We start from the raw sequence: 229,545 nt of genomic DNA, 5'->3' as shown, positions 1-229,545 counted from the left end.
TAGCAATCGGCGTGATTGAAGGGCCAGTGCTTATAACGATTGATTATAAATTGAAAACTTGCCGGACTTTTCGGCCCGGCAAGTAACAAAACAAATATAAAATACCGGTGCAAAATATTTAAATATTCTCATTTTTTTATCAAACCTTGTCACAACCAATTAACACTGACTCATAACTTTTACAACTTTCGTCATACGTGAATTTCCTCGCATATTGACGCACTTGCAAAACACGCCTTTTATATATGTCCGAGCCCAACCTTCTCGGCTCACGCAGTTGGCAAAGTGCGCTCCCCCTGAAAGGAAACTTATCATGCTCATTATCGACACCCCCTACAACACCACGACAAAACTCCGTTGCCTGTCGAAAGAAAACGTAAAAACTGTTATCCGTTATTACAACTTCAGCAACTCAAAAACGTTTCCAGACAAATGCTTGACGCTTATAGAGGCGCAGTCCATTTGCGCGCAAGGCATGAACATCGCCGTGGTGTTTCAACAACGACAGGACAATGCCGCCGATTTCTCGGAAATCAAAGGCTATGAGGCGGGACGCAGAGCCTACCGATACGCCCTCAACGACATCGGGCAACCCGAGGGATCGGGGATCTATTTCTCTGTCGACTTCGATGCCAGCACCAACGAAATCACCAGCGACATCATTCCTTATTTCCAAGGGGTGCAGCGGGCGTTCAACGAGATCTCCGGTGCTCAGCCAGCCTATCGGGTGGGTATCTATGGCTCTGGCGCAACGGCCAATGCGCTGACAAAAAACGGCCTGTGTTCACTGGTATGGCTGGCCATGTCGTCCGGATTTCGCGGGACCAAAGACGCAATAAAAAACGGCACCTATCACATCGAGCAAAAAGCCCCATCGGCAAAATTGTGCGGCCTGGACCTTGACTACAACCTCATCAATCCCCAGCACGCCAACGATTTCGGGGCTTTCGTTCTACCGGTCGAAACCTCGGTAGTCGCGACATCTCATGCCGCCGCTACCCACGAAGTGATATCGCGCACCAGCCTCAGGCTGCGCGGCGGCCCTGGTACCGAGTACAGCGTGGTGAGCAGCTTGAAGCCCGGCCAGTTGGTTACCGCGAAACCGGTCAATACCGAATGGTCGAGTATCGATCTTCAGGGTGACGGGTTGATTGACGGGTTTGCGGCTTCGGCTTTTTTGAAAGAGTTGAGTTGATTACCGGGCTGTTTCAATCGAGCAGGAGGCACCATGGCCCTTGAACGCGGTGAAACGCAGTTGATCCCAGGCGTACACAACACAATTTCCTCGGCCGAAACCGTCGTTGGGCGCCCGCTCACCCCGGTCAGCGTTTCTGGGGTGGCGCAGCGTAGTTCGCGGCGTGATTGAGCGATCAGGATTTGCAATTGTCAGTGATAGTTGAAACGCCTACCGGGCCACTAGGCCCGGTAGACATGGGTCCCCCCTTAAGTCCAGAAGCAACTACTCGGACGACCGCTGAATTATCTCAAAACGAAACATTCAATATTATCTAATAATCTAATCACGGTTGGCCGACAGATTTAACAAAGGCTACGCTGTACTTCCAACAGCAACTGGCAATAGCGACTTAAATAGAAAATCAACACAGGGAAATTAAGCATGGGAATTTTCCCAGCGGGAATAATCTCCACTATAAAAAATTGCGCCTATCAAGCGGATAAACTTGCACGCTCTGACTTGATTGCCAACCACATCACGACCGAAAACGATTACACCTCTAATTTCACCAGTTTTTCCGACACAGTATTAACGCATTAAAAATTTTCGGTTTAAGTTCACGCATCCAACAACTTCACCCCCCGCATGAGCGAAAATTCGGCGCCGATGGGTGCATCATTTTCCACAACATCACCAATCACACCATGAAGGTTGGTATTTTTGAAGCCAAGTGGCCCCGGCTGAGCACTCATAAAGACTGCTGGGATTCAATTCAAACCACGAAGAACACATCACACTTTCACGACCAGCTTCGTCGGCAAGCAACAAAAGCAAATGTGTGGGCCATTTGGGAAATGTTTTATTGTGAGTTCCCGTTTAGAGGACAACCCGCCTTTATGCCGCCAGAAGGGTCAGCGTGTGTTTGGCATTCGCCAGCTTACGCAGCTTCTAACAAAAGGCCCAATCCAGCGATTGCCTGGCGGGATAGCGATCTGGAGCAATTGCTCAAAAACCATCCGATGACGATATCTGAAGTTATTACCGATATCTGTGAATGCCACGAAGGAGTGGAGTTACCCGCCACAGGTTTCGACGAACTGTTCCAGGGTGCTATCACCCCTGAAGAAGTGCTGATAGTTGAATATTTTGCTTCATGACCACAGACCACCATCGTCCCTCTTCAAAGCAATTTTAGGACTTTGATATGAACCTTCCAGAACCTGACTTAGTGGCGATTCTGCAAGCTGGATATTGGGGCCCCACCGCTGAAGACAGCTCGGATTTTTATGGTGAACAAATCCCTGCTCAATGGGTCAAGCAATGGGTTGAGCAATATGACCCGCACAAAATCGAGTCCACGGCAGGCCTCGGCGCATTGACCCTGATTACCGCAGCTGCGGCGTGGGGAGTGACCCCAGGGGGCCTGCTCCCGGAGGATCCGGAGGGAAAGCAGTGGAAGGGTGCACAAAGAGGCAATGATGGAAAACACCTGATGAGCTATGCAGTGGGGGGTGTGGGTGTCGACCATACAGACAGCGCTCAACTCAAGCGCTTGTTCGACTTTATTAAACTAAATCATCCAACGCTGGCCCCCAAGGCAGACCAATTTTTCAATCTGCGCGGGATCAACTTCGACAATATCCGGGCTAGAGGTGGAGTCTGTTCTACGCCACGCTCGGAAATCACCCTCGATCTTGACGCAAAACCGTTCGCTCACGACATCTATGGCGGCGGTAGCAGCTACTGCGGTGCACACATGAACGGCGCAACGACGCTGGAAGACTGGCAGATTTTCCGGCATTGGATACGCGCAGCCTTACGCCAGAAAGATGTTCAGAGTTTTATCATCAATCAATGGCTGACGAACGTCTGGGTGCCTTCCTACCAAGCGGTTTTGGCGGCAGGAGGTTCTGTAGAAGAAGCGATGATCAATAGCCGCATTAGAAACTCGAGCCCAGTCACCGCAAAGTGTGCAATTGACAAGGCAAACCAGGTCGCTGACGGCAAACGAATCGAAACCCAACTAAAGGCCTACACAGACCCTGATTGCAAGGGGAAAGCGCGCCATAGCGAGCGTTTCGGCGTGATGAAGAGACCCATGGTGCTCTACCGGCATTTTCGCCAGCAACCCTAATGAACTCAGCGATAACCCGCACATCGACTCACAAGTTTGAGATTGCACGGTAGCCCCGGCAATTGAATTGAATTCAATAACCGTGCTGAAGCTGAGCATCGGGAGGCCAGGTTCAGTTACTCGCCACCTGCGCCACAGTGCCCGCAGTCACCAGCGCTTTAAGCGAAGCATCAAACTGCTTCAGCGCATTCACTTGCAGCTCAGTCTGCCGGTCAATCTGCGCTGCAATCTCCGGGGCCGCTTTGCCATGCACCCAGACCGAAGGCATTTGCTGAGCGCGTGAACCTTCGGCCTTGCCGATGTACTGCAGGTTCGCATCGTAGAACTTGGCCATGAACCGCGCTTCAACCTGATTGTTGCGCTTGGACACCAGGCGGCTGTAGGTGTCCAGCATCACCACCACGTCGGGGCGTGCCTGCACCAGCGCATCGAGGTTGTCGTAGACCGTCACCGAGCCGAACTCTTTTTGCAGCGAGCCCATCAGCCAGTTGATCGCAAGCTGCGGGTCGGAACTGTTGACGAAGGCGTTGCTGATGCGCGAATCCAGTTGAGGGTTTTTCGCACCGTTCACCGCCACCGCATGGTACTGCTCAAGGTATTGGAGGGTGTTGAGGGTGTTTTCACTGTAGAGCACGCCCACGGTCTGGGCATGTTGCAGATGGGTTGTACTGTCGGCGACCGGCGGCAAATGGCACGACTGGTCAGCCGCGTAAGCCGGCACGGTGGTGGCGACGCTGCCGGTGAATACGGCGATAAAGGCCAGCAAGGTAGACATTTTCATCGCTCAGGTTCCTTCAAAGGCGAGTTCGGTATGCAGCTATCCTCCTCCCTTGGCGAAAAAACAGAACTTGCATTCCTTGATGGTGATTATTGATTAAACGAATGGTTGGGCAACGGGCCTGAATCGGACCTGGCGTGCGAAACCTCTCAATAGGAAAACGCTGCCCGTCGCAAAGCGCGGCTTTCGGTCTACGCTGTTCTGACGTCCCTTTTCTCTATCATTCATGGAGCACAAACTTGAACTGGACTGCTTCTGCCGCTATCGCCTTGACCCTATTGTTCTCACTCTCAAGCCCTGCCTTCGCTGATACGCCCGCCCTGAATGAAGCACGCGCACTTGTCGCCAAGGCACACATGGGCAGTAATCTCCCGGCCATTGCCATGTCGACGGCGCAGGGAACGGTGTCCTACTCGATGATTGCCGAGAAGCTCGGCAGTGCCGACGCCGACCGTATCGTTTCCGAGGAAATCACCGCATTGCTGCCCAAGTACCAGCCAAAATGGGACGAGAACCTGGCACAGGCCTATGAAAAGTCATTCTCTGAAGAAGAACTGGCTTCGCTCGTCGCGGACGGTCCGACCTCACAATACGTCGAAAAAGTAAAAGCACAGAATGCCATCGTCGGCAACGAGATGCGCTCGACTTCAGAGCCGATTGTGAGCGAACTGGTGACCGAAGCACTGAAAGAGACCATGGAAAAACGTGTCCAGTAACGGACAGCAAATCTGTCTTTGAAAAGCCGTCTACGCTGCTGCAATCGGTATCCCGCTCAGGCTGGGGGGGTACGCGACATTCCACGCGTACGTTGGGAGACACCGTTATGTTGCGCACCCTGCTGACCACTGCCTTACTGCTTGCGCTGAGCCTCCCGGCGCAGGCTGGGGTGACGCCGTTCCCTGCGGCGTTCCAGACAAAAGACATCAGCGTCGAAGGCGTCAAGATCCATGTGCGCGTCGGCGGCAAGGGGCCTGCCGTGGTGATGCTGCACGGCTTTGGCGACACCGGTGACATGTGGGCGCCACTGGCGGCGAATCTGGCCAAGGACCACACGGTCGTGGTGCCGGACCTTCGAGGCTTGGGGTTGTCGTCGATACCGGAAAGCGGCTACGACAAAAAGACCCAGGCCGGTGACATCCGCGGGGTATTGGCGGCACTGGGGATCGAGCATTCGGTGGTCATCGGCCACGACATTGGCACGATGGTCGCCTTCGCCTACGCCTCGCGTTATCCGCAGCTGACTGATCGCCTGGTCGTCATGGACGCGCCGGTACCCGGCATTCCACCCTGGAACGATATCGTGCGTTCGCCGATGCTATGGCACTTCGACTTCGGCGGACCGGACGCCGAACGCCTGGTGGCAGGCCGGGAACGCATCTACCTGGACCGGTTCTGGAACGAGTTCGCAGGCGACCGCAGCAAAGTCGATGAAGCCACCCGCCAACATTACGCCAAGCTCTATGCCCGCCCCGGCGTCATGCACGCGGCCTTCGCTCAGTTCCGCAGCATTCGCCAGGACGCGGCGGACAACGAAGCGTCGATGAAGACGCGGTTGACCATGCCGGTGCTGGCCATCGGTGGTGAAAAATCCTTCGGAGCCAATGAGGCGATCGTCATGCGTAATGCGGCGGACAACGTGACCGAAGTGGTGATACCGGGGGCCGGTCACTGGCTGATGGAAGAAGCGCCGGCAGCGACTATTCAGGCGATTCGCGATTTCATTGCACAGTGATGCCAATCGACAGGGACGAGTGATTGGCAATGCAGTTCCACGGCGAGGCGGTCAAATGATCGCCACGCTGTTTCATGGCTTGATACAACCCCGTTACGCCAGCTGTTACCTGCCGGTCCGAATCAGTGTTGATGACCACTGCGACTGTAACGCCAAGACACTTCGCCGCCCTTTTCTGCCCGCCTACAGTGAAGCCGTCAATGTGCTAACAGGGCCATTGATTGCCCAACATATCACTCCAAGGAATAGGGAAATCATGAGTAAATCCACTGCGGTAAGTGCCCATCAAAAACAGCTGCATGATGACGTGCAGGCGGCCGTCAAATCGATCATGGCCGCACCAACGGCCTTGAAAACCACCGACTACAGCAAGGTCCTGACCTCAACCCTGGCGGCCACGCAAAAATCGGTGAAGATCCAGATCGCATCCGGCGACCTGACCACGCTGAAACAGTCCGGCTACAAACTGTGCTTTGCCAAGAAAGTCGGCACCGAAGCGTACAACGTGGTCTGGCAGTCCTATGTCGCCTACTTGAGTAACAGCACCTTCAGCTGGACCCCGCAATATCAGCTGTTCGGTTCCAACTCGTTCCAGGCCAACGTGCAAGTGGATGTCTCGACCAACATCGTCAATATCGGCCTGGGCCAACAGTCAGTGCTCGATACCTCAGGCCTGCTGGGTTCGGCGACGAGCGGTGGACCCGATACGTCTATTACCCTGATAAACAACTACGGAGCCATTCACCCGGGCATCAGCCAATTGTCCACCGGCATCGATGGCAAACAGGTCAGCACGCCGATCTACGTGGCTTCCAATCAGATCGTCACCGGCTCCACGGTGTTGACCCCGGTCGAAACCATATTGGTCTGGTTCGAACAGAACGTGCAGACCAGCACCATGTTCAGCACTTCGCGCTCTCAATCCGTCGAAATCGATCTGACTTTCGACAACACTGCCACCCGCCTCTACTCCGGCGGCAGCTGGACCGTCGTGTAACACGGCATCCGGGGCGACCTTGCGGTTGCCCCGCTTTCTCAAGCGTCACCGTCGCCCCGGGCGAAATACCCGGTCAATGACTGGCAGATAGACTCCGCCAAATCTTCCTGAGTGGCGATGCCGTAAGGTCGATTGCGATCAAACTGCTCTGACCAGCGAATTCGCCCCTGCGCAATATCGATCAGGCGCACCGAAGCCCGGACCCGGGTCGATTCAACCCGCACGCTGCCCTCCAGTGAATAACTGCCGCGCCCGGCCCGCACCAGGTCCGGGGCTTTGACGCTGTTGCGCGCGACCTTCATCAATACGTGGTTGCCTAGGCTTTGCGTCTGCTCGAATGACTCGAACAGCTTACAGCTCAACTCTTCGCACAAGCCCCGGGCGAAGTCATCGCCGTCGCGGGTGATGCAGGTGAATGGCTGAATCTGCAAGACCGGATGGCGAGTCGCGATCCCTTTGGGCCTGAGCCGCTGGTAAGCCAGCCGATAACACCCGGCCGGTATGCTCAGGCGTATCGCGTCTTGTTGGCCGGTGGTGGCGTAATGGGTGGTGAGCTTGCGTCGCAACCGCCCCACTTGCACGCGCACCACCGGATCATCGCCCGTGCAGTAAATCGCCGGATCACGGCGAAACACCGCCAGGCCGATGGCGTGCTCGGTGAGCGCAATGTTCGGACATTGAAGGTCATGATCGACCAGAAAGCGCAGCAGACTGCCCATTCGCCGGGACTTGGAAAACACCGGGCTGGCCAATAGCTGCGCCAATACCCGCTCCATTTCTTCACGATCAAGTGGTCCGGGGACACCCTCGGCACTTGAATTGCCAACGTGCTTGATCACCATTGCCTGCCTCCGTGCAGGTTATCGACAATCACTCGTCGTACTCCATGGCCACGCGCAACGCCCGCCCTGAAGTGGCTCGGGCGCTGCAATGTCGAAGCTTAGCAGCCGTAGAATATTGTGCTGAGCGCAACGCTCACAGAGGCATTCAGCAGCAACGCGTCGTGCATTGCTTGCCGCCGTAGCGGGCCTCCTGACGCTCGCGAATAAACATCGAATGGCTCATGACCGGCTGATCTTGTAGCAGCTGCCGTAACACCGACTTTGTAGCAGCTGCCGAGCCCGCGAGGCTGCGTTCGGCTGCGCAGCAGTCGTAAACCCTGAGTGCGCGGTGAACCTGACACACCGCATTGTCTGATCTCACGACTGCTGCGCAGCCGAACGCAGCCTCGCGAGCTCGGCAGCTGCTACGGGATCGCGTTATGGCCACTGATCCGCATTTTTCTGCCGACTCTGCCGCTGTACTGGTACCAGCGCTGGTCCGACAATGAGCAACGCACCGCAACAGTTTGTTAATATCCACCCGCTTTTTTCGTCTGATTTATCAGCCGCCACAGATTTCACGTCGCTACACAGGATTTTCCCCATGAGTACGTTGTATACCCGTCGCACTGTCCTGCGCGGCATGAGCCTGCTGAGCCTCGGCCTGTTGGTCGGCTGCGATGACAGCAGCAAGCTGTCGTACAAGTACGGCAAGGACCTCAGCGACAACATCATGGGCCGTACCTTCAAGCTCAAGGACGCCGACGGCGAAACGAAGATGCTGACCAGCTATCGCGGCATGATGCCGATGGTTTTCTTCGGCTTCACCCAATGCCCGGCGGTGTGCCCGACCACCCTGGCCCGCGCCGCCCAAGCGAAAAAACTGATGGGCCGCGATGGCGAAAAGCTGCAAGTGATCTTCATCACCCTGGACCCCGAGCGCGACACGCCACAGATGCTCGACAAATACGTCAAATCGTTCGACCCGACGTTCGAAGCGCTGCACGGCACGCTGGAAGAAACCGCCGCCACCGCGAAGGAATTCGGCGTGTTCTTCGAAAAAGTCCCGAACGGTGACAGCTACACTCTCTCCCACACCGCGACCAGTTACGTCTTCGACTCCCGGGGCAATCTGCGCCTGGGCCTGTCCGCATCCCTTACCGCCCAAGAGTGCGCAGAAGACCTGCTCACCGTCATGGAGGTCTGCTAATGACTTCAACCCCCTTCAAGCGCATCAAACAACTGGCCCTGGGCCTGTCCCTGATCGGCCTGGCCTTTCAGGTGTCGGCTCAAACCCAGGTCCAGGACGCCTGGGTTCGCGCGACTGTGGCCGACCAACCGTCGACCGGCGCCTTCATGACCCTGCAAGCCGACAGCGACAGTACCCTGCTGAGCGTGCAGTCCCCGGCGGCAAAAACCGTACAGATTCACCAAATGAGCATGAAAGACGATGTGATGAGCATGCGTCAGGTCGACGCTGTGCCGCTGCCGGCCGGCAAGCCCGTGAACTTCGACCCGCATGGCTACCACGTAATGCTGATTGACCTGACGGCTCAAGTGAAAGAAGGCGATAAAGTGCCGCTGACCCTGACCGTGAAAAATGCCAAGGGCGAGCAGGAAACCATCGAAGTACAAGCCGAAGCCCGGGCACTCGGCACGATGGACCACAGCAAGATGCATTAAGGCGTTGGGCGTGATGCCCTGACCGTGCAACACCCTCCCTCCAGACCCGCCACCCAGGCGGGTCTAAACGTTCTGCCTCAGTTATTTATACTCAAATGCCAGCTTAATAATATTTTACCGATACAGGGGTGATCCCTAGTCTTGAGCCCAAGAGATGGCAGGCCATAAGCGACCTGAATCCCACTTCGAAGGGTAGAGAGATGACCACAGAAAAAACAAAAACAGACACGCTGATCGTTGGCGCCGGTCAGGCTGGCGTGGCCATGAGTGAACACCTGAGCAAACTTGGCGTGCCGCACCTGGTGCTGGAGCGCAACCGTATTGCCGAGCGCTGGCGCACCGGGCGTTGGGATTCGCTGGTGGCCAATGGTCCGGCCTGGCACGACCGTTTTCCCGGCCTGGAATTCGACGACCTCAGCCCGGACGGCTTTGCCCCCAAAGAGCGCGTGGCGGACTACTTCGAAGCCTATGCGAAAAAATTCAACGCACCGGTACGCACCGGCGTCGACGTGCTCAAAGTCGAGCGCAATGTCGGCCGTCCGGGCTTCACCATCGAAACCTCCGAAGGCGTGATCGAGGCCAACCGTGTGGTAGCCGCCACCGGGCCGTTCCAGACGCCAGTAATCCCGCCTATCGCGCCTAAAGATCAACCGTTCTTGCAGATCCACTCGGCCGACTACCGCAATCCCGGTCAACTGCCGGAAGGCGCTGTGCTGGTGGTTGGCGCCGGCTCGTCAGGGGTGCAGATCGCCGATGAATTGCAGCGCTCCGGCAAACAGGTTTACCTCTCGGTCGGTGCGCACGACCGCCCGCCTCGCGCCTACCGCAACCGCGATTTCTGCTGGTGGCTGGGTGTGTTGGGTGAATGGGATCAGGCCGCGATGAAACCCGGTCGCGAACACGTGACCATCGCGGTCAGCGGTGCACATGGCGGCAAGACGGTCGACTTCCGGGGGCTCGCCCATCGCGGCATGACCCTTGTCGGTCTGACCCAATCGTTCAACGGCAGTGTGGCGACGTTTCAACCGAACCTGGCCGAGAACCTGGCGCGCGGTGATGAAAACTACCTGGCGCTGCTCAATGCCGCCGACGCCTACATCGAAAGCAATGGTCTGGACCTGCCGGAAGAACCTGAAGCGCGCATGACCTTCCCGGATCCGGAATGCGTGAAGAATCCGATTCTTGAACTCGATCTGGCCAAGGCCGGCATCAACTCAATCATCTGGGCCACCGGTTTTTGCCACCGATTACAGCTGGCTGAAGGTCAACGCCTTCGACGACAAGGGTAAGCCAGCGCACCAGCGCGGTGTGTCGAGTGAGCCGGGGGTGTATTTCCTCGGGCTGCCATGGCAGTCGCGTCGCGGTTCTTCGTTCATCTGGGGGGTGTGGCACGACGCCAAGTACGTGGCCGATCACATCGCCATCCAGCGTTCGTACCTCGACTACCACGATACGGCGCAGCGTCAGGCTGAAAGCGTGCCGGTCGCTCACAAAACCACGGTCAGTGCTTGATTTTTTATTCAGGAGTTTCAGATGTCCACGCCAACCCATACCCGAATTCGCATGTTCAACACCAAGGAAACCTACCCGAACCAGAGCCTGGACAACGATTTGTGCCAGGCCGTGCGGGCCGGGAATACCGTTTATGTTCGCGGCCAGGTCGGGACTGATTTCGAAGGCAACCTGGTCGGTCTGGGCGACCCGCGCGCGCAGGCCGAGCAAGCGATGCGCAACGTCAAACAGTTGCTGGAAGAGGCCGGCAGCGATCTCAGCCACATCGTGAAAACCACGACGTACCTGATTGATCCGCGCTATCGCGAGCCGGTTTATCAGGAAGTCGGCAAGTGGCTCAAGGGCGTGTTCCCGATTTCCACCGGGTTGGTGGTGTCGGCGTTGGGGCAGCCGCAGTGGTTGATGGAAATTGATGTGATTGCGGTGATTCCTGAATAGACCGGGTCGCCGCCATCGCAGGCAAGCCAGCTCCCACAGGTTAGTCGTCGTACGCAAATCTGTGGCCACTGAAGATCCCTGTGGGAGCGGGCTTGCCCGCGATGGCGTCCGCCCAGACACCTTATTCGCCAGGCTAAACAAGGAGCACAACCATGACCTTCTCCATCGCCGCCCGTTGCCCTGAAACCGGTCAGTTCGGCATTGCGATCAGTTCCTCCAGCATCGCCGTCGGCGCCCGTTGCCCGTGGCTGCTTCCGGGTGTCGGCGCGGTCTCCACGCAAAACATCACCCTGCCCTCGCTCGGCCCGGAAACCCTCGCCCTCATGGAGCAAGGCCTCGCGCCTGCCGAGGCGCTGGACAAAGTCCTGACCCGCAACGGCTACAGCCAATACCGGCAAATCACCGCCATTGACCACCTCGGCCAGACCGCGCATTTCAGCGGTGCACAAACCCTGGGTAACCACAATGCCGTGTCCGGCGAACAATGCGTGGCGGCCGGCAACATGCTGGCGGATCGCTCAGTGATCGAGGCTATGGTCCACGCGTTCGAGCACGGCGAAGGTCAACTGGCCGACCGCTTGCTGGCCGCCATGAAAGCCGCCATCGCGGCTGGCGGTGAAGCCGGGCCGGTGCATTCGGCGGCATTGGTGGTGGTCGGTGAACTGACCTGGCCGATCATCAACCTGCGGGTGGATTGGGCGGACGAAAACCCGATCGGTCAGTTGGAAAAACTCTGGGACGCCTACCGTCCACAAGTCCAGGACTACATCGACCGCGCCCTCGCCCCTGACAAATCCCCCGGTTACGGCGTCGCCGGAGACGACCGATGAGCCACAGCCTCGATTTGCTGAAAACGCTGGTGGCGTTCGACACCACCAGCCGCGAATCCAACCTGCACCTGATCGAGTTCGTTGGCGACTACCTCGAAAGCTTCGATGTGCCGTGCGAACTGATCTACAACGAGCAGCGCAGCAAGGCCAATCTGTTCGCCACCCTCGGCCCGGCGCATCTGCCGGGCATCGTGCTGTCGGGACACACCGACGTGGTGCCCGTCGACGGCCAGCCGTGGACCGTTTCGCCGTTCGAACTCACCGAGCGCGACGGCAAACTCTACGGTCGCGGCACGGCGGACATGAAAGGCTACATCGCCTGCGTGCTCGCCCTGGTGCCGTCGCTGGTGAAGGCCACGTTGCGCCGGCCGGTGCACATTGCGCTGTCCTACGATGAAGAGGTTGGCTGCCTCGGCGTGCGCTCGCTGCTGACGGAACTGCAACAGCGTCCGGTCAAACCAATGCTGTGCATTATCGGTGAACCGACCGAACTGAAACCGGTGCTCGGGCATAAAGGCAAACTGGCGATGCGCTGCGATGTTCACGGCCAAGCGTGCCATTCCGCCTACGCGCCGCAGGGGGTCAATGCGATTGAATACGCCGCTGAATTGATCGGTGAGCTGGGACGCATCGGTCACCGACTGAAGGCGCCGGAGCTTCACGATGCGCGGTTCGATCCGCCGTTCAGCACCGTGCAAACCGGCGTGATTTCTGGTGGCAAGGCATTGAACATCGTCCCCGCCGATTGCCGTTTTGATTTTGAGATTCGCGCATTGCCTTCGCATGATCCCAGCGAGGTTGCGCAGGAGCTCAAGGCCTATGCCGAGCAACAAGTGTTGCCGCGCATGCGTGCCGTGAGTGAACAGAGTGAGATCCGCTTCAGCGAGTTGTCGGCGTATCCCGGTTTGGTGACGGATGCGCACAGTGAAGCAGCGGAATTGATTGCTTTATTTTCGGGCTCAAGAGCGTTCGGCACCGTGGCATTCGGCACCGAGGGCGGCCTGTTCGACGCTGCCGGAATTCCCACCGTCGTCTGCGGCCCCGGCAGCATGGATCAGGGCCACAAACCCGACGAATTCGTCAGCCTCGAACAGCTCAACGCTTGCGATGCCATGCTGCAACGGATGCTGCTATCGATCAGCTAATCCGCCCCCTACACATCCCCCTGTAGCAGCTGGCGAAGCCTGCGTCCGGCTGCGTAGCAGTCGTAAAATCTGACGGCTCGGTGCATCGGGAAAGACCGCGTGCGCAGGGTTTACGACTGCTACGCAGCCGGACGCAGGCTTCGCCAGCTGCTACATGTTGCGCGGTGTTTCGACGATCCAACCCCCTCTAATCCCACAGTTTTCTAGCGACCAACCGGCATACATTTTTTAACGTCTATACCCACAATCTTACTAATTTATCTCTCGCCACCCACCGCACATCATCAACTCCAACAAGAAAAGCGTCGCCCTGTGCGGCGCTCACCGAAGTACGTCCACGTACTCAAAATTGCCTTGGAGTCCGTCATGGTTACCGCTGCAACCACCACCGCCCCGCTCATTGAAAAACACACCATCGGCTACGTGCCGCCCGAAGATCGCCACGGCAAAACCCGCGACCTGTTCACCCTCTGGTTCGGCGGCAACATCGCGCCGTTGCCCATCGTCACCGGCGCCCTCGGCGTGCAAATGTTTCACCTGAACCTGGTGTGGGGCATCGTCGCCATCCTCGTCGGCCACCTGGTCGGCGGCGTGCTGATGGCGCTGCACTCGGCGCAAGGCCCGCAGATGGGCATCCCGCAAATGATCCAGAGCCGCGCCCAATTCGGCTCCCTCGGCGCACTGCTGGTGGTGCTGATCGCCGGCGTCATGTACATCGGCTTCTTCGCCTCCAACATCGTCCTCGCCGGCAAGTCCCTGCACGGTGTAGTCGACAGCGTTCCGGTGCCGGTCGGCATCGTCATCGGTGCCCTCGGTTCCGGCATCATCGGCATCATCGGCTACCGCTTCATCCACGTGCTCAACCGCATCGGCACCTGGGTGCTCGGCGCCGGCATCGTGCTCGGTTTCGGCTACATCTTCACCCACGTGCAGACTGCCGACTTCCTCACCCGTGGCAGCTTCAACCTGTCCGGCTGGCTCGCCACCGTGTCCCTCGCCGCGCTCTGGCAAATCGCCTTCGCGCCGTACGTCTCCGACTACTCGCGCTACCTGCCGGCCAACGTGCCCGTGGCCGCCACGTTCTGGACCACTTACCTGGGCACCGTGCTCGGCTCCAGCCTCTCGTTCATCTTCGGCGCCGTCGCCGTCCTCGCCACGCCCGTCGGGATGGACACCATGGACGCCGTCAAACTCGCCACCGGCTCCATCGGCCCGCTGATGCTCGTGCTGTTTTTGCTCAGCGTCATCAGCCACAACGCCCTCAACCTCTACGGCGCCGTGCTGTCGCTGATCACCCTGGTGCAAACCTTCGCCTACCGCTGGATCCCCACCGCAAAAAGCCGCGCCGTGCTCTCGGTATTGATCCTCGCCGCCTGCTGCTTCGCCGCCGTCGGCGCCTCCGCCAACTTCATCGGCCACTTCGTCGACATGGTGCTGGTGCTGCTCGTAGTGCTGGTGCCGTGGACCGCAATCAACCTGATCGACTTCTATGCGATTCACAAAGGTCATTACGACATTGATTCGATCTTCAAGGTCGATGGCGGGATTTACGGGCGGTACAACCCACAGGCGTTGTTGGCGTACGCGATCGGGATTGTGGTGCAGATTCCGTTCATGAATACGCCGCTGTATGTCGGGCCGATTTCGGAGCACATCAATGGGGCTGATTTGTCCTGGTTGGTCGGCCTGCTGATCACCTCGCCGCTCTACTACTGGCTCGCCAACCGCGACACCGCTTACAAACGCCGCCTCGCCACCGGAAAACTGGCCACCTCGATCTAACTAACCCTGCAACTCCATGTGGGAGCGGGCTTGCCCGCGAATGCGGAAGGCCAGGTAAAATTGAATGACCTGACAGACCACCATCGCGAGCAACCCCGCTCATGCCTAAACCACAAAACCCCAAAAATTAATGAACCCTGCCCACCATCACTCACCTAACTGCATGACCATCAGGAGGGTGACCCATGCAATTCGAAACAACCTGGATAGTACTTACGGCAGTTCTTCTACTGATCGAGCTATGGGCAATCAACAGAGTCCGCAAAGCCGACGGCAAATCGAGCAACAAACTCTTGTGGATCGTGGTGATCGTGTTCGTGCCGATGATTGGGGTCCTGGCATGGGCAGCGTTCGGCCCGAAAAACACCGAACACAACGCGCATTCGCCGCAGGACCGACAATGACGTCGAACGATCCGCAACATCGATTTTGGTAATTGCACAAAGCCCCAACGATTCGGGGCTTTGTCGTTTCGGGCCATCCGAAAAACATGTAGGAAACCGCCCCCTGTGACGAGGGAGCTTGCTCCCGCTGAGCAGTGAAGCCGCCCCATTTTTCACCAAACTTTTAAACAACCCAAAACCCTGTAGCAGCTGGCGAAGCCTGCGTCCGGCTGCGCAGCAGCCGTAAACCAGTACACACGGTTCACCTGACACTAAACATCCTTTGATTTCACGCCCGCGACCCAACTGCATTCAATCGCAGCCACCCGCTAAAAACTCGAGTTTGCGTCCTACAACCCCGTTTGCAGCCACCAAAATCGACGCCTATATTCGAGCCGTCGCTGACCGCAGTCAGCGATAGGGTTTCGCAGCCCTGAAGAAGATGACGCACCGCTAAATGACAACTGTGGCAAACTTTGCCGCCGTTACGTTTTATGGCGGCTGTGTGTGGGAGACCTTCGGGTCTGCCGGCTTTTGTCTCTTCTCCGGTCTGCGAACCCACACATAGCTGCCACCTATTTGTTTCGCAGCAGAAAGGTGGCTACATAATCCTTTGAAGAGCTCATCTTTATGTCTACGAACAATCCGCCACGCCGCTTCACCCCCATGTCCCAATTCGCCACCGACTACCCCGTCCTGCTCATCGACAACGACGCCCCGCTACGCGAACTCCACAACTGCCTCAGCGAACGCCTCAACGCCGTCCTCAAATACCTAAACCTGATGGCCTGCACCAGCCTCCCCGACTACGCCGAAAACGACATCAACACCGTCACCAACATCGCCCGGATCATGGTCCAGGATGTGAGTGATGTGTTTCGGGTGATTGAGCAGCGTGGATTTGATGCGCCCAAAGGTAAGTAACCGCATTTCCACAAAAAAGGTGACAGATCTATTTATTAAATATAATTCGCACCTTCTCCACTAAAATAGTAAAAAATGGCGACAGATCTATCTATAAAAATAGATCTGTCGCCATTTATATTTCTCTAACTCTGAGCCCCTACCCTTTCGAGTTTGGTTCCGAAACTAATAGCTCTCGCATATGCAGGGTCCATTTCTGTGCCATCAGGGCGCCCCCCTTCGGTTCTTACATTAATAAACTCCCCTTTTACTATGCCTTTTTCGAAATCCACTTCTTTTAATCGCATTGTACCTTCGACAAACTGACCTCCACTTATCATTTCACTGCCGCCTTGGATCAAAAGCGCGCTAAAACCTCCCGAACCAACCTTATAATCAACACTTGGTTTAAAATTTACGTGTCCAAAGTCCAAGCGAAACACCCAATGATTCGGCGCATCCTCTGGATTAAACCCATAAAAATATCGTTGACCGGAAGCAGTAAAACGGCCATTAACTTTAACTTTACTGGTAGCTACAGCAAAATCCCTGTCAGACAACTCAATTTCAAATTGAGCCTCCCAGTCATCACTCGATGACGAACCTAGTAGCCGAACATCATTTTTTTCAATCGTTTTATTACTGGCCATAAACGACATCCTGTTTTATTTATAAATGAGCACTCTCATTTCAGCCCATTCAGACTAATTAAATAAAACACACTCCACACCTGTAAAATATGACAGGTAATAAGATCATTCAAGCATAACCACAAAAAAACCCATTACCCTTAGCTATAACAGCAGGCAAAAAGCTGCCAGACGAAGATCGACGACATTAGTTGCACCCACATCAGCGACCATGACCAGCGTGAACTCAGCAATGCCAAGAAGGTCGGTAGCTGCTCGTATATCGGCGATCACAACCTGCATAACCAGTGTGATCCATGAAGCAATGATTGTACGGCTCACCGAGTGCCAGATAGAGCCGGCAGCAAATCAGAGGAACTAAAACCCGCATTACTGCGGGTTTTTCATAATCTGTTTCATACATGGCAGAATCCCCCAATCGCAATCAAAGGTGACAGATCTATTAATTAAATAAATCTTTCATAATTTCCACTAGTAAAGAGATTTGCTTTTACGCTCTTGCCTTTGCTTTTCTCTAGCTTCCCGTTCCTCCCTTTCAAACTTTTTCATTTCTTCATAAAATTTAGTTGATGTTAATCTGAGATTCTGCATATGACCGATTGCGACTGTTGTAGCAATGACTGTAGTGGCGCCAGCCCAGGCGGTTTTGTTCTGCGCAATTCTGCTTAAAATAGAATAGCAGGGCCACAGGCCGGGAATGCTCACGCCTAACTCTAACAGCAGCGTATACCCAAAAAGGAATGCACCCGCGAAAAGTAACCCGAGAATTGAGAACATACCCAAGTAATACATTATGGATGATGAAACAACCCAAGCATTTCGGACAAAAACAGGAACAGCAAGTATTACACCGAGCAATCTATAACCGATTATCTCAGCAAAATTGTTATACCAACAAGGAAGAAAAGGCCGGAAAATATATGAAGCCATCCATATAACAAATATTACTTTTAACACTATAACAATAACGTCCCACCACATATGCACCTCGCCAACAAACAGCCACAGAGATCAATTCAGCAATGCGACCTTTTTAAGTAGATCGTAGAGCCCATCCGGCACCAACGGCGCGTCATCAGTAAAGCCCTCCCACGCCAGCCACTTCGCAGTGAACGTCGCGCCATCGGTTTCCTGACCGTCCAAATACGGCAACTCATAAGCACTAACATCCACAAACTTCGCATCGTAAACCTGAACAATTTCATGCCCCGGCCTGCCGGCGTAGGTAAAGATGTTTTCAAGCGTCCCGAGCAAGCGGACATCAGTAATAGCCAAACCAAGTTCTTCCTGAACTTCGCGGACAATGGCTTGGGCACTGGTTTCGCCAAACTCGATTCCACCGCCGATTGGGCGGAAGAATGGGCGGTTTTTGATGGGGTCGTGGGCTTCGCTGAGCAGGATCTTGCCATCGTGATGGAAGATGCAGAGTGCGAGGGGGCGGATGCGGGGTGTGGTCATGAGGTGAAGTCCATTTCTTTAGATAAACGCTGAAGCAGCTGCTTCCATTCAGCATGGGTGTTGAATGCGGACGCAGCCTTCGGCAGCTGCTACAAGGTTGCGTCCGTTTTGAGGTTAGAAGTTTGCCGGGGTGTTGGCGCTGATGATTTCCGCTTCATCCTGGCCAATATTGCGAAACTTGTGCGGCAGGGTTGTCGGGAAGTAGTAGCCGTCGCCCGCGTTGAGCACGCTGATCTGGCCATCCACGGTCAGTTCAACCGTGCCACGGGTTACGAGCCCACACTCTTCCCCTTCCGAGTGCACAATCGGCTCTTCCCCCGAACTTGCCCCAGGCGCGTATTGCTCGCGCAGCAAGCGCATCTGCCGACTCGGCACCGAAGCGCCAATCAGCAGCAATCGCAGGCCATGGCGACCGAGGTCCGGCTGTTCGTTGGCGCGGAACACGTATTGATGCTCACGCGGGGGCTGGTCGAAGGTGAAGAAGTCCGCCAAGGACATGGGGATGCCCTCGAGCAGTTTTTTCAGGGAGCTGACGGAGGGACTGACGCGATTCTGTTCGATCAGGGAGATGGTGGCATTGGTGACGCCGCTACGCCGGGCCAGCTCGCGCTGGGACATTTTGTAGCTTTCGCGTACTAATTTGAGTCTTGAGCCCGTGTCCATGACAGCCTTATGCGTGAATTACTTAAGGGGTAATGGGGGTGGATGGCGGGCGACTTTTGGCCGCGAAAAACACCGCTTCCCTGTCCCGGAAATTTGAAAGGCGGGTATTAAATCACGTTTGTTCGTGTTGCTCAGCAGGTTCGATAAATGGTTAGTTAAAAAGGTTGTTTTGACCTGATATCAGGGGGTTTGGCTGTGAAAACTGTAGGGGCGGTTGCTGTGTGTCAGCTGGCATTGATGGCGACGGGGATGGCCTCATCGCGAGCAAGCTCGGCTCCTACAGGGTAGTGGTGTGTCAGGCGATATCGATGCTGGCTGATATGGCCTCTTCGCGAGCAGGCACGCTCTCACAGTTTGGTTCTGGTCGTGTACAAATTTTGTGTATGCCATAGATCTCCTGTAGGAGCCGAGCTTGCTCGCGATGGCGGTGTGTCAGTCACATCGACGGAGGCTGATACACCGCCATCGCGAGCAAGCTCGGCTCCTACAGGGATTGCGGCGGGTTTAGATGCCGAAACGGTCGCGCAGCGAGTAGTACACGGCACCGAGGGCGGTCAATGGGGCCGAGAAGGTGCGGCCGCCGATCATTGGCATGTGTGGCAGCGAAGCGAACGCATCGAAGCGTTCGGCGTCGCCGCGGATCATTTCCGAGATCAGTTTGCCGGCCAGGTGCGAGCAGGTGACGCCGTGGCCGCTGTAGCCTTGCATGTAGTAGGCGTTTTTCTCGATGCGGCCGAATTGCGGCATACGCGACATGGTCAGCAGGAAGTTGCCGGTCCAGCGGTAGTCGATCTTCACGTCCTTCAATTGCGGGAAGGTCTTGAGGATTTTCGGCTTGATCAGTTGTTCGATGTCATCCGGTTCGCGCGCGCCGTAGACCACGCCGCCACCGTACAGCAGACGGTTGTCGGCGGTGAGGCGGTAGTAGTCGAGCAGGTAGTTGCAGTCTTCGACGCAGTAATTGTTTTTGATCAGGCTGCGCGCTTGCTGCTCCGACAACGGTTCGGTGACGACGATTTGCGAGCCGCACGGCATGCTTTTGCTGGTCACGCGGTTGTCGAGGCCTTGCGGCAGGTAGGCGTTACCGGCGATCAGCAGGTACTTGGCCTTCACCACGCCTTTGGCGGTGCGCACGGTGATCGGTTCGCCGTAGGTGATTTCCACCGCCGCCGATTGTTCGTAGATTTTGCCGCCCAGGCCGATGATGGCCGACGCTTCGCCGAGGGCCAGGTTCAGCGGGTGAATGTGGCCGCCCTGCATGTCCAGCAGGCCGCCGACGTAGGCGTCGGACCCGACTTCGCGCTTGATGTCGGCCTTGTCGAGCATTTTCAGGTTCTTGTTGCCGTAGCGCTCCCAGCTCTTCTTCTGCTCGGCCAGGCCATTGAGTTGCTTCTTGTTCATCGCGGCGAAGATGCCGCCCGGACGGTAGTCGCACTGGATGTCGTAGTGTTGTATGCGCTGACGGATGATGTCGGCGCCTTCGAAAATCATGCTGCCAAGGATTTCAGCCGTCTTGTCGCCGTAGCGTTCTTCGATGACATCGACGTCGCGGCTATAAGAGTTGACCAGTTGACCGCCGTTGCGACCGCTGGCGCCGAAACCGACTTTGGCGGCTTCCAGTACGGTGACGCTGTAGCCGGCTTCGGCGAGGAACAGCGCCGAGGACAAACCGGTGTAGCCTGCGCCGATGATGCAGACGTCGCAGTCCACCGCACCTTCCAATACCGGGAAGTCGCCCTTGAAGTTGCGAGTGGCGGCGTAGTAGCTGTTTACATGATTTTGTTTATCAGAGCTTTGTTTCATAAGTTTCTCCGATGACCGCCGGCAGCGTGCCGGCGACCGTCGCTTTTTTTATAGGTGTTAGAGCTTGATCCAGGTCGCTTTGAGTTCGGTGTACTTGTCGAACGCGTGCAGCGATTTGTCCCGACCGTTACCCGACTGCTTGTACCCGCCGAACGGCGCGGTCATGTCGCCGCCGTCGTATTGGTTGACCCAGACGCTGCCGGCACGCAAGCCGCGAGCGAAGGTGTGAGCCTTGCTCAGGTTGCTGGTCCAGACGCCGGCGGCCAGGCCGAAGATGCTGTCGTTGGCGATGGCCAGGGCTTCTTCAGCGGTGTCGAAGGTGATCAGCGACAGCACCGGGCCGAAAATTTCTTCACGGGCGATGGTCATGGCGTTGGTCACTCCGTCGAAAATCGCCGGTTCCACGTACAGGCCGCCGGTGCTTTCGAGGGTGCGGCTGCCGCCCGCGATCAGTTGCGCGCCCTGGTCTTTGCCGACCTGGATGTAACGCAAGACGTTGTCCAATTGACGCTGATCGACGACCGCACCGACGGTGGTTTCAGGGTCCAGTGCATGGCCCGGTTTCCAGGCTTGCAAGGCTTCCACCAGCAGCGGAATGAACTGCTCGCGGATCGAACGCTCGACCAGCAAGCGCGAGCCGGCGGTGCAGACTTCGCCCTGGTTGAAGGCAATCGCACCGGCCGCCGCTTGGGCTGCCGCGCGCAGGTCCGGCGCGTCGGCGAACACCACGTTCGGGCTCTTGCCCCCGGCTTCGAGCCACACGCGTTTCATGTTGCTTTGCCCGGCGTAGATCATCAGTTGCTTGGCAATCGCGGTCGAGCCAGTGAAGGCCAGCACGTCGACGTCCATGTGCAACGCCAGTGCCTTGCCGACGGTGTGACCGAAGCCCGGCAGCACGTTGAACACGCCTTTCGGGATGCCGGCGTCCAGCGCGAGCTGAGCGATGCGGATCGCAGTCAGCGGAGACTTTTCCGAAGGCTTGAGGATGAACGAGTTGCCAGCCGCCAGGGCCGGGGCGAACTTCCAGCTGGCCATGATCAACGGGAAATTCCACGGCACGATGGCCGCGACCACACCCGCCGGTTCACGGGTGATGAGGCCCAGTTGATCGTGCGGGGTGGCGGCGACTTCGTCGTAGATCTTGTCGATGGCTTCGGCGCTCCAGCGGATCGCGTTGGCGGTCGCCGGGATGTCGATGTTCATCGAGTCGTTGATCGGCTTGCCCATGTCGAGGGTTTCGAGCAGGGCGAGTTCTTCCTGGTTGGCCAGGATCAGGTCGGCGAAACGAATCAGGATGCGCTTGCGCTCGGCCGGGGCGAGGTTGGCCCAGATGCCGGATTCGAACGTGCGGCGCGCGACGGCGACGGCCGCATTGGCGTCGGCTTCGTCGGTGCTGGCGACGTTGGCCAGGAAGCGACCGTCGACCGGGCTCGTGCATTCAAAGGTATCGCCGCTGAGTGCCGGGGCGTATTGGCCGTCGATGAACGCACGGCTTTCAATGGTTAGGGACTGGAAGCGTTGCTCCCAGTCGCTGCGAGTGTTTGTCATGGTTGTGACTCGACGTAGAGGAGTGTAGGAGCCGAGCTTGCTCGCGATAGCGGCGCATCAGGCGACATTGATGTTGAATGTGCCGCCGCTATCGCGAGCAAGCTCGGCTCCTACAAGGAGGGTACGGCGGGAAATCACCATTAAAATCGAAGGTAATTAACCCACCGCTCAAGTCCATCAGACGGTGTGCAAGTACCAGTTGTACTCAAGGTCGGAGATGGAGTTCTCGAACTCGGCCAGCTCGCTTTCCTTGCACGCCACGAACACGTCGATGTACAGCGGGTCGATGTATTTGGCCATGACTTCGCTGTCGTCCAGCTCGCGCAGGGCATCGCGCAGGTTGTTCGGCAGGCTCTGCTCGTTTTGCTCGTAGCTGTTGCCTTCTACCGGTGCGCCCGGTTCGATCTGGTTGGTCAGGCCGTGGTGAATACCCGCCAAAACCGAGGCCATCAACAGGTACGGGTTGGCGTCGGCACCCGCAACACGATGCTCGATGCGTACCGAGTCCGGCGAACCGGTTGGCACACGCACTGCTACGGTACGGTTGTCGATGCCCCAGCTCGGGGAGTTCGGCACGTAGAACTGCGCGCCGAAACGACGGTACGAGTTGACGTTCGGGCAGAGGAACGCCATCTGCGCCGGCAGGGTCTCGAGCACACCGCCGATCGCGTGTCGCAGCGCGGCGTTCTGCTCGGGATCCTCGCTGGCAAAGATGTTGTTGCCTTCTTTGTCGAGAATCGAAATGTGCACGTGCAGACCGTTGCCTGCCTGACCCGGATACGGCTTGGCCATAAACGTGGTGTCCATCTCGTGGTCGTAGGCGATGTTCTTCACCAGACGCTTGAGCAACACCGCGTAGTCGCAGGCTTTGATCGGGTCGTTGACGTGATGCAGGTTCACTTCGAACTGCGCCGGGGCGCTTTCCTTGACGATGGCGTCAGCAGGGATGCCCTGCTCTTTCGCGCCTTCGAGGATGTCTTGCAGGCAGTCGACGTATTCGTCGAGGTCGTCGATCAGGTACACCTGGGTCGACACCGGACGCTTGCCGGACACCGGTGAGCGCGGCGATTGCGGACGGCCGTTCACGTTGTCCTGGTCGATCAGATAGAACTCGAGTTCGAACGCAGCGCAGATGGTCAGGCCCATGTCGTCGAACTTGCGCACGATATTGGCCAACACTTCACGCGGGTCGGCGAAGAACGGCTCGCCTTCCAGTTCATGCATGGTCATCAACAGTTGCGCGGTCGGGCGCTTCTGCCAAGGCTCGATGCTGAGGGTGCCAGGAATGGGGAAACAGATTCGGTCAGAGTCGCCGATGTCCAGACCCAGGCCGGTGCTTTCCACCGTAGAACCGTTGATGTCCAGAGCAAACAGGGACGCCGGCAGGTTAATGCCTTTTTCGTAGACCTTATGAAGACTGGTGCGCTCGATGCGCTTGCCGCGCACCACACCGTTCATATCCGCAATCAGAAGGTCGACGTACAAAACCTCAGGATATTTCTTAAGGAATGCGTTTGCTTCGTTGAGTTGAACGGCACGCAGAGGGACCGACATGATGCACCTATTTTTTAGCTGTTAATTATTATGTTCACTACCCTTTCACGAGCCCAGTCAACCCGAACGGCAAAGTGAAGTCAATAGCGAACACTTGGCCTTTCAACCTTTATTTTCGGGCCTTTTTTGGGCACGAGAGTCCTAAATGAGTCTTGCGCACCGTGTAAACGCTGAGGTTCGGACGTACGGCGTTTAGAATTTTTTACATGAGAGTTGTTAATTAAAATCAACAAGGCTAAGCTCCGGAAAAGCTCGTTCAAGTGTGAAACTTCGAGGTGATAAAAATGGCATTCAAGCCATTGATCGGCGTTACTGCGTGCGTCAAACAGATTGGCCTGCACCCCTACCACATCAGCGGCGACAAGTACTTGCGTGCTGTCAGCGTCGCGGCTTTGGGGCTGCCTGTGGTCATTCCTTCCTTAGGCGAACTGACTGAAATCGAGGATATGCTCGCGCATCTCGACGGTCTGTTGCTGACCGGCTCGCCCTCGAATGTGGAGCCTTTCCACTATCAAGGCCCGGCCAGCGCTCCCGGCACGGATCACGATCCGGCGCGGGACGCCACAACCCTTCCTTTATTGCGTGCGGCCATTGCGGCTGGCGTGCCGGTGCTCGGCATCTGCCGGGGCTTCCAGGAAATGAACGTGGCGTTTGGTGGCAGCCTGCACCAGAAGGTCCACGAGGTGCCCGGCATGCTCGATCACCGCGAGGCGGACAGCCCGGAGCTGGCGGTGCAATACGCACCGGCGCATGCGGTCACCGTGCAACCGGGTGGCGTGTTCGAGGCGCTGGAGTTGCCGGCCGGGTTCATGGTCAATTCGATTCACAGCCAAGGCATCGACCGACTGGCGCCCGGTCTGCGTGCCGAAGCGATTGCGCCGGACGGTTTGATCGAGGCGATTTCGGTGGAGCACAGCCCGACCTTTGCCGTCGGCGTGCAGTGGCATCCGGAATGGCAGGTGCTGTCGAACCCGCCCTACCTGAGTATTTTCCAGGCGTTCGGCGATGCGTGCCGGCGACGGGCCGCGCTGCGTAAAAACCGCTGACTTAAAACATTGAACATCTATTTACTGCCCCCGCGAGCCAGTCGGGCGTGCCCTTGCGCGCCCGTCCCTCGCGACAGCAACACACTGCGATAACAACAAGTACTACCAGGCAGCCAGGACGGCGGCGCCGAATAAGCCCAGCCGGAACGGGTAACCCTGTAGGAGCCGAGCTTGCTCGCGATGGCGACCGAACATTCAACATTGATGTCGGCTGCCGGGGCCTCATCGCGAGCAAGCTCGGCTCCTACAGGGACCGTACCCGGCTCAGGCTAGCAATCCACTATTAAGTCAGGCCGCGTTGGCCCGACGACTGAAACCTGTTGGGAGTTTCACATGGCAAACGCCTCCAGCATTTACAGGAAGGCTCTTGAAGGTCACCAGGCACCGAAAAAGGTGTTGGTGAAAGTCGACCGCGTCACCAAGAAGTTCGACGAAACCATCGCAGTGGACGATGTTTCGCTGGAGATTCATCAAGGCGAAATCTTCGCCCTGCTCGGCGGCTCCGGCTCGGGTAAATCGACGCTGCTGCGCATGCTCGCCGGTTTCGAACGTCCCACCGAAGGCCGGATCATGCTTGACGGTGTCGACATCACCGACATGCCGCCGTACGAGCGGCCGATCAACATGATGTTCCAGTCCTACGCCTTGTTCCCGCACATGACCGTGGCCCAGAACATCGCCTTCGGCCTCAAGCAGGACCGTTTGCCCGCCAGCGAAATCGACGCCCGCGTTGAAGAAATGCTGCGACTGGTGCACATGACCCAGTACGCCAAGCGCAAACCGCATCAACTGTCCGGCGGTCAACGTCAGCGTGTGGCACTGGCGCGCTCGCTGGCCAAGCGACCGAAGCTGTTGCTGCTCGACGAGCCAATGGGCGCACTGGATAAAAAGCTGCGTTCGCAGATGCAACTTGAGCTGGTTGAAATCATCGAGCGCGTCGGCGTGACGTGCGTGATGGTGACCCACGACCAGGAAGAGGCCATGACCATGGCCGAGCGCATCGCGATCATGCACCTGGGCTGGATTGCGCAAATCGGCAGCCCGGTCGACATCTATGAAGCACCGGTCAGCCGCATGGTCTGCGAGTTCATCGGCAACGTGAACGCCTTCGATGGCACGGTTGTAGAAGACCTTGAAGGTCACGCGATCATTCACAGTCCGGACCTTGAAAACAAGATTTACGTTGGCCACGGCGTCAGCACCTCGGTGCAGGACAAGTCGATCACCTACGCCATCCGCCCGGAAAAAATGCTGGTCAGCACGATCAAGCCGGACACTCGCTACAACTGGTCGCAAGGCAAGGTCCACGACATCGCCTACCTCGGCGGTCACTCGGTGTTTTACGTGGAGCTGCCTGGCGGCAAGATCGTCCAGTCGTTCATGGCCAACGCCGAACGCCGTGGCGCGCGTCCGACCTGGGACGACAAGGTCTATGTGTGGTGGGAAGACGACAGCGGCGTGGTACTGCGCTCATGAAAACACTCAATCAGCGGTTTATGCGGCTGATGCCGAGTGGTCGAAAGCTCGTCATCGGGATTCCATTCTTGTGGCTGTGCCTGTTTTTCCTGTTGCCGTTCTTCCTGGTGATGAAGATCAGCTTCTCGGAAGCGGCGCTGGCCATTCCTCCTTACTCCGAGATCTACACCTACGCCGAACAGAAATTCCAGCTGTTCTTGAACGTTGGCAACTACCTGCTGCTGACCGACGATGAGCTGTACCTCTCGGCTTACCTCGGTTCGTTGAAGGTCGCGTTTTTCAGCACGCTGATGTGCCTGGTCCTCGGTTTCCCGATGGCCTACGCGATCACCAAGGCCAGCAAGGAAGCGCAAAACGTCCTGATGCTGCTGATCATGATGCCGACCTGGACAGCGATCCTGATCCGCGTTTATGCGTGGATGGGCATCCTCAGCAACAACGGTTTGCTCAACGCGTTTCTGATGTGGACCGGCCTGACGTCGCACCCGATCGAGATCCTCAACACCAACACCGCCGTCTACATCGGTGTGGTGTATGCGTATCTGCCGTTCATGATCCTGCCGCTGTACGCCAACCTGGTCAAACACGATCAGAGCTTGCTGGAAGCAGCGTCGGACCTGGGCTCGAGCACCTTCAACAGTTTCTGGAAAATCACCGTGCCGCTGGCCAAGAACGGCATCATCGCCGGTTGCATGCTGGTGTTCATTCCGGTGGTCGGTGAGTTCGTGATTCCGGAACTGCTGGGCGGCCCGGAAACCCTGATGATCGGTCGCGTGCTGTGGCAAGAGTTCTTCAACAACCGCGATTGGCCGGTGGCGTCTGCCCTGGCGGTGGTGATGTTGCTGATCCTGATTGTGCCGATTCTGCTGTTCAACCGTAGCCAGGCCAAAGAGATGGAGAGTCGGGGATGAAACGCTTCGGATTTTCAAAGTTCATGCTGATTTTCGGCCTGTCGTTTATCTACCTGCCGATGCTGATTCTGGTGATCTACTCGTTCAACGCCTCCAAACTGGTGACGGTGTGGGGTGGCTGGTCGTTCAAGTGGTACGCCGGTTTGCTGGACAACACGCAACTGATGGGCTCGGTGGTGCGCTCGCTGGAAATCGCCTGCTACACCGCGATTGCGGCGGTGGCGCTGGGCACGCTGGCGGCGTTTGTGCTGACCCGCGTGACCCGCTTCAAGGGCCGCACGCTGTTCGGCGGCCTGGTAACGGCGCCGCTGGTGATGCCGGAAGTGATCACCGGTCTGTCGTTGTTGCTGCTGTTCGTGGCCATGGCGCAGTTGATCGGTTGGCCGCAGGAACGCGGCATCGTCACCATCTGGATCGCGCACACCACGTTTTGTGCCGCTTATGTCGCGGTGGTAGTCTCCGCCCGCTTGCGCGAGCTGGACCTGTCCATCGAAGAAGCGGCCATGGACCTCGGTGCCAAGCCATTAAAGGTGTTTTTCCTGATCACCATTCCGATGATCGCGCCCTCGTTGGCAGCCGGCGGCATGATGTCGTTTGCCCTGTCGCTGGATGACCTGGTATTGGCGAGCTTCGTCTCCGGGCCGGGTTCGACGACCTTGCCGATGGAAGTGTTCTCGGCGGTACGTCTGGGCGTGAAACCCGAGATCAACGCCGTAGCCAGTTTGATCCTGTTGGCCGTCTCGATCGTGACTTTCATGGTCTGGTACTTCAGCCGCCGCGCCGAAGCCACCCGTAAGCGTGCGATCCAGGAAGCGATGGACCAGACCGCCAGCGAATCCTGGCAACAACCTGAAAAGCAAATGGCTGGAGCAGTGGCCTAAGGGTCTGCTGCACCCACACTTTGTAGCAGCTGGCGAAGCCTGCGTTCGGCTACGAAGTAGTCGTAAAACCTGTGAATTCAATCTTCCTGATAGAACCGCAGTGTCTGAACTCACGACTGCTTCGCAGCCGAACGCAGGCTTCGCCAGCTGCTACAAGGGGTGTGCCATGACTGCAACTGTTTTGCGTATTTGAATAAAAAAGAAATGGAGTTGTACCGATGAAAATGCTTGGCAGGACTCTGCTGACACTGTCCTTATTGGGCGCAATGGCTACCGGCGCCCAGGCCAATGACAAGGTACTGCGCGTCTACAACTGGTCGGACTACATCGCCCCGGACACCGTCAAGAAGTTCGAAGACGAGACTGGCATCCGCGTGACCTACGATGTGTTCGACAGCAATGAAACCCTTGAAGCACGCCTGCTCGCGGGCAAATCCGGCTACGACCTCGTCGTGCCGTCCAACAGTTTTCTGGCCAAGCAGATCAAGGCCGGGGTGTACCAGACGCTCGACAAATCGAAGCTGCCAAACTGGAAAAACCTCAACCCGGTGCTGCTGAAAAACGCCGCCGCCAGCGACCCCGACAACAGTCATGCCTTCCCGTACATGTGGGGCTCGATCGGTATCGGCTTTAACCCGACCAAGGTCAAGGAAGTGCTCGGCGCCAACGCCCCGACCAACTCCTGGGACTTGCTGTTCAAACCGGAAAACGCTGAAAAACTGAAAGCCTGCGGCATCAGCTTCCTCGATTCGCCGACCGAGATGATCCCGGCCGCCCTGCACTACCTGGGTTACCCGGTGAACGATCAGGACAAGGCGCACATCGCGGAGGCCGAAGCGCTGTTCATGAAAATTCGCCCGTCGGTGGCGTACTTCCATTCCTCGAAGTACATCTCGGACCTGGCCAACGGCAACATCTGCGTGGCCGTCGGTTACTCCGGCGACGTGCTGCAGGCCAAGGCCCGCGCCGAGGAAGCTGGCGACAAGGTGAAGATCAACTACAACATCCCGAAAGAAGGCGCTGGCAGTTTCTACGATATGGTCGCCATGCCGCGTGATGCCGCCAACGTTGAGAACGCCTACCTGTTCATGAACTTCCTGATGCGTCCGGACGTGATTGCCGACATCACCAACAACATCGGCTACAGCAACGCCAACGCGGCCGCCACGCCGTTGGTGGATGAAGCGATCCGCAACGAACCGGGCTCCTATCCGCCGGAAGCGGTGATGGCGACACTGTATGCCATTCCCGACCAGCCGATTGCCATCCAGCGGATCATGACCCGTGGCTGGACCAAGGTGAAGCTCGGCAAATAATCGCTGAATTTGAGATAGCCATCGCGGGCAAGCCCGGCTCCCACAAGGTTCCGTGCTGGTACACAGATTTGTCTACGACGCCAACCCTGTGGGAGCCGGGCTTGCCCCGGGCTGCATTTCCACGCGGAGCGTGGGAACGATCATCAGCTTTACAGTTTTCCGTTCCCGCAGCGCCTTACCACCGCTGCACGCTATTGAAGCAGAACGGCCTCACCTGGCTTCCTCGGTTTAGGTGAATTCAGGCGCCCTCCTCGGGCGCCTTTTTTTATGCAGGAACGAGCGGCCATTCGGCCAACGCCCGATAACGCCCCTTATGCGATTCAAACAGCACGAATCGATCAGCACGCAGGAAAAATTCAGGCGCAGCGGCAGACTCGGGCACCGGCATCCGATAGTCGCGCATCAACGTCAAATGCGGGCGAAACTCCTTCGGCGCATCCTCAAACCCAAACGGCAACATTGCCTGCTCCAGCGCATAGACCAAGCGCAAAAGCTCAGGCGGCGCCTGCTCGGGTGCGAGCACCAACACCCCGGCCCGGCGCCAGACATCCAGTCGATCAAGCACCAGCCGCAACGGCTCTCCCGGCACGCGCACCTTTGCGGCAGCTGTGCAGATCTCGCCGATCTGCGCCACACCGACCGCGCCCAAAAACAGCAGCGTCAGGTGAAAGTTGTCCGCCGGCACCGGGCGCCCGCTGCGCAGTTGCAGCGCGTTGCGCCACTGGGCGATGGCCCGGCGTTGCTCTGGCGGGCAGCTCAGCGCGAAAAACAGCCGCTTGAACGGTTCACGGAATTCGTCGCTCATGCCTGGCACCTCCTGACATGCACGTTATAGTTGAACCAACCGAAAACAATGGGAGGGGGCCATGCGGGAGATCATCAGCAAAGAGCCATGGTGGGCAATGCCGCCACAACCGGGGCAGGATGAATCCGAGCTGGAATGGGGCTGGCTGGTTCACTATAGCGAAGGTGAGCCGCGTTTCGAGTTCGTCAGGGAGCGGCCGACGGATAACGAGATCCGTAATCGCAAGAGTTGCCGGATCACCCCGAGCGCGGAGTGATCCGACGGTTCGCGTCAGGACTGATAGATGATGTTGAAGCCGCCGAAGATCATGCGCTGACCATCGAACGGCATTGAATTGACGTCCGGTTGCATGCGCGGGTCGGCCATCATTTTCTGCATGCCGGCATTGCGGGTCGACTTGTCTGGCCAGATGATCCAGGAAAACACCACGGTTTCGTCTTCCCTGAGTTTTACCGCCATCGGAAACGAGGTCACTTTGCCGTCCGGCACGTCGTCACCCCAACATTCAACAATGCTCAAGGCGCCGTTCTCCTTGAAAATCGCGCTGGTGATTTCGGCGTGCTTCTTGAATTGCTCGCGGTTGGCGGTCGGTACAGCAATCACACAGCCATCGACATAAGACATGGTCATTCTCCTGCGGGGGGTTGAGGGTCGATCTGCTGGTTAGTCGACTGGCTCGGAGTCCATTCGACAGTGGCCGGATCCTGGCCGACCGGCGGTTCGGCGCTCGCCGCCAAATTGCCCTCGACCTGCCCCGCTATGTACAAAGTCCCCGCCATCACGCCGGTCGTCGGATTTTTCACCAACTGCATCCAGGCCTTATCGAACGTGTTGCCCAGGCTGCTGCGAATCAGCGCTTCGCTGTCAGGCCGGTCGGCGGCCTGAATCAGCGCGCGAATCCCGGCCACACCGACGGTAATCAACCCGCCCGCGAGTTTCCCGGCAGCAGCCGCCACGGCGCTGGCCGCACCGCGGGGGGCCATTTCGGCCTCCATGCGCTGACTGGCGCGCTTGGCCACGGGCGCCATGGCGGTGTCGGTCGAGCCCACGCCCTTGTCGCCACCCGCCTTGTGGATCTTGTCGATCAGCGCGGCATAGGCCGGCAAGCTGTCCAGCGGCGCCGTGTGCACGACTTGATACAGCGAGGCATTGCGCGCCGGCGGCGGCCCGAGGGCGATGGCCGGGATTTTCTGGATTCGGCCGTTGAGCTGGGCCATCGGTATGCCGTGACGCTGGGAGGTTTTCTGCAGCGCTTCCTGAAGAATATCGACGTAGAACGCGGTGGCCAGGCCGAGAATCGCATCGGGATCAATCTCCACCGCGACCGGCGCCAGTACGCGTTGTTGGTATTGTTCCAGCAAATAGCCCGCCAGGCGCTTGGCCGAGGCGTCCTGCTCGCCCTTGGCGCTGATGGTGTACCAGCTGACTTTCATCGACAGCCATTCCTGGGTCCAGTAACTGCTGAACCAGGGGATGAAGTTCTCTTCGGTGAGTTGGTAAACCCGTGTTCGCCAATAATCCATGGCGCCGCGCGCATAGATTCGGGTCTGCTCGGTGGCCGATTGCGACGCCACGACGATTTCGCGATCCACCTGTCGCCATGTGCTCTCGGACACCACCACAACCGGCGCCACCACCGGGGCACGCTCAGGCGTGGCGCATCCCGCCAACACCACCAATACGGCGACGATCAGCGAACGCAGGTTCAAGATCGCGGTTTCCTACAATCGCCCTTGGGCAGAATGCCCGGTACTCAGAGGCCTATTTATTTGAGTATAGGTCGCGGTGTTTGTTCGCTTTGGATCGAAGGCGGATTTGAGGGCCCCATCGCGAGCAAGCTCGGCTCCTACAGGTTCAGCGGTGCTCACAGATTTGTGGGAGCCGGGCTTGCCCGCGATGGGGCCCCAGAGAACACCATCATTGCCGTCGATATTCACCATCGCGACGAATGCCTTCCGCAATAAAACCGTCAGGCGCACGATCACCCCATCACAACGCAAACCCCGCATCGGAGGGGCACATCATGTTGATCCATCTCCTGACCTGCCTGACCCTGACGGCCGTTACGCTGACACTTTTTTCCCGTTTCATCCTGGACATCGGCCAGACCGAGGAGCAAGCATCATGATCCACTCCGTTACTTTGGCAGTGAGCTTCCCGGTGTTCGGCAGCAACTACTACGCACAGGAATCTGTGTCGCGCAAAGCGCTGTCATTAGTGTTCGACAAACACTACGAGGCGTTGCTGATACCGGCAGCAGCCAACCACTTCAGCAACGAAGTGGTCGGCCTCAACGATCAGTTCCGCTTTCTCAATGACGTGCTGGCTGAACATCTGCTGGAGATCGAACTGGCCCAGAGCACATCCCGCTCGTCGCGTCAGTTTACGTTCTAGGAAGACACGGGCCGGCGAACGGCCCTGACTTTGCCGCTGTTGCCACCGCCGCAGAAAAACCGCTCGCCACCATCCGATTCAAGCCCTGACACCCCCACGCCTGACGGCATTTCGATAGCCTCCAGGACTTTGCCGGTGATCGGGTCAATTCGCCGCAATTCACTTTCTTCCTCCTCCCAGGTGCCGTGCCACATTTGGCCGTCCACCCAGGTCACGCCGGTGACGAAACGGTTGGACTCGATGGTGCGCAGGATTTTCCCGGTCTCGGGGTCGATTTGATGGATCTTGCGCGCCCGGTACTGACCGACCCACAGCGTTCCTTCTGCCCAGGTCAATCCCGAGTCGGTACCGCCGCCGGGCGCCGGAATTGTCGCGAGCACGCGGCCGCTTTTTGGATCGATTTTGTTGATGTGTTCCCCGGCAATCTGGAACAAATGCTTGCCGTCGAAGGCGGTTCCCGCGTCTGCGGTTATGTCGAGCGAACGCAGCGGCTTGTCACTGTCCGGGTCAAAGACGTTGAGCTTGTCTCCGGAAGCGAACCAAACGTGCCGGCCGTCAAACGAGACGCCGTGCACGCTTTTTACGTCGGGAAAAGGTCCGTATTCGCGGATGATTTCAGCTGATGAACGTTTCATGGGTACATCCTCTTCACTGGGTGTGTGGAGTGGATCCTAATCACCCGGCAACAAAGCGGTGAGTAACAAAGTCGTCGCGAATCCCGGCATCGGTGGCGTCATCCAGCGACGCGCCTTGCCGCGACCGAACGCCTGCACTTTGCTGGCGACTGCCAGCGAATCAAGCGCCCGTTGCACGCTACGCTGACTGGTGCCAAGCGCCATCGCCAAGGCCGAACTCGACCACGATTCACCGTCTGCCAGAAAAGCCAGGAGCGCCGCGTGCTGCTCCTCGACCGGTCGCGCCAGCACCACGACGTCGGGCGCCACCAGTGCAAACCCGCGCTTCGTCGCAGTGACGTCGGCCAACGGTCGAAGCGCCGCCCGCAGCCGTCCGATCTCCACGCGCAAGCGCGCACGGTGGGATTCATCACTGAGTTTCAAGCGAAAGGCGTGGGCGATAAGCACTTCGCGGCTGACATCGGCCGGCCAGGCTTCAGCCAACACCCGTGCGAGGGCGAACAACACCGGGCGACTGCCCAGCGAGACGGACATGCCGGCGCCGCGCACCGTGTAGCGACACGCGTCGACCACCAGCGAGGTTGAAGCGAACAGCGTTTCGACTTCATCCAGCATCAGTGGTCGTGTTTCGCCACGGCTGATCAACCGGGCTGCGGGGGCGTTCATGACGTGAGCGGCGCTTTCGACTTCGCCCGTCAGTGCGGGGATAGCGGCTTCGGCGGCAAAGTGTTCAGCCCTTTGCAGCGCAGACCGGGCCTTTTTGATCTCCAGCCGACGCATCGCAATGCCGGCCACCACCAGTTCATGTGCGGCACGCAGGGCCGGCGGCAACGGCGCGGGGTCGAGACGGACGAGTAATTGCTCGACCTGATCGAGGTGCCCGATCAGCAACAACCGGCGGATCTCCAGATACCGCGCATGTGCCGCATTCACCCAATCCCCATGGGCTTCCAGCGTCGCCCGTGCCGCGTCGAGGGCCTTTACCGGCCAGCTCAAATCGCGCGCCGCCAGCGCAATTTCGGCCTCAGCCACCACGCACCGCGCCCGGGCCATGGGCTCTTTCGCACCAAATGCACGCGCCGCCCGTTTGACCAACGCCTTCGCCCGTTCCAGATCGCCGAGCTGGGCCATGGCGATGCCGCGCAGTGCCAGCGCCGGTGCATCATCGCGCAAGGCCACCCGGTTCAAAGCACCGAGCGGATCACCCGCTGCCAGCGCTCGGGCAGCAGCGGTGATTAACGAGTCCATTTGAATGGCGCCACGTTCGACACTCCCATCGTTCGATGTCCGCTGATCAGTCTATCTCACGAACCTCAAACAGCCCGTCACCCCACGAGCGTTATCGCGCGCGCTTGCCTTCTTGCACCCATTCACGCGGGCTGATGCCGGTTTTTCGGCGAAAGGCCCGGGCCAGGGCCGAGGGGCTTTCGTAGCCGACTTCATCGGCGATCAGTGCAATCGACTTACCTTGGCGCAAGCGCTTCTGCGCCAGACTGATGCGCCAGCTCACCAGATAGTCGACCGGCGTCTGCCCGACCACCAGCCGAAAGTGTTCGGCAAAACTGGCGCGCGACATGTTGGCCACCGCCGATAATTGGGCGACGGTCCAAGGCTTTTCAGGCGCGTCATGCATCAAGTTCATGGCCCGCGCCAGCCGTGCATCCGCGAGGCCGGCCATCATGCCCGGACGCTGATCGCGACTGGACAACAGGTGGCGCAGCAACTGAATCACCAGCAATTCGAACAGTCGATCCATCATCGCTTCACGGCCGCAGGTGTCGCCGAACGCTTCGTTGAACAACCAGTCCAGCGTGCTGGCCATCGTCGGAACGCTGCCCAGTGGCAGTAGCAGATAGTCAGGCAACGCGGTCGCCAGGGCATTACCGGCGCCGCCGTCGAAATCCAGCGAAGCGCACACCAGTTGCGTGCCCGACGCTTCGCTGGCGAACAAGCGATGACGATAAGGTCGCGGGAAAAATATCAGCGTGGGCTCGGTCAGCAAACGGTCCGGCTCATCGGCCAACTTCAGCGTCAATTCGCCCGCCTGCAGCAGGTGGATGTGCCCCGTTGACTGCTCACCATCAAAGACCACGGCGTCGCAAAAACGCCCACTGAAGAAGCTCCCGGCGCTGACGCCGAAGTGGGTGAGCAAGGTGGACAAGCGATCCATGGAACGACTCCCGGGGGACAGGTTTGGACGATCTGTTGCATATCCTCGACGATTTGCACCCTAAACGCCACCGCCGTTGCATAGCATAGACCCCGTACCCAGCGCACACCGCGCTTGAATCGACGGAGCAACACCATGAGCCGCATCACCGCCCTGAGCCTCGAACACGCCACTGAAACCACCCGCCCGCTGCTGGAAGGCGTGCAGAAAAAAATCGGCTTTTTGCCCAATGTCTTCAAAACCCTGGCCCATGCCCCTGCTGTATTGGCGGCCTACCTGCAACAAGGCGTGGCGCTGGGTAAAACATCCCTGAGTGCGACGGAAAAAGAAGCCATTTTCCTGGCCACCTCGCAGGTCAACGGCTGCGATTACTGCCTGGCGGCGCATACCTTGTTTGCCGGTAAAGCCGGACTGTCGGCGCAGGACATCCTCAGCGCCCGGCACGGCCAACTGAATGCCTTCGCCACGCTCGCCCAACAAATCACCGAAAGCCGTGGCCACCTGAGCCTCGAACAAATCGACGCAGCGCGTACCGCCGGCATCAACGACGCCAAGATCATTGAAGTGATTGCCCATGTGGCCTCGCAGACGCTGACCAACTACCTCAACAACCTCGCCCTGACCGATATCGACTTCCCCGCCATCGATGCTTGAACCCGGCGCTTGATTTCAGGAGTACTGACAATGAACAACGTGACGATCTACACCACCGACACCTGCCCCTATTGCCGTAACGCCAAGGCGCTGCTGAGCAGCAAAGGCGTCACCGCGCAGGAGATAAACGTTCAGGCTGATCCCGGCAAATTCCAGGAGATGCTCGACCGCAGCGGTCGTCGCAGCGTGCCGCAGATTTTCATCGGTGACACCCATGTCGGCGGTTTCGATGACCTGGCCAAACTGGATCGTCAGGGCGGTTTACTGTCGATGCTGGCCTGAAATGCACGACGCCCGGCGCGGCCTGAAATACAGGTCGTGCCGGGTGTTTTCTTAATTCTTCATAGGTTGTACGATGACCGACGAGTCACCCATTCCCATAACAACAAGGAAACACCTATGAAGAACGTCAAACTGCTGGTCGGTTTTTTATGCCTCTTCAGTGGCTACGTAGCGGCCGCCCCCGCCTCCGGCGAGAAAGAGGTCGCCAGCGCTGTCGATCATCTGACCCAAGCCATGTTGCACAAGAACATCACCGAGCTTAAAGCGCTGACCGCCGAGAACCTGACCTACGGGCATTCCAGCGGCAAGGTTCAGGACAAGACCGACTTCATCGCTGATATCGAAACGGGCAAAAGCGCGTTCAAAACCCTGGAAATGCAAAACCAGACCATCAACGTCTCCGGCGATGTCGCGCTGGTGCGCAATCATTTCTCGGCGCAAGCCCTCAAAGGCACCGAAGTGGTCCCGACCGAAATCGAGAACTTCCAGATCTGGCAAAAGAAAAGCGGCCAATGGCTGCTGGTTGGCCGCCAGGCTTTCCGTATCTAAAACAAAAATCCCGCTCAAGGTCACTTGAGCGGGATTTTTTATTCACGCAGCGTTATCGAATCAAGCTACCGGGATCATCGGGTCCGCGGCTGCCAATGCGGTGACACGGTCAGCTGCCGGCGGGTAGATCCAGACCGTATTGATTTGAGTTTTGAGGTCTTTGGCTTCCTGCTTGACCAGTTTGACCTGACGATCCCAACCCTCGGTGTACACCGCGCCCCAGGCCCCCAGATCCAGGCAGGTGACGTACTTGGGCTGGCTGTACGGTGTCGGGTCCACCCCCAGGATTTGCGCCGCCACGTTATTCCCTGCGTGACGCCCCAGCGAGATCGCGTGCTGGCAGGTCATCAAGGCATGATTACCGATGTCATCACTGGCCGCGTACGCCACATCCCCCGTGGCAAAGATGTCGTCCTGGCCGATGACTTTCAGATGGCTGTCCACGTGCAGACGGCCCATGGCATCACGTTCGGCGGGGATTTGCTCAGTCAGCGAACTGGCTCGCACACCGGTGGTCCAGACCACGGTCTTGGCGTCGATGCGCTGGCCATCGGCCAAGGTCACACCCTTCTCGTCGACTGCAACGACCGACGATTTCAAACGCCACTTCACGCCCAGCTCAGTGCTTGCCTCAGCGATCTTATGGCTGATTTCAGCCCCCATCGAAGCACCGACCTTTTCGCCACGGTCGACGACGATCACCTCGATGTCCGCGTCCTCGCCGAGGATGGCCCGCAGACGCGCCGGCATTTCGGTCGCCGTTTCAATCCCGGTGAAACCGCCACCGGCCACCACGACCGTGTTGCGGCTTTTACTGGCAGGCAGGTTGACCAGGGATTTGAGGTGGTTTTCCAGACGCACGGCTTGTTCGATCTGATCCACATCAAAGGCATGTTCGGCCACACCCGGGGTGTCCGGCAGGGCCAGGCGGCTGCCGGTGGCCAGAACGAGTTTGTCGTAGCTGCACGTCTGCGCAGTGCCCGAAGCATCGGTGTAACCGACACGTTTTTGCTGCACATCGATGGTCTCTGCGGAGCCCTTGATGAACTTCACACCGACGGCATCGAACAGCTCACCAATCGGTGCGGCGAGTTGATGAGCATTCGGTTCGTAGAAGCGCGGACGCACACGCAGCTCGGCCTGAGGCGCCAGTACCGTGACCTCTACGCCGTCATGATCATGAAGGTCGAACAGGCGCGTGGCGCTCAACGCCGTCCACATGCCGCCGAAACCTGCGCCGATTACCAGAATGTGCTGTTTCATCGTTTTAACTCCGGGGAAGACCAAAGACTCTGCTCGTTGTTGAGCTGACAACGGCGACTATAGTGATCCGAGTTAAAACACGCAACGACCTTCCATCGATCGTTACCATCACCTGCCCTGATACCTCGACAACCCGGCCAACAGCTCTCATCCATCGACCGCTCAGGCTAATTAGGGGTGTCGACGGCTCGTTGCTTCCCTATCCGTCGACTGATAACATTGGCGACTCATTCAGTCGGAGATATCAATGTCTCTTTACAGCGCGGGCGTTGAATACGGCATTCATTGCCTGATTTTTCTGGTAGGCGATTACGGCGATAGCCGTGAGGCGAGCGTGCGCGACCTCGCCGAACTGCAAGGCGTGCCGCTGGATTACCTGGCCAAGATCTTCACCAAACTGGCCAAGGCCAAACTGGTCATCGCCACCGAAGGTGTGCGCGGCGGGTTCAAACTGGCGCGCCCGGCGGACGAAATCAGCGTGCTGGACATCGTCAACGCCATCGACGGCCAGAAGCGGATCTTCGATTGCCGCGAAATCCGTGGGCGCTGCGCCCTGTTCGACGGCTCCCCGCCAGAGTGGGCCCTGGACGGTAATTGCGCGGTGCACGCGGTCATGATGACCGCGCAAAAGCGCATGGAAGAAGCGCTCGCCCAGCAAACCATTCTCGATTTGGCCAGAAGGGTCGGGCGCAAAGCGCCTGCCGAATTCGGTGCCCAACTGAACAACTGGATGAATGATCGGCGGGAAAAGAAAACCGCCATCAGTGCACCGGTCGAGGATGAGCAAATCATTCCGACGACCGATATTTCCGACTGACCAATCACCTATGGGCAAACCGGATTAGAGCGCTCTATGATTGAACCCCATGACGACCTCCGCTCCGATCCGCTCACCCTGCCCGCCCGGCGCCTGCACCTGCGGGCGTGACCCGCTGCTGGAAACACCGGGCGCGGACGTGCGCATCCTGTTTCTGACCCGCCAGGAAGAAAAACGCCTGCTCGATCGACTGGAAAACCTGCAGAGCCTGGCCGACCTCGAACGCCTGCAAAACCGCATGTACGAGCAACTGGGCATCCGCGTCGAGATCGTCCCCAGCTTCAACGAAGTACGCACCATGCGCGGCATCGGCATCACCCTCGGCGAACAGCCCGGGCTGTGCCGAAAAACCCGCCAGTCAATCCCGGCCGCGATTCGCCGAGGCCTGGAGAATCGCCCGGAAATCGCTTATGACATCCTCAACGCCAACGACCTGTTGCGTGATGCCTGAGGGCAGTAACGATGAATCTCGTGATGGAGTTCCCCGTCACCGACGACATACTGACGTCCTACGCCCTGGCCATCGGTGCTGATCTAACGGCGTACCGCAATCATATTTATCGGATGCTGAACTTCTATGTCGCGATCAGCGGCACTGACTCACTGCCATCGGAGGCGGTGCAGATTGCGGCGGCGTTTCATGACCTGGGCATCTGGACTGACGGGACCATCGACTACCTGGAACCGTCGGTCCAGCAGGCCATGGAGTACCTCGCCAGTCGGCAGTTGACGGACCTTGGCGACGAAGTGACGGCGCTTATCCTGGAACACCACAAAGTGCGGCCTTACCGCGCCGCCCATGCACTCAGCGTCGAGCCTTTCCGGCGAGCCGATGTGATCGATGTGTCCCTGGGGTTGATGACGTTCGGCCTGCCAAGGGCTTACATCAAAACGGTGAAGGCGACGTTTCCCAATCATGGCTTTCACAGGATGCTGATCAGGCTCACGGCGCGGCAGTTCCTGCGCTCCCCGCTCAAGCCATTGCCGATGTTTCGCTGGTAAAACCGCTCAATGGATCATGGCGTTGGCACCACGGTGTAGTAGACACCGTTGGCACCATAGGCAGGGCGCACCCAAGAATTCCCGCACTGATAAAACGTGCCAGCTGGGCCGGCTATCAACCCGCAGCCGGAAGGAAGCGTGGCAAAGGTCGACCCCATGGGCAGCGTCTCGGGGGCAGTAGCGACCATTCCAGCGTTATAACCGGCGCTATAGGCATCATTATCGGCATTGTTTTCAACGACGCTGGCGACAGCCGCGCCCGACACCGCTCCTGCAGCGGCCACGGCTGCCGGGGCGTAGCCACAGTTGTAACAACCGCTGCTGCCAATGACTGCCGTTGGCGGATGGTAATAACCGGTTCCATAGGTGGCCGGATGGTATACCGAGGTGCCATAGCCGTCTGCGCGATAACCGGCGGCAGTGCCGCCATTTTCACCCTGGGCGCGCCACGAGCCATCGCTCCCCCAGGCCGTCCCGCCATTCTCGTCTCTGGCGCTCCAGTTACCATCGTTGCCCGATGCCGAGCCTCCTCGAAAACCCGACGCGTTCCAGCTGCCGTCACCGCCCGAAGCCGACCCGCCGCGATTAGTCTCTCCACTCCAGCTGCCATCTCCACCCGAGGCAGAGCCGAACGCGCCGGAGCGGTTCCAGTCTCCCCCGCCCCCCCACGAACGACCGAAACTTCCGGCATGCGACCAGGCCGCCGCCTGGTTGCAGCTCAGTAGCGCAATCAACACCCCGGCAAGCGTCAAGATTGATCGACTCATGGCTCAGTCACCTCACTCGGTTTTTTGCGGTTTTGCCACCGGTTCTTTAACCCCTGCAGGGGCGCGCATGCCCGGTGGCGGGGCAAACTGAATGCGTTGCGCCTTCTCACTGTTCTGTGGCTTGAAGAACTGCTCAGGCATCGCCGATTCGAGCTTCCAGTCGCTGAACGCAACCTGATGCCGCGATTGCGTCGGATCATCCCGGAACACGGCACGCAGCATGCGCGGCAACTTGTCCTGCGTACCGACCCACGCTTGCACAAACACGGTATCGCTGGCGTAGGCAATGACGTCGGTGGTGGTGTCGCCAACCACCGTGGACTGACCGATGTAAAACGCCAGGCGCAGGTCCTTCGACAAATCCTTGTAGGGGTCGGCGACGATCACATCGGTAAAGGGAAAGTAGATCGCGGCTCGCTGGTACGCGGCCTCGAGCGTCGCATCGATAGTGGGTGGCGCGTCCGCCTGGGCCAGCAGGTTTTCCTTCGGTGCGTAGGCATAGGCCTGTTTACCGTCGTAGTAAAACTCGGTCGCCGGGCCGTCACCCGAGGTTAAAACGCGCAGGTGATCTGGCCGTTGCACGGTCACTAACGCCACGGTGTTGTAGGCCAACGGCGGCCCCAGCCGGCTGGGTTTTTCGTAAGTGGTAATGGCTTTGAAACTCATGCCTGAGGTGCTCATCAGCTTGGCACTCATGGCCTTGAGAACGTCCAGCGCCTTGGGTTCCAGTTGCATGGCTGGCGCCGCCTCAACAGCGGGTTGTGCCGCGTGCAAAGTACAGGCAAACAAGTAAACCAGCCAGCCAAAGAAGAACAATCGGGCCTGCGTTGGGAAAGACGGCATCGTTTGCTCTCCACCGAGATCTGTTGGAGCACTAAAGTCTAGCAATGCCCCGGAACCAGACAGGATATTTTCCGATCATCACGCCATTGCCCATGACCACTGCGTGCAAGCCCGGCCACCTCCACCCGATGAAAATCATCATCAAATAAGAAAAAAAACTGATTGCCTGAGCGACAACGGCACTTTTTCGGCCAATTGCTGCTGAATATTTCGCAGGTCGTACTACGCTCTTGCGGGGGAAAGCCATTTTCACTACCGGTCGGGGGACCTGTTTCGACACCCCATTCCCGCAAGCAGGAGTTCCAAATGAACCAGACAAAGCTTTCCAGGCTCTTCGCCGCATCGGTGCTGTTGTCTGCAATGGCTCTACCCGGCATCTCCCAGGCAGCAGACAAATCGGCCCCTAATATCCTGGTGATCATGGGCGACGATATCGGCTGGTCGAATATCGGTGTCTACAACCAGGGCATGATGGCCGGCCGCACCCCCAACCTCGACCAGCTCGCGGCCGAAGGCATGCGCTTCACCGATTATTACGCCGAGGCCAGTTGCACGGCCGGGCGCGCCAATTTCATCACCGGTGAACTGCCGATCCGCACCGGGATGACCACGGTCGGCCAGGCCGGCTCGCCTGTCGGCATTCCTGCTGAAGCGGTCACCATTGCCACCGCACTCAAGGCCATGGGTTACGCCACCGGCCAGTTCGGCAAGAATCACTTGGGCGACTTGAACGAGTTCCTGCCGACGGTGCACGGCTTCGACGAATTCTTTGGCTACCTCTATCACCTCGACGCCATGGAAGACCCGGCGCACCCCAACTATCCGCAAGACCTGCTAGCGACTGTCGGCCCACGCAACATGGTCCACAGTTGGGCCACCACCACCGATGACAGCACCGTGATGCCGCGTTGGGGCAAGGTCGGCAAACAGAAAATCGAAGACGCCGGCACGCTGTATCCAGAGCGGATGAAAACCGTCGACGAGGAGATCCGCGACAAGACCTTTACCTTCATCGACAAGGCCAAGCAGGACAACAAACCCTTCTTCGTCTGGCTCAATCCAACTCGCATGCACATCGTTACCCACCTGTCCGATAAATACGAAGCCATGCGCAACTCGGAAAACGGCTGGTCGGAACAGGAAGCCGGCATGGCGCAACTTGACGACGTCGTTGGCGATGTCATGGCCAAGCTGAAGAAAGACGGGCTGGCCGATAACACCATCGTCATTTTCACTACCGACAATGGCGCGGAGAACTTCACTTGGCCGGATGGCGGCACCACCCCGTTTGCCATGGGCAAAGGCACCATTATGGAAGGCGGCTTCCGGGTACCGGCGATTATTCGCTGGCCGGGCAAAGTACCGGCCAACCAGGTCGCCAACGGCATCATGTCGGGCATGGACTGGTTCCCGACCCTGGTCGCGGCAGCGGGTAACCCGAACATCACCGCCGAACTGCTCAAGGGTAAACAACTGGGCGATACCACCTACAAAGTGCACCTCGACGGTTACGACCAGACGCCGATGATTACCGGAAAGGGTCCGTCGAACCGCCACGAGATCTTCTACTTTGGAGAGAGCACCCTCGGTGCAGTGCGCATCGATGACTACAAATATCGTTTCATTGACCAGCCAAGTGCCTGGTTGGGAGCTAAGGTTGCGGTGGACGTGCCGTACCTGACCAACCTGCGGCTCGACCCGTTCGAACGCATGGGCTGGGCGGACAATGGGGCCGCGCAAGGTTCGACGCAATACTTTGACTGGTTCAAGTATCAGTTCTGGCGTTTTGTGTTTGTCCAGCAACAGGTCGCCAAACTGGCTGAAACCGCCATCGAGTTCCCGCCGATGCAAAAAGGCGCGAGCTTCAACCTCGACTCGGTCAAGGCCAAGATCGAAGCGGCCCGGGCAGCCATGGCCAAGTAACCAGCAGAATCCAAGGGTGGCTGGCGCCAGCCACCCTTGTTTGAAGGGACATTTCCTGGGGGGAAACCATGCGAACAAGAACAGTTGCTCTACCCACATTCACCCTTCTTGCGCTCTGCTGCCAGCAAGCCTGGGCTGGCGGAATCATGCTCTACGAAATCGGCACCGATAACGCCGGCCTGGCCAACGCCGGTGCCGCTGCGCGCGCTCAAGGCCCCTCGACCATCGCCAGCAATCCGGCGGGTATGAGTTACCTGCCCGGCACGCAAATCACCGCAGGCTTGCAGGTGCTTTATGGCGACTTGAGTTTCGATCGAGACTCCGGCACCAACGTTTCAGGCAGTAACAGTGGCAATGCCCTCGATCCGATTCCCGGCGCCAGCTTCTTTGTCACGCATGAACTCGACGATCACTGGAGCGTCGGTTTCGGCCAGTACGGCGACTTCGGGCTGGCACTCAATTACGACAACGATTGGTCCGGGCGGTACTTCGCACAGAACGTCAGCCTGCTCGGTTTGTCCCTGGTGCCGAGCGTGGCCTACCGCTTCAATGAGCAGTGGTCGGTGGGCGTGGGCATCAAAGCCATGTACGGCATATTGAAGGCAGATACCGCCATTGACCGCTCTCCCTTCGGCTTCACCGACCGCGCAGATGGCCAGTTCAAATACAAGGATGGCACCTGGGGCTATGGCGCCAACGTTGGGGTCATCTACGCACCACAACCCGGTACGCGCATCGGCCTGACCTACACCAGCAAAGTCGATCTGGACTTCGAGGATCGGCTGGATGTGAAAGGCGACGGCCGCCTGCTGGATCGCATCAACAACACCAACACTAAAATCGACACATCAGTGCCGCAGACCGTGACCCTGAGCCTGTACCAGCAACTCGACCGCCAATGGGCCTTGCTGGCCTCGGCCAACTGGCAGGACTGGTCTGAGTTCGGTGAGATCGGGGTGGAGGTCGATACCAGCGCGTTGGGGGCTCAATCGAAAACGGTCGACGCCGGGTTCAAGGACACCTGGCACCTTTCGCTGGGCGCGCAATACCAGGCCACCGAACAATGGTTGTGGAACGTCGGTATGGCCTACGACAGCAGCGCGGTCTCGGACAGCAATCGCTCCGTTATCTTGCCGATGAACGAATCTTGGCGCATTGCCACAGGAGCCACCTATGCTCTGAACAAGGACACCGACGTGAATGTCAGCTGGGCCATGATCTGGCTCGACGACATGCCCGACAACCAGACCAAGGCCGTGTCAGGCGATCGAATTTCCGGTCAATTCGACAAAGCCTGGATTCAAGCCCTGACCGGCAACATGACTTGGCGTTTTTGATGCACTGCAATGAACAACACGACTCAAACCATGGAGTAAACACCACTATGAATCTGTCACGAAACTTGCTCATCGGTGCTGCACTGACCGGCGTCTTGCTTGGCGGTTGTACTTCGAAGGTCACGGAAAAGGAACAATATTCCGGTTACCTGTCGAGCTACAACAACCTGCAGGAAGTCGAAACGCCCAGCGGTGGTACGGCAATGCGTTGGGTGAGCCCATCGTGGAACCCGAATGCGTATGACACCGTGGCGTTCAACAAGCTGGAATTCTACCCGGCGCCGAAACCCAACGAGCGGGTGAATCAGCAGACGCTGGCCGATATTCAGAGCTACATGACCAGCAAAGCCAAAGCCACGCTGGGCACCAAATACCGGGTTGTGACCAACTCGGCGTCAGCACCGGCCGGCTCCAGAACCTTGATCTTGCGTGCGGCGATCACCGGGGTCAGCGCCTCGAACGAAGGCATGAAGTGGTATGAAGTGGTGCCGATCGCTGCCGTTGTCGGGGCGACACAGGCAGCCACCGGTCATCGTGACCAGGACACCGAACTGTATATCGAAGCTGAATTCGTCGATGCCAGAACCAACCAGACCGTGGGCAGAGTCGTGCGCAAGGTCTTTGGTACCACCCTGGAAAACGAAAGCCAGAACGTCACTGCCAAGGATTTTAAAGCGGCCATCGACAAGCTGAACTCCGACCTCCTGCAATTCATCAAGTAACAAAGAGCGCCGGCTGGCGCCCTGTTGAAGGGGCGCCGGCATCCTCACTGCCGATTACTTTTTCATCCCCACCCGTCGCCCCATCTCAGCCGTAATCGTCTGCCGGGTTTTCCTCATGCCCGCCCAAGGCCCCTCACCCACCTCGGCCAGACGCTCATGCACATTGTGCACGTTCCATTGGTTCCCCCCTTTGAGCTCGGCCACTTCCTCGCGAAAGATTGGCACCGACACCGGTAAACCTTCACGAGTACGCACGGCGTAGGCGCAAATGGTGGTGGCACCCAGACCGTTGCGCAGGTAATCGATGAAGATCCGCCCGACCCGATTCTTCGGCCCCGAGACGGCAGAAAAGCGTTCCGGCAACAGCTTCGCCATGTGGCTGACAATCGCATGGCTGAAGTCCTTCACCTCGTCCCAACCCTGCTTGCGGGTCAGCGGCACCACCAGGTGAATACCCTTGCCGCCGCTGGTTTTGAGGAAGGCCTTGAGCCCCAGTTCATCGAGCACCGACAGCGTTAGCTGAGTCGCCTCGACCATGCTTTTCCAGGGCAGCGCCGGGTCCGGATCAAGGTCGAGCACGAAACGATCGGGCCGCTCGAGATTATCGGCGGTGGCATTCCAGGTGTGCAGCTCCACGGTACTCATTTGCACGGCGCCAATCAGCGCTTGGGCGTTGTTGATGATCATCACCGGTTGGCCGGTGAGTGCCTTGTCCAGCGTGGTGATGCCTGGAATGGCCAAGTGCTCGGCATTTTTCTGGAAAAACAACTCACCAGCGATCCCCTCCGGTGCACGAACCAGTGCCACGGGCCTGTCCTTGAGCTCGGGCAAAATCCACTGCGCAACGCTGGCGTAATACTCGGCCAACTGAACTTTGGTGGTCCCGGTGGTGGCGTCGATCACCCGGTAGGGGTGGGTGATGCGCACCTCGCCCTTGACCAGGCCAGCCTGCGACGGTGCAGGTTGCGCACCGGCGGTTTTTTTCTCTGGGGTCTTCACCACGTGGGGACGCTCCTCAGTGATGCCTTTGGCGGGTTTGTCTTCGCGCAGGCCATGGAACACCGCATGGCGCACCGAGCCCTCCTTGGTCATTTCAGCAAACGCCACTTCGGCCAGCAGCGTGGGCTTGAGCCAGTGCACACCCTTGGCCTCGAAACCGCTCGGTGGGTTGACCACCGACGGCTTCTTCGTCTGCCAGGGTTTGAGCTGTTCGAAGATGCGCTTGAGCGTCGTCTCGTTGAATCCGGTGCCAACCTTCCCGGCGTAACGCAATTGAGCGCTGTCACGGTCGTGCAACCCGAGCAATAAGGCACCGAATGCATGACGCGACCCTTTCGGATCGGTGTAGCCGACCACCACGAATTCCTGCCGATGTTTGCACTTGAGCTTGATCCAGTCGCTGCTGCGTCGTGACACATAAGGTGAGCCCATGCGCTTGCCGATCAACCCTTCCATCTGCATTTGGCAGGCGCTGTTGAGCAAGGCGTCTGGTGCTTCAGCGAATGAATCCGAGAAGCGCAGCAGCGGGTCATGATTGAGCTTGAGCACGGTCGACAGCGCCACCCTGCGTTCTTCGACCGGCACCTCGCGCAGGTCCACGCCGTTGAGATAAGGCAGGTCGAACAAGTAGTACACGATGTTGGCGCTGGCACCGGCGTCGAAGGCATTTTGCAGCGCCTGAAAGTCCGGTACGCCCTGCTCGTTGGCCACCACCATTTCACCGTCAAGCCAGGCTGATTCGAGGCCCAATGCCGCCAAGGCTTCGGCCTGTCTGGGCAGTTTGTGGGTCCAGTCGTGACCGTTACGGGTGAAGAGCCTGACGTCGCTGTGGTCGATGCGGGCCATGATCCGGTAACCGTCGAACTTGATCTCGTAAAGCCACTGACCGTCCGGAGCCTTCTCCACCAACGTGGCCAGTTCGGGTTTGAGCTGCTCTGGCAGTTTGGCTTTGCGAGCGCCGGTGAGTGGCGCCGATGTCTCTTTAGTCGCCACTTTGCGTGCCGGTTGCTTGACGGGTTTGGGTTTAACCGTCGACTTCGATTGTTTGGCCAGGAGGGTCCGATCACTGAGCACGCTGTCGGGCTCGGCGGTGACCACATCGTAATCGCTCTCGGGCTTGGCCGCGCTGTCCTGATGCTTGATCAGAAACCATTGCTCCTGTTTGCCCGGCATGTGCGTGCGCACCAGGCTCCATAGACCACCAAGCTTCTCGCCTTGCAGTTCGAACTTGAGCTTGCCCTTGGCGTAGGCCTTGACCGGATCCTCCTGCGCAATCCACACACCGCGGTCCCACACGATCACATCGCCCGCGCCGTAATGCCCTTCGGGAATGCTGCCCTCAAACGTCGCGTAATCGAGCGGATGGTCTTCGACGTGAACCGCCAGACGCTTGACCTTGGGGTCCAGGGACGGGCCTTTAGGCACCGCCCAGCTTTTCAGCGCCCCCTCAAGTTCCAGGCGAAAATCGTAATGCAGACGTGAGGCGTCATGCTTCTGAATGCAGAACTGCAACGCGTGGTCTTTCGCGTTTTTTTTGGCCAGGCGTTTGGTCGCGACGGGCTCTGAGGTCGCCGAAAAATCGCGCAAGCGGTTGTAGTCATCCAGGGTCTTGTTCATGGCATACCTGCTGCCGATGCCGCCGTCATGAAGGCGTCTCTAATCAGCAGAGCAACCGGGCCAGATAAAAATTCCATCGGCATTCAAACCACCCGGACAAACGGGCCTCAGGCGCGGCACCCGACGGCTCGCGGGTGAATATACTCAGCCAGTGCGGATTCATCCTGCGGAGAGCAATCATGCGAACGGTTCACATCATCGAGCAAGCCCAAACGCCGACACCGGTGAATGTCGTCGGCGAGGCGATCACGATTCTCGCCGGCGGCGATCTGAGCAAGCCTTTTGAAATGCACATTCAGGAAGGCGTGCAAGGTGGCGGGCCGCCGCCGCACTTTCATCCGTGGGATGAAGCGTTCTATGTGGTCGACGGCGAGGTCGAAGTGACGGTAGCGGGCACGTCCACCACGGTGTCAGCCGGGGGCTACGTGCATATTCCCGGTGGGGCGATCCATGCTTACAAGAACCTCAGCCCGACCGCGAAAATGATTGGTGTGGTCTCCGATCCAAGGGGCGGGCAGTTCTTTGCGGCGGTGGATCGGCTGCGGGTGCCGGAGGATTTGCCGCGGATCCTTGAGATCGCCGCGGCGCATGGCGTTACGTTTCTGCTGTAGCGTCCGTAACAGCCGCTCAGGCCGCGCCTCCCTTGGCCTGCTGCTCCAGATGCACTTGCAGTTCAGGATCAATCTCCAGCGCCGCTGCCAGTTCGTCGAGATAGGTCCGCTCGGCGTCCCCCTGATCGTTCACCAGCATCACGCTCGCCAGGTACATTTCCGCCGCAATCGCCGGGTCCGTTGCCGACACCGCCACATCGACGGCATCCAGCGGCCGGGCCACCTCTTCATCCAGCCATTGCTGAAGGTCTGGGTCATCGGTGTGCTTGCCGATTTCAGCGCTGATTAGCTGCTTCTCGGCCGCATCAATGCGGCCATCGGCTTTCGCCGCCGCAATCAATGCACGCAACACGGCATGACTGTGGTCTTCTATTTCCGGCCCCGACAATAGATCAGCCGTGCGCGGCGGCTGTCGGGGTGCCGAAGCCTGACTGCGCTGCCAGCTCTGATACGCCTGGAATGCCATCATTCCCAACGACGCCAGGGCCGCGTAATTGGTGCCGCCACCGGAGCGACTCTGGGTCGAACCACCCGTCGCTGAACCACCGCCGAGCAAACCGCCGAGCAATCCACCCAGGCCGCCACCGCCACTGCTTGAACCGCCCCCTCCGCCCACCAGGCCACCCAGCAAGCCACCGAGTCCGCCCAGCGGATCTTGAGACGACGCGCCACCGCCGCCCTGTTGACCCATCGAGCCCTGGCCGGCCCGCAGCAATTGTTCGAGCAGATCGCTGGTGTTCATGACGCTGTCCTCTTCAAGAGAAGTTGATCCGGTCAGGCAACGATAGTCCTCACCGACAAATGCGCCACGACCATTGGGCTGCTGAAATCAGACGGTGCGCCAGCGTCGGCGTTTCCTCGAACGCCCGGCGTTTATCCGGGGTATTTTCTTGCCATGCAGCTAAGATTTACAGACGCTGAACCTTATCCCCGGATTCCCGGTCGATACCTGCAACCGACCCGGTTTGCCGACACCCCCACTTGAAGGGGTGATAACAGGCTTGCTTCATTTACTGGAGAACGCCCCCGTGATTTCGACCGTACACATTGCCAGGCTCAAAGCTTGGGGCGCCCATGGTTTTACCGCCACCGGCGTGGTGACTGCCTTCCTCGCCACCCTGGCATTGCTGGATAACCAGCCGACTCAGTGCCTGCTGTGGCTGGGCGTCGCGCTGATCGTCGACGGGCTGGATGGCGCGCTGGCGCGCAAGGTCAATGTGCAATCGGTGCTGCCCAGTTTCGATGGCTCGATTCTGGACCTGGTGATCGACTACCTGACCTATGTGTTTATCCCGGCGCTGTTCATCTATCGCTACATCCCGCTGCCGGACTACACGCTGCTGCTGAGCGTGTCGCTGATTCTGGTGTCGTCGCTGTTCTGCTTCTGCAACGTCAACATGAAGAGCAAAGACAACTACTTTCAGGGCTTTCCGGCCGCGTGGAATGTGGTTGCGCTGTGCCTGTACATCATCGCGCCGACGCCATGGATCACCTTGCTCACCGTCATTGGCCTGGCCTTGTTGACCGTGACGCGGATGAAGTTCCTGCACCCGTTTCGCGTGCGCAAGTTCATGCCGATCAACATTGCGGTGACGGCCATTTGGCTGCTGTGCAGTTTGTCGCTGGTGATCAACCATCCCGTCATCAATCCGATGGTGATGGGGCTTTGGTTGCTGATGTCGTCGTATTTCCTGGGGATCTGCCTCTGGCGCACGGCGCTGGAGTGGCATGACGGCTCGCGGCACCCGTAACGCCATGGCCATTCATATCGTCCGCCTCGGCTCGCCGCGCTCCCCTGATGAAGGCTTGCGCCTGGGCACCGTGCGCCGTCCACCCCGTGGCGTACCGAAGGCTGAGTTTGCCCGCCGTGATTTTTACGACGTGTGGCAGCCGTTGCTGTCGCCGAGTGCCGAATTGGTGGCTGAAGCCAAAGCGGCCACGGACGACAAGGCCTGGGAGGCCTTCAGACGCAAGTTCAAGGTAGAAATGAACCAACCCGCGCCAAGCCAGTTACTGGACCTGTTGGCCGCCCTCTCCCATCACACTTCGCTGGCCGTGGGTTGTTATTGCGAGGAAGAGGCGCACTGTCACCGCTCGGTGTTGCGCGAACTGCTGGCGGCCCGAGGCGCCAGCATCGTGTAACCTCCAAAGCATACAAAATCCCCTGTCGGAGCTGAGCTTGCTCGCGATGGCGGTGTGTCAGACAGCATAAATATCGATCGATACGCCGCCATCGCGAGCAAGCTCGGCTCCTACAGTTAGATCTACGCCGGGTCAGCGTCTTGTGATGACGGCTTCGAGGTATTCACTCGGCACCACCAGCGACTTCTCCCCCGCCCGGTTCATCCGGTTCAACAGCTCGGTCAGGTCCTGTTCAAAGGCCTCGGCGCCCTCGGGAGGCAGCACGGCGAAGGCTTTATGGATCGGCCCGTACCAGTTGCGGAAGACGTCGATGAAGTGCGCCGGCGAGCGATAGCGGAAATTGAAGGCACGACGCGTCACCTGGACCAGGAAGTCGTGTTCGTCAAAGTGTGAATGCAGCCAGGCCTCGGTGCCCCAGTTGGACGGCGGTTGTGCCCCCAGCGGTGGCGGCAGGTGCTGGCCCAGGGTCTTGAACACCTGGCCGACAAAACCTTCCGGCGTCCAGTTGGCCAGGCCGATCCGGCCACCGGGGCGGCACACTCGCGCCAGTTCTGCGGCCGCTTTGGGTTGGTCCGGCGTAAACATCACGCCGAAGGTCGACAGCACGGCATCGAAGCTCGCGTCCTCGAACGGTAGCGCCTCGGCGTCGGCCACCTGGAAGGTCACTGGCAAACGCTCGGCCCTGGCCCGTTCTTCGCCACGCTCCAGCAACGCGCCGACGTAATCGGTCGAGGTGACAGCGCAGCCTCGGCGTGCGGCGGCGAGTGTTGCATTGCCGTTACCGGCGGCCACGTCCAGCACCCGCTCGTCACAGAGCAGGTCACAGGCTTCGGCAAGTTGTTCACCGACAATCTGCAAAGTGGTCCCGATAACGGTGTAGTCGCCACTGGCCCAAGAGGCCATCTGACGGTTTTTCAGGGCAGTTAGATCAATCGGTGTACTCATGAAGTCTGCTCCGTACGGATGGCAACCGACCGCGGCCTATTCCGCCGTGGTGGGATCGATGATGCTTGCCACTTGGGAAATACGACTGGCCGGGAAACCACTACGGGTCGCGTGTTCTTTGATGAGTGCTTCGCTGGGTGAGATGTACACGCAGTAGAGCTTGTCACCGGTGACGTAACTCTGAAGCCACTGCACCTCTGGCAATTCGCGCAACACGCTGCAGGACTTTAGCGCGGCGGCTTTCAAATCCCGTTCTGACAGTGTTCCAGCGCCCGGGATATCGCGTTCTATGACGAACTTCGGCATGGCAACCTCTCATTCTTGTTATTGATGACAGGGTCGGTAGTGAACCTGTAGGCAAACTATCGCCCCGGCGCACGCCCGCGTCCTGCCCGATCGTCGGCCAACCTTGTCCGATCGTCCGGAGGTTTGGCGCAGCGCGGTGACAGGCTCACAATCAACACCATTCGTACACGGGGAAACCTCCATGGACGCCCTCTCCCAAACCTTGCGTGTCGTGCGCCTGGTCGGCGCGATTTTTATCAATGCCCGGTTCACCGCGCCCTGGTGCTATCAGTCGCCGAGCGCCGACACGGCGGCACCGTTTCTGGAACCCGGTGCCGAGCGCGTGGTGATTTTCCACCTGATCACCGAAGGCGAGTGTTACGTCGAACTCGGTGATGATCCGCCGCTGCAGCTGACGGCTGGCGATGTGGTGGTGTTTCCGCAGGGGCATGCCCATCGCATGAGCTCTAAACCCGGACTGCCGCCCGCCACGGGTGCGCGGCTGGACGTCGTGCTGGCGCGGCGTCCACGGCAATTGAGTTATGGCGGGGGCGGCGCGGTCACGCGGTTGGTGTGCGGCTATCTGGCGTGCGATACGCGATTGGCGGGCATGTTGCTGACGGGCCTGCCGGCGGTGGTCCGGGTCAACGTGCGCGGCTCGAATGCCGGGATCTGGCTGGAGTCTTCAGTGCGTTATGCGCTGGCCGAAGCCCGCTCGCCCAGGCCTGGCGGCGAAGGCGTGCTGGCCAAACTGGCCGAGGTGTTGTTCATCGAAGTGCTGCGCCTGTACATGCAAGAACAGGGCGAAGGGCAAACCGGGTGGCTGGCGGGTGTCGGCGACCGGATTGTCGGCGCCGCGTTGAATGCCCTGCACAAAAAGCCCTGTCACGCCTGGACCGTGGATGAACTGGCGCGCACGGCCGGGACGTCAAGATCGGTATTGGCCGAGCGCTTTCAGCAATTGGTGGGGAGCTCGCCCATGCAGTACCTGACGCAATGGCGGATGTTGCTGGCGGCCAACCTGTTACGCAGCAGTAACAGCTCCTTGATACGCATCGCCGAAGAGGTGGGTTACCAGACCGATACGGCGTTCAGCCGGGCCTTTCGCCGCGAGTTCGGTACGCCACCCGCTGCGTGGCGGCGTAATCAGGAGAAAAAATCAATGGCCCACGGCGCGGAGCCTGTGGGCCATTGATTTGGAGGGTTACGCCGCAGGCGCTTTGGCTTCTTCCAGCAGTTGTTGAATCATCTTCTCCTGCGTCTCGTAGCTGCCTTCACCGAAGTGGGTGTAACGCACCTGACCCTTGGCGTCGATCAGGTAATGCGCCGGCCAGTATTGGTTATCGAATGCACGCCAGATCGTGTAGTTGTTGTCGATCGCCACCGGGTAGGTGATGCCGAGTTTTTTCACCTGATCCTTGACGTTGTCGATGATGCGCTCGAAACCGTATTCCGGGGTGTGCACGCCAATCACTACCAGGCCTTCCTTCTCGTATTTCTTTGCCCAGTCCTTCACATACGGCAGCGTGTGCTGGCAGTTGATGCAGTCGAAGGTCCAGAAATCCACCAGTACCACTTTGCCTTTCAGCGATTCGCGGGTCAGGGCCGGTGAGTTGATCCATTCGACGGCGCCGTTCAGTGAGGGCATCGCGCCTTGGGCGTTGTCCATCGGGTCGGCTTTGACTTTGCTGACAAAGTAATCGACGACCTTCGGCACGTTTTCCAGCACACCTTTCTCCAGGCTGCTGACGCCTTCGGACGATGTACTGGCCAGCAAGGTTTTGTCCGCGCCGGTGGAAATCACCGCGGCGGCAGCCAGCACCGCGACACCGGCACCACGACGCAGCCATCCAGTGACCGGGATCGACGCTTTCAAGCGATTGACCAGGCCGCGACCGGCGAAAATCAATACCCCCAGCGACAACGCACTGCCCAGGCCGTATGCCACCAGCAACAGGCTGGTTTGCGCATTGGCGCCTTGCAGCATGGCGCCGGTGAGGATGACCCCGAGGATCGGCCCGGCGCAGGGTGCCCACAGCAGGCCGGTGGCCACACCGATCATGACCGAACTCAACGGGCCGGAGATTTTGCGCGAATCCGGATCCAGACGGTTGCCCAACGCCACAAACGGACGGGCCAGCCAGTCTCCGACCCGGGCAGAGATCAACGACAAGGCAAACAGCCCCATCACGATCAGGGCCACATGGCGACCGGTGTTGTTGGCCTGCACCACCCACTCGCTGCTGACCACGGCCAGGCTGGAAATCAGGGCGAAGGTCAGGACCATGCCGCCGAGGGTCAGCAGAATGGAGGAACGTGTACGTTTGACCCCGGCGAACAGGAACGGTACGACCGGCAGGATGCAAGGACTGAGGACGGTCAATATGCCGCCCAGGAAAGCGATGAGGAACATGGGATCACCTTTGAAATAAAGAGCGCGGCACACTGAAAATCCCTGTGGGAGCGAGCTTGCTCGCGATGAGGTCAGTACACCCAACATGGATGTCGACTGACACTCAGCCATCGCGAGCAAGCTCGCTCCCACAGTGGGTGGTGGTGGTTGGATAAGTTGTGTCTGGCATCAGGCAGTCTGGCTATCCAGTTGCTGCCCCTGGGGAGTCCGGCTTGCGCCGTTCTCTGCCACCATCTGCCCCTGCGGCGTCCGGCTATAACCGTCCTCGGCCAGAAATGCGGTGGAATCCTTGTGCGCCACTGGCGTCAGCTGGAAGCAGGTGGCGCTGCCACAACTGCTCTGTTCAACAGCGGCATTGGCATGGGCGGCGGCACCGGCGACGGAGAAGGCAATGGCGGTCAGGTAGCGGCTTACGTTGTTCATGAGGGTCTTCCTGTTTCGAAGGGGGTGGGCAATGGGTGATCGCAGCAATCAGTTGTCCGAGTTGCAGTTGTCAGCCACTTTTCGGTAGTCAAGAACCTGGGTTTTGTTCTGCGAATCCAGGTAAGTCAGTTGCGCATCCACCACGCCGCAGACCGGGGTCGCGTCTTGTTTCAGCGACACGACCTTTCTGATGTCCAGGTGAGTGCCGTAGGTGTAGGTTTTGGCGGTAACGTCTGCTTCGGCACGGGCCGACAAGGTGCAGATGTTCAGGGCAGCAAACAGGCAAGCGGCGTAGATGGCTTTAGTGTTCATGGCGGTTTCCTCAAGGCTTCAATGGGTAGGTCGTTCAATTGAGCCGAGGCGGTGTGGTTTGCCTCGTTGGAACCTATTAGAAGCCCGTGAGGTATCTGGTCTGTGTCGAGAACAGACGCGTATAAATCGGTACGTATCAAAGCCGCCCTCTGATACACAGCGATACAAAACCCCTGAAAAACCGTGTTTTTGCGTCTGCGTGTATCCGCCGCCAAGCCAGATACACTGCAATACAAAGCGCGGAAGGCGAGCGGGCCAAGGCTCGATAGACTGGGCAGCATTCCCCTACTGACAGAGGCAAGGCCCCATGGAACACGTCGATCACATTCTCATCGTCGACGATGACCGCGAGATCCGGGAGCTGGTAGGCAACTACCTGAAGAAGAACGGCCTGCGCACCACCGTGGTCGCCGACGGGCGCCAAATGCGCACCTTCCTCGAAACCACGCCGGTGGACCTGATCGTGCTCGACATTATGATGCCCGGCGACGACGGCCTGATGCTCTGCCGTGAATTGCGCGCCGGCAAACACAAGGCCACGCCGGTGTTGATGCTCACCGCGCGCAACGACGAAACCGACCGCATCATCGGCCTGGAAATGGGCGCCGACGATTACCTGGTAAAACCCTTCGCCGCCCGCGAGTTGCTCGCCCGCATCAACGCCGTGCTGCGCCGCACGCGCATGCTGCCGCCGAACCTGGTGGTGACCGAGAGCGGTCGCCTGCTGGCGTTCGGTCGTTGGCGCCTGGACACCTCGGCCCGGCACCTGCTGGACGAAGACGGCACCATGGTGGCGCTGAGCGGTGCCGAATATCGCCTGCTGCGAGTGTTTCTCGATCACCCGCAGCGGGTGCTCAATCGCGATCAACTGCTGAACCTGACCCAGGGCCGCGACGCCGATCTGTTTGACCGCTCCATCGACTTGCTGGTCAGCCGCTTGCGCCAGCGCTTGCTGGACGATGCCCGCGAACCGGCCTACATCAAAACCGTGCGCAGCGAGGGCTATGTGTTTTCGTTGGCGGTGGAAGTACTCGGGGCGCCCTCATGAACGTCACGATTCGTTGGCCGCGCACCCTCGCCTCACGCCTGTCGTTGATCTTCCTGATTGGCTTGATCCTGGCGCAAGCGCTGTCCTTCGGCGCGCAGTACTACGAGCGTTACGAAACCGCGAAAAACACCATGCTCGGCAACCTGGAGACCGATGTCTCGACGTCCATCGCCATCCTCGACCGCTTGCCCGCCGCGGAACGGGCAAGCTGGTTGCAACAACTGGAGCGGCGCAATTACCGCTATTTGCTGGACGAAGGTTCGCCGGGCACGGCCATGAGTGACACGCCGATTGCGGTGACCTCGATCAAGGACGCCATCGGCAAGGACTACCCAATGACCGTGACCGACATTCCCGGCCCGATCAAACACTTCCAGGTTCATCTGAAACTGGCCGATGGCAGCCCGGTTACCATCGACGTGCGCCCATCGATGGTGCCGCTGTCGCCGTGGCTGCCGTTCGTCCTGCTCGGCCAATTGGCGTTGATGATTGCCTGCACCTGGCTGGCCGTCAGAATCGCCATCCGCCCCCTCACGCGCCTCGCGCAAGCCGTGGACACCCTGGACCCGAACGCCCACCCCGTGCACCTGGACGAAAAAGGCCCGACCGAAGTTGCCCACGCCGCGAAGGCGTTCAATGCCATGCAGGCGCGCATCGCCGCGTACCTCAAAGAACGCATGCAACTGCTGGCGGCCATTTCCCACGACCTGCAAACCCCGATCACCCGCATGAAACTGCGCGCCGAATTCATGGACGACTCCAGCGAGAAAGACAAACTGTGGAACGACCTCGGCGAGATGGAGCATCTGGTACGCGAAGGCGTGGCGTATGCCCGCAGCGTCCATGGTGCTACCGAAGAAAGCCGGCGCACCGACCTGGACTCGTTCCTCGACAGCCTGGTGTTCGACTATCAGGACATGGGCAAAGACGTATCGCTGGAAGGCAAAAGTGCCACGGTGATCGACACCCGTCCCCATGCGTTACGTCGAGTGTTGGTGAACCTCACCGACAACGCGCTGAAGTTCGCCGGAGCCGCCGAACTCTGGGTTGAAAGCAAAAACGGCAACCTGTCGGTGAAAGTCATGGATCGCGGGCCGGGCATCTCCGAGGAAGAACTGGCGCACGTGATGGAACCGTTCTACCGCGTCGAAAACTCGCGTAACCGCAGCACCGGCGGGACCGGGCTGGGCCTGGCGATTGCGCAGCAATTGGCGATCGCCATCGGTGGCTCGTTGACGCTGAGCAATCGCGAGGGGGGTGGGTTGTGTGCGGAGCTGAAATTGCCGGTTCGACCTGTCAGTCAGTAAATAAACGCAAGGGCCAGGGAAAGCCTTTATATTGTCGGACGCTGCCGGTCGGCTCGTCCCTGCGGCGCAACTGGCAACGCCTCATCACTAATATGGACATTGGCAAATGGATGACAACAGAAGGCCCATCAAGACGCGCTCGGCGGGTTGGGCGAAACGTATCACCGACCGGCTGGTGAAACGCGACATTTCCCCCAATCAGATTTCCGTCGCCAGCATCGCCTTCGCACTCGCCGGGGCGCTGGCGCTAAATATTGATAACGGCCTCATTGGCTCACTCCTCTGCGCCGTCGGCATTCAACTGCGCCTGCTGTGCAATCTGTTCGACGGCATGGTGGCCATCGAAGGTGGCAAGCAGTCCGACATCGGCAGCCTCTACAACGAATTCCCCGACCGTATTGCCGACAGCCTGCTGATCATCGGGCTCGGGTATGCCATCGGGCACGCCGACCTCGGATGGTTCGCGGCGTTGGCCGCGGCGCTGACGGCTTATGTTCGCGTCTTTGGCGGTTCGCTGGGCCTCAAGCAGACGTTCATGGGCCCCATGGCCAAGCAGCATCGAATGGCGGTGATGACCGCCGGGCTGTTGCTCAATGCAGTCGAAACAACGGTGTATGGCACTCACTACGTGCTGTTGATCGCGCTGCTGATCATTGCTGTCGGATCCGCCGCAACCTGCGTCACGCGAACCTTGGCCATTTCGCGTCAGCTAAAGGGGAATCTCCATGTGGATCAGTAATGCGCTGATTTCCGTACTGCGTTTCCTGATCGGTGTTACGGCCCGCTGGGAAAGCCCGCCGGACCTGACCCGCCAGCGTATCTATTTTGCCAATCACACCAGCCACATGGACACGCTGGCAATTATTGCCGCCCTGCCCCCTGAAGCCCGGGTCAATGTGAAACCGGTGGCCGCCGCCGACTACTGGGGCAAGAACCGTTTCCTGCGCTACATCTCGCAGAAAGGCTTGAATGCCGTGTTGATTGAGCGCAACCCGACACCCGGCACCAACGTGCTTGAGCCTATTTTCGATGTGGTGCGGTCCGGACATTCGATCATCATCTTTCCGGAAGGCACGCGTTCCAGCCAGGCATTACCGGGAGAGTTCAAATCCGGCCTGTACCGGCTCGCCGAGGCGTTCCCCGAGGTTGATCTGGTGCCCATCTACCTGGAAAACCTGCACCGCTCCATGCCCAAAGGCAAACACGTGCCGTTGCCCATCATCTGCACGATCCGTATCGGCGACCCGATGCAACGGGTTGCCGATGAGGAAAAACAGGTGTTTCTGCAACGGGCGCGTGACGCCATCGTGAGGTTGTCGGCATGACGCTTGAACAAAAATTCTTGTGGTTCTTTGGCGCCATCGCCTGCTTGCTGGCGGTGGCTTCGATCATCGGCCACGTGCTGGCCAAGCGGGCGAAAACCGAGGGCTCGATCTCGACCATCGAAAACCTCAATCAGCGAGTGAATGCCTGGTGGGGGATGGTGATCATATTCTTCGTCTCCTACCTGCTGGGCGGGAATGCGACGGTCATCCTGTTCGGCTTCATCTCACTGTTTGCGCTCAGGGAGTTCATTACCCTGACGCCGACACGCCCCGGCGACCATAACGCACTGTTTTCAGCGTTTTTCATTTTGATCCCGCTGCAATACGTGCTGATCGGTACGCACTGGTATTCGCTGTTCACACTGCTGATTCCGGTGTACGCCTTCCTGCTGCTGCCGGCGATTGCAGTGCTGAGTCAGGACACCGACAGCTTTCTGGAGCGTGCCGCCAAGATCCAGTGGGGGGTGATGATTTGCATCTACTGCATCAGCCACGCGCCGGCCCTGTTGCTGCTGGATCTGGAAGGCTTCAAAGGACAGAACGCATTGCTGCTGTTCTATCTCGTGTTTGTCGTTCAGTTGAGTGACGTGTTGCAGTACGTGTTCGGCAAGCTCTTTGGCAAACACAAGGTCGCGCCGCTGGTGAGTCCATCGAAAACCGTGGAAGGACTGGTGGGTGGCGGCTTATCGGCAACGCTGATCGGTGGCTGCATGTTCTGGATGACGCCTTTCAGTTTCTGGCAGTCGCTGCTGATGTCGTTGGTGATTGTGGTGATGGGGTTTCTGGGTGGGCTGGTCATGTCGGCGATCAAACGCAGCCTCAGTGCAAAAGACTGGGGGACCATGATCAAAGGACATGGCGGCATGCTGGACCGGATGGATTCGATCTGCTTTGCGGCGCCGATCTTCTTTCACCTGACGCGGTATTTTTTCTCCGCGTAACCCGCACCACCGATGATCGTTCCCACGCTCCGCGTGGGAATGCAGCCCTGGACGCTCCGCGTCCCTGAAGCCGACGCGGAGCGTCCGGTGAGACTTTCCCACGCAGAGCGTGGGAACGATCATGCCAGTCCCAAAACGCCTTCGCCGTGCATCTGGCGCAACAACGCTGCACCACTGGCCATAAACTCCGCCGACCCGGTTGCTCCGGCCTCCAGCGCCAGCCCTTCCAACTGAGCACGCCCCTCCAGTTCAGGAAACTGCTCGATCCGCTGCAACAACCGCCACGCCAACGGGCTCAGCTCCGAAAACTTCACGCTCCAGTCCTCGGCCCGGCGCACCAGCAGCAACGTCGGCTGAGCCGGTGGCGTTTCTGGCTGGTAGTCCGGCCCCACCCACTGCACCGGCCAGGCATACGCCAGCGGCCAGGCCAGCGCCGAGACCTGCAACGGTCGATCCTGCAACTGCCCGGCATCGCTTGCCGGCAAGGGCTCGGCATCAGACTGCTGCAATGCCATCTCGACCCACTCGTAATGCGCCAGTTCGACCATGAACGGCGGCCATGCGCCCTCGTTCAATGCTGGCGGTTGAGCCGCAATGAACTCGACAAACTCCTGGGCGATCTCGCCGAATTTCGGCGTACGCGCGCGGTAGTCCCGCAGGAAGATCCGTACCAGTGCGCGCCACTGCTCATCACCAAGAATCTTGATCAGCACTGGAAATGTCCCGCTGAGCAACGTCGACAGGTTGGCGAAAATCAGGTCGCGATACACCTGGGCTCGTGCGGCATTCATTTCGCCGGGTGGTGCGCAGTGATCAGGATTGCGCAAGTAGCGGCCCAGGTGGGTTTGTTGTTCGAACAGGCTCGGCTTATCCATGGTGAATCCCCTCGGTTTGCAATCGGCGAATGCTCTGCAACTCCGCGACCAACTCAGAGAATGCCGGGAAGTTGAAATCCCGCTCCAGCAGTGTCGGTTGCGCGCCGAATCGGCCATAGGCCTGCGCCAGCAACGACCAGACCGCCGGTTTCACCGAGGCTCCGTGGGTGTCGATTTTCAAAGTGTCGGACTCATCGAAGTGCCCGGCCACGTGCATGGCCACCACCCGGCCTGAATCGATGCCGGCCAGAAACAACTGCGGATCAAATCCGTGATTGATCGAGTTGACGTACACGTTGTTGACGTCCAGCAGCAGGTCGCAATCGGCCTCGCGCAACACCGCGTTGGTGAATGCCACTTCGTCCATGTCCTGCTGTGGCGCGGCGTAGTAGGAAACGTTTTCCACCGCCAGGCGCCGGCCAAGAATGTCCTGAGCCTGGCGAATCCGCGCCGCCACGTGATGCACGGCTTCTTCGGTAAAGGGCAGCGGCAGCAAGTCGTAAAGGTGACCGTCATCGCTGCAATAGCTCAGGTGTTCGCTGTACAGCGGCACGTTGTATTGATCGAGGAACACCCGCACTTCCTGCAGGAACCCGACATCCAGTGGCGCCGGGCCACCCAATGACAGGGACAAGCCGTGACAAGACAACGGAAATCGCTCGGCCAGGGTGCGAAATGCATGGCCATGGGCACCGCCGATGCCAATCCAGTTTTCCGGCGCGACTTCCAGGAAGTCGAAATCACCGGTACGGGCGGCTTGAAGGTCTTTCATCAGGCCGCGACGCAGGCCGAGCCCGACGGTGGCCCTGGTTGATGTGGATGAGGTCTGCATGGTGTCGATCTCAATGATTGCCGAAACGGAATCACAGTTAATCGAAGCGCTGTATCGGGGCTGTGTTCGGTTGCGGCAGAAAATCGGGTGGGATGTATCAGCGACGGGTCTGTACACACTTGGGTACAGACCCGTTGTTGGGCGTTATGCCAGGTCGTATTTTTCACGCACCAAGTGGCCGATGCCGATGCGATCCAGCACGGTCATCGGGCACAGGAAGGTCACGCGCACGGTGCCGGGCAAGCGGCTAATGTCGATCGAGCCGGTAATGGTCGCGCGGTTAAGCACTTCGTCATACGGCAGGCCGGTGACCGAAGCGGCGCGCTTCAGACCGTTTTCGACCGCGACGTTGAGGTTCTCGCCGCTGCCGATGAACGTGATCGGGCCACTCTGTTCGATCTCGTGCTGCCCCCAGCGTTCGCCCAGTTCGCGGACTTTCTGCCGCTGTTCGGCTGTCATCGGGCGCGCCATGGGCGGCAGGTCGTCAAGGTTTTGCAGGAGAATCGGCCCTTCCAGCGTCAGGTGCTTGATCACTTCCACCTGCACTTCGGTTTCCCCGGAGCAATCGGTGGCATGCCCGGCGATCTCGCCGTTGCCCTGCTGGGCATGCATGTCGCCCATGTACACGCCGGCGCCCGGCACTTTCACCGGACAGATCAGCACGCAGCCTTCGCGGATCGAATTGGTGTCCATGTGGCCGTCGGTCTTCGCCGCGTGCAGTTCTTCGCGGGTCATGCCGAAACGGTGTGGCGCGTTGATCAGGTACTGGCCGAAATCGGCGCAGTTGTGCGAGTCCGGCAAGTCACGGGACGGCGTGGTGCCAATATTGCCGAGGAACGGGCGCATGTGCGCGGCGACGCCGGGGATGTCGGCGCGGGCCAGCGACAGGATCGAGTGCTGGGCGGCGAATTCCGGCAGTGCCGACATCTCGGAGGCGTTGCCGGCCAGTCGATTGGCAACGTCCTGATTGACGGTCAGGCTGACCTGATTTTGCGCATCAAACACGATCACGTAACCGTGGCTGAAACGAAACGCGCTGACTTCGGCGCCGCAGTTGTTGCAACGAATCGAGTCTTCACCGATGCCTTCGACGTGGCTGGCCGGGTGATCGGTGCCGCACCTGGAGCAGAATTTGGAGACGAACGGATCGCCGTTGTAGCGCCCCTCGACAAAACTCATGACCCCGGACGACGTCGCCAGCGACGTCACGCGCATGCTTTTGATCTTGATGGCCACCGCATCGCCGACTTCCGCGCCAGCGATGGCCACCGGTTGCGTCACTTCGTGGCCCCCCTCGAAGGCCGGCGTAATCATCGGCCCCCAGCAGCCCGGCGGGGTGCCGGTGATCAGCGTACCGCCGTCGGCCAGCGGCCCGAGCATGGGCTGGCTTGGGCCGATGATGCCTTGGGTGTAATGGTCGACGCGCAAGCGGTCGACAGGCTTGGATTCAGACAGGAGCGTTGTCATTGGGGGTTCCCATAACGGAGTCAGAAGCGAAGACGGCCGCCTGTTGCGACGACCATGAAAAGTGCCCAGGCAGATCCGGGTTTCAGGCGCTGGACGGTCTTCACAGTTCATCGCAAGTTTGTATCCGGGCTGTGTTCGGCAATGGTCGGGAATGAAGTGGAATGTATCGGGACAGCGGTTAGATACAGTGCGATACACAGCACCAATCCCCCAAGGCACCGCCGCTCCCACAAGGGTTCGGTGTCAGGCTGGGAAATGGGGCTTTCGTCGCTGCAGACCACGACGCTCGAGGCCCGGACTAAACTTAATGCACCCAGGACGCGCTTGGCGTCCTGTTCATTCCAACGACCACTGTCCAGGGGCAAATGCCTCGAAAAACAGGCCTCCGGACCGTGATCCTGCTGAAGGAGCACACGTGATGGACGAGGCCAGACTCAATGATTTCATGGGCAAACTGGTAAATGACATGGGCGGCGCGGCGATGCTCGCCAACGTCATCCTCGGCGAGGAACTTGGCCTGTATCGGGCGATGGCCGACAGCCAGCCCATCAGCCCTGAAACACTCGCCGGGAAAACCGGCTGCAACCCCCGACTGGTGCGCGAATGGCTCAGCGCCCACGCAGCCTCCGGCTACATGGAACACCGCGACGGCCAGTTCCGCCTGCCCGAAGAACAGGCCCTGGCGTTGGCCAACGAAGATTCGCCGGTGTATGTGGCCGGCGGTATCGGCGTGGTCGCCTCGTTTTTCCATGACAAGGACAAACTGGTCAAGGCCATGCGCGGCGATGGCGGCCTGCCTTGGGGCGATCACCACCCGTGCATGTTCAGCGGCACCGAGCGGTTTTTCCGGCCCGGCTACAAGGCGCACCTGATCAGCGAATGGTTGCCGGCCCTTGAGGGCGTGGTGGCGAAACTGGAGGCTGGGGCGAAAGTCGCGGACATCGGCTGTGGCCATGGCGCCTCGACAGTGATCATGGCCCAGGCGTTTCCGGATTCGCGGTTTGTCGGTTTCGACTATCACGCACCCTCCGTCACCGTCGCCACCCAGCGTGCCGAAGAAGGCGGCGTGGCCGGACGCGCCCGGTTTTTCCAGGGTACGGCCAAGAGTTATCCCGGCGACGACTATGACCTGGTCTGCTACTTCGACTGCCTGCACGACATGGGCGACCCGGTGGGCGCGGCCAAACATGCCTATGAATCGTTGAAACCGGACGGCACGGTGTTGCTGGTCGAGCCGTTCGCCAATGACTCCCTCGACGACAACATCACACCCGTGGGACGCCTGTTCTACGCCGCTTCGACCTTTATCTGCACGCCCAATTCGCTGTCCCAGGAAGTCGGCCTCGGGCTCGGCGCCCAGGCCGGTGAAGCGCGCTTGCGCAAGGTCTTCACCGAGGCCGGGTTCAAGACGTTCCGGCGGGCGACGGAAACACCGTTCAACCTGATTCTGGAGGCGCGTAAATAGCCGTCGATCCGCACCCGGACAGACGAGCTGTCCGGGTGCCCGGTCTGCTACGCTGCAAGCACTCATGGCTCTCTCCGGAGTGTTGAACATGCTCGACAGATTCCTGCGCGAACAACTCGAACAGCTTCGCCAAATGATGGCCGAGCAGCCGTTCGTGGTCCTGACTGGCGCCGGCATCAGCACCCCGTCGGGCATTCCGGACTACCGCGATAACCAGGGCGTGCGACGCGGCCGGCAACCGATGATGTATCAGGAGTTTCTCTCGGCCCCGCAATCGCGTCGACGCTACTGGGCCCGGGCGATGCTCGGTTGGCCGCGCGTACGCCTGGCGCAGCCAAATGTGGCGCACGAGGCGTTGGCCAGTTTGCAAAGCGCGCAGCACATCAGTGGGCTGATCACGCAGAACGTCGACACCTTGCACGACCAGGCCGGCAGTCACGATGTGATTGAGCTGCATGGCAGCCTGCACCGGGTGCTGTGCCTGGATTGTGGCGAACGTAGCGAACGCGATTCCATTCAACGGTTGATGGAGGCGCAGAACCCCTACCTGGCGGGTGTCGATGCGGTACTAGCGCCGGATGGCGACACTTTGCTGGACGCCGCGTTTGAGGCTCGGTTTCAAGTACCGCACTGCCCGCATTGCGCAGGCGAGCGAATGAAACCGGATGTGGTGTTTTTTGGCGAGAACGTGGCGCAGGCGACGGCGGCCAAGGCCATGGCGGCGGTTGAAAAGGCAGCGGGGTTGTTGGTGGTCGGGTCGTCGTTGATGGCGTATTCGGCATTTCGGTTGTGTCGGGCGGTGGCGGATCAAGGCAAACCGTTGATTGCGATGAACCTGGGGAAGACTCGGGCAGATGACATTCTGGATCTGAAAATTGAAGGGTCCTGCGAGAAACTCCTGCCCCTGCTGGCCCAAAAACTGTCCACCTGACGAAACCCATACTGATCGATCCCACGCTCTGCGTGGGAACGATCTTCATCACTGAAGCCCCCCACTCCTACAAGGGGATTGTGATCAGTGCAGGGAGATTTGTTGGCCGAGTCCTTCTTTGAGGATATCGAACAACGCCTGCGCCGCCGCCGACAGTTCTACCCCTGGCTTGGTCAGCACGCCAATCGCCCGTTCCACCACCGGATCACGCAAGGTAATGCAGTGTGCGCCGAGCTCTTGCATCTGCCCGGCGCACAACGCCGGTACCGCGCTTACGCCCAAGCCGCTGGCGACCATCCGCCCGACGGTCGCCAACTGATGACTTTCAAACTCCACCGGCAATTTCATGCCCCGCGCCTGCAAATGTTCTTCCAGCATCACCCGCACCGTAGAGGGTCGCTGCAAGGTGATGAACGGCTCCTTGAGCAGCGTTTGCCAGTCGATGGCATCGAGCTCGACCAGCGGCGAGTCCTTGGGCACGATGGCCACGAAGCGGTCCATGTACAACGGCGTGAACGCCAGCGACGAACTCTGCGTCGGCTCAAACGCCACGCCCAGCTCCACTTGGCGGTCGCGGACCATTTCCAGCACCTGCTCGTTGATCACGTCATTGACCGTGACGTTGACCTTCGGATAACGCGCACGGAACGTCTTGAGAATCGGCGGCAGCAGGTTGCCGGCAAACGACGGCATGGCCGCCAGCGTCACGCGGCCACGCTGCAGGGTAAAGCGCTGGCGCAGCTCATCCTCGGCGTTGTCCCAGTCAGCAATCAACCGGCGAGCCAGTGGCACCAGCGACTCGCCCTCGGCGGTCAGCGCCACGTTGCGCGTGTTGCGGGTGAACAGGCGCCCGCCCAGCCCGTCTTCCAGCGCCTTGATCGTCAGGCTCAACGCCGATTGCGACAGGTGCAAGCGCTCGCACGCCACGGCAAAACTCAGACTCTGGGCCACAGCCAGGAAGGCGCGGATCTGCTTGACTGTCATGACCGGTGGCTCCAACGTATTACGGGCGATTGATTAGTGAGTTTTATCTATCAATCAACCTTAAAAATCAACTTAACAAATGAATGCAGTGACGCGACACTTCATCGCATACGGCTAGCCAGCCGCCCACAAAGAATAAAAGAGGTGCATATGGCAGGTTTCGACAAGCGCGTGAGTTCCTACGAGGAAGCCATGGCCGGTCTTGAAGACGGCATGACCGTGATCGCTGGCGGCTTCGGCCTGTGCGGGATCCCGGAAAACCTGATCAACGAGATCAAGCGCAAAGGCACTCGCGACCTCACGGTGGTTTCCAACAACTGCGGCGTGGACGGTTTCGGCCTCGGCGTGCTGCTGGAAGACCGGCAGATCAGCAAAGTTGTGGCCTCGTACGTGGGCGAGAACAAGATGTTCGAAGAGCAGCTGCTCAGCGGCGCCATCGAAGTGGTCCTGACCCCGCAAGGCACCCTCGCCGAAAAAATGCGCGCTGGCGGCGCCGGCATCCCGGCCTTCTTCACCGCCACTGGCGTCGGCACTCCGGTCGCTGATGGCAAGGAAGTGCGCGAATTCCATGGCCGCCAGTACCTGATGGAAGAATCCATCACCGGCGACTTCGCCATCGTCAAAGGCTGGAAAGCCGACCATTTCGGTAACGTGATCTATCGCCACACCGCCCAGAACTTCAACCCGCTGGCCGCCACCGCCGGCAAGATCACCGTGGTTGAAGTCGAAGAAATCGTTGAACCCGGCGAGCTGGACCCGGCGCAGATCCACACCCCAGGCATCTACGTCGACCGGGTCATTTGCGGCACGTTCGAGAAGCGCATCGAACAGCGCACCGTGCGTAAGTGATCCCCTGCCCCCGGACCGAATGAAGGAATAACGACAATGGCACTTTCCCGCGAACAAATGGCTCAACGCGTCGCCCGCGAAATGCAGGACGGCTTTTACGTGAACCTGGGCATCGGCATCCCGACCTTGGTTGCCAACTACATCCCCGAAGGCATGGAAGTCATGCTGCAGTCGGAAAACGGCCTGCTCGGCATGGGTCCTTTTCCTACTGAAGAAACCATCGATGCCGACATGATCAACGCCGGCAAACAAACCGTGACCGCACGTACCGGCGCTTCGATCTTTTCGTCGGCCGAGTCCTTCGCAATGATCCGCGGTGGCCATGTCGACCTGACCGTGCTGGGCGCCTTTGAAGTAGACGTACAAGGCAACATTGCCTCGTGGATGATCCCGGGCAAGCTGGTCAAGGGCATGGGCGGCGCCATGGACCTGGTCGCCGGCGCAGACAACATCATCGTCATCATGACCCACGCGTCCAAGGACGGTGAGTCCAAGCTGCTGGACCATTGCAGCCTGCCGCTGACCGGCGCCGGTTGCATCAAGCGCGTGCTGACTGACCTGGCGTATCTGGAAATCGAAAACGGCGCGTTCATTCTCAAAGAACGTGCGCCGGGCGTCAGCGTCGAGGAGATCGTTGCCAAGACGGCGGGTAAACTGATTGTTCCCGATCACGTCCCGGAAATGCAGTTCGCTGCCCAGTGAGGAATCCTTCCATGCAAGACGTCGTAATTGTTGCCGCCACCCGCACTGCCATCGGCAGCTTCCAGGGTTCCCTGGCGGGCGTGTCCGCGGTTGACCTCGGTGCGGCGGTGATCCGTCAGTTGCTGGCGCAAACCGGCCTGAACCCGGCGGAAGTCGATGAAGTAATCATGGGCCAGGTCCTGACCGCTGGTGCCGGGCAAAACCCTGCGCGCCAGTCCGCGATCAAGGCCGGCCTGCCGTTCACCGTACCGGCCATGACCCTGAACAAGGTCTGCGGCTCGGGCCTCAAGGCCTTGCACCTGGCGACCCAGGCGATTCGCTGCGGCGATGCCGAGGTGATCATTGCCGGCGGCCAGGAAAACATGAGCCTGTCCAACTACGTGATGCCGGGCGCTCGCACTGGCTTGCGCATGGGTCACGCGCAAATCGTCGACACCATGATCAGCGACGGCTTGTGGGATGCGTTCAACGATTACCACATGGGCATCACTGCCGAAAACCTGGCTGAAAAGTACAACCTGACCCGCGAGCAGCAGGACGCTTTTGCCGCCGCCTCCCAGCAAAAAGCCACGGCAGCCATTGAAGCCGGGCGTTTTGCCGATGAGATCACGCCGATCCTGATTCCTCAGCGCAAGGGCGACCCGCTGTCCTTTGCCACCGACGAGCAGCCACGCGCCGGTACCACCGCTGAAGCGCTGGGCAAGCTGAAAGCAGCGTTCAAAAAGGACGGTTCGGTGACGGCTGGCAACGCTTCGTCGCTGAACGACGGTGCTGCTGCCGTGATCCTGATGAGCGCCGACAAAGCCAAGGCCCTTGGCCTGCCGGTGCTGGCGAAAATCGCCGCTTATGCCAACGCTGGCGTAGACCCGGCGATCATGGGCATCGGCCCGGTGTCCGCCACCCGTCGTTGCCTGAGCAAGGCCGGCTGGTCCATCGACCAACTGGACCTGATCGAAGCCAACGAAGCGTTCGCCGCTCAATCGCTGGCAGTGGCCAAGGACCTGGAATGGGACTTGAACAAAGTCAACGTCAACGGCGGCGCCATCGCATTGGGTCATCCGATCGGTGCATCGGGCTGCCGCGTGCTGGTGACCTTGCTGCATGAAATGATCAAGCGTGACGCCAAGAAAGGCCTCGCCACCTTGTGCATCGGCGGTGGTCAGGGCGTGGCCTTGGCAATCGAACGAGCGTAAAGCGTTCAACAGACTGCGCGGGGACCCACGAAGATCCGTCGCAGTCTGGTAACACCCCCGGTGCGATTCACCTCGCACCGGGTTCTACCGCATACCTTGTAGCAGCTGGCACATAACCTTGTGTAGCAGCTGGCGAAGCCTGCGTCCGGCTGCGAAGCAGTCGTAAAGTCAGGCAATGCGGTGCATCAGGAAGACCGAGTGTTCGGGTTTTACGACTGCTTCGCAGCCGGACGCAGGCTACGCCAGCTGCTACAGATCGTGCGCTCAGGCGAATTTCACCAGGTTCAGTGCTGGCAACGGCCCGCCTGGAAACTGCACCAGCCGCGCACCGATGCTCAACGCCCCGAGATCGATGCCGAAGAATCCCAACCGATCGATCAGCGCCGCCACCCGGGCTTTGGCCTCGACATCATCCCCCGACATGAACAGCACTCTGCGACCACCCTCCGCGCCTGGGTCGCTTTCAAGCAACCGCGCCTGAAGGTGATTGAACGCCTTCACCACCCGCGCCCCCGGTACCCATTCGGCAAACACTTCGCTGGACATGCGTCCGTGCAAGTCCACAGCCTTGAACGATGGCGCCTCAATCGAGTTGTTGGCATCGATCACGATCCGCCCGCCGAAATCCGACAGCCCCGCCAACGCCGCTGGCAATTTCGACCAGTTCACCGCCACCAGTACGATGGGTTGGGCGGCGGCTTCTTCACGGGTGCCGGCACGCGCCGTCGGCCCCAGCTCTGCCACCAGTGACGCGAGGGTTTGCGGCCCGCGACTGTTGGCGATAACTACTTCAATGCCTTTGCGCGACAGGGCTCTGGCAAATGCTGCGCCGATGGCCCCAGCGCCAATGATTCCGATAGTGCTCATGGTGTATTCCTCTCAAGTGATTAACGGTGGGATGAATACTGCCCTTGCCATTAGCGCGTGATTAGCCGGTAATGCCTTGAATCATCTTCAAGCATTGCTATCAGGCAACCGACATGGAAACCCTTGCCAACCTCGAGTGCTTTGCCCGCAGCGCCGAAACCGGCAGTTTTTCGGCAGCCGCGCGATTGCTGGCCCTGACACCGGCAGCCGTCAGCCGCAACGTGGCGATGCTTGAACGCAACCTCGGTGTGCGGCTGTTCCAACGCTCGACCCGCAAGCTCTCACTGACCGAGGCCGGCGAGCGTTTTCTGGCGAGCATCGGCGGCAATCTTGAGGCGTTGCAGGCGGCAATCAGCGCGGTGAACAGTGATCGGGGTGAGCCCGCCGGGGTGCTTAAAGTCAGCCTCGCACCGACCTTTGGCATCGGTCATATCTTGCCGCTGTTGCCAGCATTCCTTGAGCAATACCCATTGATCCGACCGGAATGGCACTTCGAAAACCGCCCCGTGGATCTGATTGCCGAAGGCTATGACGCGGCCATCGGTGGCGGCTTCGAATTGACGCCCGGTGTGGTGTCGCGGACGTTGGCGTCGGCGCACGTGGTGGCGGTTGCTTCCCCGGCCTATCTGGCCGTGCACCCGGAGCCCGCGCATCCGGCGGACTTGTCCAGGCACAGCGGCATCGTGATGCGCGGCAGCCGCACCGGGCGGATTCGTCATTGGGTGATGCAGGACGGTGCGGGCCGTGAAGCGTCGGCGGATCTGAGTGAAAACATCGTGCTCAATGACCCGGCGGCCATGCGCGAAGCCGCGATACTCGGTCTGGGTGTGACGCTGCTGGTGTTGCCGGACGTGATCGCCAACCTCCAGCGCGGCGAACTGGTGCGCTTGCTGCCCCACTGGCACGCGGACGCGGGGCCGATTTCGCTGTATTACCCGAGCCGAACGCTGATGCCGGCCAAGACCCGAGTGTTTATTGATTTTGTGGTAGGCGCATTCCAGAAATAATCCACGCTGATCATTCCCACGCTCTGCGTGGGAATGCAGCCCGGGACGCTCCGCGTCCCATCCAGAGCCGAACGCGGAGCGTCCGTAGAGGTATTCCCACGCAGAGCGTGGGAACGATCAGCGTCAGGCCAGAAACTGGAAGATCAACCAGCTATTCGCCCCACTGATCACCGCAAACAGCCCCCACACCAACACCCGCGTCGGCCACCGATTCACAAACGGCCCCATCAATTTGTGATCACTGGTCATGCGAATCAGCGGGTACAACGCAAATGGCAATTGCAAACTCAACACCACCTGGCTCAACACCAGCAGCTTGCCGATCGCATCATCCCCCATCAGCCAGACCCCGATGAACGCCGGGATCAACGCCAGCCCACGGGTGATCAAGCGTCGTTGCCAGCACGGAATCCGCAGGTTCAGAAAGCCTTCCATGATCACCTGCCCGGCGATGGTCCCGGTAAAGGTCGAACTCTGCCCCGATGCCAGCAACGCCACGCCGAACAGTACACTGGCCATCGCCCCGCCGACCAACGGGTCCAGCAGGTGATAGGCATCCTGAATGTCCACGACATCGGTATGCCCGGTCTTGTGGAATGCGGCCGCCGCGAGAATCAGGATCGCCGCGTTGACCAGCAACGCCAACGCCAGCGAGCCGATGGTGTCGATGCGCGCCAGTTTCACCGCATCCTGCTTGCTGGCCAGGTCCTTGCCAATCAACCGGGTTTGTACGATGGATGTGTGCAAATACAGGTTATGCGGCATCACCGTGGCCCCGAGAATACCGATCGCCAAATACAGCGGCGCGGCCTCGCTGATGGCGGACAGTGACGGTGTGAACCCTCGGGCGACTTCCGGCCAGTAGGGTTTGATCAGCAACAGTTCGACAAAAAAAACACACGCCGATGGTGCTCACCAGCACCAGCATGATCGCTTCCAGTCGACGGAAACCACGGTTTTGCAGGGCCAGCACCAGCAGCGTGTCGAACGCGGTCAGTGCGATGCCAAACGTCAGCGAACACCCCAGCAACAGATGGAACGCCAGCGCGCAGCCGAGCACTTCAGCGAGGTCGGTGGCGATGATAGAGATTTCCGCCAACACCCATTGAGTTCGCGCAGTACGGGTGCTGTAGCGCTCACGGGACAACTGCGCCAGGTCGCGCCCGGTGGCAATGCCCAGCCGCGAACACAAACACTGCACCGCCATCCCGGCCAGGCTCGCCAGCAGCACCACAAACAACAGGCTGTAACCAAACCGCGAACCGGCTTCGATGGCGGTCGCCCAATTGCCGGGGTCCATGTAACCGATGGACACCAGCAAGCCTGGGCCGGCAAAGCGCAACACACGTTTGAAGAATGACGCACGAGGGTCGACCGGGACGGAGCCCGCCACCTCTGGCGGGCAAAACGGCGCAGTAGCGGTTTTCGGCAAACTGAATTTCACACGATGATCCATCAACAGGTGGTAAGGCGCGGGGTCGCGCGCAGATCATCGCAAACTTTACGGGACAACGCCCAGCAACTGCTGGCGCAACTCGGGATTGCTCGTGTGCGGGTCGAACCAGATCGCGAAAAACGCCCGGGCGAATTGCGGGTCGTTCACTTCACGCAACAATTGCTGACCGACAAAAAAACGCGCGCCCTGCCCTGGCAGATAGACGCCGGTCAATCGCGTGCCGGGCTGCACATCGATGAACGACTGCTGCATCAGTGCCTGCCACGCCGCCAACTGCTCGGCACTGACCGTATCGCCGCAGACTCGCTTGATTTCCTTGACGGTCGCTTGCACCAACTGCTCGCGGGAGATCGAGCGCTGGTAAATCAGCTCAAGGGCAAACGGCTTATCACTGGAGAACGGTCGCTCCACGCTCCAGAGCCGCGCACTGTAGACGTCAAAACCGTACTTGCGAAACTCGCCGCTGCCAATGAGCTGCGCACCGGGTAACGCCTCCTGCCAATTAGCCAGCGCCTGGCAACCGAGCAGTGCCAGCAGCCAAAGACCATGGCGCAGTGATGATTGTTGGCGGTTCATGCTGAGCTCGCCCCCCTCGAGGAATGCCTTGATAAAACGTATGTGTAAAAGCGGGTTTCGTACAATTTTCGGTGCTCTTATTTTTGTATACAAAATCACCCTATCCGTAGCGCAATCTACTGCATGCAATGTTACCGTTGCCACCTCACCCTGATCGGAGATGTGCGCGTGTTGATCCTCAAACTGCTGGTGATCCCGGGATTTCTGCTGCTGATTTCACTGGCCGGTAAACGCTGGGGGCCAAGCGTGGCCGGTTGGCTGTCGGGATTGCCGGTGGTGGTCGGGCCCATTCTGCTGTTCCTCGCCCTCGAACAAGGTGAAGCGTTCGCCGCGCAATCGGCCACGGCGGCGTTGTCGGCGATGTTCGCGATGATTGCCTTCTGCGTGACCTATGCCCAGGTCGCCCAACGGACCGGATGGCCGTTGGCGTTGACGGTTTCACTGTCAGTCTGGATGGGGGTGGCGATGGTACTGGCGCTGATCCCTGCGTCCCTGCTGTTCTCCGTGTGCGCCGCCGCGACCGCGCTGCTCGCCGCACCGTACCTGTTCCCGACCGTGAAGCCCTTGACCAGCGGCCCGGCACCCAAGTCCGACAAACTGATCCTGCGGATGATTGCCGGCGCCCTGCTCACCTTGATCGTCACCTTCCTGGCCAGCACCGTCGGTGACCGCTGGAGCGGCCTGCTCGCGGTTTTCCCGGTATTGGGCAGCGTGATGGCGGTGTTTTCCCAGCAAACCCGAGGCCCGGCGTTCACAGCGGCGTTGCTGCGAGCGACGGCCACGGGCATGTATTCGTTCGCGGCGTTTTGCCTGGTGTTGTCGTTGGCGTTGCCGCACATGGGGCTCAACGCTTTTGTGCTGGGCGTTGCCGTGTCGGTCGCCATGCTGGCCGTGACCAAACGCTTGCTGGCGCGGCCGGTCGGCGCGACGTCGGGCGCTGGACGAACAGCGATCAAGGACTAAGCTCCAACGAGTCATCGGGCAAGGATGTTGCCCGCCCCTATGCGCTGAAGGAACAGACATGACTCAGTCTCGCGTGCGCAATGCCGGACCGGCGACGGCCGTCGGCGTGATTGCGATCTTCCTCTGGTCTTGTCTTGCGCTGCTGACCACCCTGACCGAAGGCATTCCACCCTTTGAACTGCTGACCCTGAGTTTCGGCGTCGCGTTTGCCGCGAGCCTGATCATTCTGGGGCGCCGCGGGGTGGCCGGTTTCAATAGCTGGCGCCAACCCTGGGCGGTATGGGCCTCTGGCTTCGTCGGGATTTTCGTTTATCACGCGCTGTATTTTTTTGCGCTCAAGGTCGCACCGGCGGCCGAAGCCAGCCTGATCAACTACCTGTGGCCGCTGTTGCTGGTGCTGCTGTCGGCGTTCGCCGCCGGAGAAAAGCTGCACAAGCGCCAAGTGCTCGGCGCCTTGCTGGGCCTGGCGGGCACGGCGTTCATCATGCAGCAACGCGCGACGCACACCGCTGGCGCAATGCCCTTGGCCGGGTATCTGGCGGCGTTCGGTTGTGCGTTGATCTGGGCTGGATACTCGGTGTTCAACCGCCGCTTCAGTGAAGTCCCGAGCAGCATTATCGGCGGCATCTGTGGCATGTCCGCGGCTGCGGGGCTGGTTTGTCACCTGGCCTTCGAAACCACCGTGAGGCCCGACTCGGCGCAATGGGTCGCCATTATTGTCCTCGGCCTGGGACCGGCAGGCCTGGCGTTTTTTGCCTGGGACCACGCCACCAAACACGGCCACCTGGCGACGCTGGGGGCCTTGTCCTATCTGGCGCCATTGATGTCGACCCTGCTGCTGATCGTCGTTGGCCATGGTTATGCCGGGCCGACCCTGATCATTCCGGCGCTGCTGATTATTGCCGGGGCGGTGATTGCCACGTGGCAAGCCACCGACAAAAGCCCTGCAACACGTTCGATCACTTCGCACGAGTAGAGCAACAACCTCGCACGTCAATCGAACAGGTTTCCCGCAACATCAACCTCAGTTCACCCCCCATCACTGACTGAGGCCTACACCATGAAATTCTTTTTCCACCCTTCGCCTAACCCGATGAAAGTGGCCCTGCTGCTCGAAGAGTTGCAAACGCCTTATGAATTGATCGGCGTCGACACCTTCAAAGGCGAACAACACCTGCCAGCCTTTTTGGCGATCAACCCGAACGCCAAGGTGCCCGCACTGGTTGACGGCGACGCCACTGTATTCGACTCCCAGGCGATCCTGTTGCACCTGGCGCAAAAATATCAACGCTTCCTGCCGACCACCGCGGCTGGCAATGCCGAACTGCTGTCGTGGCTGATGTTTATCGCCACCGGCCTGTCGCCATTCTCGGGGCAAGCCGTGCACTTCCTGCACCACGCCCCCGAAGACCTGCCTTATGCCAAGAACCGCTACTTGAAAGAAGTCGAGCGTCACTACCGCGTACTCGACCAGCGTCTGGCCGATCATCAATACCTGGCCGGCGACACTTACAGCATCGCCGACATGGCGCTCTGGGGTTGGGCCAATTACGCACCGTACATCCTTGGCGAGAACGGCCTGGCGGCATACCCGAACGTCAAGCGCCTGTTCGATGAAATCAGTGCCCGCCCGGCCGCGCAGCGAGCCCACGGCCTGAAAGAAAAACTGGTATTGAAGGCTGAGTTCGACGAAGAAACCCGTCGCAACCTGTTCCCGCAGAACCAGGCTTAATCCACCAATTACGGCATTCGAGGGTGATGAAATGAGTGATCACGTCGCGTTTATCGTTTACCTGCCGGCCAAACCCGAACGGTTCACCGAAACCAAAGAGCGGCTGTTGGAGGTGGTGCACCAGATGTCCGCCGAGCCAGACTTCGTCAACACCTGGGTCCACCAGTTGCAGGACGAACCAAACACTCTGGTGCTCTACGAAACCTGGAACTGCAGCAAGGAAGACTTCATCGCGCGTCACCTGAGCAAACCGTATCGCGAGGAATACGAAAAGCTATTGCCGGACTTGTTGGCCAAGGAGCGTCGGATCGAGTTTCTGGAAGTGATCCGCAGCTATCCGTCGCGCCGCGAGGTGTAAACCGACACCGCGCTGGAATGCTTTACAACGTCCATGGGATGATCGCCGTCAAAGCGCGATCATCCCTGGAGTTTTTGCATGTCACTGTTGAGTAAAAAAACCGCTGTCCTGTTGCTGACCGCGGTTGCCAGTCTGGGCGCGTTGCATGCACAGGCGGCCAAGGCCCCTGCCAGCAATAACGAGCCGGCTCAGAAAGTCTCGATGCTGGGCGGCAAGTTCACCTTCACCCTGCCCAAAGGCTTTACCGCCAACACCCTGCCGTCCAGCCCGACCGGCGCGAGCGGCACCATGTACACCAACGAAACCACCAAAACCGTGGTGATCACCGCTGAAAACAACCTGCCGAAAGACGTCAGCGTCACCGACAACGACGGTGCGTTTCTCGACGGTACGGTCGCCGATTTCGACGCATCACAACGCAACGCCCTGCCGGACTTCAACAAGCTCAGCGAAAAAAGCCTGACGCAAAGAGGTACCGGGCTGGGGCTTCGCCAGGTTGACAGCACGGCCACACAGGGCGGTGGCATGACCCTCAACACCACACTGATGGCCGCGTCCGGCAACCGCATGGCCGTGGTTCAGGTCATTTCCCGTCCGGGCGACATGGCCGCGCATGAGACGTTGATCAAACAGATCGTCAGCAAGTAAGCGTCAAGGGTTGAGGCGCTGCAACCAGGCGTTCAAATCCTCGATCTCGGCCGCACTGATGGTGTGGCCGAGCCCTTCGTAGGCATGAAACTCGGGCTTGAGTGAGAGTTTCTGCAACAGGCTCTCGGCGTCAGTGCCATCCTTGTACGGCAGGATGTCATCCTCAGTGCCATGAGTAATGAAAATGGCCAGTTTCTGGAGTTTTTCATCGGGTTTCAGTTCGGATTCGAGCACCGGCAAAATCCGTCCGCTCAACGCCGCAATCCCGCCGACTGCTTCGGGATGACGCAACCCCACCTCGTAAGACATGATCGCGCCCTGGCTAAAACCCACCAGGTACACCTTCTGCGGTTCGGTGTGATATTTTTTTGCGGCGCGTGCGATGAAATCCAGCAGGATCTGGCGGGCGGTTTTCAAGTCGTCGGTATGGCCGTTATAAGCGCCCTCGCCCTTCTGGCGAAACCACTGGTAACTGCCCTCTTCCAACGTCATTGGCGCACGCACCGACAGGTAAGTGTAGGTGGCAGGCAGATCATCCTTGATGCCGAACAGGTCCTGCTCGTTACTGCCGTAACCGTGGATGAAAATCACCAGTGGCTGATGGCTTGAATCCGCGGTGGTCTGTTCCTGGTAGTTGAGCGGCAGATCGGTTTGCAGCGTGGTTTGTGCATGGACCGTGGCGGATGCCAGCAGCGCCAACAGGGCGAGAAATTTCAACATAAGCCTACCTCCAGAGGGTGCAGGGTTTCCGGGGTAAGCGTAGCACTGCGGCCACCTGATAGATCAGGTGTTGCTGATGGCCCCATCGCGGGCAAGCCCGGCTCCCACAGATGTCTTTGTTGCAACACAAAGGTGTGTACAACACCCATCCTCGGTAGGAGCCGAGCTTGCTCGCGATGAGGCCCTCAAGCACAACGAAAGACCTCAGTCGTTAATCAGTTTCCCAACCCGAATCGGTTCCCGTCCCGCCACTTTCGCCTGCCACGTGCCCGGCTGGGTATAGCGCCCGCGATCAATCGCAAACAACACACCGCTGGTTCCGGCATGCACCGTCGTGACCTTGTCTTGCAGTGGATCAACCACTTCAAACAGGGCATCGCCCTGCGCCACCCACTCACCGGCCTCGCGCAGGAAACTGACCACCCCGTGATGCGGCGCAAACAGGTATTGGGTGCCCTCGAACGGCATGCCTTCACAGCACTCGTCCGGTGCTGCCGGCCATTCGCCTTTGATGAAGCCCTGCTCGGCGAGGAAACCCAAGATGGCCTCGCAATTGGCTTGAGCCTGATCGACGCGGGTGTCGCCCATGCTGCCCAGCTCCAGCGTGGTCGCCAGATTGGCCGGTGGAATCGCCGCCTCAGGAAACGCTCGCGCCAGGCGCAACCACGGCGACGAACACGATTCATCGAACGAGCTGCCGCCGGAATCTTCACACAACAATGCCACGCCGGCCTTCAACCGTGCCGCCAGGGATTGCCACTGCGGCCAGTGCTGCGGCAACGCATAAATATGAATCGCCGCATCGAAATCGCAATGCAGATCGAGGGTGATGTCGGCATCGCACGCATGGCGCAACAGCAAGCGATGCATGGCTTCCAGCTGCGAGGCGGGTGCTGGCAAACCGTCGAGCACCTGGCCCATGGCCTGGCGAATCAGCGCGATGTTGGCTTGCGCATCGTTGCCCAACCGGTCGCCGATCAGCTCAGCCACGGGTGCGCTGAGTTCCACGAACGAACGGTTGAAATTTTTGCCGCTGCCCAGTTCAAAACGGCCCATATGGCTGCCTTGCAGGTGCTGGTCCAGGCCAATCGGATTGGCCACCGGCACCAGTTCGATCACGCCCTGCAACTGCCCCTGGGTTTCGAGTTCAGCCAGGCGCTTTTTCAGCTCCCATGCCGTACGCATGCCTGGCAGTTCATCCGCATGCAGGCTGGCCTGGATGTAGACCTTGCGCGTGCCCGCGCCGTAACGAAACACGCTGAGGGTACGTTCGGTGCCCAGGTGGCTCCAGGGCAGTGAATGTTCGATACGTTGCATGGATAAACTCCTGAAATCTGAACGGTGAGATCCCCTGTGGGAGCGAGCTTGCTCGCGATAGCAGTCTGACAGTCAAGTCATTGTTGCCTGACCCTCCGCTATCGCGAGCAAGCTCGCTCCCACAGGGTTCTCTGCTGCTAAAGAGAATGCACAAAAAAAATGGCAACCGCGTCAACGGTTGCCACTTTTTTAAACGAGATGATTACTCGCCGTAAACGTCAAACTTGAAGTACTTGTCCTGCACTTGCTTGTACTTGCCGTTGGCGCGGATTTCGGTGATAGCGGTGTTGAATTTATCAGCCAGCTCGGTATCGCCCTTGCGCACGGCAATGCCAGCGCCGCCACCGAAGTACTTCGGATCGTTGTACTCAGGACCCACGAACGCGAAACCTTTACCGGCGTCGGTTTTCAGGAAACCGTCGTCCAGGTTGACCGAGTCGGCCAGCAGCGCGTCGATGCGGCCAGAGACCATGTCGAGGTTGGCTTCCTGCTGGGAACCGTAACGCACCAGCTCGATCCCGGCCGGCACCAGCACTTCAGTGGCGAAACGGTCGTGGGTACTGGCGCGCAGCACACCGACTTTCTTGCCTTTGAGATCGGTCAGCGGATCCTTGACGTCGGTGCCAGCCTTCATCACAAAGCGCGCCGGGGTGTGGTAGTACTTGATGGTGAAATCGACGTTCTTTTTACGGTCGTCGGTGATGGTCATGGACGACAGGATGGCGTCGATTTTCTTCACTTTCAGTGCCGGGATCAGGCCGTCGAATTCTTGCTCGACCCACGTACACTTCACTTTCATCTGTTCACACAGTGCATCGCCGATGTCCACGTCGAAACCGGTGAGTTTGCCGTCAGGGGTTTTCATCGAGAATGGCGGGTAACCGGCTTCGATACCGATGCGGATCGGCTTGGCGTCTTCGGCCACAGCGGTCAGGGACAACATCGACAGTGCCAGGGCACCGAACATCACTAGCTTCTTCATTTATAACTCCTGTGTGCGGAGGCTTTTATTGGCAGCTTAAGATTGGCTTTCGGCCGGTGAAAACCGAAGTGGCCGGCAGTCTAGAGTGGCTTCAAATGGGCAAATTGTGTTTAAGCGACAAATACTTATAGAAAAGTGGCTGCTACAACAGAGCGGCTTGATGCGTGCGCCAAGGCGGTGCACAGACTGTAGGACAAGTCCTTTTTTCGGACAAATCTGACAAACAAAACTTACCCGAGAGCCGTGATGCCTACCTTGAATCTGATCCAGCACCACCCCGCCGAAGGCCCTGGTGCCATTGCTGACTGGGCCTCGTCCCGAGGGCTGACGCTGAAGGTGTTTCGTGCCGATCTCGGCCAATTGCCGCCCGTGAGCGCAGCACCGGTGATTGTGTTGGGCGGGCCATATGAATCCAATGCCGGACCGACATGGCTTGAGGCCGAGCGACAGTGGCTGGCGGGCGGTCTGGATAAAGGCGTCGCGGTGTTCGCGATTTGCCTGGGCGCGCAATTGCTGGCGTTGAGCCTGGGCGGAACGGTGCGGCGGATGGCGCGCACGGAAACCGGCTGGACGTCGGTGACATTCATCGATGGGCAAAGGCTGAACGTGCTGGAGTGGCACGAAGACGCGATCGGCCTGCCGCCAAAGGCGCAATTGCTGGCCAGCAGCGATCAATGCGAACAGCAGATGTATCGCGTGGGGCCAACGCGGGTGGGACTGCAGTTCCATCCGGAGTGGAATGCCGAATCGGTGGCGATACTGAATGAACACTTTGCCGAGGAATCACCATTGCCTCGGGCTGAACCGGACAGCGCCGCCTACGCCGCCGTTTATGACTGGCTGCAGGCGACGCTGGATGCGTGGTGGGCGGCTGCGTCCACTCGCTGAACGTCAGGACTGACGGGCTTTTTGTGTTACTTGAACGTCAGCATTCGCAACCAATGGCAGCACTGGCCGGACGCTGTACCGGCGTACTCAATTCAAACCCTTCATCCAGCCACCCGGTCACACCGCCTATCATTTCCTTGACCGGGTAACCCAGCGCCGCGAGCTTCACCGCTGCCTTGTTGGCGCCGTTGCAGTGCGGACCGGCGCAATACACCACGAACAAGCTGCTTTTCGGGTACGCCGCCAACCCTTCAGCATTCAGCAATCGCCCCGGAATATTGATCGCGCCCGGCACATGCCCCCGCTCGAACGCCAGCGGGCCGCGCACGTCGACCAACACGAAATCCACCTCGCCGGCCTGTTGACTGCCGTGGACGTCGGAACAGTCTGTTTCGAATGTCAGACGGTTGCTGAAATGCATCAGGGCGATGGCCGAAGGGGCTGCGGGAATTTCGCGGACCAGGCTGGTCATGGGCAGTACTCCAAAGTCAGGGTGGGTGTGAGAAGACTTTATCCGCCCGATGCTTGGCGCTACAGTGGCGCACAAGACACTCACCGGGAACTTTCCGCCAAATGCAGCCTAACCCTGGATTGGTCGCGATCCTGGCCTACGACGGCCTCTGTACCTTCGAATTCGGCATCGCCGTGGAGATCTTCGGCCTGGCGCGGCCAGAGTTCGACTTTCCTTGGTATGAACACCGGATCGTCGCCGTGGATCAGGGCCCGATGCGCGCCATGGGCGGTATTCAAGTGCTGGCCGATGGCGGCATGGAGCTGCTCGAAGACGCCCGTACCATCATCATTCCCGGCTGGCGCGACCGTCATTCCCCAGTGCCCGAGCACTTGCTCGACGCCCTGCGAAAGGCCCATGCGCGGGGCGCGCGGTTGCTGTCGATCTGTTCCGGCGTATTTGTGCTGGCGGCGACTGGTTTGCTCGATGGCCACGGTGCCACCACTCATTGGCGCTACACCACCGAACTGGCCGAGCGCTTTGCGCATATCCAGGTCAACCCGGACGTGCTCTACGTCGACTCAGGTCAACTGATAACCTCGGCCGGCAGCGCAGCGGGTATCGATGCGTGCCTGCACCTGGTGGCTCGGGATTTCGGTACGCACGTGGCGAATTCGGTGGCGCGACGGCTGGTGATGTCGCCGCAACGCACCGGCGGCCAGGCGCAATTTATTCCGGCACCGGTCAGCCCGACGCCGCGCAGCGATGTGTCACGCGTCATGCAATGGGCGCGCGAGCGCTTGCACGAACCGCTGGAGGTGCGCGAATTGGCCAGCGAGGCGGCCATGAGTGAACGGACGTTCCTGCGTCGGTTCACTGAGGCCACCGGGATGCCGCCCAAAGCGTGGTTACAACATGAGCGACTGGCGCGAGCGCGGGAATTGCTGGAAAGCACCGACCACAACACCGATCAGATTGCCGAGCGGTGTGGGTATCGATCGGTGGAGAGTTTTCGGGTGGCGTTTCGGGGCATTGTGGGTGTACCGCCGTCAGTGTATCGGGAGCGGTTCGGGCGTGGGGGCAGTGCGATCATTTAAGGTGTGTTTGAGGACGCCATCGCGGGCAAGCCCGCTCCCACAGGTTTGCGGGCGTACACAGCATCGGTGGCAGACACCTATCACTGTGGGAGCGGCGGTACGACGATTCGACTTGCCCGCGATGAGGCCATCCCGGACACGAGTTAACTCAAGGCTTACGCAACAGATAGGTATCCATGATCCACCCATTGGCCAATCGAGCTGCCTTGCGCACCCGCTCAATTTCATCACCTACATCCTTGAGTTTGCCGCTGATCAGGATTTCATCCGGCGTGCCTAAATAGGCGCCCCAGTAAATCTCGGTCTCCTGATCCGCCACCTGATGGTAGGCATCCTGCGCGTCCAGCATCACCACCACGCTGTCCGCATCACTCACCTGCCCCGCCGCCAGCCGTCGCCCTGTGGTGATTTCAATCGAGCGGCCAATCTCATTGAGCGGCACTTTATGCTGCGCCGCCAAGGCCTGGACGCTGGTAATACCGGGGATGACCTCGAACTCGAACACACAGCGCCCCGAGGCCAGAATCGCCTGCAAAATCCTGATCGTGCTGTCGTACAACGCCGGATCGCCCCACACCAGGAAACCGGCGCACTGATCATCGCTCAGGTGCTCATTGATCAAGCGCTCGAAGGTCAATTGCTTGGCAAGGTTGAGGTCTTCGACACTGTTCGTGTAGTCCACATCACCGCGCTCGCGCTCGGGGCTGTGGGCTTCGACGAAGCGGTAGTCGCGATCGGTGATGTAGCGCTCGCAGATCTCGCGACGCAGGTCGATCAACGAGTCTTTGCTCTGGCCCTTGTCCATCAGGAAAAACACATCGACACGGTTCAGCGCCTTCACAGCCTGCATCGTGACGTAGTCGGGGTTGCCGGCGCCAATGCCGATGACCAGCAGTTTTTTCATCACGACACTCCTTCGGCGTCGGTGCCGAGCAAGCGCAGACGCCAGCGGCCGGTGAAGCGCAATTCGATGGCTGACAACGGCTCAACGTCGATCTGATTGAAGGCCGCGCCCTGCACCACTTCCATCAACGCCGCCCGTATGACGAAGGGGTGGGTGATGGCAACGATATGCCCCGGTGCGCTTTCAAGCGTTTGAAGCCACTGCGCCACGCGCTGGCGCAACTGCACCACCGACTCACCGCCATGCGGCGCCGATGCCGGATCATCGAGCCAGGCCTGGAGCGCCGACGCTTGTGACGTTTGCAAGGCATCGATGTGTACGCCGTGCCACTGTCCGAAGTCGCATTCGCTCAATGCCGCGACGACTTCAACATCATCGCCGAACAAGGCCGCGGTTTGCCGGGTACGCATCTCCGGACCGCACAGTAAACGGGGCGTCCCTTTGAACTGGCTGCGGCGCGAGCCTTTCGCCAATTGCCAATCCATTTCCAGTGGCTCGTTCGTAGGAAAATACGCCAATTTCTGTGCGACGGTTCGAGCGTGACAAATCAGAGTCAAACGGGTTGCCTGCACGAATTATCCACCTGTCGAAACCATCGAAAACGGCAACGCGCCGCAAAAACTTGCCCAATTGTGCCCCAAGAAGCCCGGTTCAGGGCGTTTCGTTTCACCGGTCACGCACCGCGTGCCGAACGCCAGGGTCGATGAAATTCGGCAATGTCCCACACGGTTATGGGCGATTACCTACAAGCGCTGTCGATTTCCATGTAGCCCCCTTAGCACGCGGGTTTCGCCCCATTTTGGGGCTCGAAAAAACCGCCGAAAAATTCACTAGACTTGTGGAGTCCGCTACATAAATACTGTTTTAGCAATTTATGAAATGAAACCAACACCCATCCAGCAGGAGCCCGGATGCCCTCTCTCAGAGACCAGATCACCGACGCCGGCATGGAGCTGACGCCGTCGGAACGCAAGGTCATACGTGCCTTGCTGGATCAGTACCCGCGTAACGGCCTCGGCCCGATGTCACGTTTGGCCGAACACGCCGGCGTCAGCGATCCCACCATTGTGCGCCTGGTGAAAAAACTCGGGTTCAACGGTTATGCTGATTTCCAGGATGCCCTGCTCAGCGACATGGACCAGCGTTTGCGTTCCCCCAGTGCCCAGTTGCAACGGCGCTCCCATCTGCACAAAGGCGATGCATGGAGCCACTGTCTGGCGAGCAGCCATCGAGCGTTGGTGGATACCCACGCACTGACTCAGCCCGAAGACATCCGGATCCTCGTGGAATGGCTGCTCGACACTCGCCATCAGGTGCACTGCTTTGGCGGGCGCTTCAGCAATTTCCTCGCCCAGTACTTGCTCAACCACCTGCGCCTGCTACGCCCCGGCTGTTTTGCCCTGGAAGACAACGCGCAACTGCCGGACCGAGTGTTCGATGTGCAGCGCCAGGACGTGGTGCTGGTGTTCGATTACCGCCGCTACCAGTCGCGGACCTTGCGGTTGACCAACGCCGTCAAGAGCCGATACGCACGGGTGGTGTTGTTCACTGACATCTACACTTCCCCACTACGCGAGATGGCTGACCTGATTATCAGTGCGCCGGTTGAATCGGTGTCAGCCTTCGACACCATGGTTCCGGCGCTGGCCCAGGTCGAGGCGTTGATTGCCTGCCTGACGTTGCGCAGCCCGGACCTGGCCGATCGCCTGGAAGGCATCGACGCCCTGCGCGGCGAATTCGACACCCACCTGCTGGAGGATAAATAAGGATGTTTACGCTCCCCCATTGCTCACCCCGGGACCTGCCATTCATCGCCCACCACACCGCGTTACTGTGGGCACCGGCGATCATGTACAACACGGTGCTGGCCGACCCGAGCAACGACTGACAAAAAAAAGGGCGGCGTCTGACAACAAATCAGGCGAGCGCTGCTTTCATGCGTGGAAACCGACAGTGATAGTCAGGTTCGGTGCCAATCACCGAACCCTTTGATACAGGAGTGCAGCCATGCTGGTCTTACGCCCAGTCGAGTTAACCGACCTGCCCCAATTGCAGCAACTGGCCCGTGACAGCCTGGTGGGCGTCACGTCTTTGCCCGATGACAGCGAACGCTTGCGCAGCAGAATTCTCGAGTCCTGCGCCTCACTGGACAAAGGCGTTGAGAAACATGGCCCGGAGAACTACTTCTTCGTGCTGGAGGACCTGACGGCCCGGCGCCTGGTGGGTTGCTCGGAAATCCTGGCCACCGCCGGGTTCAACGAGCCCTTCTACAGCCTGCGCAACCGCCACTTCACCAGCGCCTCGCGGGAGTTGAACATCGAGCATGGCGTGCCGGCACTGTCTTTATGCCACGACCTTAATGGTCACACCCTGCTGCGCGGCTTTCACATCGACGACGACCTGGTGCGCACCGAGTTCTCGGAGTTGCTGTCACGGGCACGGCTGCTGTTTATCGCGGCCCATTCGCAGCGATTTGCGGACGTTGTAATCACCGAAATCGTCGGCTACAGCAACGACGAGGGGCAATCGCCGTTCTGGGATGCCGTGGGCAAGCACTTTTTCGACCTGCCTTATACCGAGGCCGAACGCCTGTGCGGGCTGGAAAGCCGGACCTTTCTCGCCGAACTGATGCCGCAGTACCCGATATACGTTCCCATGCTGCCCCAGGCTGCGCAGGACTGCATCGGCCGGATTCACCCCGACGGCCAGGAGGCCTTCGACATTCTTGAACGCGAAGGCTTTGAAACCAACAGCTACATCGACCTGTTCGACGGTGGCCCGACCTTGTATGCACGCACCTCGAACGTACTCACCATCGCCCAAAGCCTGAAGGCAACGGCGCAGGCCGTTTCGTCCATCGATGCACGAGGCAGGTATCTGGTCAGCAATGACGCACTCAAGGGCTATCGCGCGATCGTCGCCGAACTGGATTACCAGGCCGGGCACCCGGTAGGGTTGAGCGCCGACATGTGCAGGGCCCTGAACGTGACCGATGGCAGCCCGATCCGGTTGATCGCCCTGTGAGCATCACTCGGCCCCGTGGCCAACGACAGCGCCCGAACAGGCGCGAAGAAGGAGCTGCATCATGATTGTCCGCCCGGTTCGCGTCACCGACCTGCCCGCCTTGATGGACCTGGTGCAACAGGCCGGCCCCGGGTTCACCACCCTGCCGGCCAACGAGGATCGCTTGGCGCACCGGGTGCGCTGGGCCCAGCGGACATTCGCCGAACAAGTCGAGCGTGCGGATGCCGATTACCTGTTTGTGCTTGAGGATGACGATCAGCAAGTGGTCGGCGTAAGTGCCTTGACCGGCGCCGTGGGCCTGCGTGAACCCTGGTACAACTATCGGGTCGGGTTAACTGTCAGCGCTTCGCCGGACCTGGGCATTCAACGACAGATTCCGACCCTGTTCCTGAACAACGAAATGACTGGCCAATCGGAACTCTGCTCGCTCTTTCTGCGCCACGACCAACGCCATGGCACCCATGGCCGGCTCCTGTCGCTGGCGCGCCTGCTGTTCGTCGCAGAATTCCCCCAGCAGTTCGGCGACAAGCTCATTGCCGAACTGCGTGGCCGCGCCGACGAGCATGGCTGTTCACCATTCTGGGACAGCCTGGGCCGGCATTTCTTCAAGATGGAATTCAGCCACGCCGACCACCTGTCGGGGTTGGGCAGTAAATCGTTCATCGCCGAATTGATGCCGCGCCAACCGCTCTACACCTGCCTCCTGACGGAACAGGCCCAAGCCGTGATCGGCAAGGCACACCCGAACACCGAACCGGCCTTGAAGATCCTCAGCGCCGAGGGTTTTTCCCACAAGGGCTACATCGATATTTTCGACGCAGGTCCGGTGATTGAAGCACCGGTGTCGGAAATCCGCACCGTGCGCGACAGCCAGGCCCTGGTGCTGACCATTGGCACGCCCGACGAACAGGCCCCGGTCTGGCTGATCCACAACCGTCGCCTGGAAAACTGCCGCATCACCGCCGCCAAGGCACGCATGGTGGGCAACAGCCTGATTGTCGACCGACTCACTGCCAAACGGCTGCAACTGCAGCCCGGCAACTCCGTGCGTGCGGTGCCATTGCTCAATCAACAGCAGCAGGCTGTAGCGGCGTAAACACTTGATGGCGAGTGCTGCGCACTCGGACGCAGCCTTCGGCAGCTGCTACAGGGGTTAGCGTTACTGTGAGGATTGCAGACAACAACTTTGTAAATTCGTCATCATCTTCTGTTCGTCCGCGTGATAGCCTTTTGTTCCTTCGGCGTTGACACTTTTGCTCAAGCCCTTCCATTCCAATTGCAGTGGTGGAACTCGTATGTCCAGGCTTTCCCATCAAGATTTGCGCCGTAACTTCCGCGAACTGTTCGCCTCCAACACCTGCTATCACACGGCTTCGGTCTTCGACCCGATGTCGGCCCGCATTGCGGCTGACCTGGGTTTTGAAGTGGGGATTCTGGGTGGCTCGGTCGCATCGTTGCAGGTGCTGGGCGCCCCCGACTTTGCGTTGATTACCCTCAGCGAGTTCGCCGAGCAGGCCACCCGCATTGGCCGCGTGGCGCAATTGCCGGTCATCGCCGACGCCGACCATGGCTACGGCAACGCGCTCAACGTGATGCGCACCATCGTCGAACTCGAACGCGCCGGCGTGGCCGCGCTGACCATCGAAGACACCTTGCTGCCGGCACAATTCGGCCGTAAATCCACCGACCTGATCGGCGTCGCGGAAGGCGTCGGCAAGATCCGTGCAGCGCTGGAAGCCCGCGTCGATTCAGAAATGGCGATCATCGCCCGCACCAACGCCGGCATCCTGCCCGTCCAGGAAATCATCAGCCGCACCCAGCAGTACCAAGCCGCCGGAGCGGACGGGATCTGCATGGTCGGTGTGCAGGACTTCGACCAACTGGAAAAAATCGCCGAGCACCTGAGCGTGCCGCTGATGCTGGTCACCTACGGCAACCCGGCGCTGCGCGATGACAAGCGCCTGGCCGAACTGGGCGTGCGAGTGACGATTGACGGACATGGCGCTTACTTTGCGGCGATCAAGGCGACGTACGACAGCTTGCGCGAACAGCGGCAGATCTTTACCCAAGCGTCGGATTTGAACGCTACGGAGCTGACGCACACCTACACGCAGCCTGAGGAATACATCCGCTGGGCGAAAGAATTCATGAGCGTTAAAGAATAAGGGTTTAACCGGTTTAGCTGTATTGCCTGGGCTGACGCCTTCGCGGGCAAGCCATGCTCCCACAGTTGAAACGCATTCCCCTGTGGGAGCGTGCGGTGCGGCGATCCGACTTGCCCGCGAAGGGGCCGGTTGCAACACCGCTAGATTGCAGCCTTGAACCCCTCCTCCCGCTGCAACGCCCGCGCCCGGATCACGTCCAGAATCGCGCATCCTTCACGCATCAGCAGATGCACCGCCCCGGTCACACGCGTCAGATCACAGTCTGAAATGCCTTTGAGGCCAAGGCTGGACAAGGTGTCCGCCAAATCACGAACCACGGTAAAGCGATGCGCCGCGCAGGCTGCGAGGTCGCTGAGTTCTTTGTGGGTATTGACGAAGAGCACCGGATTTTCGGGGTCGTAGGTGTCGATGGGGAGGTAACGCGGCATTACTTGGTCGTGCATTGTTGTAACTCCTGTAATTGGAGCAACCACCGTTTCGCGGCCAAACGAAGGTGGCAGCCGTACGCGGGTTGGCCGACCGGGTACAGGAACCGGCACACCCGAAGGTGTCCCACGCACAGCCGCCATAACACGATGTTTCAGGCGCTAATCGCCTGAACGGTGTCGGGTAGCTGGACGTTCCTGTATCCGACCGACCAAGGTCGTTCGCGGAGTTTTCCGCGAGCCCGAACTATAGGGGTCGATACCGAAACGCGGCAACAGGGTACGTTGTAGGAAACGTCTTGGAAAGTTGTGCGCCACTGAATGAGCCAGCTCAACCCCCACAAAAACCCTGTGGTGAGGGGGTTTAGGGGTTGCTGCTAAAGAGTCACACCGAATCAAACAACGCCCGATGCAGCTTGCCGTCGGCGCAAATCACCCGATTACGGCCAGTGGTCTTGGCTTCGTACAGCGCCTGATCGGCGTCGTTGAGCCACAACGTGGCATCGGCGTGTGCCGGGTTGAAGGCTGCCAGGCCGATGCTCAGGCTGACTTTCAACGCAGGACTTTGCTCGTAGCCCAATGTGGCAAAGCGATCACGCAAGGCATCCATGGCCGCGGCGGCGCTGTCCAGGGGCAAATCCGGCAGTAGCACGCAGAACTCGTCCCCGCCGTAGCGGCCCGCCACATCGGTAACGCGCAGGTTCTGCTTGAGCATTTTGCTCAGCTGACGCAACACAATGTCCCCGGCGACGTGGCCGTAGGTGTCATTGATGGTCTTGAAATGGTCAATGTCGATCAGCGCAATCGCCCCGCCCTGCTGCTGGCGTTGGCAACGCTGGAATTCAATTTCCAGTTGATCCTTCCAGGCGCCATGGTTCAGCAGGCCGGTCAGGCTGTCGGTGCGGCTCAGGGCCAGCAGTTCGCGCTTTTGCCGGCCCAGGGTGGTGGCCTGGCGAAAGCAGATCCAGCCCAACGCCAAGGGGTACAGGATCAGCAGCGGCATGCAGGCAAACATCTGCAATGGACTGGTTGTCGGGATGAACGCGGGCGTAAACAGCAGCCATCCAATGCCTATCCCGAGAATCTGCGCGACGGTGCCCACCAGCAGAAAACGCAAGCCACCGATGGCGACATTGTTCATCGCCATCATCGACAGCGTTGCAACACTGGGCAGCGGATTGAATTGCATGGCCGCCACCCAGAAACCACCGAGAAAGGCGTCGACCAGGATGTTGCGGTGTTCGGCGTGAAACGGAACCTTGGCCCGCCGCGCCCACTGATAGGCAACGTGCGGCCAGAACACCCCGTTGAACACCATCAAACCCCACACCCACGGCGCCGGGTCGAGGGGATACATCGCCGCGCTCACGCACAACAATCCCAGGGCCAAACCCAGGGTACGCGATGTATAAAGCCTCCTGGCCAATGAAAGTCCTTTTCCTCCCGCTTTTTCCATAAGGGCCTCTGCACCACTGAACGGAACCTGATGACACCGGGGTGACAGGTGCGATTGGAGTCTATCAGGGCAACGTTAAATAGCCATCACCGGCGAGCGGCCTGAATACCGTGGTATTGCCGCGAGGCGAGTCTTCAATGTTTGGCTATACATGAAAGAAGGGTTCAATAAACAACGATAAAAAAGGAGGCCCATGCAGACCTTTCAAGTATTGATCATCGGCAGCGGTTTTGGCGGTCAGTGCGCGGCGATCAATTTGCTCAAGGCCGGCATTGATGATTTTCGCTTGCTGGAACGACGGGATTTTTTCGGCGGCACCTGGTGCCAGAATACCTACCCCGGCGCAGCGGTGGACGTACCTTCGCCGCTGTATTCGCTGTCTTTTGCGCCCTACCGCTGGACGCAAATGTTCGCCGAACAAGCGGAGCTTCACCGCTATACCCAGTACGTGGTGGAACGCTTCGGCCTGCGCGAGCGGGTTGAACTGCAAGCCAATGTCGAACGCATCGAATGGGATGACGCCAGCAAACGCTGGGCCGTGCACACCGCCACCAAAGGCACGTATTACGCACAGTTTCTGATTAACGCGACAGGGCCGTTGAGCCAGCCGGTCATTCCTCACTTCGTCGGTCAGGAACGCTTTCAGGGCAAGACCTTCCACACCAACAACTGGGACCATTCCTACGACTACCGGAAAAAACGCGTGGCCGTCGTCGGCAGTGGTGCCAGCGCTGCCCAGGTCATCCCGGCGATTGCCCCGGACGTCGAGCACCTGCATGTGTTCCAGCGCACACCACACTGGGTACTGCCACGGGCTGACCGTGCGTTTGGCCCTTTCCAGCGTTGGCTGCTGGGCCTGAAGCCGGCCTACAAGCTCCTGCGCTGGATGATCTATTGGCAGTTCGAAACCCGGGTGATCGCCTTCAAGTACTCGAAACCGGCGATCCACATGGTCCAGCAACACGCCCTGCGCTTTCTCAAACGCCAGGTGCCAGACCCCGCATTACGCCAAAAGCTGACACCGGACTTCACCATCGGCTGCAAGCGGGTGCTGGTCTCCAGCACCTACTACCCGGCGCTGAGCCGGCCTAATGTGACGTTGCACAGTCGCGAACAAGGCATCGCCGCCATCGACGAAACCGGCATCGTCACTCAGGACGGCCAGCACATCGACCTCGATCTGATCGTCTGGTCCACCGGTTACGACGCCACCGACGGGGTGATTTCCTACCCGGTCACCGGCAAACACGGCACGCAACTCAAGGACGTCTGGGCGCAGTACCCGCGGGCCTACCTGGGCACCAGCCTGCCGGACTTCCCGAACCTGTTTATCGTCACCGGCCCGAACACCGGCATTGGCCACACCTCGGCGCTGTTCATCATCGAATCGCAGATGAATTACATCCTCGACTGCATCCGCACGTTAAAAGCCCAAGGTTTACGCAGCATTGAAGTACGCCCCGAAGCGGAACGTACCTACACTGAAATGATCCATCGCGAAATGGAGCGCACGGTGTGGAAGTCCGGGGGGTGCCATAGCTGGTACCAAAGCAAGAGCGGTCATGTGATCGCCATGTTTCCGGGGTTTAGTTTCAGCTACCACCGATTGACCCGGGCGCTGAAACCTGCCGACCACATCCTGTCCTGATCACGTTAGAGGAAGTCATCCGATGCTTCTTTTGGTTGTCGTTATTGCAGTTATCGTGGCCTGGAGCTGGTTGAGCTACCCGGCCATCGGTTATTGGCTCTATGACTGGAACATGGCGATTGAAGCCAAGCTGTATCGGCTGCACAAGATCGTCGTACCGATCCACGAGATGACCGTCTCGACCTGGCAAGGCGGCCCGTATGAGGCGTCGAGTAGCGTGCTGATGCTGCACGGCTACAGTGCCGACAAAAACCTCTGGCTGCGATTTGCCCGGCACTTTGTCGGCAATTATCGGGTAATCATTCCGGACATTGCCGGTCATGGCGAAACCGGGTTCAAGGCCGGTGGCGGCTACGACATCCCCTTGCAGGCCAAGCGGATCATCCAGTTGCTCGACGTCTGCGGGGTCGAGAAGGTGCATGTGATTGGCAACTCAATGGGCGGCTACATCGCAGCGTGGCTGGCAGCCACGTACCCGGAGCGGATAGCCTCCGTCGCGCTGATCGATCCGGCCGGGGTCACCGCGCCCGAAGCCAGTGATCTGGAGCGGCACCTGGCCAAGGGGCACAACCCGTTTCTGATTCACTCGCGCGAGGAGTTTCGACGCTTCTACGCCATGACCATGGCCGAACCGCCGTGGGTGCCCGGCGTAGTACTGGACGCCGTGGCCCAGCGCTACGAGCAAAGCCGCGATGAGCTGGAGGAGATTTTCAACGACTTTCGCGCCAGCCCGCCGATGGAGCCGATACTGGCGGACATCAAGTGCCCGGCGCTGTTGTTGTGGGGTCACAAGGACCGTTTGATCGACGTCAGCAGCGTGTCCGTCTGGAGCAAGGCCATCGTCGATCTGCGAGTGCATATCTGGGATCACCTCGGCCACATGCCGATGGTTGAGCAACCGGCGGATACCGCAAGGCTGTACCGGGAGTTCCTGGGATCGCTGCGCACCGAAAGCCGTTCCCACTTATAACCACCACCGAGCCCCGTAGCAGCTGTCGAGCTGCGCGAGGCTGCGTCCGGTGGCGAAGCCGCCGTGAATCAGGCTCTGCGGTTTTTTAGTTAAACCGGGTTTTCAGGGTTTACGACGGCTCCGCCGCCGGAAGCAACCTCGCAGGCTCGGCAGCGGCTACAGGTCCTGTTGTTCAAGCAGTCCTTGGCAGAATGAAGTTCGTAAGATTCTTCGTTTGTCGGCGCCGCTGAAGGCTGCGATCTTTTCGCACATCCTTTACGTCACCGCGCCAGGAATTCTTCATGAGCCAAGCACACTTCGTCAGCCCTGACCTGATCCGTCAACGCTTCTCCAAAGCGATGTCCGACATGTACCGCGAGGAAGTGCCGCTGTACGGCGCGCTGATGGAACTGGTGGAACAGACCAATCAGTACGTGCTGGACAGCGACCCGCAGATCGCCCGCCAGTTGATCAGCACCGGCGAAATCGAGCGCCTGGACCTGGAACGCCACGGTGCAATCCGCGTCGGTACCGCCACCGAACTGACCACCCTCGCCCATTTGTTTAAGGTCATGGGCATGCAACCGGTGGGCTATTACGACCTGACCCCGGCGGGCGTGCCAGTGCATTCCACCGCATTCCGCGCCGTGCACGAAGCAGCGTTGCAAGTCAGTCCGTTCCGCGTGTTCACCTCGTTGCTGCGTCTTGAACTGATCGAAGACCTGGAACTGCGCGCCTTCGCCCAGTCGGTGCTGGACAAGCGCCAGATCTTTACCCCGGCAGCGCTGACCTTGATCGAGCGCGCTGAAACCGCAGGCGGCCTCACCGAGCAAGAAGCCCAGGACTTCGTCGAGCAGGCGCTGGAAACCTTCCGCTGGCATCACAGCGCGACCGTCACCGCCGAGCAGTACCAAAAACTCAGCGCCCAGCACCGCCTGATCGCCGACGTCGTGGCCTTCAAGGGCCCGCACATCAACCACCTGACGCCACGCACGCTGGACATCGACATCGTCCAGGCGCAAATGCCGGTCCACGGCATCACCCCCAAAGCAGTGATCGAAGGCCCGCCTCGCCGCCAGTGCCCGATTCTGTTGCGCCAGACCAGTTTCAAGGCGCTGGACGAACCGGTTGCCTTTACCGATCAAACCGCCACCCAAGGCAGCCACAGCGCCCGCTTCGGTGAAATCGAACAACGGGGTGCCGCGCTGACGCCAAAAGGCCGGGCGCTGTATGACCGGTTGCTCAACGCGGCACGAGATGAATTGAAAGACTTCCCCAATGAGGCCAATGCCGCACGCTACAACGCGCTAATGACGCAGCACTTTGGCGAATTTCCTGACACGTACGAAGGCATGCGCCAACAGGAACTGGCGTACTTTCGCTACTTTGTGACGGAAAAAGGCCAAGCGGCCGAAGAACTGAAATCGTTGTCGCTGGAGGCGTTGCTCAGCGGCGGTTACCTGCGGGCTGAACCTTTGGTCTATGAGGATTTTCTGCCCGTGAGCGCAGCGGGGATTTTCCAGTCGAACCTCGGGGATGCAGCGCAAACCCACTATGGCGTGCATTCGAATCAGCAAGCATTTGAACAAGCGCTGGGGCGAGCGACGATTGATGAGTTGGGGTTGTATGCCGAAACGCAACGGCGTTCGATTGAGGAATGCTATGCGACGCTGGGCCACGCCATCTGACCTGTAGCAGCTGGCGAAGCCTGCGTCCGGCTGCGAAGCAGTCGTAAATCGGCTGGTGCGGTTTTTCAGATAAACCGTGGTTACCGGATTACGACTGCTACGCAGCCGGACGCAGGCTGCGCCAGCTGCTACAGGATCGGGTTTAGCGGAGTTTGGCGAGCAACGCCTCGGCCGCAGCCTCGGACGACGCCGGGTTCTGACCGGTGATCAGCAACCCGTCAGTCAGCACATAGCTTGCCCAATCGTCGCCCTTGGAATAAATCCCGCCCTTCTCCTTGAGCATGTCTTCGACCAGAAACGGCACGACGTTCGTCAGTTGCACCGCCTCTTCCTCCGAGTTGGTGAAGCCCGTGACCCGCTTGCCCTTGACCAGCGGCTGACCGTCCGTGCCTTTGACGTGGCGCAGCACACCCGGTGCATGGCAAACCGCTGCGACCGGTTTATTCGCCTTGTAAAACGCTTCGATCAGCGCAATGGATTGCTTGTCTTCAGCCAAATCCCACAGCGGACCATGGCCGCCCGGATAGAAAACCGCATCGTAATCCTCGGCTCTCACACTGTTGAGCAGCGCGGTAGAGGCCAATGCGGATTTAGCCGCCGCGTCTTTATTGAACCGATCGGTGGCGGCGGTTTGCGCATCCGGCTCATCGCTCTTGGGGTCCAGCGGCGGCTGGCCACCCTTGGGCGAGGCCAGGGTCAACTGAGCACCGGCGTCCTTGAAGGCGAAATACGGTGCGGCGAACTCTTCCAGCCAGAAGCCGGTTTTCTTCCCCGTGTTACCCAATTGATCGTGGGACGTTAAAACCATCAGGATTTTCATGTCGCTCTCACTCCGGTTCAGGGTTGTCAGGATGCTCGATGGCAGTGTTTTTATGGACCCTGCTGCCAGTCGATTCGTTGCACCGGCTATCAGGTGTCGTTGATGGATGGCGCATAGCCCTTATGCGCAAGAAGTTGCGCACTCATCGTTGGAAAAGGCCTTTTTGGGACCCTGATCACCCTGCCGGGCGGGCTCTCCAGCCGAGTGCGCAAGAAGTTGCGCAGTGCTGTGCAAGTTCTTGCGCACATTCCTCAGTGTTCTTCTGTAGAAATCTTTCCGGAACTTGAAAAACAGTCTCAACACACTGTTTTATATAGCTTTTAACGTTTATGGCACGGACCTTGATAACAGTCAGGCACCCACCGGGCGATACCGCCTCCCGGGCACCCTTAATTTTTAGCAAGGAGCACACCCATGGCTACACCAGCGTACATGTCCGTCACTGGCGAAAAACAAGGTCTGATCACCGCCGGCGCATTCACCGCCGATTCGGTTGGCAACACCTACCAGGAAGGCCACGAAGACCAGGTCATGGTTCAGGCTTTCAGCCACGACGTGATCATCCCGCGTGACCCACAGTCCGGCCAACCTACCGGTCAGCGCGTTCACAAGCCAGTCGTGATCACCAAGGTCTACGACAAGTCTTCGCCTCTGCTGCAAGCGGCCCTGACTTCCGGCGAGCGCATGAGCGAAATCGTTATCCAGTGGTACCGCACTTCGGCTCAAGGTACTCAAGAGCACTACTACACCACCAAACTGGAAGACGCGATCATCGTCGCCATCAACAACAAAATGCACAACTGCCAGGACCCGTCGAACTCGCACTTCACGCACCTGGAAGAAGTGCAGTTCACCTACCGCAAAATCACCTGGACCCACGAAGTATCCGGTACTTCGGGTTCCGATGACTGGCGTCTGCCGGTCGCCTAAATCAGGCCGACCGTCTCAAGCATCGGCCAGCTCTGCTGGTCGATGTTGTTTTCGCTCTTCCAGAATTTTCGCGTCGGCTGATGCCTTTTTTGGCCATTGGCGCACGCCGCAGCACTGCACGAGGAACAAGGGATGTTCGCGCCGGCCAATCAGACTCACTTTGCCCTGACCATCGAAGGCCTATCCAGCGATTTGCAGGTGCTGTCCTTGCAAGGTCGGGAGGCGATCAGCCAACCGTTCGTGTTTGAGGTGGAGCTGGTCAGTGAACAGCCGTCCCTGGACCTCGAAAACCTGCTGCACAAACCGGCCTTCTTGCAGCTCTCGCCTGACGGCAGCGGCATCCACGGCCAGATCTACCGCGCCGCCCAGGGTGATTCCGGCAAACGCCTGACCCGCTACGCGGTGACCCTGCGTCCGCAACTGTCCTACCTGGCGCATCGCGTCAACCAACGCATCTTCCAGAACCTCAACGTGCCGAAAATCATCGGCAAGGTCCTTGAAGAGCACGGCATCCAAAGCAACGCTTACGAATTCAAAGTCGGGGCGATTTATCCCAAGCGCATTTACTGCGTTCAGTACGATGAATCGGACCTGCAATTCATCCAGCGCTTGTGCGAGGAAGAAGGGATTCACTACCACTTTCAGCACAGCACTTCGGCCCACAAGCTGGTGTTCGGCGATGACCAGACGGTGTTCCCGAAACTGGCGCCCGTGGCCTATCAGCAAGACTCCGGCATGGTCGCCAACGACCCGGTGATCAAGCGCTTCGATCTGCGCCTGGAAACCCGCACCAGCCGCACCACCCGCCGCGACTACGACTTCGAAAAACCGCGCATCACCCTCGAAAGCGAAAACCGTGGCGACGCCCTGCCCGACCTCGAAGACTACGACTACCCCGGCCGTTTCATCGACCGCGAGCGTGGCAAGCACCTGGCCAAACGCGCCCTCGAACGCCACCGCAGCGACTTCCAGCTCGCCGAAGGCAAAAGTGATCAGCCGTTGCTGGTCAGCGGCCACTTCCTGGCCCTGACCCAACACCCCAAGGCTAAATGGAACGACCTGTGGCTGCTGACCGAAATCCTCCACGAAGGCAAACAGCCGCAAGTGCTGGAAGAATCGGTGACCAGCCACACCACCAACCTGAAGGACGACTTCCATCAGGGCTACCGCAACCGCTTCCAGGCCACCCCGTGGGACGTACCGAATCGCCCGCCGCTGCAGCATCCCAAGCCACGGATCCTCGGCAGTCAAAGCGCCGTGGTCACCGGGCCCCTGGGTGAAGAAATTCATTGCGACGAGTACGGCCGCGTCAAAGTGCAATTCCACTGGGACCGCGAAGGCCAGGCCGACGACAAGACCAGCTGCTGGCTGCGCGTCTCCTCCGCCTGGGCCGGCGCCCACTACGGCGGCATCGCCATCCCGCGGATCGGCATGGAAGTGCTCGTCACCTTCCTCGAAGGCGACCCCGACCAACCGCTGATCAGCGGCTGCCTTTACCACAAGGAAAACGTCGTCCCGTACCCGCTGCCGGCGAACAAGACCCGCAGCACTTTCAAAACCCTGAGCTCACCGGGGGGCGGTGGTTTCAACGAACTGCGCATCGAAGACAAAAAGGGCCAGGAACAAATCTTCCTGCACGCCCAGCGCGACTGGGACGAAAACGTCGAGCACGACCAGAAAATCCGCGTCGGCAACGAACGCCACGACACCGTCGAGCAAAACAGCTACAGCGAATTCAAAGCCGAAGAACACCACACGGTTTACGCCGACCGCAAAGTCGAAGCACGCGCCAACGACCACCTGACCGTGGGCGCAAACCAGCACATCAAGATTGGCACCGGGCAGTTCATTGAAGCCGGCCAGGAAATCCACCTGAGCAGCGGCATGAAAGTCGTGCTCGAAGCCGGGAGCGAACTGACGCTCAAGGGTGGCGGCAGCTTCATCAAGATCGACGCCAGCGGCGTGACCATGAGCGGGCCGGTGATCAACATGAACTCCGGGGGCAGTCCGGGCAGCGGGACCGGGGCTGCGCCGTTGATGCCGGGTGTGTTGAAACAGGCGGATGCGGACAAGGCTGGGGCGGTACTGACACCGGCGCAGGTCAATACGCTGAAGCGTAATGCGCCGTTTTGTGAAGAGTGCGAGAAATGTAAGGCAGGTGTTTGTGCGAGCTGATCTTTTGACTCCTCAGGCGTGGTTGGCTGAACGACCGTTGCAAACGGGCGAACACCTGTATCTGATCGTCAGTGCCGCCAGTGATGCCGATGCGCTGAAGACGCTTTACCAGAATGACCCCACCACCCAGGCCACCCCGATCTGGGGCGGAACACCCTACGCGAGTTGGCAACAAGTAATGCCTTACCTCACCGAGTTGAAGCCCAACTCGGGTTTTCTGTCGTGGATTGCCGAAACGGACGCGCAAGACTGGGGATGGCTGGCGGTTTCAACCAGCACGCCGGAGCTGGTCTTTGAACACCTGCGCAGCCTGACCCAAGTGCGCATGCCCGATGGAACCGAGGTGTTTTTCCGGTTCTGGGATGGGCGGCATATCTATCCGATTCTGGAGGGATTGGGTGAGGCGGCGGGTGAAGTGTTACCGGTGTTTGATCGGTATCTGATTAATGGCAAGCGGCTGGATATCGGGCCACGCGTGGTGCCGGTGGCGAAAGATTGGCCTTGGTGGGAGGTGCCAAAGACGTTGCTTGATGGCTTGGCCAAGCAAGCCCCGTCGACCTTGATCGGCAACCTGATGCAATGGCTGGAAGAGGAACGCCCAGACATCTACGCCGCTTACCCCGACAGCAACCTGAAGCTGAAAATCGCACGCTTCGTGCGTCGGCCCGATGCTCCGAAAAACTTGAATGAAGCACTGTTAAACCACCTGATTCTGGAGCAAGGCTGATGGATCGCGTTGCCTACGTTGATAACCAACTGAGTACGTTCAAGGACAGTCTGAAGCTGTACCAGGAACAAACCAAAACCTGGTATGCAGAGGTCGCCGATAAAGGCAGTCGCGCTGCAGACTTGCCTTCTTTGCTCGGCATGGAGCGAGTGATCAAGGTCGGCAACTCCAGCAAATCCGTCAGCATGACTGACGGCGATTTCTCCTCAAACGTCGCTCAGTGCCCACTCAAAGGCCCATTGCTGATCGAAAGCAAATTCGAATCGGTCTACGACATTCCGCTGGGCGATATCGAAGTTGAAATCGTCGCGGTGGAAGGCGGCGCGGTCAGCAAAGTCAAACTGGATGCTCAAGGCAAAGCAGCCTGGACAGAAGGTGTTCCGGGCAAGTTCTACAAGATCCGCGTTCACAATGAAGTGACACCGGCGCAGATTGATACGCTGTTCAGTTCCTATGGCGGCCTGACCGCCGACCTGGAAGGCTTCCTGCGCAAGGAATGGGCGGGCTTCAAACCTCAATGGTCCAACGTGTCAGCCTCCGGCACCGCCATGGCTGTCGGCAACGGCATCCTTGAAGGAGGCTGGGAAGCGATCAAAGGGGTCTGGGATGGCATCAGTCTGGTGCTCGACATCCTGCAAGACCCGGGCAAGTTTGCGAAGGACCTCGGTGCAGGTACCCAGAAACTGATTGACCTGGCCAAACAAGCGCCCGACATCATGAAAAAGGCCATGTTGCTGGCCAGCGATGAGGCCGCACTGTTCCTGATGGTGCGCAGCGCCGTCATCTGGCTGGCAGGTTTGCCACCGATGAAGATGGCTGGCGATGTGGCAAAAATGACCACGGCGGCGGTCGTGGGTATCGCCATCGACATCGTCATCTCGATCGTGCTGACCATCGCCGCGGAAGGTACGGGCGTCATCTACCTCGCCGCGCGGTTGAAAAAGTATGGCGAAATCATCATCAAGGCCGTCACTGGCTTTGTGGAGTCGGTGTTCAAGATCATCAAAGGCTTCATGGAGTACGTCACGAAATACACAGCCGTTGCGGCGCGTGGTGTGACGGCACAAATGAAGAATGGCTTGGCCCAGTTGCGTTTTGACGGGAAGAAAAACGCGAAACTGGGCAAGGGCAAAACCGGCGATGATGTCTCCAGGCAAGCCACGACACCCGCCGACAAAAGCGCTGAACCCGCCGCGAAAACCTGCACCGACAAGTGCCCCGTTTCGATGGTCACCGGTGAAGAGCTGTTGACGCTGACCGATGGTCAACTCGACGGCCTGCTGCCCTTTGAGTGGACGCGCCTGTATCGAACCAGCGCCGTGGAAATCGATTGTGGCCTGGGTTACGGCTGGAGCCATGCGCTGGCGCACCGTGTCGAGATCAACGGTGACGAAGTCATCTGGACCGACCACGAAAACCGTGCCACGCCGTTTCCACTTCCGAGCCAGCAACGCCCCGCTATCACCAACAGCCTGTCGCGCGCAGCGATTTTTATCGGCGACGATCCTTCGGAACTGGTTCTGGCACAGGCAGGCAGTCGCCCTTCCTTCTACCACTTCCGTTACAACAGCAAAGGCGCAACCCTCATCGCCATCAGCGACAGCTATGGCAACCGGTTGCACATCACCCGTGATATTCACGGGCGAATCAAACGCCTCGATAACGGTGCCGGTCGCGCCCTTCTCCTGCGCTACGACCGAAAGCACATCGTCGCCGTCGACTATCAACAGTTCCTTCCGGCGGACACTCTGGAAGACGCCTGGAACACCGTCCAGACGCTGGTCACGTACAGCTATGACGCGCAGCATCGCCTGATTGAAGCGAAGAACGCGGCCGGTGAAGCCGAGCACTATCGCTACAACGATCAGCACGTGATTCTCGAACGGCAATTGGCGGGTGGCGCCAGTTTCTTCTGGGAATGGGAGAACGAAGGCAAGCTCGCGCGCTGCGTCCATCACTGGGCGAGTTTCTCGCAGATGGAAGCGCACTACGTCTGGGACGATAAAGGTAGCGTCACGGTTACCAACGCCGATGGCAGCGAAGAGGTTTATACCCACGACGATAAAGCGCGGTTGATCAGCAAGATCGACCCCGATGGCGCGGAACACCTCAAGGCCTACGACGACAAGGGCCAGTTGATCGCAGAAAAAGATCCGCTGGGCGCCGTGACCGAATACCGGTACGACGAAGACGGCTTGATGACGGCGGTCATTCCTCCGGAAGATGAACCGGTCACGTACGAATACAGCAATGGGTTCGTGAGCGATGTCCATCGCGGCAAAGCCACGTGGAAGTATCAGCGCAACAATCAGGGCGACATAACCCAGCAGATCGATCCGCACGGCAACGCCACCCTCTACAGCTACGACCGCCAAGGCCGCTTGCTGGAAATCCGTCATCCCGATGGCAGCCGCCATCAACTGGGCTGGAACAACCTCGGACAACTGCTGGAAGAAAGCCTGCCTGACGGCGGTCAACGCAAATACCGTTACGACGCCTTGGGCCGGCAAATCACCCGTCAGGAAGAAACCGGCGCGATCACCCACTACCAATGGGACGCCGCCAATCGCCTCGCACAAGTGACCCTGCCCGGTGGCGCGACCCGTGCATTTACCTACAACGCCTATGGCAAAGTCACCGCCGAGCGCGATGAGCTGGGGCGCATCACTCGCTACGAATACGCCGATGGCCTGCACCTGGTCAGCCGCCGCCTGAATCCGGACGGCAGCCAACTGCGCTACCGCTACGACAACTCTCGCCTGCTGCTGACCGAGATCGAAAACGAACGTGGCGAGCACTACCACCTCGATTACTACGCCAATGGCCTGATCCAGCAGGAAACCGGTTTCGATGGTCGTCGCACCGCCTACGAGTACGACCTCAACGGCCAATTGCTGAAAAAAACCGAATTCGGCGACGACGGCAGCGAACTGATTACCGAATATCAACGCGATGCCGCTGGCCGGTTGCTGGTCAAGACGCTAGCCGATAGCGAGGAAATCCACTACAGCTACGACGCCTTCGGCCGCTTGGTCAACGTCGACGATGGCAACTGGCCCCTCGCCTACGAATATGACCTGCAAGATCGCTTGATCACCGAACATCAAGGCTGGGGCACGCTACGTTACGAGTACGACTCGCTCGGCCAACTGAGCCACTGCCGCCTGCCCGATGGCAGCAAACTCGACTATCGCCACCAAGCCGGTGGCCGCCTGAACAGCATCGACCTCAACGGCTCGCGCCTGACCACGCACCAGTTCAGCGCTGGTCAGGAACTTCAGCGCCAGCAAGGCCTGCTGCTCAGCCAGTACCAGTACGACGAACAAGGCCGGCTGCAGGCTCACACCGTCAGCCAGCAGGAACGCAACCTGTTCCACCGCCGCTACGCCTACGACGCCAACGGCAACCTCGCCGGCATCGACGACAGCCGCAAAGGCAATCGCAGCTACCACTACGACCCGCTCGATCGCCTGATCAACGTCCGAGGCAGCACCCCGGAAAGCTTCGCCCACGATCCCGCCGGGAACTTGCTGGGCCAAGGCGACCAAGCCAGCGCAAACCTGGCCAACGTCAAAGGTAACCGCCTGCTGATGCAGGGCGACCGCCACTACGACTACGACGCCTACGGCAACCTGACCCGCGAACGTCGCGGCACCGGGCAGAAACTCGTCACCGAATACCGTTACGACTGCCAGCACCGTTTGATTGGTGCCAGTCTGCCGGGGGGTAGTGTCGCGTCCTATAAATACGACGCCTTCGGCCGGCGCATCGAAAAAACTGTCGATGGCAGCACCACTGAATTCCTGTGGCAAGGCGAACGCCTGATCGCCGAAAGCGCTGACAACCGCTATCGCACTTACGTTTATGAACCAGGTAGTTTCCGTCCGCTGGTGATGCTGGATGGCGAAGGTCCACTGAGGGCGACGCCGTTTTACTATCAGCTCGATCATCTGGGTACGCCGCAGGAGCTCACTGACTACAGCGGTGAGATCATGTGGTCTGCCAAGTACCGCGCTTATGGCAATCTCGCTGCACTCGATGTTGCCGAAATTGACAACCCGCTGCGGTTTCAGGGGCAGTACTTCGATGCGGAGACGGGCTTACACTACAACCGGCATCGCTACTACAATCCGGGGACCGGGCGGTATCTGACGCCGGATCCGATCAAGCTTGCGGGTGGGTTGAACAACTACCAGTACGTGCCTAACCCTACGGGGTGGGTGGATCCGTTGGGCTTACATTCCACGCTAGGAGAATGCCCGGACGCGGAACCGCCTAAAAAATGGACAGAAAAATCGGTATTCACTAAATACCCCGAAAAAACAGTTATAAAAACTTCCGGGCCTGAAGAGCAAGCAGTATTTTTGCAAGAACACCTTCCGGGGTTGCCTAAAGAGCAAGCGCAAATGATTCTTGAAGACTCCTATAAAAAGGGAACCTCGGTCGTGATCGGAGGAAGCAGGGTCAGGGGTGACAACCTCCCTGGTAGCGACTTAGACGTTGGATTCGGTCACCTAAATGCAAATCAAGCGGGAAAGCATGTTAAATCCCTCGAAGGTAAATTTGAGTTAAGAGAAGGCTTCTTATCGCTTGAGAAAACAAGGATCGTACCCGGAAATAAAACCGCAAACATCGAAGAAATAAAATCGCCGGAAGAGTTCTTCCAACGCTCCGGAACACGCTCTGGTCTCGACCCTAAAGCAGGGCAAGAGTACAAACCATCAGGTTCCATTACGCTAGATGAAGATGGAACCATTACTCTCCTACCACCGGGAACAGCACCATGAATTTCAGATCTGCTAGCTTGGCCATCAACCCGAGCGAAATTGGCTATAGAAGTCTTGGCTTTGGAGAAAACCCTGGACTTGAGACAACGGAATATGAATTAACCATAAACGTTAAAGAGCTAACAGAAAATTTTCTAAAAAGTGCAGACTCCTTTATTCACCAATGCAAAATCGATGATTCTCAACAAGGATTCGCGGACATTGAAAACCTAAAAGAAGCCAACTATGCAAGCTTCACGCAGCTTATTGAACACAAACCAAACCTAGCCGCCACCCTTATTAACGATTATCTATATTTCGACTTACTAGACTCATTATTTCCAAATTCCAAAAACCTAAAATTAGTAGTCAACAGCATAAAAAATGTTGTTATACAGGAAGAGCAAATAATTATTACAGGCGAGACATTTCCTTTCAAAAAGCCGTGAAGAAACTCATCAAACCAAGAACTATAAGAAAAAAGGGGACAAGAAAAAGTGGACGGATTTATTTTCACGCAAGAAAATAAATCCTTCCACTTTTCATTCTTAACGCCGATGGCAGCGAGCAGGTTTACGTACATGACGAAAATGCGCGACTTATCAGCGAGACCGCCCCCGACGGAGCGGAAACGCAAAGAGCGTATGACAGCGAAGGTCGCCTGATCGCTGAAAAAGACGCACTGGGAGCCGTCACCGAATACCAATACAACGACGCCGGACGTTTGATTGCGGTTGTACCTCCAGAAGATGAACCGACTCGCTACAACTACTACGATGGCCAACTCATCGATGTGCAACGCGGCAGAGCTCGCTGGAAGTACGAGCGCAACCGTCAGGGCGATATCACCCAGCAAACCGACCCCCATGGAAACGAAACCGACTACAGCTACGACCGTCAGGGTCGCCTGTTGGAAATTCGTCATCCTGATGGCAGCCGCCATCAATTGGGCTGGAACAACCTCGGTCAATTGCTGGAGGAACGCCTGCCCGACGGCGGCCAGCGCAAATACCGCTACGACGCGCTGGGTCGACAGATTACCCGTCAGGAAGAAACCGGTGCGATCACCCACTACCAGTGGGATGCTGTCGGCCGCCTGACGCAAGTCACCCTGCCCGGTGGCGCCACCCGTGCGTTCACCTACAACCCTTATGGTCGTATCACCGCCGAACGCGATGAGCTAGGCCGCGTGACTCGCTACGAGTACGCCGATGGTCTGCACCTGGTCAGCCGCCGGATCAATCCGGACGGCAGCCAGTTGCGTTATCGCTACGACAACTCGCGCCTGCTGCTGACTGAGATCGAGAACGAACGCGGCGAGCACTACCACCTCGACTACCACGCCAACGGCTTGATCCAGCAGGAAACCGGTTTCGACGGGCGCCGCACCGCCTACGAGTACGACCTCAACGGCCAACTGCTGAAGAAAACCGAGTTCGGCGACGATGGCAGTGAACTTGTCACTGAATATCAGCGCGACGCTGCTGGCCGCTTACTGGTCAAAACCCTGGCCAATGGCGAGGAAGTCCATTACAGCTATGACGCCCTTGGCCGTCTGGTCAACGTCGACGACGGCAACTGGCCGCTGGCGTATGAATACGATCTGCAAGACCGCCTGATCACCGAACACCAAGGCTGGGGCACCCTGCGCTACGAGTACGACAGCGTTGGACAACTCAGCCACTGCCGCCTTCCGGACGGCAGTAAGCTCGATTACCGCCACCAGCGCGGCGGCCAACTAAGCAGCATCGACCTCAACGGCTCGCGCCTGACCACCCATCAGTTCAACGCCGGTCTCGAGCAAAAACGCCAACAAGGCCTGCTACTCAGCGAGTATCAGTACGACGATCAAGGCCGTCTGCAAGCACACAGCGTCAGCCAAAAAGATAGAAACCTGTTCCACCGCCGCTACGCCTACGACGCCAACGGCAACCTCGCCGGCATCGACGACAGCCGCAAGGGAAATCGCAGCTACCACTACGACCCGCTCGATCGCCTGATCAACGTTCGCGGCACCACCCCGGAAAGCTTCGCCCATGACCCCGCCGGCAACTTGCTGGGCCAAGGCGACCAGCCCACCGCGAACCTGGCCAACGTCAAAGGCAACCGCCTGCTCATGCAAGGCGACCGCCACTACGACTACGACGCCTACGGCAACCTGACTCGCGAACGTCGCGGCACCGGACAGAAACTCGTCACCGAATACCGTTACGACTGCCAGCACCGCTTGATCGGCGCCAGCCTGCCGGGCGGTAGCGTCGCGAGCTACAAGTACGACGCCTTCGGTCGTCGCATCGAAAAAACCGTCGACGGCAGCACCACCGAATTCCTCTGGCAAGGCGAGCGCCTCGTTGCCGAAAGCGCTGACAACCGCTATCGCACGTACATCTACGAACCGGGCAGCTTCCGCCCGCTGGCGATGCTCGACGGCGAAGGTCCGCTGAAAGCGACGCCGTTTTACTATCAACTCGATCATCTGGGTACGCCGCAGGAGCTCATTGATTACAGCGGTGAGATCATGTGGTCAGCCAAGTACCGCGCCTACGGCAACCTCGCTGCACTGGATGTCGCCGAAATCGACAACCCGTTGCGCTTTCAGGGTCAGTATTTCGATGCGGAGACAGGCTTACATTACAACCGGCATCGCTACTACAATCCGGGGACCGGGCGGTATCTGACGCCGGATCCGATCAAGCTTGCGGGTGGGTTGAACAACTACCAGTACGTGCCTAACCCTACGGGGTGGGTGGATCCGTTGGGGTTGAATGGATGTCCAGGGGCCGGGAGCAATCCTGATTCGAAAAATCCCGCCGACAAAGCTAAAGTTGAGACTAAGGAGCCGCCAACCCCGGAGGTTACTTGGTCAAGCCCTTCAGTTAAAAGAGCCTCCGATCAGCTTGATCGCGGGGCGAAAGATGTAACGGTTAACAGCAGAGGAGAGGCTGAGGAGCTATTTAGAGGGAAATACGTAGGTGAAGGCTATAGAAACGCCGAAGAATTTAACTCCGTGACCGCCAAAGACTACTTTGTAACTCCCGAAGGGAAAGAGTCATACTACCACTGGGACGACACACCCGTTTCCAACATCGAAACCAGAAAAGTATACATGGCGAATCACAGCCCTACTGACCCCCATGCCGCCTTGCCACATTTGCAACTACATCCAAAAGACGGCAAAGTAATCCGTATCTACTGGCCAAATCAATTTGAGGGGCAAAAATGAACGAGCAGAAAACAATCCCACGAAGTGTTTGGTACGGTCTCGACGGCAAAAGCTACGACTCAATTGCGCAAGAATTGAACTCTGAAGACCAACTGTCGCGTAAATGGGCCGCGATATATGCAATTTACAAATATAAATTTCTAACGAACGATCCTTTTCGATACTATGACTTTATAAACAATTCAAAAAACTCTCGGTACGCGATCATAATATTTTCAGTACCTATTGAGACACTCGAAACTAGCGACGGCATAGATGACCGCGACATAAATATAGAAAATTTTGAAGAGTTGAATTCAGAAGAAGAAATAAATAGCTTTTTGAAAAACAACCAAGTCAACCCAGAGTTGTTCACAGCTCCATGGCGTTGTGACTATCCACTTTAACTCACCAAAAACAGGCCAGCAAAACAATAAAGCAACAATAAAGGGGACGGATTTATTTTCAGCGAAAGAAAATAAATCCGTCCCCTTTTCACTTACGCCTACGACGCCAACGGCAACCTCGCCGGCATCGACGACAGCCGCAAAGGCAATCGCAGCTACCACTACGACCCGCTCGATCGCCTGATCAACGTCCGAGGCAGCACCCCGGAAAGCTTCGCCCACGATCCCGCCGGGAACTTGCTGGGCCAAGGCGACCAAGCCAGCGCAAACCTGGCCAACGTCAAAGGTAACCGCCTGCTGATGCAGGGCGACCGCCACTACGACTACGACGCCTACGGCAACCTGACCCGCGAACGTCGCGGCACCGGGCAGAAACTCGTCACCGAATACCGTTATGACTGCCAGCACCGTTTGATTGGTGCCAGTCTGCCGGGGGGCAGCCTCGCGTCCTACAAGTACGACGCGTTCGGCCGACGCATCGAAAAAACTGTCGATGGCAGCACCACTGAATTCCTGTGGCAAGGCGAACGCCTGATCGCCGAAAGCGCTGACAACCGCTATCGCACTTACGTTTATGAACCGGGTAGCTTCCGTCCACTGGTGATGCTTGATGGCGAAGGCCCGCTGAAGGCGACGCCGTTTTACTACCAACTCGACCATCTGGGAACACCGCAGGAGCTCACCGACTACAGCGGCGAGATCATGTGGTCTGCCAAGTATCGCGCTTATGGCAATCTCGCTGCACTCGATGTTGCCGAAATCGACAACCCTTTGCGGTTTCAGGGGCAGTACTTCGATGCGGAGACGGGCTTACACTACAACCGGCATCGCTACTACAATCCGGGGACCGGGCGGTATCTGACGCCGGATCCGATCAAGCTTGCGGGTGGGTTGAACAACTACCAGTACGTGCCTAACCCTACGGGGTGGGTGGATCCGTTGGGGCTGGCAAGTACGGAGTGCAAGGGTCCGGAAGCGTCCGACAACTCGGCTCATAACGCTGCTAAGTATGCGGCCCTGAAACGCGATCTACAAACGACTGAAGCAGCCAACGGCGCCGTAGATAGCTTAAGAACGACCGGACAACTCCCCAACAATTACGTGACGAAAGTGCAAGCAGCACAAGGTGGATGGAAACCTGGGAAAGCATTGAACAACAGTGTTCCAGGAGGTCAATTGGGCGGTGATATCTTTCACAATGACACTAATGTATTACCGTCATCACCAGGACGCACTTGGTACGAAGCAGATGTTGGGATAAACAACACGATGTCTCGAAGCAATCAGCCAGGGACTCGACTGCTCTATTCCGACGACGGGCTGCTTTATATCACCAGCGATCATTACGACACGGTAAAGGCCATTGGAAAATGGAAGTAGGGACGAAAAAATGATAATAGAACTAGACGGCACCACAATAAAATCAGAAGCAGATTTTCACAAAAAACTCACATCAGTGCTGGGAATCACCGAATACTATGGAAACAACCTAAACGCCTTATGGGATTTGCTGAGCGCGAATGCGGAGCGACCGCTGGAGCTAATTTGGAAAAACTCAAAAGACTCTAGGGACGCCATGGGCATTCCTTACGAACAAATTGTGAATATACTTGAAAGAGCGAAAGAACAGGATGAAAAATTTGGATGGGATGAAAGATTTAGTTATCAACTACTGTAGGACAAAAACACAAAGAGAACTAAATAAATGAAGGTGGCGATACTACACATCATCGAGCCCAAGACGCTAGGAACTGTTGTAGAATTTTCCACAAATTACAAAAACAAAAAACAAAAAACAAAGGGGACAGATTTATTTTTACGAAAGAAAATAAATCCGTCCCCTTTTCGCCTTGAGCCTGGGAACAAAGGCGACCAGGCTGCTCACTTTAATCTACGACCGATTGAAAACACCAGAACGGGTAAAATCCCAGGTGCAAAAGATCACTTCTACTTCAAGGAGTAATTATGAAATTCTGGAATGATATTGACGGCAGCACTTTTTTTAACCAGATTTTCACGACACTCATAGCGATCGGAACCATTGAGCTTTTTGCTTTAAATATTGATAACAGCAGACCAACGATAATAATGGAGTTTGATATAGAGGAACTCCCTGACGCACCTCCAGCAAAATGGAAAAAGAATCACTTCAATACGTGTCGAATTGGATTAAATTGTGGCGACATCAAAAACGTTCTGATAAAAAATATACCTACAACAGATAAATTAAACATAACAATTACAAAAAAGAAACCATATTTACAATCCAAGCATCAAACAAAAACTCAATGATTGAGTTCACAACAGAATCTCCTTTACTTTGCGGCCCCTCGGTGTACCTGAACGACAAGGACTCCGACGCTATTTAGGCGCAAAAAAAAGACAAAAAATGGACAAAAAAAAGGGACGGATTTATTTTCACGCAAGAAAATAAATCCGTCCCCTTTTCGCACCCGCTTCCAGGCAAAAGGAAGTATCTGGATTTACAAGGGATTGTACCCAGCAACAAAAAATTGCCCAATGGAAAGCAGGCAGGCAGAACGCAGAGCGAATACAATGAAGTAACGCACTTTAATAAGGGGACATGAAATGAAAACAATCTCCGTCCCATTGAGCTCTGAAGCAATGAAACGCTTAGATCTAGATGAGTGTTTGCTTGCTGATCTTGAGAAACTTCAATCACCAGAAGAGCACTACGCAAAATTATTGCAATCTGGAGTACTTGAAAAAATAAACTCATCACTAGGAAAATTTATAGATGAGTACGAAGACGAAAGTATTCAAGGCAACATCGAACTAACCACATCTCTAAATATTTTAACAAGCGCTTACGAACACACCAAACTTTAGATATTAGAAAAAATTATAACCCTGAACAAGCTAGCACTGAAAAGCAAAACCGGGCTGTTTTTTTATTTCTAAGTCAAACAAAAGAAAGGATAGATTGATTTTCCATAAAGAAAAATCAATCTATCCCTTTTCACGCTTGGAACACTGAAGCACTTGAGCGTCACGCGTTCAAGGATAGTCAGGACGTCAAAGATGGAAAGCCGTGAAAAGTCATTGACTAGGGGAAACCATTGTCCACTAACGACGGTAACGAAACACGATTCATGAGGGTTGAGCTAGGTGCGAACACTATTCATGGCCATCCTATTTCCGAAGATGCATTTAAAAAACTCACAAAAATGAAGAAAAATTAAATGAACACGAAAAAAATAATTGAACTTGGCGGAAGAATCACATTTGATGACATATCCCACCTAAATCAAGATATTGATATATCAATAATTATTGATGATTTAAAGGAGGATCTATTCCAAGCTGTTTTCCCCCATGATCAACTCATTGATATCGGCTGGTATCCGGAGTTCTGCGAAGATGGCACCTTCAAAGTCTCACTAATTAAATCCCATGATTGGGAGCAACCAATTTTCAGCGAAAAAGCAAAAAACTGGAAAGAACTACAACAGGTAATATCCAATGCTCTAATCAAAATAGAAATATAAAAACAACCAAGAAAGACAAAGAAAGGAAACAGACATATTTTTATACGAATTCAGCAATTGATTTAGCAAAAGTACTTTAACATGCAAAAAACCTCTCGATCCGATGCAGTTTACAAGCTGAGCCAAAAAGCTTTAGCTGCTCTCAACAATGATGCGCGTGAATCACTGCTACTGAATTGGTGGGGGATTGATGACAGCGACGAAGTGTTCTCCTTGCTTTCAAAAGAAATGCAACATCTACTTATCTCAAACGACGAACCGCCAAGTGACGTACAGAATCCTCTTTATGACGAGTTGTTATTGATTGCTTTGCACTCACAATACAAGAGCGTTACAAATTTGTATTTATCTAGCCAAATGAAAAAAATGGGATTCGGCGAGCATGAAGTATTGGGACTCATCGAACCAATGGAAGCTTGTCCTTGCTGCGGTTACCGCACATTATCGTCGAGAGCAAACTACGACATTTGTGATCTGTGCAAATGGGAAGACAACGGAGTAATTGATCCTGAACAATATAGCGGGCCGAACCATATGACACTCGGAGAAGCGAAAGAGACATTCTCAAAAAACATGAACGTATTGCCTTTAGACAAATGGGCCATATAAAAATCACTGCAAAGCAACATAGAAAAAGCGGTCGGATTTATTTACACGAAAAAACTCATCCCCCTTTCCGCTCTAAACCGAAACCCACCGCCCCACCGCTACCGAACCCGGAATTTTAACCTCCAGACTTCCTAAAAACTGCTCATCAATCGAACGAAGCAAAACTTCCGGCCCCATCAACCCCAACTGAATTGCTTGAACCCCTGAACTGGCAAGCATTAAAGACTTAAACTCCGTTAACGGGCCTTTAACCACCTTGGTCTTAGTTAAATCCTTCTCATGCAACAAATCCGCAGATGCAAAAAACTCAGCCGTATCGAGTCCCAGGGCGGACAACTGGCCGGAGTCCTCCACATCAATTTCCGCATAATGTGTCGCCTGGGCTAAAAATTTTCGCCCGGAAACCTTCCCGTCGATGGCTAACAAAAAGAACGTGAAGGCTGTATTGCCCAAGCGGTTCCAGTCGTCTTCATTTGTGTTGCTGCCCTGAGTCCGATGAAGTGTTTTCACCCCTTTGTTAACCAACTCAAAATTCGGTTCAATCGCGTTAAATCTAGGCGGCCCATCGACTGAGGTGGTGTAGTGCCGGAGGGTAAACTTTTTATTCGATGCTTTATCCATTTGTTTTTGATTGGCTTTTTTATCAGAAAAAACCAGCGAGTCGTTTGTTACATCCTTCATGATGGTAAAGGGCAAAACTCTATCTGTTGCATCGTAGCCGGTCTTGTATTTGTCAAAGACCTCTTGAGCAGGAACAGATTTTCTAGCGATTGAAGGGGTCGGTGTCGACTTTTTAAGCGTACAAGCACCCGTGTGATTGGTCTTGCACTGGGGGCAGAGTTTAGGGATTTGAAAGGGAGCTGTTTTTGACGCCGCAGGTTTGGTCGCTGCGATCACCACGCCAGTGGGCACGGTGAAGGGAGGTGATGATGCAGAGGTTGCCCTTTGACCGAGTATTGGGCCTCGCGTTGATTTTTGATGACCGGAAGGATTGTTGGGGGACGCCGGTCGCAAAACGTTAGGCATTGGACTGTTCGATGGCGGATCAGTAGGCATAAATAAACTTACCCCAGACGTTGAGTGGTTATGAACCACGTTACATTTTGAGGCTTTGGTTATAGCAAAGAGGCACACTACAAAAATGTAGGAAATTTCCGAAGGAAATGAGGCCGGGCATATGCAGGCGGGAGCACCGCGTACGGGAATCTGATGGTCATTTGAACCGTGCGCTGGCCCCTTTGACCCATTGGCTCGATACATGCCCGACATCGGCATCAATGTGCCCTCGACGCATTGCACGACACGACGACACCGCAGAGTGACTGCAAAAAAAACGGGCGATCCAGTGATCGCCCGTTTTTTTATGTATTCATTGTCAGCACGTCGCATACGCACTGCCAAAAAGAGTTCGCCCAGTGAAACAGCCTCGGCATTCCATGCACTGGTAAAGAGCCATGACACTGGACGAACGGGGGAAGTTTAATAGAAGCAGGTGAAGATGTCCGCCTCGCGAACATGAAATTTATAAACACAATGTTTAACAACATGTCGGATGAAATACTATTCAGACGAATGAATAAAACTCACCAACCCGTTCATTAAAACTGATTGTTCTTGTACAAAAAGTTATACAAGAACAATCATTTTTTATAGAGCCAACACTCAATTTTAGTGTGCGCTGGTCACTTTCAGAAGGTCTGTGTAGGTGACAACAACGGTTTGCCCTACTTTCAGGTCCTTGAGTTTCGCTTGAACTTTCGGCTCTACCACTTCAACCGTTTTGGACTGGCCAGCCGGGTTTTCGAAGGTCAATTCATGTTTTGCCAAATCGATTTTGGTGATTTTCAGCTGAACTTGAACCTGACGGTAAGCTTCGCCGGCAGGCATGGAACCGCCCGGTGCCGCTCGGACTTCGCCCGTGCGCTCGGTGGAGCCTGGCAGGCCCTTGTCGACGTCGGTGTCGAGGTATGCCGCGACGGAGCGGGCAACTTCGACTGTGACCTTATCGCCAGCTTTGAGGTTGGCAAGGTTTTTCGCCTTGTCGGTCAGTTGCAGCGTCGTCTCGTTACCTTCTGGCCCTTTAAGGGTGACTTGATGGCTTTTGGCGTCGACCGAGACAACATCAGCGGTGATCGTTGCCGCTTCCACCACGTTAGACAGCGGAATGTCCGCCGCCATGGCGCCAAGGCTGACGGCAGACAGCAAGGTAGCAAGGGTGATGGCTTTGGTCAGTGCGTGGAGTTTCATAGGCGATACATTCCTTGGTAATAAATGACAACAGACCGCTCTGGCTCAGGCGCCGACGCGATCCGTGCCCATGAGCATAGACGCAGTTCAAGGAGTGTTCGAAGTTTCTTCTGCGAGGTATTCACCACCGTCGGTGCTATTGGCGCTTTCCTTGCGCCAGGTCAAGGGAGTGGCACGCAGCGCGTCGTGAACATGCTCGACTTAGCCCGCGATCTACCGAAAGCTGCGACTCAATACCCGGTCATTTCCAGATAGCCTTGCCCCGCGTGGCTGCCACTCAGTTGCACCGGCCCTTCCCAATAGGGAATGCGCAAATCCATCCAGGCGTTTGGATTAAGGGCGTTGAGGGTGAGGTCGAGGTGTTTGCCGGGTATTTTGATCGACCAGCGCACAGGCATCGAACGGCCAGCGACGTTGGCGGTGTCTTGCGGTGTGAGGCGGATGTCGTCGGCGTGCAATGGCTGCGTCTGCCCCTGAGCGTCGATCCAGGTGCCAGTGAGGTACGGCGCGCCTTCCTTGTTGCGCATGCGATAAAGCATCACCTGCTCACCGCTGTCCAGGTGCAGCGAGAACCAGTCCCAACCGGTCTGATTGGCGGTCAGCGGCTGGCTGCTCCATTCGCGGTCGAGCCAGGCCGGGCCGCTGACTTGATAGGTGTTGCCATCGATTTCCAGCGTGCCGCTGGCCTGGAAAAACGGTTGGCTGTAGTAGTACGACGCCTGGCCCTGTTCGGATTTCTGGCTGAAGCCTTTGTCGCCCTGAAGCACCAGCGGACGGCTGGACGTCAGGCGAAGTTGATAGCCGAAATCCTTGTCCCGGGCACTGAGTTGAAGATCCGCTAAAGGATCAGAACGTTGACTGCTGAAACGCCAGTCATCAATCCAGGCATCAAAAGGAGCCACGCTCACACCTGCCTGCCCCACACCGCCACGGGCATAGCGTTCGGCAGCATGATGCACCGTCGCCGACGTCACGGCGGCGTGCCCCAGCCAGATTGTCTGATTACCCCACCCCGCCACCTCGGGCATTGCTTTCAAGGCGCTGCGAAACAGTGTCCATTGCACGCCAAACTCGCGGCCCTGCTCGTCCCTGAGATTGGCGGTGACGTACCACCACTCGATGCGAAAGCCGTCATGTGGCCCATGATCTTCCGGGAAGTTGAACACCCGACCGGGCACCACCGGGGTAAAAGCCGCCGCCTCGCCGCCCATACCCGCGAAGCCTTTTTCATCCGGCGCCGGGTGATCGCAGCCGCTCAACAGAAGCACCAGCAACACCACGCCGAGGTTAATCCTCATGAGCAAACGTCCTCAGCAGGTCCGCCGGTTGCGTGCGGTACAGCGAGTACAGCGGCCACGCCGACGCCAGTAATGTTGCGATCAAGGCCAGCCCCATCAACTGCATCAGTTGCAGCGGAAAAACCCGCAACGGCAGGCGCCAACCGAACGCCTGAACGTTGATCACCGCGTCCAGGCACCACGCCAGCGCGATCCCCAGCGGTAACGCCAGCACCAGCGTCAACAGCGCCAGCAACCAGGTTTGCCCGAGGTTGAGCAGCATCAATTGCCGACGCGTCACGCCCAGCGCCCACAACGGCGCCAGTTGCCCGAGACGGCTTTGGCTTTGGGTCAGCAGGCTGATAAACAGCGCCACGCCCGCCACGCAGAGGGTCAGGCTGTTGAGTGCGGCGGTGGCGGCGAAGGTGCGTTCGAACACTTGCGTCGACCAGCCCTTTAGCCGCGCCTGGTCGACGATACGGCTGTCGTCCAGCGCGAAGTGTGCCTGTAACGCGGTGATGAACGGGGGGATCGATTCCGGCTCGATACGCAGATTAAAGCGGTTGGGGGCTTGCTGTGGCCAGCCCCGCAGCAGATGGCTGACATTGACCAGCAGATGGCCCTTGGGATTGCCGTAATCGGCGTAGATTCCGACGATGCGCGGCGACCACGAACCGTTCGGCGTGGGAATCGTCAGGTGATCGCCGAGCCGCACCTTCAGACGTCGGGCCAGTTGTTCGCTGAGCATCAGCGTGTCGTCCCTGGCCAGTTGCTCCCATGGGTTATCGCCCAAGGCCTCCAGCAACGGCCAGTGCTGGCGATAGGTCGGGTGATCGATCACGCCAAAAATATCCGCCGGCCAGCCTTGCAACTGGATCGATACTTGCCAGCTAGGCAGTACCGCCGAGACGTGCGGTTGCTGTTTGAGCCACGTGTGCAGCTCGCGAGACTGCGCCGGGTTTTGCGGATTGATGTACAACTCGGCCGTCAGGCGTTGTTCGAGCCAGTTGCTGAAGGTCTGGCGAAAACCGGCGGTCATGCTGCCGGCACCGATATTCGCCGCGAGTGCCAACAGCAGCGCCATCAACGCCAGGCTCAGGGCCGGTAATTGCTGCCGGCAATCGGCGATAAACCATTGGCCAAGCACTGAATGACTGCGCGGCAATACCAGGTTGAGCGCGGCATTGAGCACCACCGGCAGCGCCAGCGCGGCGCCGAGCAACAGCGCCGCCATCAGTACAAAGCCACTGGCCAGGCTGTCGCCCCAGATCAAGGCGCTGAGCGCAATCACGGCCGCCATCGCTGCCACCCAGCCCTGGCGCCGCAACCAGCGCGCATGAGCCAGATGCCAGGCTTGAGGATCGGCCAGCGCCAGCAGTGGCAAACGCGCCGCTCGCAGCAGACTGTTGGCGCCGGCCAGCAACGCACCGAGCACACTCAGGCCGACTCCGCTGAGCCACCACCACGGGCTGAGGCTCAACTGCCCCGCCACTTCGGCGCCGTACAAACCGCGCAGGCTGGCGGCGACGTCCGGTAACAGCACGCTGGCCAACAGGTAGCCGCTGACCACACCGGCGAGTCCGCCGATCAGCGCCAGAGCGCCGAGCTCAACCACCAGGCACGCGATGAGCATTCGGGCACTGACGCCACAGGCACGCAAGGTCCTGAGCAGTCCCCGGCGTTGTTCCAGCGCCAGGCCGATGGCCGCGTGAACAATGAACAAACCGACCACGAATGACAGAAACCCCAGCGCATCAAGGTTCAGGTGAAAGCTTTCGGTCAAGCGCGCGAGATTGTTCTCCTCGCCACGGGTCTTGAGCTGGAGTTGGCCCTTGAATGCGTCAGGTATCGAGGCGCTGAACCCCTTGGGCAACAACAGTCGTGACAGTTGATCCGGCAGGCCCAGAATCTGCTGGGCGAAACCAATATCGACCAGCAAAACACCGGGGGCCATGTCGGTTTCAACGCGCAGCGGCGGCAATGCCATGCCATTCGCACTTATCGGCCGTTCGCCTTCGTGCAGCCCCAATGCCTGCAAGGTCTGCGGTGAAATCCAGGTACTGCCCGGCGCACTGAAAAACTCGACAATCCGCTCAATCGGTAACGCTTGCCCCGCCACCGATGAACCGGAGGGCAGCGACACCGGCTCGATGCCCATCAGTTGCAAGCGCTGGTCTTCATGGCCCTTGAGCGTCACTCGGCCTTGCAGCACCGGCGACACCGGCCAGCCTGAACGACGCAGTTCGACAAACAGCCCTTGAGAAAACGTTCCACCATCGGGCCCGCTGAGGCTGGCCTGTGGTTCGCCGCCGATTAACTGACTGGCCCGGGCATAGCTTTCCCGCGCCTGGCTGTTCAATGCCTGTACGCCCGTGAGCAAACCGGTGGCGAGCCAGAGCCCGGTCAGCACGCTGAAAAATTGCACCGGATGCTGCCGCCAATGGCTGAGCAGCGCCCGTAGCGTCTCGCGAAAAACCCGCACCTCAGCGTTCGTCCGTGCCAGCCAGACGACCACCGTGCAACACCACCTTTTCCGCGAGCCGCGCAGCCACCCGTGGGCTGTGCGTGACCATTAACAACGTGGTGGGTGTGTCGTCGAGCAATTCCAGCAGCAACTTCAGCACCTCGTCACTGGTGGCTTCATCGAGGCTGCCAGTGGGTTCGTCGGCCAGCAGCAATGCGGGTTTCGACGCCAACGCGCGCCCCAGGGCGACACGCTGCTGTTGCCCGCCGGACAGTTGCTCGGGATAGCGGCGCAACAAATCGTTCAAGCCCAAGCGCTGCACCAGATGCGCCTGCCAGCGCGGGTCGTGCCGCCCCGCCAGCCGCGCCTGAAACGCCAGGTTGTCTTCGACGCGCAAGCTGCCGATCAGGTTGAACTGCTGGAACACCAGGCCGATTTCAGTGCGCCGCCAGTTGGCCAGTTGGCCTTCACTCATCTGCTCCAGACGATGTTCACCGCTGCGGATGCTGCCCTGATCGACCTTGTCCAGGCCGGCAATCAAGTGCAGCAAGGTGCTTTTGCCGCTGCCCGATTCACCCATCAGCGCCAGGCTGCCGCCGGGTTTGAGGGTCAGGTCGACGCCTTGCAACACCGGCAACGGACCTTGTGGGGTGGCGTAGCTTTTGTAGACGCCTTGGACCTGAAGCATGGGCGAACCTGTTTGATCAACGTGAAGCAAGGATAGCGGCCCTGCATGTTTTTTGTCCGGTGCCGATTGCTGCCCTTCCCGCCTGCCCACTTACCCTCGGAGGCTGGTCTGACCATAACCATAAAAAACGGAGACACCATGCCTCGTTTCACTTTAAGCCCTCGTGGCCTGTTGGCCTGCCTGATTACTGCTTGCCTGGCGCAATCGGTGGCCGCCGCCGATGAACCGGTCGCCGCCAGCGCACAAACCGCGGCCAACAATGCGGCGGTCCTGCAACAACTGCCCTTTAGCGACCGCACCGATTACGAGTCGGTCAGCAAGGGCTTGATCGCACCTTTCAAGGGCCAGATCAAGGAGGCGGCCGGCAAGGTCATCTGGGATGTACAAGCCTATGACTTCCTGGCCAAGGACAAAAACCCGGACTCGATCAACCCCAGCCTCTGGCGCCTGGCGCAACTCAGTGCCCATGCCGGGCTGTTCGAAGTCAGCCCAAGGTTGTATCAGGTGCGCGGCCTCGACCTGGCCAACATGACCATCATTGAAGGTGACGACGGGCTGATCATCATCGACCCGCTGACCGTCACCGAAACCGCGAAAGCGGCGCTGGAGCTGTACTACCAGAACCGCCCACGCAAACCGGTGGTCGCAGTGATTTATAGCCACACCCACGTCGACCACTTCGGTGGTGTGCGCGGCGTGGTCGATGAGGCCGACGTCAAGGCGGGCAAGGTCAAGGTGTTCGCCCCCGTCGGGTTCATGGAACACGTGATGAGCGAAAACGTGTTCGCCGGCAACGCGATGAGCCGCCGGGCGCAGTATCAGTTCGGCAGCCTGTTGCCCCGTGGTGAGCGTGGTCAGGTCGACGCGGGCCTGGGCAAGAGCTCGCCGAGCGGCGGCACGGTCACCCTGATCCCGCCCACCGACTTGATCGAAAAAGAGCTGGAGACCCGCACCATCGCGGGCCTGGACGTGGAGTTCCAACTGACGCCGGGCACCGAAGCGCCGGCGGAAATGAACCTGTACCTGCCGCAACTGCGGGCCTTGTGCATGGCGGAAAACGCAACGCAGATGATGCACAACATCCTCACCCCACGTGGCGCACAAGTGCGTGACGCCAAGGCCTGGGCGCAATACCTGGACAGCAGCCTGGCGCGCTACGGTGACAAGAGCGACGTGTTATTCGCCCAGCACAACTGGCCGACCTGGGGTGGCGAGCGGATCCGCACGTTCCTGGCCGATCAGCGTGACATGTATGCCTTCCTCAACGACCGCACCCTGCATCTGTTGAACCAGGGGCTGACACCGCTGGAAGTCGCCGACGCCATCAAGAAATTGCCGGGCACTCTGGACCAGAAATGGTACACCCGGGGTTACTACGGCTCGCTGAGTTTCAACGTGCGGGCGGTGTATCAGCGCTACCTGGGTTTCTACGACGGTAATCCGGCCAATCTCAATCCATTGCCGCCGGTGGAAACCGCCAAACGCAGTGTCGAGGCCATGGGTGGCCAAGCGGCGGTGCTGGAGAAAATGCACGCGGCGATGGCCAAGGGTGATTACCGCTGGGCCGCGCAATTGGGCAACCAGTTGCTGTTCGCCGACCCGGAGAACCCGGACGCCCGCAAGGCTCAGGCCGAGACACTGGAACAGATGGGTTATCAAAGCGAAAACGCCACGTGGCGCAACATGTACCTGACCGGCGCCATGGAACTGCGCAACGGTGTACCAGCGCACGCCGGTAGCTCGGTGTCGGGGGACATGGTGCGAGCGATGAGCCCTGACATGTTCTTCGATTTCCTGGCCATTCGCCTCGACAGCGACAAAGCCGTGGGCCACGACATGACCCTGAACTGGACGTTCGAAGACCAGAACAAGGACTTCACCCTGACCCTGCGCAATGGCGTACTGACCCACCGCGCCGGGCTCAACCCTCAGGCCGATGCCGGTGTGAGCATGAGCAAGGCAACACTGGAGCAGATCAGCCTCAAGCAACTGGACTTCCCGACGGCGATTCAGAAGGGGTTGATCAAGTTGCAGGGGAACGGGAAGAAGATTGGGGAGCTGATGGGCAGCCTGGATAGCTTCAGTCCGCAGTTCAATATCGTGACGCCTTAAACCGCGGCGCGCCCTTCGCGGGCAAGCCCGCTCCCACAGTGGAATGCATTTCAACCTGTGGGAGCGGGCTTGCCCGCGATGGCGGTCTATCGGTTTACACAGGAACCACTTCAACCGCCGGCATCTTCCATCGCTGTTCGATCACCTGCTGTTGCGGCCCGTATAGCCGCAGCACCAGCGTAAACGCCCCGCTCGCCGGCGTCGGCAGCCAGTTGCTCTGGACTTGGGGTGCCGAAGGCTGCATCAGCAACGTCAACCCGCCGTCCGCATCCGCCAGCAACGAATCGCGGCTGCTCAGGCAGTAACGATCAATCGGGTTGGCGACCAATTGCCGGTCCGGCAAGTCATACAAGGTCAACGACCAGAACTCGCTGGCCGGCGGCAATTGCCCCGGCGCAAAACGCAGTCGATATTGACGCCCGCCCTGTAAGGGTTGCCCCTGATTGTCCTGACGACTGCCGGTGTAGAACGCCTCTTCGACACTGTTGCCGTAGATGCCGACGTGCGCCGCGACCGCGCGGTTGAGGTAATTGCCTTGCAGCGCTTCGCGGGTGCCAAACAGGCCCAGCGTAGTGCGCACCTGGCTCACCGCGGTTTGCAATTGCGCCTGGGCATCGGCGATTCCGGCGATTAACGCCTGACGGGTTTCCACCGATACCCCATCAACATCGAACGCCTGGCCCGGCACGATGCCGATGCGGGCGAAACGGGCACATAATGCCCGCTCGGACGGTTGAGTCGGGCACAGGGTGAGGAGCTGATTCAATACGGCAATGAACGAGGGCCCCAATCCGCTTTTACTGTCCCACGCCGGCCAGTCAATTGCGGGCGCCGCGATCGGTGCAGCGCTGGCGGTGTATTCATGCAGGGCACGCAAACGGTATTGCTGCTGCAACGCGCGCACGGCCGGCAAGTCTTCAGCGTTTTTCAGGCCGGTGCGTCCCAGCACCATGACGATCTCGGTCTCGCTGCGCAGCACGGCTTTGATTCCGGGTGGCGTCGGCCCTTGCCAGTCAGGCCCGGCGATCAGGTAATCCCCCGCCTCGCGACCGGTGCTGAGCACGCCGACGTAAGCAAAATTGTGCGTGTATTGGTCCACCAACTGGTGCACGTAGTAGCGGTCCTCGTCGACCGCCGGCACGCTCAGCACCTGCGGTTCGCTGCGCAAATCGAGCCAGGCCCAGGAGTACGGCGTGTCGTTGTTCGGGGTGACGATTTCGCGGTTCTTCGGGGTGTACAACTCGCTGTAGTGACGAAAGCGATTGAAGCCGCCGACGTATTCCGGCGCGGCGGGATTGAGCAGCTGTTTTTCCAGGGTCTGGTAATGCATGAGCATCGGATAGGCGTAGATCCACGCCTCCTGCGCGATGGCTCGAAGGTCATCGGATTCTGCGGCCAACAACCAGCGTGGAAACACCAGACTGCCGCCCAGCACACCCATGCTGCCCAGCATGCGGCGGCGACTGAACATCATATTCATGGCTCAACCCTCGCAATCGTCGGCAGCTGATAACTGCCATCCAGCGCACCGGCCTTGGGCAGGTACAAACGCAACAACACATTGAACGGCCCCTCGGGTGTCGGCAGCCAGTTGCCCTGCTGTGCGGCGGTCGGCGCATCGGGTTGCAGCATCAAGGTCAAGCCACCGTCGGCGTCATAGTGCAAATCAGGGCTGCGATCACCCAGGGCGTAACGCTGGATCGAATTGGCGGCGAGCAACTGGGTCTTGCCGTCGTAGAGGGTCAACGACCAGAAGGCATTCACGGGCGGCAATTGCCCGGCGGGGAAATGCAGGCGATAGGTTTTACGCCCATCCAGCGTCTGGCCCTGCGCATCGTGCAAGGCCATCGGGTAAATCGCTTCCACCGGATCATTGGCGTAGATATAGCGCCAAGCGACCGCCGCGCGGGTCAGGTCGTCATCACCAAACTTGCCGACATTGGTTGGCGAACGAAACCAGCCTTGTTGCTCCACCGAGACCTGGCTCGACGCCAACCGGACGTGTTCGCGCCCAGCCTCGGCACCCTGGGCAATCGCTTCGCTCAGCGCTGCCGGCGGTTCGAACGCGGCACCGGGCTTCACGCCAATGGCCGCGAAGCGTTCAAGTTTCGAACGCTCGGTTGGCGTCCATTCATGCAGCGGCGCCAAGGTATTGAAGGTGGCGAACAATGTCTGGGCCGGGCCTTGCTTGGTGTCTTGATAGGCAGGCAATTGCAACGGAGCCAACGCTGCCGGCGCTACCCCGCCGGTCACCTTGGACAACGGCGTCAGGGCGTAGTCCGTCATCACGTTCGCTGCGTCTTTCAAGTCCGCCTCACCCTTGACCTCGGTGCGCCCGAGCAAGAACACCAGGCGACTCGGCGAGCGAATCACACCCCTGAAACCGCTCGGTGTTTCTCCGTGCCAATCCGGCCCGGCAATCAGGTAACGCCCAGCGGTGTTGCCGGTGGCGCGAGTGCCGATGTAATCGAGGTTGTCGGTGCGCATGTCGACGAGCTGGAAACTGTAGTAGCGCCCTTCCACGGCCGGAACGTCCAGCACCATGGGCTCGCCACGCAGGTCGAGCACAGCGCGTGAATAGAACGTGTCGTTGTTGGGCGACACCACTTTGTTGTCTTGCGGGCCGAGCAATCGCGGCTCGCTGTACAGCCGGTTGAATGGCAATCTGGCGGCGATGGCGCTGAGCACTTTGTCGTGCTCGACGGTGGCGTAGGCGAAGACGTAAGCCTCTTGCGCCAGCGCCTTGGCTTGCGGCTGATCGAGGGTTGTCGCATGAGCGCTGCCCAGGCTTGCGCCCAGGGCCAGAGCGGATATCCAGTAGCGCACGGTTGATCTCCTGGTGGATGCAAACACTGAAATCCTGTGGGAGCGGGCTTGCCCGCGATGGCGGAGTGTCAGTCAACATAGCTGCTGAATCTGAAGACCTCATCGTGGGCAAGCCCACCCCCACAAGGACTTGCGGTGTGTGTGAGATACGATTTACTTCGCCCAGCGCCGCAGGTCCGACGGGGTGTAGTCATCGGTCTTGGCCGAGAAGCCGACGCGCATCGGTTCAGTCTCTTCGTTGGCCAGACCACCGGCGTAGTAGCGCCCGGAGATCAGGTCATAGGACGTTTCCAGCACGTTGTAGGTAAAGCCGTGGTCGTACTGCTGAATCGCGTGCAGTTCGCCGCTGCGCCACAGTTCGCCGCGACTGTCGTACTGGTCCGACTGAGCGATCTGCCAGCTGTCTTCGTCGACATAGAATCGGCGTTTGGCATAAATGTGCCGGGCACTGGGCTTGAGCGTGGCTTCCACCACCCACACCCGGTGTTTCTCGTAACGCGCCAGGTCCTGGTTGACGTGGTTGGGCTTGATCACTTCGTCGTACTTGAGGCTGTGGCTGCCGATTTTGTAGCTGTTGTACGGGATGAACAGCTCTTGTTTGCCGATCAGCTTCCAGTCAAAACGATCCGGTGCACCGTTGTAGCCGTCGATATTGTCGGCGGTGATCAGGCCGTTGCTGTAACGGGCGCTGTTGTCATAGGCGATCATCGGCGCACGGCGAACCCGGCGTTGACCCGGCAGGTATTGCCACGCAGAACGCGGCTCGGCAACCTGGTCGACCGGCTCGTGCACCAGCACCGCTTCGCCGGACAAACGCGCCGGTTCCAGCACGCGGCTCTTGAACATGAACAGGATGTTGGCGCCCGACTCCAACCCGCCGACGGTGTCGGCGAAGTTGATCAGCGACTGGTTGCGCACGTAACTGGTGGCGCCGTTTTCACGCACCAGCGCCGAGCTGCTGATGCGCTCGTAACTGCCGCCGCGATAACGGGTCATGTGGTTCCACATCACCTCAAGGCCTTCGGTAGGCAGCGGAAACGGAATGCCGTGCACATAGTCATGCAAGCCATTGCCGCCATCGGCCATGCTGGTTTTGGCGACGTTGTCGCGGCTCTGCGCCAACACTTCCTTGGGCAGGTTGGCGCTGCGATGACTCGGGTAGATGTTCATTTTGTAGCTGTCGGGAAAACGCTTGAACATCGCGATCTGCCCCGGGCTGAGAAACTTCTGATACTGCGCGACGTTTTTCGCGTCGATGGTGAACAACGGCTTCTCCGACGCATACGGATCGCTGTAGCCGCCCTTGCTGTCGACACTGCCGGCGTTGCTCGCCAGGCCGCCGGTCCAGGCCGGAATACTGCCGTCGGCATTGCCAGCCATTTCCGACCCCATGGGGGTCAGGGTTTTGCCCAGCGCGGCGGAATCAGTGCCTTTAGCCTGAGCCAGGCCGACGGTGCAGGCCAGCGCCAGCACGCACAATTGCATACGCATAACGGTTCTCCTTAGAAGTCTGCCTTGAAGCTGACGGATGCGAAATCGCGGTCGTCGAGGGTGCTGTAATCGTTGGAACCAAAGAAGGCGTTGTAGGCCAGTTCGACGCTGTAATCGTTCATGTAGACGCCGGTCAGGCTCACGCCCAACGCTTGCTGGCCTTCCTGGAACGGCCCTTGCGGATCGTAGGAATAACCGGAGATGTCTTGTCGCCAGTTGACCGCCGGAATCAGGTTGACGCCGGGCAGCACGTCGCTGTATTCGAGGCTGGCGCGCAGGCGATAACCCCACGACCACTCGGTGGCAAACCCTTTGTCGGTGCAGTACTGGTTGGTGACGCCCGAAGCCACGGTGTTGCACAGCGTGCCGTTGCGCGGCGCACTGCGGCCAAACGCAGAGTTGCGGCCCAGACGTTCGTCACCCAGGTCGTCGATGTGCACCACACCAGCCTCACCGAACAGGCTCAGGCGCGTAGCGCCCAGCACGTTGTCGATGGCCTGGGTGGCCGAGCCGGTCATCTGCCAGACGCCTTTGCGCACCCAACCGTCGTAGCGACTGCCATTGGTCGTGCTGAAGCCCGGTGGCAGGTCTACCCACGAACTGCCGCCTGGTCCGGAGATCACCGCAACGTTGATGTCCGGTGCGTTGATCGCCAGTGGCATGTTCGGCCGATAGCTCAGTTCACCGGCCAGGGAAATACCGGTGTAGGGCTCGACGCCGTTGAGGCTGATGCCGTACAGGTGAATGTTTTCCGGAAACGCCGCCGCATAACTCGGCGCCTGGACGCCGCCGGGGAACGTACCGGGCAGGCTGGTGTTCTTCGCGTTGAGGGTGAAATACGGCAGCCGCGAGTGATAGTTGATGTAGTAAATCGCCGCTTCGGCATCGTTCAGCGAATGGATGATGTTGCGCAAGGCGAAGCCGAACTGACCGTTGTCGGACGGTGATTCATTACCTCGGGCTGTGGCGTACAACCCCGCGGCCTGCATTTGTTGATCGGTCTGCACCTGACTCAAATACAACGGCCCGCAACCAGGCTGGATGGCATCGCTGCTGGCGAAGAACGTGCCGCAACCGTCAAGTACGCTGGGCCGCCAGTTGTACTGGTAGAAACCTTCGAGGTTGAGGCTGTCCGTCAGGCCGAAGCTGAAGGAGACCATCTCCACCGGTAACTGGCCTTCCTTGATTTCCACACCGGGGCGGTTGAACGCCGAGATGTCCAGCGGGTTGATCACGTTGATGCCGTTCTGGATCAGCAACGCCTCGCCCCACGACAACACCTGGTTGCCAACCTTGACGTTCAACGGGTGGTCGGCCACCTGGAAATCTTTCCAGACGTAGGCGTCGAGCGTCTTGAAACCCTGGAACTTCGACAGGTCGTCCCAGCCCGAATCGTCGAAATCCTTGAAGCGGCCGTTACGGGTTTCGTAGGCGTGGTCGTACCAGTACTTGAAGCGAACGAACGCCCCCTGGCCCTGGCCATCGAGACTGAAATCGGTGAGGCCCTTGAAGACCTGCGAGATGGGGTCGCCCTTCTCGAAGTTCAGCCGGTTGTCGTCGGCACTGACGCTGGTGCCGTTGGCGCGCACGCCTTGGGCTTGCAGCGCGTTGGCGCGGGTCATCAGGCTTTTGTCGGGGTTTTGTGTCGACCAACTGCTGCCCAGGGTCAGGGTGGTTTTGGTCGACAGGCTCCAGTCCTCGTTGATCTCGTAACTGGTGGCCTGGGCCGGCCCGGTCAAGACAGCGAGGATCGCCAGCGCAAGCGGTTGCGGGCGGGTGTGGCCAAGCCTGTGAAGTCGCGGTCGGACTCCGGCTGTGGCCGAGCTTTTTCTTATCATTATTAGGCTCCGGTCAGATTTACTCAGCCCGGACACGGTGCCCAACAATCAGTGCCGACACGCAAGCGATGGCCGACAAAAAGTAATCATCACCGCCACTTCGACCTGTAGCAGCTAACGAGCAGCGCGAGGCTGCGTCCGGCTCTGTAGCAGCTGTCGAGCTCCAGCGAGGCTGCGTCCGGCTCTGTAGCAGCTGTCGAGCTCCAGCGAGGCTGCGTCCGGCTGCGAAGCGGTCGTGAGATCAGGCGGCGTGGTGTTTCAGTAAGACCGCGCGTGCCGGATTCACGACCGCTTCGCAGCCGGACGCAGCCTCGCTGGAGCTCGTCAGCTGCTACAGACCGGTGTGGTTACAAGGAGAGGCGAAACTGTTTGGGGGTGATACCGAACTGTTTGCGAAAGGCCCGGATGAAGTTACTCGGCTGGCGGTAACCAAGGCGTTCGGCGATTCGTTCGATGGGTTGATCACCGGCCGTCAGCCAATGCCGCGCCATGTCCAGGCTGTCGCTGCGGGTGGTGTGCGCGGCGGCGGTTTGCCAGTGCCTGAGCATGCTTTGATGCAAGAACGGATTGGCCCCCAGCAGCGGTTCGTCGAGGCTGGCCAAGGGCAATGTCAGGCACAGGTGCGGCCCCTCGTGCACGTCGATGCCGACGCTGCGTAACCACTGCCCCGCGGCCTGTTGCGGCGTGAGGCAGACCTCGACAAACACCTCGCCCGGCGCCCGTCCGACCCGTCGGGCGATGTTGCGCACCAGGGTCAACGCCGCGGCATCCAGACCGAAAAAATGCGGTTGCTGGTCCGTCGCGCGCAGGTGCAATCGGGCCTGCCCGTGCGCCTCTTCCAGTTCGGCCATCACGTAGTTGGTGACACGTGGCAGGAACTCGGTGAAACAGACCAGGCTGGCGCGCAGGGTCGTGGCGGAGTCCAGCAAAATGTTCAGCCCTTGCAGGCAATTGGTCGCCATCCCGTTGACCAGTTCACAGCCAAACGTCGCGCCCGCGCCCAGACGTTCACATTCACTCCAAAGCTTTTCGACGAGGTGCGCGGGAACCGGCAGCCCTTGCCCATCGTGGCACGACAAGTTGATGCCGGCCCGTTGCAGCAATTGCTCCCGGCACAAACCGGACTGTTGGGCGTGGCTGAGAATGGTGCGGGTAAAGGCGCTGGAAACGAACGGTTGATCAGGCATGGCAGGCTACGACGAGTAAACAGGGTTGTAGTTATGCCAGTGGTCGTGATATCGATCCAATGCATTAAAAGTATTCCAGGAATGCAGGAGACGCATGATGGACCTACGCCAGCTTCGCCACCTCGTGGCGCTCGCCGATTACCGTAATTTTGGCCGCGCCGCCGAGGCGATCAATCTCAGCCAACCGGCCTTCAGTCGCAGCATCCAGACCCTGGAGCGGGACCTCGGCTGTGCCCTGGTGGAACGCAGCAGCCGCGAGTTCCGCCTGACCGGCCAGGGCGAACTGGTGTTGCAACACGCCAGGCGCTTGCTCGCCGGCAGCCAGGCGCTGCACAACGAGCTGACTCAATACAACGGCCTGACGGGCGGCGAACTGCACTTCGGCTGCGGTCCTTACCCGGCGCAACTGTTGGTGCCTGAAGCGCTGGCGCAGTTCATCCAAGCGCACCCGGCGATTCGCACCAGCTTTCACCTGGGCGACTGGGAGCAACTGGCGCTGTGGCTGCGTGAACAGCAGATCGAATTTCTGGTGGCCGATTCGCGTTACTTCACCGGTGATCCGCAGTATCAGGTGCAACTGTTGCGGCCCCGTCGCGGGCGATTTTTTTGCCGCGTCGGCCACCCCTTGGCGACGGGTGAACGCCTGCCCCTTCGCGCCCTGCTCGACTACGCCGTGGTCGGCACCCGGATTCCGCCGATGATTCGCAAGATCCTCGCCGATGTGCAGGGCGAGCCGGACTTCAACCCCAGCGTCGAATGCGCGCAATTCGATGCGATTCGCCGGGTGGTCATGCACTCCGACGCCGTCGGCATCGCGACCATGGAAGCCCTCGATGAACTGGCCAGCCAGGGGCATATCCACTTGCTGACCTTTACCGACATCCCCAGAGATGACCCGGCCCTGCAGTTGCACTACGGCATCGTCAGCCGCCCCGGTCATTCTTTGACGCCGGCAGCGCTGGCGATGGTGGAAGCGATCCTGGCGGTGGACCAGCGATTGCTCGCGGTGGATCAGGTCTAACACCGCAAAACCTGTAGGAGCCGAGCTTGCTCGCGATGGCGGCATATCAGTCACATAGAGGCTGAATGTTATGGCCTCATCGCGAGCAAGCTCGGCTCCTACAGGGGTTCTGCGTTGCTTTTGAATCAGGCGCGACGCGCAAATGACTGCATCATCGCTCGCGGCTCACCCAAGGCGCGCAGCAGGCAATGCATTGCTTCTTCACGGCTGCGTTCAAAGCGGTAACGGCCCTCGATGTACAGCGCCAGCTTCAGTTCTACCGATTCGTCCAGCGGCAACGGCACCTGTTGAAGCCCGAGTACGCTGGCGACCCGGCTTGGCAGGCTCATGCCGAAGGGCTGCCGATCCGCGATCAGCTTGGCGGCCAATGTGCTTTGGGTGTTCACCGCAATCGTTCGGCGCAGTCCTTTCAAGCCCAGGTGCAAGTCCACCGGGCTGAGGCCGTCGCGGCGGCTGGAAATCTGAATCTGCGGTTGCTCAAGAAAGGCTTGCAGGGTGCGCGGCGGTTCCTTGAGCGCGGCGCCATAGGCAAACACGTAATGGTCGGCCGGCAACACCTGCTTGTGCAACCCGGCGAGCCCGGCCAGCGGTTGGTCGAGGTCGATGAGGATGTCGAGTTTGCCGCTGGCCAGCTCCTGCAAGGCATCGCGACGGCGCGGCTGGAAATAGCGCACCTGCCAGTCGGCCTGGGGGGATTCGAGCAAGGCATCGAGCAGCACCGGTTGCAGGCAATCCAGGCAGCTGATGCGTAACAACGGATTGTTCTGCCGCGCCGCCGGAATCATCCGCAAACCATCGCGCAATGATTCCAGGGCGGCGCGCACATAGTCCGCCAAACGGTGCGCGACCAGCGTCGGCGTCACGCCCAGACGGCTTTTGATGAACAGCGGATCGCCACACAATTCGCGCAGGCGGCGCAGCGCATTGCTCATGGCCGGTTGCGACAGGCACATCACTTCGGCGGCACGGGTGACGCTGCGTTGCTGGTAAATGGCATCGAAGGCGAGCAGCAAGTTCAGGTCGAGCTGGCGTAAATCAAGCATGGTCTTGCTCCGGCAAATCGCTTAACGTCGAGCAGCCTAACCAGTGTCCCGGAACATGCTGTGAGCCCTACATGACAAAAAGCGATCAGCGACTGCCCCATCAACCAAGACCGAATGCGTTTTATGCGCCGACCTTGCTGCCGGCCATCGAAGAACTGCTGGCCCGAGGCGTTGCCCGGGATACCCTCGAAGGTCTGTTTCGACGCAGCCTGTTCGAGCTGCGCACGCCCTTCATGCGCATTCCGCTGTTCCTGTCGCGGCGCTTCTGGACTTTTGCGCTGGAGCAGACCGGCGACCCGTTGATCGGTCTGGCGGCGGGCCGTCGCTTCGTTTCCACCGCCACCAACGGCCTGACCTACCTGTTCGACGTGGCGGCGTCACTGGAAAGTGCCTGCGCGTATTTCGAGCGGTTTTTCCCGTTCTTCAACGGGCATTTCCAGGCCCAGATCGTGCGCAGCGATGACGGTGTGGAATTGCGCCTGCTCGACTGCGGCAGCGTGAAAGCCGGTGCGGCGACCACCGATTACATCCTCATCAGCCTGTGCAGCATGCTGCGCCGCAAGTTTCTCGCCAGTGGCCTGGAACGTGATCCGGTGTTGAGTGTTGGCCTCGCGTGGCCAAGGACCGCCAACCCGACCGATCACGAACAGGCGTTCCGCGCACCGGTGCATTGGGCACAACCGCACCCTTCGATTCGCCTGGACCGACAGTTGTTCGTGACCGCGCTGACGCCGGGCAACCATGAGCTGGAACACACACTGGTGGAGTTGCTGGAACAGACCCGGCGCAACAGCGAGCCTACGTTGCTGGAGCAAGTCAGCGACCATTTGATCGCCGATCTGGCCAGCGCCAACTGGCAGCAGTTTTGTAACGACCATCATTTGCTGGAACGCACGGCGGCACGCCGGTTAAAGGCGCTGGGGTGGAGTTTTTCGCAGCTGCAGGATGAGTACCGGCGCTGCCGCGCGGAAGATTTGTTGCAGGCGGCAGACCTGGAGTTGGTGGAGATTTCCGACCGGTTGGGCTACAGCGATGTGCAGAGTTTCAACCGCGCCTGTCTGCGCTGGCTGGGGTGTGCGCCGGGGGTGTATCGGACGCGGTGGGTGCAGCCTTCAGAGGTGTGTTGATAGGTGGGACCTCATCGCGGGCAAGCCCGCTCCCACAGGTTTTTTGGTGGTCACAAACCGGGGTTTTCAGTGAACCTCTCGGCTCACTGAAAGCCACTGTTAGCTAGATTTCAAAAACGTGGCTTGACGGTTTTCCACTCCGGTTTGTAACGCTGCATCTGTTTCACATCATCGCGCTGGCGAATGCCGCACGTCAGGTATTGGTCATGCAGTTTGCCGAGTTGATCGTGATCCAGCTCCAGGCCCAACCCCGGCGCGCGGGTGATTTTCACGCAACCATCGACGATCGGCAGCTTGCCGCCCTTGATCACTTCTTCGTCCGGCTCCTGCCACGGGTAATGCGTGTCGCAGGCGTAATCGAGATTCGGCACCGACGCGGCGACGTGGGCCATGGCCATCAGGCTGATGCCCAGGTGCGAATTGGAATGCATGGACACGCCCAAACCAAAGGTCTGGCACATTTTCGCCAGCGCCTGGGTGTCGCGCAGGCCGCCCCAATAGTGGTGATCGGCAAGAACGATCTGCACACTGTTCAAGGCCACACTGCGGCGGAATTCATCGAAATCAGTCACCACCATGTTGGTCGCCAGCGGCAGGCCGGTGCGTTTGTGCAGTTCGGACATCCCTTCCAGGCCCGGCGTCGGGTCTTCGTAATATTGCAGGTCGTCGCCCAGCAATTCAGCCATGCGAATCGAGGTTTCCAGGGACCAGTTAGCGTTCGGATCGATCCGCAGCGGGTAACCCGGGAAGGCCTTTTTCAGCGCCTTGATGCACGCCACTTCATGCTCCGGCTCCAGCGCGCCAGCCTTGAGCTTGATGCTCTTGAAACCATAGGTCTCGATCATGCGCCGAGCCTGGGCGACGATCTGTTCTTCGTTCAGCGCTTCCCCCCAGCTGTCGGGCTTGTAAGGCGAATCAATGTGCTGGGCGTACTTGAAAAACAGGTAGGCGCTGAACGGAATCTCGTCACGGATCGCACCGCCGAGCAAGTCCACCAACGGCACGTTCAGCGAGTGCGCCTGCAAATCCAGGAACGCCACTTCGAACGCCGAATACGCGTTGCTCACCGCTTTGCTGGCGTGAGAACCGGGCGCCAGTTCCGCGCCGGCGATGCTCGCCGGTTTGTTCGCCGCCACGGTGGCCTGGACGATGGCGCGCAGCTGATTGAGGTTGAACGGGTCGAGGCCGATCAGCTTGTCTTGCAATTGCTGCTGGATCGCCAGCGCCGGAGCGTCGCCGTAGCTCTCACCCAGGCCAATGTAGCCATTGTCGCTCTCGATCTCGATGATCGAGCGCAGCGCGAACGGCTCGTGGATACCACTGGCATTGAGCAGTGGCGGATCACGGAAAGCGATGGGGGTGACGGTGACTCGTTTGATTTTCAAGAGGCTGCTCCCTTTGAACCTGAACTCAAGGCGGGTTGACTGGTGGATGTTTTGCAGGCGGCGTCCTCCGCGGGTTTGCCGTTCAGCGAGCGCAAGGCGTCGCCACGAGGGGCCGTGCGAGCGAAAAAGATCACCACGGCCGCGACCAGGGATGTGGCGGCCAGGCCGTAAAGCCCACCCTCGATAGACCCGGTTTTTTGTTCGAGAAAACCGAACGCCGTCGGGGCCACGAAACCACCCAGGTTGCCGATGGAGTTGATCAGGGCGATCACCGCCGCGGCGATGCGCGCATCCAGATAGCCTTGCGGAATCGGCCAGAACAACGCCGAGGCGGCCTTGAAACCAATGGCCGCAAAACAGATGGCGACAAAGGCGAAGATCGGTCCGCCGGTGGTCGACATGAACATGCCGAACGCCGCAATCACCAGCGTCAACGCCACCCAGGCCTGCTGGTATTTCCACTTGCTGGCCATGGCGGCGAAGCCATACATCGCGACGATGGAAATCAGCCACGGTATCGAGTTGAACAGGCCGACCTGGAAGTCACCGAGGTTGCCCATTTTTTTGATCATGCTCGGCAGCCAGAACGTGGCGCCATAGATGGTCAGGGCAATGGAAAAGTAGATAAAACAGAACAGGGCAATTTGCTTGTCGGCCAGCAGTTTGAACATCGACGGCTTGATCGTCTGCGCGGCTTCGCGAGCTTGCTGTTCCAGCGCGATGGCGCCAGTCAGGGCGTCTTTTTCTTCGACGCTCAGCCATTTCGCTTCACGCGGATGGGATTGCAGCCAGGACCAGACAAAACCGCACAGGACGATGGAGGCGAAGCCTTCAATCAGGAACATCCACTGCCAGCCATGCAGGCTGAAACCGCTGACGTTCAGCAGCGCACCGGACACCGGGCCGGAAATGACCGAAGCAATGGCCGAACCGCTGAGAAAGATCGCCATGGCTTTGCCCCGTTCAGTCGACGGCAGCCACTGGGTGAAGTAGTAAATGATGCCCGGAAAAAAACCCGCTTCGGCCGCGCCGAGAATGAAGCGCAGTACATAGAAGCTGGTTTCGCCACGCACGAAGGCCATGGCCATGGCAGCTGCGCCCCAAGTGAACATGATGCGCGTCAACCAGGCACGAGCACCGTAACGCTGCAGCAGCATGTTGGAGGGTACTTCGAATATCGCGTAACCGATGAAGAACAGCCCGGCGCCCAGGCCATAGGCCGCTGCGCCGATGCCCAGGTCGGTTTCCATGTGGCTGCGTACGAAGCCGATGTTGACCCGGTCGATGTAGTTGACGATGAACATCACCACAAACAGCGGCAACACATGGCGCTTCACCTTGGCCGCGGCGCGGGCAAGCACATTCGGGTCCGGCGGACTCTGGAGGGTTTTCAAAGGGCGACTCCCGACATTGTTTTTTTAGGGACGAACCGATCATGGACGCGGCAATTGATCCCGTCTAATCTAAACTGGCATTCGATTGATACCCGGATTAGATCAATGTTCGAACTGACCCAACTGCGCTGCTTCACCACCGTGGCCACTGAACTCAACTTCCGTCGTGCCGCCGAACGACTGAACATGACTCAACCGCCCCTGAGTCGACAGATCCAATTGTTGGAGCATCACCTGGGTGTCGAGTTGTTCACCCGCTCCACCCGCAGCGTCGCCCTCACCGCCGCCGGCCGCGCCTTCTTCATCGAAGCGCAGAACTTGCTGGAGCGCGCCCAGCAAGCCGCCGTCACTGCCCGGCGTTTTGCCGAAGGCGACATTGGTTCGGTCAACATCAGCTTCGTGGGCAGCGCCGTGTACGAGTTCCTGCCCAAGGTCATAGCCGAAGCACGGCTCAAACAACCCCACGTCAAAATCGATCTGGCGGAGATGAACACCTACCAGCAGCACGAAGCCCTTCGCGCCCGGCGTATCGATCTGGGTATCGTCCGCGCGCCCTTGCTGGAACCGGGTTACGCCACCGAGTGCCTGGTGCGCGAGCCCTTTGTCTTGGCCGTCCCCAGTCGCCACCCGCTGGCCAGTGCCGAAACCGTGTCCGTCAAAGACCTCGACGCGCAACCGTTCCTGATGTACTCCCACGCCGCCTACCCGCCCTTCAACGAACTATTGACCGGCATGCTGCGCTCAGCCCGCGTCGCTCCGGAATACGTGCAATGGCTCGGTTCGTCACTGACGATTCTGGCGCTGGTCAACGCCGGAATGGGCCTGGCCCTGGTCCCTCGCTGCGCCACCAGCGTGGTGTTCAAGAACGTGGTGTTTCGGGATATCGATCTGGGGGAAGGCGTACAGAGCGAGCTGCATTTGATCTGGCGCGAGAACAATGACAACCCGGCGTTTGCGATGTTGCTGGAGGGGATTCGCAAGGCTGTGAGGGAGGGATGGGGGTTGTAAATGTGTAGATGGGCCGCGTGTCGCCGGGTTTGAGGGCTTGTGCGACCAGCCGCAATCGGCGCCTCACGGACGTTTTTTACACGGGAGCGCTATAGTTAATGACCTTGGGGAAACACGGGAAATCCGACTTCGCAGGTGTTGCCATGAAGACGTTCGAACAAACGCTGTTGCTTGCCCTTTGCCTGGTCGCCACCGGCGTGCACGCGGATGACAGCCTGATGGAAACCGACCAATCAAGCAGTGAATTCAACTATTACGGGAAGGATCAACCCTTTTCCCACCCGGTGCCGCCCTCCATGAGCATTGTTCCGCCGGGCGCGTACATTTCGTCTTCTCCACAAACGTTCATCCCGGTGTCGAGTCAGCACGTGTTCCACGACTCCCGCTTGCCGACGGTGGCGGACGCGTCGGTGCGAGTGTTCATTCGCACCTACGACGAGGAACACGGCGTCTACGTGAACCAGGAAGTCGAGGACCCGAGCTGCATGTTGTCATGCCTGCGCCAGGGCCCCGCCTTGTAACACAGGTCAATGCCTACCACTGGCGTTTGTCCGGACGTGCCAGGCCGAGTTTTTCGATCCGGTAACGCAGCATGTCTCGGCTCAGGCCCAGCAGCCGTGCGGACTTGGTGACGTTCCAGTCAGTCTTGTCGAGCATCTTGCGCACCATGTCGCGCTCGACTTCAGGCAGGTTCATCGACTCAGTGCCGTTGTAGATCGGGCGTGGTTCGTGGTTTTGCGGCTCATGCTGATACATCGGCGGGTCATCCACCAGGCTGAGGCAGACGTTCAACTGATGCGCGGCGATGGTGTCGCTTTGCGCCAGCAGCACGGTTTGCTCAAGCATGTTGCGCAACTCACGCACGTTGCCCGGCCAGCTATAGCTGAGCAGCAGTTCTTCAGCCTGATCACTGAAATGCAGGTTCGGTTTGCCATAGCGTTTGCCATGGACGGCTAAAAAGTGCCGGGCCAGTAGCAGAATGTCTTCGCCACGGGCATACAGGCGCGGCACTTTGATGGAGATGATCCGCAGGCGGAAGAACAAGTCACGGCGAAACTTGCCCTGCTGCACCATCTGTTCGAGGTTGCAGTTAGTGGCGCTGATCACCCGCAAGTCGACCTTGCGCTCCTTCACCGAACCGACCCGACGAATGGTCCGGTCTTCCAAGAGTTTCAGCAGTTTGGCTTGCAGCAACAAATCCATCTCACCGATTTCATCAAGAAACAACGTACCACCATCGGCCGCTTCCACCAGACCGACACGGCGGTCCTTGGCATCGGTAAAGGCGCCCTTCTCGTGGCCGAACAGTTCCGACTCCACCAGATTGGAAGGGATCGATGCGCAGTTGAATTCAATGAACGGGCCTTTGCTGCGCGGGCCGTCGAAGTGCAGCGCGCGGGCCACCAGTTCTTTACCGGTGCCGGTCTCACCCTCCACCAATACGGGCGGCAAGTCGGTGTTGGCCATGCGCCGCTCGGCGTCGAGCAACTGGGCGATGGTGTTCTTCAGGTAGTGCATCGGCGCCGATTCACCAATCAGTGCCTGCACGCCGGATTTCTGCGCCTCGCGCTCCTGATAGAACGACAACGTGCGCTCCATGCGATCAGTGGCCAGCGCCTTGTCCAGCAAGAGCTTGAGCTCAGGCAAGGCCACCGGTTTAGTGACGTAGTGGAAAGCCCCCTCTTTCATCGCCACCACGGCATCTTCGACATTGCCGTAACCGGTCATCATGATCACTTTCAGATCCGGCGCGCTGACGCGCAGCTTCTGGATCAAGTCGTGACCACTCATGCCAGGCAACGAGTTGTCGGTCAACACCACGTCAGGGGCGAACGCTCCCAATTGCACCAGTGCATCTTCAGCAGAATGGCAGACCGTTACCTCGAAGTCTTTACGCTCCAGGTAGGTCTGAATATTCTCGGCGAGGATTTCGTCATCCTCGACCAGCAATATGCTGTGCTCCATATTCCCCTCCCGTTGCCGCTTTAAAATTGAGACAAACGCGGGTTCCCTCCTGCTCCTGGCTGATCAGTTCGACCGAGCCTTCGAAACGCTCCATTATTCGTTTTACCAGGGCCAGGCCTACGCCCAGCCCTCCTTGTTTGGTGGTGAAAAACGGCTTGAAGACCATCTGTTGCTGCTGCTTGGTCATGCCTTTGCCGGTATCACTAAGGGTCATGCGCACATGGCCGGGTTGTGGCTGTTCGATATCAATACTCAATTGACCACCCTTGGGCATGGCTTCCAGGGCGTTGGCAAACAGGCTATTGAGAATTTGCGTCAGCAGCACCTGTTGGCTGACGACCGGTGGGCAGGCTTGAGGCGTGAATCGCACCTGCACGTTCGACCGTTTGATCAGCGCATCGAATGCACTCAGGGTGTCATCGATGGCCAGCACCAGATCGACCGTTTCGCAGTCGTCATTCATCGGCCGTAACGACACCAGCAATTCCCGAACCCAGCGTGACATGCGATCGACCTGACTGATGATGTCACCTATGTTCTTCTGCGCATTCTGGCTGGCGATTTCCTGGGCCAGTTCGGCGCTGGAACGAATGTTGGCCAGTGGATTACGCAAACTGTGTGCCACCGCCGAGGACATTTCCCCCAGGGCGACGAACGTTTCATTGGTGATCAATTGCTTCTGCTGGCTCTGCAGCAGCATCGAGGCACGGCGCACAATCCAGAACAACCCAAGGTAGATGACCAGGCCGCCGAGTACGGTTGCCAGCCAGATGGCCTTGAAACCACGCTGGATGCGCTCCACCAGGTCGACCGGTTCCTTGTAGATCTCAACCATGGCGACCACTTTGCTTCTGTCGGCATTGAACATCGGGATGTAATTCTCGACGAACAGGTATTCCGGCTCGCGCAGCAGCTTCTGCTCGGGACGCTCGTCATCGATTTCGTGGTAGCTGGTGGACACCAGCTCTTTCATTTCAAAGGACGAGTCCAGCTCATCATCGTCTTTGATGCGCACGCCGATCAACTCCGGGTTCGTCGACCAGACCACGGTACGATCCAGCGCGTACACCGTCGCCAACAAAATGTCCGGCAGGTGCTCCACGTGATCGAGAAATTCAATGCGCGCCGCCGCACGGGTGCCTGGGGACACGTCGGGATAAGCGTTGTCCAGCCGAGGGTCGAGCATCTCGCCCATGGTTCTGGCCGGGTCGATCAAGGCATGGCGAATTTCGGCGTCACCTATGGCTTGAATGAATTGCGCGGTCAGCATGGAATCGCGCTCGATGCTTTCGGTCACCACAAAACGCGTGGAGATATAGCCAAGCCCCAACGCCACGGCGGCAATGATGAAAAAGCTGGCCAGGGAAAACCAGCGCAACAGATTGAACTGCCCACCCCGGCTCTGGCCTGCGACAGCCGGTGTGATCGGTGCCGGTTCTTGTTGTTGTTCGAGTATCGGCATAGGGGGTGTCCTGGATGCTCGTATCTAGCCTGTTCAGCCGTGTTTCAGATCAGTGTAGGCGTCAATGACGGTGCCTGACTGAGCCAATGATAGTATTTCGCCGCTATTGCGCCTGCGCCGCTTGCAACGGCTGCTGTCGATCGGTTTCTTCCTGCAAAAATTCCATAATCGATTGCGCGGATTTCTCATCCAGACGCAGGTTCGGCATCGGGATTTTTTCGTAACGCTCGAACAGCTCCACGGCAATCGGGTCTTTCTCTTTCAGCATGCGGTCTGGCTCGCGAATCCAGCGGTTGAGCCAGGCCGGGTCGCGTTGACGGGTCACACCGATCAGGTCCGGGCCAATGCTGCGCATGCCAATGCCCTGGCCGTCCATCGGTCCAAGGCTGTGACACGACGCGCAACGGGTGCGAAACAGTTCTTCGCCATTGCTGGGCGGGCGAATTTCCGGGGCGTTGGCGTAGCTTTGTTCAACGCTGGCTTTTTTCCAGTTCTGCAAAGTGTTGGCCAACTGATCGGCCAGAATCCACGGATTCTCGAACGGTGATGCTTTCATCCAGCGACCGGTGCTCTGGTTGCCGACGATCAGGCTCAGGTTGTGGTCCTTGCTGCGCCCGTTGTCGACGCCTTCAATGAACAGCCCGAGTTTCTTGCGCAGCTCGGTGACGTCGGCAAATTCCCCGGTGAGGAATTTCCAGCCCGGCCCGACCTTGAAGCGTTGCGCATAGGCCTTGAGCACTTCGGGTGTGTCACTCAAGGGATCGATGCTGATGGAGTAGAAAAAGATGTCCTGGCCGACCCGGTCGCCGAGCAGCTTTTGCACCTGGCGCAGGCGTGCGGTTTCCAGCGGGCAGGAGTCGCTGCATGAGGTGAAGATGAAGTTGATCACCACCACCTTGTCTTTGATCAGGTCATCGAAAAAGTGCACCTGCTGACCGTCCTGGTCGGTCAGCAGGGTGTTGGGGAAATAATCGCCGCCCCAGGGTGTCGCCGACTCCGTCGGCGCCAGCACACCCTCATGGGCCAGCAGCACCTGACTGGCCAACAAACAGACAACCAGTACCAATATCAGGTGCATGCCCAAGGCGCGGGAGCGCGGCGTGTGAATGTTCGTGTTCATGTCGGCTCCCTCGCGGCGTTTCATGGTTTGACCGTCACTTTAGGGCCGAAGCCGTCGCCAGTACGGAAGGTAGGCAGTGCGGCGGAGTTGACGTAGCGCACACCATCCCAACTTGGCAGCGGTGTTGGCATCAACTGGAATTGCCCGGGTTTCTCAATGTCCCAACGCAGCAGCATCGAGTTGTCTTCATGCTGGGTGTTGTGACAGTGCTCCATGTAGGTCCCGGCGAATTCGCGGAAGTTGATCGCCATCTCGACATTGTCCAGACCGTCTTTTTCCGAGCCGATGCGGTACACGTCCTTACGCGCCCACTTTTCCCATTCCGGTGGCGCCTTGCCGCCTCGACTGAGGATGATCCCCTCCTCGAAGTGCACATGCACCGGGTGGCTCCAGCCACTGCCGCCGAGCTTGATGTTCCAGACCTCCAGGGTGCCGAAACCGGCAGCCCCCGCATCGGTCGGACCGTTAGCCAAGTGAGTCGCGGTGTTCAAGCGACGCGGGTCCATGTGGAAGCCGAAGCCGCCATCGGTCTTGACCGTCCACGGTGCTTCATCGGTGCCGTCCGACCGGCCGAAGGTGAAGGTGCGGTGACGTGCCTGAGCGAGCAGCGCCTTGTCGGCCGCGTTGTCGCGATGGATCTTCAGCGGGATCATCACCAGGCCTTCGGCTTTACCCGGTTTGGCCGGTTCGTACGCTGCCGGGTCCATGGCCAGGTCCTGACCAGTGTACGCCTTGACGTTGAGTTGCAGGATCTTGCCCACCGCCGGGTCACCCCTGTCCCACATCGGCCCTTTGCTGGTTTGCTTGATCACCGCCAGGTATTTCTCGGAGAGCACGTCTGCCAGCGACACTGGCTCTTTCGGGCCTTTGCCGTCGTCATGCACCAACAGGTTGACGAAGAACACCTTGTCGCCAGGCTTGATGCCGTTTTTCGCGAAGTTGACGATGATGTCGAAGCGTTCGGCAATGCCTTGGGTCGGCAGGATCGCGTTGTGGTTCTGTTTGTCGCCGTCGGCGTCGAGGTCCATGGTGCCGTCAAATGGCACGCTGTGTTCCATGATGTTGCCGTCGTTGGCAATCATGTGGAACGGCACGCGGGAATAGGACACCCCCGAACCTTTAGGGCCCTGGAATTCGCCGCTGGTGCCTTTGATCTCCCGCACCATCGCCAGTTTGTAGTAACGCGACACCGAGCCATTGAGGATACGGAAGCGGTAGCTGCGAGCGCGCACATCCAGGGTCGGTTTCCATTGCCAGTTGACCAGCACCTGGTCACCGAGGAAGCCGTCGGTGTTGAACGGGTTGAACCACAGCTGACCGCTTTGATCCCAGGCCTTGTCGGCCACCACCAGGTTGACGTCGTAGTCGCGGTTACCCCACGGCAACGCACTGCCGCTTGGGAAACGCAGGTTGACGCCGTCGTTCACCGATTCATTGCCACGGTCCAGGGCGCTGTAGTAGTTCATCATCGCCGCGTTGCCCTTGTAGACGTTCTGCGCGGTGAAATCGAGCATGTGGTCGTGGAACCAGTGGGTGCTCATGGTTTCGCGCCAGTCGCCACGGATCTTGATCGTGCCGTTCTCGCAGGTCTTGCGGCTCGGGCTCATGTCATTGGTCCACAGGGTTTCGCCCGGTGCGCAAGGGAACGCCGCGCGTGGATCGTGCGCATCGGTGTTGATCGTGTCGTAGCCGGCCAGCTGGATCGGCCAACGATAGTCGTAATACTGACCAGGGAAGAAAAACGCGTTGGCATAACCGTCGCTTTCCGCCGGGGCGTGGCCGTTGTGTTCGTGGGTCGTGATGGTGTGCAGGCCAAAGCCCATGTTGGCCGACGGGTCGATTGGCAGGCCGTTGTAGTGACGCATCAATACCGGCTGGCCGTAACGCACCATCAGCAATTTAGGCGGCAACGTGCCGTCGAAGGTCCAGACCGAGTTGTGATTCTGCACCGGCATGTTCGGGTGGAAACGCGCATCGACGCCTTTGGCGGTGCCATCGGTGGCCTGTACACCGGCGACGTTGTGGTAGAGGCCACCGGGGCCAAACTCGCCCACGGCGTAGCCATGCATCTGATGACTGTCACGCCACCCGGTGTTGGTCCTCACCCCGGTTTGCACGGTTTTGTAGGCCATTTGCGGGTAGAACTCATTCCAGCGCTGATGTGACCAGCCCTTTCCTGGCGGACGACCTTCAGCCGCCGAGCCGATATGGCGATTGAGGAAAATCTCGATCTGCGCCTGCCAAGGGTTGCGGTCCACCACGTTGGAAAACTGACTGGGGAACGGCGTCAGCCCCGGTTGACGCATGAAGGCATCGAGTGCCGCGCTCGGTGGTGCACTGCGGGCCACACTGGTCGGGTCCTGCTGTGGCAACGGGCCGATCGCTGCCGGTGGAAACCCCAAGGGTGCCGCCGGTGTGGTGGGATCGAGTTTTTCCGGGCCGAACTCTTCAAACAACACCAATTGCTGAGTAAAGGGCTGAGCACCAAACAACGGGCTCGGCTTGCCATTGGTGGGGTAATTGAAACTGGTCTGCACCGCAGGCGGCAGGACGTTCTCTATGCGCGTTTCGTCGCGGTTGCCCTTGACGCCATCGGGCAAATCGAAGGAGTCCTGGTTGGCCTCCGGCATGCTCAAAATCGCATTCAACGCCGTGGCTTCGTCAGCCGGCTCATCGTAGTAAGCCGAAGGGTCGGAGGGTTCAGGCTGTCGCTCGTCATCGATCGGGCTGGCACGCAGACTCGCTGTGCCCAGCGTCATCGTCAGAACGACGCCAACAGGCGCCAATAGGCCAAACCATTTGTAGGGATAACGAGCTTTTCTTTCCATCACCAGCCGCCTCGAAGTCGTGAAGGGGGTAATGGGGTTTTGCAAAGAACTCGCCAGATTTGTAACTGATTTATACGAAAGTATTAACACGCGCTAAAACAATGGCTTATCAACATCAATGTGCCATATCCGGAAAAAACGACTGGGGCTTGACACCCGCTAACGGGGAAAGTTCATACCCGCTTTCAGGGAATCCGATTAAACGACAAGCGGACAGTAGTGCCCTCGCCTTCACGGCTATTGAGGGTAACTCCGCCCCCGAAACGATCCATGATTCGCTTGACCAGCACCAGTCCGACCCCCAGCCCGCCTTGCTTGGTGGTGTAAAACGGACGGAATGCCATGCTGCGCTGTTCTTCGCTCATGCCTTTGCCAGTGTCGCTCACCACCACGCAAATACCTTTGGCATCGGTTGGCTCTAGCGTGATGGTCAGGGTGCCACCCTCGTCCATGGCTTCCAGTGCATTGGCCAGCAAACTATTGAGGATCTGCGTCAGTTGCACCTGCTGGCTAAACACCATTGGCGTTTCCTTCGGCTGAAACACCACGTGAATCCCCGCCTTGGCGATTTGATGCTCGAAGGCCAGCAGACTGTCATGCAAACACGCCACCAGGTTCACCGGCTCCGCTTCATCGTTGAGCGGGCGCAAGGATTGCAGCAATTCCCTGATCCACTTCGACATGCGGTCCACCTGCCCGACGATATCGTTGATGTTCTTGTGCGCCGGGCCGCTGTCAAACTCCAGCGCCAGTTCGGCACTTGAGCGGATCGTCGCCAACGGGTTGCGCAGGCTATGGGCAACTGCCGAAGACATCTCCCCGAGTACAACAAAGGTTTCGTTGGTGATCAGTTGTTTTTGCTGTGTGGCCAATAGAATCGCCGCCCGTCGCACGATCCAGTACAGCCCCAGGTAAATCAGCCCGCCGCCCAACGCGGTGGCCAGCCAGATCAGCGCCAGGCCGCGCTCCATGCGTTCGATCAAATCCTTGGGCTCCTTGTAGATTTCGACCATCGCAGTGACGGTCTCGCGGTCGGCATCGAACAAGGGAATGTAGTTCTCAATAAATATGTAGTCCGGCGGCGTGACAAACTTTTGCTCCATACGCCCTTTGTCGACGCTGTGATAACTGGCAGATACCGGGGTTTTGGAAGCGAACGCTTGATCGAGATCGGTATCGGCATGAATCCTGGTGCCCATCAATGCCGGATTGGTCGACCAGATCACCATACGATCAGGCGAATAAATGTTGGCCAGGATCACGTCGGGCAAATGTGCGACATGGTCAAGGAACTCGCCCCGGGCACTGGCACGGGCCATCGGGTCGACGTCGGGGAAATCCTTGTCCTTGCGTGGGTCGAGCAGCTCGCCCATGGTCCGCACGTTAGGGATCGAGACATGGCGCACCTCGGCCGAGGCAATCGCTTCAATGAACTGGGAGGTCAGCAATGCATCGCGCTGCACGCTTTCGGTAATCACGAAACGCGTGGACACAGCCCCCAATGCCACCGCCACCGTGCCGATCACCGCCATGCTGATCAGCGAAAACCAGCGCAGCAGATTGAACGGCCGTTTGCGCGAGCTCAAGCGAATATCACCCTGTTCTTTGAGAAGGGCTGTTACTTGCGAATTCATGGCCGATGTTCCCCGGTACTCCCTATAGGGTTATAGCCCACTGCTCGGCGATTGCCCATTTCCGGGGGGCTCCCCCCCTCTTTTCCCCACCTACCCACTGGCCCCATCCACCCCCAAAAGTGGGGACAGTCGCCCGCTTCGGTGTCCGTCGCCGTCAGACCTTAGTAGCACCCCACGCCATCACTACGGGCCTCTGCCGCCAGTTTTCAAAGATTGGTATGGAAGTTGCCGACCTCACCCGCAACTGACCCGTCCCCGAGGGGCGGTACTCTGATAGAGGGAATACTCATGCACCCTTTACTGTCCAAAACCGCGACCGCCCTGGTCGTGACCGCTCTGGCTCAAGGCGTTGCGCACGCGACGCTGTTTGCCGTGGACGCCGGACCCTACTTGCCCGCCAACGGCAATTTCGCTGCTTGGTACCAAGACACCCACGGCCGCACCCTGGACTTATGCCTGTCCAAGGCTGTCAGTTCCAGGGTACCCAGCGCCCCTGGCGCCCCGACGTACATGTGCTCGTTGATTCCCGCACCAGGTGTTTTCGACGACACCCAACCGATGGTCTTCCCGACCAACTTCCCTGACGAAGCGTTCTGGGCGACCGGCGAAACCACCATCGTCGATGCGGCCAGAGGCATCGACCTTACTTATGTCTCGGCAGTCGAAGCCGCCTTCAGCGGCGGCGACCCCGTGGAAGGCGACCAGATCAGCTTCGCGCGAATCCGCATCCGCATCGATGTGCCCGTTGCCGGGACCTATGTCGTGACCCACCCCTACGGCGTCGAAGTGTTCACCGTCGATACCCCTGGGCGGCGGGCGATCAACATGACGCGGGACATCGGCATCGGCGCAGCGAAAACCTATGACGGCGCGCTCAAGGGCGATGTCGGGCCATTCTTGCGCAGTGTCAACGGTCCTTATACCGAGACCAACCCGGTCAACGGCGCCGCCGAACAATTCGTCGGCGACCCGAACCTCACGGAAGCCGTCACCGGCAGCCCGTTCAACACCAACTACGTGCGCATCGAAGGTCCCAATGGCCTGGACTTGCGTACCACCCTCTTTGCTGTCTCCGGCAAGCTGTCCAGCGTGGTCCGGCCAACCCCGGTCATTGCGCAGCGCAGCACCTATTCACGGCATGCCGGCACCAGTGCGCCTGAGGCCCAGCAGGATGTTTTCGTCCTGGCCCCGCCGCCACCGGCGACTGTGACCCTGGACAGCAATAACCCGGTGCTGAACTTGACTGAAGCGGACAGCACCGGCCACTGGTATGCGCAGTCGTCGACCGATCCGACGTTGCCGAGCACCCTGCAAGTGACCGCCGACAACCACCTGGCCATCGCCAGTAGCACTCCCACTACCCTGTCGTCGCCCCTGACCGACCTTGTGGTGATTTCCCGTGCCGAGTACAGCCTGAACAGCGGACAAATCACCATCGTCGCCTCGACCAGTGATGAAACCTCACCACCGGTGCTCACCGCCACCTCGGGTACGGGAGTCGCCATTGGCGCCCTCATTGGCGATGGCGCAGTGAAAAGCCTGGCCACCGGCATCTCGCCGAATCCGCCAGCCCAGGTTCGAGTGACGTCATCCAATGGCGGCAGCGACACCGAAGAAGTGGTCATCGTGCAATGAACGCTCTCATGCCCAGATCCTCATCAGGAGGCATCATGAACAATTGGCCACGCCTGGCGCTCAACGCCTTGGGACTGACTCTATCGCTGTCCGGCAGTGCTTTCGCGCAACTCGCTGCCGTTGACCCCGGCCCTTATACCTTTGCCTCCGGGAAGTTCCCGATCTGGTATCAGGACAACAATTTGCTGTCGATGGAACTGTGCCAGTCCCGAGCCGCCAGCTCGCGGGTCCCCGTCAGTGTGCCACCGGCTTACATGTGTACCCTGCTGCCGACACCTGGCATTTTCGACGACACCCAGCCGATGGTGTTCCCGGATAACTGGCCAGACGAATCCTTCTGGTTCCTCGCAGAAACCAATATCCCCAACAACGCCGCAGGCTATGGGATGGACGCCTACGTCGCCGGGATCGAGGCTGCATTTGCCGGCGGAAACCCGCTCGACGGTGATCAAATCAGCTTCGCGCGGATCCGTATGCGGATCAACATCCCCGTCGCCGGCACCTACACCATCACCCACCCTTACGGTGTGGAAACGGTCAACGTCACCAGCCCTGGCCGGCGTGCGATCAACATCACCAGAGACGTCGGCGTCGGTGCGCCAGGGGTCTTCAGCGGCGCGGTCAACGGTGCCATCGGGCCGTTCCTGAAAAGCGTCAACGGGCCTTATACGGAAGTGAACCCGGACACCGGCGCCATCGAAACCTTCGTTGGCGACCCGAACCTCACCGAAGCAGTGACCGGTAGCCCCAACAACACCAACTTCGTGCGCATCGAGGGGCCCGCCGGGACTATCCAGGCCAACCTCTTCACCCTGTCCGGCAAAGTGCTCGACAACCGTGCGCAAACACCGGTGGACTTGAGCCGTGCCACTTACCGCCGCACCTCAGGAACAGGGGGCATCAACACCCGCGTCGAAGTCTTCGGTAAAGCAGACACCGGCTCAACCCTGTGCTTCCGCGAAAGCATCGCTCTGGTCCCCGGCCCGCCTGTTTCGCCTTGCCTGACCACCATGGTGGGCGATAACAACGGCGTGTTCTTCGGCCAGCATCTCCTGGTCAATGGCGCTGTGCCTCCCGTCGTCGTGATCACCGCCACCAACCCGACCGGTTCGACCCGCCCGACGTCCGTGTCGAGCAAACTCTCGGACGTGGTGAAAATCCAGACGGCTCGCTACAGCTGGAGCAATCACAGCCTGCTGATCGAAGCCACCTCCACCGACGAAGTGGGCATACCTGACATGGTTGCCCAGGGTTATGGAAGGCTGTCGAAGAACGGCACTCTGCAGAGCTTGACCGTCCCGGATCTGACGCAGCCACCGGCCACCGTTACGATCAAGTCGGCCGCGGGCGGCAGTGACACCGAGCCAGTGGTCGTCGTGGGCAAGGCACCGGACACCGGTGAGAACCAGGCTCCGATTTCCGTCGCCGACACGGGCAGCACCAGTTTCGGGGTGCCGGTCACCCTCAACCTGCTGACCAACGACAACGACCCAGACGGCAACGTGCCACTGACCATCACCGCACTGACCCCACCGGCGGCCGGGCAAGGCACCGTGGCATTGAGTGGCACAACAGCGGTGGTCTACACGCCACCCGCCACCGTCACGACACCGCTGACCACGACCTTTACCTACAAGGCCCAAGACTCTAAAGGACTGGCCTCGACCACCGCCGCGACCGTGACCATTACGGTGGCACCTAACCGGCCACCAGTGGCTGTCAACGATGCCGCTACGACCCTGGGCGTGGCGATACCGATCAGTGTGCTGGCCAACGACACCGATCCGGAAGGCAACGTGCCACTCAGCGCAGCCATCGTGAGCCAACCGGCGGCCGGTCGCGGCACCGTCAGCACCGACGGCACCGTCATCACCTACACCCCACCGGGCACGGTGACCACGGCCTTCACCACGACCTTTACCTACATCGCCCGGGACAGCTTCGGCGCCGCGTCGACGCCGGCAACGGTCACGGTGCAAGTCTCGCCAAGGCCTGCTGCGGAAACCTTCACGGTGACCACGGCCTCTGTGACGGCTCGCTCCAACAACCGCTTCACCTGGGACTTTGCGGGCACCTCATCGGTGACCACCGGCAACACCATCACCATCAAGGTGACCACCCCGACCGGGCTGGTAACCCTGGGCAGCACCGCGGTACCGGTGAACGGTCGCTGGAAGCTCACGGTGAACAACACCACCACGGTCATTCCGTCGGTTAATCCGACGGCCACCATCAGCTCGTCCCAAGGCACCGTGCGCTCGGTGTCGGTGGTCTCGAACTGAGCCCTCGCCCCATCCACCGTCACGGTGGATGGGGCAGGCCGTTTGACAAAGGATTGAATCATGAAAACGCCGACCGCCGCCCTGCTCTGCCTGCTCCTGCTTTGCAGCAGTGCGGGCGTGCGCGCCGACGACTTGATGGAAAACGACGACCTCGGCCCGGGCACCGACCTTGGCGAGTTGCCACCGCCGGTTGGCCAGCATGCGCTGATCGATCAGAACGGTCAGGCCAATGTCGCGCTGTTGCAGCAGAACGGCCAGTCGCTGCTCGGCACCATTGTCCAGTCGGGCAGTAATCAGGAAGCGTACATCCTGCAACAAGGCAACGACCTGATGGCAATGATCAACCAGCAAGGTTCGGGCAATAACGCCGCCATCACCCAGAACGGCAGCCACAACCGTGCGCAGATTTCCCAGAACGGCAACAACAACGACGCCAGCATCGACCAGGCCGGTACGGGGCTATCCAGCGCCGTGACCCAGTCCGGCAACGGCATGAGCGTTTCGGTCAAACAATATCGCTAAGCACTGCATCACTTTGGAGGTTTCACCATGTTCAAACTGACGCCCCTTACCGCCGCCATCCTGGTCATTGTCAGTGCCCAGGCCATCGCCGATGACAGCGTTTCCAACCAGAGTCAGTTCGGTGATACCAACATCGCCGATGTCAAACAGACCGTGGCCCCGTTCAGTACCGCCACCCAGTTGCAACAGGGTCTTGGCAACGACGCGGCGGCGGTGCAAGACCACGCCAGCAGCACCATCGACCAGAGCCAGGCAGGTGAATACAACGCCGGCTATGCCGAGCAACTATACGAAGACGGCAGCACCATCACCCAGCAACAGGCTGGCTCCCTGAACGTCGCCCATGCCAGCCAGTCAATCGGTGTGGGTAGCAGCGAGGCGCTGCAACAACAGTCAGGCAGCGGCAACTTCTCGTTCATCTATCAGGACAGTCAGGACGCTACGACCGCCAAGACCTACCAGTTCGGTGACAACAACGAAGCCAACATCGAACAGACTGAACTGGGCGTCGCCAATAACGCGACAGTCATCCAGTACGGCAACGGCAACTACGGCACCGCTGAACAGACGTTCCAGACCAACGGCCAGATTGGCATCAACCAGGCCGGCAGCGGCAACTATGCCTACGGCGACCAGCGTGACGGTGACGGCAGCACCCTGACCATCAACCAGTACGGCGACCTCAACGGCACCGAAGTCTGGCAAGACAGCCAACTCGCCAGCGAAACCACCATCAATCAATACGGGCAGTCCAACGAAACCGTGGTCGACCAGAGCTTCGGCGAAAACAACTCCGCGACAGTGCTGCAAGTTGGCGACCTCAACGCCATCTACGCCGACCAGTTCGAGTCCCTCAGCTCGACCGTCGCGCTGTACCAACAGGGCACGGGCAACGTGCATTTCACCTATCAAACCGGCGACGGCCATGTACTCAACGCCACCTCGATGGGTGACGGTAACAAGGTCTACGCCAGCAACTGGAAAGGTCCACAAGCGGGTGGCCAGTTCGGCAGCAACCAAATGGCAACCGTCAATCAGTACGGCAGCAACAACGTCGCCAACTTCACCCAAAAAGACACCGGCCACATCATGACCACCAACCAGTCCGGCACCGGGAACAAAACCACGGTCAGCCAGGCTGATTCCTACAACGAGCTGTACTTCGACCAGAACGGCAGCGACAACATCCTGATCTCCGACCAGCGCGGTGAGACCAACCTGGCGCAAGGCAGCAGCAACGGTTACGGCAACAGCACCGAGTTCGACCAGTCCGGCAGCAGCAACCAGGCATACACCGCACAATACGGCAGCGACAACATGATCACGGTCAAACAGGCTGACACCATGAACGTGGCCTATGTGACCCAGGGGGGCAGCGGCAACATTGCCAGCGTCGACCAAAGCGGCATGACCCAGACGGCAACCGTGCAGCAATATGGCAGTACCAACAAGGCCACCGTGCTACAGCAATGAGTTAATGGGGGGGAATAGACCGCGACCCTTGGTGCTGGGTCGCGGTTTTTTTATTTGGGCGGATAAAGAAATCAAACAAAATCTGGAAGCGATTGCACTCCGTTGCGCAATGGAGAGATCGATGAGGCGGACTTCAAGGCAAAACGCGAAACCGGGCGACTCAGACCATAATGCTCGCGCAGCGTACTGCCCGCATATTCAGTTCGGAACAGGCCACGCTTGCGCAGAATCGGCAGCACTTCATCGAGGAACACTTCAAAGCCCTCGGGGAACGCTGGCGGCATCACGTTGAAACCATCAGCAGCGCCACTGCGGAACCACTGCTCAATCAGGTCGGCAATCTGCACCGGCGTACCGACCGGCACCCAATGCCCGCGAGCACCGGCCAGGCGATTAATCAGCTGGCGCAGCGTCGGCTTCTCGCGGTCGACGATGTCGATGATCAACTTGAAGCGACTGGACTGGCTTTCGCTGCTGTCGAAGTTGATCAAGTGGCGCGGGAATGGCGCATCCAGATCGTGACCGGACAGGTCGACCCCCAACATGCGGCGTAGCTGGCCGAGTGAAACGTGCGGCAGCACCAACTCGTTCAGCTCGTCGAACTTGCGCTGGGCTTCGGCTTCGGTGCTGCCGATGTACGGGCTGATGCCCGGGAGAATTTTCAGCTGACGAGGGTCACGCCCCACCGCCTTCGCCCGGGCACGGATGTCGTTGGCGAATTCAGTCGCGCTTTGCAGGGTCTGGTGCGCGGTAAAAATCGCTTCAGCATGCCTGGAGGCGAAATCACGGCCATCCTCGGAAGAGCCGGCCTGCACCTGCACCGGTCGACCCTGCGGGGAGCGTGGCGAGTTGAATGGGCCTGCGACCTTGTAGTGAGTGCCCACGTGGTTGATCGAATGCACCTTGTCACTGTCGGCAAACACCCCGGAAGCCTTGTCCAGCACCAGTGCATCGTCCTCCCAGCTGTCCCACAGGTCACCGACCACCTGCACGAATTCTTCGGCCTGGACATAGCGGTCATGAGCCGACGGATGTTGCTCCAGGCCAAAATTGGCGGCGGCTGCCGCCATCGACGTGGTGACGATATTCCAACCGGCGCGACCCTTGCTGAGGTGGTCCAGCGCACTGAACGAGCGAGCCAGGTTGTAGGGCTCGCTGTAGGTCGTGCTGGCCGTGGCGATCAGGCCTATGCGTTGGGTCACCGCGGCAATGGCCGCCAGCCAGGTAATGGGTTCGAAACGAATGCGCAAACCTTCACGCCCGCTTTCGGCCAGTGACGGCGAGTCAGCGAAGAAAATCGCATCAAGCTTCTCGCGTTCAGCGCGTAGCGCCAATTGCTGGTAATAGCCGATATCCATGGAGAATTCCGGCACCGACTGTGGGTGACGCCAGGCGGCTTCGTGATGGCCGTTGGGGTAGATAAAGAGGTTAAGGCTGAGCTGGCGTTCGGACATTTCCCGTTCCTTGAAAAAACACGCTTAAAAAGATGAGCTCGCGCGCGGCGCAAAGGCTTAGTGCAGCTCGGCGAAATCACTCAGCACATCGTCGCGCAGGGCGATGAAGCGGCTGTCACTGCGGTTGCGCGAGCGCGGTAGATCGATGTCGACAATGCGTCGGATGCGGCCGGGATTGGGCTGCATGACCACCACCCGATCGCCGAGGAATACCGCCTCATCCACATCGTGGGTGACCAGGATCATGGTGATTTTTTCCTTGAGCCAAATGTTTTGCAGCTCGCCCTGCAGGCGCGCACGGGTCAAGGCATCGAGTGCACCCAGCGGTTCATCCAGCAACAGCACGCTCGGTCGGTTGACCAGGCCGCGGGCTATCGCCACGCGTTGCGCCATGCCGCCGGATATCTGATGCGGATAGGCATCGATAAAATCGTGCAAGCCGACCAGTTCGACGTGCTCGCGCACAGTGTCGCGTTTCTGCCGGGCGCTCAGGGGTGAGTTCTTGAGGCCAACAGCGACGTTCTGCTCGACGTTGAGCCAAGGGAACAAGCGGTGATCCTGAAAGACGATGCCGCGTTCCAGGCCAGTGCCGTCAATGGGTTTGCCATCGAGCAGGATGCGCCCGTCGTATTCTTCGTCCAGGCCAAGTATCAGTCGCAGCAGCGTGGATTTGCCGCAGCCACTGGCGCCGACGATGCTGATGAACTCGCCCGGTGCAATGTCGAGCTGGATGTTGTCGAGTACTTGCAATTGAGTCGAACTACCCGGTCGGGAAGCGAAACGCTTGCTGATGTTTTCCAGGGTCAGGCCGTTGTTGAGCATGTTGCGATCCTTTTGAAAGTGCCAATCAACGAGGAGCGATGCCATACAGGCGCTGCATCCGCCGCTCAAGTGTCCGCGCCAATGCGTTGAGGCCCCAGCCCACCAGGCCGATAATCACCATTCCAAACAACACCAGGTCCATCATGAAATGTTCGCTGCCATCAATCAGCGTGTTGCCAATCCCCTCCCCTGATACCAACAGGTACTCCGCGCCGATGGTCGCCAGCCAGGAATAGACCAGCGCCAGGTAAAGCCCCGTGAAAATCGACGGTAAGGCGGAAGGCAGCATCACCCCGATGATGGTTTGCCAACGGGTGAAGCCATACACCCGCGCCACCTCCAACAGGTTGGGCGGGACGTTGCGCAAACCGTCACAGGTATTCACCACCACCGGCACCAGTGCTGCCAATGACAAGAACACCACCTTGGCCACATCGCCCAGGCCGAACCACACCGAGATCAACGGAATCCAGGCGAACAGAGAGATTTGCTTGAAGGTATTGAAGCTCGGTCCGACTAATCGCTCGAAATACCGCGACAGGCCCAACAGGCAACCCAGTACCAGGCCCAGCGTGGTACCGATAAAAAAGCCACTGAGGTTGCGCGCCAGACTGGCAGAAATTGCCCGCCAGAATTTGCCCGAGGCCATTTGATCCCAGGCCGTAGCAGCGACTTTTTCTGGCGAAACGAACAGCCCCGATTGGCTCCATCCCTGGTTTGAAGCCAGCCACCAGACGGCTATGGCGGCAATGGGCAAGATCCAACCGCGATATCGGCGGCTACCGCGACCGACTGACAAGATCGCACTCATGACAGGCGCCCCCCGGCAGTTGGCCGCCCCCGATTGAGGCGTTTCTCCGCGTAATCGAAACCGCGGTCTATCAACAGGCCCAGCGCACCCACCACCACGACGGCCGCCATCACCATGTCCAGTTGAAATAGCTGACGCCCGTAGACGATCAGGTACCCCAGCCCCTCACTCGATGCCACCAATTCGACCACTACCAGCGATAACCAGGCTTTGGTGAAGCCCAGACGCAAACCGGTAAACAACGTCGGGATCGCCGCAGGCAAGACGATGGAGGTGACGCTTTGCCGACGACTGAAACCGTAGGCCCGGCCGACTTCCAACAACCCTTTGGGCGCCTGGCGGAAAGCCTGCAAGGTACACAGCGTGATCGGCACCAAGGCCGCCTTGGCAATCAGCACATACTTGAGCGTCTCACCGATACCAAACAGCAACAGGGCAAACGGTAACCAGCCCAATACCGGTATTTGCACCAGTGCGTTGAAGGTGGGTAACAGATAATCCTCCAGGGTCCTGGACAATCCCATGGCCAGGCCCAGAGCGATGCCGATCAAGGCGCCCAATGTAAATCCGACGACCACCCGCTGCAGGCTGGCAGACGCGTTGAGCCAGAGATCACCGCTGGAGACCAGGTCCGACAAGGTCTGGTAAACGTAGACGGGTGGTGGCAGAACCTGCTCTGAAAGCCAGCCGCGTTCCACCCCCAGGTACCATAAGCCCAGCAACACCAGCGGCAACAGCCAGGGCAAGGCCTTGTCACCCAGACTGACGCGCCAGGCTGAGGTGCGCGACACCTCAACCTTGCGTACTGGGCGGGCCGGTGACGGTGGAAAACGTTTGACGTTATCGTTCGGTGCCGGCGCCGTGTACGGCTCTAGTCTGACGGTCTGTGCCCTGGCCATTTACCTAGCTCCCTTGCTTGCTGGTCGCGGCCGCTACTGCATTACCAGCCGGCTGTTTGCCATCCGGTCCGTAGGGCGTCCAGTAATTCTCAAGCCCCTTGGTTTTGAGGGATTTCTGCAAATAACGGGTCTCGAACCAGCCATCGATACTGACGGGGCGACGGATCAGTTTTTCTTCCTTGGCTTGATCCGCCACAGCCTGATAGCGACTCAGCAAGAAGTTGTCGACCAGAGGCGAAGCCCTGTCCCTGATGCTGACCCCGGTAAAGTCGGCGCGCAGTGATTCTGCAGGCTCATTACTCTTGGCCCATTCAGTGAAGACCGCGTCACGATGGCTGTCTTCCGACGTCCATTTCGCCGCGTCCACTAGCGTATCGACGACCTTTTGCACGTTGTCCGGGTGTTCTTTTTCATAGCCCCCCCGAACCACCAGTGCAGTCTGCCGGGTGTAGCGCACATCCTGAGTGGGATTGTCGTAAACGATGTCGATCAGGCCTTTATCGCGCAGTTTGAACAGTTCGCGACCGCCAAATGCGGCATCTACCCCATTGGATACCAATGCAGCTTGAGTGCTGCCGGTATCGAGGTTGATCACCTTGATTTCGCGTTCGGTAAGACCGTGCTCCGCCAAGAGGTTGATTGCCACCAGGTGGCCGTTGGTGCCACGAAACAGGGCGACTTTTTTGTCTTTCAGATCCTCAATGCTTTTGATGGGAGAGCCCTTGGGCACGGCCAGGTAAAGATTGGCGCGTACGCCCAATGCCGCCAGCAACTTGGTGTCCAGTCCATTGGAGCGCCCGACGACTGCGGGCAGATCGCCCTGGTAAGCGAAGTCGAGTTGCTGGTTTGACAAGGCTTCGTTGACAGCCGGCCCCGCCCCCTTGAAGAAGAACCATTGCACCTCGGTTCCGCTTCCAGCGAAGGCTTTCTCCAACAATTGCTGGTTACGCACGATGCCCAACGTCGAGCCACTGAAGGTGACCGGGTCACCGCCGCCCGCCGTCGCTACACCAATACGCACTACATCAGCCTGGGCCAACGGTACCGCCAGTACCACCGCGAGCGCGGCAGCGATGCGGCCCTTGCGAAACAGGAAATCAGCTTTGAATGAGGCCATGGACACGTCTTCCTTGAATCAATGAGAGTCGGCCGGTCAGGCGGCGAGATGTTTTTTGTCGGCTTCGGTTTTCGGCGAGCGGGTGTCCGGGCTTGGCTTGATCGCCTGGCTCAAGCGACCATCCACCCCCACCGGCACATCACCGTCGATGGTGGTCCGGCGCACGATGCGCTGGGCGTCGCCGTAGTCGTTGATCGCAATGTGCTGCGTGGCGCGGTTGTCCCAGATCACCACATCGCCCTCCTGCCAGCGCCAGCGCACAGTGTTGTCGACATGGGTAATACGGTCGTGGAACAAGCGAATCAGTTGTTTCGAATCACCATGACTTACGCCCTGTATCTGTTTGACAAAGTGCCCCAACAACAAACTTCTTTCACCCGACTCCGGATGCACCCGCACCAATGGATGTTCAGTCTCGTAGACTTCAGCCGCAAACTGTTCGCGATAACGTTTAATACCCGACTCATCGGTATTACGCGGCGCCGCATAGTCATATAAGTTGGTGTGTAACGCGCGCAGATTATCTGCAAGTTGTTTTAATGGCTCGGGCAAATCAGCGTAGGCTGCCGCCGTATTAGCCCATACCGTGTCGCCGCCGTAAGGCGGAATGACCACACCGCGCAAGATGGATATTTTCGGGTAATTGGCAACGAAGGTCACATCGGTATGCCAGGAATTGGCCCGGGTTTCCTTGGCATCAAGGTTCAGAATGGCGGTGCTTTGCTCAGCAGAACGTACGGTTGGATGCGGCACCTGGTCACCGAAGCGCCGGGAAAAGGCTTCGTGTTCAGCGTCATCCAGATGTTGGTCGCGAAAGAACAGAACTTTGTATTTCAGCAGTGCTTGATTAATAAACTCGAATTGTTCAGCACTGATATGTCCATCTAATTTAACGCCTTCCAATTGCGCGCCAATTCGACCCGCGACCGGTTTGATTTGAATTGCCATCGAGCTACCTCCTGTCTCACGAGTTGTTGTGAGACAGATCATAAAGACATAAAAGCAGCCCTGACTAATCACAAATTATTATAAAGATATAAGTGCATCCATATGCTTAAGCCTCGATTAAATTCAGCGAAAAGCTATAAGACCACGGTTATTAGCTAATTACTTTTTAGTTGAATAGACGAACGAATATCGATACGAGTATCCGTTTCGATAGCCGTCTTTGAGAAAGGGTATCAATCGGCCAATCGCAGCCAGCTTCCCTACTTTGACCTGGGTACATCAAGGGAAGAGCCAGGTCGACCCGAAGGCCGCCCCGGCGCTCACTCACTCTCCGGATCAACCTTGGTCTGAGTCAGGTACCGGTCCAGCGTCGCATTAGCGTCAGGCGTATTATCCCCCGCCACCTGCCACAACTTCCGCTCAATCCCCTGCGCCAGCAAATGCCCCACAGCCGACTCAATCGCCGACAACACACACAACTGCGCCGGCTCGTTCGTGGTGTACCCCACCTCAGCCTCAAGCAACTTCTTGAACTCGATAAACTTGAACACCCCCGCACTGCGGCCAACGGAATAAATCGTCTTGCTCGTCATCACGTTAGCCAGCACCTGCCCACTGCGCACATCCACCGCCCGCAAGTTCACCGTCACCTGATCCACCCGATACTCCCGGGAAATATCGATCCCCAGATAACGCGCGCCCTCCCCGCCACTGCGCACATTGGTGTCATAGGCAATGACCCCGCCCTCGAGCATCATGTTCGCCGCTTGCAGCGGAGGCAGCTCACCCTGGATATTCACCGGCGTATTAGGTTTTTTTTGCGAGGCACGAATGATCTTGCGCTCGGTCAGCAGGTTCTGCAGACCTTCACGTTCCAGCACCACAAACCAGCCGCTGGCCTGCAATGCATCCATCAACATACTCGCCGCACCCTGAGTCACACTGGTCGAAAACGAACTCGCCGGGGTCGGTTTGTATTGCCCCGTCTGATCGCGAAAACCGTACACCACTGCCATCAACCGGCCCTTGGGTCGAGGCAAGGCCAACAAGTCGTAATAGGTCGACGCCCGAGGTGTCAGGGTCGGGGTTTCGGTGTCCTGCTCGGCCGACATCGGCTGACGCAGATTACAGCCTTGCAACATTGCCACCATCAGCCCTAGCGCTATTATTTTTTTCATATCCCTAACTCCCCATCGTCCCAAAACCCCCTCAAGGGGCCAGGCCATTCACCTGAATTTCCGACACTTCACCGGTCGATCGGTCCGTCACTTCAATGGTCAGTGCACCGGAGTCATCGACAACGTTGACGATAAAAGCGTCGGTAGAAAGGCTCCCCGAGTTGCCCGAGGATATGTTGTCCAGCACTTGCCCCAGCAAGCGTGATTGCAACTGACTGGTGAACCGCTCCAGGGCCGAAGTCCCGGCCACAGCGGTGCGGCTTTTCAGGTCAGGGTCGTCGTAGTCGTTCTGCGCCTGGGCGTTGTTGAGCAGCCAGGTGCCGTTCAACGGGTTGCCGCCGAACGAGGGGTTGATGGGGGTGTAAACCAACTCCGTGGCCTGGACCACGCTACCGCTTCCAAGCCCGAGCAGTAGCATGCCGGTGCACTGCAAGAACGTTTTCGTTTTCATAATTCGTCCCTCTCCAGGTCCGTAGTGTCTTGCAATAAAGCCTCCAGCTTCTGCCGGACAATCTGCGCGCGGACCAAGTCGGCTGCCTCATAGGCCTCGTCCTTGAGTTCCACGGTGTTTGGCGGCAGGAAGCGCCGATAAACCAGCCGCTGCCGAAATTCCACGGTCACCAGGCTGCCCCAACGCGCCGATGGACGTTCGCGGACCACCAGGTTGAAATCCATCCGGCTGGAGGCACGCAGTCGTTCACTGAACGAGTAGTAAAAGTCGTGGCCGATGTGCGAGATCGTGTCATCGACGATGAAACCGAGCATTTCGTCCTCTTCAGCGGCGCTGGCGAAGGACGCCACGCACGTGAGGATCACTGCCGCCAGCCAGCGCCTCGTCATGGCGCCAGTGCCTGAGGGGTCTGGGACTGAGGCTTGGGCCCGGACGCACCATCATTGAAGGCTTTCTCGGCCACGAACTGCCAGTCCTTGTAGCTCGCCATCCCGGCGAAATCGGACCATTGACTGGGGAAGTCAGTCTGCTTGAGCGGCGTGTCCGTCGAGGCGCTGCTGAGGCCCGTGATGCGCCCATCGAAACCGCGCATCAACTCCCATTCACCTCCTCCGTTAATCGGGTCCGGGTACAACTGCCGCAGATGGTGCTTGGGCGATGGGAAACGCTCGTCCTGTATCAAGTCGGCCAGCTCTTTGGGGTACTGCGCAAGACCTGGCGAACTGCGGTAATAGCTGCGCAGTGCCTGGGCGTATTGGGTCCCGACCCACAGCAATTGGCGTTCGCGGTCCCGGCGCGAAGCGGTTGCCCACAACTCGCCGGCACTGGCCAGGCCCATGCCCATGATCATGATCAGAAACAGCACACCGAGGTAAGTGAACCCCGCCTCGTCGGCCGGCTTACCACTCGGAATACAGGCTGCCATCATGCGCCCTCCCGGTGGCTCCACTTTTGATATCAGCCACCCCGCCCGCCACGCCGTCAGGGGGCGCGACCAAGACCCAGGTGTCCTTGCGCTCGGCAATCGGATCCGTCGGTGAATTGCGCAGATAACGCTTTTCGACCAGTTCATCGAGCGAATCGGGATAGCGCCCTGTGTCGCCGTAATAGTGGTCCAGCGCTTCACGCATGGCCGACAGGCTCTGGCGCAACGTGGTCTCTTTCGACGCTTCAAGGCTGTTGAAGTAGCGCGGCAAGGCGATGGTCATCAACGTCGCGATGATTGCCATGACCACCATCAGTTCCAGTAGGGTAAAACCCTTTTCTCGACGCATATGCTCACCACTCCCGGTACGCGATGCCGTTGAGCCCTTTGCCGCGGGTCTTGGAATAAACGTCAAAGACGTCTTCGCCCTCCTGCGGGTTTTCAGCCGAACTGTCATAAGAGCGCACGCCCCAACCACCGTCGTCGTCACGCTTGACCGTGGCCAGCGGGTCATGAGGCACCCGACGCAAAAAGTAGAACTTGGCCCCCTTGGCGCTGCGCACATCGCGCACGCCGTCCACCAACACTTTGAGGTTCGGTGGATAACCGCTGCTGTTGAGCGTCTTCTCGATATAACCGGCATCAAAGGCACGTTTGTAGGCGTCGATGGCGTCGCGAATCTGGTACAGCGCGGCGCGCATCTCTTGCTCTTTGCCCCGGCGCACCACGGTCTCGGTCAGCGGCGCGGCCATGCCGGCCAGCAGGCCGATCAGGGCCAGCGTCACAACGACTTCGATCAAGGTAAAACCACGTTGCGAGGCGTTCATGATCAAGGCTTCTCAATGGTCACTTGAGTGGTAGCGGCCGCCACCGGCCGGCCAACGGTCACTTGAGTGGTGGCTGCCGCCACCGGCCGGCCAACAGTCACTTCGGTGCTGATGCCAGTCATTGGCCGATCAATGTGCTCATTCTGGATCTGCGGTTCCATCCGGCGGTCCGGGGCCTGGATGTGCATGCTGGTTTCGGTACCGGTCGTGAATTCCATGTCCGATGGGCTCTGGTACGGCAGGTTGCGCACGATCCGCGGGGTAATCGACAGCACCAACTCGGATTTGCTGACGTCGTCCTTGTTGCTGCCAAACAAGCGGCCCAAACCGGGAATGTCGCCAAGGCCGGGAATCTTGTTGCCGGTGCTGCCATGGTCATCACGCATCAGGCCGGCGAGAATCTGGGTTTCACCGTCATGCAGACGCAGCGTGGTTTGTGCATTGCGGGTATCGACCTGGACCGGAATGGTGCCCTGAGCGGTCGGCGTCAGCGGCGTGGCGTTACTGACTTCGAGCGCGATCTTGATCGCCACTTCGTTGTTCAGGTGCACGATGGGTTGCACTTCGAGCTTGAGACCGACGTCAAGGTAGGTCACGCTTTCGGTGATCACCGGGCCCTGGGTCGAAGGCACCGAGGTGGCGCTGATGATCGGCACGCGCTGACCGATGTGGATGCGCGCCTGTTCGCGGTTGCTGACCCGAATCACCGGGCTGGCCAGGGTGTTGATGTCTTTGTCCTGGGCGTTGATCTTGGCCTGAGGCGATGGGTTGATGGTGATCCGGCTGGAGTCGATGCCTTTGAGTTGATCGAGAACGGACACCGCCGAACCATCGCTATTGATCACGCCGAAGGTGTTCGGCCATTGCAGGCCAAGGTCGAGAATCCGCTGGGTGGCGACTTCCATCACTTCCACTTCCAGTACCACTTCCGGATTGGACTGGTCTTGCGATTGCAGGAGCTTTTCCGCCATGCGAACGGCGTCTTCAGTGTCGCGCATGGTCAAGGTGTTGAGGCGTTCGTCGACAAACACGTCGCGGGTCTTGAGCATGGTTTTGACCATGTTCAGTGCGGTGTTCGCATCAATGCTGGTCAGGTAAAACGTGCGCATCACCAGCTCTTGGTAGTCCTTGAGTTTCTGTGGTGAATCCGGGTAGATCAGCAAGGTGTTCTCATTCACCACTTTCTGGTGCAACTGGTTCTGTTGCAGCAGCAGTTGCACGGCGTCCTCAATGCGCACGTCACGCACGAAGATCGTGGCTTTCATGTCCGGGCGCAGGTCTTTGTCGAAGATGAAATTCAACCCTGCCACCTGGGACAAGACTTCGAAGATGGTTTTCAAGTTGGCGTCGCGAAACTCCAGGGTCACCGGCCGGTCCAGACGAGTACGCAGCTGTGGGTACGGCACCACGTTGCGGCTCTGCACCAGGCGGATGTTGCCTTGCAACTCCATGGCCCCCTCGTTCTTGGGGTCGAGTTCGAGGATCTGTTTGACCTGACGGTCGGCACCGTAGATATCGCCACGGCGCAGATCGCCACGGGCCAGTTCGAGTTTTTCATCCATGCTGCGCAGGTAGTCGAGTTGGTGCAGCGCGTCCTGGGCGCGACGGTTGTTCGGCTCGATGTTCAATACCCGGTGGTAGGCCATGCGCGCCGAAGCAAAATCGCGTTGTGTGCGGTCCATGTCTGCCTGGGTCAATAACGTCTTGACTGCCAGGGCACGTCCGCTGTTGAGGGCTATGTGCAGTTGAGTATCGCGAGGGTCTTCGCGCAACCCTTCCTCAATGCGTGCCAGGCCGGCTTCATACTGCCCTGATTCGATCAGTGCAGTGGCCTCCTGGTTAGCGACCTGCGCCGAACTGCACGCAGCCAGCGCTGCAGTGATGCAAACGCTCAACAGCAAACGGGATCTGTTCATTGCGCGCTCCCCACAGACAAAGTCTGGGACAAATGCAGAGGCAAGTAGACAAAGCTGAGTTCCATATCGGATATCCGCTCGATCTTCCATGTGTCGTCGATCACATCCCCTTTGCGTACGACGTATATTTTTTCGCCGCTCAGCAAAAATATTTGCAGGTCGGAATGGTCATCAAGCTTGCCAACGAACTGGAATGGCATCGGCGGTACGCTGGGGGCTTGTACCACCGGGGTCTGGTTGACGAGTTGTTGTTCGGTGACGCTGGCCAGGGTCGGCGCCGGCTTCCAGCTGCGGGAGGAAAACAGGTCGCCGGAGGGGCTCAGGTCCTTGATCACCGCCGGTTTGCCATTGGCGGATGCCGCCGACAGCGCGCCACCGGTTTTGCTTTTGCCGGCGGTTGCCACGGCGGTGGACGAATTATCACCGTCGTCCGCCTGCTGGAAGTATTGAGGCCCCCAGGCCAGCCCCGCGGCCACGCCGAAGAACGCCACCCAACCCGCTACACGTTTGGTATTCATCATGACCTCGACAGGTAAAGGGTCATGCGGATCCGCCCGGTCAGGTCGGTGTCGGCGATCTTTTTACGCTGCAACTCCAGGTCCTCCACCACCACCGCCGGTAACTGGCCGAGCAAGGCGTGCAGGAAGCGCCGCAGTTGCGGATAGCTGCCCCGCACCGGCAGCAGAATCTGGTAACGGGCCAGGTGCGTCTTGGGGTCGATGCCCAGTGAGTACTCACCGCGGCTCAGGGTGATGTGTTCCTGCGTGGCCAGTGCGTAGATTTTGTCGATGGCCACGGTGGCCTGAGGCTGGGCCGGCAGTTTGCTGCGGAAGTCGTCGAGTTGGCGCTGCGGCACCACCGGGGCGGCGACGCTGCCGTCTTCAACCTTGGCCAGGTACTCGCCGGCTTCGCGGGTTTGCTGGCTCAGCTGTTGCAGCGCTTGCCAGTCCGGCATCAACGCGCCCAGGCCATACACCAAGCCGACCACCAGCAGCGCCATGCCCGCCAGACCAGGAACGCCCAGGCCTTGCAGGTATTCGTGGACGATCAATCTAGGGATTCGCATCGCCGATCTCCCAACTGGCCGACAGGTTGAATTGCACCGGGTGTTCCGGCACGTTGGCGACGATTTCGTGGCTGAGCAACGACACGTCGGACAGCTCTTCGCTGGCTTCCAGACGCTGGTGAAATTCGAGCATGGCTTCCAGATCCCGCGCCTCGGCGCTGATCCGCACCTGACCTTTGCGTGCGTCCGGGGTCAGCGCCAGCAAGGCGATGTTGTCGCGCGGCATGGCTTCGAGCATGGCGAACAGACGCTCCCATGGCCGGCGCAGTTGCTGTGAAACCTTGCGCATTTCCGCCAGGTTCTGTGCCTGCTCGCGGGTTTCGGCCGGGGTCAGCGTGGGTTTGCTGCCGGTGTCTCCGGTGAGGACACGCTGGGCGTGCTGCAAATGTCCTTGCTGCTGCGAGGCCTCGTCATTGAGGTGTTGCTGGACGAAGACGCACACCAGCGCCAGTACCACGCCACCGCCCAGCAAGCTCCAGCCCAATGGACCGGAACGGCGACGCGGCTGGAAGTCGAGCATCAGCGGGCGCATGTCAGGCCACCGCCCGGGACATGACGTACAAACTGTCGCGTACGGATGCCTGGTCTTCTTCAAGGGTGCGCAACTGCACGCCCGGCACGTCTGGATGTGAGTCGATGCGGGCCGGCGCATGCAGGTAGAGATGGAGCGGCCGTTCGCTGGTGGAGGCCTGCAATTGGCTTTCACGACCGATCAGTGCGGTCAGTGCGGCATCGCTGTCACTGCTGCCCACCGAACGCACCGACACCCAGCGCCCTTCCCGCGCCAGCAACAACACACTGCGCACCGGTTCGGCGACCACAAACAGAAAGTCGCCGTGGTCAAAACTCTTGTCGAAGTGGTTGAACGCGGCCATCAAGTACGGCTGCACCGAACGCAAACGCAGACCGCGACCGCTGACCAGGCTGCGCAGGCGTGTCAGCAGGTCTTGCGGCAGTGCGGTGGCGATGCGGTCGTAACCCGCAGGCTCGGCCGACAGCACCATGCTCCAGGGCTGGGTGGGAACACCATAAAGGTCTTCGAAGCACAGTTGGGCGAACCCGAGCAGTTCGTCGGGGCTGCTGATCGCTTCGCTCCAGGGCACCAGGCAAAAACGGCTGAAGTGTCCGGAGATCACCACGCAAAGCTCCGCACCGGCAGGCGCGTGCTCGCCCAGCAAACGGTCGAGGGTTTCGAGGGCGACGGCCCAGGCATGGAAGCCTTCGTCGATGAAGCCGACGCTGCCCAGCCACAGGGTTTCGCTGCCACGGCGCTGGCCAAGGCCAACACCACTGGCGCCGAGTACGGCGACATATCGATCACGAGATAAAAGTGACACGATTGATCTCCTCCAGCGTGGTCCGCCCCTGCTGCACCAGTTCCAGTGCCGACTCGCGCAGCAGGCGCAAGCCACGTTTGCAGGCGTGGGCCTTGATTTTCGAAATGGGTTGGCGCTCGACAATCATTTGCCGCAGCTCGTCGTCCAGGTGCAGCAGCTCGGCGATCGCACTGCGCCCGCGATAGCCCGTGCCCCGGCAGTGGCCGCAGCCCTTGCCATGCACAAACTGGTAATGCCCGACCTGTTGAGGGTCGAGGCCCGAAGCCAGCAATTCATCGTCGGTAGGGGTGACAGGCGCGCTGCAACTGGCGCAGACCAGTCGGATCAAACGTTGCGCCAGCACCGCGTTGAGGGCCGACACCAGGCTGTAGGGGTCGATTTCCATTTGGGTGAAACGGCCGATCACGTCGAACACGTTGTTGGCGTGGATGGTGGTGAACACCAGGTGCCCGGTGAGCGCCGATTGCACGGCGATTTGCGCGGTTTCAGGGTCGCGGATTTCACCGACCATGATCTTGTCCGGGTCATGACGCAGGATCGAGCGCAAACCACGGGCGAAAGTCAGGCCTTTCTTTTCGTTGACCGGGATTTGCAGCACGCCCGGCAGTTGATATTCCACCGGGTCTTCAATGGTGATGATCTTGTCCACGCCGTGGTTGATCTCGGTGATCATCGCGTACAACGTGGTGGTTTTACCGCTACCGGTAGGCCCGGTGACCAGCACCATGCCATAAGGTTCGCTGGCCAGGCGCCGTAGTTGGCGCAGGGTTTCTTCTTCGAAGCCCAGCGCCTGCAATTGCACGCCGCTGACCTTGTCGGCCAGGTCCTGTTTGTCGAGCACCCGCAACACGGCGTCTTCACCGAAAATGCTCGGCATGATCGATACCCGGAAGTCGATTTGCCGGCCACTGATGCCGATCTTGAAGCGACCGTCCTGGGGCACGCGTTTTTCGCCGATGTCCAGTTCGGCCATGACCTTGACCCGGGAGATGACCTGCTCGGCGAACTCGCACCCCTGGATTTTACTGATGTTGTTCAGCACGCCATCGATCCGGTACTTGATCACCAGACCGCTGCCGGTAGTGCCCAGGTGGATGTCACTGGCGTGCATTTTCAAGGCGTCGTAGAGGGTCGAGTTGACCAGTTTGACGACGACGCTGGAGTCTTCGCTGATGCTGGTCAGGGACAGGCTTTGCAGGTTATCGATTTCGATGGTGCCATCGGATTGGGCATTGAGCGACTCCACCGCGTGGAAGCTTTCTTCGTGACGGGCCAGGTAGGCCTTGAGGTCATCGGCATGCACCAGGTACAGCGGCGCACCGTGCAGGCAGTCGTCGATCCAGGCCAGGCGCGCCGTATCAAACGGGTCGGCAAACACGCCAATGACCGCATCGTCGTGGCGCAGCAGAATGAATTCGCGCTTGAGGCATTGGGCCAGGGTGACCCGGTCGAATACCGGGGTGGACTTGAACAGGCTGTCGGTGTCGAGCACCGGATAATGCAGGGTGGTGCCCAGGCACTGGATGAAGGGCATCGGGGCCAGTTCGCATAACTCCCCGAGGGCGTCCAGGACCCGTTCGCCGGAACTGCTGGCCAAGGCTCGCGCCTGAGCCAATTGCTCACTGGAAAAACGAGACGGCACACAGTCCAACAACGCCGGTTCGACGGCAACCAATAGACGGTCCATGGCAAGCTCTCCAACGCCCGGGGCTTTGAGCCCTGTCGGCGCGGCGAGTCATCGCGGCGGATGCCGGAACGTCTTGTCGCGCCATTACTCCCCGGTGAGCAGTTGTTCGTCGTCTGGCGCCATGGAGGCCGATGTACTACGTCGGCGATCCGCAAGCACCCAACTACCGTCGTACAACTGCAGCGGGAAACTCTCGGTCCTGCTCTGGCGTCGTTCGACGAAGCCTTCAGAACTGCTCACACCCGCTTTGGGTTCGCGTTGCCTCCCCAGAAGATCAAGTACTGCACGCGCCAATTCCGCCAATGGAAACGGTTTGAACAGAATGTGGCTGACTCCCAGTTGCCGGGCCCGCTCGCATACCTCTGCGGTTGGATGCCCTGTAATCAGCACAAAGTGACACTTCTGTTTCTGGCGGATGGCATCGAGCACCTCAAAGCCTTCCATATCCGGCAAGCGGTAATCGAACACCATCACATCGGGTGCGAAATCGTCAGCCTCTACGATTCCTTGTGCACCATCGTGAGCAATCCGGACCTCCAACTCTTGCGCCTGCAGGTAACCCTGGAGGTTTTCCGCAAGAAGTTGCTCGTCATCAACAACCAGTATTTTGTTCAACAAGGTCGACTCCTTGTAACCGCAGGTCCGAAATTCGTGCCTGGGAGTACGCGCCTTCAATCAGGCTAACGCACACTTCATGCCAGACTCGGAGCCGGTTTTTCGCCGACTCATCTCTTTGATTTCCGTGACAAATCTTTTTCGCCCGCGTACCCCTTCCCCCAAACACGGGGAAGCGCTTGAATTTACGCGCAAGCTTTCCCCACTTTTGGGGGGAGTACATTCAATCATCATCAATCCGCTCGATTCGATTACTTGATCGAAGTTGCGCCAAAACCTGTAGGCGAGCCTGGGCCTGATGTTGTCGGGCAAGGTAGGCCCGGACCATTTCAAGACCCTGCTGCTCTGAGACATCGGCCGCCTCCACGTGGTTCTGAAGAAGTATTAAGTGCCAGCCCAATGACGTGCGCACGGGCTCACTGACGGCACCCGGCGCCAGGGCAAACGCTGCCGCTTCGAATTCAGGCAGCATGCGCCCACGAGGGAAATAGCCCAGATCGCCGCCTTCACTGGCAGAAGCGTCTTCGGAGCCGGCCCGGGCAACGCTGGCAAAGTCTTCACCCTGGCTGATTTTCACGCGCATCGCGCTTAAGCGTAGACGTGCCGCTTCAACCGTGGCGGCATCGGCGCCCTGGGGCACTTTGATCAGGATGTGCCGGGCCTGGATTTCTTCGGGCCGGCCCATGTCGGCGCGATGTTCCTGGTAAAACGCCCGGACCTGTTGTTCATCCGGCTGGCCCACCTGGATCAGGTCGGCAAAGATTCGCTGGGCCGCCAGCTCCCGGCGGGTGTATTCGGTAAAGCTGGCCTCGTCAAACCCGGCATCCTGGAGCCTGCGGGCAAATACCTCGGGGCCGCCAATCGCTTGCCGGGTCTGTTCGACCTGGCTCTGCACTTCCGTATCGCTGATCACCACGCCACGCTTGACCGCTTCCTGCCACAGCAATTCCTTGTCGATCAGCGCTTCCAGCGCTTTCTGCCGCAATTGTTTGTATGCCTTGGGGTTACGAATATTGCCCACCGCCCGGCCCTGATCCTCCAGGAATTCGGCGAAGTAACGCTCCAGGCGAAACTCGGAAATCTCTTCGCCATTGACCCGCGCGGCAGCCGGGCCGTTAGTGCAGAACGCCACCGGGACCCACATCGTCAGCAGTATCAGTACCGTGTTGAGTTTCATGATCGGCCTCCGGTCAGGGCATGGCGGCAATGGGTTTGTAGGGGGCAACCAGGAAAAAGCGCTGGTCGGGCAGGTCCACCGTGACGACGTGTGCTCCGCGCAAGCCCAGGCGACGGCCCGGGCCAAAGCTGATCAGCGGGGTCAGGCCGGTATCGAAGTCGTGCAGACCTTCCAGGGCATTGATGAGCTTCTCGCGGCTGGCATCACGTCCGGCCTGCTTCATGCCTTCGCTGAGCAGCAGCATCGAACTGAAGGCGCCCACTTGCAGCACCGCGTGCTGACCGCCAAGCCCCTGGTTTTCGCGCAATTGCGTCAGCGCCAGGCGCCCGGCCAGCGTCCAGTCACTGGGCACGAACGGGTAGGCCAAAAACAACCGCCGGGAAAACCCGCTGGGCACTTGCAACACGTCACCGGCCACCTGATTCGAAGCCGCAAACAGGTAAGGCACCTGCCCCGCCGTCTGCAACCGCTCGGCCAAACGACTGAAGTGACTGCCGCTGCCCAGGTAAAACACCGAGCGCGAGCCCAGCGGCAGGTCGTCCTGCGCAGAGTCGTAGGCTTGCAACCGCACGTGTTGCCAGGCGTGATCTTGCAGGTATTGGCCGAGGTTCTGCGCCGCCAGCCGCTGGTTTGGTTCGTCCGGGTAGGTAATTAGCGTCGGGCCCTGGAGCACACGCAAACTGGTGGCGGCGTAGTCAGCCAGGGCGATCAGCTGTTCGCGAAGACCCGGCAGCGGTTCGAAAATCTGCCGGCTGGACTGCGCCGAGCCTTGCAACGAAAGCGGCCCGATCAACGGGACTCCGGCCTGTTCCAGGCGTGCCGCCAGGTCCGAATCCAGCGCTGGCGCCAGCGGTGCGATCAGGGCGAACACCTGTTCCTGTTCAATCAACTGGCCTAGCGCCTTCTCGGCACTGGCGCGGGTGGGGCCAGGATCGAGGATGGTCAGGCGCAATTGCCGGCCATGAATCCCCCCCGCCGCATTAATCCGCAGCACGCTGCCCTTGAGCACGGCCGCCACCGTTGCGCCCTCTTGCGCCAATGGTCCCTGACTCGGCAACAACGTGCCCAGGTGCAACGTGTCAGCGGTCAAACCGGGATCGCGGTCATCGGCCACGCGTTTGAGGTACGCCGTCAGGTTGCGCTGATCCTTCATCGACAGCACGAACCGGGGCATTGCCGGGTCGAGCCGATTGTTGGCTGAATCGCGACCTTCCTGAATGGCACGCGCCAACGCACCCTCGGTGTAGGCCGGATAATCGCGGCCATTGATCTGTTCCTGGCCGTAGCGGCTGGAAAGGCGCGACCAGCTGATGTCCGGTGGTCGCACCCCGCCTTCCGGCCGTCCCTGTCCGTCGGCCCCATGGCAGTTGGCGCACGGCAGGCTGCTGGCGGGCAGCACCATATCGGCCGCACCCACTCGGGCCATGACCGGCTCTCCACTCTCGGACACACCTTCGCGGTACAGCCGCTTGCCCGCGCTTTCGCTCGGGCTCAGCGTCAACGCCTGGACGGCGAAAGGGACGCCGCCCAGGAGCAACAGGCCGAGAATCAGGACAGTTTTCATGGCGCGCTCAGCGACCGGCCACGGGCATGGTCAGCAACTGCAAGCGCTGAGCAATGGCGGCAGCCGGAGCATCGGGACGGATTTTGCTCCAGCGCTTGTTGGCCACATCACCGACGATCAACTGCGTTGAATGCTGTTCGGGGGTCGGCACGATCTGGCCGATGCGCCCCAGGACAAGGTCCATTTGCGCCTTGTCGCCGGTAAGAAAAAACCAGTGGGGCCCATCGACGCCCTGTTTCAAGGTGTAAGCCTTGAGTACCGCTGGCGTATCGCGCAGCGGGTCACTGGTAAGGGAGATAAAGGTGATGCCATCCGCCTTGTCACCCAGCAACTCACGCACTTCCTTGAGTTTGCGGGTGATCAGCGGGCAGGCATCGTTGCAGCTGGTGAACATCACGTTCAGCAGCACCACGCGGTTTTGCAACGCGTCACTGTAGAAACGCAGGGTTTCGCCGTTCTGGTCCTGTAACGGCGTGTCGGTGAACCAGGTTTTTGCGTCGTGCGTGCCGGTCGCCGGTTGTGCGCCAGCCACCGTTGGCGCGGGTTCTTCGTGCCCTTCGTGGGCGAGTGCCAGTGAACTGAACAGACAAACAGCCACCGTCAGGGCAATCCGGTCGAGAGTTTTCATGGCTGCTCCTCCATGGCAATGGCGGTGTGTTTGGCGTGGACATTGCGCTGGCCGCTGAGTTTCTCGACCTCACGGGTCAGCACCGCCGGGTCGGTAAAGCCGTAGTAGCGTGTCCAGTGACGGCTGTTGCCGTCGCCGACGAGAATCAACGGCTGATGGTTCTTGAAGTCGCCATTGAACGAGCCCAGGCCCTTGAGGGTTTCATTGATCGACTGCGAACTGCCGGTCAGCCAGCTCCAGCCCGGGCCGTTCTGAAAATTGCGGGCGTAGTCGTTCAGGCGTTTGGCGTCGTCGCGCTGCGGGTCAACACTGATCGACACCAGTTGCACCTCACCACCGACCCGCGCACCGAGCTGCTTTTGCACCTTGCCCATGATCGAGGACACCACCGGGCACACCGTGGTGCAGCTGGTATAGATGAAGCTCATGACCACGATCTTGTTACGTACCAGGTCCTTTTCCAGGCTTACCGGTTTACCGTTCTGGTCCACCAGCGCCACATCGGCGAACTTCACCTGGGCGCTCTCGGAACTGGCGCTTTTGGCCGGCATGTCGTGTCCGGCATGCTCGTCCGTCGAGTGCGCCAGGGCTTGACCCAGACCGGCAGTCAACAGACACAACATCAGCAATCCACGGTTTGCGAAACGGTTCATGTCCATGTCCTCTTCAGTTCGCATTGCCGGGCAGAACCCGGACGCTGGCAAAAGTCTTGTCGTCAAAGTTCGCCCCCAACGACGCCGCACGGACGTGCAGGTACCAGGCGCCGTTCTGGTCCAGGGTCACCGGGGCTTCATAAATGCCGTTACCCACTTCGAGGGCGGCGACTTCCTGAGCCCGTGAAGTCGGGGCGCGGAAGTAGCGCACCTGAACATCCTTGACCCCGCTGCGCTGGGCCTTCTGCTGGCCCTGAACGATACGAAAGCGCACCACATAAGGACTGCCGAGGGCGGCCGTTGACTTGTCGAGCATGAACTCCACTTTCGGCACGCCGGGGTGTGAGGCGAGTTGCTTGTCGGGTTCAACCAGCGCCGTGAAGCAATGGATGATGTTCGGTTGATTGAGCAGGAACGCCACGTCGAACCGCCCGGCCGCCGGCAACTTGATCCGCGCGCTGTACAGCCCCGGTTCAACCTCGCGCAAGCTGCGGTCGATGACCATCGCCGCCCGCGCCACTTGCCCGCGGTTGGGGTAACCGGACATCGGCGCGTTCATGCCTTCGGCGTAGAAATAGGTGGTGTTGTCCACCGGGTTGACCACGAACACCGCGTTGTCGTCCCGCGACACCGCCAGGCTCGACGCCAGTGGCAGATCACCGGCCAGCCGTGGCGCCTGCGGGCCGGCTTCGAAACCCTGGCTGATCGGCGTGCGACCTTGCCCCAGCGATGACAGGTTGATCATCGTGACTTTGGCCGAGGCGAGCCCGCGCACATAGGCATAGGCCTTGGTGAACACCACTTGATAGGGCTCGGTCGACACGTTCAGTTCATGGATCAGCGAATCGGTGGCGGCATCGATCACCGAGGCCTGGTTTTCCAGCGTATTGAGCACGATGCCGAATCGACCGTCAGCGCTGAACCCCATCGGCCCAAGGCCCTGCCTGACCTTGATCACCCGGCGCACGTCCAGGCTGGCACCGTCGACCACGGTCACGGTGCCGTCCTTGCCATCGGCGACATACACCGCCTGAGACAGCAGCGAGTACGCCACCGACAACGGGTGCGAGCCGGTCTTGAGCTGCTTGCTGAGGGTCAGGCTGGCGATGTCGATGATGCTCAGCGTGCCGTCGTCGCGGTTGGTGACGAAGGCAAACCGGCTGTCCTTGCTGAAAGCAATTTCGTGATGGCCGGCGCCAGTGGCCAGGTGTTTGAGGGGCTTGAGGCTGCGGGTGTCGATCACCGTGACCCCGGACTCCTCCGCTTTCGACGCATTGTTGCCAACCCACAGCAGGCGCTCATCGGGTTGCAGGGCCACGCGAACCGGGTTGCTGCCAGCGGCCACCGATTCCAGCAACTTGAATTGCTCACTGTCGATCACGGCCACTTCCCCAGCCGTTGGCATCGACACGAAGACGCGTTTGTTGTCCTTCGGAGTGATCCAGTCCATTGGCGGTTGTTTGATGTTGATCCGCGCCATGGTGCTGGTGATGCCGCCCACCGACACCGACGGGTCGACCACCGAAACGCTGGCATCGCGGTTCATCACCAGCAGGAAGTAGCTGTTCAAGTCCAGCAGTGGCCGCGCACCGATGCTCGATTTGAGGAACACTCCGACCCGCGATTTGCAGCTTTGTTCGCGGCCCTGGGCCTGGTCGGCGGCGACGGTTTCGGGGTCGAGCCAGGCGCCGGGGTTGACGCCCGACAACGGCTGGCCCGAGGCGCTGTCATTGACCCGGAACTGCACATCGGCAAATTCGCCTTCGCGCAGTACACCGTCCTTGGCCAGCGGTTTGACTTCAAGCGCTACGGAGACCCCGTCACGCGACAGGTTCTGGCCGCTCCAGGTATCCGGCAGCGCGACCTCGCTGAGCATGTCCGGCGGCATCGTGCGCCACACGCCCAGCCAGATCAGTGCCGACCCCGCCACCAGCGCGAACCCGGCCAACTTGATAGTCCTGGTCATCCCGCTCTCCCCTTCAGATCTGTGTCTGCCTTCGAACCCTGATCCTGTGGCGAGGTCGCTTGCGCCCTCGCCACGGCCATGTTGCTAAGGTGCCGGAGCCGGCTCTGGCTCGTTGGTCACCCGCAACAATCCCCACAACCCAGCCGTATTGCCGTAAGCCGCGTAATCACGGAACAGGTAGTCGCCCGGTATCGCGTTGCTGCCCCCGGCACTCGGGTGCATGAAGCTGAAGTGCGCCGCCGGCAGGATGCTTTCGTGGGCGCCGATGTACATCGACATCGGGTTGTAACCGAACCGCACTGAACCCACGCCGGGGGTTGCCATCGGGTAACCGCCGGTGTCGCTCTTCTCCGACTGGAACGGGTTGACCGACCAGACGTGACCGTCCAGCTGAAAGGTCGAACCACGACTGCCACCGGTGGGCATCAAAATGTGGGTACGGAACGGTTGCCCCGGTTTGACATACAGCACCGGCGTCTGCGGATCGCCCCCCACCAACGCATTGCTGTAGGCCATGTGCGCGTTGGGGACATCGCCGTAGCCGTAGCCGCCGGCGTGACCGAATGGCGCGTCAGGGGGCAGGCCAAAGCGGAACCACATCGGTTCGGTTTTGTAGTTGATGGCCATGCTGGAGTTGTCCTGCGGATCGGTCGGCACGCCGGCTTCTGCGGCAATACCTTCCACCGGACGACCATTGGCCCAGCGCATGTTCAACGCCTTCTGCCAGACCATCGCGAAGTCACGGTAGGTGGTTTGCCCCGGCGCGGTGACCGTCGCATTGACCTTGCGTGCGTCTTCAACCCAGGTCGCGCCCATCGGCAGAATGCTCATCGCTCCACCGAGGCCTTTTTGCGGCTGCTTGATCACGTCCGCCGGGGTGAAATTCAACCCGCCGAACTCGATCGCCGTGGCATTGATGTTGTCGACACTGCGCCCCAGTTGCGTGATCGGCTTGCCTTCACGCTCCAGGTGCCCGGCGTAGTACTGATAGGTACGAGTCGGGTACGCCCCGGTGTTGCCAACGCGTGGCGGGACGGTCTGGATCGGGTTGGTGCCGACGTTGGTGCCATCGGACTTGGTGATGTCGTAAGCCAGCAATTGTGCGTGCAGCCCCACTGTACTGGACGGCCGCAACAGGTTATTGCTGAAGGTGGTGGAGCCTTCGCCACCGTTGCGGTCACGCTTGACCATGCCCATCACCGAGGCCATCTGCGCCAGGTCCGGCATGACCGTCGGCAAGCGGTTTTCCAGGGTGATGTTGATGCAATCCCCCGCCGCCGCACGCAGCACCAGCGGCTCGACAGGCACACCAGGCTTGAGCTTGCCGCTGACCGGGTCCAGATCGGATTTGCGCACGTACAGGATCGCGGTCGGATCATGCAACGGCCCGCTCTGCCCGCCGATGGTGAAGGTCTCGCCATCTTCAGGGTCGGTCACGGTGACTTGGGGAATGCTCACCGCACGCGAGTTGTACACCAGCGTACCGCCCGCCGGATTCAGCGGCCCGCCGACATGCTGGCCGAGCCCTTCCGGATCAGCGATGGACAGGTTCAGCGGATTGCCGAGGATGTCGTTGGCCAGCGCCGCGACCACTTCATAGTTGCGTTGCACAGTGGGCCGAGTGCCGATGCCGTTCGGGTTGGCGCCGATCCGTGGGCAAGTGCCCTCGAAGGCCACGGTGTTGCGCATGCCGGCCGGTTTCGCGTTGTTCGGCAGTGCGAACAGGTCGTTGCGTTGCGCGGTGTAGTTGCGCATCACGCCCCAGATGCCGCTCCAGTAACCTTCCAGAGAAGCGTCCATCGAGTACAGATAATCCCCGGTGGTCGCCGCCGAACTGGACAGCATCGAGACCGGCGCGATGAAGCCCATCTGCTCCGAGATCCCGATCATCTGCGACGAGCGCCAACCGGAGTTGGAACTGTTGCCGAAACCGGAACCGCTTTGCAGCCACTTCACGCCATGCAGGGTCACGTTGTGCTCTTCTTCATGACCGCCGGCATGCACCCGCAGCCGCACATTGTCACCGGTGTAGGTGCGCAGCATCGGGGTGAACGGGTCACCCGGTTCCGCACCGCCCTTGTTGATGTGCGGCGGGAACTGCGTGGTGCCACCGGTCGGGCCGGTCGCTGCGGTGATCAGGTTCGGCGCCAGGTTCATCGCCGGGATCGCGCGGTCGGTACGGCTTTGCATGGCATACGCCAGGTCGCCGCCGAGGCCGTCGGCCTGCATTCCGCGCTTGCCGTCCGGGCCGATCTTGTTCGGGTCGTACACCCGCAGGGCCAGCGGTTCGTTGCGGTAATTGACCACGAACATCCCCGGATCATCCACCGAGATGGCTTGCGGGCACGGCCGGCTTGGACAGCCGGGCGTCAGTCCACCGCGCGCTTCAACCACCTGCTCAAGCAGGGTCTCGGCTTCCTTGCGCACCGGCGGATTGATCGCGTAGCGGAAGCTGTCGGCGGTGGCCGGGAACGCTTGCGCATTGGGCACGCCATTCGGGCCGGCGCCCACGTACACGCCGGCTTCATAGGCGTGCTGGAAGTCACTGTATTCGAGGAAGAACTCACGGAAGCTGTCGTTCTTGCCGTCGCCGTCCAGGTCACCGGTGGACACCACCGCTTGCCACGACGTTGGCCCGCCGTCCTGCCGCGCGCCGCTGTACAAAGGCTCGCCGGTTTCGGCGTGGAACCAGGTGGAACCGGCCGGTTCTGCCAACACGGTGGCGTACAGACCGATCTGTTGGTGCGTCGATGGGCCTAAGTGGTCGTGGGTGAAAATGGTGCCCAGGCCACGGTCGACGCCCTTGGTGTTGACCACCGGGTCGACGAACCAGCGCTGCATCGCCGTGCGCGCACCCACCCAGTCGGCCCGGCCATATTGACCAAAGAACGGATGCGACTTGGCCACTGGGCAGGCTGGCGTGCCGTCACGCGGGTCGGCGCCTTCGCACTGGTTGAACTGGCGAATGGCGTGGATGCGCTCTTGCACGGCACCGGGGGAAAGCACGCCATCTTCGTAGTTCCAGCCGTTGGCCGAACCGTCAGCCGCCGTCAGGTCCCATTTAGGCAAGTGAATGTGCTGACCGATAACGTCAGTGGGCGTGCGCACCTGATAGTCGTCCATCTCGTAGGTGGCCGGCACCAGGTTGGTTTGCTGGTACTGCACGCAGTCGAAGGTGTTCATGCGCATCACCAGAGGTTCTGGCGGACGCTGTTTGGTAATCACCGGCCAGGCGTCTTCCCACAGCGCCAGGATGCGTGCCTGCGGGAAGTGGTAACCGACCTTGTTGTACACCGCGTCGAACTGGATGTTGGCCGCTTTATAGATGCGCGGCCGGTCGGCGGTGAAGGTCGAGGCACCGGTGAACGACAGGCCGTCGGCCTTTTCACCGCTATTGAATTCGCCGGTGCCGGCACTGCTGGTCAGGCGTTTTTGCCGGTCATCCATGCACGGTTCGTAATACGGCGCTCCCGCCGTTGGCAATGCACCGTTGGTGCGGAAGTTACGCGCCACCACCTGATTGCCCGGCAGAACGGCGTAGCTGGGGTGTTCTTTTTTGGCATGGAACGCCATAGCTGCCTGTTCGACTTCAGTGCCTTCTTCAGGCATGTAAATCGGTTTGGCGCGAGTCACTTCCTTGGAAAAATCCAGGGAGGTGGTCACGGTGTGCGCTTGGCCACCGGAGGAGAAACCGTCCAGTGAGTGGCGACCCAAACCGCCGTCCCAACCACCGGACTGCGCGGGGTCAAGGTTGGCCCACAAGGCATTGCCACTGCTTTTCAGGGTTTGCGCCTTGGCGGCGTCGAGCATGTCCAGCGGTGGGGTTGGCGGACGTTGGCCGACCGAACTTTCCATGCCGCCGATCCAGAACGGATAGCCCGGGTTTTTCAGGCTGCCGTCGGCATTGCGATTGGCTTCGCTGCGGTCCACCAATGCCAGGGAACCGATGGCTTGCACACCACCGCTGCCACCGTGATGTTCGCCGTCGTCATCGCCCTCCTCATCATCGTCGCCATGACTGGCCACCAGGCTTTCGCCGATCTTCGGCACGACGGCGACTTTGCCCGGCATCGGCGCCATGGCTTTGCCCGGCAACGGCACGACGGCTGGAATCGGCGTACCGGCAATGATCTCGCCATCGGGCAAGGCCCGTGCGCCCGACGCCGGTTTACCGCTGCGCAAGGCATACGGTTCGCTGTGATAACCGTCGGCACCCTGCTGGGACACTTCGAGTTTGGTGCCTTCCTCAAACACATCGTGTACCCGCCACATGGCCCACATGCCTTGGGCAAAGTGCGGGTAGAAGTGACAGTGATAGATCGCATCGCCCGCCACGCGGTTGCGGTTGCCCGACCCACCGTTGGCGATTTCGTAGGTGTAGCCGGCACCTGGGCCAATGCCTTGGGCGTCGACATAGTCCGAATTGTCGTCGTTGGGGTTGAACAGCCATTGATGCCCGTGCAGGTGGAAGATGTGCTGCTCGTGGCCGTTGTGCGTGTTGCGGAATTTGACGAAGTCGCCGATGTAGCTGTGATTGACGTTGGAGGGTTCGGACGGATACAGCGCCATGGTCGCCTTGACCCCGACCTGATCGGCACGTGGTGTTTCACCCGGACGAATGTTTTCCAGGCCGGCGTTGGCCGGTACGTCCACCAGCATCGCCACGTCCCCCACGGTGTGGGAACTGAGGAAGAATTCTTCATAGGCGCACGACAGGCAATCGTGCATCGGCCCCACGCCCAATCGGTTGGCCACCACCTCGGCGCCCATGCCGCCAGAGCCGTAGTTGATCATGAACGAGTCGCGGGTCGGCTCCAGCACGTGGGCCATTACCGGGTCTGCCCAGTACGCAGGGAATGCCTGGGTCGCGGCGGTTTCATCCTGGAACTGCGAGGCGAAATCGCGGAACGGTTCCAGCCTATTGGGCAGCGCCGGATTGCGCTTGCCGATGGCTTCCAGCGGATAAGTCGAGGGCGGGAAGCTGCCGTCGGCGTTGCTGCCCATCACGATCGCGTCACTCTCGCTGGAGATGATTTCGTTGCCGTCGACCATGTTGATGATCGGCGTGCCGGCCTTGCCTTCACGGATCCACGGTTCGCGCTGCGGATAGCGCGCCTGGTAATCGACAATCGGCTGACCGGCCGGAGTGCGGCCGGTGCTGGCCAGGCGCATCTCTTCTTCGGTCACGGTGTTGCGATAGGTGCGGCCACCCTTGGGCACCACCACCACTTCGCCGAACAGGCCGTTGGCCACGTTGCCCGCATCGCCCTCCCCACCAAAAGTGGCACCACGGCTGCTGGCGGCAAACGCGCCTTCACGCTCGGCGTACAAGGTGTAGGAACGGGTGGCGCCTGGCGGGATCAGGGAGTTGGCGTTGCGCCCGGTAAAGGAGGCGATGTCGTCAATGCTGTTGACGGCTTGCAGGCCGTTGACCTGGAAGCCGACATGCCGGTCTGTGACTTGCTCATCGACCTTGAAGTCGTCCACATTGCCAACTTCATTGCCTTCCTCCCCCTCGGGCTCCGCGCCTTCGTGTTTGCCGGGGTTGGCCTGATACGTCAGCAGGTTTTGCAGATTGATCGTCAGGCAATCACCGGCGGCCACTCGCAGCACCAGTGGGCGCGGACGCTTGTCGGGCCGCAGCGAGACTTTGCCCGGCACTGCCGCGCCACCCTGGGCGAGGGACATATTGCGATCGTCAACGACATCGCGGCGCAAGGCGAACATCATGCCGTTGGCGTTCTGTGCACCGAGGCGGTTGAACATCAGCGGCTGATCCAGTGCCACGACGTTCGCCACCAGATTGCGTTCGCAGCGCGCGGCCGCTTCGGCCAGCTCGATACCGAGCATCGGTGCGAAAAACAACAACAGGTTAAACACATGATGAGCGTGGGGTATGCCGGACATAATCACGGGCCTCGTTTTAAATGCTCACAGGGAATAATTCTCGACTGAATGCCCTTGAGCAATCCTCATGCCAAATATATTTTTCTTTTTTTTCAGTGCTTTACGTTTACGACTTAATAACTCGGGGGATATTCCCCACTTATTCCCCACTTTTCTGCCGGGGCCATCATTCCCCACTATTGGGGGGAGCCGGCGCGTGGTGTTCGACTACAACGGCGCATCCACGGCCAAGCCCTGCAGACGGCGGTATTGGCGTAAAACATCCGGCACGTAGCGCTGGGTTTCGGCGAACGGCGGGATCACCCCGCCACGGCTGAGCACGGCTTGCGGGCCGGCGTTGTAGGCCGCTACCGCGAGTGCGATGTCGTTGTCGAACAGGGTCAACAAACGCTTGAGGTATTTGGCGCCGCCCTGGATGTTGGCCTTCGGATCGTAGACATCCTTGACCCCCATCTCCCGCGCGGTATCGGGCATCAATTGCATCAGCCCGCCAGCGCCTTTGGCGGACGTTGCGTCAGCGTTGTAGCGGGACTCGGCGCGGATAACCGCGTGCAGCAGCGCAGCCGGTACTTCATTGGCCGTGGCTGCTGCCGAAACCAGCTCGGCATAGGGTTGTGCGGCGATCATCTGGGGTTGCTGATCGAGGCTGACAACAGCCGCCGTTGGCTCGTGAATGACCCGCTCATAGGTACGACCGGGACGGTGGACATTGGACAGCACGTAGCTGCCCTTGGCGTCCACGGAAACGAATACATCGGCCTGTGCGACACCGGTCAAAAACAGACATCCGATCAATCCAGCGGTGAGTGTTTTCATTGTTTTTCCTCCCCTGGCCGGCCCCAAAAAATGGGGATAATGCCCCAGTGGCCGATCGTAAATCAGCCATACGCAAGCACTGTGCCGTAAGCGCAAAAGGCCTTGGCACGGGGGGTCCAGAAGGTTGCCCAAGGCTGAGCATGGCAATTGCATAAATCTTTATTGCGACCCTTCTGCCGACTGTGTGAGGTCATCATGAATCAACGTCTGTGTTATGCCCCGCGTATGCAACGCGGGTTCACCCTGCTCGAACTGTTGGTGGTGCTGGTGGTGCTGGGGTTGTTGGCTGGCATCGTCGCGCCGAAATATTTCGCCCAACTGGGCCGTTCCGAGGTCAAAGTCGCCAAGGCGCAAATCGAAGGCCTGGGCAAGGCGCTGGATTTGTATCGCCTGGAGGTCGGTCACTACCCGTCGACCGAACAGGGCTTGCAGGCGCTGGTCACCGCGCCCAGCGATGAAACGCACTGGACCGGCCCTTACTTACAGAAAAAATTGCCGCAAGACCCGTGGGGCCGTAACTACACCTACCGCTATCCCGGTGAAAACGGTGAATACGACCTGTTGTCCATGGGCAAGGACGGACAACCCGGTGGCGAAGGCGAAAACGCCGAAATCACCAGCTGGCAATAACGGGGGACGACCATGCGCTTTCATCTCAAAGCCGTGGGTAAAGCCGGCGTGGTCTCGATGACAGTCGAGGCCCCCGGCCACAGCGAAGCCCGGCGCATCGTCGAGGACCAGGGCCTGCGGGTGGTCAGCCTGCATGCCGAGCGGCATTTCCTCTCGCTGCAGTTTCGCCAGCGCGAGACCTTCAACCTGGTGTTGTTCAGCCAGGAGCTGACCACGTTGCTCAATGCGGGCCTGCCGCTGATCGATGCGCTGGAAAGCCTGGCCGAAAAAGAAACCGCGCCACAGGCCCGTAAAACCTTAAGTGAACTGGTGCGCCTGCTGTATGAGGGCAAGTCGTTCTCCCAGGCATTGGGCCAGTTGTCGACGGTGTTCCCGCCGTTGTACGTGGCGCTGGTCCAGTCCAGTGAAAAGACCGGTGCCGTGGGCGAAGCGCTGGGCCGTTATGTCAGCTATCGCCAGCGCATGGACGAAGTCCGGCAGAAAATCGTCAGCGCTTCGATCTACCCCATGCTGTTGCTGGTGGTGGGAGGTGGCGTGGTGTTGTTTTTGATGGGCTATGTGGTGCCGCGCTTCAGCCTGGTGTTCGAAGGCTTGGGGTCGAACCTGCCGTGGATGTCACAAGTCCTGATGAGCAGCGGGATGTTCCTTCATGCGCACCAGGGCGAATTCTTCGGCGGGTTGCTGGCGCTCATCGTCGCCCTCACCTTCCTCCAGCGCCAACCGGCCTTTCGTCGGGGCGTCGACCGCCTGATCGAAAAACTCCCGGCAGTCCATCAACGCATCTTCATGTATGAACTGGCGCGCTTCTACCGCTCGCTGGGGATCTTGCTGCAAGGCGGCATTCCCCTCGTCACGGCCATGGGCATGGTGCGGGGCCTGCTCACCGTGGCCTCCCGCACACGCCTGGACGAAGCCTGCGAACGGGTGCGTGAGGGCCAATCGCTGTCGGCCGCGCTCGAGCTCAATCACCTCGTGACCCCAGTGTCCCTGCGCTTGCTGCGCGCTGGCGAGCAGTCCGGCAACCTCGGGCAAATGATGGAACGCAGCGCCGACTTCTACGACGAAGAAATCAGTCGCTGGATCGAATGGTTTGTACGACTGTTTGAACCGCTGCTCATGACCTTCATCGGCTTGTTGATCGGGGTCATCGTGATCCTGATGTACATGCCGATTTTCGAGCTGGCCTCCAGCATTCACTGACCCTCTGCAACAGGTTCGAGCGGTACGTTGCATTTTTTATCAACGATACAACTGAATAAATCTGAACGCTGGGGTGTTCATTAACTGAATCCAGCAGCACGTTGCATTGTTCATCAACGTTCCAACCCTGAACAAGAAGACGGAGAACGACATGCACATCAACAAGCTTTTACTTGCAGTAGCTATTGGCGCAGTCCTGTCGGCGTCTACCGTATTGATACCGGACAGTCTGTCCAGCATGTCGACCGCTCAGGCCAAGGATGGTGGTGGTGGTGGCGGAGGGGGCGGTGGTGGCGGTGGCGGTAGTGGCGGCGGTGGCGGAGGTCATGGCGGCGGTGGCAATGGTGGTGGCGGCGGCGGCAATGGTGGTGGTGGCGGCGGCAATGGTGGTGGCGGCGGTGGTAATGGCGGTGGCGGCGGCGGTAATGGCGGTGGTGGCGGCGGTAATGGTGGTGGCGGTGGCGGTGGCAACAGCGGTGGTCACGGTGGAAGCGGCAGTGGCGGCAGTAGTGGCAGTGGCAGCGGCGGCAACAGCGGCAGCAGTCACAGCGGCAGCGACCATGGCCCGGGTAATGCCGGCAACACAGCCTCCTCCAACTCCGGGCGCAATGGCACGCACGCCGAACCTGGCGACGATCATGGCGTTCATCGTGCCGGTGAAATCGGCGACGATCATGGCGTTCACCGTGCCGGTGAAATCGGCGACGACCATGGGGTTCATCGTTCCGGTGAAGTGTCCCACAACCAAAATGGCGCTCATCGCTCCGGCGAAGTGTCCCACAACCAAAATGGCGCTCATCGCTCCGGTGAAGTGTCCCACAACCAAAATGGCGCTCATCGCTCCGGCGAAGTGTCCCACAACCAAAATGGCGCTCATCGCTCCGGCGAAGTGTCCCACAACCAAAATGGCGCTCATCGCTCGGGTGAAGTATCCCACAACCAAAATGGTGTTCACGCCAATGGCGAAATCGGCGACGACCGTGGCGTACACGCCAATGGTGAAGTCGGTGATGACCGCGGTGTTCATGCCAACGGCGAAGTCGGTGATGACCGAGGTGTTCATGCCAACGGCGAAGTCGGCGATGACCGCGGTGTTCATGTCAACGGCGATGACAAAAGGACCTGATAACCACTAAGCCCAGGTCATCCACACATCAATGTAGGAGCGAGCCTGCTCACGATAGCCATATGTCATTCAACATTGATGTCGTCTGACACTCCGCCATCGCGAGCAGGCTCACTCCTACAGGGGGAACTGTGTGAGGCTTAGAGTCCGTCTTCAGTCTGATCCAGCCGCTCACGCAAAAACTCGATAAACGCCTGTACCGGCCGCGAACTCTGGCGGTGCAGCGGATAGACCGCCGACAACCTCAGCGGCTCAGGCCGAAACGCGTCCAGCACCGGCACCAGCCTGCCGTCCTTCAAGGCTGCACCGACGATAAACGTCGGCAAGTAAGTAATCCCCATCCCGGCAATCGCCGCGTCTTTGAGCAGTTCACCTCTTTATGCCTTCAGGGATAAAGATCAAAAGCCTGCTGCCTTGAACAACCCCACGCTCTCGGGCGCCAACTCTGTAGGAACAATCTCTCAACAAAAAAGGAAGTTTCTTTCGCTGTTTAAACCCCAGGACTTCAATACGCGTAAGACCATTCTGATTTTCTATACAAACATTGACGACTCGCCAAGATCGACACTAGGGTTTTAGTACGAAAAAGCCATCAACCCTAAACTAAGACACTTACACAGCTGACGCTATTCAAATCACCATGCTCACACTTACCACAACACACCTTATATCTGCTCACACTTACGCAAGGAGCGACCCATATGATCCCGTTAATCAAAACCGAGCAGTCAAAAATTTCAGAAAATGAGATATCTATATTAAATGGAAAAATTTCAATCCCAAAAAAATATTTACGAGAAAGGGCTTTTTTAGAGAACTCTAGCATCCTCGTCATCTCAGGCTCTTTGATCGAGGGAATTGGTACCATTCATTCCGATATCGACTGCATCATTTTGTGCGAACAACGACCTAAAGCAAGCAGCATAAAAAAATCCGAACACGCGCTGGTTACAGATATAAATTACCACTACATAACTCAAGACGAAGAAGTTCATAACACCACCAATTTTTATGGCGAAACAAGCATTCACATTGATGCTGATTACATAACATTTTCCGAATTGGAAAACATCATTACCAAAATTGAGACAGCATTTGATGAGATCTCTGACGATCAGCGGTTTCTCTATGGTCCAGTGCTGTCAAACACAGAGAACAACGTCATCCATCGATCATTGATTGGATACGCATTAGAAAACGAGGAAACATTTACCCAACTGAAATCCAGGATACCTGTAGAAAAACACATCTATGTCGCTCATCGTGAAAAACTCCCCGTATTTTATGCATTTCAAGATATCCAGGGTTGCTGGCAGTCGGGAAATCTTTGGATGGGTTGTGAAATAGCCCGGGACATGATGCTAAAAACAACAATGAGCTTCACCTACTTAACAGGCACAACAAACAAACACTACAAGTGGGTGTATTCAAATATCTTCAGAGTGGACGGATACGAAAGTATAAAAGCCAGCTTTTTCTCCTTATCCAGACGAGGTGCAATCACAGAAACTGAATGCAGATCATATATTGAAGACACGCTGATATACATGGACCAGGTATTTCTAGCCATTGAAGGACTTCTAAAAACGTCCAAAGTTTACCCATCAACACAAAAATCTCTTTCGGCCCTAGATAAAGAGTTCAACAAACGAAAACAAACCAAACACAAAATATCAACGTGCGAATACTTTTTCAGGAAAAAATATTTCGCTGCGAAGGGTACTCCACCTTTGATTAGTCTACTCAAACAGTGGGATTGAGGAGAGTATATTTTTCCAGCGCAACAGGCTTTATTTCACTTCAGGCCTTCATTGTATTTTTTAACGAACAGGGGCTGCCAGATATGGAAATTACCCGGATAGCCATCCCGCTGATATCTTCCAGAATAGGAGAGATGATTGCCTCACTACTTTATTTTTCGTTCATTGGACATTACATAGTTAATTCACTTAGTCATGCATCACTCGCATGGGCGCTGATTTCTTTTCTAACCGTGGTAGCAATCGGATTTTTCTCAGGTTCGCTGGTAACAATAGCTAGATCGACTAATCTAAATACGGACGAAATTGAAATCGAATTAATTACCTCATTTAGAATAGCAATATTCTTAGGGGTAATTATCGTTTTCGCTATAGTTTTGCTTGGCATCGTCGCATCGAGATCACTTACAGACAACGGGGAACTCGAAGGCATTAAAGCCTTACTAGCACTATCCCTTTCACTTCCCGCCATATACGCACAGATAGTTATCTTTAACTTTTTCAACGCAATAAAAATAACCAAATATGAACTGATATACACATGGGCATTCATTGCCACTCTCGCCTTAGCCTGCACACTATTAGTTTTGACAAACTCGAATAGCAATATTATTTATTTCGCCCTGACATACTCAGGCTTGAGATACTTTTTCGCTAGCATTGCAATCTTGCTTTTTAATTTAAAAATCCATCAACACATTTCAAAATTTAGACACTCACAACATATCGCAAAAACCATATATGTGAATTACTTCATCAAAGGCCTACCGATGGCAATTTGCTTTGGAGGCGAAAGCTTTTTATATTTCATGTTCTCTCTTATTTCAAAAACCATAGGCGACACGAGCGTATCGGCATATCAGGCATCGCTTCATTTTTTAAGTATCGTATATATGATCTCAATAGGAGTGGGAAACGCAACGGGAATTGTAGCCGCGCGGCACTATGGTCTACGAGAGTTCCGACTGTTGAGAGCGACCTATTCTGAGGGACTAAAGCTCGGACTATTAATATTGACTCCATTTTTACTAGCATGCTTTTTCTTAAAAGAAGACATATCAGCAATTTACACAAACGATGCGCCAACCAGACGATTGATTGAGGAAAACATTTTCATCGCGATCCCATTCTTAATATTTGAATACGTTTATGTCGTAACTCGAATGACTTTGAGAAGCATGAACGATTTTTGGATCCCTACGCTGCTAACTATATTTTCACTCAATGTTCTTGGACTAATAATTTCAATCGGACTGCTATCACTTTACGACTATAGCGTGCACTCCCTATTTGTAGCGCTAGTTTTTTGTTCATTTTGCCTGATGCTGCTTCTGCTCTGGCGGTTACGTAGCGTTTTAAAAAATAGCGGACAGCCAGTTAATCAGGAGTTAAGACAAGACACTAAATACATTTTTTAGACTAACTGTCTATTCTTCCACTGCTGAGAGGAGTTAACCATGCACCAGGAAAATCCCGCACTGCATTCCCTAAACCAGCGTACAAACTCCATCACAATAATCAGTGAGCATCATGGCTGGCGAACATTAAGTGGCGTACAAACAAACGATTATTACACTTATCGCAACGCCATACTCAATGGTTGTCATCTTCAAAGAGCGTCGTTCGAACTTCGACACCCTGAAGAAATGATTTGCGATTTAAGCAACCTCGACCCCATTTATAACGGCATGTCTGGTCAGGAAATCGTGCGCATATGGGACTACTTAAATTTAAGCACAAGAAAAATTTCGGCCACAGAGGCATGTAGAATCAATGGCGACGGCCTATCACCAGAAATAGCAATTTCTGGCCCATCAAAAACGCAACTTAGAATCTTAAAAAACAAGCTTGTTAACGAAGCATTTACGCGCACTCGTCGAGACGTGCCACCAGCCCTTATAAACAAAACCACCCGCGGCATTACTAAAAATCGGCCACTTATAAACACAAGCAACGAAACCTTAGAATTCCACAATAGATTTTGTGCTTTTTATAGTAAGTACATATCACACGACCATTGGGATAGCTGTTCCGTGCTCAACACCAGGTATATTTACGAAGACCATACTATCTGGTCGCAAATCGAAAAAATATCAACAAATAAACTTTTTTTACTCTCGGCAGGTTTACCGATTGCGCTTGGCTACTTGGCAGCAACCGGAGATTCCAATATTTTTTTCTCGGAGGTTCATCGGCAAAATGACTCTAGCCTATTGAGCCGAACTAATGCTTTCCAAGATATTTTCCCTCCTCTAACATCATCGAACGAACCATGGCTCATTATAGACAAAGCCTATACCGGAGGAAGCCTCAAGCAGGCAGCAAACACAATCAGGAAAAAACTTGGCTATCATATTGAGGTTAAAACTGTAGCGCTATTCCCTAAATCCTTCAGTGCCTTCATGAGCGCGGATTACGCCGTTTACGCCGGAAAACTATTTGAAGTAAAGTCTTGTGCTCCGAGATTAAACAGGAACCTGTGGCATATACAATTGATAATGGAAGAATCGACATGAGACCATTATTCAAGCATCAGTATATTGCCGAAATTGAGGAATGCCTTTACGAAGCGAGAAAACAACTGCGCCGTTACTGGGCGGGAACTCTGGCCGGCTTGCCCGTTGTCACCACAAATACAAAACACTGGAACGACTCACAGACACAGCATGACTTAGATTGTCAGAGAATATTATATGACTGCCTCTCCAATATAAGTTTTCGAATAACAATTTATTCCGAAGAAAGCACTTCAGCAACTACTTTTGGCGAAAATGAAAATTTCTACCTACTTATAGACCCTCTAGATGGAACACACAACGCAGTTTTAGGATTTCCAGCGTATACATCAAGCGTGGCTCTTTACCACCAAGATGCGTATATATTTGGCTGGATTTATGATCTATCAAGAGATTTGGTCTATACCGCTGCATTGGGCGAGGGATCCTACCTTCAGTCGCCGATCATATTGAAAAGACTTTATGCCCGCAACGTCAACCGTATAGAAGACATGCACATATCCTTCCATCGCCCAAAAGAAGATAGAGCAAAAAACACAATTCAAAAGCTTATATGGTCAGCTAGAAAAATTCGCATTTACTCATGCTCCTCACTAGAAATATGTCTCATCGCCGCCGGGGTACTTGACGCCTTTATTGATATCGATACACCAGGACATGAGCGTAGTTGTGATATTGCCGCAGCAGAGTTGATTTTAAGAGAAGCGGGAGGTGCTCTATTCGATAAAGCAGGAAACCCTAGACACTCCCTGCCTCCCTCACCGGCAGCCCTGTCAGACTCAGGAACTGTGATTGCCTTGTCCTCCCCAGAACTGATACGACTTATCTTGTAGTGTACGTTTAACTTAACTGGAGAAAACCATGCTATCCGAAACTGTGAGATTGAAACTTGAACTATTGTGCAATGGAGTTAATTTTTCTGAAGAGTTCTTAGAGGATTTCCAATCCCGAACGGAGCATATTGAAAAGAGGCGAGCTTACGGGACAGGAGATAGCATTATTCTCAACTCGATCACTCGCACTCCGCAAGAGATAATTTTAGGCGGACAGATTATTTGTGCTGCAAATTATAATCCAGACTCGAACTACCGGATCTCCTTAGAAGAACAAATTCCTGTCCTAAAGCTTGGAGATAACACTATTAAAATTACATTCCCCAAGAGACCTAAATCTTATGGAATGCACCTCAGCAATAGCGAATTATTTGAAAAACATATAACCGTATACGGAAATTCGACCCTCGGAATCTTTTCCCCGGGCCACTGTTATTACTTTAACACCGGTAGTGAATGCAAGTTTTGCTCCATGGGATCAGCAAGAGAATCATTATCAGACCATAAAATGCGAATAAAAGGTGATATCGCTGGTGAAGCTGTAGCTACCGCAATCAAAGAAGAGCACGGACGATATAAAAGGGTCCTATTAAACGGTGGAACGATTCCAAACTATGACAAAGGGTACTCAATACACTTGGATTTACTGGAGCGAGTAAAAGAATACAACCTTCAGAGCACCTTGGACTACCACTTGATTTCTATGCCTCCTAAGGATTTTCGCCTTTTTGATCGCTTTAAAAAAAATGGCAACAATATGTCGATGAGCATAGAAGTATTCAATCCAATTTTATTCAATGAAGTTTGCCCTGGAAAATCTCGAGATTACACTCGCGAACTATTTTTATCCGCTTTTGAAGCGGCTGTCGAAGTTCTAGGTCGTGGCAATGTATATGCAGGATTTGTCGCAGGGATGGAACCGCTGGAGTCAATCATTGAGGGCATTGAGTTTTTTGGGGAGATGGGAGTGGTACCTGCTGTAGCAGTATTTCACCCTGACGCAGGCTCTCAATACTCTAACCGACAGCGTCCATCAATAGACTTCCTGAAGAAGGTTGGGAAAACAATGTCGGATATATATCACAGAGAAGGATTTCAACCATTAATCGAAGGTAGTGGCAGAAACTCTTTAGATACTGAAGCCTACTTAGGGGGATTTGCATGAGCGGTTCATCTGGCCAACCAATATTTATCGCATTCGAAGGCACTGACGGAGCAGGAAAATCAACTATAGCGAGAGCAACTTTTGACAGAGTTTTTGAATCCCACTCAAAAATCGACTATATAGATAAAAACCGACCACCGGTATCATCAGGCTATACAGAGTTTCACATGTCTCGTCTACGTGAAGTTCTTTGGGATTATCCGGATAACGCCCCTCTGGACCAATTGGGTGATAGTCATTGGATAAGTTTAATATCCGCCTGGTTTCATGCCACAGACTATGCCGCCATCAGACCGCTAATAAGCTCCGGCATTAGTTGCATCGCTGATGGTTGGTATTATAAATACTTAGCACGCTTTTTACTTAAAGATAAAAACTTAGCTGAAGAAGCTTTAACAACATTCTCAACAATTAGAAAACCGGACGCCATCATTTTCCTGGATGTTGACCCCGCACTCGCAGCACAAAGAAAGGGTGCTTTCCGCCTTAGTGAGAGCGGCGCCTATGATGGCGGTAATGAAGACCGCCTAAAAAGTTTCATTGCGTATCAAAATAGGGTTCGATCCAGCTATGAGCAATGTGGAATGGCAAATTGTGTGAGGATCGATACGACCGACCTCTGTGAGGAAGCTGTGCTTGATAGAGCGGTTAGTGCGGTACAGAGCGTACTCAACGAGATATAGGATTCGAGTGTGACAAACGTGTTAACTGACGCCTTTCTGTGGGAGCTCGCTCCCACAGGTCGTAACGTCAACCTTAACCCCCCTCTTCCACCCGATCCAGCCGCTCACGCAAAAACTCGATAAACGCCTGTACCGGCCGCGAACTCTGGCGGTGCTGCGGATACACCGCCGACAACCTCAGCGGCTCAGGCCGAAACGCGTCCAGCACCGGCACCAGCCTGCCGTCCTTCAAGGCTGCACCGACGATAAACGTCGGCAAGTAAGTAATCCCCATCCCGGCAATCGCCGCGTCTTTGAGCAAATCACCGTTGTTGACCCGCATCCGGCCTGTGACATTGACGGTCAGCGGTTTGCCCTGCCCGTCGAATCGCCATTGCACCTGACGACTGTGGCCATACGGCAGGCAGTCATGGCTGTGCAGGTCTTCGGGTTTGAGCGGCGTGCCGCGCTCGGCCAGGTACGTCGGGCTGGCGCAATACACGCGCTGGATCGACGCGATGCGCCGGGCGATCAGCGTCGAGTCTTCCAGAATGCCGATGCGCAAGGCCAGGTCGTAGCCTTCGCCGAGCAAGTCCACCGGGCGATCACTCAGGTCCACTTCCACGGTGACATCACGATATCGCTGCAAAAACACCGGCAGCAGGCTGCCCAAATGCGCCAGTGCAAACGACAAGGGTGCGCTGATGCGAATCGTGCCCCGTGGCTCGGTGGTCTGGCCGGCGATGCCCTGCTCCACTTGCTCGACTTCACCGAGCAGGCGCAAGGCCGATTCGTAATAACTTTGCCCCAGCGGCGTGACGTCCAGTCGCCGGGTCGAGCGATTGAGCAAGCGCACGCCCAGGCGCTCTTCGAGTTGCATCAGGCGCCGGCTGACAAATTGCTTGGACAGCCCCAATTGATCTGCCGCAGCCGTGAAGCTGCCGGAGTCCATGACCTGGCAAAAAATACGCATATCTTCGAACGGGTTCATTGTCACAGCCTGATTGACAGTCGAACACTTTATAGCCGCTTTCTGAATTATCGACACCCTCATTAATCTCGCGCCTGGCCCGTGTAGCCGCTGTCGAGCCTGCGAGGCTGCGTTCGGCTGCGAAGCAGTCGTGAAATCAAACAATGCGGTGTGTCAGACAAAACTCGCACTCAGGTTTTACGACTGCTCCGCAGCCGAACGCAGCCTCGCGCTGCTCGTCAGCTGCTACAAGGCAAAAAAATGCCCGCACATTGGCGGGCATTTTTCATTGGGGCAGAACTTACTTCGACGTCAGCACCGAGTAGCTGTTCATCAAATTGCGGTAGTTGGGAATGCGTGGCGACAGCAGGTTCGCCAGGCCTTCCATGTCGTTGCGCCAGTCGCCTTGCAGCTCGCAGGCCACCGAGAACCAGTTCACCAGTTGAGCACCGGCCGCCGCCATGCGCGCCCACGCCGCTTGCTGCACGGTTTCGTTGAACGTGCCCGAGGTGTCGGTGACGACGAACACTTCAAACCCTTCGGCCAGCGCCGACAGTGTCGGGAAGGTCACGCAAACGTCAGTGACCACGCCCGCGATGATCAATTGCTTGCGGCCCGTGGCTTTGACGGCTTTGACGAAATCTTCGTTGTCCCAGGCGTTGATCTGGCCTGGACGCGGGATGTACGGCGCGTCCGGGAACTGTTCTTTGAGCTCAGGCACCATCGGGCCATTCGGGCCGTTTTCGAAACTGGTGGTGAGGATGGTCGGCAGTTTGAAGAACTTGGCCACGTCGCCCAGAGCCAACACGTTGTTCTTGAACTCGTTTGGCGAGAAATCCTGGACCAGCGAGATCAGGCCGGTCTGGTGGTCGACCAGCAGGACAACAGCGTCGTCTTTGTTCAGGCGCTTGTATGGAACGTTGCTCATGTGAAACTCCTCGGTGGATGTTTATCGCTCAAAGCGCTGGCCGCGGTGGCTGGCGCTTTTTTGGTAATCGTCAGAACGCAAAGCACGAGCAGCCAAAGGCGCCCCAAAAACCGGCGAAGTCGCTGACCGGCGCGTTCGACAAACGCGCCTTCTCATGACTGTGGGCATGCACGCCGCACGGCCCGCTGCAATGGTGAACCTGCGCCTGCATCGGCGACGTTGGCCGCCAGTGACCCGGCACCTTGACCACCGGCGACCAGTCCGGCAGCACCGGTACGCTGGCTGGGCCGAGTTTTTCGAAATCCCCGGCGGCGTACACCACCTTGCCGCCGACCACGGTCAACACCGACTCGATCCACTTGATCGCTTCTTCATCGACACTGAAAAAGTCCGCGCTCAGGGCCGCCACGTCCGCCAGCTGGCCGACCTTGATCATGCCTTTCTTGCCCTGCTCGGAAGAGAACCAGGCGCTGCCGTGGGTGAACAGTTCCAGCGCGGTCTGGCGCGACAGTCCTTCTGCGTGCAATTCCAGGCCGCCGACCGTGCGGCCGCTGACCATCCAGTACAGCGAAGTCCATGGGTTGTAGCTCGACACCCGCGTCGCATCGGTGCCGGCGCCGACCGGCACACCTTCGGCCAACATGCGCTTGATCGGCGGCGTCGCTTCGGCCGCTTTGGCGCCGTAGCGCTCGACAAAATATTCGCCCTGAAACGCCATCCGGTCCTGAATCGCAATACCACCGCCCAACGCCCTCACCCGCTCGATGTTCTGCGGGGTGATGGTTTCGGCATGGTCGAAAAACCATGGCAAACCATTGAACGGGATGTCGCGGTTGACCTTCTCGAACACGTCGAGCATGCGGCTGATCGATTCGTTGTAGGTGGCGTGCAACCGGAACGGCCAGCGCTGCTCGACGAGGTGGCGCACCACCGGCTCCAGCTCGGCTTCCATGGTCTGCGGCAGGTCCGGGCGGGGTTCGAGGAAGTCCTCGAAATCCGCTGCCGAAAACACCAGCATTTCCCCGGCGCCGTTGTGCCGCAGGTAATCGTCGCCCTGGTGCAGGGTCACGCTGCTGGTCCAGTTATTGAAGTCGGTGAGTTCTTCTTTGGGCTTTTGGGTGAACAGGTTGTAGGCGATCCGGATGGTCAATTGCTGGTCTTTGGCCAACTGTTCGATCACCTGATAATCGTCCGGGTAATTCTGGAAACCGCCGCCGGCATCGATGGCACTGGTCAGGCCCAGACGGTTGAGTTCGCGCATGAACTGGCGAGTCGAGTTGACCTGATACTCCAGCGGCAACTTCGGTCCCTTGGCCAGCGTCGAGTACAAAATCATCGCATTGGGTCGCGCCACCAGCATGCCGGTCGGTTCGCCGTTGGCATCTCGCACAATCTCGCCACCCGGCGGGTTCGGCGTGTTGCGCGTGTACCCGGCCACGCGCAATGCGGCACGGTTGAGCAAGGCGCGGTCGTACAAGTGCAGCACAAACACCGGCGTATCCGGCGCGGCCTGATTGAGCTCTTCAAGGGTCGGCATGCGTTTTTCGGCGAACTGGAATTCGTTCCAGCCACCGACCACCCGCACCCACTGCGGCGTCGGCGTGCGGTCGGCCTGGTCCTTGAGCATGCGCAATGCATCGGCCAGCGACGGCACCCCTTCCCAACGCAGTTCGAGGTTGTAGTTCAAACCGCCACGAATCAGGTGCAGGTGCGAGTCGTTGAGGCCGGGAATGACGCAGCGACCCTTGAGGTCGATGACCTGCGTACCCGAGCCGCGCAGGGCCATGGCCTCGGCATCGGTACCGACCGCGACGAAACGACCGTCGCGGATCGCTACAGCACTGGCGCGCGGGTTTTCACGGTCAACGGTATGAAATTGGCCATTGAACAAAATCAGATCGGCGTTCATCGCGTTTCCTTGGGCTGAGTGGAAGGAGATAACCAGGGCGCGAACAGGCGCGTCGCCATCGGCATGAACAGGTACACCACCGACACGACAATGGTCAGCGTGATCAGGAACGTCGCGACCACGTAGTTGGAGAGGAACGCATTGAGCTGTAGTAGCGGCCCCCAGATCAGTGGCACCAGCAAGGTGTGCGGCAGAATGACCAACAGCGTCACCACGGCTTGCTTCCAGCGCGGCGGCGGTGGCGATGCGGTGTCGGCCTGCGGCGCGAACCAGAATTCCTTGACCGGGTTGACTTCGGTCTGGTCGCCGTCGGCGAGCATCGGCGTGGCTTCCTGGACCAGTGCCAGCCGTTGCGGCGAGTCGAGCCAGCGCTGCATCGCGTCGGTGGTGCAAAAGCGTAATACGCAGGTGTACATGTCGAGCCCGGCACTTTTACCGCGCATCACATCCACGCCCAGGTGCCCTTCCTGTTGCCCGGCAATGTTCACGATGTTGCGCAGCCAGGCTTCATAGGGCACTTCAAATCCAGCCTTGACCCGGTGCTTGATGACCAGGGTCACGACTTCTTCGAAACGATTGGATTCAGGCATAACGCAACACTCCGGCGAATCGGACATTGAGCGCCAGCCGTCCCGGCCCGGCGATAAAAATGCTGGTGAACAGGATCAACAGCAGCCAGCCGAACTGCCCTTCTTCAACACTCCATTGCGGATGCACAATCAGCAGCGCCACCAGCAGCAACGTCAAAATCGGCAGGCACGCCAAACGCACCAACACCCCGGCAATGATCAGCAGCGGGCACAGCACCTCGGCGAAAATCGCCAGCATCAGCGTGAGGCTCACGCCCATGTGAAAAGGGTCTTCGATGACTTGCAGTTGAGCGCTGTAGTTAAGCAGCTTCGGCAAACCGTGCACCCACAGCAAAAACAAACTGCTGCTGATCCGCAAAAAAAGCAGGCCCCAATCCTCAGCCTGTTCATCCCACCGCGATGCGTTCATGGGCTACCTGCACAAATGAAAAACCACCGGCAGCGATGCGCCGGGACTTGATTCGATAGTGCCGGTGGGGGGACGCAAAAAATTGGATGTACGTGCTCTTTTTGTGGATGCCCCGCCGCTACCTACCTGCGTAGATCTCTGTAGGAGCCGGGCTTGCCCGCGATGGCGGTCTTCCAGTCAATACAGATGTTGACTGACCCTGCGCCATCGCGGGCAAGCCCGGCTCCCACAGGAACCTGCTTTGCCGGAAGGTTTCTTGCAGGCACAAAAAACGGCCTCTGGTGAGGCCGTTCTTTTGATCGTTTCCACGCTCTGCGTGGGAACGATCGGTACAGATACGTCGTTAGCCCTGCGGATCGAAATTATCCAACATCCGGTTCACCGCCAGTTCACCCAACATCACGGACTGTTGAATACCGAGCAGGGGGTGGCGTTGCGGGCTGCTCAGTTGCCCGGCGAAATCGCTCAGCATGACGCTGGCGGACGCCAATGACTCGCAGGCGTTGACCAGCAGGGTTTCGTTACCGGTTTCGGGATCGACGAGGTAAATCGTGCTGGGTTTGCGTGGCGTGTCTTTGGGGATGACGGGTTTGAGGTAGAAATCGAGGGCGCGGTCGGCGGCGGTATTTAGCTTTTTGGAGTCGGTGGTTTCGTAGGGGGAAACGTCGTCGGGTTCTGGCGGATTGGGTGTGATTTTGAACATGGTGAAGCTCCTTATACCTGATGGAGCCACCAGAACCTGTCGCTAAACAAGTAAGGGTGGCGGCTGTACGCAGGTTAGCGAACCGAGAGGTATAAGACCCGGCAGACCCGAGGGCCTCCCGCGCACAGCCACCATATCGAAACTACAGACATGCAATGCCTGCAATAAAGACGGAGCGTTGCTGCGCTTATACCTGATCAGGTCGCTAAACCCGATCGCTGATTGGCAGCGATGCGGAAACGATAGAGTTCAGGGTCAAAGCGCACAAGCCGGCGGATTCTGGCGCAGTCGTAGGCAACGGCGCAAGGTTCTGTGGCTTTCAGGAAGTAACGCTAAACACCATTAAACGGAGTGCTTGGATGAGTGCACATTCCCTGTCGGAGCGGGTCCATCTGCTAGAGGTTGGTCGGCTGCCAGGCCGCCATCGCGGAAAAGCCCGGCTCCTACAGGGAATGGGTACACCGGCAAGAGATCGGTCGGCTGGCAGGCCGCCATCGCTGGCAAGCCCGCTCCCACAAAAAGCAAAACACCCCACACCCGCTCTTGCCCCTCACCACTCACCAGGCCGAGCGTTAGCTCGCCTGCAGCTTTTGATCTTGATCCACCCGCCCCTTCGGGAGGCTGAGTGGAGGTGTTCATCCGGGGAGTGGCGCGTAGCGCCGTTCGACGCAGTCGAACACGCTGCATGTAGGTCGAAGCGAAGCCGACCGGAGGGCAGTGTCCCCGGAGGGATACCGGAGCGAAGGAACGCCGAGCCCCAGCGAGGGGCCGGACGCTCGGGGCGAGCCTTTTTTTGCTTACTTTTTTTTGGCGTTTGAAAAAAAAGTGAGTCGCCGTAAGGGCGAAACCCTAAGCCGCCGTTACCGCAGCAACGGATATGTACACCAAAAACAACAACTTGGTCGGCCCAAAGGCCGCCACGTTCAAGCAGATACCACAGGCAAAGGCCCAGACATAAACTCACTGATCCGCGACCGCAACCATCGCTCCGCCGGATCATTATCATGCACCCCACTCCACGCCATCGACAGTTGCGCCGCATCAATGGCAAACGGCGGGTCCTCAGCACGCAACCCACACCCCTCCACCAACGCACACGCCGCATAATCCGGCACCGTGGCAATCATCTCGGTGCCAGCAAGGATCGCACGCAAACCACTGAACTGCGGCACCCCCAACACCACACGCCGACTACGACCAAGCTTGGCCAGGTCGAGATCGATGTTGCCACTCAGATCGCCGGAAAACGAAACCATGGCATGCGGCCGCTCGCAGTATTCATCCAGCGTCAGAGTGCCGGGACGCTTGTCCCCACGCAGCACCTTGCAGGGAATGTCGCGCAGTTTTTTGCGCTTGGCATTCGCCGGCAATTCGGTGGTATAGCTGACACCCACGGAAATCTCCCCGGACGCCAGCAACGCCGGCATCAACAAGTAATTGGCGCGGCGCACCACAATCACGATCCCTGGCGCCTCTTCCTGAAGCTGTCGCAGCAGCGGCGGAAACAGACCGAATTCAGCATCGTCCGACAGCCCGATGCGAAACACGTCGCAACTGCTGGCCGGCTCGAACTCCTTGGCGCGACTGACCGCGCCGGAGATCACATCCATCGCCGGCTGCAACTCCTTGAGAATCGCCAGCGCCCGCCCGGTCGGCTCCATGCCGCGGCCATTGCGCAGCAACAATGGATCGTCGAACAAATCCCGTAACCGCCCCAATGCCGCACTCACCGCCGGCTGGCCCATGAACAGTTTTTCAGCAACACGGGTCAGGTTTTTTTCGAACATCAAGGCCTCGAAAATCACCAGCAGGTTCATGTCGACACGGCGCAGGTCGTTACGGTTCATAGGCATGGCTCCCTTGTGAGTTCAGACAGGCACGAAGCGCTGGGACTTTACTCGATCAGCGGTACGTTGGCTGCTCGTTTGTAAGGGCCGTACTCGACCGGCACCCATTGGAAGTGCTTGCCCTCCGCCGCGATGTGGCCGATGCCCGGAAACGGCAGGTGCGCCGCCGTGACCCAGGTCTTGCTGGCCACCGCGTCGCTGAACACCTTGGCGCGGCGTTTGATCGCTTGCTGGCTGTCGACGTCAAAACCGATCGACACTTCAGGGTGTTCGAACTGCACGGCGAGGTTATGCACCAGATCGCCCATGAACAAAATGCTCTGGCCCTGAGAGGTGAAACGGTAGGTGGTGCTGCCCGGCGTGTGCCCGGCTTCCAGCTCGGCATCGACCACGCCTGGCACGGGTGACTGACCGGCGTCGAACGTTTTGAAGCGACCCTGTGCGACGTAAGGCGCCGTGGAATCCTGGGCGATTTTGAAATACGGTTTTGCGCCCTCGGGGGCCTTGGCGATGGCCTGAGGGTCAAGCCAGTAATCGGCCTCGGCCTTGGCCGCATACACCGTGGCATTGGCGAACACCGGTTTTTGCTCGGCATCGACCAGCCCGCAGACGTGGTCCAGGTGCAGGTGAGTCAACAGAATCGCGTCAACCTGAGACGGTTCATAGCCGGCGGCTTTCATGTTGTCCGAGAGCATGCCGGCGGTGGCGCCGATGCACTGGCCGGCGCCGGTGTCCACCAGGATCAACTGCTTGCCGGTGTTGACCAGGAACGCATTGAACGCGGTTTGCACGCCCGGTGTTTCAATCGAGCGCCGGGCGAGCAGCGCGCGGATCTGGCTTTGGCTCAGGCCTTTGAGCAGCTTGGGCGACAGGTCGTTGTAGCCATCGAACAACGCCGTCACTTCGTAATCGCCCACCGCCAAACGGAAGTAACCCGGCACTTGGGTGCCGACCTGCGCCGGTGCCTGAGCCGAGGAAATGCCGGACGCCAGCGCTACCGAAAGCCCTATCGCGCAAACCAACGAATGTTTCATGTGTTCACCCTTGATCGAATCAGAAAAACGGCCACAGACACGCCGCCGGATGATGCCGATTGTGCCGGCACCTCGCCCACGGAAAATTGCAGCGATGTGCTGAGTTAGAGCGGTTACTCGATATGGACAAAACCAGGAAATTAACAACGTTTAACTCGCCTGCCAGCGCCCCGCGACCAAGAATGAAGCTCACCGACACGGACATTTGTCATGGCTCATTCTCAGCAAAACACTGCCCGCGCGGCAGTTATTGATACGCGAAAGAAGACCACCGGCGGCCTGACCCCATGGCGAGAAAACCTGGCCAAACAACTGATTCTGGATCGACTCGGTGAAACGGTTGAAGTGACCGAGCTGGCCCACGCCTGCGCCCTCTCGCGCAGTCATTTCTCCCGCGCGTTCAAGTGCAGCACCGGTTACTCGCCCCAGGACTGGATTCGTCACCAACGTATTGCCCGGGCCAAGGAACTGATCCGCACGACCGATTTGAGCCTCACGCAAATCAGCCTCGAATGCGGCTTCTGCGATCAAGCGCATTTCTGCCACATCTTCACCCGCAGCGAAGGCATCAACCCGTTTGCCTGGCGTTGCCGTGCTGTACCCGCTCAGCCCCGCCGCCCCGTCTGTACCGCTCAAGCGCAGCCGAACACTTTGTGGCAGGTGTAGCAGCTGTCGAGCTTGCGAGGCTGCGTCCGGCTGCAAAGCAGTCGTGAAACCTGACAGCGCGGTCTACCTGAAACACCGCGTTGGCTGATTTTACGACTGCTTCGCAGCCGGACGCAGCCTCGCAAGCTCGACTGCTGCTACAAGCCGAACGCAAGCTCGACAGCTGCTACAAGCCGAACTAGCTGCTACAGGGTTAACCCAGCGGGACCAGACGTTCCAACGCCTCAGCCACGCCGAACCCATACGCCGGATCTGCCTTGGTGCAGTTCTCGATATGGCGCTGACGAATCGCCCGTGGCACGCCATTCATGGCCCGCGCGGTGTTGTCAAACAGCAACTGCTTGCGCACCGGGTCCAGCAACCGGAACAGGTTCCCCGGTTGCTCGTAGTGGTCATTTTCCAGCCGATGGTCATAGTGCTGGGCGAAGCCTTCCACTGGCAGCGGCGGATCGGCCAGCTCTGGCGAATCCTGCCACTCGCCCACGCTGTTGGGGAAGTAACTGGCAGTGCCACCGAGGTTGCCATCGGTGCGCATGGCGCCGTCGCGGTGGTAGCTGTTCGCCGGGGAGCGCGGTGCGTTGACCGGGATGTGATTGAAATTCACACCGAGGCGATAGCGTTGGGCATCACCATAGGAAAACAGCCGCGCCTGGAGCATGCGGTCGGGCGAAAAACTCACGCCCGGCACCACGTTGGCTGGCGAAAACGCCGCTTGTTCGATTTCGGCGAAGTGGTTCTCGGCGTTGCGATTGAGCTCCATGATGCCGACCTCGATCAGCGGAAACTCGCCGTGAGGCCACACCTTGGTCAGGTCGAACGGGTTGTGCCGGTACGTGTTGGCCTGCTCTTCTTCCATCACCTGGATGCACAGTTTCCAGCGCGGAAAATTGCCCTGTTCGATGACTTCATACAGGTCGCGCAGATTGCTTTCGCGGTCCCTGCCGACCACCGCTTGCGCCTCGGCATCCGAGAGGTTCTCGATGCCTTGCTGACAGACAAAATGAAACTTCACCCACACCCGTTTGTTGTCGCGGTTGATCAGGCTGAAGGTGTGACTGCCAAAGCCGTGCATATGGCGAAAGCTGGTGGGAATCCCGCGATCACTCATCACGATGGTCACCTGGTGCAGCGCCTCGGGCAGCAGGCTCCAGAAATCCCAGTTGCTGGTGGCGTTACGCAGGCCGGTACGCGGATCGCGCTTGACCACATGATTAAGGTCCGCAAAACGCAGCGGATCGCGGAAGAAGAACACCGGCGTGTTGTTGCCGACGATGTCCCAGTTGCCTTCGTCGGTGTAGAACTTCACCGCAAAACCCCGGATGTCACGCTCGGCATCCGCTGCGCTGCGCTCGCCGGCCACCGAGGAAAAACGCACGAACAGCGGTGTTTGCTTGCCCACGGCACTGAAGATACTGGCCTTGGTGTAGTCACTGATGTCATGGGTGACGGTAAATGTGCCGTAGGCGCCAGCGCCCTTGGCATGCATGCGGCGTTCGGGGATGACCTCGCGGTCGAAGTGGGCGAGTTTTTCCAACAACCAGATGTCTTGCAGGAGTGCCGGGCCGCGGGGGCCGGCGGTCTGGATATTAAGGTTATTGACCACCGGGGCGCCGGTGGCGTTGGTCAGCTTTTTCATGATCATGTACTCGATGGATTGCTGCTCATCAGGAGCGAAAACCGGCGCGGATCTACGCCCGCGCCGGGGACATCAACCCTTGAGAAACGCCAACAAATCAGTGTTGAGCTGATCCTTGTGGGTATCAGTCAATCCATGGGGGGCGCCCGGATAGACCTTGAGCGTAGATCCCTTGACCAGTTTTGCCGAAGCAATGCCCGACGCTTCGATCGGCACCACCTGGTCCGCATCGCCGTGCACCACCAGGGTCGGCACGTCGAATTTCTTCAGGTCTTCGGTGAAGTCGGTTTCGGAAAAAGCCTTGATGCAGTCGTAGGCGTTCTTGTGGCCGGAGGTCATGCCTTGCATCCAGAACCAGTCGATCATGCCCTGTGACGGCTTCGCGCCCGGTTTGTTGAAACCGAAGAACGGGCCGCTGGCGAGGTCGATGTACAGCTGCGAACGGTCGACCAGCGATGCCTGGCGAATGCCGTCAAACACCTCGATCGGCAGGCCGCCGGGGTTGGCTTCGGTCTTGAGCATCAGCGGCGGCACCGAAGAAATCAACCCGGCCTTGGCCACCCGGTCCGTTCCGTGGCGACCGATGTAGCGCGCCACTTCACCGCCCCCGGTGGAGAAACCGAACAGCACGGCGTTTTGCAGGTCCAGCAACTCGATCAATTGCGCCAGGTCGTCGGCGTAGGTGTCCATGTCGTTGCCGGTCCACGGCTGGCTGGAGCGCCCGTGACCACGGCGGTCATGGGCGATGACCCGGTAACCTTTGGAGGCCAGGAACAACATCTGCGACTCCCAACTGTCAGCGTTCAACGGCCAGCCGTGGCTGAAGACGATGGGCTGACCCGTGCCCCAATCCTTGTAGTAAATCTCGGTGCCGTCTCGAGTGGTGAACGTGCTCATGCGATTGCTCCTTAGTGAGTGTCGGGGTGTATCAAAGCGGTGAGGAATTCATGCGTGCGGCCAGCCGTGCAACGCGCTCGCCCAGGTGCGCGGCGGTGCAGCGATCTTCGGGCGGCGGGGCCAGCTCGGGAGGTTGTTCGACATTCGACTGGGACATGGCCCCCAGCGAGCTGCCCAGGCGATTCATCTGCCCATCGAACACGCCGGTGCCGGAGCGCGCCGGCAGCAGGTCGAGACCGACCCAGATCATTGAGTGCTGGGCGGCGAATACCGCCATCTGCAGCAAGGTGTTGAGTTTGTCGCCGCACAGGCTGCCGGAGTTGGTGAACCCGGCGGCCAGTTTGTCGCGCCAGGGTTGGGCCAGGTAAAACGCCGCGGTGGCCTCCATGAACCCTTTGAACGGCGCCGAAGCGCTGCCCATGTAAGTCGGAGCGCCGAAGATGATGGCGTCGGCATGGTGCAGTTGATCCCAGTGGTCTTGCACTTCCTCGACCGGGATCAACTGGCAGGTGCTGCCCAGGTGGCGCTCCACTCCTTGGGCGACGGCATGCGCCATGACGCGGGTGTGCCCGTAGCCGCTGTGATAGACCACCACTACGTTGCTCATTCCGGCGTCCTTATGACAAATTGAATCCTTGAAGGCGCTGTAGCCGCTGTCGAGTGAAACGAGGCTGCGATTTTTGATCGCCAAGATCGCAGCCTCGTTTCACTCGACAGCGGCTACAGGTCCCATGGGACGAGAGTTTTGGGCGCGGACCAGACTCAACACGAGTTAAACGTTGTTAATTTTCCCTGGCGCACCAAAAGCCGTAACCCCGGCTTTGTTACCGTAAACACGGCCTCTGCCGCGTGGCCGGTAGCGGCCGTCGGGGCGGACACCCCGCAGTCACTCGCGCCGCGCATTGCGTTGCCGCGAAAACCTGAGGAGTATGCTCGGAAACCGCGTACTAGACGGATGCAGGCAGGAGTGACCCGTTGACCCTTTCCCCTGAACAGGTTGTGCATTTCGGCCCTTACCGGATCTATCCCGGACAACGTCTGGTGATGGAGGCGGACCAGCCTTTGCGCCTGGGCAAGCGTGCCATGGACATTCTGTTGATCCTGCTGGAGCACGCCGGGAATGTGGTCAGCAAGCAGCAATTGATCGCGGCGGTCTGGCCCAGAAGCGTGGTGGAAGACATCAACCTGCGGGTGCACATGGCGGCGCTGCGCAAAGCCCTCGGCGATGGTCAGGCAGGCCAGCGCTACATCATCACCGTGGCACAACGCGGCTACAGTTTTGTCGCGCCCTTCTCGCTGGAGCTGATCGAACAACCGCCTGTACGCCAAGGGCCGGCGCCGAGCGGCCATAACCTGCCTGTGCGCCGTACCCGCCTGATCGGTCGCCAACCCTTGGTTGACAGTCTGGTCTCGCGATTGGCTCACCTGCGGTTCATCACCCTCGTCGGCCCCGGCGGCATCGGCAAGACCACCGTGGCCCTGCGCGTCGCCGAACAATTGATCGGACGCTACCGGGACGGCATTCGCTTGCTGGACCTGGCCCCGATCAACGACCCGAGAATGATCAGCAGTCATCTGGCGACGCTGCTGGAGGTGTCCTTGCCCGACGCCGACCCCATGAACGGCCTGGCGATGTTCCTGCGCGACCGGCAAATGTTGCTGGTGATCGACAACTGCGAACACCTGGTCGACACCCTCGCGGTGCTCTGCGAAACCCTGCTGCGTGGCGCGCCGCAGGTGCACATTCTGGCCACCAGTCGCGAAAGCCTGCGGGCTGAAGGCGAATATGTTCAGCGTCTTGAATCGCTGGACTGTCCGCCACCCATAGCAGTGCTGGACCGCGCTCAGGCGTTGACGTTTTCGGCCCTGCAATTGTTTGTCGAGCGGGCGATGGCCAGCCACGACAGCTTTGAACTGAGCGATGCAGACCTACCGTTGCTGGTCGACATCTGCCATCGCCTGGACGGCATTCCGTTGGCCATCGAACTGGCCGCCGCGCAAGTCGGCCACTTTGGCTTGAGCGGATTGCTGGATCAGCTACAGGACAGTTTTCGCCTGCTGACCCAAGGGTGTCAGCCGGCATTGGGCCGACACCAGACATTGCGCGCTACGCTCGACTGGAGCTTCGACCTGTTGACGGCGTGCGAGCAAACCTGCCTGCGCCGACTCGGCGTATTCCGGGGTGGCTTCACCCTGGAATCAGCGGCGGCGGTGATCGTCGGCGAACACATCGATCCCGACAGGGTCTTTGGCGTAATCACCCAACTGGTGGCCAAATCGCTGTTGAGCGTGGAAGTGGGCGACGAAGACGTGTACTACCGCCTGCTCGACACCACGCGCCACTATGCCCTGGAAAAACTCGACCAGGCCGCCGACTTGCCGGACACCCGCGTACGCCATGCCGAACGTTGCCTGGCCTTGATGCATCAGGCCCGGAGCGATTGGGAACACATCCCAACCCGCCTGTGGATCGAGCGTTATGCCCGGACCCTGGAAGACATTCGTTCGGCCCTCGACTGGGGGTTGAATACGCAACGCCAACAGGCCCTGGCGATTCGCCTTGTCGCAACGTCGACGCCGCTCTGGCAGGAACTGTCGTTGCTCAAGGAGCACGGCGATTATGTGCGCAAGGCGCTGGCATTGCTCGATGCGACGCCCGAGCCCTGCTGTCATCTGCACATGAACCTGAAGCTTGCCCTCGGCGCCTCCTGCTACCACCTCCAGGGGGGGACCGCTGAAACCATCGACGCCTTCGTCGGCGCCCGAGCCCTCGCCAATCAGTGTGGTGACTTGACCGGTCAACTACGAGCGCTGTCCGGGTACATGGCGGTCAATCTCAGTTGCGGCAACTATCAAATGGCACTGGAACAGAGCCTGCAGTTCAAACGGCTGGGCAAACATGACGACACCGTGCTGTCGCTGAGCACACACCGTTTACGCGTGCTGGCCCTGCATTTTTCGGGTGATCAAGAACAAGCACGGATGAATGCCGAACAAGTGATCCAGCGTATGGCCCAGAGCGGCCACCTCAACCGCTTCACCCATGGTTTTGGCGTGCAATACGATCAGAGCGTTGCCGCCCTGACGATTCTGGCGCGCATCCTGTGGTTGCAGGGCCGACCGGAACAGGCCTGGCGCACCGCCCGGCAGGCACTGGACATCGCGATCCAGATCAACCATGGCACCTCCATCTGCTACACCCTGGCCCTGGCCGGTTGCCTGATCGCCCACTACAACGGCGACACCCGCACTGCCCGCGAACTCCTGCGCCTGCTGCTGGAACAAGCGCAGAAACATTCGGTGCTGCTGTTCCACACGTGGGCGCGGCACTACGCGCAGGTGATTGACCAGACCCAAGCGCACTTGCCGCCCCCACCGGGCAGCGGGTTGATCAAGGACATCATGGTCACGCTGGACAGCGGTTTCGTCGATGACGCCTTGCAGCAGCGAGCAGATACCGGCACCGCAGGCTGGAGCACCGCAGAAATCCTGCGGGCCAGGGCGAGCGCGCTGCTGACCGAGGATTGCCCGCTGAAAACCGAGGCCGCCGAGGCCGTGCTGATCAGGGCCCTGAATGTCGCCAGAACCCAGGGCGCTCTCGCCTGGGAACTCCGCAGCGCCACCTCGCTGGCACAGCTTTGGCAGCGTCAGGGCCGCTATCGGCCAGCCCATGAGCTGTTGGAGCCGATTTACCAGCGATTCACCGAAGGCTTTTCCACGCCGGACCTGACAAAAGTCCGCCGGTTACTCGACGAGTTGCAACGCCATCTACCTGCCTGACACTTTGCGCGCCCGGTTGATGTAACGGGTGTAGCGCCTTTCGACTTCGGGCAATTGACCACCGTGTTCGAGCTTTTCCAGGGCGTACGCGCGGGTGGTGTAGAGGAGCCGGTAACGGGTCACCCCACTGCCCTGCTCCCGCGACAACAGCGATTTGAGCGCTAGGTGTTGCATCGCTTCGATCAAGCGACCGGGTTGCCACACCGCACAACTGATCACTCCCATGGCGGCGTCCAGGGTGAAGGCCTTTTTGAATACGGCCAGGCGTTGCAGCACCGTTTGCTCCAACGGGCTCAGCTGTTCATAGCTCCAGTCCAGCGCAGCTTTCAAGGTTTGATGCCGGGGAACGGCGGTGCGCCGGCCCTGGGTCAGTAGCTGGAAACAGTTGTCGAGCTGGGCTTGCAAGCCGACCAGCGCCAATGCATCGATTTGCGCGGCGGCCAGTTCAATGGCCAGCGGTAAACCATCGAGCCGGCGGCAAATTTCACACACGGCCATGAGGTCTTGTTCGCGCAGGGCAAAGCCTTGTTGACGGGCACGGGCGCGACTGACGAACAGTTGCACGGCTGAATAGCCCATGACTTCGGTGACACTGAGTACAGCGCCAGCGGGCGGCACCGCCAATGGCGGCAGATGCAGGATGGTTTCCCCGAGGCCCGCAGCGGTTCACGGCTAGTGGCCAGAATCGACAGCCGGGGCGCCGCAACCAGCAAGCTTTCGACCAATGTGCGACAGCGCTCCAGCAGGTGCTCGCAGTTGTCGAGCACCAGCAACGTATGGCGTTGCGCCAACACCTCGAGAGTAGCCCCGACGTCCAGTTCAAGGGTGCGCGCCAGGTGGGCAATCACTTGCGCCGGATCATCAATCGTCGACAGATCCACCAGCCAGACGCCGTCCTCATAGTGCTGCAACAGCAGCTCGGCAACGCGCAATGCCACGGTGGTTTTACCGATGCCGGCGGGACCAACCAGCGTCATCAGGCGTCGCACCGGCAATTGCCGGACCAGACTGCCGACAATCGAGTCTCGACCGGTCACCGGCATGAGCCGCGCAGGCAGGTTGTGCTGAGCGTTCTGAACGGTCTGAATCGCAATGGGTGCGCCCGCCGGCAGGTGCTGCACCGGGGCAACAAAGCTGTACCCGCGCTGGGGAATATTGACGATATAGCGCTGACCATTCTGCCCGTCGCCAAGGGCGCGGCGCAGCGCGGCGATGTGCACGCGCAGGTTGATTTCTTCGACCACCGACGTCGGCCAGACCTGGGCGATCAATTCGTCTTTGCTGACCACCGTCCCGGCACGCTCGACCAGCACCTGCAAAATATCCAGGGCCCGCCCACCCATGCGCAGCGGCCGTTCACCGTCGAGAATCAGCCGTTGGTGCTGGTGAAACGCGTAGGGGCCGAAATGCAGCACCGCTTCGCTGTTTAAATCTCTGAGGCTGTTCATGCACGTTCGCGTGCTGAAAACCTGGCCCGGCTTAACGTGCTGCAATCGTCCATCGCACTCGCCCTCCAGGCTCCCGCACCTCCATCGCAAAGAGTTCAGGGGGTATCTTGGCAGGCCTGCGTGACGGTACAACTGCCACGGAGGGAGCGTCACGGCCATCAGGGTGCGTGCAACGGACACAACACTCTAGCTGAACTGTTCGCGGTATTGGCTGGGGGTCAAACCGAGTTTTTCACTGAACAGGAAACGCATGTGCCGCACACTGCCAAAGCCGCTTTTGAAAGCCACGGTCTTGAGCGGTGAGTCGCAGGTTTCCAGCAAGCTGCGGGCGTGGTCGATGCGCGCGTTTTGCAGGAACTCCATCGGCGTCATATGCACTTCCCGGGCAAACACCCGGGTGAAATGCCGCGCACTCATGGTTGCCAGGCTGGCCATGCGTTCGATGCTGAACGCTTCATCCAGGTGTTCGAGTACATAGTTCTGCACCCGGGTAATCGGCGTTTCATGCGGGGCGACCGTGGCCATCAATGGGCTGAATTGCGCCTGCCCGCCCTGACGTTTCATCACCACCAGCAGCACTTTGGCCACGTCCTGCGCGACTTTCTTGCCATGGTCTTCGGCCACGACCGCCAGCGCCAGGTCAATGCCGGCGGTCACGCCGCCGGAGGTGATTAGATTGCGGTCCTGAACGTAGATTTGATCGGTCTCCACCGTGGCCTTGGGAAAGCCTTTGATCAAACGTTCGGTGTAGTGCCAGTGGGTGGTCACGCGGTAACCGTCCAGCAAACCGGCATGCCCCAGGACAAAGGCGCCGGTGCAGATCGAACCGTAGCGCCCGGCACGGCTTACGGCGCCCTTGAGCCAGGCGAGCAACGGCGGATGTTTTTCGTTATAGGCACCGGGACCGCCCGGCACCAGCAGCAAGTCGTAACCCTCGATCGCCTGATCAATGTGCAAATCGGCCTGAACGCGAACGCCGTTGGAGGCACGCAGCGCGCCAGCCTCGGTGCCGATGGTCGTCAGCTCGTAACAATCAGCCGGCGCCAGGTATCGGTTGGCGATGGAAAACACCTCCATGGGACCGGCCATGTCGAGCAGGAGGAAGCCCGGGAACAACACTACAGCTACGGTTTTCATGGGCTAAGAGTCACTGAAGTCAAAAAAAGAATACTGGCCAGACACCGGTCCCTGTAGGAGCGTGCCTGCTCGCGATGGCGTCGGCAACGTCAACATTGATGTCGACTGATACTCCGCTATCGCGAGCAGGCTCACTCCCACAGGGTTAGGGGTACGGCATTAAAAGGATGCTGTGCATTATGGCTAATCGTGGCGTTGGCGTCCGTGATCCTTTGCACATAACTGTCAACCTGAAAGAGACAGTATTTCAATTTTCATCTACTTATTGCACCCACCAGTAACCATTAACCTTCTCCTCACTCGGACGAATCAACGTCCCAACAGGAGATTTCATCATGCTGACCCTTCGCAAAGCCTCTGATCGCGGCGCGGCCAATCACGGTTGGTTGAAGTCGTTCCATACCTTTTCCTTCGCCAACTATCGCAACCCGAAAGAACAGGGTTTTTCCGATCTGTTGGTGATCAACGATGACCGCGTGGCGGCCGGCAAAGGCTTTGGCCAGCACCCCCACCGCGACATGGAGATTTTCTCCTACGTGCTCGACGGCGCACTGGAACACAAGGACACCCTGGGCACCGGTTCGGTGATCCGCCCGGGTGACGTGCAGTTGATGAGCGCCGGCAGTGGCGTGGCGCACAGCGAGTACAACCACTCGGCAACACGCCCCGTGCACTTTCTGCAGATCTGGATCGTGCCTGAAGTGAGCGGCGCCAAACCGCGTTATCAGCAAGAGCACTTCAGCACGCAAAAGAAACGCGGACGCCTGCAACTGATCATTTCCCCGGACGGCGCCAAGGGCTCGCTGAAAGTGCGCCAGGATGCCCGGGTGTACGCCGCGCTGATTGATGGCAAGGAAAACGCCACGCTTGAGCTGGCCGCCAACCGCTATGCCTATGTGCATGTGGCCCGTGGCAGTGTCGAACTCAACGGTGTGTCGCTGCAGGCAGGCGACGGCGTGCGGGTTCGCGATGAGCAGGTGCTGACGTTGAACAACGGCGTGGATGCCGAAGTGCTGGTGTTCGACCTGCGCCCGCAAGAACTGCCTGAAATGCCGTAACCGTCACCCACGATCCCTGTAGCCGCAGGCTTCGCCAGCTGCTACAGGTTGTGTGCGGTCACTCTCCCGTACCGGAAAACCCCGCGACAATTTCATCAATGACCGCCCGCACCCGCGCGGTGTGCCGCAAGTCGGCGTGGGTCACCAGCCAGATGTCATACGGCAGCGGTCGCGTGCGCTCCGGCCAGAGCCTGACCAGCCCGTCCCTCTCCCCCAAGTACACTGGCACTTCCCCCAACCCGATCCCCGCCGCGATGGAGCGACGCACCAGCAGGCTGGAACTCAGGCTCGACACAATCCGCCCGCGCGCCAGTGGTTCCGACACCAGCGTCATCTCCTTGTTGCCTTGCAGGTACGGCTGATACACCACCAGATCATGCCCTTCAAACGCCGAGCCCGGCTCCGGCACCCCGTTGGCTTGCACATACGCCCGGGACGCAAACAGCCCCACCGGCCAGCGGGCAATTCGTCGGGCGATCAGGTCCGGGTTATCCGGTCGGGTGTTGCGCACAGCGATGTCCGCTTCGCGTTTCGACAGGCTGAGAAACTGCGTCGAGGCGTCCAGTTGCACCCGCACATCGGGATGCTGCTGATGCAGGCGCGCAATGGCCGGGATCAGGAAGTCGATGGCCATCGAATCCGTGGTGGTGACACGGACGAGGCCGGTCAACCGGTCGTCCAGCCCTTGAATCTGACGCTGCAGTTCCAGCGCCGAGCGCTCCATTTTTTCCACTGCCGCCAACGCCGCCTCGCCGACTGCGGTCAGTGCATAGCCCTCAGAAGTGCGCAGAAACAACGTGGCACTCAATGACTTTTCCAGCGCTGTGATGCGCCGGCCCACCGTGGCCTGATCGACCCCCAGCACCCGCGCCGCACCCCGAAGGGTCGATTCTCGGCACACCGCCAGAAATACCCGTGCGTCATCCCAGTTCATGCGGCGCCCCTAGCGATGCAATTTCGCATCACGATAACGCAAAATCGCTGCGTTATTGCATCAATCAATCGCGATAGGCTGAAGGCCAGCATCCACCTCACTGGACCCTTCTCATGCACAGCACATCGACTCCCCCGCGCAGCGCGATCTGGCTGCCGATCTTCGCCGGCCTCAGCGCCAGCCTGGTCAGCATTGGCCTGGCGCGGTTCGCGTACACGCCACTGATTCCATCGCTGATCCAGGCGCACTGGTTTTCCACCCGCGACGTGGTTTACCTCGGTGCCGCCAATCTGGTCGGCTATTTGTTTGGCGCCCTGATTGGCCGCCCCGTCGCGCAACGCACCTCCAACAAAACCGCGCTGCGACTGATGATGGTGGCCGTGACCTTGTCATTCTTTGCTTGTGGCTTTCCCCTGTCGGTGAGTTGGTTCTTCGGTTGGCGCCTGCTGTCGGGCATTGCCGGTGGCGCGATCATGGTGCTGGTGGCCGCCACCGTCTTGCCGCATGTCCCGGCATCCCGCCGGGGGCTGGCCAGTGGTGCGATTTTTCTGGGTATTGGCCTGGGCATTGCCGGTTCGGGGACGATTGTCCCGCCGTTATTGAGCCTCGGTTTGCAACAGACCTGGTTCGGGCTTGGTCTGCTGTCCTTGTTGCTGACCGCTGCCAGTTGGTTCGGCTGGCCGTCAGACACTCACCACACCGCCGTCACGCCCTCCGTCGAGGAACCCAAGACAGCCACTGACCGGAACGTTTACCTGTTGTTCGCTCAATACGCGCTCATGGCCGCCGGGCTGGTGCCAGCCATGGTGTTCCTGGTGGATTACGTGGCTCGTGGCCTCGGTGCCGGGCCGCACGTCGGTGCGCTGATTTGGGTGATGTATGGCCTTGGCGCGATTATCGGGCCGGTGAGTTACGGATTTCTGGCGGATCAACTGGGCGCGAAGATGAGTATTCGGCTGGTGCTGGTGGTGCAGGCGATTGCCGTTGGCCTGCTGTCGATTTCCAGCTCCTTTACCGCTTTGGCGTTGCTGGCGGTGATTATCGGCTCGTTCCCGCCGGGCATCGTCCCGCTGGCGCTGGCACGGGTTCACGAACTGATTCCCCAGCATCACCAGCAGCAAATGGCCTGGAGTCGTGCGACGGTTTCGTTTGCAACGTTTCAGGCCATCGCCGGGTTTGCCTATTCGGCACTGTTTAACGCCAGCGGCGGTCATCACGCCATGTTGTTTGTCATCGCAGCCGGTGCGATTGTGGTTGCACTGTTGCTGGAACACGTCACGCGGTTACTGAACCGTCGTGAGGGTTTGCTGCCCGCTTTGAACTGAATCACCGACACCTTGATGCGGTCCCACTTTATGACTTCTTCGTTCCAGGAATTCGACATGACATTGCCCCAAACCATGACCCTGATTGAAATCACCGAGCCCGGCGGCCCCGAGGTGTTGAAACCGCGCCAGGAGCCGGTGCCGACCCCGGGTGCGGGCGAAGTGCTGATTCGCGTGCACGCTGCCGGGGTCAATCGCCCCGACGTGATCCAGCGCGCCGGCAAGTACCCGATGAAGCCCGGCATGAGTCCGATCCCCGGGCTGGAAGTGGCCGGCGAAGTGGTGGCGATCGGTACGGACGTCAGCGAGTTTATCGTTGGCGATAAGGTCTGCGCGCTGACCAACGGCGGCGGCTACGCACAATATTGCGTGGTACCGGCCAGCCAGACGCTGCCGATCCCGCAAGGGATGGACTGGGTGCACGCGGCGGCGATCCCGGAAACCTTTTTCACGGTGTGGGCCAACCTGTTCGACATGGGCGGCGCCAGCAAAGGCCAGCGCGCATTGATTCACGGCGGCACCAGTGGCATCGGCACCACCGCGTTGATGCTGTGTCGCGAGTTCGGCGTCAAGGCATTCGCCACTGCCGGCAGTGAGGAAAAGTGTGCGGTGATCCGCCAGTTGGGGGCTGAGGCGATCAACTACCGCGATCAGGATTTTGCCGACGTCATCGCGCAAAAAACCGCTGGCAAAGGCGTGAACGTGATCCTCGACATCATGGGCGGCTCATACCTGAACCCGAACATCGCCGCCTTGGGCATGGAGGGTCGACTGGTGATGCTGGGGTTTCTCGGCGGCGCTCATGCCAAGGATGTCGACCTGCTGGCGATCATGGCCAAACGCGCAATCATTACCGGCTCCCTGTTGCGCTCACGCACCCGCGAAGAAAAGGCGTCGATTGCCGAGCAACTGCGTGAATACGTCTGGCCAGTGCTCGCCGCCGGGCGGTGCCTGCCGATGATCGACAAGGTCTATGCGCTTGCCGATGCGTCGCTGGCGCATGCGCGGATGGAGGGTGGTTATCATGTGGGCAAGATTGTGTTGACGGTGGATTGATCGAGATGGGTTTAGGCAGTGATGGCCCCATCGCGAGCAAACCCGGCTCCTACAGTGGTTTTGTGAGCACTGTAGGAGCCGGGCTTGCCCCGCGTTGTGGCGCTATAATTCACCACCCAGTTTCATACGACCGTCGAAATTGTTCCCACCCCCGGCATGCATCTGTTAAAAACCGTCCTTTCCTGCCCACTTTCCGGACGCCGCATGTTGTCGAGTTTGATGAATCGCTTTCGCCGACGCTGGCTGCCGCTGCTGTGCATGGCCCTAGTGATCGTTGGCCTGCCAGTGAGTTGCGGCGTGCTCAAGTACAAAGAGCGCGAGCTGTTGTTTCGCATCGAACCGGGCACGGCAGGCTGGTATCGCGGCTTGCCGAGCGATGTCCAGGAGTTCGACATCAAACCCGCCAGTTTCAAGGCCGGGCAAAACCTGCATGCGTGGTGGTGGCCGGCCGCACGCCGTGATGCACCGTCGATCCTCTACCTGCACGGAGTGCGCTGGAACCTTACGGGCCAGGCGTTTCGCATCGAGCAATTGCGCGCCATGGGCTATTCAGTGCTGGCCATCGATTACCGTGGATTTGGCCAGAGCAAAGGTGATTTACCGTCCGAAGCCAGTGTCTACGAAGACGCCCGCGTTGCCTGGGAGCGTTTCACCCAGATGCAACCAGACGCCAATAAGCGCCTGATCTACGGCCACTCCCTGGGCGGCGCAGTGGCCATAGACCTCGCGGCAGACCTGGCCGCACAAGCAAAAAAACAACACGCCGAGGTGCCGGTGCGCGGCCTGGTGATCGAGTCCACGTTCACTTCGCTGGGCGATGCCGTGGCCCAAGTGGCCGACAGCAACCTGCCGGTGAACTGGCTGCCGGTGCGTTGGCTGGTGTCGCAGAAATTCGATTCCATCGACAAAATTGTCGACATCAACATGCCGCTGCTGGTGGTCCATGGCCTGGCCGATGCGTTCATGCCGTCGCGCTTCAGCCAGCAATTGTTCAACGCCGCCAATGAACCCAAGCGCCTGCTGCTGGTGCCCGGCGGGACGCACAACAACAGCATGAGTCTGGGCGGTACGCAATATCGCCAGGCCATCGAGCGCTTGATGAAAACCAAACCAACGCAAGTGGCCGGGCCTAGCGGTAACCCCGGGCTTGCAGGTTGAATAGCTGCGCGTAGCGCCCACCGGCGTTCACCAGCGTGTCGTGATCGCCACGTTCGAGGATGGTCCCCTGGTCCAGCACGATGATGTGATCGGCGTTACGCACGCTGGAAAACCGGTGGGAAATCAGCAACGTCATCCGGTCTTCGGTGTGCTCGCTGAAATGCTCGAACACCGCCGCTTCCGCTGCCGGGTCGAGGGCTGATGTCGGCTCGTCGAGTATCAGGATGTCGGCGTCGCGACGCATGTAGGCGCGCGATAGCGCGATCTTTTGCCACTGCCCGCCGGACAGCTCCTGCCCACCGGCAAACCAGCGTCCCAACTGCGTGGCATACCCTCGATCCAGACGCTCGATGAACGGCGCGGCCATGCCCTGCGCCGCTGCGTCTTGCCAGCGCTGTTCATCGTTGAACGCCAGCGTGTCGCCGACGCCGATGTTTTCGCCGACCGAGAATTGGTAGCGGATGTAATCCTGAAAAATCACCCCGATGCGCTGGCGCAGCGCGTCCTCTTTCCATGCCTGCAAGTCGCTGCCGTCGAGCAGGATTCGGCCCTGATCGGGCCGATACAGGCGGGTCAGCAATTTGATCAGCGTAGTCTTGCCCGACCCGTTCTCCCCCACCAGCGCCAGACTGCGCCCAGGAACCAGGTGCAGGTCGATGCCTTCCAGCGCCGCACGACTCGCCCCCGGATAACGGAAGCCGACGCTCTCGAAACGCAGACCATCGCCGGGCACGGCGCCCTCGGTGAGATACCCGGAATCGGCAACCACCGGTTCGGCCAGGTATTCATAAAGGCTGGACAGGTACAGACCGTCTTCATACAGACCGCTGATGGCGCTCAAACTGCTGCTGACCGCGGTTTGCCCCTGTTTGAACAACACCAGGTACATGGTCATTTGCCCCAGGCTGATGTTGCCGTGAACGGCATCGACCACCACCCACGCATAGGCCAGGTAAAACGCCGCTGTACCGAGCAGGCCGAGGACAAATCCCCAGCTATCACGACGCAACGTCAAGCGACGGTCTTCGGCGTAGAGACGGGCAAACGTGTCGCGGTAACGCTGCAACAACAGCGGCGCGAAGCCGAACAGTTTGACCTCTTTGATATAGCCCTCGTGGGAGAGCAGCGTCTCAATGTAAGTCTGCTGCCGACTCTCGGGCGCCCGACGCGTGAACAGCCGAAAAGCATCCCCGGAAAAATGCGCTTCGGCGAAGAACACCGGTAATGCACCCACCACCAACAGCACCAGCGCCCACGGTGAAAAGTGCACCAGCAACACGCCAAAGCTGATCAGCACAATCAGGTTCTGGATCAGCCCCAACGACTTCATCACCAGCGCCAGCGGCCGCGTCGAAGCCTCGCGCCGCACCCGTACCAGCTTGTCGTAAAACTCGGAGTTCTCGAACTGCACCAACGACAACGTCTGGGCTTTCTCCAGAATCATCGTGTTGACCTTCTGCCCCAACTGCACGCGTAACAGCGACTGCTGAACCGACAATGCCCGTTGAGTCGCCGACAACAACGCCAACACCCCCGCCTCCATCAGTACATAACGCACCACCGGCCATAACGGCGCACTGCCCTGCTGCGCATGCAACTGCATCGCGTGGACCACCGCGTCTACAATGCGCTGCCCCAGCCATGCGGCCAGCGCCGGGAGTACACCGGCGATCAGGGTGGCGAGGACCAGGCCCAGGAATAGACCGCGAGAGGTACCCCAGACCAGCAGCAGAGCGCGTCGGGCCTGGTCGAGTAAGGTGGTGAGGCGGTCAACAGCAAGGTTCAATCCGGACACTCCACCTGAAACCGCGCCCGATACCGCCCCGGACTCTCCCCCGTCCACTTCTTGAACGCCCGATGGAACGCGCTCGGTTCCTGGAAGCCAAGTTGTTCGGCGATGTCGCTGATGCTCGCGCGGCTCTCACGCAACTGCTCGAAGGCAACGCCACGGCGCACTTCATCCTTGATCTCTTGATACGAGCACCCTTCGCGCTCCAGTTTGCGGCGAAAGGTGCTGGGGCTCAGGTGTTGTTCGAGGGCGAAGGCCTGCAAGGTCGGCCATTCGCTGTAATCGCTGTTGCGCAGGCGCTGGTGGACTTGCGAGGCAAGGCCATGCTGGTTGCGGAAACGGATCACCAGCCATTGCGGGGCCGTGCGCAGAAAGACTTTGAGTGAAGCCAGGTCCTGCACCACCGGCAGGCGCAGGTAGTGGCTGGCGAATTCGATTTCGGTGCGCTCGGCGCCGAAGGTCAGGTTGGGGCCCCACAATAAACGGTCGTCGCTGAGGGACACGCGCTCGTGACGAAAGTCCGCGCGGTCGATGGGGATGCGCCGCCCGCCCAGCCAGCACAACAGGCTGATCATCAGCACCAGGAACGTCTCTTCGCCAAAACGGCTGACGTCGTCGTTTTGCGCGTGGGTGTCGAGGCTGATGATCGCGCGCTTGCCGCGCACGGTCAGCGTGCCACGAAAGTCGCGCAGGAACAGGGCGAAATTGGCCAGGCACTGGCGCATGGCTTTGTGCAGGTCGGGTTCCTGAATCAAGGCGCGACAGATCAAGGCGAAACTGCCCGGCGGCATGCCATGGGAGTCGAGGCGGAAAAACTCGTCGTCCAACTCACGGATCTGAATCAGCCACAGCGCGGCAAACGCGCTGGCCGGCACCCGCGCCGTAGGCTGATCCATCAACGCCGGGTCGATACCGGCCTGTTCCAACGCTGCGTTCAGGCGCTGTGGATGCTGCGCCAGCGCATGGATCATTGCCTGCACGAAATAAACCGCGACCGAGTCCTTTTCCCGCATGTGAACGTTTCGCTCCCTATCACTTGAAATGGCAAAAAACACCAGCACCGTTGAACAGTTGCGGCATAGGACAACCGACCTGCCGGTTCTAGACTCGCGGCCAATAGTACGCCTTCGACCGTAGCAACGGCCAAGGTATCGCAAGGTTTGACCGTAAGGACGGGAACATGAATCTGCAAAACATTGGGGTGATCGGCGCGGGCACCATGGGCAACGGAATTGCGCAGGTCTGTGCGCTGGCCGGTTTCAACGTGACCCTGATCGATATTTCCGAGAGTGCCCTGCAAAAGGCCCTGGCGACCGTCGGCAAAAACCTTGATCGTCAGGTCGCCAAGGAAACGCTGAGCCAGGAGCAGAAACTCGCCGCCCTCGACAAGATTCGCACCAGCACCGATTACGCCAGCCTGCAGAACGCGCAACTGGTGATCGAAGCGGCCACCGAAAACCTCGACTTGAAATTGCGCGTGCTGCAACAAATTGCCGCGCAGGTCAGTGCCGAGTGCGTGATTGCCTCCAACACGTCGTCGCTGTCGATTACTCAACTGGCCGCCAGCGTCAGCCAACCTGAGCGCTTCATCGGCCTGCATTTCTTCAACCCGGTGCCGGTGATGGGCCTGATTGAAGTGATTCGCGGCCTGCAAACCAGCGATGCCACGCATGCGCTGGCCCTGGACATGGCGACCACCCTGGGCAAAACCGCGATCACCGCCGGCAACCGCCCGGGCTTCGTGGTCAACCGGATTCTGGTGCCGATGATCAACGAAGCCGTTCTGGTGCTTCAGGAAGGCCTGGCCAGTGCCGAGGATATCGACGCCGGCATGCGCCTGGGCTGCAACCAGCCAATCGGCCCGCTGGCCCTGGCGGACCTGATCGGTCTGGATACCCTGCTGGCCATCATGGAAGCCTTCTACGACGGCTTTAACGACAGCAAATACCGCCCTGCTCCGTTGCTCAAGGAAATGGTTGCCGCCGGCTATCTGGGGCGCAAGACAGGACGTGGCTTCCATGCCTATGCCTGAGCGTTGCTCGCGCTTTGCCGAATACCGGGACACCGTGCTGGAGTTGTTCGCCAGCAAGGGTTTCGGTCAGGTCGGCATGCGTGAGCTGGCGACGTGCCTGGGGCTCTCCCCAGGCTCGTTGTACCACCATTACCCGAGCAAGCAGCACTTGCTGCTCGACTTGATCGAAGAGTTCTACGAAGAGCTGCTGTCGACCCTGGACCGCCTCGATCAAAAGGGCTCGGCGAAACGCGACAAGCTGCAGCTGCTGATCCGCGCGCATTTGAATTTGCACCGGGAAATGCCCTGGCATTTTCGCCTGGCGGAACGCGACAGCGGTTGCCTCAATGACGAGCAACAGGCGCGAGTCCGGCAATTGCGCGAACAATACGAACACCGGTTGCTGCTGATGCTCGGCAGCAAAACCCGGGTCGGCGAACAGGCGCAACGTGCCACAGCGCACGCCATCGCCAACTTGCTCAACAGTGCCCCCGGTTGGCTGATGCAACATCCGCTGAATGACCATGAGCGCGATGAAATGCTGGAAAACCTGGTGAGCGGCGCCATCGAACGCTTGCTGCGGCCTTCGGCGCCACGCGCAGTGGCCTGAAAACCTGACGCAATGTCTGGTCGCGCATACCCGAAGCCATAAAACGCCGCGTTTCAATAGAAAAAACGTCTAAACGAATTTTGCCAAACCCGCCCTCTAACGCTTTGCTGTTTGTGTTCAATCACTGCGGGGCCGGCACTGAGTCCGCCACCCTCCGCCTCCTTCCGTGACCGGGAGTAAAACATGAAAATCAATCCTTACCTGATCTTCAATGGCAACTGCAAAGCGGCCTTCACTTTCTATGCGCAAAGCCTGCCCGGCGAAATCGAAGCCATGTTGACGTTCGGTGAAACACCGGCCGGCGAACACGTGCCGACAGACCTCCACGACCTGATCCTTCACACCCGCCTGGTGGTGGGCGATCAGGCGATCATGGGCTCGGACACCACCCCGGACCGGCCCACGGAGGACATGAGCGGGTGTTCCATCTCATTGAATGTCGACAGCATCGCTGAAGCGGAACGCGTCTTCGCTGCTTTGTCGGAAGACGGCAACGTGCAGATGCCGCTGGAAAAGACATTCTGGGCGGCGCGTTTCGGCATGCTGGTGGATCGCTTCGGTGTGTCGTGGATGGTCAATTGCGAGAAAGACCAGTGAGACGACAAGGCATCAGAAAGCGCGGCCGGTAGCGGTTGGGCTTTCTGGCATCTCCCGGACCGTCTGCTACCGTCAACTAGCCACGTGGCAACGGATTGTTCGGAGGAAAGCCGCTATGCCTGCCCCAGTCACCCCCTGGTCCACCCGCTGCAAAATGACGTTGCTGGCGGGCGGCCTTGTCGGCGCCCTGCTGGCGCTCAACGGTTGCGCCACGATTGATGCCCAAACCACCGCGTATGTCGGTGTGGAACATCCCGCGCCGACACTGGCCGCCGAAGTGGTGGTGCTGCGTGCTGCGCCCGCTCGCCCGTTTGTTCGATTGGGTGAAGTATTGATCGACGCCAGCATCGACCCTGCCCCGCCGATTACCCAAGTCGAAGAAAAACTGAAAGAAGAAACCGCCAAGCTCGGCGGTGATGCCGTGGTGGTGGTTTATGACCAGATCGGGACGGTCGGCGCTTATGTCAGCGGACCGCTGTGGAGCCGCGACATTGAAACGATTCAGGGACGCAAACTCAAAGGCATCGTGATCAAGTACAAGTGATCTGGCGATCAGTCGAAGTGCTCAGCCCTTGACGCAGACCACCTGACGCAAGGTGTGCAGCACTTCGACCAGTTCGCGCTGGGCATGCATCACGTCGTCGATGTTCTTGTAGGCCATCGGAATCTCATCGATGACCGCAGCATCCTTGCGGCATTCCACGTGGGCGGTGGCGCGGATCTGATCGTCGACGGTGAACCGGCTTTTCGCCTGGGTGCGGCTCATGGTGCGGCCGGCACCGTGGCTGCAGGAACAGAACGATTGCTCGTTGCCGAGGCCGCGAACGATGAAGCTTTTCGCGCCCATCGACCCGGGAATAATCCCCAGCTCGCCCTTCTTCGCCGACACCGCCCCTTTGCGGGTCACCAGGATGTCCTCGCCGAAGTGCCGCTCTTTTTGCACGTAGTTGTGGTGACAGTTCACCGCTTCCAGCGCAGCCTCGAAAGGTTTTTTGATCACTTGCCGGGTCGCCTGGATCACCGCGTGCATCATCAACGCACGGTTTTGCCTGGCGAAATCCTGTGCCCAGCCTACCGCTTCGACGTAGTCGTTGAAGTGCCGGCTGCCTTCCTTGAAGTACGCCAGGTCGCGGTCCGGCAGGTTGGCGAGGTGCTCGCGCATATCCGCCTGGGCCAGTTGAATGAACAGGTTGCCAATGGCGTTGCCGACACCTCGGGAACCACTGTGCAACATGAACCAGACGCGGTCGGTTTCATCCAGGCACACCTCGATGAAGTGATTGCCGCTGCCCAATGTGCCCAAATGCCCACGGTTGTTGGTCTGGGCGAGTTTCGGGTACTTGTCGGTGATCGCCTTGAAGCGCGAGGCCAGTGCTGACCACGCCTGATCGGCCTGTTTCGGCACGTTGTCCCAGGCGCCTTTGTCGCGAGCGCCACGGCCACCGGTGCGGCCATGGGGCACCGCTTTCTCGATGGCGCAACGCAAACCATGCAGGTTGTCGGGTAAATCCCTGGCGGTCAGCGTCGTGCACGCGGCGATCATGCCGCAACCGATGTCCACACCGACCGCGGCCGGAATGATCGCGCCTTGAGTTGGAATGACGCTGCCGATGGTCGAGCCTTTGCCCAAATGCACGTCAGGCATGACCGCCAGATGCTTGAAGATGAACGGCATCCTGACGGTGTTGATCAGTTGCTGTTTGGCGGCGTCTTCAACCGGGACGCCTTCGGTCCAGAGCTTGATCGGTTTGCCGTGGGCGACGTCCAGCCGTTGGTAGGTCTGTTCTTGCATGATGTCCGGTTTGCTCTCAACTGCCTGCACCGCCATGTGCTTCCTCGAAGAAGTAGTCTTTCCAGCTATCAGCCTTGTTTTTCAGCACACCCAACGCCTGCAGTTTCTCGGCGTAGATATAGGTTCGCTGTGGCACCACGGTAAAGTCGATTTCCGGATCGGCGACGATTTTCTCAACCAATGGCAAGGATAGTTTCGATTGCTCCACGCGGATATAGGTCTGCGCGGCTGCGGGCTTGTCAGCCTTGATAATCTGTTCGGCCTCGGCCAGTGCGGCGTAAAACGCCTTGTAGGTTTTCGGGTTCTCGTCGTGGAATTTTTCAGTGGTGTACAGCACGTTAAACGTGGCCTGGCCACCCAATATGTCGTAGGAACTCAGCACTTTGTGCACGTTGGGGCTCTGCAATTCCTGGTACTGGAACGGCGGGCTGGAAAAATGCGCGTTGATTTCCGAACCGCCGGCGATCAGCGCCGCTGTCGCGTCCGGGTGGGCCAGGCTGATCGAAATGTCGTCAAATTTTTTGAAGTTGTCCGCGCCAAACTGTCTGGCCGTTTCAATCTGCAGGGTGCGCGACTGGAAACCGACACCCGCTGCCGGTACGGCGATGCGATCCTTTTCAGTGAAGTCTTCGAGCGTTTTAACCTGTGGATTATTGGTCAGCAGGTAGTTGGGCATCGACCCCAGCGAAGCGATCGCCTTGACGTTTTGTTTGCCCTTGGTCCGATCCCAGATCGTCAGCATCGGCGGGACACCCGCAGACACCACATCCAGCGCGCCAGCCAGCAGCGCCTCGTTCATCGCGGTGGCCCCGGAAATACTGCTCCAGTCGACCTTGATGTCGAGACCCTGCTCCTTGCCCTGTTTCTCGATGAGTTGCTGGTCACGGACCACATCCAGAATCAGGTAACCGATACCAAATTGCTGGGCAATGCTGATGGTGCCTTCGGCCTGAACAACGGGGCTGAGTAACGCACTCATCGCCGCCACGGAAGTGGCCAATAAGGTCAACGTGGAGCGCTTGAAAAGTGTCGTCATGAAAACCTCGGGGTGACGGAAACGCCAATGCCGATAAGTTAAGGAATGACGCAATCCGTAGCAGCTGGCGAAGCCTGCTGCTACGAAGTGCGTGATGGCTGAACTGGCTGACGAATTCAGAGCTTGGCGATCGAGACCTCGGTGGATTTAACGAAGGCAATCACTTCGCTGCCCACTTGCAATTCAAGATCGCGCACCGAGCGTGTCGTAATCACTGAGGTGACGATTCCGGAGGCGGTTTGCACGTCTATTTCGGACACCACTTCGCCTTGTACGATTTCCTTGATGACGCCTTTGAACTGGTTGCGGACGTTGATCGCTTTGATGGTCATGTTGAGGCTTCCTGTCTGATGTCGGGCACCTGCGTACGAAGGTGCAGGCCCTGAAAGTGCACCACCCGCACAAACAACAAAAGGAATAAATAATTATCTATTTATTCCTTTTTTGCATATCAATACTAAAAACGCTCAGGGATGAATCCAGAATGAAAAGCGCCTGAATTTGCTGGCCGTCCACCAGACCACCCCGCCATAGCTGAAATTGTTGCTGCCTGCCTGACTCTGCAAAGGGGTCACCACCACGCCGTTTTTTCTCTGCGCGCGATGATCATCCGTTTCTGGAACGACCGCACAGATATGGCCCGATTGGTTCAAGTCAACTCGCTGACCTGAAATGAAACAGACACTTCCAGCGTTTGCAGCTTCTTGAACCTCATTGATATCGAATGATCGCGTCCAGCCAAAATCACTGCCGAACTCCTCAAACCAATTGTTCAAGCTGTTTGCACTTAACTCGCTCACAGTCTTTTCGTACTGCACCGCGACAGGATTGCCTTTGGCGAGTTCGGCAATGGCTTTGCGGGTCCACCAGACACGAGGCAGATAAACCCCGGCAAGGCAGCAAAAGTCGTAAGCGTAGATATTGCAGTAAGTTTCACTTTTTGACTTCGTATAGCGCGGGTTACTGGCCACCCCCAACCACTCGATGATGCGATGCAAGTCCCGGACTTTTTCCGTTGCACTGCCCTGCGCACGAGATGGCATACCGTTTTCGTTCAAGGGGAACGCCCGCCCCTCGGCTGCTGAGCGCAGTATTGGGTGTTTGGGTGTCAGGTGAGCAGGACTGATAGATGTAGCGGCAGGGAGATTGTCGGGGGCGCCTTCGGGCGCAAGGTATTGACTGTTTACATACCCCGTAACCGACACACCATTGAGCATCGTGCTGACCTGCCACCAGTCAGTTTGGGTACTGTGCACTCCCAGCTTCTCGACCTTTTGCCCTTGGGGCAAAGTAGCCAGTCGATTTTTCGGTGCAACACTCGGTTCGCTGCGTAAGTTGAGGGTACTGGCCGTCACTGTATACGAAGACATCGCTACCTCCTGTACCTGTTGGTCATTGGTCGGGGTGAGGTGAATTCAGTACGGGATCAATAACTCCACCCACAACTCATCGGGCGCATAACTTAACGTGACCGGGTTAGCCGGATCCGTCGGTGAGTTGGCGAAGGCCTTGATTTCGCTTGCAGGGTTTCCATCCCCGGAAACGATCCGCTGTCTGGTACGTTGCTGCAAGGCACTCAGGAGATCCGGGTAAGGCATATTCCAGTCATTGCCTTTCGCCACATCGGCGACCACCGGGATCATCGCCACCAACCTGGAATCATTCATCTTTTCCAATCCTGCGGCACGAGCAGTGGCGTTATGGCTGCAATGGTGGCCGACTTTGTAAAGCGTGACCCGAGCGAGGATGTCGTCTCGGGTCAGCGGCAGAGGCTTCCCTGACATAGCGTCTTTGGGGTAAGTCTGGTCGCCCCAGGACAGCCAGTTGCCCACCTGGGCATCGCCCGGAAAGAGCAGGATCTGGCCGTCCGGCAACTCGAACGCCAGGACCAGACTGGTGTTGTTGGTGTCCGAATCCATTTTCAGGGCCAGGGTTTCCGCGCCGTCCAGCCATTCGTCCTCAATGCAGCGCCATTGGTCAACGCTGCCAAAATAGCGCTGCTCGACGCTGCTCGACTCTTCATCCCCCCCGCCATGGGTATCCGTTTCATCTGCGACCCTGGAGAAAGGTCGCTGATAAGGCGGCGCGAAGGGTGAGTCGACATTGTCCGGAACCTCGCCTTTGAGTCGCAGCGTGCGTTCCTCCAGCGCCATGGCCTCATCCAGGCTGGTCATGTACACCTCTTTCCCCGCCCCCTTGCTCGGCAAATCCTTGCGCAAGCGCTCTTCGGATCGCGGTGGCCCCATGACATACGCCTTGAGCGCGTCGATGGCGGCGGGTCGCACAACATCACCGGGTTCCAGGTACCGGGTCACTTTCGATCCGGCCTTGTCCTTGAGCTTCTCGATGGTCGTGCGCTTGTCTTTTTCTTTACTGGCCGGCGGGTCGATGAAAGCCGACAGGCCGTGCACGGTTTTGATTCGTGCATCCTGGTGCAATGGGGTGCCACGCCCGCTAAGGCCGACGACACCCGCCAATGCCACTTTCGCCTTTTTGAAACGGGCGTGCAGTGCGACGGCCTGGGAATCATTCGAGTTCTCGGTCCAGGCCAGCCAGAGTTCACCGATGCGAAAATCATCACCAAAAAAGCGCGCTTGCTCATACAGGAAGCCGCTCGTGTGATCGTGATGCTCGTGGGTTACCACCACCAGGTCGAGCAAGCCGCCAGTGGTTTTTTGAAGGTCGTCGACAATACGCGTCATTGTCTGTTTGGCCCCCGTCACCCCTTGAAGCACACCGCAGTCGATCAAGATGTGGCGGGTGATCCCGGCGTCCAGATAGCGAAGCAGAAAGCAGTCGCCCAAAATCCCGCGGTACATGCGAATCGCCACCTTGCCCTGCAAATCTGCATTGGTCATGGCGTCAGACTCCACGGTGGGTCATGGCAAAGGGGTTATCGTCCGCGCGCGGTTCTCGATAAGTCATGGCCAGAGAGTCGTTGCCGGTTTGCAGGAAGCGCCTCTGGGCATCCAGACGTTCATCGTCATCGATGCGCTTGCGGATGACATAGCGCAGGGTGCCATCACGCAGGTCAATGATCAGTGTCGCGCCCCCTCGGAACGTGAAGTCATAGGAACGGCGATCATCCTTGCGCGGGGCTTGCTGATCTTCCTTGAGTTGTTGCGCGCTGTCGAAGTAACCGCGACGGCGCTGGGTAATTTCCACGACCAGTTGCCGAAGGTCCTGCCCGTCCGGCCCGGCCCTGCGACACGTGCGGACCGAATGCACCTCCACGGCAGGTTGAACACTATCCCATCCTACAAACAACGCCCCTTGCTTCTTGGTTGCGTCGGGATGGGCCATGAAGAAAATCCCCAAGACCTTCTCCCATTCAGCGTCATGGTCTGACTCTTCCATCAGCCAGTTCCACACCACTTGACGATTGTGCTCGGACTGGAGAAATGCATTGCCCCGCAGGTACTGCGGCGTTAAATCAAGTGAGCCACCTGGCCAATTGGATTTGGGCGGTGCCTGAAAGGCCAGCAGGTCATCGGCGGTCAGGGAAAGCTCTTCTGTCTGATAACCCTTCAATGATTCCCAGAGCAAACTGTCCGGCGCCAGTGATAAGCATTTGTCCGGAAAAATGCCGCGCCGACGGAACGCCTGGATAACTGCCAGGCGATAGTGCATGCGGTCGTCCGGTACAAGGTCGTTATCGGCGGTGACAATGGCCCGCAGAAACTCGCCGAAGTGCACATCCACGGGTGGCAAATAGTCCAACGCACGAATGCACATCCTCAGGACATGATCGGCAGCCTTCACAGCTTCGCGGGTCAGGCGTGCGATCAATTCGGTCGACAGGTTGGCCGTCGATGCCTTGTCATGCCCTGCCAGCCGAAATAGATCGGTCGTACGTTGCTCGTAAATGGTGATGAATGCGTCGAACACAGCCGCAACCAGTATCGCGCCGCGTTCATGGGGCTCGCTCAATTGTGCAAGCCGCGTAGGGTCAGGCAAGCCGTCTTTGCCCTTTTCGTCGATTGCATCGCGCAATGCCGAGTAGCGCCCCGACGCCTCGCCGAACTGACGGGCCAGGCCGCTCAACCAGGAACGCTCGGTCAGATCCCCACGGCGCGCGGCCAACTGACTGGACACCACTTCCGGCAACGTAAAATGCATCAACAGTGCAACGATGTCGGCGAAGGCTTCATGAAACGCCAGGCTATCAACGCTGGAGGATTCGATGTAACGCCGGTGCAAGCCATCCAGAATGGCGTGTGTGGTTTCATGCGCGACAATATCGTGGGACAACGCCGTGAATATCCAGCCACCCGGCAAGTTCACCCCGGCGTTGCTCAGTGATGCCTTGAAGTAACCGAACAACAACGCCTTTTTTGCCGGGCTGTAGTAGGCATTCGCTTCGCGTAAGGCGTGAGGATAAATACGTAACCGGCGGACATAGCCGTAGGTCAGCTTCTTTGTCCGCTTATCCTCGATAGCTCTGGGTGACCAGAACACTTTGCGCCCCAATGCCCGCTCGAACAATTTGATGGTTTTCATCGCAACGGCGAAGACCATTTGCTGATGGAAACGCGGGTCGCCCTCCGAAGGCGCGATGCCATCCTGGGCCAACACATGCGGGTCATTCAAGTTAACCGGTTTGTAGAACTGGCCGCTGGTAGGATCGACATCAATGACCTCCAGGTACTCGTTCACCGGCCCCGGCAAGATATCGGGTTCCCAACGCTGCTCCCATGGCAATTCGATGGTGGCGTGGTTGATCCGCACCGTGTCCATTTGAGTCGAGGCTTGTGGGTCGAATGCATACACCCGCAGTTTGCGCATGGCCGGTGGTGCGTAGTCGGACTTGTCCACCCTCGATCTCCTTGTCTGACTAACCGTATAAATTCAACAACGCGAGAAACTGCCAACCGGGAATAGAGCCATAACTCAATATAAGTGGCCGGGCTTCGGATCAGCCATTGGCAATTGACTACCAGTCAAGAGCGCTTAGTGATTGATGTCAAAGAAAGGCATATGAAATTTCGCTATGCGTTCTATTACCAGCAAATTATTGAAAAGCAAGTGATAAGTTACCTTTACACCGACGTTTATATCCCTGCGCATAATTTGCTAATTCACCACTTGCGATTATATTTTCATCAGCGTTCGCATGAACCGGGTTAGCGCTCGATGCTGCATGAGTCCCCCTCAACTAAGAAGGAGCAGTATCGATGTGGACCACCCACTTAACAGCAACGAACTTCAAGTATCACTGGCTGTCGGCAATCGTCTTGTCATTGCTCGCATGGCTGGCGATCGCCATGCCCGCAAAGGCTGAAGTCGCCCGCTTGTTTGTACAACCCGGCGCCACGATCATCGTGGCGCAAGGCAACGAAGAGATCAAAATTGAGGGCACAGCACCTGCAGGTGCACGGGTACTCACCACAGGCACACCCAGCAATTACTGGGTTCTGATCTATACCGCCGCGAACCCGCCTCCTTCAACAGGCGAAGTGCCCATCACTTTTAAGCAAGGCGAAACGTCAAAAACCAACCTGTTCGAAATTACCAATACTCCGACTGCGCAAGACCCCGCATTGATCGGCAAGACAACGCGGCTTCTTTTTGCAATGCTCATATTGGCAGTGATACTCGAATCGGCATTCGCCGTGGTGTTCAACTGGCGAGTCTTCCTGGAGTTCTTTGATGGACGCGGCGTTCGCACGGTCGTGATGTTTCTTGCTGCTTATCTCATCATTAAAAGTTTCAATATCGACTTCGTTGCCGACCTGATGAACATCTATATTTCGCAGGTAACATCCAGTTTTGAAACACGATTCCTGACGGCACTCGTACTTGCCGGTGGTAGTGCAAGCGTCAACTCACTGATGGTCGCCCTGAACTTGCGACAAAATCGCAAGGCTGAAAACATCGCGCCGAAGCCGCCAAAGACCAAGGCTTGGGTCGCCTTGAAAGTACACCGGAATCTTGCGGAAAGAATCGTGGAAATTACACAACAATCAACACCGGTGGTCGATGGCACCACGCCTCAACGATTAATGGGTGTGATTCGTCAACAAAACGTCTTGCAACGTCTCGCGAAGTACTTTTGGCGTGATGTCGAGCGCGTGCCGATGACTGCCGGCATAGAGGTTGATCCGGGTTTTGAATACACATTCATCATTCGCGGCGTAAACGAGCACGATGAAGTCATTTATTGCGATGCTTCCGGGGTGTTGCTGAAGAAAAAGGAAGAGAAAGAGGAGTACATCCCCACTCCCCGCTCCTATGTATTTGCCGCAGGTGCCATCGTTGATTTTGAGGTCACTCTTTGATGGTGCGAGACAGGGTAGTAAGGCCTCGTTTGCAGCCGCGTCGGGGCAAGTTACCGAGTGTTTACAACCATTCGTCGCATAGGGAAACCTGGCGCTCAACGCGCCAGAGTTCTGGCTTGGGGTTTGCAAAGGCCGATCTGGCATCCCAGAAACGACGTAATTCTGACGCAACGGCCATCCAATTAACGCTTAAGGACCCCAGCGAAACGCTTGGTGAGTCACCGGAGATTTAACGTGTCAACCCTCAGTGAAATCGCAGCGAACCACGCGAGAATGGCAAAAGCACAGGCAGTAGAGTCGATCGCGGTGAGTGAGCGGCACGTTCAAATTGTGGGGAGCTTCGAAGTCCCCTCCCTGGAAGAACAACCTCACATTCCAATGCACTTGATTGCTGGCGCTCAGGACAATCATCTCGGACAGGCACCTGGTTACTCGCTCTGACAGTGATTGTTTGGCGAGGAGTGGCACCAACCGGTTGGTGACCACTCCGCGCGCCCTCACCTTTGCCTGCCACTGCCCAGGGAGTCGGGCCACTCAATCCAGTCGCGCGACCTTGTTTTCACCGCTGTCCCAACCACCGCCCAACGATTTGTAGATAGCGACGATCCCTCGATACTGTTCAGTCTCACCCAGCGCCTGAGCATCCTCGGCATTGAGTCGCTCGCGCTGTGCATCCAGCAAAACCAGGTAGTCCACCGTCCCTTCCTGGTACTGGATCGCCGCCAGGTCCGCCGCTGCACGGCTCGACTCGCTTTGCTTGATCAACGAGAGCAAGCGTTGTTGGCGTTTGCCATAGTCGCTGAACGCATTTTCAGATTCTTCCAGCGCCAGCAGCACTTGCTGCTCATAAGTGGCCAAGGCGCCTTCTGCGTTGGCATTGGCACCGCGAATGCGCGCTCGCACACTGCCCAGATCAAAGGCCGCCCAGGTAATGCTCGGGCCCAGTCCCCATGCCCGGGCGGCACTGGAACCTATTTGCGAACCGCGACTCGCGGTGAAACCGAGAAACCCGCTCAAGCTGACCCGAGGGAACAAATCGGCGGTGGCCACGCCGATATCCGCCGTGGCGGACGCCAGTCTGCGCTCGGCGGCAAGGACATCAGGACGCCGGCGCAGTAACTCGGCGGGATTGCCAATCGGCAGTGCTTTGGCGATCGCTGGCAAGTCGGCCGGCTCCAACGACACGCTCAATGTATCCGGGCGCTCGCCCAAGAGCGTGGCGATGCGGTTTTTCTGCCGCACCTGCTCCGCTTGCAGTTGCGGCACCGTCGCCTCGACAGCAGCCAACCGGGCATCGGCACGCACCACGTCGAGTTCATTGCCCACCCCGGCATCACGCAGGCTGACTGTCACCGTGCGCGAGTCTTGCTGATTTTTGAGGTTGGCCAAGGCTATTTTTTCCCGCAGTTGCGCGCCCCGTAACTGCCCATAGGCATCGACCAACTCGGCAATCATGGTCACGCGAAGTTGATACAGGTCGGCGGCCACGGCGTCTTCCTGAGCGTCGCTGGACTCCAGTTGACGCTGGATCCGGCCAAACAGATCGACTTCCCACGCCATGTCCAGGCCCAGGTCATAACGCTCGGTATTGACGCGGTTTTCGGTCTGCCCTGGCACTTGTGCCTTGCCCTGATGGCTGCTCACGCGGCTGGTGACGACCGGCAAGTTGTCGTTGCTGATGTCATCACGAATCGCACGGGCTGCTTTCCAGCGAGCGAAAGCGACCCGCAGATTGCGGTTGCCCTCAAGGGACTTGCTCACCAGTTGGTTGAGTGTGGGGTCGTCAAACTGCCGCCACCACACCGTCTCAAAATGAGTTTGATCATAGTTGCTGGTCTGTGCCGAGACGACATTCGCAGGTGCCGTGTCAGGTGTTTTGTAATCGGGGCCAACCGTGCAGGCGGCGAGCGCAGCGACCAGAAGACCGGGTAAAAAAAGCGTTGAAGCATTCATCAGTGTGCCTCCGAATTCGAAGCGTTTGCCGGGTGGACATGGGTGACTTGGCGCGCTTTTTTGCGCTCGATGTAGCGACGAATCAGGACAAAGAAAACCGGGGTCAACAGCAATCCGAAGAACGTCACACCGAGCATCCCGGAGAACACCGCCACCCCCATGGCCCGGCGCATTTCCGAACCGGCACCGGTGGACGTCACCAGCGGGATCACCCCCATGATGAACGCGAACGAGGTCATCAGAATCGGCCGCAGACGCATGCGGCAAGCATCCAGGACAGCCTCCAACGGCGACATGCCTTGCTCTTGTCTGTCCTTGGCGAACTCGACAATCAGAATCGCGTTCTTGCAGGCCAGGCCTACCAGTACGATCAAGCCGATCTGGGTGAAGATGTTGTTGTCGCCCTTGGAAATGATCACCCCGGCAATCGCCGACAGCAGGGTCATCGGGACGATCAGGATCACCGCCAGCGGCAGGCTCCAGCTTTCATACAACGCAGCCAGTACCAGGAACGCCAACAGCACGCAGAGCGGGAACACCAGCAGCGCCGTATTGCCCGACAAAATCTGCTGGAAGGTCAGGTCGGTCCACTCGTAGGTCATGCCATTGGGCAGTTCTTCCTTGAGCAGCTTTTCAATCGCGGCTTGCGCCTGACCGGAGCTGTAGCCAGGGGCTGCGCTGCCGTTGATTTCCGCGGTGACGAAACCGTTGTAGTGCGAGACCCGATCCGGCCCGGACGTCGGGCTGACGTTGACGAAAGTGGCCAACGGGATCATCTCGCCGCGGTCATTGCGCACTTTCAGCTGACCGATTTGCTCGGGTTCCTGACGGAACTGCTGCTCGGCCTGAACGTTGACCTGATAGGTACGACCGAAACGGTTGAAGTCGTTGGCATACAGCGACCCGAGATAGACCTGCAACGTATCGAAAATTTCACTGATCGCGACGCCGTGGGTCTTGGCTTTTTCTCGGTCGATGGCCGCCTCGACTTGCGGCACATTGACCGTGTAGCTGGTGAACAGGTTGGCCAGCTCCGGCACGCTGCGACTCTTGGTGATGATGTTCATGGTTTCTTTGTACAGCTCGTCATAACCCAGGTTGCCCCGGTCTTCGATCTGCAGGCGGAACCCGCCAATAGTGCCCAGGCCTTGAACCGGTGGTGGCGGAAACACCGCAATGTAAGCGTCCTGGATGCTGCCGAACTTGGCGTTCAATGAAGCAGAAATCGCCCCGGCAGACAGGCTCGGATCCTTGCGTTCATCGAAGGGCCGCAAGCCGATGAACGCGATACCGGCGTTGGGGCTGTTGGTGAAACCGTTGATCGACAAACCCGGGAAGGCCACGGCGCTGTCGAAACCCGGCTCGTTCATCGCGATGGTGCTCATGCGACGGA

At 58.8% G+C, this 229,545-nt stretch carries 211 protein-coding genes and 7 pseudogenes (2 of these 218 running past the window's edge); 105 read left to right on the top strand and 113 right to left on the bottom strand.

Annotated features, from left to right (window positions below):
• From LOY55_RS12740 to LOY55_RS12720, 5 genes are all read left to right on the top strand, one after another.
• Positions 1–19, top strand: the end of a protein-coding gene (locus LOY55_RS12740; protein WP_077430316.1) for a hypothetical protein. The gene continues 173 nt to the left of window position 1, outside the view; the window shows 19 of its 192 coding nt (coding positions 174–192); the start codon falls outside the window, past its left edge; its stop codon occupies positions 17–19.
• 294 nt (positions 20–313) lie between these two features.
• The gene (locus LOY55_RS12735; protein WP_109784614.1) at positions 314–1,195 is read left to right on the top strand and encodes a DUF1906 domain-containing protein; all 882 of its coding nucleotides are present in this window, start codon (positions 314–316) and stop codon (positions 1,193–1,195) included.
• Positions 1,196–1,228: 33 nt separating this feature from the next.
• On the top strand, positions 1,229–1,366 hold the full coding sequence (locus tag LOY55_RS12730; protein ID WP_258668011.1) for a hypothetical protein: 138 nt from the start codon (positions 1,229–1,231) through the stop codon (positions 1,364–1,366).
• Positions 1,367–1,881: 515 nt separating this feature from the next.
• Complete coding sequence (locus tag LOY55_RS12725; RefSeq protein WP_258668010.1) at positions 1,882–2,334, top strand: hypothetical protein; 453 nt, start codon at positions 1,882–1,884, stop codon at positions 2,332–2,334.
• Positions 2,335–2,381: 47 nt separating this feature from the next.
• Positions 2,382–3,311, top strand: a complete 930-nt coding sequence (locus tag LOY55_RS12720) for a hypothetical protein (RefSeq protein WP_223524610.1) — start codon at positions 2,382–2,384, stop codon at positions 3,309–3,311.
• Positions 3,312–3,423: 112 nt separating this feature from the next.
• Here the strand turns inward: LOY55_RS12720 and LOY55_RS12715 are convergent, their stop codons facing one another.
• Positions 3,424–4,092: an ATPase gene (locus tag LOY55_RS12715; protein WP_258668009.1), complete on the bottom strand. Its 669-nt coding sequence runs from the start codon at positions 4,090–4,092 to the stop codon at positions 3,424–3,426.
• A 236-nt stretch (positions 4,093–4,328) separates the two neighbouring features.
• Here LOY55_RS12715 and LOY55_RS12710 point away from each other — a divergent pair, with 236 nt between their 5' ends.
• From LOY55_RS12710 to LOY55_RS12700, 3 genes are all read left to right on the top strand, one after another.
• The gene (locus tag LOY55_RS12710) at positions 4,329–4,805 is read left to right on the top strand and encodes a hypothetical protein (protein WP_258668008.1); all 477 of its coding nucleotides are present in this window, start codon (positions 4,329–4,331) and stop codon (positions 4,803–4,805) included.
• 107 nt (positions 4,806–4,912) lie between these two features.
• Positions 4,913–5,821 (top strand): alpha/beta fold hydrolase, encoded by a 909-nt coding sequence (locus tag LOY55_RS12705; protein WP_258668007.1) that lies wholly within the window; start codon positions 4,913–4,915, stop codon positions 5,819–5,821.
• A 256-nt stretch (positions 5,822–6,077) separates the two neighbouring features.
• The gene (locus LOY55_RS12700) at positions 6,078–6,818 is read left to right on the top strand and encodes a hypothetical protein (RefSeq protein ID WP_258668006.1); all 741 of its coding nucleotides are present in this window, start codon (positions 6,078–6,080) and stop codon (positions 6,816–6,818) included.
• Between the two features lie 38 nt (positions 6,819–6,856).
• Here LOY55_RS12700 and LOY55_RS12695 read toward each other — a convergent pair whose 3' ends face one another.
• Together LOY55_RS12695 and LOY55_RS12690 are read right to left on the bottom strand one after the other, a co-directional pair.
• A complete protein-coding gene (locus LOY55_RS12695; RefSeq protein ID WP_109784607.1) occupies positions 6,857–7,660 on the bottom strand; it encodes a hypothetical protein in 804 nt (267 codons plus the stop codon).
• A 145-nt stretch (positions 7,661–7,805) separates the two neighbouring features.
• Positions 7,806–7,916, bottom strand: a complete 111-nt coding sequence (locus tag LOY55_RS12690) for a CstA-like transporter-associated (seleno)protein (RefSeq protein WP_256577239.1) — start codon at positions 7,914–7,916, stop codon at positions 7,806–7,808.
• Positions 7,917–8,243: 327 nt separating this feature from the next.
• Between LOY55_RS12690 and LOY55_RS12685 the strand changes: the two genes are divergently transcribed.
• From LOY55_RS12685 to LOY55_RS12645, 9 genes and pseudogenes are all read left to right on the top strand, one after another.
• Positions 8,244–8,849: an SCO family protein gene (locus tag LOY55_RS12685; RefSeq protein ID WP_258668005.1), complete on the top strand. Its 606-nt coding sequence runs from the start codon at positions 8,244–8,246 to the stop codon at positions 8,847–8,849.
• Positions 8,849–9,322, top strand: coding sequence for a copper chaperone PCu(A)C (locus LOY55_RS12680; RefSeq protein WP_109784605.1), 474 nt, complete (start codon positions 8,849–8,851; stop codon positions 9,320–9,322). The genes LOY55_RS12685 and LOY55_RS12680 overlap by 1 nt, the downstream gene beginning before the upstream one ends.
• A 164-nt stretch (positions 9,323–9,486) precedes the next feature.
• Positions 9,487–10,834: pseudogene (locus LOY55_RS12675) on the top strand (flavin-containing monooxygenase).
• Positions 10,835–10,855: 21 nt separating this feature from the next.
• The gene (locus tag LOY55_RS12670; protein ID WP_046027689.1) at positions 10,856–11,272 is read left to right on the top strand and encodes a RidA family protein; all 417 of its coding nucleotides are present in this window, start codon (positions 10,856–10,858) and stop codon (positions 11,270–11,272) included.
• Between the two features lie 152 nt (positions 11,273–11,424).
• On the top strand, positions 11,425–12,102 hold the full coding sequence (locus LOY55_RS12665) for a DUF1028 domain-containing protein (protein WP_077430323.1): 678 nt from the start codon (positions 11,425–11,427) through the stop codon (positions 12,100–12,102).
• A complete protein-coding gene (gene argE / locus LOY55_RS12660; protein ID WP_258668004.1) occupies positions 12,099–13,247 on the top strand; it encodes an acetylornithine deacetylase in 1,149 nt (382 codons plus the stop codon). The genes LOY55_RS12665 and argE overlap by 4 nt, the downstream gene beginning before the upstream one ends.
• 366 nt (positions 13,248–13,613) lie before the next feature.
• Positions 13,614–15,029, top strand: a complete 1,416-nt coding sequence (locus tag LOY55_RS12655; protein WP_109784601.1) for a cytosine permease — start codon at positions 13,614–13,616, stop codon at positions 15,027–15,029.
• A 185-nt stretch (positions 15,030–15,214) separates the two neighbouring features.
• Positions 15,215–15,433 carry a PLD nuclease N-terminal domain-containing protein gene (locus LOY55_RS12650; protein WP_109784600.1) on the top strand — a complete coding sequence of 73 codons (219 nt, stop codon included), beginning with the start codon at positions 15,215–15,217 and terminating at the stop codon, positions 15,431–15,433.
• A gap of 609 nt (positions 15,434–16,042) precedes the next feature.
• Positions 16,043–16,336 (top strand): fructose-bisphosphate aldolase, encoded by a 294-nt coding sequence (locus LOY55_RS12645; RefSeq protein ID WP_109784599.1) that lies wholly within the window; start codon positions 16,043–16,045, stop codon positions 16,334–16,336.
• Positions 16,337–16,461: 125 nt separating this feature from the next.
• On the opposite strand, the gene LOY55_RS12640 is transcribed toward LOY55_RS12645, so the two are convergent.
• From LOY55_RS12640 to LOY55_RS12605, 8 genes are all read right to left on the bottom strand, one after another.
• Complete coding sequence (locus LOY55_RS12640; RefSeq protein ID WP_109784598.1) at positions 16,462–16,965, bottom strand: hypothetical protein; 504 nt, start codon at positions 16,963–16,965, stop codon at positions 16,462–16,464.
• A 144-nt stretch (positions 16,966–17,109) separates the two neighbouring features.
• The gene (locus tag LOY55_RS12635; protein ID WP_158283911.1) at positions 17,110–17,247 is read right to left on the bottom strand and encodes a hypothetical protein; all 138 of its coding nucleotides are present in this window, start codon (positions 17,245–17,247) and stop codon (positions 17,110–17,112) included.
• A 189-nt stretch (positions 17,248–17,436) separates the two neighbouring features.
• Positions 17,437–17,946, bottom strand: a complete 510-nt coding sequence (locus tag LOY55_RS12630; RefSeq protein WP_223524590.1) for a hypothetical protein — start codon at positions 17,944–17,946, stop codon at positions 17,437–17,439.
• A 30-nt stretch (positions 17,947–17,976) separates the two neighbouring features.
• Positions 17,977–18,423, bottom strand: coding sequence for an NUDIX hydrolase (locus tag LOY55_RS12625; protein WP_109784596.1), 447 nt, complete (start codon positions 18,421–18,423; stop codon positions 17,977–17,979).
• Positions 18,424–18,537: 114 nt separating this feature from the next.
• Entirely contained in the window at positions 18,538–19,086 is a 549-nt protein-coding gene (locus LOY55_RS12620) for a cupin domain-containing protein (protein WP_046027697.1), read from the bottom strand.
• A gap of 504 nt (positions 19,087–19,590) precedes the next feature.
• Positions 19,591–20,889 carry an FAD-binding oxidoreductase gene (locus LOY55_RS12615; protein WP_046027698.1) on the bottom strand — a complete coding sequence of 433 codons (1,299 nt, stop codon included), beginning with the start codon at positions 20,887–20,889 and terminating at the stop codon, positions 19,591–19,593.
• Between the two features lie 57 nt (positions 20,890–20,946).
• Positions 20,947–22,437: an aldehyde dehydrogenase gene (locus LOY55_RS12610; RefSeq protein ID WP_109784594.1), complete on the bottom strand. Its 1,491-nt coding sequence runs from the start codon at positions 22,435–22,437 to the stop codon at positions 20,947–20,949.
• A gap of 177 nt (positions 22,438–22,614) precedes the next feature.
• Positions 22,615–23,991, bottom strand: a complete 1,377-nt coding sequence (locus tag LOY55_RS12605; protein WP_046027704.1) for a glutamine synthetase family protein — start codon at positions 23,989–23,991, stop codon at positions 22,615–22,617.
• Between the two features lie 284 nt (positions 23,992–24,275).
• On the opposite strand from LOY55_RS12605, the gene LOY55_RS12600 reads away from it, so the two are divergent.
• From LOY55_RS12600 to LOY55_RS12580, 5 genes are all read left to right on the top strand, one after another.
• Positions 24,276–25,037, top strand: coding sequence for a gamma-glutamyl-gamma-aminobutyrate hydrolase family protein (locus LOY55_RS12600; protein WP_046027705.1), 762 nt, complete (start codon positions 24,276–24,278; stop codon positions 25,035–25,037).
• Between the two features lie 333 nt (positions 25,038–25,370).
• The gene (potA, locus tag LOY55_RS12595; protein WP_046027706.1) at positions 25,371–26,513 is read left to right on the top strand and encodes a polyamine ABC transporter ATP-binding protein; all 1,143 of its coding nucleotides are present in this window, start codon (positions 25,371–25,373) and stop codon (positions 26,511–26,513) included.
• A 29-nt stretch (positions 26,514–26,542) separates the two neighbouring features.
• A complete protein-coding gene (locus tag LOY55_RS12590) occupies positions 26,543–27,424 on the top strand; it encodes an ABC transporter permease subunit (RefSeq protein WP_175649006.1) in 882 nt (293 codons plus the stop codon).
• Positions 27,421–28,305, top strand: a complete 885-nt coding sequence (locus LOY55_RS12585) for an ABC transporter permease subunit (protein ID WP_109784591.1) — start codon at positions 27,421–27,423, stop codon at positions 28,303–28,305. Before LOY55_RS12590 ends, LOY55_RS12585 begins: the two co-directional genes overlap by 4 nt.
• A gap of 218 nt (positions 28,306–28,523) precedes the next feature.
• Positions 28,524–29,621: a polyamine ABC transporter substrate-binding protein gene (locus LOY55_RS12580; RefSeq protein WP_258668003.1), complete on the top strand. Its 1,098-nt coding sequence runs from the start codon at positions 28,524–28,526 to the stop codon at positions 29,619–29,621.
• A 265-nt stretch (positions 29,622–29,886) separates the two neighbouring features.
• Here LOY55_RS12580 and thpR read toward each other — a convergent pair whose 3' ends face one another.
• Positions 29,887–30,426 (bottom strand): RNA 2',3'-cyclic phosphodiesterase, encoded by a 540-nt coding sequence (gene thpR, locus LOY55_RS12575; RefSeq protein WP_046027715.1) that lies wholly within the window; start codon positions 30,424–30,426, stop codon positions 29,887–29,889.
• Positions 30,427–30,487: 61 nt separating this feature from the next.
• Between thpR and LOY55_RS12570 the strand changes: the two genes are divergently transcribed.
• On the top strand, positions 30,488–30,682 hold the full coding sequence (locus tag LOY55_RS12570) for a hypothetical protein (protein WP_046027717.1): 195 nt from the start codon (positions 30,488–30,490) through the stop codon (positions 30,680–30,682).
• Positions 30,683–30,696: 14 nt separating this feature from the next.
• On the opposite strand, the gene LOY55_RS12565 is transcribed toward LOY55_RS12570, so the two are convergent.
• Positions 30,697–31,050, bottom strand: a complete 354-nt coding sequence (locus LOY55_RS12565) for a DUF1428 domain-containing protein (RefSeq protein WP_109784588.1) — start codon at positions 31,048–31,050, stop codon at positions 30,697–30,699.
• Positions 31,051–31,052: 2 nt separating this feature from the next.
• On the bottom strand, positions 31,053–32,135 hold the full coding sequence (locus tag LOY55_RS12560; protein WP_109784587.1) for a hypothetical protein: 1,083 nt from the start codon (positions 32,133–32,135) through the stop codon (positions 31,053–31,055).
• Between the two features lie 415 nt (positions 32,136–32,550).
• On the opposite strand from LOY55_RS12560, the gene LOY55_RS12555 reads away from it, so the two are divergent.
• The gene (locus LOY55_RS12555; RefSeq protein WP_046027728.1) at positions 32,551–32,820 is read left to right on the top strand and encodes a hypothetical protein; all 270 of its coding nucleotides are present in this window, start codon (positions 32,551–32,553) and stop codon (positions 32,818–32,820) included.
• Here LOY55_RS12555 and LOY55_RS12550 read toward each other — a convergent pair.
• The 3 genes from LOY55_RS12550 to LOY55_RS12540 all read right to left on the bottom strand — a co-directional run bounded on the left by LOY55_RS12550 (position 32,817) and on the right by LOY55_RS12540 (position 35,625).
• The gene (locus LOY55_RS12550) at positions 32,817–33,455 is read right to left on the bottom strand and encodes a DUF5074 domain-containing protein (protein WP_109784586.1); all 639 of its coding nucleotides are present in this window, start codon (positions 33,453–33,455) and stop codon (positions 32,817–32,819) included. The genes LOY55_RS12555 and LOY55_RS12550 overlap by 4 nt on opposite strands.
• A 36-nt stretch (positions 33,456–33,491) precedes the next feature.
• Entirely contained in the window at positions 33,492–34,703 is a 1,212-nt protein-coding gene (locus LOY55_RS12545) for a hypothetical protein (RefSeq protein ID WP_046027732.1), read from the bottom strand.
• A 91-nt stretch (positions 34,704–34,794) separates the two neighbouring features.
• The gene (locus LOY55_RS12540; RefSeq protein WP_046027733.1) at positions 34,795–35,625 is read right to left on the bottom strand and encodes an AraC family transcriptional regulator; all 831 of its coding nucleotides are present in this window, start codon (positions 35,623–35,625) and stop codon (positions 34,795–34,797) included.
• 135 nt (positions 35,626–35,760) lie between these two features.
• Between LOY55_RS12540 and LOY55_RS12535 the strand changes: the two genes are divergently transcribed.
• The 3 genes from LOY55_RS12535 (at position 35,761) to LOY55_RS12525 (ending at position 37,110) form a co-directional block, all read left to right on the top strand.
• A complete protein-coding gene (locus LOY55_RS12535; protein ID WP_077430328.1) occupies positions 35,761–36,279 on the top strand; it encodes a carboxymuconolactone decarboxylase family protein in 519 nt (172 codons plus the stop codon).
• 30 nt (positions 36,280–36,309) lie between these two features.
• The gene (gene grxC / locus LOY55_RS12530) at positions 36,310–36,561 is read left to right on the top strand and encodes a glutaredoxin 3 (protein WP_046027735.1); all 252 of its coding nucleotides are present in this window, start codon (positions 36,310–36,312) and stop codon (positions 36,559–36,561) included.
• A 117-nt stretch (positions 36,562–36,678) separates the two neighbouring features.
• Positions 36,679–37,110 carry a nuclear transport factor 2 family protein gene (locus LOY55_RS12525; RefSeq protein WP_077430329.1) on the top strand — a complete coding sequence of 144 codons (432 nt, stop codon included), beginning with the start codon at positions 36,679–36,681 and terminating at the stop codon, positions 37,108–37,110.
• Between the two features lie 60 nt (positions 37,111–37,170).
• Here LOY55_RS12525 and LOY55_RS12520 read toward each other — a convergent pair whose 3' ends face one another.
• Positions 37,171–38,373, bottom strand: coding sequence for an NAD(P)/FAD-dependent oxidoreductase (locus LOY55_RS12520; protein WP_077430330.1), 1,203 nt, complete (start codon positions 38,371–38,373; stop codon positions 37,171–37,173).
• A 247-nt stretch (positions 38,374–38,620) separates the two neighbouring features.
• On the opposite strand from LOY55_RS12520, the gene LOY55_RS12515 reads away from it, so the two are divergent.
• From LOY55_RS12515 to LOY55_RS12505, 3 genes are read left to right on the top strand one after another with little or no spacing between them, the layout of a single operon-like run.
• On the top strand, positions 38,621–39,190 hold the full coding sequence (locus LOY55_RS12515) for an Rrf2 family transcriptional regulator (protein WP_077430331.1): 570 nt from the start codon (positions 38,621–38,623) through the stop codon (positions 39,188–39,190).
• Positions 39,191–39,239: 49 nt separating this feature from the next.
• The gene (locus LOY55_RS12510) at positions 39,240–39,641 is read left to right on the top strand and encodes a hypothetical protein (protein ID WP_046027739.1); all 402 of its coding nucleotides are present in this window, start codon (positions 39,240–39,242) and stop codon (positions 39,639–39,641) included.
• Positions 39,642–39,652: 11 nt separating this feature from the next.
• A complete protein-coding gene (locus tag LOY55_RS12505) occupies positions 39,653–40,192 on the top strand; it encodes a hypothetical protein (RefSeq protein ID WP_046027741.1) in 540 nt (179 codons plus the stop codon).
• A gap of 14 nt (positions 40,193–40,206) precedes the next feature.
• On the opposite strand, the gene LOY55_RS12500 is transcribed toward LOY55_RS12505, so the two are convergent.
• On the bottom strand, positions 40,207–40,959 hold the full coding sequence (locus tag LOY55_RS12500) for a hypothetical protein (protein ID WP_223524582.1): 753 nt from the start codon (positions 40,957–40,959) through the stop codon (positions 40,207–40,209).
• A 12-nt stretch (positions 40,960–40,971) separates the two neighbouring features.
• On the bottom strand, positions 40,972–41,802 hold the full coding sequence (locus LOY55_RS12495; protein ID WP_223524580.1) for a DUF2092 domain-containing protein: 831 nt from the start codon (positions 41,800–41,802) through the stop codon (positions 40,972–40,974).
• 306 nt (positions 41,803–42,108) lie between these two features.
• On the opposite strand from LOY55_RS12495, the gene LOY55_RS12490 reads away from it, so the two are divergent.
• The 3 genes from LOY55_RS12490 (at position 42,109) to LOY55_RS12480 (ending at position 45,784) form a co-directional block, all read left to right on the top strand.
• Positions 42,109–43,725: an arylsulfatase gene (locus LOY55_RS12490; RefSeq protein WP_077430334.1), complete on the top strand. Its 1,617-nt coding sequence runs from the start codon at positions 42,109–42,111 to the stop codon at positions 43,723–43,725.
• Positions 43,726–43,793: 68 nt separating this feature from the next.
• On the top strand, positions 43,794–45,062 hold the full coding sequence (locus LOY55_RS12485; protein ID WP_109784577.1) for an OmpP1/FadL family transporter: 1,269 nt from the start codon (positions 43,794–43,796) through the stop codon (positions 45,060–45,062).
• Between the two features lie 47 nt (positions 45,063–45,109).
• Complete coding sequence (locus LOY55_RS12480; RefSeq protein ID WP_046027745.1) at positions 45,110–45,784, top strand: DUF3313 domain-containing protein; 675 nt, start codon at positions 45,110–45,112, stop codon at positions 45,782–45,784.
• 54 nt (positions 45,785–45,838) lie between these two features.
• Here LOY55_RS12480 and ligD read toward each other — a convergent pair whose 3' ends face one another.
• A complete protein-coding gene (ligD, locus tag LOY55_RS12475) occupies positions 45,839–48,400 on the bottom strand; it encodes a DNA ligase D (protein ID WP_223524577.1) in 2,562 nt (853 codons plus the stop codon).
• Positions 48,401–48,579: 179 nt separating this feature from the next.
• Between ligD and LOY55_RS12470 the strand changes: the two genes are divergently transcribed.
• Positions 48,580–49,011 carry a cupin domain-containing protein gene (locus tag LOY55_RS12470; protein WP_077430337.1) on the top strand — a complete coding sequence of 144 codons (432 nt, stop codon included), beginning with the start codon at positions 48,580–48,582 and terminating at the stop codon, positions 49,009–49,011.
• A gap of 16 nt (positions 49,012–49,027) precedes the next feature.
• On the opposite strand, the gene LOY55_RS12465 is transcribed toward LOY55_RS12470, so the two are convergent.
• The gene (locus LOY55_RS12465; RefSeq protein WP_109784574.1) at positions 49,028–49,753 is read right to left on the bottom strand and encodes a tellurite resistance TerB family protein; all 726 of its coding nucleotides are present in this window, start codon (positions 49,751–49,753) and stop codon (positions 49,028–49,030) included.
• Positions 49,754–50,039: 286 nt separating this feature from the next.
• On the opposite strand from LOY55_RS12465, the gene pcsA reads away from it, so the two are divergent.
• Together pcsA and LOY55_RS12455 are read left to right on the top strand one after the other, a co-directional pair.
• Positions 50,040–50,762 (top strand): phosphatidylcholine synthase, encoded by a 723-nt coding sequence (gene pcsA, locus LOY55_RS12460; RefSeq protein WP_258668002.1) that lies wholly within the window; start codon positions 50,040–50,042, stop codon positions 50,760–50,762.
• A gap of 4 nt (positions 50,763–50,766) precedes the next feature.
• Positions 50,767–51,153, top strand: a complete 387-nt coding sequence (locus LOY55_RS12455) for a DUF488 domain-containing protein (protein WP_109784960.1) — start codon at positions 50,767–50,769, stop codon at positions 51,151–51,153.
• A 132-nt stretch (positions 51,154–51,285) separates the two neighbouring features.
• Here LOY55_RS12455 and LOY55_RS12450 read toward each other — a convergent pair whose 3' ends face one another.
• Both LOY55_RS12450 and LOY55_RS12445 read right to left on the bottom strand, forming a co-directional pair.
• Positions 51,286–52,098 (bottom strand): class I SAM-dependent methyltransferase, encoded by an 813-nt coding sequence (locus LOY55_RS12450; protein ID WP_223524575.1) that lies wholly within the window; start codon positions 52,096–52,098, stop codon positions 51,286–51,288.
• A gap of 36 nt (positions 52,099–52,134) precedes the next feature.
• Complete coding sequence (locus tag LOY55_RS12445; protein WP_046027751.1) at positions 52,135–52,404, bottom strand: DUF4242 domain-containing protein; 270 nt, start codon at positions 52,402–52,404, stop codon at positions 52,135–52,137.
• A gap of 181 nt (positions 52,405–52,585) precedes the next feature.
• On the opposite strand from LOY55_RS12445, the gene LOY55_RS12440 reads away from it, so the two are divergent.
• The gene (locus LOY55_RS12440; protein WP_223524572.1) at positions 52,586–53,578 is read left to right on the top strand and encodes an AraC family transcriptional regulator; all 993 of its coding nucleotides are present in this window, start codon (positions 52,586–52,588) and stop codon (positions 53,576–53,578) included.
• 9 nt (positions 53,579–53,587) lie between these two features.
• Here the strand turns inward: LOY55_RS12440 and LOY55_RS12435 are convergent, their stop codons facing one another.
• The 3 genes from LOY55_RS12435 to LOY55_RS12425 form a co-directional block, all read right to left on the bottom strand.
• Positions 53,588–54,796, bottom strand: coding sequence for a cytochrome c biogenesis protein DipZ (locus tag LOY55_RS12435; protein WP_109784571.1), 1,209 nt, complete (start codon positions 54,794–54,796; stop codon positions 53,588–53,590).
• Between the two features lie 168 nt (positions 54,797–54,964).
• Positions 54,965–55,219 carry a hypothetical protein gene (locus LOY55_RS12430; RefSeq protein ID WP_223524570.1) on the bottom strand — a complete coding sequence of 85 codons (255 nt, stop codon included), beginning with the start codon at positions 55,217–55,219 and terminating at the stop codon, positions 54,965–54,967.
• Between the two features lie 48 nt (positions 55,220–55,267).
• The gene (locus LOY55_RS12425) at positions 55,268–55,531 is read right to left on the bottom strand and encodes a DUF2790 domain-containing protein (protein ID WP_109784569.1); all 264 of its coding nucleotides are present in this window, start codon (positions 55,529–55,531) and stop codon (positions 55,268–55,270) included.
• A gap of 307 nt (positions 55,532–55,838) precedes the next feature.
• Here LOY55_RS12425 and LOY55_RS12420 point away from each other — a divergent pair, with 307 nt between their 5' ends.
• The 5 genes from LOY55_RS12420 (at position 55,839) to LOY55_RS12400 (ending at position 60,152) form a co-directional block, all read left to right on the top strand.
• The gene (locus tag LOY55_RS12420; RefSeq protein WP_046027756.1) at positions 55,839–56,579 is read left to right on the top strand and encodes a response regulator; all 741 of its coding nucleotides are present in this window, start codon (positions 55,839–55,841) and stop codon (positions 56,577–56,579) included.
• Positions 56,576–57,886 carry an ATP-binding protein gene (locus tag LOY55_RS12415; RefSeq protein WP_223524567.1) on the top strand — a complete coding sequence of 437 codons (1,311 nt, stop codon included), beginning with the start codon at positions 56,576–56,578 and terminating at the stop codon, positions 57,884–57,886. Before LOY55_RS12420 ends, LOY55_RS12415 begins: the two co-directional genes overlap by 4 nt.
• A 106-nt stretch (positions 57,887–57,992) precedes the next feature.
• Positions 57,993–58,625 carry a CDP-alcohol phosphatidyltransferase family protein gene (locus tag LOY55_RS12410; protein ID WP_223524564.1) on the top strand — a complete coding sequence of 211 codons (633 nt, stop codon included), beginning with the start codon at positions 57,993–57,995 and terminating at the stop codon, positions 58,623–58,625.
• The gene (locus tag LOY55_RS12405) at positions 58,612–59,211 is read left to right on the top strand and encodes a 1-acyl-sn-glycerol-3-phosphate acyltransferase (protein ID WP_109784566.1); all 600 of its coding nucleotides are present in this window, start codon (positions 58,612–58,614) and stop codon (positions 59,209–59,211) included. The genes LOY55_RS12410 and LOY55_RS12405 overlap by 14 nt, the downstream gene beginning before the upstream one ends.
• Positions 59,208–60,152 (top strand): phosphatidate cytidylyltransferase, encoded by a 945-nt coding sequence (locus LOY55_RS12400; protein WP_046027760.1) that lies wholly within the window; start codon positions 59,208–59,210, stop codon positions 60,150–60,152. The genes LOY55_RS12405 and LOY55_RS12400 overlap by 4 nt, the downstream gene beginning before the upstream one ends.
• A 119-nt stretch (positions 60,153–60,271) precedes the next feature.
• Here the strand turns inward: LOY55_RS12400 and LOY55_RS12395 are convergent, their stop codons facing one another.
• The 3 genes from LOY55_RS12395 to LOY55_RS12385 all read right to left on the bottom strand — a co-directional run bounded on the left by LOY55_RS12395 (position 60,272) and on the right by LOY55_RS12385 (position 63,326).
• The gene (locus tag LOY55_RS12395) at positions 60,272–61,027 is read right to left on the bottom strand and encodes a DUF2063 domain-containing protein (protein WP_258668001.1); all 756 of its coding nucleotides are present in this window, start codon (positions 61,025–61,027) and stop codon (positions 60,272–60,274) included.
• Positions 61,020–61,859: a DUF692 domain-containing protein gene (locus tag LOY55_RS12390; RefSeq protein WP_223524560.1), complete on the bottom strand. Its 840-nt coding sequence runs from the start codon at positions 61,857–61,859 to the stop codon at positions 61,020–61,022. The genes LOY55_RS12395 and LOY55_RS12390 overlap by 8 nt, the downstream gene beginning before the upstream one ends.
• 144 nt (positions 61,860–62,003) lie before the next feature.
• Positions 62,004–63,326: an acetamidase/formamidase family protein gene (locus LOY55_RS12385; protein WP_223524557.1), complete on the bottom strand. Its 1,323-nt coding sequence runs from the start codon at positions 63,324–63,326 to the stop codon at positions 62,004–62,006.
• Positions 63,327–63,744: 418 nt separating this feature from the next.
• Here LOY55_RS12385 and LOY55_RS12380 point away from each other — a divergent pair, with 418 nt between their 5' ends.
• A complete protein-coding gene (locus LOY55_RS12380; protein ID WP_077430347.1) occupies positions 63,745–64,791 on the top strand; it encodes a class I SAM-dependent methyltransferase in 1,047 nt (348 codons plus the stop codon).
• Positions 64,792–64,879: 88 nt separating this feature from the next.
• Entirely contained in the window at positions 64,880–65,722 is an 843-nt protein-coding gene (locus tag LOY55_RS12375; protein ID WP_109784561.1) for an NAD-dependent protein deacetylase, read from the top strand.
• A gap of 84 nt (positions 65,723–65,806) precedes the next feature.
• Here LOY55_RS12375 and LOY55_RS12370 read toward each other — a convergent pair whose 3' ends face one another.
• The gene (locus tag LOY55_RS12370; RefSeq protein WP_223524555.1) at positions 65,807–66,706 is read right to left on the bottom strand and encodes a LysR family transcriptional regulator; all 900 of its coding nucleotides are present in this window, start codon (positions 66,704–66,706) and stop codon (positions 65,807–65,809) included.
• A 150-nt stretch (positions 66,707–66,856) separates the two neighbouring features.
• On the opposite strand from LOY55_RS12370, the gene LOY55_RS12365 reads away from it, so the two are divergent.
• The 3 genes from LOY55_RS12365 to LOY55_RS12355 are packed head-to-tail and all read left to right on the top strand — an operon-like array spanning position 66,857 to position 69,450.
• The gene (locus tag LOY55_RS12365; RefSeq protein WP_046027771.1) at positions 66,857–67,555 is read left to right on the top strand and encodes a CoA transferase subunit A; all 699 of its coding nucleotides are present in this window, start codon (positions 66,857–66,859) and stop codon (positions 67,553–67,555) included.
• A gap of 36 nt (positions 67,556–67,591) precedes the next feature.
• Complete coding sequence (locus LOY55_RS12360) at positions 67,592–68,257, top strand: CoA transferase subunit B (protein ID WP_046027772.1); 666 nt, start codon at positions 67,592–67,594, stop codon at positions 68,255–68,257.
• A gap of 11 nt (positions 68,258–68,268) precedes the next feature.
• Positions 68,269–69,450: an acetyl-CoA C-acetyltransferase gene (locus LOY55_RS12355; RefSeq protein ID WP_046027774.1), complete on the top strand. Its 1,182-nt coding sequence runs from the start codon at positions 68,269–68,271 to the stop codon at positions 69,448–69,450.
• 264 nt (positions 69,451–69,714) lie between these two features.
• Here LOY55_RS12355 and LOY55_RS12350 read toward each other — a convergent pair whose 3' ends face one another.
• Positions 69,715–70,317: an NADPH-dependent F420 reductase gene (locus LOY55_RS12350; RefSeq protein ID WP_077430350.1), complete on the bottom strand. Its 603-nt coding sequence runs from the start codon at positions 70,315–70,317 to the stop codon at positions 69,715–69,717.
• Positions 70,318–70,430: 113 nt separating this feature from the next.
• Here LOY55_RS12350 and LOY55_RS12345 point away from each other — a divergent pair, with 113 nt between their 5' ends.
• Positions 70,431–71,324 carry a LysR family transcriptional regulator gene (locus LOY55_RS12345; protein ID WP_046027777.1) on the top strand — a complete coding sequence of 298 codons (894 nt, stop codon included), beginning with the start codon at positions 70,431–70,433 and terminating at the stop codon, positions 71,322–71,324.
• A 123-nt stretch (positions 71,325–71,447) separates the two neighbouring features.
• Here the strand turns inward: LOY55_RS12345 and LOY55_RS12340 are convergent.
• Together LOY55_RS12340 and LOY55_RS12335 are read right to left on the bottom strand one after the other, a co-directional pair.
• Positions 71,448–72,768: pseudogene (locus tag LOY55_RS12340) on the bottom strand (Nramp family divalent metal transporter).
• A gap of 57 nt (positions 72,769–72,825) precedes the next feature.
• Positions 72,826–73,356, bottom strand: a complete 531-nt coding sequence (locus LOY55_RS12335; RefSeq protein ID WP_223524552.1) for a chalcone isomerase family protein — start codon at positions 73,354–73,356, stop codon at positions 72,826–72,828.
• Positions 73,357–73,524: 168 nt separating this feature from the next.
• On the opposite strand from LOY55_RS12335, the gene LOY55_RS12330 reads away from it, so the two are divergent.
• The 5 genes from LOY55_RS12330 to LOY55_RS12310 all read left to right on the top strand — a co-directional run bounded on the left by LOY55_RS12330 (position 73,525) and on the right by LOY55_RS12310 (position 77,057).
• Complete coding sequence (locus LOY55_RS12330) at positions 73,525–74,319, top strand: hypothetical protein (RefSeq protein ID WP_046027782.1); 795 nt, start codon at positions 73,525–73,527, stop codon at positions 74,317–74,319.
• Positions 74,320–74,377: 58 nt separating this feature from the next.
• A complete protein-coding gene (locus tag LOY55_RS12325) occupies positions 74,378–75,295 on the top strand; it encodes a DMT family transporter (protein WP_223524549.1) in 918 nt (305 codons plus the stop codon).
• An 84-nt stretch (positions 75,296–75,379) separates the two neighbouring features.
• A complete protein-coding gene (locus LOY55_RS12320) occupies positions 75,380–76,051 on the top strand; it encodes a glutathione S-transferase family protein (protein ID WP_109784557.1) in 672 nt (223 codons plus the stop codon).
• Positions 76,052–76,082: 31 nt separating this feature from the next.
• Entirely contained in the window at positions 76,083–76,409 is a 327-nt protein-coding gene (locus LOY55_RS12315; protein WP_109784556.1) for a putative quinol monooxygenase, read from the top strand.
• 78 nt (positions 76,410–76,487) lie between these two features.
• A complete protein-coding gene (locus LOY55_RS12310) occupies positions 76,488–77,057 on the top strand; it encodes a hypothetical protein (RefSeq protein ID WP_109784555.1) in 570 nt (189 codons plus the stop codon).
• A gap of 3 nt (positions 77,058–77,060) precedes the next feature.
• On the opposite strand, the gene LOY55_RS12305 is transcribed toward LOY55_RS12310, so the two are convergent.
• From LOY55_RS12305 to LOY55_RS12295, 3 genes are all read right to left on the bottom strand, one after another.
• Positions 77,061–77,777, bottom strand: a complete 717-nt coding sequence (locus tag LOY55_RS12305; protein WP_223524546.1) for an alpha/beta hydrolase — start codon at positions 77,775–77,777, stop codon at positions 77,061–77,063.
• A gap of 204 nt (positions 77,778–77,981) precedes the next feature.
• Positions 77,982–79,094: a succinylglutamate desuccinylase/aspartoacylase family protein gene (locus tag LOY55_RS12300; RefSeq protein ID WP_223524543.1), complete on the bottom strand. Its 1,113-nt coding sequence runs from the start codon at positions 79,092–79,094 to the stop codon at positions 77,982–77,984.
• Positions 79,095–79,296: 202 nt separating this feature from the next.
• The gene (locus LOY55_RS12295) at positions 79,297–80,076 is read right to left on the bottom strand and encodes an ABC transporter substrate-binding protein (RefSeq protein ID WP_223524540.1); all 780 of its coding nucleotides are present in this window, start codon (positions 80,074–80,076) and stop codon (positions 79,297–79,299) included.
• Positions 80,077–80,322: 246 nt separating this feature from the next.
• Here LOY55_RS12295 and LOY55_RS12290 point away from each other — a divergent pair, with 246 nt between their 5' ends.
• Positions 80,323–80,964 (top strand): type 1 glutamine amidotransferase, encoded by a 642-nt coding sequence (locus tag LOY55_RS12290; protein WP_223524537.1) that lies wholly within the window; start codon positions 80,323–80,325, stop codon positions 80,962–80,964.
• A 37-nt stretch (positions 80,965–81,001) separates the two neighbouring features.
• Here LOY55_RS12290 and LOY55_RS12285 read toward each other — a convergent pair whose 3' ends face one another.
• Positions 81,002–81,436: a rhodanese-like domain-containing protein gene (locus tag LOY55_RS12285; protein WP_109784551.1), complete on the bottom strand. Its 435-nt coding sequence runs from the start codon at positions 81,434–81,436 to the stop codon at positions 81,002–81,004.
• Positions 81,437–81,537: 101 nt separating this feature from the next.
• Between LOY55_RS12285 and ftrA the strand changes: the two genes are divergently transcribed.
• Positions 81,538–82,512: a transcriptional regulator FtrA gene (ftrA, locus tag LOY55_RS12280; protein WP_223524534.1), complete on the top strand. Its 975-nt coding sequence runs from the start codon at positions 81,538–81,540 to the stop codon at positions 82,510–82,512.
• A 148-nt stretch (positions 82,513–82,660) separates the two neighbouring features.
• On the opposite strand, the gene cobF is transcribed toward ftrA, so the two are convergent.
• Both cobF and LOY55_RS12270 read right to left on the bottom strand, forming a co-directional pair.
• Complete coding sequence (gene cobF, locus LOY55_RS12275; RefSeq protein WP_109784549.1) at positions 82,661–83,416, bottom strand: precorrin-6A synthase (deacetylating); 756 nt, start codon at positions 83,414–83,416, stop codon at positions 82,661–82,663.
• The gene (locus tag LOY55_RS12270) at positions 83,416–83,988 is read right to left on the bottom strand and encodes a histidine phosphatase family protein (protein ID WP_223524530.1); all 573 of its coding nucleotides are present in this window, start codon (positions 83,986–83,988) and stop codon (positions 83,416–83,418) included. The genes cobF and LOY55_RS12270 overlap by 1 nt, the downstream gene beginning before the upstream one ends.
• Positions 83,989–84,327: 339 nt before the next feature.
• On the opposite strand from LOY55_RS12270, the gene LOY55_RS12265 reads away from it, so the two are divergent.
• The 4 genes from LOY55_RS12265 (at position 84,328) to LOY55_RS12250 (ending at position 88,605) form a co-directional block, all read left to right on the top strand.
• Positions 84,328–85,182 carry a MurR/RpiR family transcriptional regulator gene (locus tag LOY55_RS12265; RefSeq protein WP_046027796.1) on the top strand — a complete coding sequence of 285 codons (855 nt, stop codon included), beginning with the start codon at positions 84,328–84,330 and terminating at the stop codon, positions 85,180–85,182.
• A gap of 241 nt (positions 85,183–85,423) precedes the next feature.
• The gene (locus LOY55_RS12260) at positions 85,424–86,440 is read left to right on the top strand and encodes an arginine N-succinyltransferase (protein WP_223524528.1); all 1,017 of its coding nucleotides are present in this window, start codon (positions 85,424–85,426) and stop codon (positions 86,438–86,440) included.
• A gap of 61 nt (positions 86,441–86,501) precedes the next feature.
• A complete protein-coding gene (gene astA, locus LOY55_RS12255) occupies positions 86,502–87,536 on the top strand; it encodes an arginine N-succinyltransferase (protein WP_223524526.1) in 1,035 nt (344 codons plus the stop codon).
• 199 nt (positions 87,537–87,735) lie between these two features.
• Positions 87,736–88,605 carry an oxaloacetate decarboxylase gene (locus tag LOY55_RS12250; protein WP_223524523.1) on the top strand — a complete coding sequence of 290 codons (870 nt, stop codon included), beginning with the start codon at positions 87,736–87,738 and terminating at the stop codon, positions 88,603–88,605.
• A 140-nt stretch (positions 88,606–88,745) separates the two neighbouring features.
• Here LOY55_RS12250 and LOY55_RS12245 read toward each other — a convergent pair whose 3' ends face one another.
• On the bottom strand, positions 88,746–89,048 hold the full coding sequence (locus tag LOY55_RS12245) for a hypothetical protein (protein WP_223524521.1): 303 nt from the start codon (positions 89,046–89,048) through the stop codon (positions 88,746–88,748).
• A 367-nt stretch (positions 89,049–89,415) separates the two neighbouring features.
• Complete coding sequence (locus tag LOY55_RS12240; protein WP_223524519.1) at positions 89,416–90,486, bottom strand: diguanylate cyclase; 1,071 nt, start codon at positions 90,484–90,486, stop codon at positions 89,416–89,418.
• A 193-nt stretch (positions 90,487–90,679) separates the two neighbouring features.
• On the opposite strand from LOY55_RS12240, the gene LOY55_RS12235 reads away from it, so the two are divergent.
• The 3 genes from LOY55_RS12235 to LOY55_RS12225 all read left to right on the top strand — a co-directional run bounded on the left by LOY55_RS12235 (position 90,680) and on the right by LOY55_RS12225 (position 94,771).
• A complete protein-coding gene (locus LOY55_RS12235; RefSeq protein ID WP_109784542.1) occupies positions 90,680–92,134 on the top strand; it encodes an NAD(P)/FAD-dependent oxidoreductase in 1,455 nt (484 codons plus the stop codon).
• Positions 92,135–92,156: 22 nt separating this feature from the next.
• Positions 92,157–93,104, top strand: a complete 948-nt coding sequence (locus tag LOY55_RS12230; protein ID WP_223524517.1) for an alpha/beta fold hydrolase — start codon at positions 92,157–92,159, stop codon at positions 93,102–93,104.
• 281 nt (positions 93,105–93,385) lie between these two features.
• The gene (locus tag LOY55_RS12225) at positions 93,386–94,771 is read left to right on the top strand and encodes a VOC family protein (RefSeq protein WP_109784541.1); all 1,386 of its coding nucleotides are present in this window, start codon (positions 93,386–93,388) and stop codon (positions 94,769–94,771) included.
• A gap of 142 nt (positions 94,772–94,913) precedes the next feature.
• On the opposite strand, the gene LOY55_RS12220 is transcribed toward LOY55_RS12225, so the two are convergent.
• Positions 94,914–95,591 carry a type 1 glutamine amidotransferase domain-containing protein gene (locus LOY55_RS12220; RefSeq protein WP_046027811.1) on the bottom strand — a complete coding sequence of 226 codons (678 nt, stop codon included), beginning with the start codon at positions 95,589–95,591 and terminating at the stop codon, positions 94,914–94,916.
• A gap of 414 nt (positions 95,592–96,005) precedes the next feature.
• Here LOY55_RS12220 and LOY55_RS12215 point away from each other — a divergent pair, with 414 nt between their 5' ends.
• The 13 genes and pseudogenes from LOY55_RS12215 to LOY55_RS12155 all read left to right on the top strand — a co-directional run bounded on the left by LOY55_RS12215 (position 96,006) and on the right by LOY55_RS12155 (position 111,916).
• Positions 96,006–96,521, top strand: a complete 516-nt coding sequence (locus LOY55_RS12215) for an Hcp family type VI secretion system effector (RefSeq protein WP_007948242.1) — start codon at positions 96,006–96,008, stop codon at positions 96,519–96,521.
• Between the two features lie 132 nt (positions 96,522–96,653).
• Positions 96,654–98,696 (top strand): type VI secretion system tip protein TssI/VgrG, encoded by a 2,043-nt coding sequence (gene tssI, locus LOY55_RS12210; protein ID WP_223524514.1) that lies wholly within the window; start codon positions 96,654–96,656, stop codon positions 98,694–98,696.
• Entirely contained in the window at positions 98,641–99,423 is a 783-nt protein-coding gene (locus LOY55_RS12205; protein WP_263295673.1) for a DUF4123 domain-containing protein, read from the top strand. The genes tssI and LOY55_RS12205 overlap by 56 nt, the downstream gene beginning before the upstream one ends.
• Positions 99,423–104,210, top strand: a complete 4,788-nt coding sequence (locus LOY55_RS12200) for an RHS repeat-associated core domain-containing protein (protein WP_223524508.1) — start codon at positions 99,423–99,425, stop codon at positions 104,208–104,210. Before LOY55_RS12205 ends, LOY55_RS12200 begins: the two co-directional genes overlap by 1 nt.
• Complete coding sequence (locus LOY55_RS12195; protein WP_223524506.1) at positions 104,207–104,638, top strand: hypothetical protein; 432 nt, start codon at positions 104,207–104,209, stop codon at positions 104,636–104,638. The genes LOY55_RS12200 and LOY55_RS12195 overlap by 4 nt, the downstream gene beginning before the upstream one ends.
• A 95-nt stretch (positions 104,639–104,733) precedes the next feature.
• A pseudogene (locus tag LOY55_RS12190) lies at positions 104,734–106,972 on the top strand (RHS repeat-associated core domain-containing protein); the annotation flags it as partial.
• 919 nt (positions 106,973–107,891) lie between these two features.
• A pseudogene (locus LOY55_RS12185) lies at positions 107,892–109,178 on the top strand (RHS repeat-associated core domain-containing protein); the annotation flags it as partial.
• Between the two features lie 10 nt (positions 109,179–109,188).
• Positions 109,189–109,476: a barstar family protein gene (locus LOY55_RS12180; protein WP_223524504.1), complete on the top strand. Its 288-nt coding sequence runs from the start codon at positions 109,189–109,191 to the stop codon at positions 109,474–109,476.
• A 27-nt stretch (positions 109,477–109,503) separates the two neighbouring features.
• Positions 109,504–109,761 carry an HNH/endonuclease VII fold putative polymorphic toxin gene (locus tag LOY55_RS12175; RefSeq protein ID WP_223524502.1) on the top strand — a complete coding sequence of 86 codons (258 nt, stop codon included), beginning with the start codon at positions 109,504–109,506 and terminating at the stop codon, positions 109,759–109,761.
• A 2-nt stretch (positions 109,762–109,763) separates the two neighbouring features.
• Positions 109,764–110,090 (top strand): immunity 50 family protein, encoded by a 327-nt coding sequence (locus LOY55_RS12170; protein WP_258668000.1) that lies wholly within the window; start codon positions 109,764–109,766, stop codon positions 110,088–110,090.
• A gap of 297 nt (positions 110,091–110,387) precedes the next feature.
• Positions 110,388–110,648, top strand: a complete 261-nt coding sequence (locus LOY55_RS12165) for a hypothetical protein (protein WP_223524499.1) — start codon at positions 110,388–110,390, stop codon at positions 110,646–110,648.
• Between the two features lie 353 nt (positions 110,649–111,001).
• Positions 111,002–111,307 carry a hypothetical protein gene (locus LOY55_RS12160; protein WP_223512864.1) on the top strand — a complete coding sequence of 102 codons (306 nt, stop codon included), beginning with the start codon at positions 111,002–111,004 and terminating at the stop codon, positions 111,305–111,307.
• An 81-nt stretch (positions 111,308–111,388) separates the two neighbouring features.
• Entirely contained in the window at positions 111,389–111,916 is a 528-nt protein-coding gene (locus tag LOY55_RS12155) for a CPCC family cysteine-rich protein (protein WP_223524496.1), read from the top strand.
• A 72-nt stretch (positions 111,917–111,988) separates the two neighbouring features.
• Here the strand turns inward: LOY55_RS12155 and LOY55_RS12150 are convergent, their stop codons facing one another.
• The 5 genes from LOY55_RS12150 to LOY55_RS12130 form a co-directional block, all read right to left on the bottom strand.
• Positions 111,989–112,942, bottom strand: coding sequence for a hypothetical protein (locus LOY55_RS12150; protein WP_223524493.1), 954 nt, complete (start codon positions 112,940–112,942; stop codon positions 111,989–111,991).
• Between the two features lie 642 nt (positions 112,943–113,584).
• Positions 113,585–114,163: a hypothetical protein gene (locus LOY55_RS12145; RefSeq protein ID WP_046027825.1), complete on the bottom strand. Its 579-nt coding sequence runs from the start codon at positions 114,161–114,163 to the stop codon at positions 113,585–113,587.
• A 230-nt stretch (positions 114,164–114,393) separates the two neighbouring features.
• Entirely contained in the window at positions 114,394–115,461 is a 1,068-nt protein-coding gene (locus LOY55_RS12140) for a lipocalin-like domain-containing protein (RefSeq protein ID WP_223524491.1), read from the bottom strand.
• Positions 115,451–117,922 (bottom strand): FtsX-like permease family protein, encoded by a 2,472-nt coding sequence (locus LOY55_RS12135; RefSeq protein WP_223524488.1) that lies wholly within the window; start codon positions 117,920–117,922, stop codon positions 115,451–115,453. The genes LOY55_RS12140 and LOY55_RS12135 overlap by 11 nt, the downstream gene beginning before the upstream one ends.
• Before the next feature lies 1 nt (position 117,923).
• The gene (locus tag LOY55_RS12130; RefSeq protein ID WP_223524485.1) at positions 117,924–118,592 is read right to left on the bottom strand and encodes an ABC transporter ATP-binding protein; all 669 of its coding nucleotides are present in this window, start codon (positions 118,590–118,592) and stop codon (positions 117,924–117,926) included.
• A 138-nt stretch (positions 118,593–118,730) separates the two neighbouring features.
• On the opposite strand from LOY55_RS12130, the gene LOY55_RS12125 reads away from it, so the two are divergent.
• Complete coding sequence (locus tag LOY55_RS12125) at positions 118,731–120,704, top strand: alkyl/aryl-sulfatase (RefSeq protein WP_223524482.1); 1,974 nt, start codon at positions 118,731–118,733, stop codon at positions 120,702–120,704.
• Positions 120,705–120,798: 94 nt separating this feature from the next.
• On the opposite strand, the gene LOY55_RS12120 is transcribed toward LOY55_RS12125, so the two are convergent.
• The 5 genes from LOY55_RS12120 to LOY55_RS12100 form a co-directional block, all read right to left on the bottom strand.
• The gene (locus LOY55_RS12120; protein WP_223524478.1) at positions 120,799–122,184 is read right to left on the bottom strand and encodes a DUF1254 domain-containing protein; all 1,386 of its coding nucleotides are present in this window, start codon (positions 122,182–122,184) and stop codon (positions 120,799–120,801) included.
• Entirely contained in the window at positions 122,181–123,530 is a 1,350-nt protein-coding gene (locus LOY55_RS12115; RefSeq protein WP_223524475.1) for a DUF1254 domain-containing protein, read from the bottom strand. Before LOY55_RS12115 ends, LOY55_RS12120 begins: the two co-directional genes overlap by 4 nt.
• Positions 123,531–123,683: 153 nt before the next feature.
• On the bottom strand, positions 123,684–125,021 hold the full coding sequence (locus tag LOY55_RS12110) for a DUF1329 domain-containing protein (RefSeq protein WP_223524473.1): 1,338 nt from the start codon (positions 125,019–125,021) through the stop codon (positions 123,684–123,686).
• 11 nt (positions 125,022–125,032) lie between these two features.
• Positions 125,033–126,859 (bottom strand): DUF1302 domain-containing protein, encoded by a 1,827-nt coding sequence (locus LOY55_RS12105; protein ID WP_223524470.1) that lies wholly within the window; start codon positions 126,857–126,859, stop codon positions 125,033–125,035.
• 347 nt (positions 126,860–127,206) lie between these two features.
• Complete coding sequence (locus LOY55_RS12100) at positions 127,207–128,046, bottom strand: AraC family transcriptional regulator (RefSeq protein ID WP_223524468.1); 840 nt, start codon at positions 128,044–128,046, stop codon at positions 127,207–127,209.
• A gap of 94 nt (positions 128,047–128,140) precedes the next feature.
• Between LOY55_RS12100 and LOY55_RS12095 the strand changes: the two genes are divergently transcribed.
• The gene (locus LOY55_RS12095; protein WP_258667999.1) at positions 128,141–129,067 is read left to right on the top strand and encodes a LysR family transcriptional regulator; all 927 of its coding nucleotides are present in this window, start codon (positions 128,141–128,143) and stop codon (positions 129,065–129,067) included.
• A 125-nt stretch (positions 129,068–129,192) separates the two neighbouring features.
• Here the strand turns inward: LOY55_RS12095 and LOY55_RS12090 are convergent, their stop codons facing one another.
• Complete coding sequence (locus LOY55_RS12090; protein ID WP_223524158.1) at positions 129,193–130,110, bottom strand: LysR family transcriptional regulator; 918 nt, start codon at positions 130,108–130,110, stop codon at positions 129,193–129,195.
• 71 nt (positions 130,111–130,181) lie between these two features.
• Here LOY55_RS12090 and LOY55_RS12085 point away from each other — a divergent pair, with 71 nt between their 5' ends.
• Positions 130,182–131,237: an AraC family transcriptional regulator ligand-binding domain-containing protein gene (locus tag LOY55_RS12085; protein WP_223524161.1), complete on the top strand. Its 1,056-nt coding sequence runs from the start codon at positions 130,182–130,184 to the stop codon at positions 131,235–131,237.
• Between the two features lie 110 nt (positions 131,238–131,347).
• Here the strand turns inward: LOY55_RS12085 and LOY55_RS12080 are convergent, their stop codons facing one another.
• Complete coding sequence (locus tag LOY55_RS12080; RefSeq protein ID WP_223524164.1) at positions 131,348–132,622, bottom strand: glucarate dehydratase family protein; 1,275 nt, start codon at positions 132,620–132,622, stop codon at positions 131,348–131,350.
• Positions 132,619–134,016 carry an MFS transporter gene (locus LOY55_RS12075; protein WP_223524166.1) on the bottom strand — a complete coding sequence of 466 codons (1,398 nt, stop codon included), beginning with the start codon at positions 134,014–134,016 and terminating at the stop codon, positions 132,619–132,621. Before LOY55_RS12075 ends, LOY55_RS12080 begins: the two co-directional genes overlap by 4 nt.
• Positions 134,017–134,121: 105 nt before the next feature.
• On the opposite strand from LOY55_RS12075, the gene LOY55_RS12070 reads away from it, so the two are divergent.
• Positions 134,122–135,024, top strand: a complete 903-nt coding sequence (locus LOY55_RS12070) for a LysR substrate-binding domain-containing protein (protein WP_223524169.1) — start codon at positions 134,122–134,124, stop codon at positions 135,022–135,024.
• Positions 135,025–135,167: 143 nt separating this feature from the next.
• Complete coding sequence (locus LOY55_RS12065) at positions 135,168–135,545, top strand: hypothetical protein (RefSeq protein WP_109787795.1); 378 nt, start codon at positions 135,168–135,170, stop codon at positions 135,543–135,545.
• Between the two features lie 13 nt (positions 135,546–135,558).
• Here the strand turns inward: LOY55_RS12065 and LOY55_RS12060 are convergent, their stop codons facing one another.
• From LOY55_RS12060 to LOY55_RS12040, 5 genes are all read right to left on the bottom strand, one after another.
• Positions 135,559–136,989 (bottom strand): sigma-54 dependent transcriptional regulator, encoded by a 1,431-nt coding sequence (locus LOY55_RS12060; protein ID WP_109787751.1) that lies wholly within the window; start codon positions 136,987–136,989, stop codon positions 135,559–135,561.
• Complete coding sequence (locus LOY55_RS12055) at positions 136,958–138,451, bottom strand: sensor histidine kinase (RefSeq protein WP_223524172.1); 1,494 nt, start codon at positions 138,449–138,451, stop codon at positions 136,958–136,960. The genes LOY55_RS12060 and LOY55_RS12055 overlap by 32 nt, the downstream gene beginning before the upstream one ends.
• Positions 138,452–138,554: 103 nt before the next feature.
• Positions 138,555–139,595: an SCO family protein gene (locus LOY55_RS12050; RefSeq protein ID WP_109787753.1), complete on the bottom strand. Its 1,041-nt coding sequence runs from the start codon at positions 139,593–139,595 to the stop codon at positions 138,555–138,557.
• Positions 139,592–142,399 carry a multicopper oxidase domain-containing protein gene (locus LOY55_RS12045; protein ID WP_223524175.1) on the bottom strand — a complete coding sequence of 936 codons (2,808 nt, stop codon included), beginning with the start codon at positions 142,397–142,399 and terminating at the stop codon, positions 139,592–139,594. The genes LOY55_RS12050 and LOY55_RS12045 overlap by 4 nt, the downstream gene beginning before the upstream one ends.
• 185 nt (positions 142,400–142,584) lie before the next feature.
• The gene (locus LOY55_RS12040) at positions 142,585–144,033 is read right to left on the bottom strand and encodes a HAMP domain-containing sensor histidine kinase (protein ID WP_223524177.1); all 1,449 of its coding nucleotides are present in this window, start codon (positions 144,031–144,033) and stop codon (positions 142,585–142,587) included.
• A 288-nt stretch (positions 144,034–144,321) separates the two neighbouring features.
• On the opposite strand from LOY55_RS12040, the gene LOY55_RS12035 reads away from it, so the two are divergent.
• The 4 genes from LOY55_RS12035 to LOY55_RS12020 are packed head-to-tail and all read left to right on the top strand — an operon-like array spanning position 144,322 to position 149,945.
• A complete protein-coding gene (locus LOY55_RS12035; RefSeq protein WP_223524180.1) occupies positions 144,322–145,668 on the top strand; it encodes a hypothetical protein in 1,347 nt (448 codons plus the stop codon).
• A 35-nt stretch (positions 145,669–145,703) separates the two neighbouring features.
• Positions 145,704–147,950, top strand: coding sequence for an Ig-like domain-containing protein (locus LOY55_RS12030; RefSeq protein ID WP_109787757.1), 2,247 nt, complete (start codon positions 145,704–145,706; stop codon positions 147,948–147,950).
• A gap of 60 nt (positions 147,951–148,010) precedes the next feature.
• Entirely contained in the window at positions 148,011–148,472 is a 462-nt protein-coding gene (locus LOY55_RS12025; protein ID WP_046027956.1) for a curlin, read from the top strand.
• Between the two features lie 27 nt (positions 148,473–148,499).
• Positions 148,500–149,945: a curlin gene (locus LOY55_RS12020; protein WP_223524183.1), complete on the top strand. Its 1,446-nt coding sequence runs from the start codon at positions 148,500–148,502 to the stop codon at positions 149,943–149,945.
• A gap of 71 nt (positions 149,946–150,016) precedes the next feature.
• Here the strand turns inward: LOY55_RS12020 and LOY55_RS12015 are convergent, their stop codons facing one another.
• The 26 genes from LOY55_RS12015 to LOY55_RS11890 all read right to left on the bottom strand — a co-directional run bounded on the left by LOY55_RS12015 (position 150,017) and on the right by LOY55_RS11890 (position 178,709).
• Positions 150,017–151,399 carry an LLM class flavin-dependent oxidoreductase gene (locus LOY55_RS12015; protein ID WP_223524184.1) on the bottom strand — a complete coding sequence of 461 codons (1,383 nt, stop codon included), beginning with the start codon at positions 151,397–151,399 and terminating at the stop codon, positions 150,017–150,019.
• 57 nt (positions 151,400–151,456) lie between these two features.
• Positions 151,457–152,221 (bottom strand): ABC transporter ATP-binding protein, encoded by a 765-nt coding sequence (locus tag LOY55_RS12010; protein ID WP_046027959.1) that lies wholly within the window; start codon positions 152,219–152,221, stop codon positions 151,457–151,459.
• A 25-nt stretch (positions 152,222–152,246) separates the two neighbouring features.
• Entirely contained in the window at positions 152,247–153,032 is a 786-nt protein-coding gene (locus LOY55_RS12005; protein WP_046027960.1) for an ABC transporter permease, read from the bottom strand.
• Positions 153,029–153,931, bottom strand: a complete 903-nt coding sequence (locus LOY55_RS12000) for an ABC transporter permease (RefSeq protein ID WP_223524188.1) — start codon at positions 153,929–153,931, stop codon at positions 153,029–153,031. Before LOY55_RS12000 ends, LOY55_RS12005 begins: the two co-directional genes overlap by 4 nt.
• A gap of 4 nt (positions 153,932–153,935) precedes the next feature.
• Entirely contained in the window at positions 153,936–155,048 is a 1,113-nt protein-coding gene (locus LOY55_RS11995; protein ID WP_223524190.1) for an ABC transporter substrate-binding protein, read from the bottom strand.
• Positions 155,049–155,084: 36 nt separating this feature from the next.
• On the bottom strand, positions 155,085–155,996 hold the full coding sequence (locus LOY55_RS11990) for a TauD/TfdA family dioxygenase (protein WP_109787763.1): 912 nt from the start codon (positions 155,994–155,996) through the stop codon (positions 155,085–155,087).
• Positions 155,997–156,316: 320 nt separating this feature from the next.
• Positions 156,317–157,174, bottom strand: a complete 858-nt coding sequence (locus tag LOY55_RS11985) for a CsgG/HfaB family protein (RefSeq protein ID WP_109787764.1) — start codon at positions 157,172–157,174, stop codon at positions 156,317–156,319.
• Positions 157,175–157,205: 31 nt separating this feature from the next.
• Positions 157,206–157,625, bottom strand: coding sequence for a curli assembly protein CsgF (locus tag LOY55_RS11980; protein WP_046027965.1), 420 nt, complete (start codon positions 157,623–157,625; stop codon positions 157,206–157,208).
• Positions 157,622–158,014, bottom strand: coding sequence for a curli production assembly/transport protein CsgE (gene csgE, locus LOY55_RS11975; RefSeq protein ID WP_109787765.1), 393 nt, complete (start codon positions 158,012–158,014; stop codon positions 157,622–157,624). The genes LOY55_RS11980 and csgE overlap by 4 nt, the downstream gene beginning before the upstream one ends.
• Positions 158,011–158,550, bottom strand: coding sequence for a type II secretion system protein (locus LOY55_RS11970; RefSeq protein WP_046027967.1), 540 nt, complete (start codon positions 158,548–158,550; stop codon positions 158,011–158,013). The genes csgE and LOY55_RS11970 overlap by 4 nt, the downstream gene beginning before the upstream one ends.
• Positions 158,525–158,899 (bottom strand): type II secretion system protein, encoded by a 375-nt coding sequence (locus LOY55_RS11965; RefSeq protein WP_046027968.1) that lies wholly within the window; start codon positions 158,897–158,899, stop codon positions 158,525–158,527. Before LOY55_RS11965 ends, LOY55_RS11970 begins: the two co-directional genes overlap by 26 nt.
• A gap of 4 nt (positions 158,900–158,903) precedes the next feature.
• Complete coding sequence (locus tag LOY55_RS11960; RefSeq protein ID WP_223524193.1) at positions 158,904–159,377, bottom strand: type II secretion system protein; 474 nt, start codon at positions 159,375–159,377, stop codon at positions 158,904–158,906.
• Positions 159,378–159,379: 2 nt separating this feature from the next.
• Positions 159,380–161,293 (bottom strand): secretin N-terminal domain-containing protein, encoded by a 1,914-nt coding sequence (locus LOY55_RS11955; RefSeq protein ID WP_046027970.1) that lies wholly within the window; start codon positions 161,291–161,293, stop codon positions 159,380–159,382.
• Positions 161,290–161,811: a hypothetical protein gene (locus tag LOY55_RS11950; RefSeq protein ID WP_223524196.1), complete on the bottom strand. Its 522-nt coding sequence runs from the start codon at positions 161,809–161,811 to the stop codon at positions 161,290–161,292. Before LOY55_RS11950 ends, LOY55_RS11955 begins: the two co-directional genes overlap by 4 nt.
• Entirely contained in the window at positions 161,811–162,359 is a 549-nt protein-coding gene (locus LOY55_RS11945; RefSeq protein ID WP_077430391.1) for a GspMb/PilO family protein, read from the bottom strand. Before LOY55_RS11945 ends, LOY55_RS11950 begins: the two co-directional genes overlap by 1 nt.
• Positions 162,346–162,891 carry a PilN domain-containing protein gene (locus tag LOY55_RS11940; RefSeq protein ID WP_046027973.1) on the bottom strand — a complete coding sequence of 182 codons (546 nt, stop codon included), beginning with the start codon at positions 162,889–162,891 and terminating at the stop codon, positions 162,346–162,348. The genes LOY55_RS11945 and LOY55_RS11940 overlap by 14 nt, the downstream gene beginning before the upstream one ends.
• A 1-nt stretch (position 162,892) precedes the next feature.
• Entirely contained in the window at positions 162,893–163,696 is an 804-nt protein-coding gene (locus LOY55_RS11935; protein ID WP_223524199.1) for a hypothetical protein, read from the bottom strand.
• Positions 163,677–165,383 (bottom strand): GspE/PulE family protein, encoded by a 1,707-nt coding sequence (locus LOY55_RS11930; protein ID WP_109787769.1) that lies wholly within the window; start codon positions 165,381–165,383, stop codon positions 163,677–163,679. The genes LOY55_RS11935 and LOY55_RS11930 overlap by 20 nt, the downstream gene beginning before the upstream one ends.
• 84 nt (positions 165,384–165,467) lie before the next feature.
• On the bottom strand, positions 165,468–166,001 hold the full coding sequence (locus tag LOY55_RS11925) for a response regulator (RefSeq protein WP_046027976.1): 534 nt from the start codon (positions 165,999–166,001) through the stop codon (positions 165,468–165,470).
• Between the two features lie 220 nt (positions 166,002–166,221).
• Positions 166,222–167,175 carry a peptidylprolyl isomerase gene (locus LOY55_RS11920; RefSeq protein ID WP_077430392.1) on the bottom strand — a complete coding sequence of 318 codons (954 nt, stop codon included), beginning with the start codon at positions 167,173–167,175 and terminating at the stop codon, positions 166,222–166,224.
• A 13-nt stretch (positions 167,176–167,188) separates the two neighbouring features.
• Positions 167,189–168,739 carry an ABC transporter substrate-binding protein gene (locus LOY55_RS11915; protein WP_223524202.1) on the bottom strand — a complete coding sequence of 517 codons (1,551 nt, stop codon included), beginning with the start codon at positions 168,737–168,739 and terminating at the stop codon, positions 167,189–167,191.
• A 7-nt stretch (positions 168,740–168,746) separates the two neighbouring features.
• The gene (locus LOY55_RS11910; RefSeq protein WP_109787772.1) at positions 168,747–169,367 is read right to left on the bottom strand and encodes an SCO family protein; all 621 of its coding nucleotides are present in this window, start codon (positions 169,365–169,367) and stop codon (positions 168,747–168,749) included.
• Positions 169,364–170,020 carry an SCO family protein gene (locus LOY55_RS11905; RefSeq protein WP_077432163.1) on the bottom strand — a complete coding sequence of 219 codons (657 nt, stop codon included), beginning with the start codon at positions 170,018–170,020 and terminating at the stop codon, positions 169,364–169,366. The genes LOY55_RS11910 and LOY55_RS11905 overlap by 4 nt, the downstream gene beginning before the upstream one ends.
• 13 nt (positions 170,021–170,033) lie before the next feature.
• On the bottom strand, positions 170,034–171,986 hold the full coding sequence (locus tag LOY55_RS11900) for a YncE family protein (RefSeq protein WP_223524205.1): 1,953 nt from the start codon (positions 171,984–171,986) through the stop codon (positions 170,034–170,036).
• Between the two features lie 84 nt (positions 171,987–172,070).
• The gene (gene mnxG / locus LOY55_RS11895; protein WP_223524207.1) at positions 172,071–177,893 is read right to left on the bottom strand and encodes a manganese-oxidizing multicopper oxidase MnxG; all 5,823 of its coding nucleotides are present in this window, start codon (positions 177,891–177,893) and stop codon (positions 172,071–172,073) included.
• A gap of 207 nt (positions 177,894–178,100) precedes the next feature.
• On the bottom strand, positions 178,101–178,709 hold the full coding sequence (locus LOY55_RS11890) for a lytic transglycosylase domain-containing protein (RefSeq protein ID WP_046027981.1): 609 nt from the start codon (positions 178,707–178,709) through the stop codon (positions 178,101–178,103).
• 195 nt (positions 178,710–178,904) lie between these two features.
• Here LOY55_RS11890 and gspG point away from each other — a divergent pair, with 195 nt between their 5' ends.
• From gspG to LOY55_RS31025, 3 genes and pseudogenes are all read left to right on the top strand, one after another.
• Entirely contained in the window at positions 178,905–179,339 is a 435-nt protein-coding gene (gspG, locus tag LOY55_RS11885; RefSeq protein WP_109787776.1) for a type II secretion system major pseudopilin GspG, read from the top strand.
• Between the two features lie 12 nt (positions 179,340–179,351).
• Positions 179,352–180,539 carry a type II secretion system F family protein gene (locus tag LOY55_RS11880; RefSeq protein ID WP_223524211.1) on the top strand — a complete coding sequence of 396 codons (1,188 nt, stop codon included), beginning with the start codon at positions 179,352–179,354 and terminating at the stop codon, positions 180,537–180,539.
• A 151-nt stretch (positions 180,540–180,690) separates the two neighbouring features.
• Positions 180,691–181,335, top strand: a pseudogene (locus LOY55_RS31025) (hypothetical protein); the annotation flags it as partial.
• A 470-nt stretch (positions 181,336–181,805) separates the two neighbouring features.
• On the opposite strand, the pseudogene LOY55_RS11870 reads toward LOY55_RS31025, so the two are convergent.
• Positions 181,806–182,039, bottom strand: a pseudogene (locus LOY55_RS11870) (LysR substrate-binding domain-containing protein); the annotation flags it as partial.
• Positions 182,040–182,366: 327 nt separating this feature from the next.
• Between LOY55_RS11870 and LOY55_RS11865 the strand changes: the two are divergent.
• Positions 182,367–183,425: a hypothetical protein gene (locus tag LOY55_RS11865; protein WP_223524885.1), complete on the top strand. Its 1,059-nt coding sequence runs from the start codon at positions 182,367–182,369 to the stop codon at positions 183,423–183,425.
• Positions 183,426–183,618: 193 nt separating this feature from the next.
• Here the strand turns inward: LOY55_RS11865 and LOY55_RS11860 are convergent, their stop codons facing one another.
• Positions 183,619–183,978: a hypothetical protein gene (locus tag LOY55_RS11860; protein WP_258668380.1), complete on the bottom strand. Its 360-nt coding sequence runs from the start codon at positions 183,976–183,978 to the stop codon at positions 183,619–183,621.
• 217 nt (positions 183,979–184,195) lie between these two features.
• Here LOY55_RS11860 and LOY55_RS11855 point away from each other — a divergent pair, with 217 nt between their 5' ends.
• Genes LOY55_RS11855 through LOY55_RS11835 form a run of 5 tightly spaced genes read left to right on the top strand, consistent with a single transcriptional unit; the run spans position 184,196 to position 188,622 of the window.
• The gene (locus LOY55_RS11855) at positions 184,196–184,843 is read left to right on the top strand and encodes an MATE family efflux transporter (protein WP_223524886.1); all 648 of its coding nucleotides are present in this window, start codon (positions 184,196–184,198) and stop codon (positions 184,841–184,843) included.
• A gap of 39 nt (positions 184,844–184,882) precedes the next feature.
• Positions 184,883–185,941, top strand: coding sequence for a hypothetical protein (locus LOY55_RS11850; RefSeq protein WP_223524883.1), 1,059 nt, complete (start codon positions 184,883–184,885; stop codon positions 185,939–185,941).
• On the top strand, positions 185,938–186,774 hold the full coding sequence (locus LOY55_RS11845; protein ID WP_223524881.1) for an inositol monophosphatase: 837 nt from the start codon (positions 185,938–185,940) through the stop codon (positions 186,772–186,774). Before LOY55_RS11850 ends, LOY55_RS11845 begins: the two co-directional genes overlap by 4 nt.
• Positions 186,775–186,802: 28 nt before the next feature.
• Entirely contained in the window at positions 186,803–187,939 is a 1,137-nt protein-coding gene (locus LOY55_RS11840) for a radical SAM protein (RefSeq protein WP_258667998.1), read from the top strand.
• A complete protein-coding gene (locus LOY55_RS11835) occupies positions 187,936–188,622 on the top strand; it encodes a thymidylate kinase (protein WP_223524877.1) in 687 nt (228 codons plus the stop codon). The genes LOY55_RS11840 and LOY55_RS11835 overlap by 4 nt, the downstream gene beginning before the upstream one ends.
• A gap of 73 nt (positions 188,623–188,695) precedes the next feature.
• On the opposite strand, the gene LOY55_RS11830 is transcribed toward LOY55_RS11835, so the two are convergent.
• The 8 genes from LOY55_RS11830 to LOY55_RS11795 all read right to left on the bottom strand — a co-directional run bounded on the left by LOY55_RS11830 (position 188,696) and on the right by LOY55_RS11795 (position 196,991).
• The gene (locus tag LOY55_RS11830) at positions 188,696–189,592 is read right to left on the bottom strand and encodes a LysR family transcriptional regulator (protein WP_223524875.1); all 897 of its coding nucleotides are present in this window, start codon (positions 189,590–189,592) and stop codon (positions 188,696–188,698) included.
• A gap of 280 nt (positions 189,593–189,872) precedes the next feature.
• Positions 189,873–190,499, bottom strand: coding sequence for an isochorismate family cysteine hydrolase YcaC (gene ycaC / locus LOY55_RS11825; protein WP_258667997.1), 627 nt, complete (start codon positions 190,497–190,499; stop codon positions 189,873–189,875).
• A 70-nt stretch (positions 190,500–190,569) separates the two neighbouring features.
• Entirely contained in the window at positions 190,570–192,408 is a 1,839-nt protein-coding gene (locus LOY55_RS11820) for an amidohydrolase (RefSeq protein ID WP_258667996.1), read from the bottom strand.
• On the bottom strand, positions 192,405–192,998 hold the full coding sequence (locus LOY55_RS11815) for an antibiotic biosynthesis monooxygenase (protein ID WP_109787780.1): 594 nt from the start codon (positions 192,996–192,998) through the stop codon (positions 192,405–192,407). Before LOY55_RS11815 ends, LOY55_RS11820 begins: the two co-directional genes overlap by 4 nt.
• Entirely contained in the window at positions 192,991–193,407 is a 417-nt protein-coding gene (locus LOY55_RS11810; RefSeq protein ID WP_109787781.1) for a DoxX family protein, read from the bottom strand. Before LOY55_RS11810 ends, LOY55_RS11815 begins: the two co-directional genes overlap by 8 nt.
• Before the next feature lie 343 nt (positions 193,408–193,750).
• On the bottom strand, positions 193,751–194,110 hold the full coding sequence (locus LOY55_RS11805) for a DUF6124 family protein (RefSeq protein ID WP_223524874.1): 360 nt from the start codon (positions 194,108–194,110) through the stop codon (positions 193,751–193,753).
• Positions 194,111–195,033: 923 nt separating this feature from the next.
• Positions 195,034–195,957 (bottom strand): LysR family transcriptional regulator, encoded by a 924-nt coding sequence (locus tag LOY55_RS11800; RefSeq protein ID WP_109787783.1) that lies wholly within the window; start codon positions 195,955–195,957, stop codon positions 195,034–195,036.
• A 47-nt stretch (positions 195,958–196,004) separates the two neighbouring features.
• Complete coding sequence (locus LOY55_RS11795) at positions 196,005–196,991, bottom strand: MBL fold metallo-hydrolase (protein ID WP_258667995.1); 987 nt, start codon at positions 196,989–196,991, stop codon at positions 196,005–196,007.
• 210 nt (positions 196,992–197,201) lie between these two features.
• On the opposite strand from LOY55_RS11795, the gene LOY55_RS11790 reads away from it, so the two are divergent.
• Positions 197,202–197,657 (top strand): helix-turn-helix domain-containing protein, encoded by a 456-nt coding sequence (locus LOY55_RS11790; protein ID WP_223523702.1) that lies wholly within the window; start codon positions 197,202–197,204, stop codon positions 197,655–197,657.
• A gap of 193 nt (positions 197,658–197,850) precedes the next feature.
• Here the strand turns inward: LOY55_RS11790 and LOY55_RS11785 are convergent, their stop codons facing one another.
• The 3 genes from LOY55_RS11785 to LOY55_RS11775 form a co-directional block, all read right to left on the bottom strand.
• Positions 197,851–199,293 carry a catalase gene (locus LOY55_RS11785; RefSeq protein WP_309475404.1) on the bottom strand — a complete coding sequence of 481 codons (1,443 nt, stop codon included), beginning with the start codon at positions 199,291–199,293 and terminating at the stop codon, positions 197,851–197,853.
• Positions 199,294–199,365: 72 nt separating this feature from the next.
• Complete coding sequence (locus LOY55_RS11780) at positions 199,366–200,190, bottom strand: alpha/beta fold hydrolase (RefSeq protein WP_223523701.1); 825 nt, start codon at positions 200,188–200,190, stop codon at positions 199,366–199,368.
• Between the two features lie 31 nt (positions 200,191–200,221).
• Positions 200,222–200,797 (bottom strand): flavodoxin family protein, encoded by a 576-nt coding sequence (locus LOY55_RS11775; protein ID WP_109787797.1) that lies wholly within the window; start codon positions 200,795–200,797, stop codon positions 200,222–200,224.
• Between the two features lie 368 nt (positions 200,798–201,165).
• On the opposite strand from LOY55_RS11775, the gene LOY55_RS11770 reads away from it, so the two are divergent.
• A complete protein-coding gene (locus LOY55_RS11770; protein WP_223523699.1) occupies positions 201,166–203,970 on the top strand; it encodes a winged helix-turn-helix domain-containing protein in 2,805 nt (934 codons plus the stop codon).
• On the opposite strand, the pseudogene LOY55_RS11765 reads toward LOY55_RS11770, so the two are convergent.
• Positions 203,959–205,418: pseudogene (locus LOY55_RS11765) on the bottom strand (ATP-binding protein). The gene LOY55_RS11770 and the pseudogene LOY55_RS11765 sit on opposite strands and share 12 nt — an antisense overlap.
• A 186-nt stretch (positions 205,419–205,604) precedes the next feature.
• Entirely contained in the window at positions 205,605–206,555 is a 951-nt protein-coding gene (locus LOY55_RS11760) for a GlxA family transcriptional regulator (protein WP_046028000.1), read from the bottom strand.
• A gap of 335 nt (positions 206,556–206,890) precedes the next feature.
• Here LOY55_RS11760 and LOY55_RS11755 point away from each other — a divergent pair, with 335 nt between their 5' ends.
• Positions 206,891–207,613, top strand: coding sequence for a pirin family protein (locus LOY55_RS11755; RefSeq protein ID WP_223523697.1), 723 nt, complete (start codon positions 206,891–206,893; stop codon positions 207,611–207,613).
• Between the two features lie 58 nt (positions 207,614–207,671).
• Here the strand turns inward: LOY55_RS11755 and LOY55_RS11750 are convergent, their stop codons facing one another.
• Positions 207,672–208,547: a LysR family transcriptional regulator gene (locus tag LOY55_RS11750; RefSeq protein ID WP_223523695.1), complete on the bottom strand. Its 876-nt coding sequence runs from the start codon at positions 208,545–208,547 to the stop codon at positions 207,672–207,674.
• A gap of 113 nt (positions 208,548–208,660) precedes the next feature.
• Between LOY55_RS11750 and LOY55_RS11745 the strand changes: the two genes are divergently transcribed.
• The 3 genes from LOY55_RS11745 to LOY55_RS11735 all read left to right on the top strand — a co-directional run bounded on the left by LOY55_RS11745 (position 208,661) and on the right by LOY55_RS11735 (position 212,086).
• Entirely contained in the window at positions 208,661–209,872 is a 1,212-nt protein-coding gene (locus LOY55_RS11745; protein ID WP_223523693.1) for a YbfB/YjiJ family MFS transporter, read from the top strand.
• A gap of 57 nt (positions 209,873–209,929) precedes the next feature.
• Complete coding sequence (locus LOY55_RS11740; protein ID WP_223523692.1) at positions 209,930–210,928, top strand: NAD(P)H-quinone oxidoreductase; 999 nt, start codon at positions 209,930–209,932, stop codon at positions 210,926–210,928.
• Positions 210,929–211,132: 204 nt separating this feature from the next.
• Positions 211,133–212,086 carry an alpha/beta hydrolase gene (locus tag LOY55_RS11735; RefSeq protein WP_223523690.1) on the top strand — a complete coding sequence of 318 codons (954 nt, stop codon included), beginning with the start codon at positions 211,133–211,135 and terminating at the stop codon, positions 212,084–212,086.
• Here LOY55_RS11735 and LOY55_RS11730 read toward each other — a convergent pair.
• Together LOY55_RS11730 and LOY55_RS11725 are read right to left on the bottom strand one after the other, a co-directional pair.
• Positions 212,058–213,872 (bottom strand): ABC transporter ATP-binding protein, encoded by a 1,815-nt coding sequence (locus LOY55_RS11730; protein WP_223523688.1) that lies wholly within the window; start codon positions 213,870–213,872, stop codon positions 212,058–212,060. The two genes, LOY55_RS11735 and LOY55_RS11730, sit on opposite strands and share 29 nt — an antisense overlap.
• A complete protein-coding gene (locus LOY55_RS11725; RefSeq protein WP_223523686.1) occupies positions 213,869–214,888 on the bottom strand; it encodes an AraC family transcriptional regulator in 1,020 nt (339 codons plus the stop codon). Before LOY55_RS11725 ends, LOY55_RS11730 begins: the two co-directional genes overlap by 4 nt.
• 167 nt (positions 214,889–215,055) lie before the next feature.
• Between LOY55_RS11725 and LOY55_RS11720 the strand changes: the two genes are divergently transcribed.
• From LOY55_RS11720 to LOY55_RS11705, 4 genes are all read left to right on the top strand, one after another.
• Entirely contained in the window at positions 215,056–215,907 is an 852-nt protein-coding gene (locus LOY55_RS11720) for a 3-hydroxybutyryl-CoA dehydrogenase (protein ID WP_077430407.1), read from the top strand.
• On the top strand, positions 215,894–216,496 hold the full coding sequence (locus LOY55_RS11715; protein WP_077430408.1) for a TetR/AcrR family transcriptional regulator: 603 nt from the start codon (positions 215,894–215,896) through the stop codon (positions 216,494–216,496). Before LOY55_RS11720 ends, LOY55_RS11715 begins: the two co-directional genes overlap by 14 nt.
• Positions 216,497–216,679: 183 nt before the next feature.
• Positions 216,680–217,093 carry a VOC family protein gene (locus LOY55_RS11710; protein WP_046028011.1) on the top strand — a complete coding sequence of 138 codons (414 nt, stop codon included), beginning with the start codon at positions 216,680–216,682 and terminating at the stop codon, positions 217,091–217,093.
• Positions 217,094–217,208: 115 nt separating this feature from the next.
• Complete coding sequence (locus tag LOY55_RS11705; RefSeq protein WP_046028012.1) at positions 217,209–217,637, top strand: hypothetical protein; 429 nt, start codon at positions 217,209–217,211, stop codon at positions 217,635–217,637.
• A gap of 21 nt (positions 217,638–217,658) precedes the next feature.
• Here LOY55_RS11705 and LOY55_RS11700 read toward each other — a convergent pair whose 3' ends face one another.
• The 6 genes from LOY55_RS11700 to LOY55_RS11675 all read right to left on the bottom strand — a co-directional run bounded on the left by LOY55_RS11700 (position 217,659) and on the right by LOY55_RS11675 (position 224,736).
• Complete coding sequence (locus tag LOY55_RS11700) at positions 217,659–218,885, bottom strand: RtcB family protein (protein ID WP_223523981.1); 1,227 nt, start codon at positions 218,883–218,885, stop codon at positions 217,659–217,661.
• A 16-nt stretch (positions 218,886–218,901) separates the two neighbouring features.
• Positions 218,902–219,921 (bottom strand): ABC transporter substrate-binding protein, encoded by a 1,020-nt coding sequence (locus tag LOY55_RS11695; RefSeq protein ID WP_109788142.1) that lies wholly within the window; start codon positions 219,919–219,921, stop codon positions 218,902–218,904.
• A gap of 116 nt (positions 219,922–220,037) precedes the next feature.
• Positions 220,038–220,253 carry a molybdopterin-binding protein gene (locus LOY55_RS11690; protein ID WP_046028014.1) on the bottom strand — a complete coding sequence of 72 codons (216 nt, stop codon included), beginning with the start codon at positions 220,251–220,253 and terminating at the stop codon, positions 220,038–220,040.
• Positions 220,254–220,388: 135 nt separating this feature from the next.
• Entirely contained in the window at positions 220,389–221,291 is a 903-nt protein-coding gene (locus tag LOY55_RS11685; RefSeq protein WP_077430410.1) for an SH3 domain-containing protein, read from the bottom strand.
• A gap of 45 nt (positions 221,292–221,336) precedes the next feature.
• Positions 221,337–222,779: an MBL fold metallo-hydrolase gene (locus tag LOY55_RS11680; protein ID WP_223523684.1), complete on the bottom strand. Its 1,443-nt coding sequence runs from the start codon at positions 222,777–222,779 to the stop codon at positions 221,337–221,339.
• A gap of 4 nt (positions 222,780–222,783) precedes the next feature.
• On the bottom strand, positions 222,784–224,736 hold the full coding sequence (locus LOY55_RS11675) for a hypothetical protein (RefSeq protein ID WP_223523682.1): 1,953 nt from the start codon (positions 224,734–224,736) through the stop codon (positions 222,784–222,786).
• Between the two features lie 359 nt (positions 224,737–225,095).
• Between LOY55_RS11675 and LOY55_RS11670 the strand changes: the two genes are divergently transcribed.
• Entirely contained in the window at positions 225,096–226,199 is a 1,104-nt protein-coding gene (locus LOY55_RS11670; protein WP_109788139.1) for a hypothetical protein, read from the top strand.
• A 234-nt stretch (positions 226,200–226,433) separates the two neighbouring features.
• Positions 226,434–226,640 carry a hypothetical protein gene (locus LOY55_RS11665; protein ID WP_046028017.1) on the top strand — a complete coding sequence of 69 codons (207 nt, stop codon included), beginning with the start codon at positions 226,434–226,436 and terminating at the stop codon, positions 226,638–226,640.
• Positions 226,641–226,733: 93 nt separating this feature from the next.
• On the opposite strand, the gene LOY55_RS11660 is transcribed toward LOY55_RS11665, so the two are convergent.
• Both LOY55_RS11660 and LOY55_RS11655 read right to left on the bottom strand, forming a co-directional pair.
• A complete protein-coding gene (locus tag LOY55_RS11660; protein ID WP_046028018.1) occupies positions 226,734–228,152 on the bottom strand; it encodes an efflux transporter outer membrane subunit in 1,419 nt (472 codons plus the stop codon).
• On the bottom strand, positions 228,152–229,545 hold the 3' end of the coding sequence (locus tag LOY55_RS11655) for an efflux RND transporter permease subunit (RefSeq protein WP_223523680.1). Its footprint extends 1,798 nt past the window's final position; the window shows 1,394 of its 3,192 coding nt (coding positions 1,799–3,192); its start codon lies beyond the right edge, outside the window; its stop codon occupies positions 228,152–228,154. Before LOY55_RS11655 ends, LOY55_RS11660 begins: the two co-directional genes overlap by 1 nt.

Source organism: Pseudomonas sp. B21-040, assembly GCF_024748695.1.
GTDB lineage: Bacteria > Pseudomonadota > Gammaproteobacteria > Pseudomonadales > Pseudomonadaceae > Aquipseudomonas.
This window is presented reverse-complemented; position numbering and strand designations above follow the sequence as displayed.

Excerpts from the sequence above, each read along its gene's own strand:
- LOY55_RS12735 (WP_109784614.1), top strand. The coding sequence starts at position 314 with ATGCTCATTATCGACACCCCCTACAACACCACGACAAAACTCCGTTGC.
- LOY55_RS12730 (WP_258668011.1), top strand. The coding sequence starts at position 1,229 with ATGGCCCTTGAACGCGGTGAAACGCAGTTGATCCCAGGCGTACACAAC.
- LOY55_RS12725 (WP_258668010.1), top strand. The coding sequence starts at position 1,882 with ATGAAGGTTGGTATTTTTGAAGCCAAGTGGCCCCGGCTGAGCACTCAT.
- LOY55_RS12720 (WP_223524610.1), top strand. The coding sequence starts at position 2,382 with ATGAACCTTCCAGAACCTGACTTAGTGGCGATTCTGCAAGCTGGATAT.
- LOY55_RS12715 (WP_258668009.1), bottom strand. The coding sequence starts at position 4,092 with ATGAAAATGTCTACCTTGCTGGCCTTTATCGCCGTATTCACCGGCAGC.
- LOY55_RS12705 (WP_258668007.1), top strand. The coding sequence starts at position 4,913 with ATGTTGCGCACCCTGCTGACCACTGCCTTACTGCTTGCGCTGAGCCTC.
- LOY55_RS12700 (WP_258668006.1), top strand. The coding sequence starts at position 6,078 with ATGAGTAAATCCACTGCGGTAAGTGCCCATCAAAAACAGCTGCATGAT.
- LOY55_RS12695 (WP_109784607.1), bottom strand. The coding sequence starts at position 7,660 with ATGGTGATCAAGCACGTTGGCAATTCAAGTGCCGAGGGTGTCCCCGGA.
- LOY55_RS12685 (WP_258668005.1), top strand. The coding sequence starts at position 8,244 with ATGAGTACGTTGTATACCCGTCGCACTGTCCTGCGCGGCATGAGCCTG.
- LOY55_RS12680 (WP_109784605.1), top strand. The coding sequence starts at position 8,849 with ATGACTTCAACCCCCTTCAAGCGCATCAAACAACTGGCCCTGGGCCTG.
- LOY55_RS12670 (WP_046027689.1), top strand. The coding sequence starts at position 10,856 with ATGTCCACGCCAACCCATACCCGAATTCGCATGTTCAACACCAAGGAA.
- LOY55_RS12665 (WP_077430323.1), top strand. The coding sequence starts at position 11,425 with ATGACCTTCTCCATCGCCGCCCGTTGCCCTGAAACCGGTCAGTTCGGC.
- argE (WP_258668004.1), top strand. The coding sequence starts at position 12,099 with ATGAGCCACAGCCTCGATTTGCTGAAAACGCTGGTGGCGTTCGACACC.
- LOY55_RS12655 (WP_109784601.1), top strand. The coding sequence starts at position 13,614 with ATGGTTACCGCTGCAACCACCACCGCCCCGCTCATTGAAAAACACACC.
- LOY55_RS12650 (WP_109784600.1), top strand. The coding sequence starts at position 15,215 with ATGCAATTCGAAACAACCTGGATAGTACTTACGGCAGTTCTTCTACTG.
- LOY55_RS12645 (WP_109784599.1), top strand. The coding sequence starts at position 16,043 with ATGTCTACGAACAATCCGCCACGCCGCTTCACCCCCATGTCCCAATTC.
- LOY55_RS12640 (WP_109784598.1), bottom strand. The coding sequence starts at position 16,965 with ATGGCCAGTAATAAAACGATTGAAAAAAATGATGTTCGGCTACTAGGT.
- LOY55_RS12635 (WP_158283911.1), bottom strand. The coding sequence starts at position 17,247 with ATGCAGGTTGTGATCGCCGATATACGAGCAGCTACCGACCTTCTTGGC.
- LOY55_RS12630 (WP_223524590.1), bottom strand. The coding sequence starts at position 17,946 with ATGTGGTGGGACGTTATTGTTATAGTGTTAAAAGTAATATTTGTTATA.
- LOY55_RS12625 (WP_109784596.1), bottom strand. The coding sequence starts at position 18,423 with ATGACCACACCCCGCATCCGCCCCCTCGCACTCTGCATCTTCCATCAC.
- LOY55_RS12620 (WP_046027697.1), bottom strand. The coding sequence starts at position 19,086 with ATGGACACGGGCTCAAGACTCAAATTAGTACGCGAAAGCTACAAAATG.
- LOY55_RS12615 (WP_046027698.1), bottom strand. The coding sequence starts at position 20,889 with ATGAAACAAAGCTCTGATAAACAAAATCATGTAAACAGCTACTACGCC.
- LOY55_RS12610 (WP_109784594.1), bottom strand. The coding sequence starts at position 22,437 with ATGACAAACACTCGCAGCGACTGGGAGCAACGCTTCCAGTCCCTAACC.
- LOY55_RS12605 (WP_046027704.1), bottom strand. The coding sequence starts at position 23,991 with ATGTCGGTCCCTCTGCGTGCCGTTCAACTCAACGAAGCAAACGCATTC.
- LOY55_RS12600 (WP_046027705.1), top strand. The coding sequence starts at position 24,276 with ATGGCATTCAAGCCATTGATCGGCGTTACTGCGTGCGTCAAACAGATT.
- potA (WP_046027706.1), top strand. The coding sequence starts at position 25,371 with ATGGCAAACGCCTCCAGCATTTACAGGAAGGCTCTTGAAGGTCACCAG.
- LOY55_RS12590 (WP_175649006.1), top strand. The coding sequence starts at position 26,543 with ATGCCGAGTGGTCGAAAGCTCGTCATCGGGATTCCATTCTTGTGGCTG.
- LOY55_RS12585 (WP_109784591.1), top strand. The coding sequence starts at position 27,421 with ATGAAACGCTTCGGATTTTCAAAGTTCATGCTGATTTTCGGCCTGTCG.
- LOY55_RS12580 (WP_258668003.1), top strand. The coding sequence starts at position 28,524 with ATGAAAATGCTTGGCAGGACTCTGCTGACACTGTCCTTATTGGGCGCA.
- thpR (WP_046027715.1), bottom strand. The coding sequence starts at position 30,426 with ATGAGCGACGAATTCCGTGAACCGTTCAAGCGGCTGTTTTTCGCGCTG.
- LOY55_RS12570 (WP_046027717.1), top strand. The coding sequence starts at position 30,488 with ATGCGGGAGATCATCAGCAAAGAGCCATGGTGGGCAATGCCGCCACAA.
- LOY55_RS12565 (WP_109784588.1), bottom strand. The coding sequence starts at position 31,050 with ATGTCTTATGTCGATGGCTGTGTGATTGCTGTACCGACCGCCAACCGC.
- LOY55_RS12555 (WP_046027728.1), top strand. The coding sequence starts at position 32,551 with ATGATCCACTCCGTTACTTTGGCAGTGAGCTTCCCGGTGTTCGGCAGC.
- LOY55_RS12550 (WP_109784586.1), bottom strand. The coding sequence starts at position 33,455 with ATGAAACGTTCATCAGCTGAAATCATCCGCGAATACGGACCTTTTCCC.
- LOY55_RS12545 (WP_046027732.1), bottom strand. The coding sequence starts at position 34,703 with ATGGACTCGTTAATCACCGCTGCTGCCCGAGCGCTGGCAGCGGGTGAT.
- LOY55_RS12540 (WP_046027733.1), bottom strand. The coding sequence starts at position 35,625 with ATGGATCGCTTGTCCACCTTGCTCACCCACTTCGGCGTCAGCGCCGGG.
- LOY55_RS12535 (WP_077430328.1), top strand. The coding sequence starts at position 35,761 with ATGAGCCGCATCACCGCCCTGAGCCTCGAACACGCCACTGAAACCACC.
- grxC (WP_046027735.1), top strand. The coding sequence starts at position 36,310 with ATGAACAACGTGACGATCTACACCACCGACACCTGCCCCTATTGCCGT.
- LOY55_RS12525 (WP_077430329.1), top strand. The coding sequence starts at position 36,679 with ATGAAGAACGTCAAACTGCTGGTCGGTTTTTTATGCCTCTTCAGTGGC.
- LOY55_RS12520 (WP_077430330.1), bottom strand. The coding sequence starts at position 38,373 with ATGAAACAGCACATTCTGGTAATCGGCGCAGGTTTCGGCGGCATGTGG.
- LOY55_RS12515 (WP_077430331.1), top strand. The coding sequence starts at position 38,621 with ATGTCTCTTTACAGCGCGGGCGTTGAATACGGCATTCATTGCCTGATT.
- LOY55_RS12510 (WP_046027739.1), top strand. The coding sequence starts at position 39,240 with ATGACGACCTCCGCTCCGATCCGCTCACCCTGCCCGCCCGGCGCCTGC.
- LOY55_RS12505 (WP_046027741.1), top strand. The coding sequence starts at position 39,653 with ATGAATCTCGTGATGGAGTTCCCCGTCACCGACGACATACTGACGTCC.
- LOY55_RS12500 (WP_223524582.1), bottom strand. The coding sequence starts at position 40,959 with ATGAGTCGATCAATCTTGACGCTTGCCGGGGTGTTGATTGCGCTACTG.
- LOY55_RS12495 (WP_223524580.1), bottom strand. The coding sequence starts at position 41,802 with ATGCCGTCTTTCCCAACGCAGGCCCGATTGTTCTTCTTTGGCTGGCTG.
- LOY55_RS12490 (WP_077430334.1), top strand. The coding sequence starts at position 42,109 with ATGAACCAGACAAAGCTTTCCAGGCTCTTCGCCGCATCGGTGCTGTTG.
- LOY55_RS12485 (WP_109784577.1), top strand. The coding sequence starts at position 43,794 with ATGCGAACAAGAACAGTTGCTCTACCCACATTCACCCTTCTTGCGCTC.
- LOY55_RS12480 (WP_046027745.1), top strand. The coding sequence starts at position 45,110 with ATGAATCTGTCACGAAACTTGCTCATCGGTGCTGCACTGACCGGCGTC.
- ligD (WP_223524577.1), bottom strand. The coding sequence starts at position 48,400 with ATGAACAAGACCCTGGATGACTACAACCGCTTGCGCGATTTTTCGGCG.
- LOY55_RS12470 (WP_077430337.1), top strand. The coding sequence starts at position 48,580 with ATGCGAACGGTTCACATCATCGAGCAAGCCCAAACGCCGACACCGGTG.
- LOY55_RS12465 (WP_109784574.1), bottom strand. The coding sequence starts at position 49,753 with ATGAACACCAGCGATCTGCTCGAACAATTGCTGCGGGCCGGCCAGGGC.
- LOY55_RS12455 (WP_109784960.1), top strand. The coding sequence starts at position 50,767 with ATGGCCATTCATATCGTCCGCCTCGGCTCGCCGCGCTCCCCTGATGAA.
- LOY55_RS12450 (WP_223524575.1), bottom strand. The coding sequence starts at position 52,098 with ATGAGTACACCGATTGATCTAACTGCCCTGAAAAACCGTCAGATGGCC.
- LOY55_RS12445 (WP_046027751.1), bottom strand. The coding sequence starts at position 52,404 with ATGCCGAAGTTCGTCATAGAACGCGATATCCCGGGCGCTGGAACACTG.
- LOY55_RS12440 (WP_223524572.1), top strand. The coding sequence starts at position 52,586 with ATGGACGCCCTCTCCCAAACCTTGCGTGTCGTGCGCCTGGTCGGCGCG.
- LOY55_RS12435 (WP_109784571.1), bottom strand. The coding sequence starts at position 54,796 with ATGTTCCTCATCGCTTTCCTGGGCGGCATATTGACCGTCCTCAGTCCT.
- LOY55_RS12430 (WP_223524570.1), bottom strand. The coding sequence starts at position 55,219 with ATGAACAACGTAAGCCGCTACCTGACCGCCATTGCCTTCTCCGTCGCC.
- LOY55_RS12425 (WP_109784569.1), bottom strand. The coding sequence starts at position 55,531 with ATGAACACTAAAGCCATCTACGCCGCTTGCCTGTTTGCTGCCCTGAAC.
- LOY55_RS12420 (WP_046027756.1), top strand. The coding sequence starts at position 55,839 with ATGGAACACGTCGATCACATTCTCATCGTCGACGATGACCGCGAGATC.
- LOY55_RS12415 (WP_223524567.1), top strand. The coding sequence starts at position 56,576 with ATGAACGTCACGATTCGTTGGCCGCGCACCCTCGCCTCACGCCTGTCG.
- LOY55_RS12410 (WP_223524564.1), top strand. The coding sequence starts at position 57,993 with ATGGATGACAACAGAAGGCCCATCAAGACGCGCTCGGCGGGTTGGGCG.
- LOY55_RS12405 (WP_109784566.1), top strand. The coding sequence starts at position 58,612 with ATGTGGATCAGTAATGCGCTGATTTCCGTACTGCGTTTCCTGATCGGT.
- LOY55_RS12400 (WP_046027760.1), top strand. The coding sequence starts at position 59,208 with ATGACGCTTGAACAAAAATTCTTGTGGTTCTTTGGCGCCATCGCCTGC.
- LOY55_RS12395 (WP_258668001.1), bottom strand. The coding sequence starts at position 61,027 with ATGGATAAGCCGAGCCTGTTCGAACAACAAACCCACCTGGGCCGCTAC.
- LOY55_RS12390 (WP_223524560.1), bottom strand. The coding sequence starts at position 61,859 with ATGCAGACCTCATCCACATCAACCAGGGCCACCGTCGGGCTCGGCCTG.
- LOY55_RS12385 (WP_223524557.1), bottom strand. The coding sequence starts at position 63,326 with ATGACAACGCTCCTGTCTGAATCCAAGCCTGTCGACCGCTTGCGCGTC.
- LOY55_RS12380 (WP_077430347.1), top strand. The coding sequence starts at position 63,745 with ATGGACGAGGCCAGACTCAATGATTTCATGGGCAAACTGGTAAATGAC.
- LOY55_RS12375 (WP_109784561.1), top strand. The coding sequence starts at position 64,880 with ATGCTCGACAGATTCCTGCGCGAACAACTCGAACAGCTTCGCCAAATG.
- LOY55_RS12370 (WP_223524555.1), bottom strand. The coding sequence starts at position 66,706 with ATGACAGTCAAGCAGATCCGCGCCTTCCTGGCTGTGGCCCAGAGTCTG.
- LOY55_RS12365 (WP_046027771.1), top strand. The coding sequence starts at position 66,857 with ATGGCAGGTTTCGACAAGCGCGTGAGTTCCTACGAGGAAGCCATGGCC.
- LOY55_RS12360 (WP_046027772.1), top strand. The coding sequence starts at position 67,592 with ATGGCACTTTCCCGCGAACAAATGGCTCAACGCGTCGCCCGCGAAATG.
- LOY55_RS12355 (WP_046027774.1), top strand. The coding sequence starts at position 68,269 with ATGCAAGACGTCGTAATTGTTGCCGCCACCCGCACTGCCATCGGCAGC.
- LOY55_RS12350 (WP_077430350.1), bottom strand. The coding sequence starts at position 70,317 with ATGAGCACTATCGGAATCATTGGCGCTGGGGCCATCGGCGCAGCATTT.
- LOY55_RS12345 (WP_046027777.1), top strand. The coding sequence starts at position 70,431 with ATGGAAACCCTTGCCAACCTCGAGTGCTTTGCCCGCAGCGCCGAAACC.
- LOY55_RS12335 (WP_223524552.1), bottom strand. The coding sequence starts at position 73,356 with ATGAACCGCCAACAATCATCACTGCGCCATGGTCTTTGGCTGCTGGCA.
- LOY55_RS12325 (WP_223524549.1), top strand. The coding sequence starts at position 74,378 with ATGACTCAGTCTCGCGTGCGCAATGCCGGACCGGCGACGGCCGTCGGC.
- LOY55_RS12320 (WP_109784557.1), top strand. The coding sequence starts at position 75,380 with ATGAAATTCTTTTTCCACCCTTCGCCTAACCCGATGAAAGTGGCCCTG.
- LOY55_RS12315 (WP_109784556.1), top strand. The coding sequence starts at position 76,083 with ATGAGTGATCACGTCGCGTTTATCGTTTACCTGCCGGCCAAACCCGAA.
- LOY55_RS12310 (WP_109784555.1), top strand. The coding sequence starts at position 76,488 with ATGTCACTGTTGAGTAAAAAAACCGCTGTCCTGTTGCTGACCGCGGTT.
- LOY55_RS12305 (WP_223524546.1), bottom strand. The coding sequence starts at position 77,777 with ATGTTGAAATTTCTCGCCCTGTTGGCGCTGCTGGCATCCGCCACGGTC.
- LOY55_RS12300 (WP_223524543.1), bottom strand. The coding sequence starts at position 79,094 with ATGCAACGTATCGAACATTCACTGCCCTGGAGCCACCTGGGCACCGAA.
- LOY55_RS12295 (WP_223524540.1), bottom strand. The coding sequence starts at position 80,076 with ATGAAGAAGCTAGTGATGTTCGGTGCCCTGGCACTGTCGATGTTGTCC.
- LOY55_RS12290 (WP_223524537.1), top strand. The coding sequence starts at position 80,323 with ATGCCTACCTTGAATCTGATCCAGCACCACCCCGCCGAAGGCCCTGGT.
- LOY55_RS12285 (WP_109784551.1), bottom strand. The coding sequence starts at position 81,436 with ATGACCAGCCTGGTCCGCGAAATTCCCGCAGCCCCTTCGGCCATCGCC.
- ftrA (WP_223524534.1), top strand. The coding sequence starts at position 81,538 with ATGCAGCCTAACCCTGGATTGGTCGCGATCCTGGCCTACGACGGCCTC.
- cobF (WP_109784549.1), bottom strand. The coding sequence starts at position 83,416 with ATGAAAAAACTGCTGGTCATCGGCATTGGCGCCGGCAACCCCGACTAC.
- LOY55_RS12265 (WP_046027796.1), top strand. The coding sequence starts at position 84,328 with ATGCCCTCTCTCAGAGACCAGATCACCGACGCCGGCATGGAGCTGACG.
- LOY55_RS12260 (WP_223524528.1), top strand. The coding sequence starts at position 85,424 with ATGCTGGTCTTACGCCCAGTCGAGTTAACCGACCTGCCCCAATTGCAG.
- astA (WP_223524526.1), top strand. The coding sequence starts at position 86,502 with ATGATTGTCCGCCCGGTTCGCGTCACCGACCTGCCCGCCTTGATGGAC.
- LOY55_RS12250 (WP_223524523.1), top strand. The coding sequence starts at position 87,736 with ATGTCCAGGCTTTCCCATCAAGATTTGCGCCGTAACTTCCGCGAACTG.
- LOY55_RS12245 (WP_223524521.1), bottom strand. The coding sequence starts at position 89,048 with ATGCACGACCAAGTAATGCCGCGTTACCTCCCCATCGACACCTACGAC.
- LOY55_RS12240 (WP_223524519.1), bottom strand. The coding sequence starts at position 90,486 with ATGGAAAAAGCGGGAGGAAAAGGACTTTCATTGGCCAGGAGGCTTTAT.
- LOY55_RS12235 (WP_109784542.1), top strand. The coding sequence starts at position 90,680 with ATGCAGACCTTTCAAGTATTGATCATCGGCAGCGGTTTTGGCGGTCAG.
- LOY55_RS12230 (WP_223524517.1), top strand. The coding sequence starts at position 92,157 with ATGCTTCTTTTGGTTGTCGTTATTGCAGTTATCGTGGCCTGGAGCTGG.
- LOY55_RS12225 (WP_109784541.1), top strand. The coding sequence starts at position 93,386 with ATGAGCCAAGCACACTTCGTCAGCCCTGACCTGATCCGTCAACGCTTC.
- LOY55_RS12220 (WP_046027811.1), bottom strand. The coding sequence starts at position 95,591 with ATGAAAATCCTGATGGTTTTAACGTCCCACGATCAATTGGGTAACACG.
- LOY55_RS12215 (WP_007948242.1), top strand. The coding sequence starts at position 96,006 with ATGGCTACACCAGCGTACATGTCCGTCACTGGCGAAAAACAAGGTCTG.
- tssI (WP_223524514.1), top strand. The coding sequence starts at position 96,654 with ATGTTCGCGCCGGCCAATCAGACTCACTTTGCCCTGACCATCGAAGGC.
- LOY55_RS12205 (WP_263295673.1), top strand. The coding sequence starts at position 98,641 with ATGCGCCGTTTTGTGAAGAGTGCGAGAAATGTAAGGCAGGTGTTTGTG.
- LOY55_RS12200 (WP_223524508.1), top strand. The coding sequence starts at position 99,423 with ATGGATCGCGTTGCCTACGTTGATAACCAACTGAGTACGTTCAAGGAC.
- LOY55_RS12195 (WP_223524506.1), top strand. The coding sequence starts at position 104,207 with ATGAATTTCAGATCTGCTAGCTTGGCCATCAACCCGAGCGAAATTGGC.
- LOY55_RS12180 (WP_223524504.1), top strand. The coding sequence starts at position 109,189 with ATGATAATAGAACTAGACGGCACCACAATAAAATCAGAAGCAGATTTT.
- LOY55_RS12175 (WP_223524502.1), top strand. The coding sequence starts at position 109,504 with ATGAAGGTGGCGATACTACACATCATCGAGCCCAAGACGCTAGGAACT.
- LOY55_RS12170 (WP_258668000.1), top strand. The coding sequence starts at position 109,764 with ATGAAATTCTGGAATGATATTGACGGCAGCACTTTTTTTAACCAGATT.
- LOY55_RS12165 (WP_223524499.1), top strand. The coding sequence starts at position 110,388 with ATGAAAACAATCTCCGTCCCATTGAGCTCTGAAGCAATGAAACGCTTA.
- LOY55_RS12160 (WP_223512864.1), top strand. The coding sequence starts at position 111,002 with ATGAACACGAAAAAAATAATTGAACTTGGCGGAAGAATCACATTTGAT.
- LOY55_RS12155 (WP_223524496.1), top strand. The coding sequence starts at position 111,389 with ATGCAAAAAACCTCTCGATCCGATGCAGTTTACAAGCTGAGCCAAAAA.
- LOY55_RS12150 (WP_223524493.1), bottom strand. The coding sequence starts at position 112,942 with ATGCCTAACGTTTTGCGACCGGCGTCCCCCAACAATCCTTCCGGTCAT.
- LOY55_RS12145 (WP_046027825.1), bottom strand. The coding sequence starts at position 114,163 with ATGAAACTCCACGCACTGACCAAAGCCATCACCCTTGCTACCTTGCTG.
- LOY55_RS12140 (WP_223524491.1), bottom strand. The coding sequence starts at position 115,461 with ATGAGGATTAACCTCGGCGTGGTGTTGCTGGTGCTTCTGTTGAGCGGC.
- LOY55_RS12130 (WP_223524485.1), bottom strand. The coding sequence starts at position 118,592 with ATGCTTCAGGTCCAAGGCGTCTACAAAAGCTACGCCACCCCACAAGGT.
- LOY55_RS12125 (WP_223524482.1), top strand. The coding sequence starts at position 118,731 with ATGCCTCGTTTCACTTTAAGCCCTCGTGGCCTGTTGGCCTGCCTGATT.
- LOY55_RS12120 (WP_223524478.1), bottom strand. The coding sequence starts at position 122,184 with ATGAATATGATGTTCAGTCGCCGCCGCATGCTGGGCAGCATGGGTGTG.
- LOY55_RS12110 (WP_223524473.1), bottom strand. The coding sequence starts at position 125,021 with ATGCGTATGCAATTGTGCGTGCTGGCGCTGGCCTGCACCGTCGGCCTG.
- LOY55_RS12105 (WP_223524470.1), bottom strand. The coding sequence starts at position 126,859 with ATGATAAGAAAAAGCTCGGCCACAGCCGGAGTCCGACCGCGACTTCAC.
- LOY55_RS12100 (WP_223524468.1), bottom strand. The coding sequence starts at position 128,046 with ATGCCTGATCAACCGTTCGTTTCCAGCGCCTTTACCCGCACCATTCTC.
- LOY55_RS12095 (WP_258667999.1), top strand. The coding sequence starts at position 128,141 with ATGATGGACCTACGCCAGCTTCGCCACCTCGTGGCGCTCGCCGATTAC.
- LOY55_RS12090 (WP_223524158.1), bottom strand. The coding sequence starts at position 130,110 with ATGCTTGATTTACGCCAGCTCGACCTGAACTTGCTGCTCGCCTTCGAT.
- LOY55_RS12085 (WP_223524161.1), top strand. The coding sequence starts at position 130,182 with ATGACAAAAAGCGATCAGCGACTGCCCCATCAACCAAGACCGAATGCG.
- LOY55_RS12070 (WP_223524169.1), top strand. The coding sequence starts at position 134,122 with ATGTTCGAACTGACCCAACTGCGCTGCTTCACCACCGTGGCCACTGAA.
- LOY55_RS12065 (WP_109787795.1), top strand. The coding sequence starts at position 135,168 with ATGAAGACGTTCGAACAAACGCTGTTGCTTGCCCTTTGCCTGGTCGCC.
- LOY55_RS12060 (WP_109787751.1), bottom strand. The coding sequence starts at position 136,989 with ATGGAGCACAGCATATTGCTGGTCGAGGATGACGAAATCCTCGCCGAG.
- LOY55_RS12055 (WP_223524172.1), bottom strand. The coding sequence starts at position 138,451 with ATGCCGATACTCGAACAACAACAAGAACCGGCACCGATCACACCGGCT.
- LOY55_RS12050 (WP_109787753.1), bottom strand. The coding sequence starts at position 139,595 with ATGAAACGCCGCGAGGGAGCCGACATGAACACGAACATTCACACGCCG.
- LOY55_RS12045 (WP_223524175.1), bottom strand. The coding sequence starts at position 142,399 with ATGGAAAGAAAAGCTCGTTATCCCTACAAATGGTTTGGCCTATTGGCG.
- LOY55_RS12040 (WP_223524177.1), bottom strand. The coding sequence starts at position 144,033 with ATGAATTCGCAAGTAACAGCCCTTCTCAAAGAACAGGGTGATATTCGC.
- LOY55_RS12035 (WP_223524180.1), top strand. The coding sequence starts at position 144,322 with ATGCACCCTTTACTGTCCAAAACCGCGACCGCCCTGGTCGTGACCGCT.
- LOY55_RS12030 (WP_109787757.1), top strand. The coding sequence starts at position 145,704 with ATGAACAATTGGCCACGCCTGGCGCTCAACGCCTTGGGACTGACTCTA.
- LOY55_RS12025 (WP_046027956.1), top strand. The coding sequence starts at position 148,011 with ATGAAAACGCCGACCGCCGCCCTGCTCTGCCTGCTCCTGCTTTGCAGC.
- LOY55_RS12020 (WP_223524183.1), top strand. The coding sequence starts at position 148,500 with ATGTTCAAACTGACGCCCCTTACCGCCGCCATCCTGGTCATTGTCAGT.
- LOY55_RS12015 (WP_223524184.1), bottom strand. The coding sequence starts at position 151,399 with ATGTCCGAACGCCAGCTCAGCCTTAACCTCTTTATCTACCCCAACGGC.
- LOY55_RS12010 (WP_046027959.1), bottom strand. The coding sequence starts at position 152,221 with ATGCTCAACAACGGCCTGACCCTGGAAAACATCAGCAAGCGTTTCGCT.
- LOY55_RS12005 (WP_046027960.1), bottom strand. The coding sequence starts at position 153,032 with ATGAGTGCGATCTTGTCAGTCGGTCGCGGTAGCCGCCGATATCGCGGT.
- LOY55_RS12000 (WP_223524188.1), bottom strand. The coding sequence starts at position 153,931 with ATGGCCAGGGCACAGACCGTCAGACTAGAGCCGTACACGGCGCCGGCA.
- LOY55_RS11995 (WP_223524190.1), bottom strand. The coding sequence starts at position 155,048 with ATGGCCTCATTCAAAGCTGATTTCCTGTTTCGCAAGGGCCGCATCGCT.
- LOY55_RS11990 (WP_109787763.1), bottom strand. The coding sequence starts at position 155,996 with ATGGCAATTCAAATCAAACCGGTCGCGGGTCGAATTGGCGCGCAATTG.
- LOY55_RS11985 (WP_109787764.1), bottom strand. The coding sequence starts at position 157,174 with ATGAAAAAAATAATAGCGCTAGGGCTGATGGTGGCAATGTTGCAAGGC.
- LOY55_RS11980 (WP_046027965.1), bottom strand. The coding sequence starts at position 157,625 with ATGAAAACGAAAACGTTCTTGCAGTGCACCGGCATGCTACTGCTCGGG.
- csgE (WP_109787765.1), bottom strand. The coding sequence starts at position 158,014 with ATGACGAGGCGCTGGCTGGCGGCAGTGATCCTCACGTGCGTGGCGTCC.
- LOY55_RS11970 (WP_046027967.1), bottom strand. The coding sequence starts at position 158,550 with ATGGCAGCCTGTATTCCGAGTGGTAAGCCGGCCGACGAGGCGGGGTTC.
- LOY55_RS11965 (WP_046027968.1), bottom strand. The coding sequence starts at position 158,899 with ATGCGTCGAGAAAAGGGTTTTACCCTACTGGAACTGATGGTGGTCATG.
- LOY55_RS11960 (WP_223524193.1), bottom strand. The coding sequence starts at position 159,377 with ATGAACGCCTCGCAACGTGGTTTTACCTTGATCGAAGTCGTTGTGACG.
- LOY55_RS11955 (WP_046027970.1), bottom strand. The coding sequence starts at position 161,293 with ATGAACAGATCCCGTTTGCTGTTGAGCGTTTGCATCACTGCAGCGCTG.
- LOY55_RS11950 (WP_223524196.1), bottom strand. The coding sequence starts at position 161,811 with ATGAATACCAAACGTGTAGCGGGTTGGGTGGCGTTCTTCGGCGTGGCC.
- LOY55_RS11945 (WP_077430391.1), bottom strand. The coding sequence starts at position 162,359 with ATGCGAATCCCTAGATTGATCGTCCACGAATACCTGCAAGGCCTGGGC.
- LOY55_RS11940 (WP_046027973.1), bottom strand. The coding sequence starts at position 162,891 with ATGCGCCCGCTGATGCTCGACTTCCAGCCGCGTCGCCGTTCCGGTCCA.
- LOY55_RS11930 (WP_109787769.1), bottom strand. The coding sequence starts at position 165,383 with ATGGACCGTCTATTGGTTGCCGTCGAACCGGCGTTGTTGGACTGTGTG.
- LOY55_RS11920 (WP_077430392.1), bottom strand. The coding sequence starts at position 167,175 with ATGAAACTCAACACGGTACTGATACTGCTGACGATGTGGGTCCCGGTG.
- LOY55_RS11915 (WP_223524202.1), bottom strand. The coding sequence starts at position 168,739 with ATGAAAACTGTCCTGATTCTCGGCCTGTTGCTCCTGGGCGGCGTCCCT.
- LOY55_RS11910 (WP_109787772.1), bottom strand. The coding sequence starts at position 169,367 with ATGAAAACTCTCGACCGGATTGCCCTGACGGTGGCTGTTTGTCTGTTC.
- LOY55_RS11905 (WP_077432163.1), bottom strand. The coding sequence starts at position 170,020 with ATGAACCGTTTCGCAAACCGTGGATTGCTGATGTTGTGTCTGTTGACT.
- LOY55_RS11900 (WP_223524205.1), bottom strand. The coding sequence starts at position 171,986 with ATGACCAGGACTATCAAGTTGGCCGGGTTCGCGCTGGTGGCGGGGTCG.
- mnxG (WP_223524207.1), bottom strand. The coding sequence starts at position 177,893 with ATGTCCGGCATACCCCACGCTCATCATGTGTTTAACCTGTTGTTGTTT.
- LOY55_RS11890 (WP_046027981.1), bottom strand. The coding sequence starts at position 178,709 with ATGAAAACACTCACCGCTGGATTGATCGGATGTCTGTTTTTGACCGGT.
- gspG (WP_109787776.1), top strand. The coding sequence starts at position 178,905 with ATGAATCAACGTCTGTGTTATGCCCCGCGTATGCAACGCGGGTTCACC.
- LOY55_RS11880 (WP_223524211.1), top strand. The coding sequence starts at position 179,352 with ATGCGCTTTCATCTCAAAGCCGTGGGTAAAGCCGGCGTGGTCTCGATG.
- LOY55_RS11865 (WP_223524885.1), top strand. The coding sequence starts at position 182,367 with ATGATCCCGTTAATCAAAACCGAGCAGTCAAAAATTTCAGAAAATGAG.
- LOY55_RS11860 (WP_258668380.1), bottom strand. The coding sequence starts at position 183,978 with ATGAATGCCCATGTGTATATCAGTTCATATTTGGTTATTTTTATTGCG.
- LOY55_RS11855 (WP_223524886.1), top strand. The coding sequence starts at position 184,196 with ATGGCAATTTGCTTTGGAGGCGAAAGCTTTTTATATTTCATGTTCTCT.
- LOY55_RS11850 (WP_223524883.1), top strand. The coding sequence starts at position 184,883 with ATGCACCAGGAAAATCCCGCACTGCATTCCCTAAACCAGCGTACAAAC.
- LOY55_RS11845 (WP_223524881.1), top strand. The coding sequence starts at position 185,938 with ATGAGACCATTATTCAAGCATCAGTATATTGCCGAAATTGAGGAATGC.
- LOY55_RS11840 (WP_258667998.1), top strand. The coding sequence starts at position 186,803 with ATGCTATCCGAAACTGTGAGATTGAAACTTGAACTATTGTGCAATGGA.
- LOY55_RS11835 (WP_223524877.1), top strand. The coding sequence starts at position 187,936 with ATGAGCGGTTCATCTGGCCAACCAATATTTATCGCATTCGAAGGCACT.
- LOY55_RS11830 (WP_223524875.1), bottom strand. The coding sequence starts at position 189,592 with ATGAACCCGTTCGAAGATATGCGTATTTTTTGCCAGGTCATGGACTCC.
- ycaC (WP_258667997.1), bottom strand. The coding sequence starts at position 190,499 with ATGAGCAACGTTCCATACAAGCGCCTGAACAAAGACGACGCTGTTGTC.
- LOY55_RS11820 (WP_258667996.1), bottom strand. The coding sequence starts at position 192,408 with ATGAACGCCGATCTGATTTTGTTCAATGGCCAATTTCATACCGTTGAC.
- LOY55_RS11815 (WP_109787780.1), bottom strand. The coding sequence starts at position 192,998 with ATGCCTGAATCCAATCGTTTCGAAGAAGTCGTGACCCTGGTCATCAAG.
- LOY55_RS11810 (WP_109787781.1), bottom strand. The coding sequence starts at position 193,407 with ATGAACGCATCGCGGTGGGATGAACAGGCTGAGGATTGGGGCCTGCTT.
- LOY55_RS11805 (WP_223524874.1), bottom strand. The coding sequence starts at position 194,110 with ATGTTCAAAATCACACCCAATCCGCCAGAACCCGACGACGTTTCCCCC.
- LOY55_RS11800 (WP_109787783.1), bottom strand. The coding sequence starts at position 195,957 with ATGAACCGTAACGACCTGCGCCGTGTCGACATGAACCTGCTGGTGATT.
- LOY55_RS11795 (WP_258667995.1), bottom strand. The coding sequence starts at position 196,991 with ATGAAACATTCGTTGGTTTGCGCGATAGGGCTTTCGGTAGCGCTGGCG.
- LOY55_RS11790 (WP_223523702.1), top strand. The coding sequence starts at position 197,202 with ATGGCTCATTCTCAGCAAAACACTGCCCGCGCGGCAGTTATTGATACG.
- LOY55_RS11785 (WP_309475404.1), bottom strand. The coding sequence starts at position 199,293 with ATGAAAAAGCTGACCAACGCCACCGGCGCCCCGGTGGTCAATAACCTT.
- LOY55_RS11780 (WP_223523701.1), bottom strand. The coding sequence starts at position 200,190 with ATGAGCACGTTCACCACTCGAGACGGCACCGAGATTTACTACAAGGAT.
- LOY55_RS11775 (WP_109787797.1), bottom strand. The coding sequence starts at position 200,797 with ATGAGCAACGTAGTGGTGGTCTATCACAGCGGCTACGGGCACACCCGC.
- LOY55_RS11760 (WP_046028000.1), bottom strand. The coding sequence starts at position 206,555 with ATGAAAACCGTAGCTGTAGTGTTGTTCCCGGGCTTCCTCCTGCTCGAC.
- LOY55_RS11755 (WP_223523697.1), top strand. The coding sequence starts at position 206,891 with ATGCTGACCCTTCGCAAAGCCTCTGATCGCGGCGCGGCCAATCACGGT.
- LOY55_RS11750 (WP_223523695.1), bottom strand. The coding sequence starts at position 208,547 with ATGAACTGGGATGACGCACGGGTATTTCTGGCGGTGTGCCGAGAATCG.
- LOY55_RS11745 (WP_223523693.1), top strand. The coding sequence starts at position 208,661 with ATGCACAGCACATCGACTCCCCCGCGCAGCGCGATCTGGCTGCCGATC.
- LOY55_RS11740 (WP_223523692.1), top strand. The coding sequence starts at position 209,930 with ATGACATTGCCCCAAACCATGACCCTGATTGAAATCACCGAGCCCGGC.
- LOY55_RS11735 (WP_223523690.1), top strand. The coding sequence starts at position 211,133 with ATGTTGTCGAGTTTGATGAATCGCTTTCGCCGACGCTGGCTGCCGCTG.
- LOY55_RS11725 (WP_223523686.1), bottom strand. The coding sequence starts at position 214,888 with ATGCGGGAAAAGGACTCGGTCGCGGTTTATTTCGTGCAGGCAATGATC.
- LOY55_RS11720 (WP_077430407.1), top strand. The coding sequence starts at position 215,056 with ATGAATCTGCAAAACATTGGGGTGATCGGCGCGGGCACCATGGGCAAC.
- LOY55_RS11715 (WP_077430408.1), top strand. The coding sequence starts at position 215,894 with ATGCCTATGCCTGAGCGTTGCTCGCGCTTTGCCGAATACCGGGACACC.
- LOY55_RS11710 (WP_046028011.1), top strand. The coding sequence starts at position 216,680 with ATGAAAATCAATCCTTACCTGATCTTCAATGGCAACTGCAAAGCGGCC.
- LOY55_RS11705 (WP_046028012.1), top strand. The coding sequence starts at position 217,209 with ATGCCTGCCCCAGTCACCCCCTGGTCCACCCGCTGCAAAATGACGTTG.
- LOY55_RS11700 (WP_223523981.1), bottom strand. The coding sequence starts at position 218,885 with ATGCAAGAACAGACCTACCAACGGCTGGACGTCGCCCACGGCAAACCG.
- LOY55_RS11695 (WP_109788142.1), bottom strand. The coding sequence starts at position 219,921 with ATGACGACACTTTTCAAGCGCTCCACGTTGACCTTATTGGCCACTTCC.
- LOY55_RS11690 (WP_046028014.1), bottom strand. The coding sequence starts at position 220,253 with ATGACCATCAAAGCGATCAACGTCCGCAACCAGTTCAAAGGCGTCATC.
- LOY55_RS11685 (WP_077430410.1), bottom strand. The coding sequence starts at position 221,291 with ATGTCTTCGTATACAGTGACGGCCAGTACCCTCAACTTACGCAGCGAA.
- LOY55_RS11680 (WP_223523684.1), bottom strand. The coding sequence starts at position 222,779 with ATGACCAATGCAGATTTGCAGGGCAAGGTGGCGATTCGCATGTACCGC.
- LOY55_RS11670 (WP_109788139.1), top strand. The coding sequence starts at position 225,096 with ATGTGGACCACCCACTTAACAGCAACGAACTTCAAGTATCACTGGCTG.
- LOY55_RS11660 (WP_046028018.1), bottom strand. The coding sequence starts at position 228,152 with ATGAATGCTTCAACGCTTTTTTTACCCGGTCTTCTGGTCGCTGCGCTC.